This is a genomic window from Olivibacter jilunii (genome assembly GCF_900607235.1).
GTDB classification, from domain to species: Bacteria; Bacteroidota; Bacteroidia; order Sphingobacteriales; family Sphingobacteriaceae; genus Olivibacter; species Olivibacter oleidegradans.
Genome location: NZ_LR027855.1, coordinates 149,821 through 315,005, shown reverse-complemented (window position 1 = coordinate 315,005; position 165,185 = coordinate 149,821). Strand labels below are relative to the sequence as shown.

Genomic DNA, 165,185 nt, shown 5'->3' with positions numbered 1-165,185 from the left:
GCGGTTTTTGTGAGGTATTTTATTCTTTAAATGTAATTGTATGGAAATATTTTTTTACTTCTTTTTGATTTTTGTTGCTTTTGTGCTGAAGTGTTCGTTGTTTTTTAATGTTTTTTGCTTATTTGCCTTTTTTTTTAAGATTAGATTGTTTGTTTTGGATAAATCTAGCAAGAAAGCCGAATTCACTATTGACTTGCATCTGTTGCCATTTATCCTTGCTCCGAAGTTTATAATGGCATTCTAATACTTGTAGCGTATCCTTGCTTTTAATCGCATGTGCTGCGATCGATCTACTATGAAAGCTGGTGCAAAAATTTTTGGGTCTCCTATAATCATATGCTTATTGCTAAATCCTAACCTACGGGCACAAGGTCTAAAAGATAGCTGGGTGGGACGCCAGGTCCACCGGATTTTTAATGACACAGCTTCTGCCGCGGAAAAAAGCTTTACGGTTTATCCCACTTTTGGCTATGCGCCCGAAACGGGGATAGAGCTGGGGGCTTCGGCCCTTCAGCTATTTCGTGCTAAGAACGATTCATTGAACAGGTTGAGCGAGCTGCAGGCGTTCGCTTTCTTTACTTTTAAGGCTCAGTATGGCTTATGGCTTGATAATGCGATATACGGCGACAAAGACAAGTGGTTTTTGCTGGGAAGAACGCGTATCCAGCGTTTTCCTCTGTTTTATTATGGTATCGGGCCTCGTACCGGAGAATCTAATCATGCGGTGGTGGACGCTTTTAGCATTGCCTTTAAGCAACGTGTTTTAAGGAAAATCAGTAAGGATTTTTTTGTTGGCCCTGAGGTTGATTTTCAACAACTCACCGATGTGTCTTTTAATCGACCTGCTTCAGGGGGGCCGATGCTTCCCTTGGGAGCGGATGGTTCGTTAAACCTCGGACTGGGTGCGGCTTTGGTTTATGACAATAGGCATAATGTGTTAAATGTAAGGAAAGGGTTCTTTGGGGAGCTTTCTTTTTTGAACTACAGCCCCTCGTTGGCCAGTGATTACCGCTTTAATAGTGTTAATTTAGATATACGGTCTTTTCATGTGCTAAACAAGCGCAATACCCTTGCTTGGCAGCTTTTTGGCAACTTTGTCCGTGGAGATGTACCCTTCAACCTGTTAGCCCTGATGGGGGGCGATATGCTGATGCGTGGCTATTACCAAGGTCGGTATCGAGATAAGAATATGTTAGCCTCACAGGTTGAGTTTAGAATGTTGCCGTTAGCGTTCAGTAAAAGGGTAGGAGCGGTTGTATTTGGATCAATGGCAACGGTAGGTCCGAGCATTGACGCGCTTAGCTTTTCCAATCTAAAATGGTCAGGTGGTTTTGGCCTTCGTTATTTACTCTTTCCAAAAAAGGATATTTATATCCGCTTGGACATCGGTTTCACACAAGAAGGCGCCGGTTTCTATATTTTCAATGGAGAGGCTTTTTAGGATTTTTTTTCATGCGGGTAAACAAAACGAATTTCCGGGCTGTTTTCTTTATACATCCGATAATAAACTGTATATGGAGCAAATGAGGATCCCTGAGGAAATGCTAGTTCATTTCAATTATGAAGCGAAAGATGTACCGCAAACGGTGCGGGAACTACGTCCCATCATATTCCAGGACGGAAATGATTTTTGTTGTGTGTTGGGACCTGATATGAAAAAAGGCATTTTTGCATGTGGTTTATCGCCGCAGGAGGCGTTGAAGAATTGGCAACGTAACTTAGACGAACGGATAAAGAACCATTCCGACAATGATGAAGTAGCTAATTATGTTGTAGATGCATTAAAGGCTTCAAACAAAAAGATTTGGTGACGATCTTTTTGAATGGCGGTAATACATAATGAACGCGTTTATAATAATAATAAAGGACATAACTACATGCTATTAATGTTGTATGTAAGATCGGATCTGCAGGCGATATGCACGGAACAATGCAAACAATTATAATAATAGCGGGTTTTTTCTTTGATTTGCAATGTCTTTAAAAAGATTCTCTTAAAGACGGCTAAAAAAAGAAAAAAATGCTTCTTCCAATTGGAGATGATAATCGGGATCGGAAGACGATCCCCTTTGTAAATTATACACTTATCGCTATTAATATATTCGTGTTCGTTTTTTGGCAACATTTCGGTAATAATATTTATTTCACTTTTGCTTATGCAACGATCCCCGCGGAAATATTAACAGGTAGGGATATTATCACTGAGAGTCAGCTGATTGCTGACCCCTTTACTGGAGATGTTTTCGAGCTGCCGGGATTACAAAAAACACCTGTACCGGTTTTTTTAACATTGATAACTTCCATGTTTATGCATGGCGGCTGGGCCCACTTGGGAGGGAATATGCTGTATCTCGGTATTTTCGGCGATAACCTGGAAGACCGTATGGGACATATCAACTATTTGCTCTTTTATCTGCTAACAGGAGCATTAGCCGGTTTGAGTCATGTGTTCAGTACTTTTATTCTTGGACAAGATCTACTGATTCCCAGTTTAGGTGCGTCGGGCGCCATTTCCGCTGTATTAGCAGGATATATGGTTTTGTTCCCGCGAAGAAGCGTTTACGTATGGATTTTATTCGTTGTGATCTCCGTGCCGGCTTTTCTGGCGGTGGGACTATGGTTTCTTTTCCAAGTATCAAATGGTCTTGGCGCGCTAGGTGGGCAGCAAGCGGGCGGCGTTGCCTATGCCGCCCATATTGGTGGTTTCCTTTTTGGCTTATTGTTGATAATGCGATTTGTAAAGAAAAAGAAATTTAGAAAGAGGGTATAAAACCAATATCATCCAAAGCAATCACACCGGAGGGCGACTGATCAAAAATAAAGGAGATGCTTTGCAGATTATTTAAATCGAATGAAGCGCTGTTTTTTTTCAACCTGCTTAGATCAAAGTAGAAGAAGTCGGGTATCGCTTCGGCATCTTCGTTTGCATTGAGAAAAGCATATTTTGTCAATTTTTTCTGTATCTGCGGTTGTAAAGGGAAACAGTTGCTCAACAAAAAATGAAGCCGATTTCCTGAACGGTCTACCAATTCTATTGTGAAATCAATGGGCGGCATTTCTTCGATATTTTGCTTTTGTTTTTTCTCTTTCCTACTTGCATCCTTTTCTTGTCTTTTCTCTCGGTTACTCTTTTTCCCCTTTGTTAGGTGAAGCGAACTTTCGTCGCTTGTTGTAAGGTTGAAGACAAGCGCCTTATCTTCTGTTGCCAAATGGATGCTGTCATTAAAGTTAAATGTATATCTACCAATTAGCTTCTTGTCATCTTCCAAATTCCACCCTATATAGGCTACACGTGAGAGATGATCTCCCCACATTAGCTTATGTTGTGCTTCTCTCCACACACTTAAATTCGTTGCATTTATATTTACACCAGGTATGGTAGCTGTCGTCAGATTCAAGTCTTCTTCATAGCGTGCCAGGAATATGGACTTGCTTGATTCATACTGGTTAAAATAGATTTGTTCGGGAAGCCAATCACGACCAGATCGGTAGTCCATAAATAAAGGTGTATAGGCTGTCATACCTCTTAGATGTACGTCAAGGAAGGCGCTAATATAAACCTTGGCTATTTGTTCCTGATCTTTTGCCTCCATGACGTTGGTCATGTTAAACTGGTTGATGAAAGGTCGACTAGCGTCATATTTACCCCAGCTTGTATTGAACTGCCCATGGTTGGCATGATGAACATACAGGCCTGCCTTAAAACCTTGATAAGAGGGATTGTATTGAATACGCTTATATGTACTTAGTCCTCCATACGACTGCATATCCATATCGTGTGTTCCCTGTATTACAAGATAGTTGATGTCTTGAAGGGGGGCTAAGATGGATGCAGGTTTGTATTGACCATCTACGGGCGCTATCGCTACATAAGCTTTGATGGAGAAGTTAAAGTCGAACTTCTCATTTGCATTATCTGGAAAGCTGGGTAGACTATTGAACAAGGCGGCATGAGACATCGCTTCACCGCCACGTGAGTGGCCCACTAAGGCGATGTTATTCATATCAACGCGCCGATAAAATGGATTTGATGGATCTTCATTCCATTTTTTCCACAGTTCCAAGTGTTTTAACATTAACCATCCGCGTGTGCCATTTTCTTTTTCCAAACCACCTCGGGGCATATCAGTAAAACTCCCATTCAGAAAATTCTCGTCAACGGATGCAACGATATAGCCTTTGCTGGCAAGTAGTTCGCCTAAGTAATCATAGCCACTTTCTGACCAGTCTTGCGCCAGATGATTTCCATGTACAATCAAAACAAGGGGAGCAGGCCCTTGTAAGTTGTTTGGATACCAGACCATCGCGTTTAATGGAAGTGCCGTTTCATTAAAACCGAAATACCAAGTACGCAATTTACCTGAAATACCGGTCCAAGATTTTAACAAAAAGGATGCGTCTACAGTAGGGGATTTTATGGTAGCATCTTTGCCATATATTGTACGATGTTTATCGTTCCCCGATCCATAGCTTAAAAAGGAAACCTGCCATTTACCTCTCTGCGCTGGATTGGCTGCCTTTATGGTTGGGGGAAGTTTTGCCAGTAACTTGTAATTTTTGATGGACTCGACCCTTCTTCCGGGATATAGAAAAAGAAATAAACCAAGTCCCAAACCAACAAGTCCCAGACCAAAGACCATAATAGCCGGTAATTGCCTTTTTCTTGTATGTTGGCTTTCTTTATGTTGCCTCCAATAAGATAAGGCACCAAAAATCAAGGCAGGGAAAATAATAACGAAGCCGATAACGATCCAATTGTATGGCCAACTCAGTCGATCAAAAAATAAAATAAAGAAAATAACAAAGGCGATGGATTGTCGAAAATAGCGTGGGGTTTTTGCGGCAAGACCTATGGCAAAACTGATGATAACAGCAATGACATAAGATGCGATAACGTAACAAAATAGAGTGAGCAGATAATAACCGAATCCGACAGCCGATAGGAAACCATCAATTGTATTGAAAGCAAAAAAGAGCAATGAGACAAGGAAAATTCCTATCCCGCTGGCTTTGAGCGTTCGATTATTTGGCGTGAAAAATGCAATTGCTTTTTGGAACCAATTGCGGGTTCGTTTCCACCAACTATTAGGATGCTGTTGTATGTTTTGTTCCATTGTTTAAACCAACAAGTAAAAAATTACAAATCGCTTGATATTAAGGTGTAAACGAAGGTACAAAGCTTTTCCAATATAAAATTGTATGAAATTAGCCTCCCGTATTGCTTATAATTTTCTGTATTGATTGGGAGTGAATCCTGTTAGCTTTTTAAAAATTTTCGTGAAATGGGCTTGATCCGAAAAGCCGCAGCGGTAAGCAACTTCAGTAAGTGTGGCGTGCTGCGATTTCAGTAGGATAAGCGCTTTTTCGACTTTGATCTGGCGCAGATATTCACCGGCTGTACAGCCAAAATAACGAGCGAAATACCGAGAAATTGTTACCGGATGTACTTGTAGATAGTGAGCCAATGTATGAAGGGATAATGGCTTATCCCATTCGTCATACAGGATCGATTTAATTTTTTTTGTCCATTCAGGAAAAAGATGTTCCCTTTTGTTGGATTTACCGTTTAGTGTTAAACAAAGCTGTTGAAGCGACAGGGGAGTATCCGCATCATTTAAGTAAATTTCACGCATAATCTGCATGAGGCAAGCGGTATTGATTGATGGCTGCGCTTCGAACATAAATGATTCATCCGGTATCAAGATATCATAATTCTTGAAAAAGTCAGCGGTTAGTTCCATATTAAATATCCGCGTTCCCTGCACATAGTTCAGGTTTTGATGTGGTATTCCGGGATAATAGTACAGACTAGTACCAGCCATTTGTATTTGTGTCCCCTTTTCTCTCAATTCCCTGCTGCCTCCAGACAAAATATGTGAGAAATGTGGGTTACTATGGTAATGCCATTCGGATGACATGCCTGGCTTAAACGTTGTTTCACTTGCTATAATGCCGTCAAATATCAATTGTTTCACTTTTTCACCGACATAAGTGCCTATTTCAAATCGGACGGGAGGACAAGCCAGCATGTGGAATCGGAATTAATGTTTATTATAGTATAGACGGTGAAAGTGCTGTGTTGTTACGCCTAATTAACTTCATTTTATGAATCCTTTCATCTCTGTGCGATTGCAAATATTCATCATCACAACAGATATTCAATGCTTCTTATAAACCTTGAATCTCAGATGGCTAAGTGATAAAATCGTTAATTTTAATTATTCCGGCCAACTACATGATCGTTCTTCATATCCAACAGCTTAATAGCTGATGCTGCAACGATTCCACCTAGGGTGTACCAAGCTACCGTGAGAATTTTACTAACCATACTTTTATTGATTGGTGCGTCGTTTAATCCCAAAGGTTTTGTAAGACCGATTGCTCCAAGTCCGGCGGTTAATCCGTAACCTGCGCCTCTCCAGAACAAGCCCTGTGAATCGCCTTTCCCAATAGCACTGTAATACATGGTATTACTGGCAAGATCGCTTAAAAGCGTAGTTGCATACAATTTTTTTCCGGTTGGAGGTGTTATGCCAACAGTCCGACTGGTTTTCTTGATAGCTTCCTGACCGACCTTGTCGATTTCCGGCGCTTCTTTAAACAGTTTTTTAGCACTTTCGTGAATGATATTTAAAATAAGGGCTCCTGCTAACCCCCCTAACATGTTAATTGCGAACTTCATATCGTTTTCTCTTTTATCTTCGATGCATTATGACCAGCTACCGTCAACCGATCGCTTATCCCTAAAAGAACAAATGACGATAGATAATGTTGTAAATGCCTTAAATTTCATGCGTGAGAATGATGCTAGCCAAGCAAAATTCATCAATAGCTGCCTATTGGTTGAGTCGACTATTTCTTTATAGGCTTATTCCCTTTACATTTGCAAATATGGATTCAATTAAACGACTATGCGGTGCGTCAACCTGTTTTCTCTGTAATCAAGTTAGCGATGAAATATTTAGAGCGATTAAGGCCAAAGGCACCCAAGGTCAAATAGCTAAAGGCCAAATACTTTTTAAAGAAGGCGATAAAGCTGATACCATTTATTTTATTACAGAAGGTTGTATCAAGACCCATATGAAATGGAGCGAAGATCGGGAATTTATACTCCATTTTAATCGGCCAGGCGAAGTTCTGGGATATCGGGGAATGGGAGGCGACTTGAAATACCCAATTTCCGCAACTGCCCTCCAAAAAAGCTACGTATGTTCGCTTAGCCTCGATTCCTTTGACCGCTTGTTAGATGCTGACCCGGCTTTCGCCAGAAAATTTTTGAACTTTCATATTAATGAATTACGCGACGCCGAAAAAAGAATGCGTGATTTAGCATTAATGGAAGTGAAGGGAAGGGTAGCGAATACGGTTATTACCCTGGAAGCACAATTTGGCTGCGATAGCCTTGGATTTATTGCAATTGAACTAAAGAGGCAAGATTTGGCTTATTATGCAGGAACGGTCTATGAAACCTTCTTCAGAATGCTCAAACAGCTGGAGGAAGAGAATACGTTCGAATTAAATGGAAAGAAAATTAAGATTTTAGATAGGAAGCTATTACAAGCCTATTGTACCAATTAAACACTATCAGATTGATTCAAAGGTGATTCGGACTGTGATGTAACAAAAATTGATGGAAAGATTTTTTAAAATATGATATAAGTCATATTTTTGCATCAAATTTATAACATGTCAACTAAGAAGTCCGGAATTCCTATTTCCGTTTCCTTGTCATCCACTTTGGAGTCGGAGGCCATTTATCCTCAGCAAGTAAGGAACAAGAAAAGATTAATCATGATATCTTGTTATGCCGTAGCTGTAGGAGCAGCCATCAGTTTAATTGCTCGTTTTTTAGTCTATTTAATCAGTCTAATAACCAACTTATCGTTCTATCAAAACTTATCATTTCATGAGGTTTCTCCTGCCCATAATCAATTGGGAATGATCGTCATCGCTATACCTGCGTTGGGCGGCATTATTGTAGGATTAATGGCTAAATATGGGTCAAAGGCAATTCGAGGTCATGGTATTCCCGAAGCCATGGAGCAAATTCTGACGAATGAGAGCAAGATACGTCCTACTATCACTTACCTAAAGCCAATTTCCTCAGCAATAGCGATAGGAACCGGTGGGCCTTTTGGTGCTGAAGGGCCGATTATTGCTACCGGTGGGGCTTTAGGTTCGACTTTAGGTCAGTTATTACGCATCACGCATACAGAACGGAAAATTTTGCTTTCAGCAGGAGCCGTGGCAGGAATGACAGCCATATTCGGGACACCGATAGCGGCCATTTTTCTAGCGATTGAGTTACTCCTTTTCGAATTTACACCTCGTTCCATTATTCCTGTAGCACTGGCCTGTATAACGGGTGCGGCAGGACATCACTTATTATTCAGCGCCGTTCCTGTGTTTTTCAGCGGTGCCAGCATCGATGTGGTTTCGAACGTATCGATTTTCTTTTATAGTTTAATGGGATTGCTGATCGGTTTTTTGGCAATTTTAGTGACCAAGTCGGTTTATGCGGTTGAAGATTTGTTTGAAAAATTGCCAATACATTGGGTATGGTGGCCTGCAATTGGTGGAATTGCTGTAGGACTGATTGGTTATTTTTTTCCTCGCACACTGGGCGTTGGTTATGAAAATATTACGGATCTCCTTTCGGGTAAGATGCCGCTGTATTTTGTTCTGACGTTGTGTGTTTTTAAATATCTTTCCTGGGTTTTAGCCTTAGGTAGCGGTACGTCAGGCGGGACATTAGCTCCGTTGTTAACGATTGGAGCTGCTTTAGGCGTGCTAATTGCCATGGTCTTTAAACATTTAATGCCCGATTTGGATATTAACCTGGCCCTGGCTGCTCTGATTGGCATGTCAGCCATGTTTGCAGGTGCATCAAGAGCCTTGCTTACTTCTATCTTATTCGCATTGGAAACGACCGGTCATTTTAACGCCCTTATTCCCTTGCTTGCTGCCTGTGTTGCTTCTTATACGGTATCCTATCTATTTATGCGCAATACAATCATGACTGAAAAAATTAGTCGACGCGGTGTTTTAACCCCTGATGAATATGAACCGAATTTATTGGAAATGGTTAATGTTGGCCAAATCATGCAGCAGGTAGCTGTGACCGTGTTGGAGACAGTAAGTATCCTGGAAGCACAAGATTGGTTCAATAAATCGACGGAAAGACCCGATTATTTGATCATTGTTAATGAGGAACAACAATATGTGGGGCTTATCTCTACAAAAGAGCTATATAAATTTACCGGCAATGACAAAACACAAGTAAGTACGCTAATTGAAAAATCGGTTAAGCCCCTTTATACAGATAACAGCCTACGAGCTGCATTGAACGTTATGTTAACAGAAAATAAGCACTGCCTTCCGGTCATCGATAGAAAGCGTGAAATAGCTGGGCTTATTACCTATGATCGATTGCTCAACTCTTTTCAAGAAATATCGGCTAAAAGTGAACGACGGACAATTAACATTTCACTCCGAAGAAGAGGGCTTAAATTTATCGCTAATCGTAGACGACCAAATCATGTTCGATAAGTTGCTTTTCCGATTAAGATTGTAAAAAAATACAACTTTTTGTATTTATAACTGTTCCTAGATACAGTTATCGTTGATTTATAGTAGGGAGGAGTTATGCCGGAATTACCCGATTTAGAGGTTTTTAGTAGAAACCTTACGAGAATCCTTAAGGGGAAAAAACTGGAACGGATACATGTTCATGAGCATAAAAAAGTCAGTGTTCCGGAAAAAGAGCTCAAAGAAGCTTTGGAAAAACGTGAATTAAAGAAAGTATATCGCTTAGGAAAACAACTTTATTTCGATTTCGGAAAAAATACGTTATTATCTCTTCATTTAATGCTTCACGGTAAACTGGTATATACCAACGAAGAAAACCCTAAGTATGCCCTATTATCCTTGAAATTCGAAAAGGCTCAAACGCTCTTCATAACAGACTTTCAAAAGATGGCCCATATTCAGCTAAATCCGAAGCGGACAGCGTCGGTAGATGCTTTGTCGGATGATCTGCATGCGGAACGACTGTATATGATCCTTCAAAACAGCAAGGCAACTATAAAAACACTTCTAATGGATCAACATATAATCGGTGGTATTGGAAATGCCTATGCGGATGAAATTCTTTGGGAGGCAAAGATTGCACCGCAATCTATCGCCAATAAAATACCAAAAGAAAAAGTAAGCGAATTAGTGGAAAGTATTAAAGAAGTTTTATTGCAGGCGGAAAAAATGATATTAAAAGAACACCCCGATATCATAAGCGGTGAAATTCGCGATTTTATGAAGGTTCATCGTGTGAAGGCCAAAGAAGATCCACAAGGTAATCCGATCCGAACGGAAAAGATAGGCGGCAGAACTACTTATTTCACAGATCGCCAACATGTCTACGCTTAACTCAAGTGCATCGATTGATATTGTATAGAGCGGGCAACGCTTACTTAATTAATGACGCTTTTAATATTTTAACACAGTGAACTAGCTGAGGATTAACGAGTAGATTAATAAAGGTCTTTCGTTTCTTTTTGCTCCCAGCTTAAGAAAGGCGCCTGTGATTCGTTAATTTGTCGAAATTCGAAGGGAATTCTTCTTTCTGTTCCTGTTAAATTTATTTCTTCATAAATAAAAGCATCATCAAAGCCAGCTTGTGCTGCTACAAATCTTGTCGCCGCATAGACTACACGCGATGGCCGCGCCCAATAGATCGCGCCTAGGCACATAGGGCATGGTTCACAAGAAGCATAGAGTGTGCAGTCATCCAATTGATATTCACCAAGGTGTTTGCAGGCATCTCGTATAGCTACAATCTCCGCGTGTGCGGTAGGATCTATAGTAGATGTCACTGAATTGCATCCTTTGCCGATTATTTTGCCGTCCTTTACAATGATACACCCAAAAGGCCCTCCTTTGTTCTGTTTAACGCCTGTTACCGCTAAATCAATTGCCTTCTTTAAAAATATTATATCGTCTTTTGAAGCCATCATTAATCATTACCTCAGCTAATTTACAATTTTTTGTACGTCTTTCGATTATACCCTACGAATGATATATTGATCATTATTCCATGCTTACTTCCATTTTCCAATCTTTGGGTTGGTTGTTCCAGTATATGCTTACGTGCTCGTTGCTTTTATGCCTTAGAACCTCCAAGTTGATTCGTAAACTGTCTACTTGGATACCACTTAGTTTTATCCAGCTTAGAAAGCTTGGCAGGTAAGGTTTATTAAAACGAATAACTTTTTTGTCAGGAATAATTTCTAAACCAAGCAATGATTGTAGCAACAAGAATACCGAAGATACGGACCACGCCTGCGGGGAGCAGGCTACCGGATAAGCCGTTGGCCCTTCACCCTGACGTCTTTCAAAACCACAAAAAAGTTCAGGTAATCGTTGAAGAGGAATAAAGAGCGAAGCGTCAAACAACGCAGTTGTTAATCGGGCTGCTTCAACGACAAAACCATATTTTGCAAATCCACTGGCTATCAGCGCTACATCGTGAGGCCAAATAGAGCCATTATGGTAAGACATCGGATTGTATCTCGCTTCATTTGCTGCTAATGTGCGGATACCCCAACCAGCAAATAGATCGGGATGGAGTAAGGTTTTTACAAGTTTTGATGCCAAATGTTCATAGGCAATCCCCGTAAACAGCGCATGCCCCGCATTCGAAGTGTTTATCATACATGGTTTTTTGTCGCCATCCAGCGCTAAAGCAAAGCACTGCTTCTCTTCGATCCAAAACTGTTCGTTGAATTTTTTTCTCAAGTCAAGGGCACTCTTTTTCAGTTTTTGTGCAACGGCTGTTTTACCTAAGTCGTAGGCTATATAGGATGCGGATTTCTTGGCAGCATATACATACCCCTGAACTTCACATAAGGCAATAGGGCTTTTGGCCAGTGTACCATCAGCATGTGATATGGCATCAAAGCTATCCTTCCATCCTTGATTAGTCAATCCTCTTTCCGCTTTATGTTGATACTCTACAAAACCATCACCGTCAAAATCACCATAGTTGTCGATCCAATTTAAAGCAGCTTCAATGTGGGGCCATAATTGCTTCATTGTGGAAAGATCGCCTGTGCGTTGATAGTAAGCGCCAGCTAACATAATGAAAAGTGGGGTAGCATCAATTGTTCCGTAATATTTTTTAAAAGGTAATTCGTTTAACGCAACCATTTCGCCATTTCTCATCTCATGCAGTATTTTTCCTGGTTCAGCATCTGAAGCTTTGTCTTCTTGTTCGGCCTGATGTGCGGCAAGAAAGAGCAATACCTCTTTAGACAATTGTGGGGCGAGCCACAATGTCTGCCAAGCGGTGATGATGCCATCCCGTCCGAAAGCTGTATTGTACCAAGGGACACCGGCGTAAGGATATTTACCGTAAGGTGTTTCTGCCATTAAGGAGACTAAATCAGCCTGTGAACGATTCAGCCAATGTGTAAATTGCTCGTTGCTCGTTTCAATAATAGGGAAGTATGCATTTTTATGCTTTAACCTAGGTATCAGTTCGTCTTTTGCCGTTCCATAGGCGATTTTCGGTTGCGATGCTCGTCCTGTTTGCTCAAAATGAATGGCGTATTCCAGTTGACCGAGACCTTTGGCTGCTAAGTCGAGTGGAAAATGAAGCAATTGATGCGCTAAATCTGCTTCAAATGGCTGCGAAAAGTATATAATCGCCTTCCTCCTAATATGGTCCAGTCCCTCATAGCTGATCACCAGCTGCCCATCCTCACTTTTGGTTAAGGGCATAAGTCGTCCTCTTGCTTTGCGTTTTACACCCCGTACTTCAAAAATATCGGCAAAATCACCCTTAATAACTAAAGACAACTTAACAGAACAGGGATGATCCAGATAGTTTTGAATATCCAGTTTTTCATGAAAAACCTCATCTTTTAAAAATTGGCTTCGATGAATATGTAGCGAAGCAGCGGCGACCTTGATACCATTTAAAGATGTAAACCCGGGATTGCTCAAGTCGGTAGACAGTGTCTCGTTCTCTTCCGTAATGCTTGAGCTGAGTAAATCAAGGGGCATTCCGTTAAGTAACAGATGTAAGTGGTTAATGAAGCGTGTATCCCGATTATATATTCCTTGAATTTGGTTGCCGCCGGAATCTATATTGCCCCAACGGTTAAGTATAGCAAAGGTATCGCAATGATTTAAAACGTTAAACTTCTCCTCGTAACTTTCCATAGTTCCAATATTACGCTGTTAATTTGCTGTCTATTGAATCGAATTTTTTTGAATGATGACTTACAGATATACGATGCCTATTACATAATAGTTCGTAATTACGGACATAATCCTGGGCCATTCTATCTGAACTAAAGCGTTCTTCAAATAAACGTCTAATGATTCGTGGATCTAAAGCGGACGCTTTTTCAATGGCATATGCAGCTTCTTCGACCGAGGAAACAAGATAGCCATTTTTTCCATGTTCAATAATCTCAGGAACAGACCCATGCGCATACGCTATGACCGGAGTACCGCAAGCCATTGCCTCAATCATAACCATTCCGAAAGGTTCCGGCCAGTCGATCGGGAATAATAACGCTTTGGCTTTTCCAAGGAAATCATTCTTCTCAGATTCCCCGATCTCGCCGATATATTCTACAAAAGGCTTTTGGATCAAATGCTTTATATGATCATGAAAATAGGATAGATCCGCTTTATCGATTTTTGCTGCTATTTTTATTTTGCAGCCCGCTTTTTCTGCAATTTCGATAGCTCTATCAGGCCTTTTCTCCGGCGATATTCTGCCAATGAATGCCACGTAGTCGTCTTTTGTTTCAATTGCTTGATACAAATCTTTGGGAAGACCGTGATACACAGTATCCATCCATGCTGCCTGCGGTAAAGGGTTCCGCTGACTGTTTGAAATGGAGATGATAGCTTGCGTGTCGAATTTATCGTATAGTGGTTTTAACTCAGGTATATCTAAGCGGCCATGTAGTGTCGTAATACAGGGCCTTTGTAAAAGTTGTGAAGCGGGAAAGTGAAGATAATCTGTGTGAAAATGTATAATATCAAATTCATGTGCGCGTTCAATCACTTCTTGTAGCTGTAAGATATGAAAGGCTAAGGGATCGATTACTTTCGGGTTTAAACGCAGTGCTTCTTGCGTATGACTGACAAGTTTCGCACGAGTTACCGAATCACCGGATGCAAATAAAGTGACCTCATGGCCATGATCTACCAGGGCTTCTGTAAGATAGGAGACAACCCGTTCCGTACCGCCATATAGTTTAGGAGGCACAGACTCAAACAATGGGGATACTTGTGCAATCTTCATAGAACATATGAAATTAATAAATTAATAATGACAAGAATGCGTGTGTTTACTCTTTGTAAGAAGTGCAGATATAAGAAAGGCTTGTATTTACAAGCCTTTCTTACTAAGAAATTTCAATAAGGCGAGGTGCTTTTTTCTTTGCTTCCTCTTTTTTTGGAATGGTTAAACGTAACAAACCATTTTCGTATTGAGCACCTATTTTATCTTCATCAACGACGTCTTTGGGTAAAGTAAAACTGCGTTGGAATGACTGATAACTGAACTCCCTTCGGCTGTAGCCGTCCTGCTTATCTTCTTGCTCATGCTTTTTACTTGAAGAAATGGTCAGGGTATTGCCATCAAGCTCTACCTTAAAGTCATCCTTGCTCATGCCGGGAGCTGCCATTTCAACTTCAAAATTGTCATGGGTTTCCCGGATGTTTACCGATGGGATTGTTGTTTGCGTGGATGAATAATTGCTATTGTTCCAGTCAAAGAGATTGCTGGCAAAAAGATCATCAAAAAATGCCGGAAATGATGGAAAATTACTTCCGTTTCTTTTAATCAGTGACATAAATAACCTCCTTTTTTAAATTTAATTATTTATTTACCAAGAAAATGAAACTATTTCTACCTAAAGCTATCAAGTAATATACCAAATCGTTGTATAGGCGATCTTAGGTCAATTTGGCGGCTTTAGGTAGTAAGGCAATTACGTTGAAGGACAATTTGACATGTGGAACGGCTAATATCTGATAATGTTTATGTTGCGTTCATCCGTTCTTATTTATAATTTTATCAAATGGAAAAACTAAACTGGCCAATTATAACGCTTTTTGTAGGAATATGCTCCTGCACAGGATCTGATCATTCGCTCGTACCTATAAAGGGTACTTGGAAATTGCTGTCTGCCACCGTCGTTACAGGCAAAGACAGCGTTACGACCGATTATAGCAAAGGGACAAGTATGATAAAAATTATTAACGATTCTCACTTCGCCTTTTTAAGACATGATGAAAATACACCTAAAGATTCGTCCCATCATTTTGACGCCGGCGGTGGTAGATATACGCTGAAAGGAAATGCTTATACCGAATATTTAGACTTTTATGCTAATCGAAATTGGGAGGGTAATACCTTTAATTTTCAAGTTACTATTCTTAATGATACACTCGTGCAGAAAGGAACGGAAAAGGTGGAAAGCGAAGGCATTAATCGTGAGATTATCGAGCGATATGTGCGTGTTCAGTAGAATCTTCCAAACAATTGCAATCACACAGTTAGGAACATTTTAGGCTAATTTGATTCGTATGTCTACACCGTTCTTATCGATCCAATTTATGGTGTTGTTGGTTGCTTCTGCTTAAGTTTAGTGATCAATGAAAGGGATAAATTAGTCTCCTTTGCGATTTCAGCATCGGAAAAGCCGTCTTTTTTCATTCCTCTGGCAATAGCCATTAGTGTTTTGATGAAAGGATGAGCGGGATGTACACTGTTGTTGGTTATAACAGATCCTATTGTTGAACTTACCATAACAAAATCTATTTGGTACGTTTCAAAGGTAAAGCTTTAGGATGAGAAACCTAAAATGGCATTTTGTATTTGTGTTTTTTTTGCGTAAAAATGTATATGTATGTGAAGATGAGTGAAATAACTGTGGAAAAGCGGTCCCTGAATCAATCATTACAATCAACACTTACGGTGATTTTTTAAAGGCTTATCGAATAGATTTGGAGCATAATAATCTATCTTTGTTCTCCTGGGCAATACGCTACATGGGGAATTACAGGTGATATTTAACCATTTTACTAATATAAAGCTGCATGAAACACTGTTTTTTTTACGGATTAGCCTTTCTTTTACTTAGCTGCAAATTGAGCGCGCAAACTGACAAAAGTTACGTCTCCGACGACTTTACCATTAAAAAGGTAAAAGATAATGTTTATGAACACACCAGTTATTTGTTAACAGACGATTTTGGGAAAGTGCCCTGCAATGGTATGATTGTTTATGATGGAGGAGAGGCCATTGTTTTTGATACACCAACCAATGATTCTATAGCCGACATTTTGATTGATTGGGTTAAAGATAGTTTGGATTGCACAATAGTAGCAGTTATTCCAACCCATTTTCATGATGATTGCTTAGGCGGTCTGGCGGCCTTTCATAAGAATCGAATTCCTTCTTATGCTAGCAATAAAACAATAGCTTTTGCCAAAGCAAAAAACCTGATCATGCCTCAACATGGTTTTCATAAAAAACTCGAACTAAAAGTAGGTGAAAGAAAAATTATTGCTGAATTCAATGGTGAAGGACATACGAAGGATAATATAATAGGTTATTTCCCAAGTCGAAGAGTTATGTTTGGAGGTTGTTTGATTAAAGAAATGAATGCTTCAAAGGGATATCTGGGAGATTCAAACGTGGAGAGCTGGTCTGAAACGGTTATGAAGATTAAACAAAAATATCCTGAAGCAGAGCTAATCATTCCGGGGCACGGAAAATCGGGAGGTCAGGAATTGCTCGATTATACCATAAATTTATTTAAGCAATAGGACGCATTCATCTATTTAAGAATCTTTCAACTTTTAGAACAGCCTTTTAGCTGTTGCAATGGACTCGGATTCCAAATAAAATCAAATTTGGTTTTACTAATAATATTAGTAACTTTGCTAAAGTTTTTGGTTTTATGGTTTAGAATCCTGATGCGTACATTATCAAATAGAGCAGCTATTATTGCCCAATTGCAAAAGGATATCCTTCTTTTAGAAGGGTTCAAGCCGACATTAGACGATTCAGGTTTTCATGCCGGGCTTGAACCCATAAAAGAGGCCTTTCCCAACGCTCGTTTTCCCACGGGAGCGATACATGAGTTCATCAGTATGTCCGATGAGCAGGCTGCCGCAACCAGTGGATTTATATGTGGGATTTTAGGAAAACTTATGCAGCAAAGAGGCCTTTGTGTTTGGATTAGCTCTTCACCAACACTTTTCCCTCCGGCATGTAAACTATTCGACATCCTACCTCATCATCTTATATTTATTCACCTGAAGCGAGAACGTGACATTTTATGGGCGATGGAGGAAGCTTTAAAATGTAACCGACTAATTGCTGTTGTAGCAGAACTACAAGAGATTAATCTTGTGGCCTCCAGGCGTTTGCAACTTGCGGTAGAACAAAGTCAGGTCACAGGGTTTGTTTTTCGTCATAAGCCTAAAAATTTAAATAATACAAGTTGCATTTCCCGATGGAGTATTTCTCCGCTGGCTAGTGGGATGGAGGAGGACGGTATACCGGGAATTGGATTTCCCCGTTGGAAGGTCGAGCTGCTTAAAATACGGAACGGACGACCGGGAAGTTGGCAGATGGAATGGAGCGCTAATTCCTTTAAATTAATAACAAAACCGAAATATTCTGTGCATGAGCGATTATTGAAAAGGGGGTGATATGCAACAACGTTTTGTTTTCATATGGCTTAAGTATTTAAAAACAGATTGGTTTAGCATTCACAAACCGGAATTGAGTGGAAAAGCATTTGTGCTAGCAACGCCTCAACGAGGACGTATGGCTATCACAGCTGTTAATCGTGAGGCGATGACACAGGGAATCAAAGTGGGGATGGTAGTGGCAGACGCAAGAGCTATCTGCCCCACTTTACAAGTGTTGGACGACCGGCCTGATTTATCTGAAAAGTTATTGAAAAGCTTGGGTGAATGGTGCCTTCGTTACACGCCTGTAGTTGCTATTGATTCACCTGATGGTTTAGTTTTGGATATTAGTGGTTGTGCACATCTATGGGGAGGTGAGAGTACCTATCTCAAAGCCATTAAGATGAGCTTTAAAAAACAGGGTTATCACACACGGATGGCAATGGCAGACACAATAGGTGCGGCATGGGCCATAGCTCATTTTGGTTGGGAAAATGCAATTATACCTCCGGGGGAGCAGAATACAGCTTTGCTTAGGTTACCTCTTTCAGCCCTTCGTTTATCTTCAGATTTGCTTATTCTCCTTCAAAAGCTTGGACTATATAAAATTGCCGATATTATCCATTTCCCCTCTGCTTCTTTAAGAAGACGCTTTGGAAATGAAATAGGCATTCGTCTTGACCAAGCGTTGGGTCATGCATTAGAAAATGTGCAGGCAATACAGCCTATTCAACCTTATCAGGAGCGTTTACCTTGCTTAGAACCCATTATAAACGTTAGAGGGATTGAGATAGCCTTGAAAAAGCTATTGGACGGATTATGTGATCGCTTGGAGCGAGAGGAAAAAGGATTACGTACCGCATGTTTTATGGGATATCGTGTCGATGGTAAAATCGAAAAAATTGAGATAGAAACTAGTGCAGCCTCTCGTCATAGTCAGCATCTTTTTAAGTTGTTTGAACTTAAAATAGCTACAATGGAGCCTGCGCTTGGCATTGAGTTGTTTACTTTGGAAGCTAAAAAAGTAGAACATCTAGTAGCCGAGCAAGAAGTGTTATGGATAGAACGGGCCGGGGTTGGGCATGTAGAAGTGGCAGAGTTACTTGATAAAATAAAGACTAAGTGGGGTGATCATTGCGTAAAGCGTTATATACCGGAAGCGCATTATTGGCCGGAGCGTTCGTTCAAAACAACAAGTTCCTTACAGGAAATGCCAGGGATGGAATGGAGTCTAATACGGCCACGCCCCATCAGAATACTCACTAAACCGGAAAAGATTGAAGTGACTGCCCCCGTTCCTGATTATCCGCCCATGCTTTTTCGCTATCGAGGAAAAGTACATACTGTTAAAAAGGCTGATGGCCCTGAACGTATCGCTCATGAATGGTGGCTGGAAGACAACGAACATCGGGATTATTATTGTGTTGAAGACGCAGAGGGGCAACGTTATTGGCTCTTTAGGGTTGGACATTATAATGAAGGTAAATTGAACATCTGGTACCTTCATGGTTTCTTCGCTTAAGTGCATAAGCAAATGGCTGATTATACAGAATTACAGGTTACTACAAATTTCAGCTTTTTACGTGGCGCATCGCATCCGGAAGAGCTGATTGAGCAGGCAGCCCTTTATGGTTATAAGACCTTAGCAATTACAGACAGAAATAGTTTGGCAGGTATTGTGCGAGGGCATGTGGCAGCAAAGGCAAAAGGTATACGGATCATTCCGGCTTGTCGGTTGGATTTATTGGATGGTCCGAGCTTATTGGTCTATCCCACCGATATGGCTGCTTACGGCCGTTTGTCAACATTGCTCAGTACAGGCAATTTAAGAGCAGAAAAGGGAGCGTGTCATTTGTATAAAATGGACGTATATGCATTTAAAGAAGGTATAAAATTCGTCATTGTACCGCCTGATACGTTAAATGATGATCTGAATTTTGAACGGCTATTTATACAAAACGTGGAAGAGTACCGTATAAAATTAGGCAAGGATCTTTATTTGGCCATAACCAGATCTTATACAGGTGATGATATGAAAAAAATATATCGCCTTTCTCAACTTGCAAACCGATATGACATTCCCCTGATTGCAACTAATGACGTGTATTATCATAGCCCCGATCGCCGTGAGCTGCAAGATATTTTGACTTGCATACGGGAGAAATGTACTATTTATAACGCAGGATTTCGTTTACACCAGAATGCGGAGCGTCATCTCAAATCCTCGGAAGAAATGGAACGTATTTTTAGGCAATACCCGGATGCTATTTTACGGACTCAGGAAATAGTTGAGGCTTGCCAATTTTCATTGGATACATTAAAATATGTTTATCCGGAAGAAATTACAGAGGAAGGACGTAGCCCACTGGAAGAATTAACCCATCTTGCATGGTTAGGCGCTAAAAAGCGCTATGGTGAAACAATTCCTGACAAGATTAAAAGAAATATAGCGCATGAATTGGGGTTTATTGAAGAGATGAATTATGCTGCTTATTTTTTAACTGTATATGATTTAGTCCGTTATGCGAATGAGCAAGGAATTTTGTGTCAAGGACGTGGTTCAGCTGCTAATTCTACCATTTGTTATTGTTTGGGAATTACGGCAATTAATCCCGAAAAATTCGATTTATTATTCGAACGCTTTATTTCTTCGGCTCGAAATGAGCCTCCGGATATCGATGTCGATTTTGAACATGAACGCAGAGAAGAAATTATACAATATATTTATCGCAAATATGGAAGAGATCGTGCGGCCATTGTCGCTACAGTCACCCAAGTACATGAAAAAGGTGCAATCAGAGACGTTGGTAAGGCCATGGGGCTGTCAGTTGATACCATTAACCGTCTCGCGAAGTCGATTTGGGAATTTACACCTGAATGGTTTGATGAAAGACATATAACCGAATACGGGTTTGATGCCAGGGATCCCCATCTTCGAAAAGTTTTACAGCTTACGCAACAATACGTTGGTTTTCCTCGTCAACTTGGGCAGCATACGGGCGGCTTTGTCATTACCCAGGGAAAACTTTCCCACTTATGTCCAATCTTGAATGCCCGTATGGAAGATCGTACTTGCATCGAATGGAATAAGGACGATATAGAAGCGTTGGGTTTTCTTAAGATCGATGTTCTGGCCTTAGGAATGCTTACCTGTATCCGGAAGGCTTTTAATTTAGTTAAGCAGCACAAAGGTATCGATCTTTCATTGGCGAATATTTCAATTGACGAGAAAAATCCTAAAGTCTATGCGATGATCAGTCGTGCGGATACAATTGGTGTATTTCAGATAGAAAGCCGTGCACAACAATCCATGTTGCCACGTCTCAGACCTGAAAATTTCTATGATTTAGTAATAGAGGTGGCGATTGTACGACCGGGTCCTATCCAGGGAGATATGGTACATCCCTTTTTGCGGCGCCGTAGAGAAGAAGAAGCGGTGGAGTATCCTTCTCCGGCGCTTGAAGAAATTTTAAAAAGAACGTTAGGTGTCCCGCTCTTTCAGGAGCAAGCCATGAAAATAGCCATGGTGGCAGCGGGTTTTACGGCGGCAGAGGCCGATGAATTACGTCGCAGTATGGCTACATTCAAGGCTAAGGGAACTGTTACAAATTTTGAAGAAAAGCTGATCCAAGGTATGGTAAGAAACGGATATACCTTGGATTTTGCTAAGCGGATTTTTAAACAATTGGAAGGCTTTGGAAGCTATGGTTTTCCTGAGAGCCATGCCGCCAGTTTTGCCCTGCTTGTCTATGTTTCTGCCTGGATAAAATGTTACCATCCGGAAGTTTTTGCTTGTGCACTGCTTAATAGCATGCCTATGGGGTTTTATCAACCCGCTCAAATTGTAATAGATGCAGAAAGGCATGGCGTTACTGTATTACCGGTTGATGTGAACTATTCTTATTGGGATAATAGCTTAGAGGAAAAAATAGGCGAGTTTCATGCAATGCGGCTCGGTTTCCGTCAGGTGAAAGGTTTGCGGGAGGATGAAGTCGCTGTTCTAATTGACGCTCGGAAAACAACTTATACTTGTATTCACTCTATATGGAAAATTGGTGTGTTGCAGGTAACTTTGGAGAAACTGGCGGATGCTGATGCCTTTCAGTCGCTTGGCTTGGACCGTCGGCAAGCTTTGTGGCAGATATCGCTGCTGCGTCAAAGGCCAAAGGGATTGTTTATAGATCAAGGTCTTGAATACGAATCTAAAGTACAGATTGAATTGCCAAAAATGACCGCAGGCGAGCATGTATTACAAGACTATGCTTCCATGTCTTTGTCTTTAAAAGCGCATCCTGTAAGTTTTGTGAGGGAAAAACTACGCCTGCTTCATGTGTTGCCGGCTCAAGATTTAGCTGAGAGGAATGATGGTGTTACGGTAAAGGTTGCGGGTTTGGTGTTAGTACGGCAACGCCCCGGAACAGCAAGTGGGATCTGCTTTATAACATTGGAAGACGAGACTGGATGCAGCAACCTAGTGGTCTTTCAAAAATTATTTGAGAAATATAGAAAGGAAATCCTCAGAGCTAAATTGCTAATGGTAGAAGGAAAGCTTCAACGCGAGGGCGAGGTGGTACATGTTATTGTAAGACGTTGTTTTGATCTTTCAAGATTTTTGGGTCTACTAACAGCTCATGAAACTAATAAAGAATTGGGCCCCATCCATGATAAAGAAAGTCAAATTCAGAATATTTCACAGAAAAAGATCTTTCCTGAAGGAAGGAATTTTAAATAGAAAAGCCCGGCTTTTGGGGATACCGGACTTTTCATTTTTTAATCAACCTAAACCTACTCTTTTAGAAACAAAGGCTATGCCAAAATTCTTATAGAATGTCATATGTGAACCATCTCGGTAGCCAGCCCCGTCTACTCTAATATCTTACGGTTTATTTTCCAAGGCGATTACAATAGTAAACATTTTATGCTATTTTTAGGACACCTGCAAAAATTTGCCAAATTATAACGTTTTTTACTTGTTGTCCATAATAGCGCGATACCCTTATCCTCAAATTCAAAACATAATAAAAATCCCTAAATCGGTTAAAAGGAAACATATTTGCTCTAATCAATAGTGATGTATTAATGTGTTAATATATAACCGTATGAAACTGCATAGATTTGATCGAAATGCCTTAAAGGAGTGGAGAGATACAGGATATAAGCATGTGCATTTAACTCGGTCAGAAAATGTCGGTTTAACAGAGGGCTCCGAGAAACCTTTTATCTTATTGGAACCTTACTTAGACGACCGCGAAGCAAAGAAGTATGGAAGTGTAGTAGCCCTTACCTCAGCGGAAATAGAACAAATTATCCAAGATGATTCAGGAAAATATTATAAATAGATGTTTAACTATATAAATGGAGTAAGTTATGGCTTTAGTAAAAGTAATAGAAGTGATTGCTTCATCAGAAGTGAGTTTTGATGATGCTATAAAAAATGCAGTGAAAGAAGTCACAAAAACAATAAAAAATGTTGACTCTGTATATGTAAAGGATTTCAAGGTGCATGTGAAGGATGATCAGATAACAACATATGGCGCCGTTTGTAAAGTCTCCTTCAGAATTGACGAGGATAAGAGAAATCAGTCGCAATAAGCATTCATAAAATGGAGGTGTTATGCCAACTATTTGGAAAACTATGTGTAGAAGGGAAACGTCTTCCTTAAAAAATTGTTTACTTCGGTGGACGGTTTTTGTATATAGGAGCAATATGTTCTGATTAGTAACCTTTTTTCTTTGATAAGTTCTTGTTTTTAGTTATACTTCCTGCTGAAGGAATATACTATGGTGAAAAAAAGCATATTGAATTTTAAGATCAATCCGCCGGTTTTTTACTGCACCATCGGGTTCGTGTTCTTAAGCATCTTACTTTGTCTTATTTTTAAAGATTCGGTGGACGAATGGTTCACTAGAACGCAGTATATTATAACGGACAACCTCGGATGGTTTTTTATTATCACGGTGAATACTATTTTAGGTTTCTGTTTGTACTTGGCCTTCAGTAAGTTTGGAAATATAAGACTTGGTGGTGAAGAGGCAGAGCCTGAATTTAGCACGGTTTCATGGTTTGCCATGCTTTTCAGCGCAGGTATGGGAATCGGAATTATGTTCTTTAGTGTTGCTGAACCGGTCTCTCATTTTGCAAACCCTCCCAGGGAAGTATTAGACAGTTCTAGAAAGGCTATACAAGCGATGGAATACACAAGCTTGCACTGGGGTTTGCATGCATGGGCAATCTATTCAATTGTTGGTTTGGCCCTCGCTTTTTTTTCATTCAATCACGGGTTGCCGTTAACGTTTAGATCCTTATTTTATCCCTTTTTAGGCGAAAAAATTCACGGTTGGTGGGGACATGCAATCGATATCTTTTCTGCCATTGCAACTTTGTTCGGCCTTTCTACTTCACTGGGTTTGGGCGTTCAACAAATGAATGCCGGCTTGCATTATTTATTTGATTGGAATATGGCGATATCCACGCAAGGGATACTAATTTTTGTCGTGACATCAATTGCTACATTATCGGTTGTTTCAGGCCTTGACAAAGGGGTTAAACTCTTGAGTAATGGAAATATGGTTCTCGCTTTTTTACTTATGTTGCTCATTTTTTGTTTAGGACCAACTTTATCTATACTGAAGAGCTTTGTTCAAAATGTAGGTACTTATTTGGCAAATCTCGTGGAGATAAGTACTTGGAATGACGCTTATCAGGAAAGTGGATGGCAAAATAAATGGACAGTTTTCTACTGGGCGTGGTGGATTGCCTGGTCGCCATTCGTCGGAAGTTTTATAGCGCGTATATCAAAAGGACGTACGATTAAGGAGTTCGTTTTAGGTGTTTTACTAATCCCCGCGTTATTAACACTTTTATGGATGACTATCTTTGGAGGTACCGCACTTCATATGATCTTGCATGGAGACCTATCCATGATAACGGCCGTAAATGATAATATTTCAACAGCCCTATTTGTTTTTCTGCAAAAAATACGGTTAACGGCTATTTTGTCAACTATTGCTGTTTGTTTAGTTGCTTTTTTCTTTATTACTTCCTCAGACTCGGGGTCCTTAGTTGTAGATAATATAACATCTGGAGGAAAGGAGCATACACCAGCTTTGCAAAGAGTGTTTTGGGCCTTCTTGCAAGGAGGTATCGCTATTGTACTACTCTGGGGTGGAGGATTGAATGCCTTACAAACTGCGGTAATCATAGCAGGGTTGCCTTTCGCTATGATTATTTTGTTGATGTGTTATAGTTTACTTAAAGGCTTAAGTGAAGCGCATAGAAAACAGTTGAAAAAACAAAGATTGCATCAAGAAAAAAGCTATAAGGAAATTGTACAGGGATTGTTGGACAGCAACGATCCAATTCATGATAGAGAATAATGATAACAAAAGACAATAACAATGTGTTGATCGCAATGGATATGTCGGAGATGGACCAAGTGCTCGTCAATTATCTCTACGGCCTTTTGGATGTGTTATCTATAAATAAGTTATTTTTTTTACATAATATCCGTCTTCGTGAATTACCGAGCGAATTTAAACACCCATCTACTTTGTCCAAAATAAAGGAGCGCGTAAAGGAGCGAATAAAGCGTCAGTTGAAAGATGTAAGGCTAGCTTCAATTAGCCATGAGATACGTGTAGAAACTGCGGAGTTCAGTGAAAATGCTTTTGACCAAATAGCTAAACATGAGCGGATCGATTTGGTGATTTTAGGAAACAAGCAACATTTAGAGGGAAGTGGGGCACTTTCACAAAAACTCACACGGTTATTATCTAGCGATATTCTTTTAGTTCCAGAGACCGTATTTATTCAACCAAAGCGTATTTTGGGTACAATCGATTTCTCGAAATATAGTAATAGAGTTTATACCTTAGGAGAGGCATTTAGTAAAGGAATACCGGACGGTCGGTTTTCCTGTATTCACGTAGCAAAAGCGCCCGTTCACTTTTTCCTTGGATTGAATCAATCCGAAATTAATAGGCTCTTGCAAGAAGAAACCGAAGCGAAAAAGTCAAAATGGTTAAGGCAGTATCAGATAGAAGGCAAGATAGAGACTGTGCGGGCAGATGGCAAACACATAGCTTCAGCCATCCTTGCCCACGCTCAAAACTACAAGATGGATATGATAATTATGGGTGTAAAAGGAAGTTCAAGCCTGACCAATCTTTTTGTTGGCGGCGTTACAAATGAAATCTTTCATCATGAAACAAATGCCGCTATTTTAATCTTAAAAGATTATAAAGTCGAACAGAACTAACATTGGTGTATTTCAGAACGCATGCCACGTTTGGTTAGGATATTGAATTTGAGATCGCCTGGAGTATAATTCCGCATATATAGGCTCCATAAGTTCCGACCGCATAGCCTAAAACCGCTAATAAAACACCTACCGGAGTCAAATAGCGACTAAAAGCCGCAGCGACAATGGGGGCGGATGCGGCACCACCAATATTGGCCTGGCTTCCTACGGCTACAAAAAAGAAAGGAGCACGGATAAGACGAGCAACCAGCAACATAATGGTGATGTGACTCAAAATCCAGATAACTCCAACTAGAAAAAACTTTGGGTTATCAAGCAGTGCTTTTAAGTCCATGCTCATTCCGATAGTAGCAACTAGAATATATAGAAATAGCGAAGCGATGTTGGAAGCACCATCCTGTTCTAATTTACGTGCTTTTGTAAAAGATAAACCCATACCGAAGGTAGTAGCGATAATTACGAGCCAAAAAAAGCTGCTGGTTAGCGAATATTGAGCAGTTTGTGGATAATGGACTTCAAACCATGGAGCAATATAATCGGCAAATAAATGGGAAAGGCCGGTGGCACCGAAGGCTACTCCTAATACGATGATCCAACTTGATATCCCCGAAGATGAGTTTGGTTGGCTAGCGTGTAACTCTTCCATTTTTTCTTCTAAATCGGTGATGGCTGAGTTATCGGCCCGTAGCCAGCGATCGATCTTTTCTTTCTTTTGAGCACCATATAACAATAGCCCCATCCAAATATTGGCCACCAGTACATCTACAGCGATCATTTGTGCAAAAAGAGTCTTGCTGGCCCCGAAAACTTCAAGCATAGCTGCTTGATTGGCACCGCCACCTATCCAGCTGCCGGCAATAGTAGCTAAACCGCGCCAGGTTTCTTCTTCTCCGAAATGTAATATGTCCGGAAAAATAAATCCCACTACCATGAAGGCTAATGGGCCGCCTAGCATAACGCCCAAAGTGCCGGCAAAAAACATAATAACCGCTTTGGAGCCTAAGCGTTTGAGACCTTTTATGTCGATGCCAATGGTAAATAAAACTAAACTGGCTGGCAGTAAATAACGAGATGCAACACTATATAAAGCAGACTTTTCTCCTGAAATTAAATTAAATGTATTGAATAAAGCAGGAACAAAATAGCATAGTAGCACTGTGGGTATAATACTATAAAAGCGTTTCCAAAAAGGTGCTTGTAGTTTTGAAGTGTAAAAAACCAAAGCCAATACAGTCATTAATAGACCAAATACGACGGCATCGTTTGTTATTAAGGGGCTTGTACTCTGTGTTGTTTCCATCAATGGGAATAAGCTTTACTAGTTTTCAATATATGGTTCTATGGTGTCCCATGCCGGACTTTTTAATCCTAAACCTGGACTATTATCAACCTGGATTTCTCCATTAATGCATGGAAAAGCAACAAATGGATCGTTCGTGACACCTAAATTTCCGTCAAGATCAATAAATTCAGCCAAACTTCCTAATTGTGCGCCGGCAGCGGTTGCACATGATGTTTCAGACATGCAGCCAATCATCGTACGAAGCCCCTTTTTCCTAGCGGTTGTTAACATAGTATACGCCTCCCGGATTCCGGCCGATTTCATGAGTTTTACATTTACACCATGGTAAAATAACTCAGCATTGTCTATGTCCTTTAAGCGCTGAATCCCCTCGTCTCCAATAATTGGTAGGGCGCTTCGTCCTTTTAGCCATTCCATTGCGTCAAAGTTATTTTTAGGCATGGGTTGCTCCACAAAGATGACGCCCTGCGTACTCAACCAGTCAATTAATTTGGCCGCTTCTTCTTTATTTGCCCATCCCTGATTTGCGTCAATATATAAAGGTTTATCGGTTACATTTCGTATGGCTCGGATAATTGCTTGGTCGTCAGTTGTGCCTAGTTTGATTTTTAAATAATGAAAATCTTCCGCCTCGGTAACTCGCCTCGCCATAATTTCAGGGGTTTCAATACTAATTGTCTTTGCCGTATGGAGCTTACTGTTGGATAACCCGTATAATTCATGAATGGACTTACCTGTTATTTTTCCCCACAAGTCATGCAACGCCATATCCAATGCTGCCTTAACGGCAGGATTGCCTGTTTGCCTATTGTCTATATAGGATAAAATCGGGTCGATTGGTAAGGGAGAGCGAAATTGCGTCAATTCCAGCCGTTCTATGAAAGAAGTGGCGGTGTCTAAATTTTCACCGTAACGGGGAGGCATGGATGCTTCTCCGAAACCATCTATGCCATTATAGGAAATTTTGACAAGCATAATCGGAGTTCCTGTCCGGATGTTATCCGCAATTCGGAAAGGATATTCCATTTTTAAAAAATAGGGTTTGTAAGCTAGTTGGAGCATTTTTACAGTGAAAATACAGAGTTTAGTGAGTGTCGTTTGTGTTTTTTTAAGTCAAGATTGCTTGATTTGTTTTTTATTTAGGATTGCGTATAAATATCGATATTTTTTTGGAAAAAAACAGCTTATGTTATCAAGAGAAATTTCGCTTTATTTTAAGTTTTCTTCGATTTGTGCGCTTGCGGCTCGTTTCGTGAGTAATCATTATAAAATACGCATTTGTTTTGAACGGAAATTCAAAACAAATGAGGTGTTTTCTTATAAATTACTTGAAGTGAAAAATTCAACAAACAGAACATAATTTTGATTCTAATTGGATTTTAATGTTTTAAATAGGTTTTTGGTGTAAAAATTGCTATATTTGATAAGTAGTGGCAGGGTGGGAGCTGCCCTATGTAAGATACAGAAACATTTGATAACGCTAAATTAAATTGAGATGGTAAATTTTGTTATGCTCTTATTTGCAGGGCTTTTTGCCGATGTGAAAGGACAAGAAAATACCGGGGGATTCATAACCGATCAAAATGGAAAGTACGTCGTTTATCATCAAGAGAAAGCAATAAAACTTGACGATAAGCAGGATTTTCAATCGTATGTTAGTGAATTTTTTGACAAGAAAGCTGTAAAGTTGAACGCAGAAGGTCAGGAACGTGTAACGGTGGAAGGCAAAACGGCTTTAAAGAGACATGCTACAATTGGAAACTATGTGGCAGGAGCGGTAAATTATAAGCTGGTTTTTGAGAAAACAGGGGATGGCTATCGGTATTGGTTTACTGATTTATCTTACCAACCCTATATCAAAGATCGTTATGGCAAAGTGGTTCCTGCCAAAGTGAAGCCAATTCCGTTGGAGAAAGATATGACAGACATTAATCAGGGAAGCTGGAACAAACAACGTGAATATGCTTATCAAACCATAAGCACATTAGCTGAGAATTTTAATAAACATTTAAATCGGATTGATCAGCCTACCGTTGTGAATATTCCGCAGTAGCAGCAAGTATTACATTTTCAAATAATTGAAAAGCCAGATTCAGCGTACGAATCTGGCTTTTTTGTCAGTATAGACTGTCATACTGACCGTGTATGCTTTTTGGAACATTGCTTGTTGATGACTTTTCGTTCACCATTCAGAAATTATTAATTCAGATATATTATGCAAGAAAAAGGAAACATCTCAATTCATACCGAGAATATATTTCCGGTGATTAAGAAGTTTTTATACTCCGATAATGAAATATTTTTGCGGGAGCTGGTGTCAAATGCTGTTGACGCTACACAAAAATTGAAAAGATTGGCTTCTTTGGGCCAATATGCCGGCGAAGTAGGCGATACGACGATCGAAATTTCATTTGACGAAACGGCGAAAACGATTACGATTTCTGATAAGGGGATCGGTATGACAGCCGAAGAGGTGAAGAAATATATTAATCAGATCGCCTTCTCCGGTGCTACCGAATTCATGGAAAAGTTCAAGGAGGCTAAGGATGCTAATGAAATTATAGGTCGCTTTGGTCTTGGCTTTTATTCAGCCTTTATGGTGGCTGATAAAGTAGAAATTCAGACCCTTTCATATCAGGATGGCGCACAGGCTGCTAAATGGGTCTGTGATGGTAGTACTTCTTATGAAATTAGCGAGGGCGAAAGAACGACCCGCGGCACTGACGTAATCTTATATATTAATAAGGAATCTGAAGAGTTTTTAAACAAGGCGAAGCTAGACGGCATTTTAAATAAGTATTGTAGATTTTTACCGGTTGCCATCAAGTTCGGAACAAAAACAACGTCGGAACCGGACGGTGAGGACGAAGAGGGCAAACCGAAATATAAATCTGTTGAAGTTGATAATATTATCAATAACACAAATCCAGCGTGGACTAAAGCCCCTTCTGAGTTAAAGGATGAAGATTACCTAAATTTCTATCGCGAACTATATCCATTCTCCGAAGAGCCTTTATTTTGGATTCATCTTAATGTAGACTATCCTTTTAATCTTACCGGAATCTTGTATTTTCCAAAGATTAAGAACGATTTCGACTTACAGCGAAATAAAATCAAATTATTTTCGCGTCAAGTCTTTATCACGGATGAGGTGAAAGATATCGTTCCTGAATTTTTAATGCTTTTGCACGGTGTTATTGATTCGCCTGATATCCCACTGAATGTTTCGCGAAGTTTCTTACAGGCTGATAGTAATGTAAAGCGTATCAGTAATTACATCACCAAGAAGGTTGCTGATAAACTGAGCGAATTATTTAAGACTGATCGCAAGGGCTTTGAGGAAAAATGGAAAGATATTGGCCTTTTCGTAAAATATGGTATGGTTAGCGAAGATAAATTTGCGGAGAAGGCTAATGATTTTGCATTGGTTCAAAATGTAGACAAGGAATTCTATACCTTAAAGGAATATGCCGAAAAGGTAAAGGATATTCAAAAGGATAAAAATGATCAGGTAATTTACTTGTATGCAAATGATGCCGCTAAACAAGATAGTTTTATTTCAGGAGCTAAAACGAAAGGCTATGACGTATTATTATTGGATTCTCCGATCGATGGACACTTTGTAAGTTATTTGGAGCAAAAAACAGAAAAAACACAGTTAAAACGCGTCGACTCAGATGTATTGGATAAACTAATCCAGAAGGATGAAACAAAAGAACTCGCCTTAAGTGAAGAAGAAAGCACAACGGTCAAAAGTCTTTTTGAAAAAGCAATTAAGAAAGATAACATGCAGGTTGAGGTTACTGCCCTAAGCGTCGATGAGATGCCTGTAACGGTTACGATGGATGAATTTATGCGAAGAATGAAGGATATGGCACAGAATGGCGGCGGTATGAGCTTCTATGGCAATTTACCTGACAACTATAAGGTTTCGGTTAACGGTAATCATCCGCTAATCAAGCGCATTTTAACGTCTTCAAACGACGAAGAGAAGGAGAATTTGGCAAAACAAGCTTTTGATTTAGCACTATTATCTAATGGTTTGTTGACAGGGCCTGAATTGACAAATTTTGTTAAAAGAAGCGTGAGTTTAATTGATTAGCTTGACAGTCTTATTTAAATACTAGGAAGGGCGCCGGTAAAATGGCGCCTTTTTTATGTTGGAATTAATAATAAGTTAAACGAACTACCTCTGCAATTTTTTTTGCTAATCGGATAACTTGTCTGCAATATCCATATTCGTTGTCGTACCAAACATAGATGACCAACGTTTTGCCATCGTCCGAAACGATAGTAGCCGGACCATCAATAACACAAGTGTGGTTATTTCCTATGACATCACTACTTACCTGCTCTCTCGATATGGAATAATCAACTTGCTCCGATAAAGGACCAAATAAAGCTTCCGTTTTTAAGATGCTTTCAATCGTTTCTTTTACCACACTTTTTGATAACTGTAAATGTAAGATGGCCAAAGAGCCGCTTGGTACAGGTACGCGAACCGCATTGCCGGTCAGCTTTCCGTTCAGCGTTGGAATTACTTTGGAAATCGCTTTCGCAGATCCTGTTTCTGTAATTACCAGGTTGCTAGCTGCAGCTCGTCCGCGTCGTTCTTTCTTATGGAAATTGTCCAAGAGGTTTTGATCGTTTGTGTAGGCATGAATCGTTTCAATATGTGCCTTTTTGATCATGAAATGCTTGTTTATCATGAGCAGGACCGGCGCAACAGCATTTGTGGTGCAGGAAGCGCATGAAAAAACGCTTTCTTTTTTAAAGTCAATTTGGTGCTCATTGATGCCGGCAACGATATTCGGTATGTCGTCTTTCCCCGGCGCTGTCAAGAGCACTTTGGAAACCCCTTTGGCACGAAGATGTTTTCCAAGCCCTTCCCGGTCCCGAAAAGCGCCTGTATTATCGATTAATAATGCATTATCGATTCCATATTGCGTGTAATCAATGGTTTCCGATTCGGTGCCGGTAATCAGTTGAATAAATTGGCCGTTGATGATTAGGGCTTTTTTTTCGCGATTAATACTGACAGTTCCTTTAAAATCTTTATAAATGGAGTCGTATTTAAACAAATCAGCCCTTTTCTGCAAATCGCCATCTTGAAGGCCGCGTACAACGATTGCGCGAAGACGTAGTTGTTCGCCCTTCCCGGTTTGTGATATGATCTCTCTGGCTAACACCCGACCTATCCGTCCGAAGCCAAATAAAATCACGTCTTTTGGTGTTAGTTTTGCTTTATTTGAACCTATGTGCTTTGCCAGTTCCTTGGTAATGAAATCGTGTATGGAAGTGTATCGCTGATGTTGTTCGATCCACTTAAGCGTCAATATACCCAAATCGATTCGACTAGGAGCCAAATTGCTCGTTTTAATGGCCTTTGCGAGCTCTAATGTCTCATAAACGGAAATGTCTTTTTCTGTTATGTCGCGCGCGTATTGATGAATCGCAAGCGCTTCACTGCTTCCAATGTCGAATAATGGCCTTCTAAAAAGCATGAGTTCAATAGAACGTTCAAACGAAAGTTGTCCTACAGTAGTGATTAGCTGTAAAGCTGCTTTTTCTTTTTCAATCCAATTTTGAAATTCCGTTTGGTTTTGATTTGTCATTTTGAAATTTAATAAGGTTTATTTTTGACAAATCTATAAATTATTGTGATTTAAACCGATTGTTTTTGTCAATTTGATAAATACTGTCGGGTAGGCGGAATTAATTTTCCGTAAGACCGGAGGTATGATATTTGACCATCTTTCAATTGTAAACAAAAAAAGCAGCCAAAACGGCTGCTTTTCATATTTTTTACGAATTAAATTGAAGTATTTATCCTAGATAAGACTTCAATATTTTACTCCGTGAGGTATGGCGTAAACGTTGTAAGGCTTTATCTTTGATTTGTCTTACGCGTTCTCTTGTAAGGTTAAAGGTCTCACCAATTTCCTCAAGAGAAAGTGGATGATTGGATCCTAAGCCAAAGAATAACACGATGATTTCGCGCTCACGTTCCGTTAAGGTTGCTAATGAGCGTTTGATTTCCTCAGAAAGTGATTCGTCTATCAAATTGCTGTCTGTATTTGGATCATGATTCTCCAATACATCCAATAAAGTGTTTTCTTCTCCCTGAACAAAAGGTGCGTCCATGGAAACATGGCGACCGGAATTGCTTAAGGTATCAGAAATTTTGTCCACCGTAGTTTCTAAAATATCCGCTAACTCTTCAGGTGAAGGCTCGCGTTCATATTCTTGTTCGAGGCGCGAAAAGGCCTTGCTGATTTTACTTAATGAACCTACCTGATTTAACGGTAAACGAACGATACGTGATTGCTCTGCAATTGCTTGTAAGATAGACTGACGGATCCACCAAACAGCGTAAGAAATAAATTTAAAACCTTTGGTTTCATCAAAGCGTTTAGCTGCCTTAATCAATCCTAAGTTTCCTTCGTTGATAAGATCTCCAAGTGTTAGTCCCTGATTTTGGTATTGTTTAGCTACCGAAACCACGAAACGTAAATTGGTCTTAGTTAAACGCTCTAAAGCAGCTTGATCGCCCTCCCTGATTTTTTGGGCAAGTATTACTTCTTCTTCTGCTGTAATTAGGTCAACTTTACCAATTTCATGCAAATACTTATCTAACGATTGCGATTCACGGTTAGTAATCGACTGGGTTATTTTGAGCTGTCTCATTAATTATTTATATGCCCCTTTCTTTAATAAAGTGTGCAAAAGTACAAAAATTATTTTTCTTATTAACGAATGAAAAGCAAAAAAGTTGTCTGATTTTTAGGGTTTTATCCAGTTTTTTTTGCAGTATTTCTATAGCAAAAAACGAGCCAAATCAAACGTCTGGCAGTCTTTGTCACGAAGGTTAAGAGCGCTGCTTAGATATTATGAATCAGCTGTGACAAAATAGCTTTTAATTAACTAAGTCGTTACATAAATCATAGCGCTCATGCCGTCGAAGGCGAAAAATTATTATATGCATCTGCTCGATCGTAAATAGCAAGTAGTGTTGTTTTTGTCTGCGTTTTTATGCTTGTTTTTATAATAATATTGCATATTCGATTACTTATCTGTATTTTTATTTCGCATGTAATTGTCGCCATATTGTATAGCCTGAACAAACTCAAATTAAATGAACCAACGCTACTATTCGCTGGATGTTTTTAGAGGAGCAACGGTCGCCCTCATGATTCTTGTTAATAACCCCGGAAGTTGGAGCTACGCTTTTTCGCCCTTAAAACACGCACCTTGGCATGGTTGTACACCAACAGACCTGGTATTTCCTTTTTTTTTATTCGCAGTAGGTAATGCGATGTCTTTTGTGATCCCAAGGTTACGAACGCAGGCAGGCAAGGTGTTTTGGAAAAAGGTATTAAAGCGAACCATTCTTATTTTTCTAATAGGTCTTTTACTTAATTGGTATCCTTTTGTACAGTGGAGTAACGACACTCTTTTGTTTAAATATTGGATAAACCCGATTAAATCCGATAGTGGTATACGAATACTAGGTGTATTGCAGCGAATAGCACTTTGCTATTGCTTCGCATCTATCTTAGTGTATTTCTTTAAAACTAAAACAGTCGTTCTCATAAGTATTTTTATACTGCTTTCTTATTGGTTGATATGTATACTTTTGGGCGATTCCGACCCTTATAGTTTGCAGGGCTGGTTTGGTACAAAAATCGATGTGTCTATATTGCAGATTGCCCATATGTACAAAGGGGAGGGCGTTCCATTTGAGCCCGAAGGTATTGCCAGCACGTTTACAGCGGTTATCCAGGTTGTTATCGGATTTTTAGTGGGACAATATATACAAACCGGCACGAAAGCCATTGAAGGACCAATGCCTATCTATCGTACAGTCAGCACCTTGATGGTTACGGCTGCCTTGTTAACACTTGGAGGAATGACATGGGGATTGGCTTTCCCTATTAATAAAAAAATATGGACGAGTTCCTATGTTCTTTATAGTAGCGGATTGGCGATTACAGCTTTGGGCGTATTAATCTGGTTTGTAGAAATTAAAGGGCATAAAAATTTCGTTACGAAATTCTTTGATGTGTTTGGCAAAAATCCATTGTTCATTTTTGTAATGAGTGCGCTAATACCTAAAACACTGTCGTTAATGCGAATTGAAAATGGGTTTGACGAAACAGGTAATCCCATTTATACCTCGCCATTACGGTGGTTTTATACAGAAATCTGCGCGAAATTTCCCGGGCCTCCGGAGATTGGATCTTTTGTGTATGCTATTTGTTTTCTTTCCTTACTATGGGCTGTTTGTTACGTGATGGACAAGAAAGGAATTTATGTGAAGGTATAGCGTATTAGTCTCACACCCTCTGCCTTATGCCTTTCTTTTTTTGCTGGTAATTAACAGCATCAGTGCGGTTAGGCATCCATTTAGTAAAATCAGCTCAAATCCAACGGTATAACCAAGTGATTTTTTTAGCCAAGACTCAATGAGGTAGGAAAATACAGGGGAGATGAGGCAGATATAGGGAACTAATTTATCTTGTACCGATCGTTTAGATAGCATGCCAAAAGCAAAAAGTCCTAACAAAGGACCATAGGTATATCCTGCTGCAATGAAAATTGCGTTTACAACGGAGTCATTGTTGATTAGTCGAAAGAAGAGAATCACCACGAGCATGAGAAAAGAAAACACAAAGTGAACGATGTTCCTTGTTTTAACCAGTTTATGGTCGTTGGGATCTTCTTTTTTATTAAAGTTTAAAAAATCGACACAAAAGGACGTAGTAAGCGCTGTAAGGGCCGAGTCGGTTGTAGCAAAGGTAGCTGCTGTTAGTCCGAGCATAAAGATAATACCAGGTACAATAGCGAGGTGATTAAGGGCTATTTCCGGATATAGATGGTCCGGTGTTCTCAATTGGGCGATATCAATGTTGTTTTTGGCTGCATAGATGTATAGTAACGCACCGACAGACAAAAAAAACAGGTTAATAAATATGAAAATTGTTGTGAAGGTGAGCATATTCTTTTGCGCTTCGCCTATGGTTTTCATACTTAAGTTCTTCTGCATTAAATCCTGATCTAGACCGGTCATAGCGATGGTAACAAAAACACCGCCCAAAAATTGCTTCCAAAAATTCGCTTTACTTTCCATAAAGTCTTCCCAAAAGAAAATCTTTGAATAACTGCTATTCTTTACTGTTTCGATCGTTTCGAAAAAATTCAGATTTAAACTGTCGGCAATAAAATAAATCGATAAAACTACGGAAAGCAGTAAAAAGAAGGTTTGCAATAAATCTGTGATGATAATGGTTTTTAGCCCCCCCTTATGGGTGTACAGCCAGATGAGCAGTAGGCATATGATTATGGTAAGGGCGAAAGGAACATGCCAAGCGTCAAAAATAAAGCGTTGTAATACGATTGCTACGAGATAAAGCCTAAAAGCCGAACTGATCGTTCTCGAAATCAAAAAAATCATGGCGCCCGTTTTATAGCTATAAAATCCAAGTCGGTGTTCCAAGTATGAATAAATCGAAACGAGGTGCATTTTATAATAAAGAGGCAAAAGCACGAACGCTATCATGATAAAGCCGACCGCATTGCCCAATACAAATTGGAAATAACCGAAACTACCGTTTCCAACAGCTCCCGGGACCGATATGAATGTAACACCTGACAAAGCTGTACCTATCATTCCGAAAGCTACTACATACCATTTAGAGCTCTTGTTGGCGATAAAAAAGGTGGCATTGTCCGATGACTTTCTGGAAGTTAAATAAGCAATTAAGATTAAAACCCCAAAATAAATCAGAAGAAAACTAAGTAAGGTAATAGGCGACATAATTCGAAAGACGTTTTTGCATTTACATTATGTGATTTTAAATCGCTAGGACTGGTTTTATAGGTGCAGCATGTATTCTATAGCTTTCCTTACACTACCGTATTTTTCCAGTAATTCATTCGCTTTTTCCTGGTTAACGCCTGTTTCTTCCATTATAATACGAGTGCCTCTATTGAATAGTTTGGTGTTGGTTAGCTGCATATCCACCATTTTGTTTCCCTTTACTCTGCCCAGCTTAATCATCACCGAAGTACTTAACATGTTTAGCACGAGCTTCTGTGCCGTTCCGGCTTTCATGCGCGTTGAGCCCGTAACAAATTCAGGGCCTGTTATTACTTCAATCGGAAATTTGGCAATTTCTGCCATTGGTGTATTTGCGTTGCAGACTAGGCAACCGGTCGTAACTCCAGCTTCATTTGCAGCCTCTAACCCTCCAATTACGTAAGGTGTCGAACCGGATGCTGCGATGCCAAGCACTACATCTTTATTATTAATGCCATGTTCGCTCAAGTCTTTCCATGCTTGTCGTTTGTCATCTTCTGCAAATTCTACCGCCTTTCTGATAGCGGTATCACCGCCGGCTATTAATCCTACAATCCAATCAAAAGGAACACCGAAAGTAGGCGGGCATTCAGATGCGTCTAATATACCTAAACGTCCACTGGTGCCTGCACCGATGTAAAAAAGACGGCCACCTTATTCCATTCTTTCAACCGTAATTTTTACGAGTGCTTCGATCTGAGGGATCGATTTTCTTACCGCTTCCGGTACGGTTTGATCCTCTTGATTAATATTGGTTAATAACTCGTTAACCGACATCTTTTCCAGGTCGTTGTAGTAAGATTCTTTTTCAGTTGTATTCTCCATCGTTATTATTAACTATTACAGTCAAAAATCCACACAGCTAATATATGCATTTTTATGCGTTTTTATGTGTATAAAACTAAAAAACATGCATACGGCTATTTCAACAGTTCATCTATTCTTTCGAAACGATATCCGTTATCTAATAATGTGTTTATTAAGCTAGGTAATCTATTGTAAAATTTGTCCTTCCTATGTGGTCCTACGCCTAAATGAATTAACATAATAAATCCCTTCAGTTCATGTATGTCTTGTTTCATAAAAGAAAGAACGGACTCATATATGACTTCTGACGAGCGATATCTTTTACCCATATCGGGCGTTGTATAGTCAGCTGTTGTCAGCGTTCCGGGCGTAAAGTTAATTAATTGTAATCCATGATTACTAGTCCATTCACTTATTTCTTTATTGTACCATTCGTATGGGGGTAAGAATAGGGGGGCTTTGGTTTTATCAATGCCAAATCTTTTTAATTTGTAATAAACCTTAGAAAGATCTTGATCGAAAGTGCGCCGATCAATTAATAAGCTGTCTCTGTTTGTCCAGTCGCAATAAAGCAAATGTTGGTCTGAATGGGCACCGATATAATGTTGATCTTCCAGCATTTTCAAAATCAATGGCTCGTTTATTGGATTGTCCAAAAATCTGCCCGTTAAAAAAAAAGAAGCTTTAATGTTCTGCTGTTGCAATTGGCGAAGGATAGTTGTTGCCCCTTCTGAGAATTCGTCGGCCGAGAATATTAAAGCTATCTCTTTGCGACTACAATCACCTCTGACTATAGCGCCATAGCGATCCAAAACTACTTTTTTCCCGGAGTTCCTCCCTGTAACTCATGTTCTTTGGCTGCCAATAAATAAATGAGTGACGCACTTCCGTCCATGGTGGGCTCATTTGTACTATAATCACCATAATCGTCGTGGTAGACTGCTAAGTCGGATTGGAACGCTTCGTATTCATCCGGGTCTACCAATTCAATACCGATTAGGTTATTGAATATGTTGCTATATACCGGGCCATCTACCAGTCCGCCATCGATAGGGAAATTTTTTAAGTGAGTAAATGCCGAGTGTGGATCTGTTGGACTATCGCCATTGCGGGGTAAACCATATACCATACTTGTTCCCCAGGGATTGCATCCGAATAGCCAGTCGATATTTGACTGTTCAAGTTCTGTATAAGATTCGTCATCTGTCAAGTTTCGATACCATAAACATTGGATAGCAAAAGAAACCGTTAAGTTATTACTGCACCATATAAAAGGGACTCCTCGAAAAAAAGCGTTTTGTTTTGCTCTCGTCCAAACTTTCTCGATACCTTGCCGATAGTAGGAAATTAGCTCTTCCCGATCTTTTCCATTCAATTGTTTTGCCAGTTCATAATGGCCTAGATTGATAAATGGATACCATTGGTAATGTGAGGCTGTGTCGGTTTCAAGCCATGGCGTTATTTTCTCTTGCCTCGCGTATTGTAGCGCTTCGTTCTTAAATTTAATATCACCTGTTACTTGTAAATTACTTGCCGCAGCTAATTCCATATCATCTACCCAATTGTCTTCGGCATAAATATAGGGTGATTTTACAGAAACGGTCTGTGTTACTCCCGGCTTTATTTTTGCGAAATCATATGCGCTTTCGGCTTTATTTCTTAATTTATAAGCGTAGCTTTCATCTACATGTGTAAATAATAAACTGCCGAGATTGAAAGCACTCGTAAATTTAGCAGCCGTCGAGCTGGTGCCGGTTGTATTGTTTAGAAATTTTCCTCTTTGTTGGGCTTGTCCATCAATGAAATAAACGGGTCGCTCATAGCCACGGCCGTAAAAAGGATCTTCAGCCGGCATCCGCATACCGGCATGGTCGCGATCATCTGCAATTTGGTTGAACATGAGATGTGGTTCGGGATGCATTTTGAGCAACCAATCTAATCCCCATTTTGCTTCATCCAATACATCCGCAATGCCATTGGGACCGCTGAGCCCGTTCGCTCGTTTTTCATCGATAAAAACACCCGGAAAATCCCGATATGCAGCTAACAAGTGATAGATCGCATTAGCTGACGTAGTGGAGTATTGTAGGTAGTCTGACGCGTCGTGCCAGCCCCCTCCAACATCAATCTTCGTGCTATCAGGTAGACCCGCTTTGGCGGCATATAAGGTAAAGCCGTCATGTGTGTGGCAACTGTCTTTTAGAAATGGATTGAATAGCGTCCGCTGCTGACGCATATAGCGAAGCACAAAATCAGCCGTTCCTTTATATACATCGGGCGCTACCCGAAAGACCGGTGACTTTCCTGAACCTGCTACAATGTAAAAGCTTCCCGTATCCGCAAAGTTAGAGAAGTTTAGCCGATAGCTCTGCTTAAATGGACCGTATGCGCCATAGTCTCTGCCTACATCGGATGTGAATACGCTTCGTTTACTGCGGGCGTCTATCAAACTAAAAGAATCAATACTTTCTTGATTTAAAGAGCCCCAAACGGCTACTTTTATACTTTCTGGACTATATCCCAATTGATTGATGCGAATCACGGTATGCTGATTTTGCCGTATTTTTTTTGATGCGCAAGCAAAGCAAAAGCCAAAGATGGCGCAATAAAAGATAAGCTTTTTCATCTTCTAACGCTTAATTTTACAATTTTTCCGTCCATTGTACTGACTACGATATGTTTTTTGTCTAACGGCAACAAAGGATTTATCAAACAATTGGAAATTTTATGCTGCCAAATAAGTTTTCCATCTTGGCGTTTAATGGCCGTTAACAATCCGGAGTTGCTTGGAACCCAGACGATATTATTCGACTCCTCAATAGCTGTAGGGGCCAACTCGTAAGGTAATTGAAGGGACGATTGCCAAACGATTCGCAAATCATGAGCCTTTGTCGATACACCGATGAGCTGCCCGTCCATTGTCTTGGCATATACCATTGAACGATCTGCCGAAAGTCCAATGCTTTCACGGACACGGTAATTATCCATTTTTTTTCTCCAGATTACTGTTCCCTTAGTTGCGTCGAGCGCTGTCATATAACGATCGGGAGCGACAATAAAGATGCGGTTATTGGCGCCTACAGGATAGCAGGCAGCTGGCGACAGCATTCTGTTTGAGGCTCCATTGCTCCAATGCCAGCACGTTTTTCCCGTTTTTAGATCCAATGCATAAAACTCATTTCCCCAAGTGCCGAAATAAATTTTGTTTTGATAAATCAGCGGTTTAGCAGATATATAGCCTTTTAATCCTTCAAATGACCACTTTATTTTACCCGAGCGGATATTGATGGCTCTGAAAGTGCCGTCCGACCCACCGATATAAGCAATGCCTTTGTGGACCACGGGAGATCCTAGCACGGCTTTACCTGTTTTGATTTTCCATTTTTGCACCCCGTTTCGTAAGTCGATACCGTAAATATAACTGTCGGATGAGGCAGCAATTACCATGTCTTTCCAAATGGTCGGTGTGGCGTATATTTTTCCCTGCGTTTGAAAAGACCAGAGCTTCTTTCCACTGTTTACGTCTAAGGCATATATTTCGCCAGATGTATTCCCGGTAATCAGCTTTTTTTTAGCCAAGGCAAGCCCTGAGCCTATATCGCTCCGGTCTTGGAAACCCCATACTTCCTGTATCTGTTTAAATTTCTCATTCACAGCATAGGAAGGTCGAGGATATACATCAATGTCCCTTTCAAAGTGGTGGTTTTTCAAGAGGATAGTTAACCAGGGTGATTGAGTAAGACTGTCTGGATTTCGTTCTTGGTAAATAGCTTTGCCGGATGATATGCGTACTATATTATAACCACCGGTGCTTCTTTTTGCCCGTAGGTTCGAACGTCCCATTACACCTGGAATACCTTCGAAATCATAAGCTTTATTGACGTGGCCGTGCCCACAAAGAAAAAGTTGTACATTATGTTTTTTGATACGGTCTATCGCCTCGTACCAGTTATTGAGGGAAGAATCCTGTGGATAATGATTGACGTAGATCAGTGGTAAATCGTCATTCAGTTTTAATACGGAATCTAGCCAGACTAGGTTTTCTCTAGGTATCTGCCCGGGTCCCATGCGCATATTTGGTCCCGAATTGGTGCCGGCAAATCGATAACCTCCATGGGTGAAATAAAAGGTTTCTGAACCGAAAACCTGCCTGAAGCTATTGCCGCCACTTTCTGACCAGTTCGCATCGTGATTGCCGGGAACAACGTAATAAGGAATATCTATGCTGTCCAGTATCTGTTTGGCAAGCTTAAGTTCATGATCCGCTCCGAATTCGGTAATATCACCCGAAACAATTACAAATTTTAAGTCTTTATTTTTATTGATATCTGCAACAGTTTTTCTTAAATCTTCCGCACCGGTTTCGCTCCCAACATGTGTGTCGGTAACATGTGCAAAATGAAAATCCTGTGCATAGGTCTTTTCAACAAAAAGGAGTAAAAGAAGGATGAGTATTTTTTTCATCACTTATAGTTGTTTTTGCACCCGGATGACGTCATCGGGTATGATGAGCGATTAATACAGGGGCTATTCGAAATCCGGATATAGCAGATATTTCTTTCTCATTTTTTTATAGATTTCAAGCTCCGGTTTCCAGCTTTCCTTGATCTCATCTTCCGTCATACCGGCCTTAATTTGTTGTATGAGTTTATCATTGCCTGCCAGTTTATTGAAGAATTCGGGGCGAGCGAAAAATTGGTCAGCAATACCTGCTTTTTTAAATAGCTTGTAAAAATCCAATACGTATTTAAGCGTAAAAGTTGAACTTTTGGGGTCTATATCGCGCAAATCAAGTCCATAGCATGTTTTATCCTGCTGTTCAACGTGGGCACTCATACCAGGCTTGGAGCCCGGAGTGAAAGTGAATTTGCCGAAGGAAGGATCCGGGTAACCCAATACCTGAAAGGGCCAATCTGTGCCTCTTCCTACACTCACGTCTGTAGCCTCAAAGAGGCAAAGAGACATATACAAACGAACCGAGACATCGTTCGGTAGACTGGGGGAGGGGATTATGGGTAATGAGTAAGGTGTTTTATGATCCCAGTTTTTCAAGGATATAACGGTCAAATCGCATTTTTTTCCTTTGTCCAACCATCCTTCGCCATTGATCATTTGAGCCAATTCACCGATCGTCAAGCCATGAATCATTGCTATTTTGTGAAAACTGATATTAGACTTAAATTTATCATCCTTTCTTACCGGGCCGTCTACTTGATCTCCATTTGGATTTGGACGATCCAAAATGATTATTTTCTTTCCATGGTTTGCACACAATTGCATAACCTGATGCATAGATGCAATATAGGTATAGAACCGAGCCCCCACATCTTGTAGATCGAATAACATGATATCGATGGAGTTAACGATGGAGTCAGCTTTTTTGTTTTTTCCGTATAAACTGTATAATGGCAAACCTGTTTTTTCGTCTACCTCATTGGAGACCTTCTCACCACGTTCAATACTGCCCCTAAAACCATGTTCCGGTGCAAATGCAAATCGAAGATCGATCTTGTTTTCTAATAGCACATCTACCAGATGCTTTTTATCCGGCCCAACCACTGAGGTTTGATTGCCCATTAGTCCGACTTTTTTTCCTTTTAGCAATGGTAAATAAGCTCCAAGCTGATCAGCGCCGGTAAGAATTTCATCCTTCGTAATGGCTTGGCGACTTTCTTTTTGTCTAGTATCCCGCTTGCCTTGCGAACCTTGCGTGCAAGATGCATGTAAAAGAGCGAGGAAGGAGAATATAAAGGGGAGAAGTTGTATGCGTTTCATAGACGTTTTTCTTAATTAAGGACTGTTTATGGTATTTCGGCAAAAGATATAAATATTTTATCTTTTGCCGAAATGGTGCCTATATAAATGGAATCGGCTTAACGATTACCAGCCGGGATTTTGTTTAAGCTCTACACCTTGATCTGCGTATAGTTTAATTTGATCCAATGGAATGGGATCGAGATAAACCTTGTCATTGTTGAACGCTCGATAAGCTTGTCTTGCCGCAGGTATTATATAACCTTCTTCAGCACCATTCTCAATAACCACATTTGAGAGGTTCGCATAATCCGTTTTGCGGATCCAAGCACCTCTATTGATGTCCGGTCTGTTGAAATTATCTGTATATTCGAGTTTTTTCCAGCGCCTTAAATCGCTTAACCTAAAGCCTTCCATTGCCAGCTCTATGCGTCTCTCTCTCCTTATTTCCCATAATATGCCACTGACCTGTGGATCTCGTTTGGGATCATCATACACGATACCATTTACTGCAGGAGAATTTCCTATAACCTGCAAGTGTGGAAGATTAATGCCTGGTCTGTCCCGAAGTACGTTAATTGAAATGTCTAAATCGTTTTGAGTCAGCGAACCTAGTTCAGCAGATGCTTCAACATAATTCATCAAAACCTCGCCATATCGTATAACAGGAGCATCTGTAATATTTGAACTAGAGAGGCCTTCGTTTGCGTCCTTTAGCGACTCGTTTAAAAACTTGTGAACTATGTAGCCAGACGTAGAATAGTTTGCATATTTCAATGCGGGATCGCCGTTTAGTCGAATTTGTGTGGCAAAGGTTTCGTTGATTCTCGGATCCCGATCGGCCATGACATTTTGAATGGTCTGATCACCTTTATACTTAGAAGACTGTGTTATAGGTAGACCGTCATTCATCAGATAACTTTCAATCAAATCCTTTGAAACGCCCGTTTGAGATTCTCTGTTAACATAACTCATCAAACTATGGGTTATCTGAGCTTTATCATATTGACGGTAAAGTATAATTTCGGGATTTCCTGCCAAACTTACCGAACTAAACAAATTACGGTAATTTGTATTAACGGAGTATCTTCCGCTATTAATAAGCTCATAGGCAGCCCATTTTGACGCTTCTAAATATTCGGCCGCTTTAGACTGATCAATGTTGTGATATTTGAGAAAAGTGCCTTCGAATAAAAACACCCTCGACATAAAAGCCAAAACTACGTCTTTATTTACTATTAAGCCTTTTTCTCCCGTACTTCCATCTTCGGTTCGCACATGTTCAGCCGCAAACTTAAAATCGGCTAAAACGTTATCCATTACTAACACTCTGGAATCTCTGGGTTTATAGAGTTCAGCTGCATTTTCATCCAACGGCTGATCATACCAGGGCACATCGCCAAATGCTTTGACCAAGTTAGCGTATTCCAGTCCACGGAAAAATCGACCCACACCCGTCCAATGATTTATTGCTTCCTCAGGCATTGGAACTCGTTTTATACGATCAATCAGAATATTTGCTTTTCTCACGTTGACAAAAGACCAACCACCACCACTAGGTGGCACTACTGAGGTAAATGTGGCCGGATTAGTCGGTGCAAAATCGTCATTTAATGATTGACCCGAGAAATATCCTCCCCAGCTTAAATCGAAACCACTTGCGTATCCTTTAAAATATAAAGGATAAAAGCCCCAAGTGAATAGTCTTACATTACTTTCACTTGTCCAGAAAGTTTCGTCTGTAGCTGTGTCAAGGGGAAGCTTTTCTAAAAAGTCTTTTTTGCAACTTCCCAGGGTTAGGAGAAATAAAATAAAATATAAGTGCTTTTTCATGTCTTTTCGATTATAATGTGACTTGTAGCCCAAAAGAAATTGTCCGACGATAGGGATATACCCGGCCGAATGAAGTTTGATCGGTTTGCTCGTCGGTATAATCAACTTCGGGATCGATAGGCATTCCTACATTAGAAAACTCAAATAAATTTTCGCCGCTAAAGTAAATTCTTACATTTTGCAGCTTGATTTTTTGTACTAAGCTTTTGGGTAAAGTATACCCGAAGGTTATATTCTTCATTCTAAGATAAGAAAGGTCTAGCAGGTATTTGGTTTGTGTGCGGAAATTGAATGAATTATTGCTTTGTTGTGTGTTCACAATCCGAGGATAGAAGGCGTCCGTGTTTTCAGGGGTCCAGTAATCAGTTTGGTGAGCATAGAAGGCTTCTATGCGATAGCCTGGTATGAATAATGGACCCGAAGCCCAGAAATCACGTTTGCCAACTCCCTGAAAGAAAGCATCAAAATCGAAACCTTTCCAGTTAGCACCAATGCGAAACCCATATTGGTACCTGGGAGTGGTATTACCGATTACTTTCAAATCACCATGATCGTCTAGCGTGGATGAGCCAAAGTCAATTTTGCCGTCACCATTTAAATCTTTATATTTTATATCGCCAGGCCCAAATTGGAACCAAGACGTGGCATTATCTTCGACACTATTTAAGGGACCTTGTGTAGGAATTCCTTCCTTTAATACCCATTTTCCGTTTTCGTCTTGACCGTTAAAGTCGCCTTCATTAAAATAACGATCGGTTTCTAAGCCCCAAATTTCGCCAATAGTTTTTCCTTGATAGTTCGAGTTTATCCCATTTGTGGTGTTGGCAAATTTGGTAATTTTCTCCTGAAAATCGGATAAATTTCCGCTTAAATTTAATTGTAAACCATTGCTGAACGTATGACTCCAGTCAATAGCCAGCTCCCAGCCAGTTGTTTGGAGTTCACCATAGTTCCGTCGAGGTGCGCCCGCTCCCAGTGTACTTGGAACCGTGATACCAGCGCTTAACATGTCACTGGTTGTCCGCTTGTACCAATCGAAAGAGAATCCGAGACTATTATCAAAAAAGCGTGAATCGATACCAAAATCCATCGTAGTAACAGTTTCCCATGTGAGAGTTTGTGATACAAGGGATGGGGTGCCTACTGTTAACATATTTTGATCTCCCATCCACCATCCTGAAGTAGCAGGGGTCATTAAAGGTAAGAAGGGGTAAAATGAACTGGGATCACTGCTTCTTACAACAGCTTGGTTGCCGATTGACCCATAAGATCCACGAAGTTTTAAGAACGTGAAATAAGGCGCAAGTGGCTTGAAAAATTCCTCTTCTGAAAGTACGTATCCTGCCGATAAAGAGGGGAAAAAGCCGTATTGATCATTTAGCGGAAACCGGGAAGATCCGTCGTATCTTCCATTTAATTCCAAAAGATATTTGTCTTTATAGGCATAGTTAATTCGACCAAACACACCTAAGGTTGACCAATGACGATTGACTCCATTGGCAAATTGATCGCCCGTTGCGTATCCGAGTTCAGGTAAATTAGGATCCACTATTCCCATTCGTTTTGACAGTTGTTCCTGCTCTTTGAATGACTCCACGTCACCACCGACTATAAATTTGAAATTGTGATCATTTATTTGCTTGTTGTAGGTTGCGAATAGCTTTCCAGTATTCATATTGTTCCAGTTAGCGTTGTACTGGACATAATCGTAAGCGGGCGACTGGTAGTTTTCCAAATAGTTAAGCGTTCCGGACCAGAAATCTATTGCTGATGTACCACCACCGATATACTTTAGATGTTGGTTAGTAGAGGAGTATGTGTAGTCGAAATCAATGGTAAAGCCTTCAAAAGGGTGTAATGTTAAGCCTGCTGAAATTCTCGCAAATTGTTCTTTGTCTTCATTCATTTGCCCCTGCTCTGTTTCCGTTAAAGCACTTCTAAATGGTTTACCTTCATAAGTTCCATAAGGATACGTAGCTGGCCATCTATACAAATAATACCAAGGGCCATAGGTTGCGGAAGAAAAGCTGAAGGGGGTTTCGATATTTGTACTGGTGAATAATACCTTTCCTCTTGCGTCTACCCAATCATTGATTTTTGAGTTTACCCCCACTGAAAAATTGTATCTGTCAAATTTATCTGGTTTAACTTTCAAAACCCCATCTTGGTTTTGGTAGCCTAAATTTAGGTTATAACTAGTGTTTTCTCCGCCTCCCGTAAAGCCTATATTATGTCTTTGTTGAGGTGTCCAAGTTTTCATATATCGCTCATTAACATCCCACGGACGGTAAAAGAATAGTTTATTGTCCCGAACTTCGAAGTCCCTTCCCATTACCATTTCGTCATCAAGACCTTTTCCATCCCCGTACGCGCTGACCCAATCCCTGATTTTCTGTATGCCCAATTCATCGTAGGACATACCAAGAACGGTAAATTGATTGATATTTGGGTTGTTTGCCTGTCGACGCATGGCCTGTAAGACCATTTCCGCTCCTTCCACAGCTCCCGCGATCTCGGGTGTTTGCGTAGGGGTTTGCCAACCGAAATTGTTGTTGTAAGTTATACGGTTCGGTGTGTTCTTTTTTCCCGATTTCGTGGTTATTAAAATTACACCCCATGCACCTCTAGCTCCATAAATAGAAGCGGAAGCAGCGTCTTTCAATACAGATATATTCTCAATATCTTCCGGATTGACCATCTGTAAGTTTTGAACCTCCACATTGTCCACTAGAATCAATGGTTGGGCGCCTTCTCCGTTCAGCGATCCTGAAAGTCCCCGCAAGCGTATTTTCGGATTTCTTCCGAGATCACCGCTCGCAGTTGTTACAGTTAAGCCTGGTGCCGCGCCCTGAAGAGCCCGACCGACATCCGAAACTGGACGTTGACCAATTGTTTTCTCAACGTCAATGGTTGATACAGCTCCCGTCAAGTTGGCACGTTTTTGGGTTCCGTATCCTACTACGACGACTTCATCCAAGGAGGTTTCGCCCGATTGGAAGACCACATCAATTAAGCTGCCATCACCAACCGCGATCTCTTGAGGGGTGAACCCGATATAAGAGAATATTAGGGTTTGCCCTTTTGAAACACTGATAGCATAGCGGCCATTTTCATCCGTTTTAGTCCCTTGGTTAGTCTCTTTAATAAGAACAGACACACCAGGAAGCGGTAGTTTGTCGACCTTCGACGTGACCTTTCCCGTGATGGTTTTTTCCTGTGCCAAGAGGAGGGCTGGCACAAAGAATAGCCCTACGAAAAATAAAAGTAGTTTTCGTTTCATTTTGGTTGCTTTTAATGGTCAATTATGTTGATTATTTGAGTTTTTTCAAGCTATACTGGTTTGGTTTACACATTATTTCAATCTTCCGATTCAGCTTAATTGGTTCTGCTAAGGAGTAATAAGTTCGTCCTCCCTTTTGGTTAACATTACAAGATTACAAAATAAAAATAACATATGCAACATTATGCGTATTCTTTAATAGTTTTTACATAAAAGTGCATTTATATATGTGTTTTATGCAATAATGAGCTTTTTTTATTTTGTTTATGTGTCTTTTAGGTTATTGAAGTGTTAACATTTGCGGATTTGTGCATTATTTTGGAATAGACAGAATAGAGAGGTTCCAAAAAGCTTTTCAATAATAGAAGACAGGAAGCATATCAACAAAAAAGGGCATGCTATTGCATGCCCTTTATCATTATTTGAAACAACCTATGGTTGATCCCACCAAACCGGTTCGTTTAGATAAGTGGGGCTTTCCGCATTTGGATTTGCTTTTCTTACTTGCTCAATGTTAAAGTTGATCTCATAACTTGGCACGGCAAATCGTCGCGGCCAGTCAGTAGGACTAGGGTAGGCTTCTATAAACACATGGGAAGGTCTTTTGAAGCCTTTATAGATACCAACTGTTTCGTTATAACTTCCTGATGCATCTGTACAATAATTCATTCGTCTCAAATCACACCATACCTCCGGAGAGTAAGACAAGGCAATATATTTTTGAATCATAATGTGGCTCATGGTAAGGTCGCCGGCATTTTGGATAACTGATGAACTACTTAAAAATTGTTCAATAACTGTTGGCGTAATTCCCATGATTGACATATGGGAACGAATACCTGCTTTGTAAGCCGTAAGGGCTTCCGCCGATTGGCCTAGCCGAAGTCGTACTTCGGCTTCAATGAAACGCATTTCAGCATTAGTCAAAAGAAGCCCTTTACCTCCTCGTTGGGTATACCATGAACCGGTTGACAGTATACGTTGTCCCGCCTGCGGCTTAGCAGGATCCATCCGAAGTTGAACGTATACTGAATCTTTGTTGGAAAACCTGTCACTTGATGCGGAGTAATTATAGCTCGAAGGACCGGCTTTTGGCAGATCAGATGACATGTCGACGAATTGAGTACGTACTAATTGGCCTTCTCGATTTTCCATTCGAGGGATGAGCAGATCCATTCGCGGATCCTCCATGTTATTGTTGCCTGTAGGTGCTCCTGTATAGTTATTTGAAAGATAGTCATAGTAAAGCTTTGTTATGCGGCCGGTAGAACCAATATTTACATATTGTAAAGCTGCTTTGCTATTGTCTGCAACACCCTCTTCGTCTACATACTGCATAATAGAACTCTGCTCATCCGACTGGGGAGCGGAGGCTAAAGCATCTAGAACTGCTTGCGGATTGTAGTCCGCTTTTTTTGTGAGGTGGTTTAAAAAGCGAGCTTTCAAGCCATAAGCTAAGCGAATCCAATTCTCCACTTTGCCGCCATTTAATATATCTCCTTCGGCTAAATCAGGAGCCGTAATTTCCTGCGATTTTTGAAGATCTGCTATCGCTTCGTCTAGCAGAGCGATTACTTTCCCTTGCACATAGGCACCATCATCAAACCTCGGGGTTAAATTGCCTGGTATGTCGAATTCATCATAGGGTAACATGCCGTAAAAATCGGCTAAGTATCCAAAGCCCCAAGCTTTCATGATTTTGGCGGCACCTATATAATGATAAGCGCCTACTTTCTCTGATGCTTCAATGAGCGGTTGTATATTTACCGCTGTGTTTACGTACCACGATTGCCAAGGCCAATTAGCACTGGAGACGTTCGAGTACCATCTCGTCAGATTCCAGTTATTGTTGTTTGCGTAGGTAACAGCCAGCTGCTGTGCTAAAAATGCAACCCGTGTACCGGCGCTCTCGTAACCATCAGCGAATTGTGCAATGATGGGTGGTAACCGTTGTTCCGGAGCGGGTACGGTGGAATTAGGGCTACTTGGATTTTCATTTATATCCAACCATTTCTTACAGGAGGTAAAAACGATTGACAAAAGCAGAATATATACAGACTTTTTCATTTTTTTTGATTTTAAAATCTTACGTTCAAACCGAGTGCAAATCCCGCGGTGGCAGGAACTCCGGCATAATCAATTCCTACCGAGCCCGAGCCTACCACTCCTGCGCCTGCAGCGCTTGTTTCCGGGTCCATACCTGAATAATTGGTAAATAATAAGAGATTCGTTCCTGTAGCTGTAATTGTTGCACCTTTTATCCATGATGCTTTTTTCAAAAGGGTTGCAGGTAAAGAATATGCCAGCGCAATAGAGCGGAGACGAAGCCAGTTCACGTTTTCTATGAAAAAGGGTACGTTATTGGCATAAATGTCGCGGTAATATTTTTCGTTTGCAACAACTTCGCGCGTTACGGCTTCATATTGCCCGGTTTGCGGATTTAGCGATTGACCGGTAAAAGTGACCGTATTACCACGATTTTCGGTCAGTTTGCTCATGCCGTTTACTGTTAATAAGTACTCGGTAGCATTGTAAATGTCCCCACCTCTACGGAAATCAAATAGGAAAGAGAAGCTCCAGTTTCTGAAGGTAAAACTATTATTAAAACCTCCAATAAAATCGGGTTCACGATTGCCGATATATGTAGTGGTAGAATTACTAGTTAGTGGATATCCTGTGTTCCAGTCGAGTAATAGGTTGCCGTTAGCGTCTGTTTGCCATTTAGAACCACTTATCCCCATGAAATCACCATTTCCGAAAGAAGCCGCTTTGCCGTTTCCTACCTGTACATCAGTTACATATAAAATAGGTAGCGAACCGGGTAGTTCTTTTACAACACCATTGTTGTGTGAGAAGTTAATGGTAGCATCCCATTTGAAGTTTTCTCGCTTTATTGGTGTAGCGTTTAACGTGATTTCGATCCCCTTATTTTCTAAAATACCGGTATTCACTGAACTTAAGATATACCCGGTTGCATTACTCACACGCGGCGTTAAGATCTGATCAACACTTTTGTTTTTATAATACGTGAAGTCGAAGCCGAGTCGATCGCCCAGAAATCGTAAATCTGTCCCAAATTCGACCGACTTGGTTGTTTCTGGTTTTAACAAATCGTTTCCTCGAGACCAATAATTTCTATAACCACCTCCTATTGTTAATTCAGGTCCGAAGAGATACGTTGCGGTTTGATAAGCAGCAGCGTCTTTGCCCACTTGTGCATAAGAAGCACGTACTTTTCCAAAAGATAAAAAACGATTTTGTGGGAGTAGCTCTGTGAAAACAAAGCTTCCACTTATAGCAGGATAAAAGAATGATCTGTTTTGTAAAGGAAGAGTTGATGACCAATCGTTCCTGCCTGTGAAGCCCAAATAAACCATATTCTTATAAGACAGCCTGAAATCACCATAAACACCAACCAATCGCTTTCGATTGATACTTTGAGTATAATATTTGTTTTCGTTGGAAGCGTTATTGATATCCACGAAGCTTGGAATTTCGAATTGTTCCGCTCTCCTTGAATTGGAGGTAAGCTTGGTGTCTTCTGTAGTCGTTCCTAAAACCAAACTCGCGTCCCAATTCTCAAAAAACGTTCTATGAAAATTCAACATTAAATTTGAGTTGATGTAATTATAAGCCCGATCTGTTTCCGACAGCATCCCGTCTTGCCAAGCAAGTTTTACACTAGATCCGGGAGCAATAAGGCTTCTAAAGTTAGTAGTGTAATTGTCAATCCCCAATCGATAAGTTGCGTCGAACCAGTCAGTGATTTTAACCTGTGTATAGGCAGTGGCAATAAGACGGTTGTTACGGTCATTTTGTGGATTCTTATTGATAATCCAATATGGGTTGTCCGTGTTATCTTCAAGCTTCACGTCAGGAAGAAGCAATTTATTAGAGCCATCCGGATTTATCCAGTCTTTCATGTTGGCATTTAATGGCCATGATAGCACACTTTCCATATACCCACCACCACTGGATCCCCAAAGACCACTCCCCGTAAGCGTTTTCTGTGACTTACTTACGGCGTAAGAGGCGTTAATACCAAAAGTGAAAATGCCTAACTTTTGTTCGCCATTAAAACGTACGGTAGAACGCTTGAAGTTGGTAGTTGGAACAACCCCTGATTGGTCTAAATTAGAAGCGGAAAGAAAGAAATTTCCTTTAGCGCTGCCTCCGGAAACATTAAAGCTGTTATCATACGCTCTAGCCGTTTCGAAGAAATTGCCAAGATTATCATAGATTGTTTCACCGGTTGTAAACTTATCGCCCCAAGACAAGGCCGTTTGGTCTGAAAATTCACCGCTATAATACGAACCCTGTTTGTACAGTTTTTGCTGCTCGGGTAAACGATTAACCCAGTTCGTCATAAATCGTGAAGTGACGGAAGCGGTAGTAGAACCTTCTTGTCCTTTTTTTGTCGTGATGATGATGGCGCCTGCCGCAGCTCTTAATCCATACAGTGCCGCTGCGGCCGGACCTTTTAATACAGAGATAGATTCAATATCTTCCGGATTGATGTCCATTGCCCGATTACTATTTGTAGTTGAGATATTTACAGATCCATCAAATGCACTATTGTCTCCCTGTCCTGTCGAATTGTCCATAGGCATTCCATCAATAACAAATAATGGCTGATTATCCCGTTCTAGCGAAGTTCCGCCTCTTAATACAATGGATGAGGAAGCTCCGGGTGCTCCGCTTGAATTGGTGATGTTCACACCAGCAATTTTACCGTTGAGTGAGTTTATGATGTTGGGATCTTTATTTTTAAGCAACTCTTCGGATTTGATGTCTTGTGCGGCATAACCTAAACTTCGGACTTCACGTTTGATTCCCATAGCCGTCACAACCACTTCATTAAGATCAGAACTGGTTGATTGTAGCGATACACTGATTACATTGCTTGTGCCTACTGCTGTCTCCTGTGCTTGGAAACCGATATAAGTGAAATGCAAAATTTGACCCAAACTTGTTTCAATACTATATAATCCTTCACTATTCGTTTGAGTTCTCGTGCTCGTACCTTTTACGCTCACAGTAACCCCTGGAAGTGGTTGCCCTTGAGAGTCTGTTACCTTTCCGGTAATGGTTTTTTGTTGCGCCAGTAGGTGGGCAGAAACAAAAAACAATCCCAGCATAAAGAGGAGTAGTTTTCTTTTCATGTTTTGATAATTAGTGGTCGATATATGGATTAATAATAATCTAGTTACCGGTAAATAGTGCACTTACGAAGCAAGTCCCAGCTTGCACGCTATATCTCTATTATTCCCTTACAGTTTATTGGTTTTATAAATGTTGCGGATGAAAGCCGTTTTCAGTACAAGAATATTGAGAATTTCTATGTAATGCAAATTTATGCGTTATTTTTTTTATTACTTATATAAAAGCGCAAAAAAAGAGCATGTATGATTCGGTTGTTTGCAAATAGCTACTACTTTATAAGTACTTTGTAAAGTAAAGCGGTATTTAGTGCGTTGGGATGTATGGAATAGGTGACAAAAAATAAGGTGCCCATTACCATGGGCACTTTATTCTAAAATGCTGGGTCTGCGGGGGTATTAGCGTTGTTGTCCCGTTCAACAAACGGATAGGGAAAGAAGTTTCTTTTCATTTCTGTTTGTGGACGGTTAAACCTTCTCATATCTTCCAATTTTAAACCTGACATAAAAAGCTCGATACATCGATGCTTATAGATTAGTGTCAAGAGCTCTTCTTCACTATAAGGGCCTGTTAAGCCAGGCATCGCGGCGCCAAGTCCATAAACATCATCGTTTGGCCTTTTTGTGATCACCTTGTTTAGCTCTATCAAAGCTAAATCAAGCCTAGAAGTCCGGGCATAGGCTTCGGCCTTAATCAAAAGCATTTCGCCCGGTAAATAGACCGGTATTGGTGATTCATTGGTGAACCAAAATCCTTTAATGCGTACAGCCGGCGGTGCGGGATTGGCGTTTTCAATATAAAATAATACGCGCTGATCGTTGGGATCTGGATAGAGAGCCTCCGGTAGCCCTAAATGTTCGTCCTTTGGTTGAAAGACATTGTTTGTGGACGTAGCAAATGTGTAAATCGGGTTCGGAGAAACATTGTCATAGGCAAATACCGACACCTTTTTTAGGTCCACCTGACTGGCCGCGCTCAATGCTTCTTCATAATCACCTATATACAATGAATAACGAGCTTTTAGTGCATAAAGTGTATTTTTTATATCGATACTCGCTGCGGGAATGTCCTGCAAAAATGCATTACTGATCGAGTCCGTCTCTGTGAAAAGCAAGGCGCTATCAACACTGCTAATTGCCATTCTATAACCTTCCATTCGGTCGACAAACGAAGCGTTGCGTCCCACAGTTGCCGGTACCTGTTCCCAATTCATCGCCAAGTCCCCTAATGAGAGGGCCTTCAAAACCGTTGTGTAAGCGATGATGCCACTAGCTCGATTTTTATCAGCTAACTTTCTCGCGTTTTGTATGACGAGATTGGCATCATATATGATTTTATTACTGCTTGTCCATAGACCTGCAAGCACGGTGTTCGTTCCATCTACTGTAGAACCCCCGGTGCTTAACTGCAATTCAGGAATGTTTCCTTCATTTCTAAGTAAAAGTTCGTTTGTAACGAAGCCGTTAGCTGTTACTTTATTATAGATATTGCTTGTCCTTAGGTAACTGTAAGTACGTTGCAAGCCGATACTGATATCTGTTAAAGCTTGGGATGACGATAGGGCTTCTTCGTTTAATGCTCTCGAGGGATCGATATAATCTTTGGTACACGATGAGAGTGTGAAAATTAGCGCTAATCCATATCCATAATAGAAAAGACGCATGCATATGCTGTTGTTTTTTTTCATGTCGATATTCATACTGATTAAATACTGCTATTGATGGAGTTTATAATTTTACCTGTACACCTAACGTAAACGTTCGGGGGATCGGAATAGCTCCGAAATCGATACCACGTAATATGGTGGATTGCCCACCGGCATTGACCTCTGGATCATAACCTTTGTATTTGTCAATAGAGAACAAGTTTCTACCGCTCGCACTAATAGTAAAATCCTTAAAAAACTTTACTTTACCCAAATTGTAGCTTAGTGAAATTTCTCTCAATTTGATGTAATTACCGTTGTCAATTCTCCATTCTTCGACTGCATAAACACCGGCTATATAACCTCTTGGTAGCTCACCCATTTGTTCCTGTTCTGCTATTTCGCCGCTGCCTACACCTTGTCTGGTTCGCCAATCAGCATTCCAGACATCTACACCCTGTACGGCATCAAATTGCATATGTAAGGATAGCTTCTTGTAGGTAAAATCGTTTACAAAAGTAAGTGTATAATCCGGGTTCGGATCACCTATAACTTTACGTAAAGGAGTGCCCATAGGTAAGCCGTTCGCGTCGCGTTGGGGCGTATATTCTGTTCCATTTTGGATGCCTCGTTCAATTAGCGGAATCCCTTTGTCGTTCAATAATAGACTGCCATCAGGATTTCTAGCGAAAAAGGTGCCGTAAAAGACACCGATAGGTTGACCGTCAATAATGGCTACAGGTGCTCCGGGGTTAGTGCTGAATAACCGTAGGCCGCCAACATCCAGTGCTTTGTTTCGGTTCCGGTTGTAAATGACAGAAGTATTCCATTCAAAGTTGGTGTTTTTAATGGGCGCGCCATTCAGTACCAATTCGATCCCTCGATTTTGTAAGGAACCAACATTATCGAGAAAACTTGAAAATCCGGTGGTCGGAGCTTCCACTCGGGATATTAATAAATCCGTCACCTTTTTGTTGTACCAGTTAAAGCTAGCACCCAATCGATTGTTAAAGAAGGATAGATCGGCACCTAATTCCAATTCAGCCTGACGCTCGGGTTTAATGTTCTCATTTGCGAGAGTGGCGCTCGAAAAGAGGGAAACCCTGCTTAAAAAAGTTTGAGAGGAATAGGCATTGTATCGGTCGTAGGCCCCAATGCCGGTTAGATTTCCTGATTGGCCGTAAGCCGCACGCAACTTGAATAAATTCCACCAATTGCTTAGCGATGTGTTTTTCCAATAATCTGCAGACGATAACACATAGCTGCCACTACCTTTTATGTATACTTGCCTGCGATTGTCCTCACCAAACACGGAAGATTCATCTACGCGGACGGCACCGGTTAAAAATAGATGATCTTTATATTTGAAATTTTGTTGAAAGTAAGCCCCGCTTACGGAGTATTCGCTTCTAATATCCATGCCGGGCAAAATTGTGCTGGCGGCGTTAACCGTTTCGATAAACGGTGCTAAACCTCGCCCATTAAGCATGTTATAGTTGGATTTTTCATATTGATAAGAAAAGCCCAATTGAGAAGTTGATGTTAGTACATCAGAAAACGTGGCGTTATAAGTCGCATTAAGTTCCTGATTGATCAAAAAAGCTGAATTGCTAGCGACACTGGCATAGCCGTTCTGAGTTGGGTTCAAGTTGCTTCCACCTCCCCAATAATCGGGATTAACGTTGTATGTATACGGTGGTATATATGTTTTTCCATTTTGTCCGGTGTGGTCCACGCCTAGGGTGTAGTCGATCGAAAGACCTTCGACGGGCGTAAGTTTTAGGTTTAAATTGCCTAAAATGCGGTTCACTTCCTGACGTTGCTTAATGTCCTCAATAACTGAAACGGGATTTACTCGACCTCTTTCTCCAACCGACTTTAAGTTTCCATCAACATCTCTTGTGAATAGATCGTGGTAGTTGGCAATAATGTTGATAGAGTTCAAAGGGGAGTAAAACGAATTTCCATCTGGTTTTTCGTCCGCTCCACTATTTATATAGTTTAATCCTGCACTAAAGGAAATCCAATCGGCTAACTTTTGATCGATGTTAGTTCGCAGACTGAACCGTCTAAAGTTTGTGTTCTTAACAATGCCTTGGTTATTAAAGTAGGAGGCTGATACATAATATTTCGTGTCGTCTTTCCCACCGGCTACAGAAAGGTTGTTGTCGGTACCGCTTGCATTTCTGAAAATGTAGTCCTGATAATCATAACGGTTAACCGGAGAAGTGGTTATAAGTGCGGTATTCAGAACGTCTTGAGTTTCCGTATCGACGGATCCGCCAAATTTGACGGATGACTGATTTACAGGGACTTTTTTTCGTAAGTTACTGTTGGAATAGCTGGAAGAAAAAGTCACCACGGGCTTACCTAGCGAACCTCTTTTGGTGAAGATTTGTACAACGCCTGCATTCGCTCTCGAACCATAGATTGCTGCAGCCGCAGCACCGTTCAGTACCTCGATTCGCTCAATATCGGCTGGGTTAATATCTACTAGTCGATTTTGACCGATCGTTCCGACAAAATTGCCGCCATCGTAACCGGTTTGCGTATTGGTTACACGGGTCGTATTATTATTGACAATAATACCATCAACAATATAAAGTGGTTCAGATGAGGAATTGACAGAGCTGATTCCTCTTAGTCGTACCGAGATTCCGCCTGCAGGGTCGCCGGAGTTCTGAGAAATCTGAGCGCCTGCCGTTTTTCCCTGCAGCGACGATAAGACATTTCCGCTTCTGCCCTTCGTAAGATCATCGCCTTTTACGGAACTGATGTAACTTCCCAATTGTTTTCGTGTCGTTCCCGCTGAGGTACCGGTGATAATGACTTCGTCTAGCCCAACAAGATCAGAAGATAAGCCGCAATTTAACAGGTTTTTGCCGGTTTTTAACGCTATTGTCTTCGTTTCACTCTTGTATCCTGTATAACTAAAAACAATAGATTGTTGACCGTTCAGATTGTCAACGTTCAAAGAATACTTACCTTCCGGATCCGTGGAAGTTCCTATAGTTGAATTTCTGATTTTGACAGAAACCCCTGCTAACGGTTGCTTGCTTGCTTCATCCACTACACGCCCAGCTATAACGGATTGCTGTGCATAAATGGCTTGGATGAAAAAAAGGTAGATAAAAAACAGTAATTTGATTGATTTGGTCATAAAATGAATCATTAAATGTTTGTGAATCGGTTGATTGGGATTGTTGCTTGCATAGTTATGTTCTTGAATTTTTATCCCGCAGTTTATTAGGTGTTACTAGCTGTATTTAAGCTTATTGGATATACAAGTATAAGAAAAAAAAATAGTTATGCAATGTTTTGCGTTTTTTTAATATTTATATGTATAAACATGCATTTAGGCTATAGAGGTACCTGATTGCCATCATTGATATCGAAGTGTTATTGGCATTCTATCTCAATGAAATGTGGAGGCGTTTTTTTTTCGTATTTTGGGAATAAGGTGTCTTTCGACTGATAAGGATGCAAAATGGATACACTAAATGGAAAAAGATATCCTGCTCTCAGAAAACTAGTCTTCGGAGATCGAATTTTTGATCCGCTGAAACAGGAACGAAACCGATAGCTTGCTGCCGATAGCTGAATCTTACCATAAAATAGTTGGTTACTGTTTTAAATTGAAACCCTGCTGATTAACATCATCGCATTATTATTTTGTGATAAAAATATATATTTACAAGTCTTAAGGAAAAAATTAACCAACATGCTAAAAGAAGAAAGACAGGCTTTTATAATGCGCGAAGTAAACCTGCACAATAAGGTTCTATCATCCGACCTCAGCGTTCAACTGAATGTATCAGAGGATACCATAAGAAGAGACTTAAATGAATTGGCTGAAAATGGGAAAGTACTAAAAGTATATGGCGGAGCCCTATCTAAGTCCTTTCAGTATCCGTTTCAGGATAACGAGGTTTATGCGCGGGAGTCAAAAAAGACAATTGCTCAAAAAGCAATAACCCTTATTCAGGATGGCATGGCCGTACTGCTGGGAGGGGGGACTACGATGTTGGAACTAGCGAGAACTTTACCCGAAAAAATGCAATGCACCTTTTTTACGATCAGCCCCCTCGTCGCTTTGGAGCTGGCAGAACGGTCAGGCGATGATGTGATATTAATAGGAGGTAAACTAGCCAGAAGCACCAATGTAACGATTGGTTCTCAAGTGATTAATCAGCTATCGGAAATCAGGGTTGATCTTTGTTTATTGGGAACTAACAGCCTATCGGTTGAAGATGGTGTTACGGATTCGGATTGGGAAGTTGTTCAAATTAAGAAAGCGATGCTCCGCTGTTCACAAAAAACAGGTATTCTAAGCATTGCTGAAAAATTGAATTCAGTACAGAAAATGAAAGTCTGCAATGTGAATGCCATCGATTACTTAGTGACCGATTTGGATCCTAAACATGAAAGCTTAAGTCGATTTTCGCAAATAGTAAAGGTAATTTAGCTATTCTAATGTTACTTTAATCCATTTTTAATCCGTTTTAGGTAGTTTAGTGTAACAAAAGTCAATGTAACGTCTTTATTTCTCACATTTTTTGAACTTGTGCAGCCATTTGACTAATATTGTTATACCAAACCAAACTAAAACAAATTGCTATGAGTACCGTTATTGCAGAGTTAATCAATAAGGAGGATATTCGGAACTATAAAATAATCGATGCACCCGAGAGCCACGTAAGTGAATTGCGTTATAAATTGCAAAGTGCTGTAAGATTAGGAAATGAATTTAAATCGAAATCGGTCATTACTTTTAATACTACCAGTGGGCCAAAAAGAGTAGAAACTACCGTATGGATGTTAACTGATAGTTATTTGCAATTGAAAAACGGAATCATGATCCCACTCAGTAGCTTATTAGACCTCGATTATTAGTACGGTTATTATATATATAAGAAGCAAATGGTCTTTCCGGTTTGTTTCTTATATATAGCTACACTAGCTAACCTGTGTTTTTTATATTCCTACCTTTATCACATAGTTTCTCAGTAAGATTGTCAATTAGTGTTAAAATTTTCTTCTTCGAAAAAAAAGAGAGAGACTTGTCGTATATTGCGACCAAATATTGGCGGTAGAAGATGGACACACACGTACTTCACAGATTTTTAGGGCTTTTTATCGGATTGTCATTATTTATAAGTGCCTGCAAAAAGGATAATCCGGACACAAATCAAGGTAATTCTACACAGACACCCACAGATGATCGCGTCGCGCTAACCAACGACTCTATTTTTCTGTATGCGAAGGAAATTTATTATTGGAATCAAAATTTGCCAACCTATGATGTTTTTAACCCAAGGCAATATACTTCCAATGCTGATAAATTAAAAAATTACGAAGCTAATTTGTTGTCAATAGCTCAATATTCCACGTCAAAATACGACATACTTACGGTCAACAATACAGACTATACAAAATTCTCTTATATCGAAGATGTATCAGGTAACAGTGGCGTCACCGCTGGCGTGAGAAACTTAACCAATAGTGTTAATTTAACAGGGCAAGGAAACGATGTCGGTATTTATGATATTGCAGCCTATGGGAGTGATACGGATTTTAAAGTGTTCATCCGCGCTGTTTATCCCGGATCTCCTGCCGCCAGAAGTGGCTTGACTAGAGGCGCTTCTATCACTAAAATTGATGGAGAAACAATCGGGGATGATTGGGATCGTGATTATAGTTACATATCGCGGTTACTGGGTGATCCTTTTTCTATTCGCTTAGAGGGACAAAAACTGAGCGGTAGCTCTTATTCCATTTCATTGAGTAAGCAGACTTATAATAGTAGCCCCGTCTATAAAGACACGGTACTCACTATCAACAATAAAAACATAGGCTATGTTGCTTATGCTCGCTTTTCGGATGAGGAAAATTCCTTTGATGTTCTTGATAATATCTTTTCGGATTTTGCAACAAAGAATGTTGAAGACTTAGTCATCGACTTACGTTACAACGGAGGCGGTTATGTTGCTACTGCCGAACATTTGGCTAATCTAATAGCCCCTAGCGGTACAACGGGGGTTATGTTTGTTGAGTATTATAATCAATTGATGCAAGAAGGGAAAGCGACTATACTCAAAAATCAACGCGTACGTAATTCTAATGGAGAAATAATAGGGACAGATACCTATGCTAGTTACAGTTATAAGCCGGAAGCAACGGGCAACACTGTTAATTTTAAAAAAGCGGGAAATCTTAGTAACGTGAAAAATATTGTTTTTCTTGTTACTAACAATACTGCTTCCGCCAGTGAGTTATTGATTAATTCGCTGCGTGGTTTAAGCTCTTTAAATATAAAGCTGGTTGGAACAACAACTTATGGAAAGCCTGTAGGATTCTTCCCGGTCCGGCTAGAGAGTGTGTATGATCTATATCTGCCAAGTTTTTCTTCAAAGAATGCAAAGGGGGAAGGGGATTATTATAATGGCTTCAAACCAGGAACCGATATACCCGGAAAGGAAATGCTTGATAATCTTGGACAGGATTTAGATAGCTTTAGTGAGTATGATTTTGGGGATCCTAAAGAGCTTTACCTGGCAGAGGCTCTGAATCAATTGGGAGTAACTGCAAGCACGACTAGTAGTGGTCCTTTAATGAATATTCGCTCCAAACAATCGAATAATACCACTCAGAACCTGATGAAAAATAAACGTTCTAGTAAAGAATTTAAAGGTATGATAGAGACGCGTGTGAGATAAAATTGTAGGAGCTCTTTGTTCTAAATAAAATAGGTGTTTACATAACTTTATTTTTATCTATCTGAATCTGGCTTGAGAACTTATTGTCAATATTTCGTATCACATTCAATATAGCATCTACCGCCTCTACATAAAATTTCGGATTAATGTTTTCATACGTATCGCTCGGTTGATGATAATCTTTATGATCTTCTACACCGAAATATAAGAAAGGGATATCTTTGGCGTTAAAAGCCCCTTGATCGCTTTGGTTAGTCCAATCGTCGTGCCCTGTGTTAGGATCGTCATGTCCTAGCAGAAGCTTTACTTTTACTTCATCCTTTATATCTTCTACATATCTCCTTAATTGAGGATATTTGTATGTACCACAGACATATAGCTCGTTTTTATCATTATGCGAAATCATATCCATGTTGATATTGAGCTTTATTTGATCTAACCGAATAGGTGGGTTTTCAACAAAAGCCTTGGCCCCGCGTAAGCCCATTTCCTCTGCATCAAAGGCTGCAAACACAATCGTAAAATTGGGTTTATTTTCACTGAAATAAGCAGCGAACTGTAATAAGGCGGCTATACCCGATGCATTGTCGTCTGCGCCATTATAAATGGAATCACCTACTTTACCCAAATGGTCGTAATGTGCTGATATGACAAGAACCTCTTTCAGTTTGCCTGGAATATAACCTATTATATTTTTCCCGCTATAAGACGTCCCCTCTTTATCATCAAATTGAAAAGTTTGTATATAATCTTCACCTTGTGGGAAATGTTCCAAACCTAGGCTTTTAAATCGGTCGGCAATAAAAGCCGCCGCCTTTTCCGCACCTGCTGTCCCCGTTTTTCTGCCCTCATATTCGTCGGACGACAATACTTTTAGGTCTTTCAATACTTGTGCATCTTGTCGTTCTGCATTTTCTTTAACACTTGCACAGCAGCTAACACAAAAAAATAGTATCAAAAAGGAAAATCGATGAAGAATAGTAAGCATATTGATGCATGTTTTATTACAAACATACGAAATAGTTCTTAAGGGACACCCAAAGTATAAAAGGAGGGTTTATTTTAACTTCTTTCTCCGCGAAAGAAAAGAAGCAAAGAGCCGACCGTAGGGAGTTCATGAACACCTTTGAAAATAATGAAGTAGTGAATAAAATCGCCGCTTAAACTTAGTGCTTATCACACTTCTCGCATGTCCACTGCTACCACACGGGATACGCCTTGTTCCACCATGGTTACTCCATATATAATATCCGTACTGGCAATAGTCCGCTTGTTATGTGATACAATAATAAACTGCGACTGATTGGAGAATTTCCGGATAATATTATTGAACTTATCGATGTTCGTGTCATCCAAAGGAGCATCTACCTCGTCGAAAATGCAAAAAGGAGCTGGCTTGAGCAGATATAAGGAAAATAGAAGGGCCGTCGAGGTAAGCGTTTTTTCACCACCTGAAAGCTGGTTGATGGATAAAGGACGTTTCCCTTTTGGACGTGCCATAATTTCTATATCGGATTCAAGGGGTAAATCAGGATTACTCAACACTAAATCACAGGAATCTTCTTCATTAAATAAGGAGCGGAAGACGGTAATAAAATGTTCACGCACCTGAGTGAAAGACTCCATAAATTTATCACGAGCGGTATCATCTATTTCCTTAATGGTATCCAATAAAGATGTTTTAGCATCGAAGAGATCTTTACGCTCTTTTTGAATAAACGTATACCGCTCGTTCATCTCTTGATAGGCTTCCATAGCCATCGAGTTAATGGCGCCAAATTCTTCCAGCTGTTTTTTCAGTTTTTCGGTCCGATTCCTCAACTCTTCTTCGCTTTCAATATGATCGGGCAGCTCGTTATCCAGTAACTCGTTGATATCGATTTCAAATTCAACGGCCAATCGTTCCTTTAGTGCGTTCAAATCGAGCTTTAGACTGTTCTTCTTGTCTTTTAATTCGTTGGTTAGCAGCTCTATTTGATCTTTCCGTTTACGGAACCCCCCGATTTCTTCTTCTTTTTTATTGATATTGGCGCGCATGGTATAGTACTGCTGTTCCGCTTCTTGTAAGCCCTTTTCCAAAGCCTCTTTCTGCGCATACATGGCGATTAGATCCTCATCAGAATGATCCACATGCTGTAAAGTATCTTTAATGGCCTCCTTTACCGCTTCGTATTCCGTACTATATTGGGTAATACGCTTTTCTAGATTTTCATGCTGGCTCTCTCGGTATTCTAAATCTTTATTGATACCGGCAACTTTATTTTGTTGTTGATGGTAGCGTATATTTTCTTGATTATAGGCTGACGATATGGTGGTAAGTCGTTCTGAAATTTCATTAAAATTTTCCTGAAATGCAGTTAGCTCGTTTGCCTTATCTATTTTGCTCGCTGTTAAGGATGCCAAAGCCGGCTCTGCTTGTGCAAGTTCAGCTTGGATCGTGCGGATTTTTTCTTCGATATCCTGTTTTCTATTCTGGCTATTTTGTATGAAAGAGAGGTACTGCTCTTGCTTCGTTTTTACAGAGATTAATTCATTGCTCAGGCGGTTGAGTTGTAGCTTGGTCTCTTCAAGCTGACTTTTTTTGGTGTTTGCCTTCAGATCGTTCAATAAAGCCGTCTCATTAACAATATCCAATTGGATTTTTTCGAGATGCGTCGTGAGCTGCTTGATTTCCTTACTTAAGTTATCGAGGTTCTTCGCTCTACCGATACGCTTGCCCTCAAACAACCCTACCGATCCACCACTCATCCCCAGTCGAAATTTTGCAAACTTACCGGTTTTGTGCAGGATGGTTAATTGCGTATCGGGTAACGGTGTCTCTAAATCGCTTTCATCTTCCGTTTTTAGAATATATACATCGTGTAATAGTAACTTGATCAGTGGAAGATAGCGCTCTTCTGTATCAACAACAGATAAAGCAGGGATAAACCGTTCATCTGATAGGAGGTCTAATCCATTGCGAATGTCCGGCTGTGTAATAGCTTCCAAAACGAAAAAGCCGGCACGACCGCGTGATGCGCTCCCTAATAATTTAATAGCTTTAACGGCCTCTTGACGTTCATTAACCACATAATGGTTCATTACAGGTTCGAGAAAGTTTTCAATAGCCACTCGATATTCTTCTTTACAGAAGAGCACATCAGATAGGAGTGGGTAAGGTTTTGCCCAGCCCGCATTCTTTCTTAAGAATCGGATAGACTCCGGAAAACCTTCCAAATTATCGACTAGTGATTTGGTTAGGTTGTACTCATTTTGTTTCGCATCTAATGTGCGGTTATCCTTTATTACGGCCTCTTTATAGGATTGGATAAGGACTTCTTTATTAGCTATTTGCTGTTGCAGCTCTTCTTCATAGGCTAATGTACCATCATATTCCTCCTGCAAAGCGTCAACACGTCCCTCTAGTTCATCAACTACCTTAGAAAATTCGTTTAGCTCACTTTCTTTAGCTTCTGTATCAACGATATTTCGTTCGCTTTCCTGGCTTAGCGCGTCTTTTTGGATGTGCAGAACGGCAATTTCTTTTTCTAATTTATAGATGTTGTTCTGAAGTTGATTGTTTTCATGTACAAAAGCATCTAGTTTAGTCTTGGCGGTTTGCTGTTGCCCCCTCAGCTCGTCCACTTCCTGTTTCTGTTCATCAAGTGAAATCTTGATTTCATCTAATTTTTGTTGCTCAAGTAGCTGCTCTTCGTTTAAACGCTTAATATTATAAAGAACGTGATTGATTTGCTGTCTGTCGTTGGCCAGCTCTTTACTCAAACGTTGCTCCTTATCGTTTAAGTTCTTTAGCTGTTCATTTTTGACCTTCTTTTCGCTTTCATAAGCTCTTATCTTGGAGGTGTACTCATTGGCCGCTTTTTGTTGAACCGAAAGATTTTTCTCTTCCACTAAGCTTTCCTGTTTGAGTTTTTGGAGTTCGGCCTCAAGTGTGTCCAATTGCGTGACAATAAGGTTCCGTTCGTCTTCTTGAGCACTGTGTTGTTCATCTAGGCGCTCAAGTGCTTCGCGAAAGTTACTGATCCTAAATGATGCCAACGATACGCTCAGTTCTTTATATTGGTCTTTGAGTTTATAATAGCGTTCTGCTTTTTTTGCCTGATTTTCTAAGGTTTTTAAGTTTTTTTCAATCTCAAAAAGGAGATCTTCTACACGACTTAGATCTGCTTCGGTGTCCTTTAGTTTATTAAGTGTTTGTTTTTTCCTAACCTTATATTTCGATATACCGGAAGCCTCTTCAAAAAGTGCCCTTCTGGAATTCTCTTTGTTGTTAATAATCTCATCGATCATTTTCAGTTCAATGATGGAGTAAGAGTCGTTTCCAATTCCGGTATCCAAAAACAAGTCAGTGATATCTTTTAATCGGCATTGTACATCATTTAAACGATATTCACTCTCGCCTGTCCGATATAATTTACGGGTAATGGTAACCTGAGAGAACTCTGTTGGAAGGATGTTTTTGGTATTGTCAAAAGAAAGTGAAACTTCAGCTAAATTAGCCGCTTTGCGCGTTTTAGTGCCATTGAAGATGATGTTTTCCATTTTTTCAGAACGGAGGTTCTTGGTGCGTTGTTCGCCCAGTACCCAACGAATCGCATCAACCACATTGGATTTTCCACAGCCGTTCGGACCGACAATTGCCGTAACACCTTCATTGAAATTGATAGTGATTTTATCGCCAAAGCTTTTAAATCCTTTAATCTCTAAACGCGTAAGTTGCATGTATTTTGTCCAAAATTTGAGGCTGCGAATTTAATGAATTGAACCAATTTATCTAATTTTCTGCTATCTTTTCTATTCGCTTTCGATTTTTTCTGTCTATTTAAGTGTTTTCGTCTACTTTCTTTCAAAGTGAAGAAAGTAGACGAAAATTATTTTCTATCTTTAATCCATGGAAACCATTCTACCCTTTATCATCGCTGCAATTGTTTTTGGCTATCAAATATATGCTAATTTCAAAAAAGAGCAGGAGAAGGCCAAAAAACGAAAACCGTCGCATCGTCCACAAGTAGATGAAACACCGTATAAACCATTGCAGCGTGAAATACTTCAACGTGAGCCACTGTCGGAGCCGGAGCTGATCCATCCCAAATCTGAAAAACACATCACTTTTGAGGATTACTCCGGGGTTTTAGAGGTAGAAGAAGTGAAAAGGGCGAAAGAAATTCATAAGAAACACGAACATGCATACAAGCGTTTGGAACCTTATAAAATAGATGCCGGCAGCGAGGAAACCAATCCCTATGGGGATTTCGATTTAAGGGATGCCGTTATTAAATCCGCTATTTTGAATAGACCGAGGTATTAGTGACATACTAAAGGCACACGAATAAATCTTCGTGCGCCAGCAATAAGTTTTTGTTCTAATGAAGATAGTTAAAAACTTAAAACTTAGTTCTTAGAACTTACAACTCAAAAACCTATGGATCCACTAAAACAAACTGATCAGCGTCTTGTAAAAAAGGTAGTTTCTCTCTAATCCGTTTTAAATCGTCCGGATAAAGCGTGAAGGTATAGAGGTCCTCGTCCTCCGGTTTATAATAAACAACCCCACCGTCAGGTGCAACACAGGTAGAGGCTCCTGAATGATAAACCTGATTTCCATCGTAACCTACACGATTTACGCCAATTACGTAGCATTGGTTTTCAATCGCACGAGCAGGAATAAGGGCTCTCCAATGTCCTATCCGCATGTCCGGCCAACTTGCTATATATAGTAGGATATCATATACGTTGTTAAGATTTCTGCTAAATGCCGGAAAACGGAGATCATAACAGGTTTGCAAACATACACGCCAACCATTTATTTCTACAATGACGCGCTTTTTGCCCGCTGTGAAAACCTTTTCTTCACCAGCCATCGAAAATAAATGTCTTTTATCATATTTATGGAATGAACCATCGGGCTTCATCCAAATAAAACGATTGTAATATTTGCCGCCGTCTTCTATAATGAGGCTACCTGCTACAACGCAATTGTACTTTTTTGCCTGTTCTAACATCCAATAGATTGTTTGGCCGTCCATTCTTTCCGCACATTTCTCAACATTCATGGTGAATCCGGTATTGAACATCTCCGGCAAAATAATCAAGTCGGTTTTTTCCTTCAATGAGGAAAGACGTAATGCCAAATTGGATAGGTTTTTCTCTGTGTTCTCCCAAAAAAGATAGGCCTGAAATATTGTTATTTTTAATGGTTTCATTTAAAGTAATTATTCATTTTTCGTTAAGGATATCCTTTATCGTCTAATGAATAGGTTAGTGATAGTCGGATGTCTTTAGTACTAACGATGCACCGTAATATACTAAATTAACGAAAGTTTGTAAATATCTTAATTTCTCAATTAATCTTTTTGTTCACTATTTAGTGTATGATACTGAAACGCCATCAAAGCCAAAAAAAGCGTGTTATTTAATTCGTGCTAAATTTTCAACGGCTTTTTCCAAGGTTTCGTGTTTTTTTGCAAAACAAAATCTTATATAGTGTCTGTCCAATCGGTTTTTGTAAAACACGGATAATGGAATAGTTGCGACGCCATAGTTGACCGTCAGTTCCTTTGTAAAGTCAAGATCACCTTTGTCGCTTATTTTATCGTAATTGGCTAACAAAAAGTAAGATCCCGATGCAGGAAGTATCTCAAAAGGCGTTGAACGGAGCGCATTGACGAAAAAGTCCCTCTTCTCCTGGAAGAATTTGCTAAGTAAGAGGTATTCACTTTCGTCCATCAAGAAATCGGCCAAGGCATATTGAACGGGGGTATTTACGCTGAATACCAAATATTGGTGAACCTTCCGAAATTCAACGGTCAGTTTTTCAGGAGCAAGACAATACCCAATTTTCCAGCCGGTTATGTGAAACATTTTTCCAAAAGAAGAGATTACGAAGCTGCGTTCCCGTAGTTCGGGATAACTTGCTACACTAATATGTTTCTTGCCATCAAATACAACCTTGTCATAAACTTCATCGCTAATGATAAATATATCCGTTCCCTGTGTAAGTTTTATCAATTGTTTCATATCGGCGTCAGTTAGCGTAGCCGAGGTAGGATTATGCGGTGTATTGATAATAATAAGCTTTGTCTTATGTGAAAAGACCTTCTTGACATCGTCCCAATTGATATTAAAGCTGTTAGGCAATAAAGAAACAGTTTTTACCATTCCTCCACATAAATCGATTGCAGGCGCGTAACTATCGTAACAGGGATCAAAACAAATCACCTCGTCATCCGGTCGAATAATACTGGCAATAGCGGTAAATATGGCTTGCGTTGCACCTGCTGTAATGGTGATTTCCTTGTCTGGATGATAAATCGCATGCTGTTGCTTTTCCACCATCTCGGCTATTTTTTCACGTAGCTGCAAAACCCCTGGCATAGGAGCGTATTGATTCAGTCCCTTTTTCATATAAGTTTGGGTTAAATCAATAAGCTTAGGGGAGCAGTCAAAATCAGGAAAACCCTGCGAGAGATTGATTGCTCCATGCTCATTGGCTAAGGCAGTCATCGTGCTGAAAATAGAATTGCTTACGTTAGGAAGTTTAGATAGAACGTTGATCATAAGGATGTGATTCAAGTTTGTTTGTTTTGTTTAACTTTTTTTTAAATTAGTTGTTACTGGTTAAAGATGACATTGTTTATCCGAGAACGCTATTTTCTCAACAAAATAAGTCAAGTGTACAGTATATTCTTGTAAATTGCAACGTCCTAAGTATGCCATGTAACGTTTATGGCAGAAACTGTGTAAGCTCATTGTTGTAGTAACACAAAGGAACAAATTTTATATACGAATAAAATATCCATGTATTACAGGCTATTCAAACACGGATGCAGATAAAAATAAAGTGGATATTCCATATGGCCATAAAAAACAGATTATTTACATATGAAATATAACAGATTTTTGATCTTATTATTGTTTGCCATCGGGTTCATTTCTTGTAATAATCCAAAAAAGCAAGGAGGTGTTCCCCGAGTTGGATTTATCGAAGCCTTCGAAGATGCTACTATTGGCGATGCCCGCAAAGGTTTTATAGAAGCCCTGGCAGCAAGTGGTTTTAGCGAACAAAATAAGACAGTAGAAATCATCGCAAAGAACGCGCAGGGCGATATGGGAGCCATGAACCAAATAGTAAGTTATATGCAGTCGGAAGAGGTGGATTGTATTGGAACCAGTACAACCATGTCAACCTTGGCTACTGTGCAGCGAATAAAAAACATCCCGATATTCATGTGCGTTACCGCTATGCCGCAAATATTGGGACTGATAAATGAAAAGAAAAAAGGGCCTGATAATCTTTTTGGTGTCGGCGAAGATCTGAATTATATCGACACATCCTTTGCTATTATTCAACAAGTCGTCAAACCAAAAAAAAAGGATAATCTACGCATTGGTATGATCTATAACCAAGCTGAACAGCAGTCAGTTGACGCCTTTAACCGACTGGATAAGTTGGCGAAGCAAAAGCAGGTTGAACTAATCGCCTTACCGCTAAACACTTCCGCTGATGCTCAGCTAGTCGTGCGTGCACTCTTGAAAAGAAAAATAGATGCTTTTTTCGCTAACCCCGACAATACTGTTTTCGCAGCTTTCGAAACTATCTTAAATAATTGTAATGAGCGTGGAATTCCGGTTTTTACAAGTGAAGTCGGACTGGTAAAAAGAGGGGCTGTAGCTGCTTATGGTGCCGATATCTATCAATGGGGATACCAGGCAGGGCAAGAAGCCGCTAAATTTCTGAAGTCAAAGAAAACAGATAAGTTAACGGTTGAAAAAGTCAAGATAAGAAGAAGGGTATATAATGGAGCCGCAGCGACTCGATTCGGACTAACATTCTCGGAAAATTTCGAAAAGCTATAAATTTTCTTCAACTGCATGGATTTTTATTTCGCTGCTATACTACAAGGTCTATGTTTTGTACCCATGGGGTTGGGGATCTATCTAACGATGAAGATTTTCAATTTTCCTGATATCACTACCGATGGGAGTTATACGCTGGGCGCAGTAATATGCGCGTTGGGTATAAGCCATCAGCTATCCCTTTTTATACTAGTCCCGCTTATTCTACTGGCAGGTGCCATTGCGGGTAGTTGCACGGCACTTATTCATACGAAGCTAAAAATTAATGCCTTATTGGCGGGTATTTTGGTAATGACCGCTTTATATTCTGTTAATCTTACCCTGTTGGGACGTTCCAACATTCCGCTCTTAAGCTACAAGAATCTTTTTTCCATCACACTGGTGCAAGATGCTAATTCCAATACGTTCCTGATTGCCGGTACGGTGGTTGTCATACTAGTCGTTATACTCAACTATTTATTGCGGACTGACTTCGGCATTGCGATGCGAGCCACAGGGAATAATGAAATCATGGTGAGATCGCTGGGGGTAAACACCTTCAAAATAAAATGGATTGGCTTGGCGATTACGAATGCATTGGTTGCTTTTAGCGGTTCGTTGATTGCCCAGTTTCAGGGTTTTACTGACATCAACATGGGCATTGGGATTGTTATCAGTGGTTTAGGTTCCGTAATGATTGCGGAAACTATTATCAAATTGCTGCCCACAGATAAAGTATGGATTAATCTCGGCATGGTCATCATTGGTGTGGTTATTTTTCAGTTAGTACTAGCCTTTACATTAAGTCTGGGTATAGATTCTTCTCTTCTCAAACTGTTTACCTCTTGTTTTGTGTTACTAATTGTTGCTTTGCCTCAAGGTAATTTTCTGAAAGGTTCGCTAAAACGTTGATTATGCTGGTTCTCAATAATGTAAGTAAAACTTTTTTCCCTAATCGGCCGAATGAGATCCGTGCGCTGGACCGTTTGTCTTTTACCGTGTCCTCGGGGGAATTTGTGTCCGTAGTAGGCGCAAATGGATCTGGTAAAAGTACGCTGCAAAATCTAATTGCCGGTACGATCTGGGCTGACAATGGCGAAATTAGATTAAATGATGAATTGCTAAATCAAATGGCAGATTACCGGCGGAGCCGATGGATAGCACGGGTTTTTCAGAACCCATTGCAAGGTACTGCTCCGGAATTGAGCATCTTGGACAATTTTAGATTGGCTTCCCTGCGTGGAAAAGCGAAAAAACTTACTATTGGCGTCAATACCGCTTTTAAGGAGCGGGTGAGGGAGCAGGTGCGGTTACTCGATATGGGCTTGGAAAACAAAATACATCAACCAATGGGTTTACTAAGTGGTGGGCAGCGGCAGGCTTTAACTTTGCTGATGACAGTTATGAGCGATGTTAAATTGCTGCTTTTGGATGAACCCACCGCTGCGCTCGACCCACGATCTGCCGCTCGCGTTATGGAGTTGGCGAGCAAGCTAATCGCAGATTATCAACTTGCAGTACTATTTATAACCCATAACATGAGAGAAGCTCTTAGCTATGGCAATCGCTTGGTACAGCTATCGCATGGTCGAATCAAGCGAGATTTGTCGAACGAGGAGAAACACCGGTTAAAGCCGCAAGATTTATATGAATGGTTTAATGAGGATTGAATAAAACTTGTATATTCGCCCTATGTTGAGCGCTCGAGGTATAAAAAAGGCATACGGTAACCTCCAAATTTTAAAAGGCGTTGACCTGGAGGTCAGAAAGGGTGAGATTGTTAGCATCGTAGGAGCCTCCGGAGCGGGCAAGAGTACTTTCCTGCATATTCTTGGATCATTAGATATGCCGGATGGGGGTGAGGTGGTGCTGAATGGAACTGAGTTGCCCAAACTTTCTCCCAATAAATTAAGCGCCTTTCGGAATAAACATATAGGTTTTATTTTTCAATTTCATCATTTGCTTCCTGAGTTTACTGCCTTGGAGAACATTTGCATACCTGCATTCATTGCCGGGAAAGGAAAATCTGAGAGTGAAAAAAGAGCAAAACAATTGTTAGATATCCTTCAGGTAGGAGCCCGAGCAGACCATAAACCCAATGCTTTATCCGGTGGCGAACAACAGCGAGTATCCGTAGCACGCGCCCTGATGAATAATCCATCCATTATTTTAGCCGATGAGCCGTCGGGCAATTTGGATTCGGAAAATGCCGAGGCCTTGCACCATCTTTTCGTACAATTGAGGAATGAATTGCAACAAACTTTCGTTATAGTAACGCATAATGAACACCTGGCTGATATTTCGGATCGTACTGTGCACATGAAGGATGGTTTGATTGTTTAAAGTTATAGACGGACGAAGGTATCCTTAAATTTATGCTAAACTGATTTTGATGAATATTTTGATTACTGGAGGGATGAGTGCGCTCGCACAGAAACTTGCACGTGTATTTTCTGCGGAGGATAAGGTGATATTCGGTGATAATGTAGCTATCCCTGATTTGTTAATTGCAGGAGGAAGGTATGTAGTAATACCATCCGGCAGCAGCGCATCGTTTAATCACGAACTATTAAAGGTGGGTATCAGCAACGAATCAGACCTTATAATTCCTTTGAGAAAGGACGAAATCGTACAGCTTGCTGCATGTAAAGATTTGTTTGCAGAATACGGAATACAATTGGCAGTACCGTCGCACCGACTTTTAGAGATCGTTGAATTTATTGTCAACCCGGGCAAAGATCTGAACACAACGGTTTTACTCAAAGGCAAAATAGCAGGTCAAGGAGAACCGATTGAAAGCTTGGAAAACGAGTCGGGCGTATGCGTAGTCTCAGACGGTGGGGAGGAACTCTTTTTTTGTTGTTTGGCATAGCCAGGGATGGCTTATTCTGTAACTGAAAAATGCTTACGTATAAAGATCTAGATCAGAACAAAAAGGCCTTTATTTTCGAGGTAGATGATGTGCTCTATCCGGAAAAGGATTATCTCTTGCAGGTATATTATCTGTTCGCTCATTTATTGGAATATACGGAAACAGTGCCACCGGCGAACGATTTAACTGCTTTCATGAAAAAAGTATATGAGCATCACGGGAAAGAAGAAATTTTTCAACGGGCAGCAGCTGTGTTTGGAATCGACGCAAAGTATCTTGAAAATTTTAAAAGAATCCACGTAAATGCTCAATTGCCGCTAAAATTATTACTCTTCGAAGAGGTAAAACATTTACTATTGGAAATCACGAAGGACGAAAAGAGAATTTTTGTTTTAACGAAGGGAAATCCGTTGATGCAACTGAATAAATTAAAGCAAATTGATTGGGGCCCCTTAAGTAGCTATATAAAGATGTACTTTTATGATGAGCTTGCCTTACAGGGAGTTACCGATCCGCTTGAGTATCTTCTTCGTGATAATCATCTTCGTTTGGAGGACGTGCTTATCATTAGTCGGAACCGGGAGCCTACTGAAGAGATTCTTAAAGCAGGAATTGATTATCTTCCGGTCGAGTCATTGTTGAAGACCGACCGGCACTAATGATCAAAAGATTTTGTACATTGCAGCTAATTTCAGGTAATCGTCTAAACGATTACTGATCCGCCTACAAGAAGGCTTTTAATTCTGGTATTTTATGAATAAAGGCAAACAACCAACGATTAAGGAAATCGCCAAACGGTTAAAGATATCCACCTCAACTGTTTCCCGTGCGCTTAATGATCATCCCAGCATCGGGTTAATTACCACGATGCGAGTAAAGAAATTAGCTGAGGAATTGAACTACGAGCCGAACAGAACCGCAATATTTTTCAAACAGCGAAAAACATTCACTATAGGCGTTATTTTGCCAAGTTTATCCGAAGCTTTCTTTTCTGCGGCCATAAGTGAAATTGAGAATTTTGCGAATAGCCGCAATTACACAGTCATTCTTGGCCAATCATTGGATGATCCCGAAAGAGAGCTGAAAATTATCAATACCATGAAAGTGCATCGTGTAGACGGAATTATCCTTTCTTCCGCCAAAAACACACGCGAATTTGAGTATATTGAAATATTGAGAAATGCAGGCATTCCGGTTGTTTTTTTCGATTGCGTACCCGATTTGGTGCAGATTAACGCTATTGTTAGTAATCTGAAAACAGGAATGAAGGAGGCCATTGATACATTTGCCTCCTGTGGGCATCGGGGGATCGCCTTTATCAATGGACCGGCCCATTTACCCGCAAGCAAAGAAAGAGAGGAGGCATTTATTGATGCGTTGGTTAATAACGGTATTCCCTTAAATCGCGATTATATTGTTTATACCGATTTGTCGGAAAAGGGAAATACCGATGCAACACTGCAATTGATTAACTTAAGTGAGAGACCCTCCGCTGTCGTTTCGTTTAACGACTATGTTACCTTGGATGCGATGAATGCGGTGCGTAGCAAAGGATTGACGGTTAACCAAGATATATTTTTTATCAGTTATGCGAACTACCCCATATGGAAATATATGGAAAACCCACCCATGGCTTCCATTGAGCAATTACCGGGAAAACAGGGAGCGCTTGCAGCTGAAATGTTATTCGAATTGATAGACAGAGATACCGAAGAGAACGCCGATGATTCAGGCATTAAACAGGGTCGGAAAATAGTATTGGAATCAAAGCTGGTAAACCAGCATGTATAGCGCTACGTTCCGGGTTATTGTATAATCAGAGCCAAAACGTTGATATTCGAGAATGAATTATCTTCGAATGAAAGAAAGCTATAGCTAATTGCTAACCATAAACGCTAAACTTATGAACCTCGATTTTAATATAAACGAAGATGTTAACAAGCAGGCTGTTTACGAACTGAAAAGTCGATTAAAAAAAGTTTTTTTAGGTGGCGGAGAGACGGCAAGCAAAAAGCAGCATGAAAAGGGTAAAATGTTGGCTAGAGAGCGGATTGAATATTTGCTCGATAAGGATCGACCTTCGTTGGAAATAGGGGCGCTGGCGGCAGACAACCTCTATGAGGAACAGGGAGGCTGCCCCTCAGCCGGTGTAGTGGTAGTGGTGGGTTATATTGCCAATAGGCAGTGTGTCGTGGTAGCAAACGATGCTACCGTCAAGGCTGGTGCCTGGTTCCCTTTAACTGCCAAGAAAAATCTTCGCGCACAGGAGATTGCTATGGAAAATCGATTGCCCATTATTTACCTGGTAGACTCAGCGGGCGTTTACTTACCCATGCAGGATGAAATATTTCCCGATAAAGAACACTTTGGACGCATTTTTCGAAACAACGCGCGCATGAGTAGCGAGGGTATTGTACAAATAGCGGCTATTATGGGATCTTGCGTAGCCGGTGGAGCTTATTTGCCGGTGATGAGCGACGAAGCGATGATTGTAGATGGTACCGGCTCCGTTTTTCTTGCGGGATCCTATTTGGTAAAATCGGCTATCGGTGAAGAGGTGGACAACGAAACACTTGGCGGTGCAACGACACACTGTGAAATATCCGGGGTGACGGACTATAAGCATCCGGACGATAAAAGCTGTTTGGACAGTATCCGACGTATTATTGAAAAACTAAGCGCTCCTTTAAATAGCGGATTTAACCGGATAAAGCCCGTACTTCCTGCACTTGATTCAAAAGAAATTTATGGTTTACTTCCGAACTTGCGAGAAAAACCTTATGACATGGCCGAAATCATACAGCGCTTGGTAGACAATTCGGAATTTGATGAATATAAGGCTTTATATGGAAAAAGTATTTTATGTGGTTTGGCTAGGGTTGACGGCTGGGCAGTAGGGATTGTGGCCAATCAACGGAAAGTAATAAAAAATAAGAAGGGCGAAATGCAGATAGGAGGGGTTATTTATTCAGACGCGGCTGATAAAGCGGCACGGTTTATTATGAATTGTAATCAGAAGAAAATACCACTTGTTTTTTTACAGGATGTAACCGGATTTATGGTTGGCAGTAAATCCGAACAAGATGGAATCATTAAGGATGGAGCAAAAATGGTGAATGCAGTCGCAAATTCGGTCGTGCCAAAATTTACCGTTGTGATTGGAAATTCCTATGGGGCCGGAAATTACGCCATGTGTGGTAAAGCTTACGATCCCCGCTTAATATACGCCTGGCCATCGGCAAAAATTGCTGTGATGGGAGGTGAGCAGGCAGCAAAAACCTTGTTGCAAATTCAAAAAGCAACACTGAAAGCAAAAGGGCAAAATTTAAGTGACCAAGCGGAGGCTGATCTCCTAGGTGAAATTACGGCTAGATATAATCGACAGACTACTCCCTACTACGCAGCCGCGCGTCTATGGATAGATGGGATTATTGATCCGCTAGACACAAGAAAAGTTATATCGATGGGGATCGAGGCCGCTAATCAGAGTCCAATTACGAAAGCTTTTAACGTGGGGGTTATGCAGGTGTGAGGTATCGGGTTTAGGTGGGAGATGGAAGGTTGAGGTTTGAGGTGTAGGGTGTAAGCAATGACGCTTAACGTCTACGGATAACAGCAGATAAGAAATTTACAAAAGGAAAACGGATTGCTTTGATGTAATCAGTATCTTTGTGTCGAGAAAAAATAGAATTTACATGACTGAAGAAATAGAACACGTTAAGTGCTTAATTATAGGTTCGGGACCAGCAGGATATACGGCCGCTATTTATGCAGCGCGCGCTGACTTAAAACCCGTTATGTATACAGGTATTGTTCCGGGTGGACAGCTAACGCAAACTACGGATGTTGAAAATTTTCCAGGTTATCCGGCGGGTATCATGGGTCCGGAAATGATGGAAGATTTTAGAAAGCAAGCGGAACGTTTTGGTACCGATATACGGTTTGGTTATGCTACCGGTGTAGATTTTTCAGGGCCGGTTCATAAAGTTGTCATTGATGAAATCAAAACAATAACGGCCGATACGGTAATTATAGCAACTGGTGCTACAGCAAAATGGTTAGGTTTAGATAGCGAGCAAAAGTACAACGGATTTGGTGTTTCAGCTTGTGCGGTATGTGACGGATTTTTCTTCAAAGGTCAAGATGTGGCTATTGTCGGAGCAGGAGATACGGCAGCAGAAGAGGCTACTTACCTTGCTAAATTGTGTAGAAAAGTACATATGTTGGTTAGAAGAGACGAGTTTCGGGCTTCTAAAGCAATGCAACATCGCGTTTTCAATACGCCAAATATAGAGATACATTATAATACAGAGGCAGAAGAGATTTTGGGAGACGGTAAAACTGTTAATGGATTGCGAATCATCAATAATCAAACAAAGGAACATCAAGTATTGGATATAACAGGTTTCTTCGTAGCAATAGGCCACAAACCGAACACTGATATTTTCAAAGGATGGCTGGATATGGATGAATCGGGTTATTTAATTACAAAAGCTGATAGTACCCAAACGAATGTTGAGGGAGTTTTTGCCGCAGGTGATGTTCAAGACCATATCTATCGGCAAGCGGTAACGGCTGCAGGTAGTGGCTGTATGGCTGCGTTGGAAGCCGAGCGATATTTAGCAGCTAAAGAGCATGCCATTATAGAAACTGCTGATTAATAAAGTTTATTTTGCTATAGACAAAAGGCGCTTAGGCGCCTTTTGTCATATATCTATATTTTGTTCTATTTCGACACCATTTTTAAACCGATAATTGAAGCGATTAGGGTGAAAATAAAAAATAGACGCCAAAAATCAGAGGGTTCTTTATATAGGATGATCCCCATAATAACCGTTCCTACAGCTCCAATACCCGTCCATACAGCATAACCCGTGCCAATCGGAATATCCTGAATCGCTTTGTTAAGAAGAAGAAAGCTCAGCGTGATACAAATGAAAAAACCGATGGACCATTTAATGTTGGTAAAGTTATTTGATAACTTTAAACAGGAAGTAAAGCCTACTTCAAATAGACCCGCAATAATTAGATAAAACCAAGCCATAGTATTTTGTTTTTTGTGTTGGCAAATATCCGTAATAGGATACAGCGCTTTTTTTACATATGTTAAAAAATAATTCAATCGAAAGTTACCGATTCATTTTACGCCTGATTCTGCTCAATGTAACCTGACTGACGCCTAAGTAAGACGCAATATAGCCCAATTGTACCCGTTGAACAATAGAAGGAGATAACGTAATCAGTTCATTATAGCGCTCGGTTGCGGTTTTCGATTGGGTGCCTATCAGCCGCTCTTCCGTTTTTACCAGTTCTGAGCCAATCAGCCGATTAAAAAAATTGGCGATATCTAAATTATTTTCGCAAAGTGTTTTTACGTTACGATGGCTTATTCTTAATAGTGTGCTGTTTTCTAATAGCTCGATGGTTTCGTATCCCGGACTTTCATTAAAAAAGCTGTTATAAGACAACAGCACATCGGTTTCTAAGCAAAAGCAGAACACGGTTTCTTTCTCTTCGGTTTGTATATATACACGTGCTATCCCTTGCAAAATAAAATATAGATACGGTGCTGTGCGGCCGGCTTTTATGATGCTCGAACCTTTCTCATAATCTACTTCTTCCAACTCGTTGCAAAATAAGCTTAAAGAGGGTTCAAGCAATCCTAAATGCATCATCTTTTCTCTTAATGCTTGATCATTTGCCATAATCTGTTGCGATAATCTTAAATTCTGTTCTTCTGTTTTGCTGTTTACCCTTTTCCGTCGTGTTGTCGGCAATCGGATTATTCTGTCCGTAGCCTTTATACGCCAACCGGGTTTTGTCTATACCTTTACTCAGTAAATAAGCGTAAACAGCAAGCGCCCGTTTTTCCGAAAGTACCTGATTGGCTTGTGCGGAGCCTGTATTATCGGTATGACCTGTTATCTCTATCCGGATATGTTTGTTATGTTGTAGTAACTGAAATAACTCCATTAGGTCGCTTTCTGATGTAGGAAGAAGCTCATAACCGTTGGTAGGAAAGAAAATATTATTTAAAATGGCGGATCGTCCTGAACTAATTCGTTCTAGACCGACTTTGACAGCATAAATGTCTTTTTCTGTGAGCGTGTCTGCTAAAGCGAAATGTTGACTGTAAAATAGATATTCAGGATGCAATACGTGCAACGCATATTCACTTCCTACCGGGAGCGGTACTAGAAAAGTACCATCGAGGTAATCCACTTCTGAATAGAATGTTCGCTTCTTGTTCTTTAAATCGGTCAGCTTGACCGCTGCTTTTACGGCATTACCGGTTGTTTTATCAAATACGCGTCCTTTAACATAGGCAACAGCAGTAGGTCTTAGATGCTCAGTCAGGAGGCATGTATATATGTCAAGTCCGCCTTTGCCACCCGGTCTTTCAGCTGCGAAGTAAGCGGTTGAGCCATCTAAACTAACAGTGAGCGCACGTTGCTCCAGGTGATCATTAATAGGTGTACCCATATTGACCGGAGATAGTCTATTCCCTTCATGATCAAGCTTACTGATAAAAAGGTCTTTATTACCGAAGCCCGGCCATCCGTTAGAGGCAAAATAAAGTGTTTCGTTATCAGCATGGATAAAGGGTGTGCTTTCGTCAAACGATGTATTGACCTTGTCACCCATGTTTTGCGGTACTCCCCAAGAGCCATCTTGCTGAAGGGTGCTATACCAGATATCGTTTCCTCCAAATCCTCCTTTGCGGTTGCTAACGAAATACAGTGTGTTTCCGTCCGGACTAATTGCTGGCTGTGCCTCCCAAGAACCGGTATTAATTGGTGAACCTAAATTATGAGGGATGCCCCAGGCACTGCCTTCCCAATGGGATATGTAAATGTCACAACTTCCCTTACCGTCGGGTTTATTGCAGCCCGTAAAAAACAAATACCGTCCGTCGGGAGAAATACAATGCGCTCCTTCACTGTATGACTCGGTATTAACTTTTCCCGGAATGGGAAGGGCCTGTTTCCATGCGCTATCTTGATATTGACTGACATAAATATATTCTAAACCGCCCTTTTTTTGACGCGTAAAAATAATAGAAGAGCGGTCGGCCGTCAGCATAGGAAAATATTCATCATCCGCTGAATTAATTGAAGCACCCATGTTGTGAATATTTAGCAGCTGAGTGTTTTTGCGCTCGCTTAAACTGAAATTGCAATCCGCTAAATATTTTTGCGCAATAGCCTTCCGTTGATTAGTCTGTGTTGATACCTTGCTGAGGTAAGTTGTCAAAGCTTGTTTGGATGCCGCATAAGCGCCTAAGTTCAGCAAACTTTCGCCTAGTCCAAACCAAGTGGAGGGTGTTAAATCCGAAGCTAGTTTGGAAACCATCTCATAATGTTTGGCAGCTTGTTCAAACTCTTTTTGACGCAGATATATATCCGCTAATTGCTGGCGTGCAGTAATGAAAAGACTATCGTCGTTCAGAAGCTGTTCCAAACGTATAGTGGCATTGGTAAAATCATTTCTGCTCAAAAATCTCGCGGCTTCTTCAAAAAGTTTTTTTGACTTGCTTGTTGAAGGATTCAGCTGCTGGGCACCCAGTTTGGAGCAAAAAAAGGATAAGCTGTTATAAAATAGGCAAAATAAAAAAAATAGGCGCATACAGTGAAGATATCTTAGCATAGGCTCCAAATCTTACACTAAGATATAATATTTTATGCCTTTTTTGTTTTTTGCTAGGGGATATTAAGATACTTATGGGTTTGCAAAGAAATTTCCCACTTGGGGTTTTCCTTTACATAGTCAATAATAAGGGGCGTCATCTGAGCCGCTTTAGACCACTCAGGCTGTAGGTATAACTTCCTGCCGACGGGAATTTGGGCAGCATATCGTTCAGCCCATTCAAAATCACTTTTGTTAAAAACGATTACTTTTAGCTCGCCGGCAGCCTCAATAACGTCGGGGAGTGGTGCCTTAAATTTCTTGGGAGATAAACAAACCCAGTCCCAATGACCACTTAATGGGTAAGCACCGGAGGTTTCAATGAAGGTTTTAATGCCCGCATCTTGTAATCCCCTGGTTAAGTAGTCCAAATTGTAAATCAACGGTTCGCCCCCGGTAATCACCACGGTTTTGGCAGGATATCGCGCTGCGTTTCTTATGATATCATCTGCTTTTGTTAAAGGATGTAGTTCAGCATCCCAGCTTTCTTTGACATCGCACCAATGACAACCCACATCACAGCCCCCTAAACGTATAAAATAAGCTGCCTTTCCTGTGTGATAACCCTCGCCCTGAATCGTATAAAATTCTTCCATGAGCGGAAGAAGCGTACCGTCTGCTGGAACCTGTTTTGACATAATGGTGCAAAGGTAACTATTTTTTTCATGTTGCTTGTCAACCCCTAGTAATCTATACGGAAAGCACATTGTAAGGACGTTTTTTGCCACTATGTTCTTTGGTTTGCTAAATTTTATCAAGAAATCTTCCCCTAGGGAATTTTGAATGCCATTAAGAATTAACAAGTGATGAAAAAGGTTGAATAAGAAAAACGTTCCTTAATATAAACGCCCAACTGTAAATAAAAAAGCTGTGGAGTCCCCTCCACAGCTCAACCAATTATCCAAACACGATGGCTTAAAAGCCACTATCATCAAGAGCGAACACCACTTTGCGTTCTTTCCATTTTCCATTCGTAAAATCAGGTATTTCGACTGATTTGTTCCCTTCGGCTAAGGATAATGTCGATAATGGTGTAATAACACTCATGCTAACAGAATCGTAGACATCAATTGGTGTTTGTCTGTTTTGTTTTACCGACTCAATAAAAGCATTAAAAACAAACCAGTCCATTCCACCATGCCCCGCGCCGGCAGCATCATTTGCATATTTAGCCCATAAAGGGTGATCATATTTCTTTAACCACTCGTCGGCTGCATCCCACGCATGTCCCTTTGCCGATTTACCTTCGATGTATATGCCATTATTTAAATCCATCCACAAACCTTCCGTACCCTGAACCCTAAAACCAATTGAATAGGGGCGAGGTAAATGAACATCGTGCGATAATAACAGCGTCTCGCCATTGGCACAATTGATCAACGTTGTCGTTACATCCCCATTTTTATATTGAATTTTTGCATTAGGATGTCCGGGAGATGTTTTTTGTACGTAATTTGCTAATCCTCTTGCCTTGCTCGAAAAGGAAACCATATTGGTCATTCGATTTCCGTGGTTAATGTTGACGTAGTGCATCAGAGGACCCAAGCCATGTGTTGGATAGAGATCCCCATCTTGATCAATGTTGAATTGTGTACGCCATTGCGCCTCACTCATTGCCTTGGCCCCATATTCCACACCTCCACCATAGGGTTGCTTGCCATTGTTAAAAAGGACCTCCCTTAAGTCATGCTGATAACCACCTTCTAAATGAATCAATTCACCAAAAAGGTTTTGCCTTACCATATTAAGAACCGCCATGACATCTCGTCGATAACAAACATTTTCCAAGGTCATATAAGGCTTTCCGGTCTGTTCCGACGTTTTTACAACTTCCCAATGGTCGTCAACAGTTAGGCCGGCAATAACCTCACAACCTACATAAAGCCCAGCCTTCATCGAGTCCACTGCCTGATCTTTATGAAATTGCCAAGGGGTGGCTATCACAACGGCATCTAATTTCTCTTTTTCAAGCAATTTTTTATAAGCATCCACGCCACCGGTATATTCTTTCGGCAATTTTTTATTTGCCTTTTGGAATTGCTTTCTGCAACTTGCCAGTGATTCTTCTTGAATGTCACAGATGGCAACTACATCGATATCCTCCCTTCTTAAGGCCAGGGCCACATGGTTTCTTCCTCTTAATCCAACGCCAATAAAGGCCAGGCGTATTTTTTTATTATTTTGAGCAAAAAGCGGAGTATCAGGTAGTATACTTGTTGCAGCCGCTGCAATGGAGCCTGACTTTATGAAATTTCTTCTATCCATTAGGTGTTCTTTTGATTATTAGGATATTGTTCGGCGTCTTCATAAATTAGAATGCGCTCTCTTGAACAAACATAGAAAAACATTTTTAATAAAATCCTATGCAACCGATTGCTCTATTTTCAAAAAAATTGCGCAATCGGTTGTGTTTTTAATTATGTATGAAGTTGTTTTTCATTTTCGCATATTGCATCAAATTATAGAGAAACTAGTTTTAAGACGATATTAATTTTCAACTTCAAGTTTTTATACACTTAATGATAGACATGCCAAACAACAAGGCCGCTGAATTTTTGCCTATTGTGAATTTTTTTGCGATTAAAGGTAAAGCCGTTGATATAGAACCTTTCGGTTCGGGCCATATTAACGATACTTATAGAATATGCACAGACTTGGAAGAGGGACCTAATTATATGCTACAGCGTATTAATAATCATGTTTTTAAAAACGTTGAACACCTGATGCAGAACATAGCGTTGGTATGTAATCATATCAAACATAAATTGATCGGACAAAACGAGAAAGATGCCGAGGGAAAAGTACTTACCCCTGTTCCTACAAAAAATGGCGATCTTTTTTTTAAAGATGAAAGGAATAACTACTGGCGTATATTTATTCTTATAGAAAACACGAAATCGTATGATATTGTAGAAACGATACAGCAAGCGAGAGAAGGCGGACGTGCATTTGGGAACTTTCAAGCAATGTTGTCTGATTTGAATCCGCTTGATGTTCATGAGGTTATACCGAATTTTCTAAATATAGCCAGCAGGTTAAGAGATTTTAGAGACGCTATTAACAAGAATATGGCTAGTAGGGTAGATGAAGTTCGATCAGAAATCGATTTTATACAGGAGCGGGAAAATAAGATGAATACCATTTTAAATATGGCAGCAAAATCCCAAATTCCGCTTAGAATTACCCATAATGATACTAAATTTAACAATGTGCTTTTGAATAAAGAGGACAAAGCACAATGCGTAATCGATTTGGACACCGTTATGCCCGGTTATGTAGCGTATGACTTTGGTGACGCGATCCGAACGATTATTAATTCAGCCGCGGAAGATGAGGCTGATCTTGATAGGATAAAACTGAACATTCCTTTGTTTGAAGCTTATACGAAGGGATACCTGGAAACAGCGCACCACTTTTTATATCCAATGGAAATTAAGTCTTTGGTGGATGGTGTGTTATTGCTTCCTTATATGCAGATGATCCGGTTTTTAACGGATTACCTTAACGGAGATACCTATTATAAAATAAGCCATCCTACACATAATTTGCAACGGACAAAGGCTCAGATGAGATTGGTAATTGAGATCGAAAAGCATGAAGAATTGTTGCGAGATCTTGTGAAAAGAGAGGCAAACGTTTACCTTAGCTAAATTAAAAACTGCCATGAGTCTAGAAGTTCCCTATATACCTTCATTGGATAGCACCGCTACAGGAAACGCCATTCGTTCCGTATTTTCAATGATAGAAGCACATGCCATTGCATCCCTAAACTGGAAAGAATATTACTATGTACCAAAGGTAAGCTTCAAAATCGCCTATACGGATGAAAGCATTTTATTATATTATGAAGTGTTCGAAAAACATATCCGTGCAGCCTACCTCCATAATAACGAACCGGTATATCGGGATAGCTGTGTCGAATTCTTTATTTCTTTTGATGGCAGTAATTATTATAATTTCGAATTCAATTGTATTGGCACGATGTTGTCGGCATACGGTAGTCAAATCATGGAAAAAAGACAACTGGCTTCTCAAGATCGCATTGGTAGTATTTATCGAGACACCAATATCCATGCAACACCTAATGGCGTGCAATGGGATCTAGTGGCGAATATTCCTTTTAGTGTTTTTAAGGAAGATAGCATTAACTCATTAAAGGCACGCGAATGCCTAGCGAATTTCTATAAATGTGGAGATGATCTGCCTATTCCGCATTTCTTGTCTTGGGCGCCCATTGATCATCCTAAGCCAAACTTTCATCTACCGGCCTTTTTTGGCAAGCTTCATTTCGCATCCTAATCGATTAGAACATTAATCCGGCCCGTTTTCCATTTCGAAAACGCGGTCAATCTTAAGATTTTGTTTGTCTTTTCCTGCCTGCACCGCCAATTGATCACAGCGTTCGTTTTCGGGATGGCCGGCATGTCCTTTTACCCATACGAATTTGATTTGATGAAGTTTGTACACCTGTAGAAACCGTAACCACAAATCCATATTTTTTTTCCCCGCAAAGCCTTTTTTCAACCAGCCAAACACCCATTTTTTTTCAACAGCATCAATAACGTATTTTGAATCTGAATAAATGGTGACATGATGCCCCGGCTTCTTTAGTGCTTCTAGTCCAACAATAACCGCCAGCAATTCCATTCGGTTGTTCGTGGTCTTTCTAAATCCTTCAGATAATTCTTTATAGTATTGTCCGGCCCTGAGAATTACCCCATAACCTCCCGGTCCCGGATTTCCACTGGAAGCCCCATCCGTAAATATTTCAATCATTGAGGCAAAGATAAGGATAGAATCGGGGATATCATTCAGCTAAGTTCTTAAAAATAGTCGTTAATACTTGATTGCACAGGGCAAGTTGGTCAGGCGTAATATTCACCAGTGCCTCGTCCATGGTTTTTTCCGCTTGTTGCTTCGTTTTATTTTGAAGTATTTGTCCTTTGTGAGTAAGAAAAATACGGTTAACCCTCTTGTCAAATTTATCAGGAATACGAACTACTAGGTTGAGCTTCTCTAAATTGTCAATCAGTCGTGTTATACTTGGTTTATCCCGGAAAGATTGAGAAGCTAGTTCTTGTTGCGTTAAGCCATCAGCACGCCAAAGTACATCTAAAATGGCCCATTGCTCTATGGTAATTTGGAGACCGGCCTTTTTAAAGTTCTTTAGCAGGCGACGTGCTAAAGCAGTATAAGTAACGCCGGTTAGTAATTTTACGAGTTCGTCTTCGTTTAACGCTGTCTTATACATGTGCGTCTTTGTTTATCGCAATAAGCTTATCAAGATACGCAATTTACCGCTGTTTTGTTTGGCCGTCGGAAGAAATGGCGTTCAAACAAAAAAACAAAGAATTAATCCCTGAACTGCTCCTCTAGTTTTTTAAGCTTGTTGATCAGCTCTTCCAGCCGCTCACTTTCCTTTTTTATGTAAACTTTCATTAGCACAAAATAACATATCAAAAACCAGATAATGGTACCAATAACAAATAAGACGAGGGCAAAGGTTGATACGTAAAAAGACATTTCGATTAAGTATAGAGCCAATGCAATGGATAAACTAATGGTATAAATCGTGTAATTTCGGGTGTTCAATCGGTAACGGTGCTGTTTATACGCTTGCAAATAAGCGATATAGGCTTCCGGCTTGTTCAGTAAACTCTCGCTGCTGCTGATAGATCGATAATCCTTTATTTGGATTAACATATAGTATACTAAACAGGTAATGACAATGAACATTGATAGTAAAGTCGTCCACGTGTGGAACCGGAAAGAAATAAAAATATAGATTGTTATCAGAACGATGACCGCAATGCTAATAACATGGCTTAAAAGTTTAGCAGTATACTTGTTTTTCGTCTGTTTAACTGTATTTAGGATAGCATCGTAGCTAACACCATCATGTTCCTGCTGCACGTGCCAAAGCTGTTTTAATTCATTAAAATCTTTCATGGCGATTATATATTTCTGTTAGCTTGCTCTTAATCCGATGTATTTTTACCCGCAGATTTCCCTCCGAGATACCTGATATTTCGGCGATTTCCTGATAAGGCATTTCATCTAAAACCATTGTGATAATAATTCTCTCATTTTCTTCTAGTTGTGATATACACTTGTATAGTTGATTTACCTGCTCTTGCTTATCGGAAACATCATCGGCTTTGGTTTCGATAATCCGTTCGTTAATTTCGTCGGTGGCTTTTCGCTTTTCAACACGCAGATAGGATAAGCAGGTGTTTACGGCAATTCGATAAATCCAGGTTGATATTTGAGATTGGTTTCTAAATCTATCAAGATTTTGCCAAACCTTGATAAAGGTTTCTTGCATAAGATCATTTGCAGCCTCGCTATCTCCGGTATAACCATAACAGAGGTGATACACCTTTCTGTTATTTTTGTCAAAAATATCCTTAAATAGGGCCTCTTTTCGCGTCATTTTCTTAGCAACTAAGGTTTAGACTAATGGAATTAGTCCGTGTTACAATTTTTTGTCTTTTTTACCTTGGATTTTTTAGGCAATCATTTTTTATCGTTGGTAAAATTACATCTATTTATTGGAAGCTTAAGCTAAATGGTTATTTTTGTGGAATTGCGAACTGCTTAATGTATTATATGAAGTCAAAATCAGCCGTATTTTTTACCCTAATCACTGTAAGTATTGCCGCTTTATTATATGCTGTCGATTTTATTTTTAACGTAATTCCCCCTCAGGTATTGTTTTTTTTTAGATGGCTTGCTATAATCGGTTTAATACTATACGGATTTAGGAAGAGAACGCTAACGACATGGATTTTGATTTCATTGGTCATTGGCGCAAGTATCGGACATGATTGGCCGCAGGTAGGGATGGCTTTACAAGTGGCAAGTAAAGCATTTCTTAAGTTAATTAAAACCATTGTGTCGCCTTTGATCTTCGCAACTTTGGTTTATGGTATCGCAGGACACTCTGACATAAAGCAAGTTGGTCGGATGGGTTGGAAGTCCTTGTTGTATTTTGAGTTGGTTACCACCATCGCTTTGTTTATCGGCTTGGCTGCTATTAATATCAGTAAAGCGGGTATGGGAATTATTCCTCCCGCAAATCAGCATGAGGAGTTGCCGGATGTCAAGCCACAAACCGTAAACGATATTATTCTTCATATTTTTCCCGAAAATATTGCAAAATCAGTAGCGGAAGGTGAAGTATTGCAAGTGGTAATTTTCAGTGTGATTTTTGGTTTAGCCTTAATTATGGTACCCGAAAAAAAGAGGATGCCTATGGTAAATTTTACCGAAAGTTTATCAGAAGTCATGTTCAAATTCACCAATATTGTCATGTATTTTGCTCCCATCGGCGTGGGGGCGGCTATGGCCTATACGGTGGGGCACATGGGGCTTGGCGTTCTGGTCAACCTTTTTCAATTACTAGCCACGCTCTATGTTTCGCTTATCGCATTCATTTTGTTGGTATTATTGCCTATTGGTTTAATAATCGGTTTACCAATTAAACGTTTTATCAAAGCCGTTGGCGAACCGGTATCTATTGCCTTTGCTACTACCAGTTCAGAGGCGGCCTTGCCAAGGGCCATGGAAGCTATGGAAAGCATCGGTGTACCGCGTAAGATAGTGGCCTTTGTAATGCCTACGGGGTATAGTTTTAATCTAGATGGTACTACGTTATACCTTTCCTTGGCTAGCGTCTTCGTCGCCCAGGCTGCCGGGATTCATTTATCCTTTGGAGAACAATTGCTGATGGTTTTTACTTTGATGATCACCAGCAAAGGTGTTGCGGGTATTCCTCGCGCGTCTTTAGTGATTTTGATGGGAACGGCCGCCTCTTTTGGTTTACCTGTTTGGCCCATTTTTATTATTCTGGGCATCGATGAATTAATGGATATGGCCCGAACTTCAGTTAACGTGCTCGGAAATTGTTTAGCAGCTGTGGTAGTAGCTAAATGGGAAAACGAATTTAATCCGAATGCCGTAAATGAAGATATCATGGATACCAAAATCTCACCACACGACGAAATAAAGCCCTAGTCAATTTTATACATCAGGAACAAAACAATACTTTTAAAAACTATATACCATGAGTGAACGCTCTAAAAAAATCTTCCTTTATATCTGTATTATTGTGCCTTTTTTAGGTTATTGTATTTTCTATTATAGTAATATGATAAAAAACGCCCCGTTCCGATTTTCCGATTTTGAGTCTGTTGAATTCAATTATGGGACACCCGATCATATGCTAAACAAGTACAACTCCAAAACCCAAGAATATCAATATATGAATCGGAGGGATTCTTTAGTTAAGAGTACGCTGAAACTACGAAAAGATGATTTACTTTATTTACATCGAAAGGCAACGGAATATGGCTTTTGGAACTTTCCGGACGACATGACCAATAAAGCTGCAGGTGTGGATACCACCAAAAATGTGGTGCGATTTTTTCTGAAATTCAATTACAAAGAGAAAAGTAAGCAAATGCTTTTTGATTCTAATTTTGATGGGGACCCTAAACTTACTGAGGCCGCCAAAACTATGGTAAGCGAAGTGCGGCGTATCCTAACGGATGCAGAAGACAGAAATTAAATGTTGCTCAGTGTTTCTGTAGCTTGCATGAGAATCGAGGCTGCCAGCTTGGCTGTGCGATCATCTATATCGTATAGCGGATTTGTCTCTGCTATACCTATGCTTAATACTTTTTTGCTATTTACTATCTGTTGTACACAGGATGAAAAGACGAAGTCGGGGTATATCCCATTATAGGAAGTCGCACTCACCCCTGGAGCAAATGCAGAAGCAAACACATCCATGTCTATACTTAAATACAGGAAGTCGTTTTCCGCTATAAACGTGTTCAGCATTTCTTGTAGAAAACCATAATTCATATAATGAAAATCGGAAGCTTCTATATACCGGACTCCCAACCGCTCCGCTATATTGAATAGATGCACCGTATTACTCGTCTTCTGAATGCCTAATGCCAAGTAGTGGAATGGTTGGTTTTCGATCCGGTTGGTTTGTGCGATCTCCCAAAATCCGGTACCGGAGCTTACACCATTTTCGTCCGGTTCTCGGAGATCAAAATGTGCGTCGAAATTGATAATTCCAATAGATTTGGAAGGGTTGTTCACGAATTTTTGGATACCACGATAGTGTGGTTGAGCCAGCTCATGCCCCCCACCTAGAAGAATCGGAAAATTTCCGGATGCGAGAAGGGAGGTGACAGCGTGTGCTAAAAGATCTTGCGTAGTCTCCAGTGCCCCATTCGGGCATTTTATGTCACCAAAATCATATAAAGTGCGCATCGATGGTTGCAAAGGCAGGTTGCTAAGCGCCCTTCTTATATGCTCCGGGCCTTTAGCGGCACCTTGTCGGCCTCGGTTCCTCCTTACCCCTTCGTCGCAAGCAAAACCTAACAGGGCGATACCATTTGGTGTCAAGGGTATTTCCTGCTTTAGCGATTGAAGTCTCACACATTGGTGCCATCTTAAATGATTAGGACCGAGACCATCTACGCGTCCATGCCACCAGTTGTGTTGCGGTTCGTCATACATTGTGTTATTGTAATATAAGTTTTCCATTTTTCCAAACTTTTGACGATTTCATACTTCCTTGATAATACAATATCTCCCGATAATCTGAGGTAGAATAAGCTTGCATATCGGCAAGCTGTTGATCAGCAATCCTGCCCCGGTTTAGTAAGTTCAGCGCATAAGCAGCGCGATAGGTAAGCCCCGCTAGGGTTTCTGCCATGGTCAGCTTTTCAAAGGTTCCTAAAATGGAGGCCTGCGTCAGCAATTGTCCCATCGGAGCTGAACCGGGATTCCAGTCGCTTGCGATCGCTAAACCTGCCCCCTCATCCAAAAGTTTGCGGGCAGGGCTAAAAGGAATCCCAAGTCCTAACGAGGCTCCCGGTAAACAGACGGCAACAGTGTTCGACTGAGCAAGCAAACTTATTTCCTTTTCACCACTGTGCTCCAAGTGATCAGCTGATCGAGCCCCGAGCATAACGGCTATCGGTACCCCCCCGGGGGTGAATTGGTCCGCATGAATCGTAATCTCAAAACCTTTAGCTTTTACTTTCTTTAAGAACTCTTTTGCTTCCAAAGGGGAAAAGGCAGATTGCTCAATAAAAATATCGAAGCGCGCACTAAGTTTCTCTTGCTCAATGATTGGAAGGAGTTGCGTTACTATATTGTTGAGATATTCGTCCCGACTGCCATCAAAATCAAGGGGGAGGGTATGTGCTGCCAAACAGGTTGGTATTAAATCTACCGGAATAAGTTTATCTGCTTGCTTGATGGCCCTCAACATCTTCAGTTCGTTTTCATTATTCAGGCCGTATCCGCTTTTGACTTCCATGGTTGTTGTTCCACGGCTTAAAGCTTCCGTCGATCGCCGTACTATACCGTCAACCAGCACCTGCTCGGTAGATGATCGACAATGTTGGACGCTTTCCCATATACCACCTCCTGCCTGCGCTATCTCAAGGTAGCTTTTCCCTGCAACGCGCATGGCATAGTCGCGAGCCCTGTTGCCTGCATAGCAGATATGGGTGTGACAATCGACGAACCCCGGTATAAGCGTTAGCACTGAATCCGTTTCTTCTATCACTACATCGGGATAAGCGCGGCGAAGGTTGTTGAAGGTGTCAACAGCAACGATGTATTCGCCTTTAATTAGAACGCCTCCTTGTTCCAGAATTTGCAGTTGTTCATCCTTTAAGCTACCCTTAATTGGAAGACCTGCCATTGTTACGATTTGTGCGAAAGGACCTATGATTTTCATGAATATATTTTGTCTCACCAATTTTTCAAGTTAAACTTCCTATTGCACAATTCAGCTCGCTCATAGCCTGCGTCTACGTGCCTGAATATGCCCATTGCCGGATCGTTGAACAATACCCGTCTTAAACAAGCGTCAGCCCGATCCGTACCGTCCGCCAAAACAACCATACCGGCGTGCTGTGAGTAGCCCATTCCCACACCTCCTCCATGATGAAAGGAAACCCAGGTAGCCCCACCGGCGGTGTTGCTCATAAGGTTTAATAAAGGCCAATCAGACACGGCGTCCGATCCGTCGAGCATTGCCTCTGTCTCACGATTTGGCGACGCCACTGAACCACAGTCTAAATGGTCCCGGCCAATAACAATCGGCCCCTTTACTTTACCACTACGTACCAAGTCGTTAAACAGCAAGCCCGCTTTCTCGCGTTCACCCATTCCCAGCCAACAAATACGAGCAGGCAGACCTTGAAATTTTACTTTTTCACGGGCTTTCAACAACCAATTACGTAAACCTTTATTTGCAGGAAACGTTTTTATCAGGGCTTCGTCTGTGGTATAAATATCCTCCGGATCTCCCGATAGGGCAACCCACCTGAAAGGGCCTTTGCCTTCACAGAATAAAGGACGTATAAAAGCAGGTGTGAAGCCCGGGAGGTCGAACGCATTGGTGAGCCCGCCTTGTCTAGCAAATTCACGTAAATTATTTCCATAATCGAACGTGATTGCCCCCTTTGCCTTCAAGGCCAGCATAAGTCTTACATGTCTGACCATACTTTTAATTGACAACTCCTTGTAATGTGATGGGTTAGCCGTTCTTAATTTAAGTGCTTCTGAAAGTGAAAGGTTGTGAGGAATATAGCCATTGATGGGATCGTGGGCAGAGGTTTGATCGGTTAATATGTCCGGTATTATTCCGTGATCCAATAGTTGTTGGAGTAGATCTCCCGCGTCACTCACTAAGCCTACAGATAACGGTGTTTTGGATGATTGAGCCGCTCGGGTCCAATGAACCGCCTCCTCAAAAGAATCCGTCATTCGGTCTATATACCCGGTCTCGATCCTTTTCTTAATCCGAGAAGGATCTACATCAGCTCCTAGGAAAACAGCCCCCGCCATGGTGGCTGCTAAAGGTTGGGCTCCACCCATACCGCCAAGTCCTGCGCTTACTAATAATTTTCCCGATAGGTTGGCATTGAAATATTGCGCAGCACAGGAAACAAAGGTTTCGTAAGTGCCCTGTAGAATGCCCTGTGTACCTATATAAATCCAACTACCCGCCGTCATTTGACCATACATCATTAGTCCCCGGCTCCGAAGTTCATTGAAATGGTCCCAGGTCGCCCAAGCAGGAACTAAATTGCTATTAGCAATTAAAACTCTTGGTGCTTCGGGATGTGTACGTACGACCCCAACAGGTTTGCCTGATTGAATAAGCAGCGAGTGATGTTCATCCAGCTCTAATAGAAGGGTAATTATTTGGCGAAGTGATTCTTTATTTCTGGCAGCTTGTCCAATGCCTCCATATACCACGAGTTCTTCAGGGTTTTCGGCTACTTCCGCGTCTAGATTATTTAACAACATGCGTAAGGCCGCCTCGGCTTGCCAATTTTTGGCATGCAGCTGATTTCCAACAGGGGCCTTGTAAAAGGGATGTTGTGCATATTTTTCAAGAAAGCTGGAACTGTTCATAATCTTTATCATTTAGGTTTATTTGGTATTTTAATGCCACTTCGTTCGCTCGAGCAACAAACTTGCCACTGGCAATTAAGTTTTTTAAGTGTTGTATATCCGTTGAGAAGATCCGGTCTTCCTCCGCATAAGCAACCTGCGATCGCACGAAGCTATGACATGCTTCCAACACGGAGGTTGAGCGAATAGGATGCCTAAAATCCAAAGCTTGGGTAGCATATAACAGTTCGATGGCCAAGATGTATTCTAAATTCTCGATAACCTTATTTAGTTTTCTACCGCTAATGGATCCCATTGAAACATGGTCTTCCTGTCCTAAAGAAGTGGGAATACTGTCGGCACTGGCGGGAAAGCACAAGCCTTTATTTTCGGAAACCAGGGCTGCGGTTGTGTACTGTGGAATCATGAAGCCTGAGTTCAGCCCGGCATCCTTTATCAATAACTTCGGCAGTCCATAACGGCCTTCGATAATCAGGTAACTTCTCCTATCCGAGATGTTCCCCAATTCCGCTGCTGCTACAGTAGCATAATCTAAGGGAATTGCTAAAGGCTGTCCGTGAAAATTTCCACCACTTATTGTATCCAACGAACCTAAAATTACCGGATTGTCTGTAACTGAATTTAATTCGATTTCTGTTAATTGTTTTAAGTGAAGCCAAGCAGTACGCGATGCCCCATGCACCTGAGGGATACAACGGAGTGAATAAGGATCCTGTATTCGGTCACAATTGACATGTGATTGAATAATTTCCGACTCCGCTAATAAAGCCCATATTCTACTTGCGACAAAACGGTTGCCCGGAAAGGGCCTGAGCTCATGAAGACGCGGATCAAATGGTTTCGAAGAACCCATCAACCCTTCTAAAGACATAGCACCGATAAGATCAGCGGCATCTAAGGCATTGTGAAAACGCGCTAAGGCATGAACCGCATGGGCTGCAATAAATTGAGTGCCATTGATAAGTGCCAAACCTTCCTTTGGGCCCAACTGGAGGGGTTCGATGTTTTCTTGCCTTAATACATCGCCTGTATCGCTCATGCGTCCCTTGTAGTAAACGTTACCTAAACCAATAAGTGGTAAGAATAGATGAGAAAGTGGCGCCAGATCACCGGAAGCGCCAACAGAACCCTGAGCGGGTACGCAAGGGAGTATATCTTTTTCGATGAACCAATGTATCCGTTCGATGGTCGACAACCTGATACCGGAATAGCCTAAACAAAGCGCATGTAATTTAATGATAAGCATGATCTTTGAAATTTCGGTAGATACGAACTCGCCAACACCTACAGCGTGGCTCATCAATAGATTGTGTTGCAGTTTGGCCGTGTCTGAGGCTGATATTAACGTGTCGCACAAAGGACCGAAACCGGTGTTAATGCCATACACTACTTTATTCTTATCTACGATTTCGTCTACATAGGAGCAGCTTTGCGTAATATTGGATATAGCCTCGTTTGTAAGAATACCTTTCAGATTACCATTAGCCAGTGCTAACGCTTTTGCAACGGTTAGTCGATCAATTCCATACTTAAATACCATAAACATAAGATTTAATGTGCAAGTTGCATGTCAGCCAGTATGCATTCACCAAGCGGTTTCGCTTTCAACGCGTTTTCCAATTTGCTTAGGCGTTCAAGAAAGCCGGTAAGACTTTCCTCTTCGGCTTCAAATGCCGACATAATAGATTCGATGCTTTTCCAGACCGGTTTTATGTCGTCTAACATTTTCCGGCCGAGTTTGGTTAAAGTGACAACCTGTTTCCGCCCATCCTGTTTGTCACGTACGCTTTTTACCAACTTTTTCCGGCGAAGATTGTGGATCATCTGACTAACGGATGAATGCGAAATCTGTAGACGATTGGAGAGGTCAACCAACGAAATGTCTTCCGTTTTCGAAAGAATATAAAAGAAAGAAAACCAGCTTGTGTCAAAAGGAATTCCCAGCTGCTGATAAACGCTGTTTAATTCGCTGATATAATATTCACTCAATCTTCGTAAGCGGCTGCCAAATATGAGATAGCCAGGGGTTCGGTAAAAGTCCATAATTGATTTGTATAAGTACTTATACAATTATACAATATTGTATGATAAAAAGCAAGAGGAGAGGGGATAGGTAGTCGGGTTGTTGAATAGAGTTTTAGTGATGAATGTTGCCTGCCCGCCGATAGGCAGGAGTGATGAGCGATGAATAATTTTTTTTTGTGCGTGGAAAGTTGACAGGAAGCTTAAAGTGTTGAACATAGGATATAAGACATAGGACATAAGACATAGGTTTTGACACTTGCCTGCCTGCCGGTAGGCAGGTGTCTTGATACTTCATACTCGATACGGCTCGCAACCCACAACCAATAACCAACAACCAATAACCAACAACTAACAACTAGCAACTAACAACTAATAACTAATAACCAACAATCTCTTGCGAGTTTGAAATATAAAGCATATCTTTGCGCTTCAAAATTTAAAACAAATATTAATATCTAAACAATTAACAATGTACGCAATAGTAAATATAGCCGGACAGCAATTCAAGGTTGCAAAAGACCAGCATCTTTTTGTAAACCGTTTACAAGGGGATGAAGGCGCTAGTATTGAATTTGACAATGTATTGTTAGCAGAAGACGGTGGCAAGTTTACAATTGGAACTCCAAGTGTAGCTGGTGCTAAAGTTTCGGCTAAGATTTTGTCGCATTTAAAAGGAGATAAAGTGATTGTCTTCAAAAAGAAACGCCGTAAAGGATACAAGAAGAAAAACGGACACCGTCAGCAATTTACGAAAATCCAGATAACAGATATTACTCTTTAATTGATTTTTAAATAGACGGCTTGGCCGTCATAAATAAAGATAAGATATGGCTCATAAAAAAGGTGCGGGTAGTTCGAAGAACGGTCGCGAATCACATAGCAAAAGATTAGGTGTAAAGATTTTTGGCGGTCAAGCTGCGATCGCAGGAAATATTATTGTTCGTCAAAGAGGAACCAAACACCATCCGGATAAGAACGTAGGAATGGGTAAAGATCACACTTTATTTGCTTTAGTAGATGGTAAAGTTGTTTTTACCAAAAAAGCAAATAACAAATCTTACGTATCGGTAATTCCAGCTGAAGTTAAAGCAGAAGCTTAAGCCATTGCGCTTTTAGCTTTAAAATATACAAAGCCGCAGGTAAATATACTTGCGGCTTTTTTTTGATCTGTCTGTTAAAGTGAAGCCTTCAAAAGGAGTCTTCCACTTTTGTAAAACTTTTGTTATTAACCGAAAAGACCGCAGGCCTAACCGCTTTTATACCTGCAAAATCTTAACTTATCCGTATTAAATGTACTTAAAACGATTTTATTAGTTGCTGAGCGACAGGTGTTTGTATCTTTTGTTTTTGGATTTTTCAGCTTGGTTTGTGTGTTTTTTCAATGAAATGTAATATATGTTGATAAAATTATCGAAAAAAGTATAAAATGTTGCAAATATTGAATAATTTTTCTTTAATTTGTAAACATTTATAATTGTTAATTTTAGCTATTAAAAAATAAATTTATGTGTGGAATTATTGGTGCATTTGACCTAAAAGTAAAGTCTCAGGACTTGCGTGCCCAAGTGTTGGAGATGTCGAAGAAGATTCGCCATCGGGGGCCTGATTGGTCAGGCATATTCAGCTCAGACAAAGCGATATTAGCCCATGAGCGATTAGCCATCGTAGATCCAAAATCAGGAACGCAGCCTTTGTATAGTGAAGACGGAACAGTTGTTCTTGCAGTTAATGGTGAAATCTATAATCACCGTTTACTTCGCGATCAGCTTCCAAATTACAATTTTTCCACAAATTCTGACTGTGAAGTTATCTTAGCGCTTTATAAAGAAAAGGGTGTTGATTTCTTAGAAGATCTAAATGGTATTTTTGCCTTTGCTTTGTATGATACAGAGAAAGACGTCTATTTGATAGCACGAGATCATATCGGTATCATCCCGTTTTATATGGGTTGGGATAAAAGCGGCAATTTCTACGTGTCTTCCGAGCTGAAGGCCTTAGAAGGTATTTGTAACCGCATACAGGAGTTTAAACCTGGTCATTATATTTACAGTGCGCAGGGACAAGAATTACAACGTTGGTATAGAAGGGATTGGGAAAGTTATGAAAGCGTTGCAAATAATGAATCGGATATCGCCGCGTTGCGAAAAGGATTGGAAGATGCCGTTCATCGGCAGATGATGTCCGACGTACCTTATGGCGTCTTATTGTCTGGCGGTTTAGATTCATCCATTATAGCGGCTATCACTAAAAAATTTGCGTCCAAGCGAATTGAGTCGGACGACAAGGAGAATGCCTGGTATCCTTCGTTGCATTCCTTTGCGGTGGGATTAAAAGGTTCTCCGGATCTAGCGGCTGCACAAAAAGCGGCTGAGCATATCGGTACAATTCATCACGAAATTCATTTTACTATACAAGAAGGCTTGGATGCCATAAGAGATGTTATCTATCATCTGGAAACTTATGATGTAACCACGATCAGGGCGTCTACTCCCATGTACTTATTGGCACGGGTGATCAAGTCAATGGGCATTAAAATGGTGTTAAGTGGAGAGGGATCTGACGAGCTTTTTGGAGGTTATTTGTATTTTCATAAAGCACCGAATGCAAAAGAATTTCACGAGGAAACAGTCCGTAAGTTAGGTAAACTTCATTTATACGATTGCCTTCGCGCCAATAAATCACTAGCGGCATGGGGAATTGAAGGACGTGTACCTTTCCTTGACAAAGAGTTTATGGACATTGCTATGCGCCTAAATCCAGCGGATAAAATGGCAGGAAATGGCAAGATGGAGAAATGGATATTGCGAAAAGCTTTCGAGGATTATTTGCCGGAAAGTATTGCATGGCGCCAAAAAGAGCAATTCTCTGATGGGGTGGGATATAGCTGGATTGATACGTTGAAAGAACAAGCAATGAATGCGGTGTCTGACGAAGAATTAGCGAATGCTAAATATCGTTTTCCAATAAACCCACCGATGTCTAAAGAAGAATATTTTTATAGAAGTATTTTCAGTGAGCATTTTCCTTCCGATTCGGCGGCCGCATGCGTGCCATCGGTGAAGTCAGTAGCTTGTAGTACGCCGGAGGCGTTGGCTTGGGATGCCTCATTCCAAAACTTGAACGATCCATCGGGTAGGGCGGTGTCAAGCGTACATAACGAAAGTTATGACAAAGAAAAGGCGGCTGTTTAACAGCTTATCGTAAGATTCATTTAAAAAAAAGTAGTAATAGGTGCCTATTACTACTTTTTTTTAAAATGAAAAGCCAATACTAACAAAAAATGAGGTGAAAATTTTCGTATCGATTAATAACTTAGCTCGTCTGATACAGCTCATTAATACTTTCTGCGTATATTTTTTCAATGACCTTTCGCTTAGCTTTCAGTGTTGGTGTAAGCTCACCGGCATCAATACTAAAAGGCTTCCTCTTTACTTTAAATGACCGAATACGCTCAAATTTGGCCAGTTCATTGGATAGTCTTTTGATATCCTGTTCTATCCAATCGATAATAGCAATATCTTCAATGAATGGATCCTCTTGATTAAAAAAACTTTCGCGAAGATTAAAGGTCTCTTTCAATAACTCTTGATTGGGAACAATGAGTGCGGTTAAATATTCCCTGTTGTCACCAATAAGAAAGATTTGCTCGATTCGTTTACTTTTCAGGTACGTATTCTCTACCGGGGTGGGATATACATTTTTTCCGTAGGCATTAACAATCATATTCTTGAGCCTATCAGTGATTTTTAAATTTCCTTTATAGAATTTTCCAATATCACCTGTATGGAACCATCCGTCGCTATCGATAACATGTTTGGTTTCTTCCGGTTTATTCCAATAACCTTTCATAATGCAATGACCACGAATGATGATTTCGCCTTCTTCGGTCTCAAGATTCGGATCAAAGCTAGCGTGACTTTGTACGGTATGTATCTTTAGGCTTTCAATGTCCTGAATGGCGATTTCTATTCCGGGCAGCACCCGTCCAACCGTTCCGTAAACTTGCCTGTGGAATTCCGTGACGGCTACCACCGGCGAGGTTTCGGTAAGACCATATCCCTCTAGAATCTTAATTCCTATGTTTCCGAAGAACTCGCCCACATTCTGGGGCAATGCACCTCCGCCGGAAATCATGAATTTTAGCCTTCCGCCTGTTTTTTCTTTTATTTTGTTAAAGACAAGCCGCTCGGCCAAATTATATTGTGTGGTTAAAATCGGTCCGGGTTTTTTGCCTAACTCTTTTTTTTCTCGATATTGCTTGCCTGTACCCAATGCCCATTTAAAGATGGCTGCTTTAGCACCTCCGCTTTGGGTGCCATTTTTCATCGCTTTGTCATGTATTTTTTCCAAGAGCCTCGGTACGGCGCATATTACTGTCGGCTTTACTTCATACATGTTTTTGGCCAACAGATCAATGCTTTGGGCATACGCTATTTTTGCTCCAAGTGCTAGACACACGTGATAGGTAGCTGTACGTTCAAAGACATGAGATAAAGGAAGAAAAGAAAGAAATGTATCATGTTGGTCTACTTCCAAAATTTGATCCAAACAAGCCCTCACGTTATTAGTTAGGTTTGAGTGGGTGAGCATCACACCTTTAGGTGTGCCCGTGGTGCCGCTGGTATAAATCAAGGTGGAGATGTCCGACATTAAAATACCTTCTCTTGCACTCGCAATATCTTTTTCATAAGCTGTACGTAAAAGTGCTCCGTCGTGAAGGATCTTGGCGAAAGGCACTACGCCTGCTTGGAGCGTCAGGTTTTCGGTATACTTTTCGTAGCCATCGAATGTGGGTATAATACGAATTAATGCCTCACAGTTGTTCGCAATCTTAAGTATCTTTCTCAGTAGAAAGGGTGTATTTACGATAATCGTACGCGCGCCGGAGTCATTCAAAATATATTCTGTGTCCGATTCGGGAAGCGTGGGGTATATCGATACGTTGACAACACCAATTTGTTGTAATCCTTGATCAAAATAGACATAGTCAGGACCATTTTCAAGTAAGAGAGCCGCCCGATCGCCCTTTTTAAGACCGATAGAGAGTAAGTATGCTGATACCGCCTGAATATGATCAAGAGCTGCTCGATAAGAGATTTCTTTCCACTGATTGTCTTCATGATGAATTAGAAAAGTCTGTGTGTCGGGATGAATATGCTCCACTACATTTCTGAGCAAGCCCGGAACCGTCATATCTTTAGTGATAGGATTCATTTATTCTTCGGAATAATTGTGTCTAAATGTAACTTATCTAAGTTTATAACAAAACGCAAACATAGATAAAATGCTTGTCATTCACGCATAGGCAATGAAAAATTTGCTCAAAAGGGCAATATCGGGACCATTTATCGTTGCAGGGAGCAATCGGTTTTCTGATAAGAAATTGAAAAAGCAGACTTGTCGTCGGTGAATTGCCTTCCTGTTTGCTGGTTTACACTAAATGGCTTCTGTTTAAGTTGTTCACCCTGCAAAAGAAACACCGTACGCAGCGTGTCCTTTATTCCTTCTTGTGCAAAGTGCCAGACCACATCTACGGTGTCTCCACGTTTTATACCGGTGAGGGTGCCCGTTCTACTGTCTTTTTCAAAAGGAATCCAACTGTATTTTCCGGTTACCCTATTACCTAAAATGGACAGATTGATAAACGTTGAGTCTTTTGAGGATGTCCCTTCTAACCGGAAGAAACATAGTTCTGTCGGTCTATGACTTGTATCTACAACCGTTGTATCGCTCCGAAAACTGCTGTCGGCCCAATTAGCATGTTTTTTTCCTTCAGGTGCCTGGTTACATGCCGTTAAAAAGATGCTTACTGAAATGATGCCTAAGCCCAGTTGCGTAATTAATGTTTTCATATATTGATTTTACTGAATTCTGAAAATAAAGATATAAAATGCCTTTGATATCTTACTGCTGTAATGCGCCTTTTGTTTGACACAGATATTACATACGCTAACCGTTAAAGTTTATCTTTGTTTAATAAACACACTATGAGGAAGGTTAAACAGATGACCTCGGAAATACAAGCATTGGTGAAAGAGCAAGTATTTGATGCAGTTTGTCAATATATGTTTGATTACTTGTTTTATTCTCCGAAATTTCCCTTACGTTCAAGTCAGCAGGAGCTATTGGCACGTTCCAGACAAATCGAGTTTTCGGTTTTCGATTCCTATTTTGATCATCAGGAGCTTTTGGTTAATGCATTTGCTTGGGGAAATGGTGATCAACTTGTACTACTAACGCATGGTTGGGCTTCTAAAGCAGCTGATTTCTATTATCTAATTGAACGTCTTTTGTCCAGTTCACGCTTTACAGTAATCGCATTTGATGCTCCTGGTAATGGTTCTTCGCAAGGAAGGTTGACTAATCTCTTATTATATGTTGAAAGTATTCGAAAAATAACCAGGCATTTTGGTATCCCAAGCGTTTTAATTGGTCACTCTCTAGGTGCAATGGCCAATATCATCGCTTACAAAGATTTCGTCGTAAAACCAACATTGTTGGTCAGCCTAGCTCCGTTAATTGATCTCGAAAGCTACTTTATCACCCAAATGACAACAGCTAATGTGCCAATTGATGTGCAGCGACAATTTTTCCGCGATTTTAAAAAGTCGTTTGATATTGAGGTTAGTTATTTCAACCTGAATAACCTTTACAATTACGCCTGTGAAAACCACTTGCTTTTTTACGATCGTCTTGACGAAATCTCACCATTTAGCTTTATGCAGGGATTTCTGCAAAAACATGGCGATATCAAACATAAAGCCTATGATGGGACCGGTCACCATCATATGGTTAAGAGCGAAGCCCTAATTAACGAACTGCTTGAACAAATGAACAGACTTTTGTTATCATAGCGATTCCGTCACCGACTGCTTTAGTATGTGAACTGCTTCTGTGAGCTCATTCGTGTTGAGGTCTCCAAAGCCTAATCGCATAGCCGTTGTCAATTCATTTTGGTAAAGTAAGGTTTGCGGCAAATGAAGGCCGTATTTTGCACAGTTTTTGCTAATTCGCATCAGATTCAATTCTTTTTTCCACAAAGACCATAATGCTAATCCTCCCGGTGGAGATTTGAAGGAGGTGTAATCACTCAGTTCATTCTTTAATAAGGTAGACAGATGGGTACAACGCTGTTCGTAAACTTTAATCGCTTTTTTTAGGTGTCTATGAATTTCTCCTTCCGTTAATAACTCGCCCAGTGCTTGTTCCATTAACATATCGCTTTGTCTGTCAACGATTCGTCTGAAACGTCCGATTTCTTCTATCAGGTTTTGCGGGGCAATGATGTAACCGGTTCGCAAACCCGGTGCGAGCGTTTTGCAAAACGAGCCGATATATACAACCATGCCTTGACTGTCAGCACTGGCGAGGGGTAATACCGGACTGCTCGTATAATGAAAATCGTAATCGTAATCGTCTTCAAGAATGATAAAGCCATATTTACTCGCCAAATTGAGCAATTCGATTCGTCGTTCAGCACTTAACGTAACCGTAGTCGGATAATGATGGTGTGGTGTTATATATACCATCCGTACAGTTTCTTTTTCACAAAGCGCTCGGATGGCTTCTACAGAGATACCCTCCTTGTCTACCGGCACAGCATGTAGTTTTGCACCAGCCTGTTGAAAAATCATATTGGCGATATAATAGCTGAGGTTTCCTACAACAACCCGCTCACCGGTATTAATGAGGACGCTGGATGCCAAATAAATGCCCATGTGTATACCGCGTGTCGTCAATATATTCTCTTTTTTTATGGGAAGGCCGCGTGAATTGTTCAGATAGTATGCCAAACTATCGCGATAATATTCGTTGCCTTCCAAATGAGAATACCCTAAATGTCTTACACTCGTTTTTCTTCTTAGTACACCTCCGTAAATTTTCGCCAAACGATCTAAAGGAGCTATTCGCGTATCAGGTAGACCATCGCTGAAGGCTAAGTGGCAAGTCGATAATGCGATCGGTCGATCCAACAGGATGCGCTGTTTAAACGAGAAGCCGGTTTTTTTTGGATAGCTGGCTAAATAATCACTGTCATATTTTATAGGATCAGGCAAGTCGTTGTTAAGACGGTTTCGAATAAAGGTGCCTTTATTCGGAATGCTCTGCGTCCAACCTTGCGTATACAGTTCGTCATAAGCTGCAATAACCGTTTTTCTATGCACACCAAGATCTTCGCTAAGCGCCCGACTTCCAGGTAGTTGTGTGTCGGTAATTAAAACGCCGCGTTGAATAGCATTGATAAGTTGCCGTGCAATCTGTAGGTATATGGGTGTATTGCCTTGCTTGCTCAACACAATAAGACTTTTAAAAGGAATTTTAACCGGACTACTCATGAAGTTAAAACTGGACTATATGTATCGTCCGGCAAGATACTACTTTTGGCTAAAATTCAATAGCAATGAAAGATTTATTATACGATATCGTAGCAGACGATTGCGCTCATGCCAAATTTCTAAACACGTTATCGCTAATGGAAAACAGTGGCGCCTGCAAAATATCAGCAATTAAGGACAACGCGTTACTCAATTTAACCCTACTCAAACATGCAGCCGAAGAGCATAGGCACGCTTATCATCTAAAAAGGCAGAGTCGTAAGTTAGGGACTTATTGCAATACTTATCAGACACATGAACTGTTGGCGCCCATAGTGAGCAAACAATATCTTGATAGGCTAAATTTAGACGTATATCGATACTTTAAGGACGTCTTAGCCGTTTCTCCTGATCGTTTACGCTTTTATGCCTACCTAATGGTGACTTACATCATTGAGTTACGGGCGGATGAGTTGTACCCACTCTATCAGGAAGTGCTCCTGCGTCATGGAAGCAAAGTTAATGTCAAGGCGATTATACAGGAAGAAAAGGGGCATTTAGAAGAAATGGTCAACCAGCTTACCGAATACGATGGAGAATGGCGACAACATGCATCTTACCTCATCATAAAGGAGCGGCGTATTTTTTCAGATTGGATCAACCGGATAAAGCAAGATTTGTATGAAAGCGATGGATCTGTACATGCTTAAAGCTTTATCAAAAAGGAAGGACGAAGGTTGTCTCCGGCAACTAAGGGTTCCCAATGGTTTGATTGACTTTTGCTCCAATGATTATTTTGGCTGGTCGAGATCGCTGGCTAATAGAGCGTTTGTCGACTGCTTACAATGCGATGGATCATTTATTATAGGATCCACTGGCTCACGCCTAATCTCCGGTAATAGTTTGCTGGCAGAAGAGGTAGAGGGCCAGATTGCCCGGTTTCATCAAGCAGAATCGGCTCTTCTCTTAAACACAGGCTACTTGGCTAATCTAGGACTTATATCAGCGCTCGCTAAACGAGGCGACTTCATTGTTAGAGATGAATGTGTACATGCATCTGCTGTTGATGGTTGTCGTCTCAGTTTGGCAACCACCCTTCATTTCAAGCACAACCAGATAAGCGATCTACGCAGGAAGTTGGAAAAATATCGCAGTGGAAAGTGTTTTGTGTTAGTGGAGAGCCTTTACTCCATGAACGGCGACTTTGCACCTCTTAGCGATTTAATTGACGTATGTGATCGGTACAATGCGTTGCTGATCGTTGACGAAGCGCATGCAATTGGTGTATTTGGAGGCGGATTGATACAATTGCTGGGATTGGAAAAACGTGTTTTTGCACGCGTCGTTACGTTCGGGAAAGCACTGGGAGTACAGGGAGCTGCTATTTTGGGAAGCAAGATATTGCAGGACTATCTTATTAATTACTGCCGTCCCTTCATTTATAGTACGGCCGCATCCTATTGGCAATTATTAGCCGTGCGACTAGCTTATCAGCGTTTGGCGAGGGCAGCATGCGATCAAGCTTTACTTCAAGCAAAATGCTTGCTTTTTAACCAAGCATTGGGAAGGGAAGTGCGAGGCCCTTTTCTCAGTCCAATACAAATTATCTATGGTAAAAGTAACCAGGAAGTAGAGCAATGGAGCGAAATACTGCAGCATCATGGTTTCGATGTTTCTGCAATAAAAAGCCCTACCGTGAAACCAGGCCGCGAATGCTTACGGGTTTGCCTCCACAGTTATAATAAAGATGAGGATATCATACGCCTTGTCTTCCGTCTGAAACAGCTAATTAAAAATGAATAACGGCATTTAATGCGGTTAAAGTATGGTATACACAATAACCTATTTTAAGAAAATGAATGAAAAAAATATCTTCATCACGGGAATCGGCACCGGGGTGGGAAAAACGATTGTCTCAGCGGTATTGGCATCTTATTGGAAAGCCGACTATTGGAAGCCAATTCAGTGCGGAGACTTAGACAATACAGACAGTGAACGAGTCAAGCATTTGGTAAATGCGGAATCGACACACATTCATCAAGAGCGATTTCGGCTGCAATTGGCGGCTTCGCCACATGAGGCGGCTGCTGCGGAGAACATTGCTATTCACCCAGATGATTTTCAACCACCTTTTACTGCCAATCGGTTGATTATTGAAGGGGCAGGTGGCTTGCTCGTGCCTTTATCAGGTGATTTCTTTATGATTGATTTAATAAAGCAACTTGGTGCAACAGCCATATTGGTGATAAGAGACTACTTGGGCTGCATTAACCACAGTCTTCTTTCCTATGAAGTTTTACGTAGAAAAGAAGTTCGTATAGGGGCGCTGGTATTTAATGGCAATATGAATAAAGCTTCCCAAGAGGCGATAGAGAGTCACGTTTCCGAGGAGATTCCTATCATCCATGTTCCTGAATTGAGTTCAATAAATAACGAAGCGATCCGTTACAGTAGCTTACACTTATCGATAAATAGTAAAATAAAAAAAAATGAATCAGCAAAATAAAATTCGCAACGATTGGTCGATCGAAGAAGTACGCCGTATCTACCATATGAGTTTGTTGACTTTAACTTACGAGGCGGCACACATTCATCGCCAGTGGCATGATCCGTCTACAGTTCAGGTTTGCACCTTACTATCAATAAAAACAGGAGGGTGCCCGGAAGATTGTGCATATTGCGGACAGGCCGCCAGGTACCACACCAATATTAAGGTTAAACCATTAATGGACGTAGGCGAAGTGATAGCTTGTGCTAAAAGGGCAAAAGAGTCTGGATCAACACGCTTCTGTATGGCGGCGGCATGGCGTGAAGTACGGAATAACCGTGATTTTGATAACGTATTGGAAATGGTTAAAGGTGTGTACGCCTTAGGGCTGGAAGTCTGCTGTACCTTGGGGATGCTAACGGCTGATCAAGCAAAACGCTTGCGGGAAGCTGGCTTGTCGGCTTATAATCACAACCTCGATTCTTCAGAAAATTATTATCAGGAGATCATAAGCACGCGTAATTTTAACGACCGATTGAATACCTTGGAGTATGTCAGGCGAGCTGGCATATCGGTCTGTTGTGGTGGAATTATTGGTCTAGGAGAATCAGCAGAGGATCGGATCGCCATGCTTCACAAACTGGCCACTATGCCGAGCCATCCAGAATCGGTGCCGATTAATGCCTTAGCTCGCGTCAGTGGTACGCCATTGGCAGATTTGCCAAAGGTGCAGATATGGGAAATGGTACGAATGATTGGAACAGCTCGTATTTTAATGCCAAAAGCGATGGTACGGCTCAGTGCAGGTCGATCCGAAATGTCTACAATCGAACAAGCCTGGTGCTTTCTGGCAGGTGCTAATTCTATTTTTACAAGTGAAAGCGAGGAATTGTTAGTAACACCGAACCCGAAGCTGACGGAGGATAGAGCAATGTTTGAGTTGCTGGGGCTTCATCCATTCTCCTTAAAAGAAAATCAAAAATTAGATTTAGGTTAACTTATGAATCATGAGACAACACTCTCACAGCGTGATGTAGCGGCTGTTTGGCATCCCTATTCACAGCTGCCGATAGATGGGCCTCCCATCGCTATTGTTGAAGGAAAGGGCGTCTACCTTTATGCAGAAGATGGGCGTTCCTATATCGATGCGATATCTTCTTGGTGGGTTAATTTACATGGACATGCGCATCCTTATATTGCGGAGCAACTTTATAAGCAATTGCACAAGTTGGAGCATGTGATATTCGCCGGTTTTACGCATTCGCCTGCTATCGCGCTAGCCGAGCGCTTATTGAGCATTTTACCGGACAACCAGCGTAAGATATTTTATTCCGATAATGGGTCTACTGCGGTTGAAATAGCATTAAAAATGTGCTTGCAGTATTGGCATAACACTGGACAATGTAAAAAGAAAATTATTGCGCTGAAAGACGCTTACCACGGTGATACCTTTGGCACCATGTCGGTGAGTGCAAGAAGTAATTGGACAAAACCCTTTGAAAATTATCTCTTTGAAGTTATCTTCCTGGAAGTACCAAACGAACTCAGTCTAAAAACAATTAAAGAAAAATTGTATGCTATTCGGCAGGAGGTTGCTTGTTTTATTTATGAACCGCTTGTGCAAGGATCGGCAGGCATGAAAATGTATGAAGCTAGTCACTTGAGTGAGCTGTTGTGTTTCTGCAAAGAACTCGGTATTTTACTTATACAAGATGAAGTATTTACGGGCTTCGGACGAACCGGAAAGCTCTTTGCTGCTGATTATTTGCACACACAACCGGATATCATGTGTTTATCGAAAGGCTTAACCGGCGGTACACTTCCCTTAGGTGTCACATCGTGCACGGAACCGATTTATCACGCTTTTTTATCAAATGATCGAACGAAAACGTTGTTCCATGGTCATTCTTATACAGCGAACCCACTAGCATGTGTTGCTGCATTGGCAAGTTTAGACCTGCTGCTTAAAGAGGAAACCCGGCTTTGTATACAAAGGATAACAACACGCCATATCGATTTTGCGCGATCCATTAGAGGGCATCGCAACGTACAGACAACCCGCTTTTTAGGAACAATTCTGGCTATTGAATGGCGTTCGGACGATGTAACGAACTATTTTAACCCCTTAAGAGATCAACTCTACGATTACTTTTTGCAAAAAGGGATCCTAATGCGACCATTGGGCAATGTGATTTATCTATTACCCCCATATTGCATAAAGGATGAAGAACTTGATTATATTTATGCTACGATTCGCTTGGCGCTGGAAGAGGTAGGGTAGAGGCGTGGAACTTGTAAAAAATTTAAGAAATTATATAATGTCTTCTTCATTTTCTTTACCGAACTTTGTGTGAAATCGCTAATAACAATGGATATCGCTGACATGAGATTATTCGTTAAAAATATGGTATGCAATCGCTGTGTGATGGTGGTCAGACAAATTTTGGACACGATGGGCATTCAACCCGTATCGGTAAGTTTAGGCGAGATCGCATTAAAGGAGGCCCTACCTAAAGAACGGTATCACATGTTGAGAGAGGAATTGACTGCGGTTGGATTCGAACTTCTTGATGATAAGAGGCAAAAATTGGTTGAAAAGGTGAAGACCTTGTTGATCGAACGGATACACAACGTTGACGAAATTAACATGAAAGTGAACTTCTCCGTTTTTCTCCAGCAACAGCTAACGATTGACTATAACTATCTTAGTACTTTATTCTCGCAGACAGAAGGGCTTACGATTGAGCAATTTATTATTTTGCAACGTATTGAAAGAGCTAAAGAACTACTTGTATATAATGAGCTGACATTGAGTGAGATCGCGTATAAACTGGGTTATAGTAGCGTTCAACATCTATCTACGCAGTTTAAAAAAATCACCGGGTTAACACCCTCTCATTTTAAGCAAATTAAGGACCGGAAAAGAAAACCTTTAGATCAGGTATAGGGTTCGGCATATGAAAGTGAAGGGGCTTAAGTTTTGATTACTCAAACCGTCCGCTTGTTTGATGCAAATTAAGTATGCTATCCTGATTCCTTTTATAAAGCGGAGGATAAGTCTTCATCCGGTAATACAACAATTCCCTCAAGTGTTAATTCATCTTCGTGCAGTAGCAAATCTTCAATTGCCAATACGTTATCTTCATGCAAAGGAGCTTCTTTTGCATTACTTTTTAGTTCTTCAACAGGATAGTTTGAAATAGCAAAAACCTGGGTGTTATTCCTCTTAGCTTTTGGTATCAATGCGGTATACCCGTTGAGCTTCAGCCTTCTGAGTAAATCTATGCTAAGTAACTGTTCCATAATCGGTTTTTTTTGAAAATATGTATATTCATCTTCAATAACCTTCACGAATCTCTATATTGCTGTTCCTAAGTGTAGGATTCATAAGGTTTTTTTATATTAACCTTTGAAAAGATAAAATGTTTGATTAAACACGCGATGCAATGTTAAACAGCTATGAAGAAAAAGCCTATCGGGAAATGCAGGATTGGAAGCAGCGTATGTTAAAAGCCCCTTCGGTTAGCAGCAAACTGACAAAAGGGATTCAGACAAAAATGAATGCGCTCATTCCCGAAAAGATCCATCAAGTTATCACGGTAACAATCGAGAAAATGGTGAAAGCGGTATTGTTCGGCTCACAGTATACAAGCTCTACCATAAAAAAGGGAAGGTCATTGCAGTTGCAGGAAGCATATGTAAAACGGGTAGGTAGACATTATAAAAATGCGGCGACCATCGAAGGTGCCGTGACGGGAGCAGGGGGGATTTTAATGGGACTTGCAGATTTTCCCGCTTTTCTGGCAATCAAAATAAAGCTGTTGTTTGAGATCGCATCTATTTACGGATTCAATGTAAAAGACTACAAGGAGCGCTTATTTATCTTATATGTTTTCAAAATTACTTTCTGCAGCCAGCAGAAACGAAAAGAGATCTTATCAAGAATGGAGAATTGGACAACATTTATACAAACACTTCCATCCGATGTGGATCATTTCGACTGGCGGGATTTTCAGCAGGAATATAGAGATTATCTTGATTTGGCAAAATTAGCACAGCTAATTCCTATTATAGGGGCTGTTGTAGGAGCTGTTGCTAACAATAAATTAACCGAGCAACTGATGACAGTGGCTATGAACAGTTATCGACTGCGTTACTTTAAGCAAATAGATCGACTGGAAGCGGGGACTTAACTAGCGCTTACTACTCATTAAATAAGTAATGACACCAATTATTACAACCCCTAACGCCGACTCTGTCGAATGGAAAAACATGAGATACAATAGGAGCGTAATTAATAAGAGAAACCCAATAAAAAGAGCACCTCGTTTTATGCCCATACTTACTGATACAATAAGTGCTAATATGTAAATCGGTGCAGCAATCCAAAAAATGATCATGTATCAAAAATACAGTAATGCTGTAAATTTTATGTTAAGTGAATATTAAGAAATATTCAGGAAGAAGCCGATACTTGCCATGGACAAGTCTCTTCGAGTTGCCGCAACTTTATTTCGTCTGTTAAGTCGAGCCTCAGCGGAGTGACAGAGGTATAATTATTTTCGACAGCCCAGCGATCCGTTCCTTTTTCCGCAGGTTCTAAGGGGGTAACGGTAAACCAGTAGTGTTTTCTTCCCAAAGGATCCGTCCCGGGTATAATCGTTCCGTCGTAAAGCCGCACTGATTGTTTTGTCCAGGCGATCCCTTGGGGATTACTCGGAAAGTTAACATTATAAAGGCTTAAGGTTGTACGTTGTAACAACTGCTCAAGCACTTGGTGTACATGAGGAGCTAATAAATCAAAATCAGGTTCTGATTTGCCTACCGGTGTACTTAAGGCAATTCCTTTAATGCCTAATAAGACAGCTTGCTTAGCCGCTGCAAGGGTCCCTGAATGCCACATCGCATTTCCCAAATTGGTCCCCATATTAATGCCTGATAAAACAACATCAATGTGGTGATATAAATGTGTTCCAAGTGCAACACAGTCTGCCGGTGTTCCATTGACGCGATAGGCGTTAATCCCAGGGAATTCAACAGGTGATTTTTTGTAAGATAAGGGTCTTGAGTGAGTTACTGCATGTCCCATGGAGGATTGTTCCACATCAGGGGCTACTACGGTTACTTCTCCAAAGTTGGCTGCAATTTTCGCTAGGGCCGCAATGCCCGGACTGTATATCCCATCGTCGTTCGTTACCAATATTCTCATAGCTAATTCCTCTTATTCTTAATTAGCAAACATCTAAGGCTCTTTAATGTTTTTAAAATGTGCCATTGATGCACTAATACTATATGAAGGAAACCATATTGATTTTGCATAACCCTAAAGCGGGTGATAAAGACCACCAAAAAAATGAATTGGTAAATGCAATAAAAGAAGCGGGATATAATGCGATTTATAGCTCGATACGACAAAAAAAATGGCAGAAAATCGATAAGGCTATTGATATCATCCTAATCGTGGGGGGTGATGGAACGGTGCGGAAAGTGGCTAGTGTTTTACTTAAACGAACATGGTTGGATAAGAAGCTATTATTAAGTCTTTTGCCAATGGGTACAGCTAATAATGTCGCCTTAACATTAGGTAGTCCGGATAACATAAAAAAATTACTAAACCGTCTGGCAAAAAAGAATATCAAAAAAGTAGATGTGGGCGCGGTTGATTTAGGCGTTGAGCAAAATTTCTTTTTGGAAAGCCTCGGTGTTGGTTTGCTACCTAAACTCATGCGAGAAATGGAAAAGATAAAAACTGATAATCTGGAAAGCAAAGAAGATGAAATTAGTCTGGCATTACATACGCTGTTGACGATTAGTTTAAGTTACGAAGCAAGACAAGCTCATATCACTATTGACGGAAAAAAAATAACAGGGAAATACTTACTTATAGAAGTGCTCAACATTTGTTCAATAGGCCCCAATTTGAAGCTGGCACCTGAGGCGGATATGACCGACGGCCTGTTTGAAGTCGTCTTACTGGAGGAGGGCCAACGAGACGTTTTTATCGAATATGTAAAAAATGTGGCATTGGGAAAGACAAAAAAAGGGCCCTGGAAAATTATAAGGGGGCGAGATATTCAAATACAATGGGATGGAACGTGGATACACGTAGATGATGAATATGTTCAATTAAAAGACAAAACAGACCTCCTCGTGGAGGCCCGTCCGCAAATATTGGATTTTCTGAGCTAATCCCGCTATTTAGATGAGCGTTTCGCAGGTGAATCGTTTTATTCTGAACATTCTTATGACGTCAACAATAATATCACGTTTATATTCAATCCGGAACACCTTATCGCTGTCTTCGAGATCAAAATTAAATCTGCCATCAGGGTATTGCTTTTTAAGAAGCTTAATAATATGGTCAGCATCTTTTTTATTGGTTACATCCGTTCTAAATACAGAAATTAAGTTGTGAGGCGTTGCCGATGAAGGAAGATTAATGACGGGTTTAAATTTTCCTAGTGTAAATGCTTTCATTATAAAATGTTGTTAAATGGAATGCCTTAGCTTTTCTGTTATAAGGTCGAGACCCGATTTTAACAATTGAATCCCACCTATTTCATTTAATTTCAAAATTGCTTGAAATAATCCTGGACAGCCCTTCCTAAACGGATTTTTATCCCTTCAAAACGGATTTATTAGTCAGGGTAGCAATAACGTTTTCCTTGCTAAATAGGTTGGATTTCAAATTTAAATTTTCTAAGTTTGATGGTATCTTGTGGTAATGGTATTACCCTTTTCAAGTCTTTCGAGACGCGTTTTTTATGGAAGAAATAGTAGCACCATCCTCCTTTTCACTAAAAGACAATTACCTCATAAGCGCGGATGAATTGTCGGAAAATATTCTATTTAAGTCAGCGGGCATTGAGATTTTTTCGCTGAAGGGATTGAAAGAATTGGAGCTTACTATCAGCGACTGCCAAGAGGAACCTAGCCTTAATATGTATTTTTCGCTGCAAGGAATCTCTTCTGCCAAACCCATATCTTCCGGACAGGAATATCACGTCGAGCCGAATCGGCATATATTGGGTTATATGCCTAACTTTGAGGGGGATTATTCGTTACGCGGAAATCGGGTGGAAACATTTGGGATTTGTATGCAAGAACCTTATTTCGAGCGTTTGATAGCAACGGACTTGCCATGCCTTGAGCGTTTTTGGAACGAGGTGCACGCAGGGAGGGAAGCGGATATCTCCCGTGGGCCCATGCCAATAACCCATCAACAACACACGGTCATTAACGAGATTCTAGCATGTCCTTATGTCGGTCAAATGCGTAGACTGTACTTGGAATCCAAAGTGACGGAGCTATTTTTTTTACAGGCACAGCAAGCCGAGTCAATGCCTGAACAGCCTTTTTTGTTTATAAAGCCTGCTGATATAGAACGCCTGCATGCAGCCAAGCTATTCGTTCAGCAACATATATTTGATCCGCTGACATTAAAACAAATAGCTCGGGAAATAGGCTTGAACGATTTCAAACTAAAAAAGGGATTCAAGCAGCTTTTCGGATGTACCGTTTTTGATTATTTAATGCAATGCAGAATGGAATATGCAAGGCAAATCCTATTAGACACCCATAGCACCATTGCAGAAGTTGCTTACACCTTAGGATACGCCGATCCTTATAACTTTACAAAAGCGTTTAAGCGATATTTTGGTTACCTACCGAGCCAATTATAAGGTACAGCTTAAAGGTGGTATCCCTGGCTCTTCATTTCGGATGCTTTAAACAGTATATACCTATCTTGATCCAGTGGATAATCCCAGCACCCCATTCGGTGATGTAGGTTACCTCCAAAACCCGATTTGAACTTGAAGAGGCCATACATCGGATGCGCGGGATCGGGTCGTGGTGATACACCGAAAAAGTCATATTCTTCACAACCCCTGCTTTTGGCAATTTGCATAGCCCTCCATTGTAGTGCATAGGTGGCCATATAGTTCCGTTTGATAGACGATGACGCACCATACAGATAAGTTCCGCGCTTGTTACTAAGAACTAAAAACATGGCCGCTAGGGGTATCCCATCTACTTCTGCTACCAAAAGTTGCACTTCGGCAGGGGATGCACTATTTTCGGCCCTAGCCTTCAACACAGAACGAAAATATTCAATACTGTTCAGATGAATATTATTTCTGATTGCAGTTTCCCGATATAAAGCATACCATACATCAAGTTTATCTAAACCTACTTCTCGAATATGCACACCCTTTCTACCAGACAGATTAATATTGTAACGGGTTTTTGGCTTCATGGCCGCCAGCAGCGCCTTCGGTTCTTTTCTGAGGTCAAGAAATATTGTATTTGATGGCAAAATGTCTGAATTAGACTTTTTGAGATTCCAGTGTTGTGTACTAATGTTTAACCTAAATTCTTGATATCTCTTTTCCGGAGGACCATTCCAATTACCATACTTATCGAAATGTTCCGGGTCTGTTGCCCATTGCGATTGCCAGGCAAGATCGTAACGTATCGTAATGCAATTCTTCGGCAAATAAGAACGTAATGATTCAGAAAATTCTTCCAGAAATTTTCCTTGGTTTTCTTCGTGAGGCTCAATTTCAGGCCCATAGGGAATATAAGCAATTGTATGCTCATTATCGATATGTTGAAGTAAAATAAGGACGTCTGTTTCTATATAGGCTGATTTTCCGGTGGGTGAACCATTGAAAATAGATGGTTTATTCACTTTGAAGTTAATAGCTAAACTAGCGATCCCTTGTTGTTGTTTTACTTCTGACCAAAATGCTGTCTGCTGAATGATTGAGGTTTTATAAACGTGCTTGATTTCTTTTTTCTCCAGTCCGAATACCATTATTGTTTTGTTTCTTTTATTTCCTCATCACTGATCTCGATCAGCCGTTCTTTATAAAGAGCACCAATAGCTTTTTTGAAGGTTTTTTTACTTATCTTAAGAATCTTATATACTTCTTCCGGCGAACTTTTGTCTCCTAGCGGTATACGTCCATTTCGTTTTTTCAGCAAATCGATAATCATCTCTCTGCTATTAAGAATATGTTCATACCCCAAAGGTTGTAAGGATAAGTCTATTTTTCCATCGGGGTATATTTTTTTAATCCAGCCCTTTCGTTTATTTCCGATACGGAGATTTTCAAACACTTCATTCGCATATAAGAGCCCTATATGCCGATTATTTATAATTGCATTATATCCCAAATCTGTTTCTTCTGAGATAATCAACTCCACCTCATCTCCAACTTCGACACTAAGTTCATCTCTATCAATGTATTTGTTCAATCTTGAAGAACCCACCATGTGGTTGTTCAATGGATCTAGATAAATGTGAATAAGATAACTTTTTCCCTTAACCATAGGCCATCTTTGTTCTTTTTTTGGGACGAAGAGGTCCTTTTCAATGCCCAGATCCATAAATACACCATTTGGAGCTTCGGCGACGACCTTTAATAAGGCATAATCGCCTACTTCTGCATAAGGTTTCTTGGTAGTTGCGGTTAATGCCCCTTGTTTATTGGTATATACAAATACCGTAATTTCCTCCGCATCTTTGGAAATCGGTGATAAGGTGTTTGTGTGGGGTAAGGAGACGATGTTCGATTCGTCATCCGAAAGTGTATATTGTAAATTGTCAGAGCCTACAATTTTAAGCGTATTTAGTTTTCCAACCTTGATCATGTCCAATTCTTTAGCCTTTAGATCGCAAAGGTACTAAATTTAGCTTTAGGCCGAAGCTTTACGTGCTACCTTCACCGGCCCCGTCAATTTATTGAACCTGGTAGGCGATAATGTGATTCTTAAAGAAAGTAGGAAGATACAGCTGGCGCGACGCGCGATCAAAAGCGAAGTCTGCTGTATTCATTTTTTCGGCTTTAGTATCAAGAAGTGTAGTTACTTTTCCATCTTTCGTGACATAGTAGAGGACACCAATCCATGCGCTCACCAAAAAGTTGTCGCCGTCTTTTTGCAAGCCGTCAGTAGATTTTTCCATTCCCTCTGCAATTTTATCGGCTTGTTTGTTTTTATTTAAATAGAAAAGCGAACCGCTATCTAAAAAATATAAACCGTTGTCTGCCGCAAAGAGGCCATTGGGGTTTACGAGACCGTCCAGAAAAACTTCAACTTTGCCATTCTTATAGCAGTAAATTTTTCCACCCTTTGAATCGGATACATAGACGATTCCGTGTGGATCGATTGTAATATCGTTTAGCATACCAACTTGGGGGATTTCAATTTTTTTTAACACTTTATTGTCGGGTATGTCGATAATTACCAGTTCTTTTAAATCTGCCACATAAAGTTTGTCTTTAAATTCGCCTAATCCTTTAGGTGAATTGAGGCCGGTAATCCATTGCGCATTTATAATTTTTCCGTTACGATCTAATTTTGCGATGGACCCATTGCCGTCTGTTGCTGTGTGATTGCCGGGGCCTATTAAGCTTGCATACAGGGTGTTACTTTCTTCTGCAATCAAAACAGATTCAGGAACGTCCAGATGATCTGTTTGCCATAGTTTCTTTAAAGCAGGTTGAGCTAGTAAGTAAGAACTGACTGAAAGAAAGTATACGAAGCTAAATAAGGTCTTTATCATCACAATTTATTGTTGGTAATCGTTTAACAAACTTAGTAAAATTTAAATCGGTGTGCAATGGTCAGTTTTCAGCAACCAGCTTTCGGTTTTATAGTAAGCCTTAAGCTATACGCGGTATGCTTTAAGCTCGCAGGGTCCACGCCATTGTCACATTGTCACATTGGCTAATCGGCTCATTGGCTAATCAACAATTTAACCACTCAACATTCTCAACGATCTGAATGCCCTAGATCTTTACCCGGATTAACATGATCCCGAATGACTTGTTTCAGCGATTTCACCTCAGGGAAACCACCTGCCCGCTTGCGGTCGAAAATTTCCTGATCGTCAATTCGTATTGTATAGCGTCCACTGACATCACTCGGTTTTAGAAGTACACCCTCGAGGTCTTCGGTGAAGGTGGTAAGAATTTCCTGAGCCATATAAGCCGCACGCAAAAGCCACCCACATTTAGGGCAATATTCGATGATTATCCTAGGTTTCATATATTTTTTTATTTTCAATTAATCTTCTATATGGGGTATCTATTAAACATAAGGATGATACGACTGACCCCTAATCCACTCGTCTTGATGAGATTTTTTCGAACGAATATAATAAAATCAAAAAAATAGAGTTAATGATATGTTAGTGTTTAATAACTACAACTGGTTTGTTTTTTTTTTATGTCTTATAATCAGTGAGTTAGTTGATTTGTGTTTCAAAAGAAAAATTAAACACTTATTTTCGCACAATCTCTGAGAAAGGTAGCTGAATTAGAGTGGAATGTTCTTACTAGCGGGGGAAAATGCTGAACTAACTTAGTCGCATTGTAAATGTAAAGAACGATTGTGTATTCTTAAAATAGAAATATGATAGGAAAAAACATTCGAACAATACGTTCAGTCGGATCTAAAGTTTTATTTCTGGCACTTTTGTACTTAGGTTGTGTAAATATAAGTTTTGCGCAAACAAAATATATAAACAATCATAAATCGATAGCAGATTCGCTTTCAAAAGCTTACGGGATACCTTCGTCGGTAATTTTAGGTATTGCTATCCTGGAGTCCGGAAACGGGCAAAGTAGGAATTCTAAATTATTGCATAATCATTTTGGTATCGTAGGCTCTAATAAACTAAAGCAAACGCACGGTATCAAAAGTCGATACAGACAATATAGTTCGGCAATGGGGTCATTTATACATTTTTGTAAACTGATTTCCGGTAAGTATTTTTATTCCCGATTAAAAGGTACGGACGATGCCTCCAAGTGGGTCGATGCTATAAGTAAATCAGGATATTCCACCCATCCTCAAACATGGAAAACACGTATTCTAAAGACCATCTCAAGATATAACTTATGATATATTAGATGTCTTTATGAATGCTAATAAACGTGTATTTCAGTTTATTTTCTTTAGCCTACTTCTTTATCTAGTATTTTCATATATCAATATTGCCTATCGTAAAAAGTGGGAACCCTTTGATCGTATTAATTTAATTTCCGATGTAATTGTAAAGCCACGAGAGAATGATGCGCTTCACCAAAATAGATACACGTCAGGAAGCAAGAAGGTGAAGCAAAACAACGACGAGAAAAAGAATGACTCCCTTACAATGCATTCAAATGCTTCAATAGATGAAGCATTTATGACCGCAAGTGATAGCTCCAAGGAAAAGGTAATTGTGTCTGCCGAAGCACTTCCCCTAAACCTGAATCAATCTGACATTATTTCCTTTAACATAGACTCCGAAAGTGTTGCCTTATCACGATTTATAAAAAAACTCATTGCCTTGAAAAATGGCAAAAAGACGAAGGTGAGAATCGCTTATTTAGGTGACAGTATGATTGAAGGCGACTTGTTATCCCAAACGTTGAGAAGTTTACTGCAACAGGCTTATGGGGGAAGTGGTGTCGGTTTTGTTCCTATAGCATCGCAGGTTGCCCAATTTAGACGCACGGCTATCGCGTCGTCTTCCGCTAACTGGAGGGATTTCAACTTTAAAAATACTAAAAAGCAAGATTTATTTATTTCCGGCCATGTGTTTTTTTCATCTGGAAACGATTGGGTTAAAATCAAAGATAATACCAGTAAAGATACCTCAATAGTGCTAGGTAAGTATCTGTTACACGGACCGGCAACAGACAGCGCATCGGTGGTTGTTAATAAAAAAACGATGATGCTGGAACGGACATCACTATTTAACCGTACACTCGTAGCCCATAATAAAGATAAATCCATTGTTGTTTCCTCTGCTGACCGGAAACTCCCACTATTTGGCTTGAGCTTCGAATCAGATCAAGGTGTTATCGTAGACAACTTTTCATTTAGAGGCATTTCAGGTTTGGAATTAGGGAAGATTAATGCAGATTTGCTCAAGGAAATCAACGAGCAAAACCCTTATGATTTAATTATTTTTCAGTACGGTGTAAACGTCTTATATAAGCCGGATGACACCAATTTTACTTGGTACAAGCGAGCAGCGATTCCAGTTGTTAAAAAAATGAAGGCATGTTTTTCTAAGGCCGATGTGCTTATCGTAGGAACTGGCGACCGTGCTTTTAGGTATCCCGAGGGCTATCAGTCAGCGGTAGGTATTGAAGCACTTATCAAGGAACAGGCCGCACTGGCGAAACAAACGGATTGTGCTTTCTTTAGTCTATATGCAGCAATGGGAGGCAAAAATTCGATGGTAAATTGGGCTACGCAAAATCCCAGTTTAGCGAATAAAGATTACGTGCATCCCAATGCGTTGGGCGCTAAATTGTTGGCGAAGCATCTATTTGAGGCAATTAATAAGCAAGTGAAGAAATCTGAAAACACAAATTTAAATGGAACTGATTAATATGGATTGGAAATTAGCGCCCATTGAAATTGATTTTTCTGCGCTTGCAAAATCGTTTCTGTATGATCCGAAAAATCCCTTGCTCTTTAACAATGGTTTCTTTGTTTTTTTCTTTGCGCTATTTATTATACTATATTACATTTTTAGAAATCGTTATGCCATTCGCCGTTATATTTTTTGTGGCTTCTCGCTTTACTTCTTTTATAAAGCAAGTGGCTATTTCGTTAGCTTAGTTGTCATTTCTGCAATTGTCAATTATTGGCTTTCACATGCGATTTATAAACGCCGAAGTCGCCGGTATCGGCTTTCCTTGCTTGTCTGCTGCATTTTTTTCAATTTAGGATTGTTGTTTTACTTTAAGTATACGAATTTTTTCTTATCCATTAGCAACCAATTCTTTCATACTGACTTTAGTGCATTGAATATTTTATTGCCTATTGGAATCTCTTTCTATACTTTTGAGAACCTCAGTTATAACATCGATGTATATCGAAGGGATTTTAAGCCTGCAAAGAAATTCAGTGAATATCTGTTGTTTTTGTCTTTTTTTCCAAAGTTAATGATGGGCCCGATCGTAAGGGCGCACGATTTTGTGCCACAAATAAATAAGCCTTATTTTTTACGGGATGAAGATTTTGCTAAAGGTTTTTATTTGATCATTTCGGGCTTAATAAAAAAGTTAATCATTTCGGATTATATTACCCTGAATTTTGTCGACTATGTCTTTGATGACCCGTCCCGTTATACCGGACTGGAGAATCTCTTTGCCGTTTATGGATATGCTATCGTTATTTATTGTGATTTCAGCGGCTATAGCGATATTGCAATTGGAATTGCTAAGTGGCTTGGCTTCAGTATTCCACCTAATTTTCTGTCTCCTTACCAAAGTAGCGATATAACAGAGTTCTGGAGACGATGGCATATTTCACTCTCGTCCTGGTTACGCGATTATTTGTATATTCCTTTGGGTGGCAACAGGAAAAGCACTTTTAGCACCTATTTATTCTGTCTGTTGTTTTTCGTTGCTGTATTTTTTGGTAGCAAACATCTATTAGGCCTAAACAATCAGTACGCCGGCATTTTATGTGCAGGTATTTCAATCGTATTACTGATTCCTGGCTTAATAAAATGGAAAATGTCTGGTGTAGCAGCCAATATGAACTTATTAACCACGATGTTGTTGGGCGGATTCTGGCATGGAGCAAGCTTTAACTTCTTAATTTGGGGAGCCTTACATGGCTTAGCTTTGGCTTTACATAAGATTTGGATGCTGATAACGGGAAAATGGATGGACGGGCTAAAGAATACTTGGCTCTATCAAACGCTGGCAGTACTTGTTACCTTTCATTTGGTATGCTTTTGCTGGATATTCTTTAAGGCTCCTGATTATGACACATCAGTAGTTATGATTTCAAAAATCGCTAATGAAGTTAGTTTCGACGTCTGGCAAGGCTTTTACGCTAACTATAAAACCGTTTTGGCGATGATGTTGCTGGCCTTAAGTATTCACTTTATCCCTGATAATTTTGCAGATGAGGTTGTGGAGGGATTCGGCCCTATCTCATTGGTAACCTACCTGATCGTTTTCTTTTGCTTTTTAATATTGTATGGCCTCTTCAAATCCGCAGAACCGGTTATGCCTATCTATCTGCAGTTTTAGTCGCTAATTTAGACAGAGAAGGTTCCGATGCGGTCGAAAGGTACTCATTATAACCTTTGGCCATTGCATCGAACAGAAGAGCTCCTTGCATGCTATATGCTTTTTGCTGATAATGAATTTTATCAGCTTGCAATAAATTATTTTTCAACCAAGCAAGGGAAGAACCTGCCCCCCCGGTAATGTCAAACAAATCCCAAAGGGGAATGCCCATTTTGTTACAATAAAATTTTAAGGCCAAATTGAGTCGTTCAATCATGGGATTACTACGGCCATTCTTGAATGATTCAGCCGTTGTTGTAATAAGTATGGACGCGCGTGGGTCGATCGTTTGTATTTTGGCTACGGTTTCAGCAACTTGATTAATGTAAATTTCTTCCGTCATTCCATTGTAAAAAGCCTCATTCGTTCCCATGGATAAGATATATAGATCGGCATTTAGCGCAGGAAGCTGCTTCCAAAATAAAGGTTCCTTATTGTATTGCTCGTAGCGTGCGCCATTTACACCGATGGTATGAAATAGCACACCCGGATTATTTCGCTTCTCCAGTGAAGCACCGAAGAAGCTGGGAGTCGATGCTAAGGGGCTTATATTAAAGCCCGTAGCAAAGTCCTTCAGTAAGATTTCCTTGGTTTCTAAGCCGTCTGGCGTCGATTGATCAATGGTGTAGGTATTCGCATCGTTACCTATGGCACGAATATTCCATGATCCTTGACTCACGAAGAGTTTAATATAGTCAAAAGATTGTTGTTTTGCCTGTAAGTCAGGTTTTAGTGACAACCTAATCAAGCCCTGACTATGGATTTTTCTTAAGCCAAATCCGGAGATGCCACTAGCCGCCGGTGTACGTTGATGACTTATTTTACTTGGTAACCACCGGGTAGAAGTTGAACTGGTAATATCCAGTGGACCGTTGGTCCGAGCGACTTGATAAGGAAAAACCAAACCTCGTCCGGCATCACCAAAAAAATCCTGTAGCCCCGCCCGTACTTCTCGAGAAATAATATCCGGCTGTATATGGGAATCGCCGATTTGTACAATATTGACACGATGTCTTTGGCCAGCCCTCAAGGCTAGGAGTTTCTGATAAAACGAAGATAAACCTTCGACATTTGTAATGGTATCCTTTGCAGGGTTGATGAAATTAAAGGATTCATTATATCGTTGGGTTGGTAACCTTTTTAAAACTAAATTATGAATGGTGGTGGTTGATATCTTGTTCGCTCTTGGCTGATTTGCAGTCTCAATTGCTCCTGCCGAAATCGATAGAAGATATAAAAATAATATATAGTTCATTTATGCTACTTCTTGTCTTGTCTTTTCACTATACCTTAAACGTTATCTTTCGTTCTTTTGGTATGCGCCTTAAGCAAATGCAAAAAGAGTTTTATTAAAAATTTTGACAAAGGTATAAAAAAATAGTAAATATAATCTATTGATTTTCAGGTATAAGTGTTTGTCTGCTTAAAACTACTTATGGAAAACTGTCATTACAGTGATCTTATAGATAAATGTAAATTGTCGAATTTAATCGCTCAAGCTATGTTAAACCCTAAATTAAGTATCCTGACAGGTTCTTGGTTAGATCTTGTTTTTGAAGGCAGAAATAAGTTATATGGTGCTTACGTAATTCGTAAGAAGGCACATCACGATCTGTCGAAAGCGCTGCTATTTGGCATCTTATCTTTCTTAATAACAGTAGGCGTTGTTGTCGGAATTGCTCATTTTAAAAAGGACGCCACCTTTCAATTGATTTCAGATAATGACGAATTGGTTTTACAGGAGGTACCGCTCGAAAAAAAGGTGGAAGTTGTACCTCTGTTGCCGAGAGAATCCCAACGGCGTTCGCGGACAGACCAGGTAAAAATGACGGCACCTAAAGTGGTACCACATACGCAAGCGGCGGAAGAACCTCCCACTATGGAAATGTTAAAAAGCGCCAATCCCGGACCGACAACGATTACTGGCGATCCAACTGCAGCAATAACTATCGATACAAAAGTAGGAGCTATAGATGAAATGACCGCCATCACAGAAGGAGGGGAGACGCAAGCAGTTTTTGTAAATGTAGAAGTAAGCCCTACATTTCCGGGTGGGATAAAAGCATTTATGGAATACGTGGCTAGAAATTACAAATTTCCTGAAGAGGCTAAATCTCACGGTATTAATGGAAAATTATTTTTAAGTTTTATTGTAGAGAAGGATGGTTCCCTTACTGATATACAGGTATTGAAGGACTTAGGATTTGGCACTGGACCGGAAGCGGTTAGACTATTGGAACAAGCACCTAAATGGAAACCTGGGATTCAAAATGGACGACCTGTGCGTGTTCGATATCAATTACCTATCGCTTTGCAGATACGGGAGTAGTAGAGTAGTTGGGTAGGGAATATTTTAAATTAGCCGATGAGCTAATTTGCCGATGTAATAACCGGCAAAGTGAGCTAGTTGCATTAGCAGTCGCAGTAGCACAAGCTTAAAGCTTACTGCTTATAGCCTAAAGCTTACGGCTTACCGCTTATAGCCTAAAGCCCTATGGCTAATGCCAACATAATCGCTGGTTAATAAAAAGATTTTGACTAGGTTTGTGATACATAAATTGAAAAATGAATAAAGGCTTTGCTACCTATTTTTTTGCAGTGGTTTTATCTTTCTTTGTAACGAATGCTTTAGCGCAGAACTACACTGAACAGACCTTGGCGCAAAGAGAAGTTTATAAACAAGCTTTTCTGACAGATGAACATGCCCCTTTGAAGGAGAAGGATTTGAAGGATCTCCGTTTTTTTGGACCGGACAGTTTATACAAAGTGACTGCGGTGCTTACTTTTATCTATGATGACCAACCGTTTATTATACCCACCTATAGCGGTAAGGAGAAAAAGTATTTACGTTTTGCTGAAGCTCATTTTAAAATCAATGGTACGCCAGTAAAACTCACGTTGTTTAAAAGTGTGGCTTTAATGGATAATCCGAAGTATGCCGATTACCTTTTTCTCCCATTTACCGATCCTACAAATGATGAGGAGACATACGGAGGCGGAAGGTATCTGGATTTAAAGCGAAGTGACATTAAGGGCAATCAGCTAACGATCGATTTTAATTTAGCTTATAACCCTTATTGTGCTTATAGTGAAGGGTATAATTGTCCGATTCCACCGTCAGAAAATGCGCTTTTAATTCCGATAAAAGCCGGTGAAAAAAGGTTTGTGGGAACGCATAAGAAAAAAGAAACTCTAAAATGACTGTAAATAATTTCTATCGTATTACCCTTCTTTTTTTATTGATAGGCACTAGCTCTGTCCATGCCCAGCATAGACAAGTGGACGTAGGGCTAAATTTAGAAGGGATTACTTACCCCTTTGCTGAGCACTACATTTCGCTTGTTAATCAGGGGGAGCAACTGCGTATGGAGTATATGGATGTAAAACCTGCACAGGCTAATGGCAAAGTTGTAGTACTGCTACACGGAAAGAACTTTAACGGTGCGTATTGGGAACAAACAGCAAAGACGTTGGCCGATAATGGATATCGTGTAGTGATTCCGGATCAAACAGGCTTTGGAAAGTCATCCAAGCCTCAACGGATACAATACAGTTTCCAACTACTTGCAAAAAACACCAAGGCTCTTTTAGATAGTCTTGGCATCTCTAAAATCTTTTTATTGGGTCATTCCATGGGAGGAATGTTGGCTACTAGGTTTACACTTATGTATCCCGATTTGGTTGACAAGCTGATATTGGAGAATCCAATTGGTTTAGAAGACTGGAAAACGGTTGTTCCATATATAAGTATAGAAGAATGGTACCACGACGAATTAAAGCAAAATTATGAGCGCATAAAAGCTTATCAATTACAATTTTATTATGATAACAAATGGAAGAAGGAATACGACCCTTGGGTTGACATGCTTGCAGGCGTTACAAACAACATCGATTATCCACGTTTAGCTTGGAATTCTGCCTTACTGTACGATATGATTTTTACCCAACCGGTATGTTATGAATTTGCAAATATAAAAGCATCTACTCTTCTGATTATCGGACAAAGAGATCGCACAGCTCTTGGAAAAGCAAAAGCACCGAAGGAGGCCCAACAAAATCTCGGCAACTATCCCGAACTTGGCAAAAAAACCTCAAAAGTTATTAAAAACGCAACTTTAGTTGAACTAGAGGGGATAGGACATTTACCGCATATAGAAGCTTACGATCGGTTTATTGATCCTTTAATAGAATTTCTTGCAAAGTAATAGTAAAGCGGAAGAAGAAAGCAGGTACTTATACTATAAATAGAAGCTTAAATCGCCCTTTCCCTGCCGGATGACATCAAACTCGCCCGAAGTACAATCAACCACAGTTGAAGCTTCGTTGCCGCCATAACCGCCATCAATGACCAAATCTACTAAATTTTGGAATTTTTCATGGATAAGTTCAGGATCAGTTGAATATTCTAGAATTTCATCCTCATCATGAATAGAAGCCGAAACGATTGGATTTCCCAATTGCCTTACAATTTCCCTGGCGATGTTATTGTCGGGTACCCGTATACCGACGGTTTTCTTGTTTGAACTCATCAATTTAGGAACTTGATTACTTGCATTGAAGATATAGGTAAAAGGACCGGGTAAGGATTTCTTAAGCAATCGAAAGGTCGCTGTATCGATGGGCTTGGTGTATTGAGCGATATCCGTTAAATCATAACAGATGAAAGATAGATTTGCTTTTTCCGGCTTGATTCCTCTAATCCGACAGAGCGTTTCAATCGCCTTTTGATTCGTTATATCGCATCCAATACCATAGACGGTATCTGTAGGATAAATAATAATCCCACCTTTTTTAAGCACGGCAACAACTTGCTCTATCGCACGTTCGTTCGGGTTTTCGGGATATATTCTTATAAGCATGTTAAAAAGTAAAAATTCAAAATTAAAAAGTCGAAAGCGTACCTGCCAGTAGGTGCTACTGCTACTACTACCGTCACTTTCAGCCATAAGCTATAGGCAGTAAGCTTTAAGCTATAAGCATAAGCTTTAAGCCTACACAGTCTATGCCATTGTCACATTGGCTAATCAACGACTCAACCATTCAACTACTTAACTACTCAACATGAATATATAACCTCCGTTGAAGAAAAAAGTTTTAATGTCGGGGCCCAGGAAAATTAAAATACACGTTATAAGTTGGATTTCGCAGTAACTTATAACGTGTAAATAACTAACTGTCTAAAATTCTGCGTTATTTGGTGTTCTTGGGAAAGGAATTACATCCCGTATATTGGTCATGCCTGTTACAAACAGCACCAGCCTTTCAAAGCCTAAACCAAAACCGGAATGAGGTACAGATCCGAATCGGCGGGTATCCAAAAACCAATTCATATCCTCTATTGGGATATGCATTTCTTTCATTCTGTTTACCAGCAGATCGTATCTTTCCTCCCGTTGTGAACCGCCAACAATTTCTCCAATTCCAGGGAATAGAATGTCCATAGCTCTTACGGTCTTCCTTCCTTGTTCGTCCGGCTCGTTCATTCGCATATAGAAAGCTTTGATGTCTGCCGGATAATCAGTGAGAATAACCGGTTTCTTGAAATGCTTTTCCACTAAATACCTCTCGTGCTCTGATTGAAGGTCAGCTCCCCATTCTTCTATTAAATACTTAAATTGTTTTTTCTGATTGGGTTTGGAGCGTCTCAATATATCAATTGCCTCTGTATATGTAAGTCGCTCAAAATCATTATCTAAACAGAAGTTCAATTTAGCAAGTAAATCGAGCTCGGAACGCTCCGTCTGTGGTTTTGATTTTTCTTCTTCCTGCAGACGATTTTTCAAAAAATCCAACTCTTCGCTGCAAGTGTCTAAAGCATAACGAATTACATGCTTTAGTAATTCTTCTGCCAAATCCATGTTGTCTTTAAGCTCATAAAAGGCCATCTCCGGTTCTATCATCCAAAATTCAGCAAGGTGTCTTGTTGTGTTTGAATTTTCTGCCCGAAAAGTAGGACCAAAGGTGTAAATGTTTCCGAAAGCCAAGGCAGCTAGTTCACCTTCCAATTGTCCGGAGACGGTAAGATTGGTCGACTTTCCGAAGAAATCTTCTTTGAAATTGATTGATCCATCGTCGTTACGTGGTGGATTATCAAGATCTAAGGTAGTAACTTTGAACATCTCACCGGCCCCTTCAGCATCTGATCCGGTAATAATAGGGGTATGAATATAGACAAAACCTCGCTCGTTAAAAAAACGATGAACAGCAAAGGACAGCGCATTTCTGACCTTAAAAACAGCATTAAAGGTATTGGTTCTGAAACGGAGATGAGCGATTTCCCGAAGAAACTCTAAACTGTGTTTTTTAGGCTGTAGCGGAAACTTTTCGGGATCGCTATCACCTAGGATGCTTATTTGGCTTGCTTTCACTTCTACGCGTTGTCCTTTTCCAAGCGATTCGATCAAAACACCTTCTACTGAGACGGCCGCCCCTGTCGTAAGACGCTTTAATGTACGCTCGTCCGTGTTTTCATAATCTATAACAACCTGAATATTACCTAAACAAGAACCATCGTTAATAGCCAAAAATTGATTGTTTCTAAAGGTTTTAATCCATCCCTTTACAATAACCGTTTTTCCAAAATCTGTGCTGTTTAAAAGTTCTTTTATCCTTGTGTGTATCATGTTTCTAATTCAAATAATAGGTACTTTAACAATAAACCTCCGAAATCGCTTCCGGAGGTTTATCATATGAAATACGTTGTCAGTAACCAAGCACTAAGAAAGTACTTTAGTTACTAAATCAGCCGCTTCCTTCAGCTGAATTGCTGAGAATACCTCAAGTCCTGATTCGTCAATAAGTTTTTTAGCTTCTTCTGCATTCGTGCCCTGTAAACGAACAATAATAGGCACAGGAATATTGCCAATTTCCTGATAAGCATCAATGACGCCCTGAGCTACACGATCGCAACGAACGATGCCTCCGAAAATATTGATGAGAATAGCCTTTACATTAGGATCTTTTAAAATAATATTGAATCCGGCTTTGACTGTTTCAGCGTTGGCAGTACCACCAACATCTAAAAAGTTCGCAGGTTCTCCACCGGCAATTTTAATAATATCCATGGTAGCCATTGCCAAACCGGCACCGTTTACCATACAACCGACATTTCCATCAAGTTTAACGTAATTCAAATTGGAGCGTCCGGCTTCTACTTCTGTCGGATCTTCTTCTGATAAATCACGCAATTCAGCATAATCAGCGTGACGGTATAATGCATTTTCATCCAAATTGACTTTAGCATCAACTGCTAATATTTTGTCATCGGAAGTTTTTAAAACCGGGTTGATTTCGAATTGAGAAGAGTCTGTCGCTTCGTAAGCTTTGTAAAGAGCTGCTACAAATTTAGTCATATCTTTAAAAGCCGCACCGCTTAGTCCCAGATTGAAAGCAATTTTTCTTGCTTGAAATCCTTGAAGTCCAATGGAAGGGTCTATTTCTTCTTTTTGAATAAGATGAGGTGTCTTTTCAGCTACTTCCTCAATATCCATACCACCTTCAGTAGAATACATGATAATGTTGCGTCCGCGTGATCTATCCAACAAAACACTCATATAGAATTCCTTGGTTTCGCTAGCTCCCGGATAGTAAACATCTTGTGCGATAAGTACTTTATTTACCTTTTTTCCGGCAGGACCAGTTTGAGGAGTTACTAGTTGCATACCGATGATTTCTTTAGCTTTTTCTCTAACCTCATCAATATTCTTTGCAAGTTTAACACCGCCGCCCTTTCCGCGGCCTCCTGCGTGGATCTGTGCTTTTACCACAACCCAATCAGAATTATAATCTTGTTTTAACTTTTTCGCAGCTTCTACCGCTTGTTCAGGGTTATCGGCAACGATACCTTCCTGAATGCGAACTCCGAAACTCTTCAGTATAGCTTTACCTTGATATTCGTGAATGTTCATTATTTAAAGAATTTTGCTGTAAAAATAGTATTTTATATTGTATATAACAATGGAATAACGGGCTAAAATGGAAGTTTAATTGTGGAGTAGAGGAGTAGTTGAGTGGTGGAGTTGTTGAGTAAGGAAGATTTTAAATTAGCCAATGTGACAATTAGCGGATGAGCCAATGTGATGATGAGCGATGAATAATTTTTTTGCGTTGCCGGTTGCAAGGAACTTGAAGTGTAGATTGAGTGATGGAGTAGTTGAATCGTCAAGCTTAAAGCCTACTGCTTAAAGCTTACGGCAGGCTTTTGACTTTTTAATTTTGACTTTTTACTTTTCTTACAAAAAAGCATCAATATAACGTTTTTTAATTTTAACGGACTCCGGTTTCTTTAGAAAGTTTTTGTAGCCTATTGCTGTTTTTATTGCCTTAATAGCTTCTACTCCGTCATAATGGCTTCTAATCTTATTCAATAAAAAAGTGTCGTTTTGGAGTAAATCGCTTAGGATTAAACGGCCATCTTGTAAATATTTTTTTATAAGGTTTGCGAGTTGCTGATTCGTATAAACGTATAAAGGATAATTGTAAATTTCTTCATTGACCTTTTTTGACAAGCTGTTGATCCATAGTGCTTGTTCATCACCGATAACAATAATCTTATTATCTCTTACTTGTAAATGTTTGATAAAGTGGATGGCTTCCTGACGTTTTATCATGCCATACTGATGGGCATCTCGTAGTGTATAGTCTATGCGATCAGCACATAGATAGGGAAGGGGCTGTTCTAAAATATCAAATTTAGTATCTAATAGGTCTTCCACTTGATAGCCATGTTTCTTCAGAATTTGAGGGATATCCGATTGTGTTAAAACAGTTTCGAATAAACGTTCATGGTAACTTTCCGTATCATCTTCCATAACATAATCGCCCACATGGGAAAAGGCCGTATGAGATAAATCATGTAACAAACCTGCCACTTGCTCCAATTCCGATCCTCCCAATAATTGAATCAGATACATAACACCAATGGAATGTTCCAACCGTTTATGGTGTGCTTGGGGATTTATAAGGAAGATGGCACCACTTTGATGAATGAAGTTCAACCGTTGCAAAACGTCTGTTTTCAATAATTCCTCTTTAAGCGGCGATACCTTGATATTCCCATAGATTTTGTCAATCACTTCCATTTTTTCGATGCTAAAAAAACTATTTATGATTGACAAATATACTAATATTTTTAGTATAATCAAGTCGTTAATTTAGGATATAGGATATAAGACATAGGACATAGGAAGTAAGACATAGGATAGAAAGTCTTGATACTTGATACTTGACATAGGACATAGAAGTTAGACATAGGATATAAATCCTGATACCTCATACCTTTGCCCTGATTCTTGTTTCCAACTGCTATCGATCAACTTCGCCCAAAACGATGTCAATAGATCCTAATATGGCAATAAGGTCGGCGATGAGAATGTTTTTTGATAGCTCCGGTAGAACAGATAAGTTATTAAAACTAGGCCCCCTGGCTTTTACACGTCTCGGAATGTCCAACTTGCCATCGGTTATAAAATAGAAGCCGAGCTCTCCCTTGGGATTTTCAGCCCTTACATAATAGTCTTGCGCTTTTGGAGATACTTTTTTAGGGACTAAGCCACGGGGATCAAAATCAGGTGTTCTTTTTAAATCTTTCTGTAATCTTTCCAGACATTGTTCAATAATCTTAACCGACTCAACGATTTCATCAACCCTCACTTTATATCGATCCCAGCAGTCGCCTTTCTTGCCCATTTCACCTTTTCCAATGGGAATATCAAAATCGATCTCCGGATATACCGAATACTCGTCTACTCTCCTAAGATCCCATTTTAAGCCTGAAGCACGGAGCATTGGTCCTGAGCAACCATAATTGATTGCTACTTCCAGCGGCAAAGCGCCAATATTAGCGGTGCGTGAGATAAAGATCTGATTGTTTGTTAAAAGCTCATCCAGTTCAACTAATTTTGGTTTAAAATAGTGAACAAATTCTTTGCATCTTTCTTCAAAACCGACAGGTAAGTCGTAAAACAACCCGCCGATCCAAATATAATTGTAGAGCATCCTTGATCCTGATGCCCATTCCAGCATATTCATAATATGCTCGCGGTCTCTAAAACACCACATAAAAGGAGTGAAGGCGCCAATGTCAATGCCATAGGTGCCAATTGCAATCAGGTGCGATGCAATCCTGTTTAATTCGCAGACCAAAACACGGATATATTCAATTCGTTTAGGAATCTCCTTGTCTAAACCAAGCATCCTTTCGACGCCCATTACAAAAGCATGACTATTATTCATAGAAGCTAAGTAGTCCATGCGATCGGTAAAAGGAATGGTTTTTCCATAATTCATCGACTCGGCATGTTTTTCAAAGCAACGATGAAGATAGCCCATGTGGGGAACAACCTCCTTAACAATTTCACCATCTGAAATAACTTCCAAACGTAGAACGCCATGTGTAGACGGGTGTTGGGGGCCGATGTTAATAATCATTTCCTCCGGGCCTAATTCAGACATTCTTTTTTCGTAAGCGTTTAAAGCAGCTTGTGTATCCGTATTATTCACTAATTTGTTGTTTCGAAAGAAGGTTAAATTTTTTGATTCAATTTATTGGAATGCCATGGTAGCTTTCCGCGTCTTGGTAATCTTTCCGTAGCGGATACCCACTCCAATCGTCAGGCAGTAGAATACGTCTTAAATCGGGATGGTCATTAAAGAAAATACCTACCAGGTCATATGCTTCTCTTTCGTGCCAATCAGCTGTACGCCAAATTGTGCTAACGCTGTCAATCGAAGGCAATGTCGATCCTTCACGAACGTTATCCAATTTTACCTTTAGCGTTAACTGCGTTTTATAAGGAATTGACGCAAGATGATATACAACACCGAAGCCCTCATTAACGCCATAGTCGACTCCTGAAATGCAGGATAGAAAGTCGAACCAAGTGTCCTGGTTCTCTTTGAGTTCTTTACAGACAGCCCGCAGAAAGTCCCGATGAATCACCAAAGCAGGTTGTAATCCTTGCAATTCTTCGTCCACAATACATTCATTGCCGAAGCGGGACGTGAGTATGTTTTTTATTTTCGTAAGATCCATTTGTTTATCAAGGTGCTAAACGATTAATCGCCCATCCCGCACTCGAGGTATTTTTGCTGTATAGAATTCGGTCGTGTAACCGGTTTGTTCTACCTTGCCAGAATTCTATTGTAGAAGGTGTTACCTTATAGCCGCCCCAGTGTGGAGGTTTTGGTACAACCTGGTTTTTATATTTTTCGGAAACCTCTTTAAGATTTTCTTCCAGGAATACCCTGCTCGGAATAACATCGCTTTGAGGCGAAGCCCAGGCTCCCAATTGACTGCCGACCGGTCTACTATGGAAATAAGCTTCCGAATTGGCTTTATCCACTTTTTCTACGGTTCCCTTGATACGCACCTGCCTTTGTAGATCGGGCCAAAAAAACACAAGGGAGACCATCGGATGAGTGGCGATCTCTTTGGCTTTTTGACTATTATAGTTGGTGTAGAAAACGAAGGCGCCATCTTCAATATCTTTCAGCAATACGATACGAGCGCTAGGTGAACCATCAGCATCTACTGTTGCTAGTGTCATAGCATTGACCTCTATTACTTGGGCGTTGATAGCCTGTTCAAACCATTGCTCAAATTGGCGAATGGGGTCTTTGTCAATGCTATCTTCAGTTAAGGATGCCAGTCTATAATCCGTTCTAATATCTTCAATATGTAATTCCTTATCCATAGCTTATAGTTCTTTTACAAACTTAAAAAAAACGTAGCCATTTATTCACCTAAACATACATAAACTTTCTTTTATATGAGAATTAGATGAGGGAAAATGGAATGCCAATATAAGATATATATCAAACCAGGGGATAAGAGACACCTGCCTACTGGCAGGCAACTCGTAAGACATCGGACACCAATAGACACCTAATACCTAAAAGCTAACACCTAAAATCTAACATCTAACACCTAATACCTCAAAGCTAAATTTCGGCCCTATATTTGATAGGATTATATTGATTTTACGAATAGAAATTTATTTCTCATGCTTAGCAATTTCAATCCGCAACAAGGTAGTTTATTACTTTCCGAACCTTTCATGCTAGATCCAAATTTTCAGCGCTCTGTTGTTTTATTGTGTGAACATAGTGACGAAGACGGATCGGTAGGTTTGGTATTAAACCAACCCAGCTCCCTTTTATTGAAGGATGTAATGTCCGATATGCCAAACGCTGAATATCAACTGTTCGTAGGTGGGCCTGTGGGGCAAGATAGTATACAATTCATTCACAAATGTTATGATCGTTTAAACAGTGGCATCGAAATAAAAGAAAATTTATTTTGGGGTGGAAATTTTGAGGCGTTGAAGCTACTGATAAACGATCGTGCCATAGGATTGGAGGAGATAAAGTTTTTTATTGGATACTCCGGTTGGTCAGGTGGTCAGTTAAATAAAGAGCTGAAGGAAAACACGTGGATGATAGGGAATAGCTTTGATCCCGACATTGTGTTTGTTAATGATGAAGAAAATTTATGGAAAGAGGCTGTTATTAGTTTAGGACCAAGGTATGCCCATGTAGCAGGTTTCCCTCAGAACCCCATGTGGAATTAGTTTTTATAAGACATAGGAGAGTAAGATATAAGATGTAGGCAGGTGTCTCGCTACCTACGTCTCTAATCAATTCTCCCGCTTCAAGCCATATTTTTCGATTTTGCTATAGAGATGGCTGCGCTGAATTTCAATATCATCGGCTGTTTTCGATACATTCCAGGCATTATTTTCTAGTTTGTATTTGATATATTCTCTTTCCGCATAGTCCTTATATTCTTGAAAAGAAGAGAATTGATCAAAATGATTTAATCCATTAATACTTCCGTGATGGTTTGGCTCCGGCGACGAAATAGTTGCACCGTTACCTATGCTGGTGGTTACTTCCGCGCTTTCCAAAACAGGCCCGCCGGGATTGGCATAAGCATACACGTCTTTGTCGGTAATCGATTTATCGCTTAAAATGATAAGTCGCTCTACCATATTTCTCAATTCACGAATATTCCCGGTCCAAGGAAGCGATTTTAACGCATCAATAGCACTGCTCGTTATCTTTTTAATAGGCATGCCATAATCTGTACAGATTTCTTCACAAAACTGTTCCGCAATGATGGGGATATCCGATCGTCTCTCTGAAAGAGGAGGGACGTGTATTAGGATGACACTTAGGCGGTGGTAAAGGTCCATACGGAAATTACCTGATTCGATTTCCCTTAATAGATCTTTATTTGTTGCCGCTATTACACGGACATTTACTTCGATTTCCTTATCGCCACCCACCCGTGTTATTTTATTTTCCTGCAAGGCTCGCAATACTTTTGCCTGAGCAGATAAACTCATATCACCAATCTCATCCAAAAATAATGTACCTCGATCCGCTTGCTCAAATTTACCGATCCGTTGCTTAACAGCAGATGTAAACGATCCTTTTTCATGTCCGAATAACTCACTTTCGATTAATTCCGAGGGGATTGCCGCACAATTCACTTCAATCAGGGGAGAGTTGGCTCGATTTGATTTTTCATGAAGCCATCTAGCCACCAGTTCTTTACCGCTTCCATTGGCACCGGTAATCAGAACTCGGGCATCTGTTGGTGCCACACGATCGATCGTTTCTTTTATCTTCGTAATAGCCTCTGATTCACCAAGTATCTCCCTGGTTTTACTTACCCTGCGTTTTAATACTTTTGTTTCGGTGACCAGCGTTCCACGTTCCAGTGCATTCCTTACTGTGATAAGCAGCCTGTTTAAATCGGGTGGTTTCGATATAAAGTCATAAGCCCCTTTTTTGCTCGCTTCAACGGCTGTTTCAACCGTACCATGCCCCGATATCATAATAAACGGAAGGTCCGGCTTAATAGATTGTGCTTCTGTAAGCACTTCCATTCCGTCCATTCTCCCCATTTTGATATCACATAATACCAGGTTGATGTTGTCTCTTTTGATGATTTCGAGACCATCGAGGCCATTATCAACATCGGTGACCTGATAATCTTCGTATTCTAAAATCTCCCGCAACGTGCTTCTAATCGCCCGTTCATCATCAATGATTAATATTTTAGCCATAAGTGTCTATTGCGTCAAAATCGCAATTTTATGCTGTTTAAGTTCTAAAAAAAAGCAAGCCTATAAGCCGGGTTCTGTCCTCAACCGAAGTTGAGCTTCTATCATTTATCTAGCCTTACAATCACTTGTAAGGTCTAACGACCTACCCATTCTGAATCCGCCTAAAAGGCGAAGAGAGCGAGCAACCCTACGTTCAGAACCTATTTGGTCTTTCAATTCCCGGGGTTTACCGCAATGTATGTCGCCATACAAGGCCGTGAGCTCTTACCTCACGTTTTCACCCTTATCTCGATAGCAATCGAGACGGTTTATTTTCTGTGGCACTTTCCGTTCCCGGGTTTAACCGGGACCTTCCCGTTAGGAAGCGAGATGCTCTATATTGCCCGGACTTTCCTCCTCACAAAGTGCGGCGATAGAACGGCTTGCATCATGCAAACCTACTATAAAAATCTCAAAATAAGAAATGGATTGACCAGTATTTAGTACAAAATCATGCTGTATTTACGATCTTGAACCTATCCAGCCTATTTCTTTCGTACTTCCTCCAGTGTGATGGCCTAATTTGTCGCAGCGCAATTTTTTAAATGAACAGCCACTTCTTCCGTGCTTACAAATCCCAAGTCATTGCCAAAAGAATTTCCAACATAGGTTAATATATAAGCGATTTCCTGATCTGTTAAAGTAGGGTTGGCCGGCATTTCTGTGTCAAATTTCCGATTCTCAATGGTTAGTTCTTCGTGTAAACCGTATTTCACGATACAAGGTAATTCCTTTCGCATCGTATATAAAAAGGTGGTATCTGTTAGGGGCGGATATAGATTGCCGAGACCTTCACCTTCTGATCCGTGACAATTTGCACATTTTGTGGCAAATAGGGATTTCCCATTCGTGAAAAATTGCGCCTTTTTTATTTCTTGCTCCCCCTGACAAGCATTCATGACGGAAGCAATCAAGGCCACCAAGAAGCCCGCCCACAAAAAGCTATTTCTCATGCCCACCTTTATACTCGCCTAGTAATATATCCATGTCCTGCATCAATTGGGCCACTTGATTATCGTCCGTTCCGTCATAAGCTCCACGTATTCGCTTTTCTTTGTCAACCAAAATAAGCCATCCCTGGTGTTCAAAGCCTCCCGGAGCTTGCGCGTCTTCCTTTGCATAAACCATATACTTATCGGCAATGCCATAAATGTCTCGCTGAGTACCATGCACAAATTGCCATTGATTTCCTTTTACACCTAGTTTATTGGCATATCTTTTTAAAACCCAAGGCGTATCATATTTTGTGTCAATACTATGTGAGAGAATTTTTACTTCCTCATTTCCTTGATACTTATTCAGTACCTTTAATAAGTTTTTGCTCATCACCGGACAAATGCTGGGGCATGAGGTGAAAAAGAAATCAGCTACATATATGCTGTTGTCAAAATCTTTATCTGTTACGATCGTACTGTCTTGATTAATAAAAGAAAATGTAGGAATGGTTTGATATAGCGTATCCGTTACAGTTTTTCCATCTACTTCTTTCGTCACCGGTTCCCGTTCACCAAGAATAGGTAAACGTTGCTGTCCTTTTTGACCACACCCCCATACGAGTAAACTAAGGACAAAAATTAAATACTTGTTCATACTGTTATGATTATTTTTAGGCAATGGATAGCCTACCGCTTCATGGTAGGTTTATTGCCTACTTGTTGTTAAGGTTTGTACTTGGAAAGAATCTCACGGCTTTCACTTTCGGCCGTTGCAAACTTCTCTTTAAGCGCCTTTATTTTTGCCAGTTCGTTTTGTAAATAGGATGCCATCTCTTCCGCTTTTTTGTCCTCCTGAGCGGGCTCAAAATTATGCATCCAATCGGTCATTTCTTCGTTTGCTTCGGTCAGTTTTGATTGTAACTTAAGCAATTTATCTTTCTCTTGTGCAGTATCAAGTGCTGGATTTACCTGTTTTAGACTATCCATTTTTGTGAGTAGAATGCCTACTTTTAAATTGTCGCGCACTAATGCGCCCATTTTTGGCATAATTGAATCATGAACAGCGATCACTTCTTCTTGTAACTGTAAATTTTTGTTGCCGGCGTTATTGCATGACGACGTGACAACACCTAATGTTAGTGAGAGGAATATATATAATTTCATTTGTTATATGTTGTTTAGTTCTGACAAATCCGTGAATTAAGTTTCCTATTAAATAGCTGTGGGCATATAGAATTCCGCTTCTTTTGTGGTATCAACCTTGACAATGCCTGCCAATATCATGTTCACTAACAGTCGTTGCGTTTTTCTTCGCGATAATTTTAGATGTTTACAAATATCTATCAGTGCAACCTTTTGTTTTTCATTCAGAAAAGTGAGTAACTGTTTTTCTTTATCGGTATACGTAATCAGTACCCCTTCTGATTCTCCATGTCTTTTCAATACATCCACTACTACTTTTCCTGCTAGTATACTTTTATCTTTTACACGTATGTAAACCCACCATTTGCCATCATCTCCCAAGGCGTAATGTGGTTTTACGTCGCTTTCAGGTATTTCGGCGATAAGAACCAGCTTGTCGTCAACAAATGTTTCATCAAATTTGATTTCGACCGCCGGTTTACAATATCGATAAGCTGCGCGCTCTAAGATAAATCGCTCTTCGTCTTCGTTTTTTACACCGATTATATGGCCGTCATCAGCAACGCCGATAAGCAATTTTCCACCTTTATTATTAGCAAAAGCAACCAATGTCTTTGCGATTTTGTTTTCATTGCTGATTTTATTCTTAAAATCGAGTTGTTCACCTTCACCTTGTAGTATTGTTGCCTTTAGCCTCATTTTAGTAATGTAAATTGATTAAAAAACGGAATTTCAATGCTCATATAGGATTTTCAGATGCTAAAACATAGGCATTAGTATGCAACCGTAGGTTGTTCCCTATTATATTTTAGATTTCTCACATAAACTTCATTCATCACCTTTGCACAAAGCTCCCCATTTTTATCGACGATATCCAGCATAAATTTCTGTATAAATTTACCGGTCATATCCAGTGTTTGCTGCGCCTCTTCGATTGCATCATCAGTTAGCTGGATTTGGAAATAAAGCGTTCCGCGACCGGGTTTTATGTAATCAATAGAAGCACTCTTTAGCCATACCCGTGTTTTGTACCCTTTACGTCGAAAAATCTGATCGAACAACAACGCAAAAAAAGGATCGGCGGCCGCATAAATCGTTCCCCCAAATATAGAGGAATTATAATTTTTGTTCAGTATGCTATATAGAATCTTTACATCAACACCTTTAAAATCTCTATGAAATCTCTGAACCCAAATTCGTTGAAAAAGGAGGGGGGGATATAAACGCATTACCCATTTTAATGTACGCTCTGAGACCTTCATGTATTAGCTAAATGCGTGTTTGACATCGCTAGCGGAAGTAGCTTGAGGCTAAGATAAAAAGAATTTTACATTAGCCATAATTTTAAATAAACTATCTAGGAGGAGTTGTATAAAATGAGGGTTTTCGTTCTGTCTCGGGCAAGGTGAAATCGGGGGTAAATAAAAGTCTAAGCAAATTTTAATTCAATAAAATTTATATTTTAGCCCCGTATTTTCAATAGACCATTCTTGATGATAGAACAGCATAATAAACAACAAACCACTAAAGTTTGGTTGTTGGTTTTGGTAGCTTCCCTGGGTTATTTTGTAGACATCTACGATCTAGTTATTTTTTCAATCGTTAGAGTACAAAGTTTTAAGGATATAGGGGTGCCATTGGAAAATATGCGTACAGACGGTGAATACGTTCTTAATATGCAAATGATCGGATTATTGCTGGGAGGCTTACTGTGGGGAATTATCGGTGATAAATTTGGCAGAGTAAGGGTATTGTTCGGGTCAATTTTGCTTTATTCACTGGCCAATATGGCCAATAGCTTTGTGAACGATATACATAGCTACGCCTGGATTCGTTTTATCGCAGGCATTGGCTTGGCAGGTGAGCTGGGAGCCGGAGTCACCTTAGTTAGTGAGAGTATGCCAAGGGACAAAAGGGGATATGGGACGATGCTTATAGCCGGTATCGGTGTATTAGGAGCCATAGCAGCCTTTTATGTTGCTGAACATTTCAACTGGCGAAATGCTTATTTGGTTGGTGGTGGTATGGGGCTATTGCTATTGCTGATGCGTGTTGGAACTTTCGAATCAGGAATGTTTACCGATACCGCACAAAAAAATGTTTTAAAGGGAAAATTCTTCATGCTTTTTGAGAATAGAGAGCGCTTCTTGCGGTATCTTTATTGCATGCTTATCGGGTTACCTATTTGGTTTGTAGTAGGTATACTGATTACGCAGGCGCCCGAATTTGGCGTTGCCTTGGGTGCTACGGAAACACTTAGTGCGGGTAAGGGAATTATGTACGCTTACATTGGTATTTCACTCGGTGACATCTTCGCCGGGTTATATGCCCAGCTGACAAAGTCGAGAAAGAAGGCGGTATTTTTCTTCCAACTATTGATCATCATCAGTTCGCTGTGGTATTTAATGAGCAGTGGTATTACCGCTCAAAAATTCGTTTGGTTAGCCTTTTTTATGGGTTTCTCGGTCGGATATTGGGCTACTTTTGTTACGATAGCCTCCGAACAGTTTGGCACTAATTTAAGAGCAACGGTTGCTACCACGGCACCTAACTTTGTCCGTGGCGCACTCGTTCCAAGCACTTTTTTATTTGAATGGTTTGTCCATCGCTTCGATATTATCATTGCGGCAACCATTATGGTTGTTTTATTGAGCGCCATTGCCATGTTCGCACTAAGCCAATTGAAAGAGAGCTTCGATAAGGATTTGAATTATTTGGAAGAATAGCTTATAGCCGATAGGCTGTCAGCTATCAGCCTATCGACAGGTTTTAGGGTGTAAGGTTTAGGGTGTGTTAGACTTAGGCCAGTGCCCACTCTCATTGCAACTGCTATTATTCAACAACTCAACGACTCAACCACTTAACTATTCAACTATTTTCCAACTTGTGCTTTGAACCAAACTTCCTACGGCTTGTCCACCAAAATAAGGGAGGAATCAAGAGCGGAGCAAATACAAGGGTACTGGTTAAGCCACCAATGATGACAGTTGCCAATGGACGTTGAACGTCCGATCCAATACCGCTGGAAGTGGCTGCCGGAAACAAGCCAATGATTGCGACCACCAGAATGGTCAATACCGCCCGCAGCTGTCCCTTTGAAGTAGTCAATATGACGGCCTTTTGTTCTTCAATAGGCAACGCATAAGTAGAGAGGTTACTAAAGTTTCTATTGAGTGCCGACACGATCAATACGCCTGCCATTACAGAGATTCCGAAGATACTGACAAAGCCTACACCTGCCGAGACATTAAAGTAGTAACCCCTCAGCAATAGCGCTACAATGCCACCGCCTAAGGCAAACAGAATACAACTCATCGTGAGCAAGGTATCCTTGAAGTTTCTGTAAAGCAGATATAGAAAAGCAAATACGAGTCCAATGGTCAACGGAATGGTAAACAACAACTGTTTACCGGCTCTTTCCAGATTCTCGTATTGTCCTCCATAAATAAGGTCGTATCCTTTTGGAATATGCACTTGTGCACCAATTTTTTTCTGTAGTTCTTTTACAAAACTCACCTGGTCTCTTCCTTCAATATTCGTTCTAACGGTGATCATGCGTTTGCTTCCATAATGATAAATATTGGTTTGCCCTTCGATAAAACCGATTTCAGCAAGCTGGCTCATCGGGACCAAGTTACCGGTTGCTGAAGTGACCAATAGATTTTTTAACGCATCAATGTTATCTCTATACTGGGGTAAATAGCGAACAACAATATCATAGCGTTTCGTACCATCGTATATTTCAGAAATGGTTTTGCCGCCGATTGCGGCCTCGATCATGTTTTGGATATCGGAAATATTAATGCCAAACCTTGCAGCATTCTCGCGGTTTATATTAACGGCAATTTGCTCCTGCGGTCCCTCTTGTTCGATATTAACGGATTCGCTGCCTTGCATATTTCTTGCAATATTTGCGATACTATCCGCCTTTTGCCGCATAAGATGCAGATCGTTTCCAACGATGGATACCGCGAGATCCGCCGCCGAGCCGGTAACAATTTCCATTACCTGATCAATAATGGGTTGGCCGCTGGAAAAACTAACGCTTGGCAAAGCTTTGGATAGATCAGCCTTGATGTTGTTAACCAAGGTCGACTTCGCTATGGTATCACTCCAAAGCTTATAGTCTTTGAGCCCGACCAGAATTTCATTTCTATTAGCGGGGAACGGATCGGTTCCGTCGTCGTTGCGCCCTGTTTGCGTAATAACAAAAGCAACTTGCGGATACCTGGAAATTACCTTTCTAATGAGTGGTGCATATTTCGCATTTTCCTGAATATTAATACCGGATGGAAAATTACCTCTTAAAAAGATGGAGCCTTCGTCTAACGAAGGTAGAAACTCTGAGCCTAATTTAGCACCAGCTAGAATACAAATAGCAACCAGGAAAAAGCCTACGATTACGGTGCGCTTATATTGCGAAATAAACTTTTGCAAGGTTTTGCCATATAACTTCTCCAGAAACTCCAATAGTTTGTTACGATGTTCTTTCAATGGTTTCTCTTCGTTGTTCAGCGCTTTGTGGTAAACAAAGGAAATCAACACTGGGATAATTGTGAGCGCTGCCAACATGGAGCCTATTACTGCAAACGCCAAGGTTAGGGCCATTGGTGAAAACAGCTTTCCTTCAACCCTTGTCATTAATAGGATGGGCATGTAAGCCAAAATAATAATGGTAACCGAAAAGAAAATTTCCCTACCTACTTCCTGTGCCGAAGAAAGGGTGATTTTAATGATTCCTTCCTTCTTTTCTTCAGCTGTGGCGGTTCGATACTTTCGAATGAGATGCTCCACCATGACGCAAGCTCCATCCACAATAATTCCAAAATCAATCGCTCCGAGCGAAAGTAAGTTCGCAGGAATACCGGTTAGGCGCATCAGAATGAAGGCGAACAAAAGAGAAAAAGGAATTGTTAAGGCTACTACCAACGCGCTACGCACACTCCCAAGAAAAAAGATGAGGAGGATGATTACAATGCTTATCCCTTCAAAAAGTGTATGTGCTACCGTCTCCAGCGAGTGATTGATGAGAAAGCTTCGGTCATAGAGCGGCCTAATACGGACGCCCTCGGGTAGATCATGCGCCTGTACCTCCGCCATTTTTTGCTTCAAAAGCGCCAAAGCATCACTTGGATTTTCATAGCGACGTAAAAGCACAACACCTTCTACGCCATTGCTTACATCTAAACTGCCTGTTGTGACGGTATAACCTAAAACACCATTGGGGGGAGGAGGACCAACCTCAACATTGGCGACATCCCGTACAAAAATGGGCATACCATTTACTGATTTCAATACGATGTTTAAGATGTCATTCTCCGATTTGATAGCCCCTAGGCCTCGTACGGCAAAACCTTGGCCACCACGGTTTATAATATTTCCGCCGGTGTTTTGATTATTATTATCAACGGCTGTTTCAATGTCTGCTATACTTAGATCGTATTTACGCAGTTTTTCAGGAGAAGCAAAAATATGGAACTGTTTCATCGGACCACCGAAAGTGGTGACATCAGCAATGCCTGGCGTTTGTAATAAAGCCGGTTTAATAACCCAATCCTGTAAGTCGCGTAGTTGCGTTGGCGTAAAACTCGGCGGCGCTTCTACAACGTAGCGCATGATCTCACCAACGGCAGTGGAGAGTGGTGCCAGCTCGGGGGTGACGCCATCAGGTAACTCAATAGAACCCAAGCGTTCCATCACCTGTTGACGGGCGAAGTAGTCGTCCGTACCATCTTTAAAGGTGAGCTGTACTACACTCAATCCGAAGATAGTTCTACTTCTCCGATCCAGCACATTGGGAGTGTTTTGCAAAGCGCGTTCAATTGGAACGGTTACTTGCTGTTCTACCTCCTCCGCCGCTCTTCCCGGGAATGGGGCAACCACAATTACGTTGGTATCAGCAATATCTGGGTACGCTTCTATTTTAAGTTGCGTAAAGCAGTAGTATCCTACTGCCATGAGTATGATACCGATGGCGACTACGGTCCAACGGTTTTTTAATGAGAATATTAATAAATTCCTGATCATTTTTCTGTCTTTGTTGGCCTTTAGTTGCAACCTGATTGCTCAATTACTTTCATGGTGTTGATAGCTAGATCATAAACTATTATTCTGACCATTCTTTCACATCATGAACGATCACATAGCCCGATTGAGTAACGGTGCGCAATGACTTAAGTACTTCTTTAATCTTTTCTTCGCTGTCAATAAAAGTGATGAGCAAGGGCACCTCGTCAAAACTGAAAAGATCATTAGGCCTACTTAGGTGACTGCCCTGTAGATAACCCAAACTTCCGTTAAAAGCAGTAGCGCTTTTTACCTGATGTTTGATTAGAAATTGCATAATAAATTCATAAAGAGGTTGACCTCCTAAAAATTCGTTTTTGTTAATGAAAATCTGTGCCTGTACCATGCTTTTGTTATTAGTTATTCATTGTTACGGTTGTCAGGAATAACCATTAATATCCGAAGGAAAGCCCCTTAAGTTGGATCGCTCCTTTTGTTACTACCTGGTCATTTTTTTCTAAGCCTTGCAAGACGACCAGGCGTTCGCCTATCTGTTGTCCTGTAGTTATAGTTTGTCTTTTGAATACACCATTACCTGCAACGATAAAAACATAATCTTTGCCATCTACTGTTACTAAGGATTCTTTGCTGACGGTCATATGGTTTCCAACATTCTTCAGATCGAACAGCACCTGTGCAAACATGCCAGCTTTCAGTAAGCTACTATTATCAAGCAAGCTTATGCGCAGCTTAACCATTCGCGTGGCGTTATCAACCACATCTGCAATGTCTTCTACCTGTCCTTTGAAAGTTTTATCCGGATAGGCAGAAAACAACACCTCGCAAGCGGCTCCCTCATGAATATTGCTAATTTGGTTTTCCGGAATATCGCATATCACGTATGCTTTACCGGCCGGTGCTTTTCGAAGCGCAGTCGGATCAAAACCGCCTTGTTTCAAGTTTGCTTCATACTGAATGAGTGATGCTTTTTCATTAGCGAGGTTGCTTTTTTCGAGGGAAAGTGCTGTCTGCGCTTCCAATACATCACGGCCCGTTGCCGCCCCGTGGTTCAATAAATCTGAAGCTCGGTCCAATTCGATTTCTTTCTGTTTCAGATTAATTTGCTGAATCTGATGAATATTGGTTTGGTGTTGTGCTAACGCCGTATAACTAGCGGCTAAGTCGGGATTGTCAAAAAGTACCACATTTTGGGATGCACCGGCTACAGAAGCTACGACGGTGGCGGCAATTTTTCCCGGAGCAGTATACGAGGCGGTTACAGAACCATCATAAACCGGCTCTGTTTGAAAGAAGTGCCTCATTGTACTATCCTTAAAGCTGATCGTTTGCCCATTATTACTTAAAATGGGTGCTTCAATACGTTCCAGTTTACTGTCTTCATGCGAAGCGCATGCTGTCCACAAGAAGGTGGATACTATTACATATAAAATCGGTTTCATCGCTAAATAATTCGTTTGTTTATTTTATTTCGGCTTGTTTTTTCGTTGAATGATCAAATCAGCCAGCCAACTGACCGATTAAGCCACTTGCATACAGTAATTGAATGTAACTTTGCCTGTAGAGTTGCAAGGCATCATAATATTGTTGTTGTGTTTCGAGCCAGCTACGTTGTGCTTCTAAAAAGTCGATCAGCGTGGTACCTCCTCGGAGATAGGCATATTTAACGTTGGCTAATATATGCTCTGCTTGTTTAAGCAGTCCATCCGTAAATTTATGCGTGTTTTGTCGTTGTGTTTGATAACTGGCATAGGCTGTCATCAATTCTGTTTGCGCTTTACTTTTTATCGCTGCATATTGTTGTTCTGACTGATCCTTAAGGATATATGCCTTTTTGATTTCACCCTGATTTCGGGAAAACAAGGGAAGGTCAAAGGTTACGGTAAAGCCTGCATAATTAATCGTGTTTTGTGGGTTCCACATAAATCCAAATTCAGGAACGGGTACCGCGAGGCTTCGTTGCAGGGAAATATTCTTATTAGACACATTAATCAATGACTGCGCGGCTCTTATGTCGGATCGATTAGCAAGTGCCTCTTGCAGTAGTGAGTCCAAGCCTAGATCGCCCTTTAAAGCAAATTGATCTGAAATATCGATATCATTAACTTGCGATCCGATTAAATAACTGAGTTCCATCAGTCGGTTGCTCAGGTCCTGTTCAGCGCTTTTAACCTTTAGTTCATATTCTTTTGCCAAGAGTTGCGTGCGCATAAAATCGGTTTGCGTTATCACCTGGTTTTTAAGTCGCACCTTGTTAATATCACTGAGCGAATCGATATTACTTTTGGCTATTTTCAGAATATCTAATTGCTTATGAGCGGTGTAAACTTCCATCCATTTGGAAGCAACCTCCGCAAATACCCCTCGTTCTGTTTCCTGATAATTCTTATTCGATAAATCAATTTGCTCTTTTGCTAAATCAATTTTTTTTTGGCGCTGACCTGCCAACTGAAAGGGTTTGGTAAGTGTAAAAAGCGATTGACGATTCAACGGATCAGACCACGAGGTACGGGGTGCAAAGTTTTTGCCTTGCGTGAGCTGAATGGTTTCATTGTGAAAGGATGGATTAGGCCGTAATGCGGCAGTGGTGCTGTCTGCCTGCGCTGCCTTAATTTGATAAAGCTCGGTTTTTAAATTTGGGTTTTGCGTTTTCGCAATATAAAGTGCCTCCCTTAAGCTAATGCTTTGCGCATTGGCTGCACCTAAACCATAAAAGCACAAAACTCCAATCATCCAAAAAAATCTTTGCATAATCATGATATTATTTCCATGCAAAGTTGGAAAACGTGTGTCTGACGAGCGGTTAGAAAGCTTTTATATTTTTATTAGAAAAATATTAGAAGGGGTTAAGTAGTTAAATAGTTGAGTAGGAAAAGTCCCGTGCGGGCTTAAAGCATACTGCGTATAGCTTAATGCTTACTATAAAGTCGAAAGCTGATTGCTGATTTCCGATGGCTAAAAAGTTGTAGTGGCACTGGCTCATGCCTCAAGCGTACTGCTTAAAGCCTATAGCCTATTAAACATGCGGTAACTTAACCTCGAACCGAGTGCCGCTACCTAAGATTGAAAATACACTTATTTCTCCATGGTGAAGATTAATAATCCGTTGAGAGAGCGCCATGCCAATACCATGACCGCTGGAGTGATTTTTATTCTGCCCTCTATAAAAAGGGATAAAAATTTTATGCAGGTCTTCGTCGGAAATACCGGTGCCGTGATCAATAAAATCAATGATTGCATGATTATTTTGGTAGGAGATCTTCACCTCGCAACTTTGATCTTCCGAAAATTTACATGCATTTTCCATGACATTCGTAAAAGCGACCTGTAGAAGATAGTTGTTTCCACTAATGGTGATTTCGTCTTCGCCGTCCGGAATCTCCGTGAAATCAATTGTAATATGATAGGAAGGAGCCTGTTTTTCCAATTGATGCTTTGCGTCCAATAGAATCTCGTCGATCCGAAGGGCTTTGAAGGATATTTGGGTGGGATCGTAACTTGCTTTTGCAAGATCCAGTAAGCTTGTTGTCAGCTTAGCTAGTGTTTGTGCATCTTTAAGAGTTAGTCGAATAGTCTGTTGATATTGTTCAATGCTTCTTGGTTTGTTGGAGGATAGTTCCAGTTCTGTGATGATCGTTGATAAGGGCGTTCTCACTTCATGAGCAATATTGGATACAAACTCTTTCTGGGCGTTGAAGGATTTCTCCAATCGATTAAGCATTTCGTTAAAAGTGATCGCTAATTCTGCTAATTCATCTTTGCCGCTGCCAACGTTGATTCTGGAATCTAAATTGCTGGCTGTAATTTCCTCCACATTCTCCACCATATCTGAAACGGGTTTTAACGCTTGTTCTGCTGAAAAGCGACCGGCAACGACGATCAACAACAGGGAGAGGCAGAAGGCAATAGCTAAATATTCCAGTATCGTGTTCAGCTTTTCTTCGCCATAACGATCGATTGCGGCCGCTGTAATGATATAGGTTTTATTGCTGTGTGTAAGTGTAAAAGCCGTAACATAGTAGTTATTGTATTTGTACCTGATTTCGCTATTTTTAACAATTGAGTCGAGCAATTGGGGTGTTTCTTTTACAATGTCTTTGTTCTCGGCATCGTGATAGATGAGTCGATACGATTCATCATAAATAGCCACCTCTTCGTTAATTACCCTTCGGGTATTATTAGCATATATCGTTTGCAGCACTTCCGGTTTGATATTCAGATCGAACAGAAAATAAACTTTTGTAATGGCGTGCTGTTTGATCTGATTGTAAAACTCGTCTTTTTGATCATTTGCAAAGGAAAGGTAAAAGAACAAAGCGAAGACTAAAAGGACGCCGGCCGACAGAAGCGAATATAAGAGGGTTAATTTATTCCTGATTTTCATCTCGATGCTTATTCAGTCTTGAAAATAAACCCCATTCCCGGTTTGGTATGTATATATTTTTCTTCAAAAGCTTTGTCAATTTTGTTACGCAAATAGTTGATGTATACATCAATAAAATTAGTCCCCGTGTCAAAAGTGGTATCCCATACTTTTTCTGCTATTTCAACGCGCGGGAGAACTCTTCCTTTGTTGCGGATCATATACTCTAACAGTTTGAACTCTTTCGGCGTGAGATTGATCTCAACGTTGCCCCGTTTTACGATCCGCGTATGTAAATTCATTTCCAGTTCGCCCGCCTTTAATATAGCAGTACTTGCTGAATTGCTAGCGGAGCCCCTTTTAAGCAAAACCCTGATTCTGGCCTCCAATTCTCTAAAATCAAACGGCTTAACCAGGTAATCGTCAGCCCCTGCATCAAAACCTTCCAATTTATCGTCTGTTGTTCCTAAGGCTGTGAGCATAATAATAGGCAAATCCGGGTAGCTTTCTTTAATCTCGCGGCATAGATCTATGCCGTTGATTTTAGGAAGGATAATGTCCATAATAATCAGGTCGTAAGCCTGTTGCCATACCAGCTTTTTACCCAGTATACCATCATAGGCCACGGTAGTTTTGTATCCCAGTTCCTCCAACCCGCGTTGAAGTAATTGAGCAATACGCGATTCGTCTTCAATGATAAGAATATGCATTATCCCGGGGTTTATTCGTTACAAACTTAACTAAAATTTGGATTTGTGAATAGTTGAGTTGCTGAATCGTTGAGTAGGTTTTATTCGTGTTGAATGATGAATTTTGGGTTGTGTCTGTGAGATTGGTTAAATGGGCGAGTAGAGGAGTAGTTGAGTAGGGGAGTTATCAATTAGCCAATGTGATGATGAACCGATGTGATGATGGGCTGGTGCGACCTAATGCCCGCAGCTTATAGTGTACGGCCATATTAGTAACAGTAGTTTTGCATTGGCACTAACCAAAGTTGATATCCGAAAGCTGATTGCTGACAGCTTAAGGCTTATTGCCTATGGCTTATAACTTGACAATTAGCCAATTTGATAACCGAACAAAGAGAGTTCAGAATACCTCCGAAATAAACAGAGAGTAAATAATAATGTCGTGGGAGCTAAAAGCTCAGGGTCTATGACTTACAGCTTATAACAAAAAAGCCCTCAATCGGGGAGATTGAGGGACTTTTACTAACCAATTATAAACCTAAATTATGATGACACAAAGGTAAACTGATTCATAATGAATTACAAGTCGTGCCGATCGTCTTTTGTTTCTTGAATTAATTATATCTTGATTTTCAGTCATTTGCTACATATCGGTGATAAACTTTGACTGGAAATGATAAACGTTATATCAATGTATAGTGAAATCGTTCTTTAACGACTCCACAAAGGGATCTTAAGGGGTAAATTTCGAATCCATATTAACTATAACATAATAAGAAAATAATAGGGACATAATAGGGACTTTATAGGGAAAATTCCTTAAAATATATCTATGAAATAATAGCTATTTATTTTTTTATGATAAACACTGGGTAAAAATAGGTATATTCGTAGGAACAACTATAAATCAAATGATTATGGCGATTATAAAAAATGGCATAAACGGTTCTTTTTTTGGCAAAGTAGGCAGTGTTATTGGTTACGAATGGAGAGGGATACCCGTAATGCGAGGTTTGCCCAAAAAGCGTACATCGCCTCCCTCAGAAAAGGAATTAGCGAATCGTGAGCGCATGCGTATCATGCAGAAATTCCTTCAGGATAGCAAAAATTTTATTGATTTAGGTTTTCAACTTGAAGCGAAAGCAAGGAATATGTCTGCATTTAATGCCGCGATGAGTTATAATAAAAAGTACGCAATAACAGGTAGCTATCCTGATCTCAAGATCGATTATGAGAAACTTCTTGTTTCAAAGGGTCTACTAATTACCCCAACCAATCCATCCGTTGCCTACGTCGAAGGTACGCTTCATTTTAAGTGGGATGCGGTGGCTGCGCCTACTAAAGTACGTACACTTTTATTTGCCTTCACAGAAGATCGGGAGTATATGAATGCCAGCTACGGTCTTGTTTATGGCGATTCAGGAGAAGACTTGTTGGAGTTTGATTTATCTGAATCAAATTATCCGAATGCGGTAAGAATTCATTCGTATATCGCATTTATAAATGTGATGAACGATGCCATATCCAATAGCGTTTATTGTGGCGTAATAGAAAGCTAAATCCTTATCTTTGCCGCATGTTTAGTAAAGAAGAAATTGTCGCTTCCTACCAACAGCTTCAAGATACTATCTGTAAGGGCTTAGAGGAAGCGGATGGGAAAGCATTTTTTGAAGAAGAACGTTGGACACGAGAGGGTGGGGGTGGCGGACGCACCCGCATCATACAGGATGGAAACGTAATCGAACGGGGAGGAGTGAATTTCTCCGCGGTGCACGGTAAGTTGCCGGAGAAAATAAAGGCTGCTTTTGATGTGCAGGAAGACGATTTTTTTGCAACGGGTGTTTCTATTGTCATTCATCCCAAAAATCCTTGGGTTCCTATTATCCATATGAATATCCGTTACTTCGAACTAAATGAGCAAACAAGGTGGTTTGGAGGGGGGATAGACCTAACACCGCATTATGTGATTCCCGAAGATGCTGCGTTTTTTCATAAACGATTAAAAGATATCTGTGATCAATTTCAAACGGATTTTTATGCTCGGTTCAAAAAATGGGCAGATGATTATTTCTTTATAAAGCACCGCAATGAAACACGTGGTATTGGTGGCATTTTCTATGATCGTTTGCAACCCGATAATAGCAAGCTAAGCTATGATCAACTCTTCGAATTTTCCAAAAGACTCGGCGAAGGTTTCGTACCTATTTATGCGGAACTGATCAAACGAAATCAAAACAAAGCTTTTACCCCAAACGAAAAAGATTGGCAGTTTATCCGGAGAAGCAGGTATGTTGAGTTTAACTTAGTGTATGATTCCGGTACCAAGTTTGGTTTGGAGACCAATGGACGGATTGAATCTATTCTTATGAGTTTACCGCCTCAGGCAAATTGGGTTTACAATTTCCAGCCAAAGACAGGTTCCGAAGAGGAGAAAACACTAAGGCTTTTAAAAAAGGATATTGACTGGGTAGGAAGCCATTAGTAGCATGGCAATAGGAAAGAAAGGAATGCCACTTACCAAATACAAGGCGAGACGGAATAAACGGAAAAACGGCAATCTTCGTTATTGACACCCCCGTGTCACGGTGGTCAATTCTCAAAGATTTTTATTATTTTCGCAAGCACTAAAGCGAAACTTTTTTTTAACGGACTAAACAAGTATGGCTGACGAAACAGAAAATGACGATAATTTGGTGCCGGCTAACGACCGGATCATACCTATTAGTATAGAAGAGGAAATGAAATCTGCCTACATCGATTACTCGATGTCGGTTATTGTTTCAAGAGCCCTACCAGATGTTCGGGACGGCTTGAAACCCGTCCATAGAAGGGTTTTATATGGGATGTTGGACTTAGGGGTTACCAGTGGAAAACCTTATAAAAAATCAGCTCGTATTGTAGGGGATGTATTGGGTAAGTATCACCCACATGGCGACTCGTCTGTTTATGATACAATGGTACGGATGGCCCAGGAGTGGAGTCTCCGTTATCCACTGGTAGACGGCCAGGGAAACTTTGGATCCATTGACGGAGATAGCCCCGCAGCGATGCGTTATACGGAAGCCAGGTTAAAGCGGATTGCCGAGGAAATGCTGGCTGATATAAATAAAGATACCATTGATTACCAATTAAACTTTGACGATTCGCTTCAGGAACCAACGGTTCTGCCGACCAAAATTCCGAATCTATTGGTGAATGGTGCATCAGGTATTGCCGTTGGTATGGCAACCAATATGGCACCTCACAATCTGAGCGAGGTAATTGATGGGACAGTCGCTTACATTGACAATCGTGACATTACCGTTGCCGAGCTTATGCAGCATATTAAAGCGCCTGATTTTCCTACGGGAGGCGTTATATACGGCTATGCAGGAGTACAAGATGCCTTCGAAACGGGGAGAGGACGAGTTGTCATGCGCGCTAAGGCGGAGATAGAGGTTTCCAAGAACGATAAAGAAACCATTATCGTAACCGAAATTCCTTACCAGGTTAACAAAGCGGAAATGATTAAACGGACCGCAGATCTTGTTAACGAGAAAAAAATTGAAGGAATATCTGCTATCCGGGATGAATCGGATAGAGATGGTATGCGCATCGTGTATGATATAAAAAGAGATGCAAATGCCTCTATTGTATTAAATAATCTTTTCAAATATACTGCCTTACAGACTTCCTTTAGTGTAAACAATATAGCACTGGTGCACGGGCGACCGATGTTGTTGAATCTTAAAGATATGATTCATCATTTCGTGGAGCATCGTCATGAAGTGATTATACGGCGTACCAAATTCGAGCTGGCTGAAGCCGAGAAACGGGCACATATATTAGAGGGTTTATTGATTGCTCTTGACCATTTGGACGAAGTTATCCAATTGATACGTTCTTCCGAAACACCGGAAGATGCACGCGTTGGTTTAATGGAAAAATTCGGTTTATCTGATATCCAAGCGCGAGCAATCCTTGATATGACGCTCAGAAGGTTAACCGGACTGGAACGTGACAAAATCAAAGAGGAATATGCGGAATTGATGAAAACCATTGAGTATTTGAAATCCGTACTGGCGGATGAAGGACTGAGAATGAAAATCATCAAGGACGAATTGCTGGAAGTCAAAGAGAAATTTGGTGACGAACGTCGTTCGCAGATTGTACACTCCGCAGAAGATATGCGGATGGAAGATTTTATCGATGATGAGGAAATCGTGATCACCATATCACATGAGGGGTACGTGAAGCGTACACCATTAACGGAATACCGCTTGCAGGCGAGGGGAGGAAAGGGCTCTTTGGGGTCTACAACGAAGGAAGAGGATTTTACGGAGCATATCATTACTGCTTCTGCCCATAACTACATGCTCTTTTTTACTGAGGCAGGTCGTTGTTTCTGGTTGCGGGCATTCGAAATCCCGGAAGGTACCCGTACGTCTAGAGGAAGAGCGATACAGAATATCATCAATATCCCGAAAGAAGAGAAAATTAAAGCCTATATCAAGGTGAAAAATTTGAAAGATCAGGATTATCTGGAGAATAATTTCATCATTATGTGTACAAAAGGCGGCACTATTAAAAAGACATCATTAGAAGCGTACTCGCGGCCAAGAGCAAATGGTATTAACGCTATCAATATTAATGAGGGTGATCAACTTTTGGAGGCATGTTTGACAAACGGTAACAGTGAAATCGTAATGGCGTTAAAATCAGGCCGAGCTATTCGCTTTAATGAGTCGACGGTGCGTCCAATGGGAAGAACAGCTACGGGCGTGCGTGGCGTAACGCTTGCGGGGCTGGATGATGAAGTTGTTGGCATGATTAGTGTTAATACAAATGATGCGACGATATTGGTTGTTTCTGAAAAGGGTTACGGAAAGCGGACGGATATTGACGATTATCGCGTAACAAATAGAGGCGGTAAGGGGGTTAAGACCCTTAATGTAACTGAAAAGACAGGGGTGCTGGTGGCGATCAAGGATGTGACCGATAATGACGACTTAATGATTATTAATCGGTCTGGAATTGTAATTCGTATTGCAGTTAGTCAGCTTCGCGTGATGGGAAGAGCTACGCAAGGTGTTCGCTTGATTAATTTGAAAGAGAATGATCAGATTGCATCCATTACAAAAGTTGACCACGATGAAGTAGAAGGTCTTGATGTCACAGAAACTAGTGTAGGGAATGATGCGTCGACAGAAAACGAGGGAGAAGTCGATAATTCTACAAGCGATAAAGGCCAAGACGAGACAAACGAATAGGCCTGTTTAGCGAGGTTTCAGGTAATATGGAATAACATATTGCCTGAAATTGAAGTGTTTAGTGACGGATAAGTGAGAAAGGATAACCAAGGCAAATGTAAACCTTAAATTTGAGTAGCGGCAAACATCCTGATTGACAAGCGATGCGAGCTTTAAAAAAGAACATATTAATGAAAAGTGATCTATATAAACATATCATCACTAGTACTGTGCTACTTGTTCTCTTCTGTACGCAACTGAGCTGGGCTCAGTCTAACCTTAAAGAGGGGAACAATAATTTTGCCCGGTATACGAAATCGGGCGATATTAAGGATTTGTTAGAGGCCAGAAAGTTTGCTGATCTTGCTTATAAAGAACGTAGAGATTCTGCTTCTTATAATAACACCTTGCTAAGGGGCCTTGTTTACAGCAGCTTGGCGGTAGCTGATTCAAACCGAACACAGAAGTATGTGAAAGACCCCATTGAAGAAGCCGAGTTCATGCTAAGCAGGTTGAATGATGAACAGCTGAATTACGAAAATGAGGCACAGATCAATTATTTGAAAAAACGGTTGGCGGCGGCTTATTTGATCCGAGCCAACCGTGCGCTGACGAATAATAATTACGAAGAGGCTTATGATCTTTTTGAAAAGGTCAATGCCTATAACAGTACGCCGAATACAAGACATAATTTGGCTTTATTAAGTGAGCGTTTGGATCGGCCGGATGACGCTGTTAAGTTATACAGTGATTTTATTGAGAATAAGTCATCTGCTAAACCTAGCTATATTCTGACTTTGGCTAAAATACATCTAAATAAAGGCGATAATAATGCCGCACAAAATGTATTACTGAAAGGACGGGAATATTTTCCTACCAATAAGGATATTCTTTTTGCTTTATTGAATCTTTATGCCGGTAACGGTGCTTATGATGCCATTGTAGTATTAGCCGATGAGGCGATTGCTATGGAGCCCGAAAGCGTTAATCTGAACTATCTGATCGGGTATGCTTATGAAATTACGGGCGACCGCGAGAAGGCCGAAAGTTATTATAAGCGGACGTTAGAGCTTGACCCCGATGATTATAATAGCAATTATGAGCTCGGTTTGCTGTATTTAAGAGATTTTGTAAAAGACCCCTCCGATTTGGAAAAGCAGTATGAAGCGCAACAATATTTATTAAAAGCAAACGAAATAGACCCGAATGCTGTTAATGCTTTAAAGTCTTTAGCTGTGCTATTTGATAAATCAGGAAACAGTGTTCAGCTCGAACGGGTGAACAGTCAGTTGAATCAAATGAATATGAACTAAAGCTTATTGCCTAATGAAGCGCCTAAAATAAGCTGACCTGGGAAGAGGCTTTGAAGCTTAACAAATAATAATCACTAAGAACACAAATTATAGAAAAATGAAAATTAAATCAATTTTATTAGCTACACTTTTATTGGGCTCAACCGTTGCCTTTGCGCAGAAAGGAGAGCTTAATAAAGCAAAAAGTAAATACAGTTCATTTGCTACCCTTACCGGTGGTGCTGTGGAGAATGTGCCGGAATTGGCAATGAAAGAACTGGGTGAAGCTAAGGAAGCTATTGATAAAGCCGCCACGCATGAAAAGACGAAGGATTTGCCGGAAACATGGACTTACTTGGCTTTGATCAACTCAGAGTATGCCATGATCAATCAAAAGTCAGGAAAGGCGGCAGAAGGGGAGGCCTCTTATAAGGCAGCGGGTGATGCTTTCTTAAAAGCAAAGAGTTTAAACGAAGGAAGTGATGATAAGGAATTGAAGGGAAATATGGACAGAGCTGGAAGCTTATTGGCCAATTACGAAATAGGTAACGGTGTAAAAGCATTTGAAACAAATGATTTTGCTTCTGCTTACACAGCCTTTAACAATGGATTGAAATATATGCCGGGGGATTCTATTTTAACTTTATATGCCGGTATTGCTGCTCAAAATAATCAACAATACGATGATGCGATCAGTAAATTTAAGACGTTAATTCCAAAAAGCTCGGATGCTTACCTCAATTTATCAGATGCATACCTAAAGAAAGGCGATACAGCATCGGCGGTTAAATACATCGATGAGGCAGCTACGAAGTTTCCGGATAGTGCAAAGATTATCAATCAGAAAATTGTGTTGAATATCACTACCGGCAATAGCGAGAAAGTAATTAAGGATATTGAATCTCAAATGGCTGCGGATCCGTCCAATGGGGAGCTTCCTTTCTTCTTAGGTTATGCATACGAATCCACAAAACAGCCTGATAAAGCATTGGAAGCGTATAAGAAAGGTATTGAAGCGAAACCGGATGACGCGCGTAACTATGGTGCAGCGGCAGCTATTATTTTAAATAAGGCACGTGATATATACAACGCAGCCAGCAGCATTCCAACAAATAAAGAGGCGGAATACAAAGCCAAATTACAAGAAGCCTATACTTTAGCTGATACAGCGGTACCTTATTTGGAAAAGGCTACTACGCTAGATCCAAAAACGAAAGGTTATTGGGAAAATATGCGTTTTTATTACCAGTTAAAAGGTGATGAGGCTAAAACGAAGGAAATTACGGATAAATTAAATGCGCTTTAAGAAGCTGCATTAATCACAAAAAAAGCTGTTCCCCATCAGGAACAGCTTTTTTTGTGATTAAAGTATCAAGTATCAGGACACCTGCCTACCGGCGGGCAGGTAAGTATCAGGTATCAGGACTTCCTATCTTATGTTTTACGTCCGATGTCTAACATCGCGTAATTCATCACTCATCTACAAACTAAATAATCCCCTCATTCAAAAGATCATGTAAATGGACAATACCATCATATTGATTATTGCGGACTACCAGTAATTGGGTGATATGATTGTTTCGCATCATATTGAGTGCATGAACGGCCAGCTCATCGTATTGAATCACCTTGGGGTTATTGCCCATGATATCTTCGGCCTTTAATTTCCCGATATCCTGATTCGACTCGAGCATTCTACGGATATCGCCATCGGTGATAATCCCACTTATTTTTTTATCGTTCACGACGGCAACAGCACCTAATCGATTTTTGGTTATTTCCACCAGGACAGCTTTAATAGGCGTATCACTTTTCACCTCGGGCTTTGCATTCTGGCGCGCTAAATCGGTTACTTTGAGATATAAGCGTTTCCCTAGCGCACCCCCCGGATGATACTTAGCAAAGTCGTCATTTGTGAAAGATCGACATTCCAGAAGACAAATAGCGAGCGCATCGCCCATAGCCAGCTGGGCCGTTGTGCTGGTAGTTGGTGCCAGGTTCAAGGGACAAGCCTCTCTGGACACGGTCGTGTCCAGTATAAAATCGGCTTGTTCAGCCAAATATGATTTTGTATTTCCAACCATTGCGATTATCTTTGCGTTGGAATTTTTAAGCAGTGGTACAAGCACTTTAATTTCCGGAGTATTTCCGCTCTTAGAGATGGCTATTACAATATCTTCTTGTTGTAGCATCCCTAAATCTCCGTGAATGGCGTCTGCCGCATGCATGAAAATTGCCGGTGTTCCTGTAGAGTTCATGGTGGCAACAATTTTCTGTGCGATGATAGCACTTTTACCTATTCCTGTAATAATTACGCGGCCCTTTATATCGAGTATGGCATGTACGGTGTTGATAAAATCTTCGTTGATATTTTTTGTCAGTTTACTGATCGCTTCGGCTTCTAATGTAAGTGCGGAAATGGCAATATTTTCAATGTCGGATTTGGTTTTCACGGATATTTTTTATTAATTTTAGTAAGAATTAAGGCAAATTTATGTTATTTTAAACATTAATAGACATAAGCCTTTCTTTAATTTTTCGGAAGGACAATGGAGATAGAAAAAACATTATTTGACAATTTGCAGAATTTTTTTGGTTTTGATACTTTCAAGGGAGATCAAGAGGCGATAATAACCAATATTCTGCAAAAGAAGGACACGTTTGTAATAATGCCAACCGGTGGCGGAAAATCAATATGTTATCAGTTACCGGCGTTAATGAGTGAGGGAACCGCTGTTGTTATATCCCCATTGATTGCACTGATGAAGAATCAAGTAGATCAATTAAGGGCATTTGGAGGTGCAGATAGCATTGCTCATTTTCTAAATTCATCGCTCAATAAAAGTGAAATTACAAGGGTTAAACAGGATGTACTGGATGGGAAGACAAAACTTCTATACGTAGCACCTGAATCCCTCGCAAAAACAGACAATATTGAATTCCTGAAATTAATTACCGTTTCGTTTGTTGCTGTCGACGAGGCACACTGTATTTCGGAGTGGGGACATGATTTCAGACCTGAGTATCGCAAGATAAGGCAGGTAATCAACGGGATAGGGGAGAATATCCCGATTATTGCTTTGACGGCTACAGCCACCCCGAAGGTACAATCTGATATACGGAAAAATTTGCAAATGAATGATGCGACCTTATTCAAGTCCTCATTCAATCGGCCTAATTTATATTACGAGGTACGACCTAAGAAAAATGTCGTTAAGGAAATTGTAAAATTTATAAAAAATAACCCTTCCAAATCCGGTATCATCTATTGTTTAAGTCGTAAAAAGGTGGAAGAGATCGCCGAAGTGCTTAATATTAATGGTATTTCCGCTCTTCCTTATCACGCGGGTTTGGATGCAAAGACAAGAGCTGAGACACAAGATAAATTCCTGATGGAGGATGTCGAAGTTATTGTAGCAACCATTGCTTTTGGTATGGGAATTGACAAGCCGGATGTCCGTTATGTTATTCACCATGATATTCCAAAAAGCATGGAAGGTTATTACCAAGAGACAGGCCGTGCCGGACGCGACGGAGGGGAAGGCGTTTGTATTGCCTTTTATTCGGAAAAGGATATCGAAAAATTAACTAAATTCATGAAGGATAAACCGGTTTCTGAAAGGGAAATCGGTACCCAAATATTGAAGGAGGTGATCGATTACTCCGAATCCTCTGTGTGTAGGAGAAAGCAGATATTACATTACTTTGGCGAGAACTTCAATGAGGCCGGCTGCAATAACATGTGCGATAATTGTAATAGCCATCGTACGCAATTTGATGCTGAAGAATCGTTGCATAAGACTTTATCCTTTATCAAAGAACAGGGAGAAAAATTTGATGACTTTCATATTACGAATGTGATGATCGGTCAAAATAACCAGCCTGTGTCTTCTTACAAACATGATATTCATCCTTTTTTTGGTACTGGAAAAGAGCAAGGGGTGATCTATTGGAAGTCTTTGCTTAGGCAGGCGGTATTGAATAACTATTTATACAAGGATATTGACAATTATGGATTGCTAAAGTTAACCAAAACGGGGGCAGACTATATTGAAAACCCCTATAGTGTTAAGTTTTACTTGAATAATCCAATGGAGAAAGCAGACGAAGAAGGGGATGAGACACCGGCACAGAGTGGAGGTGCTTTGGATACACAGCTCTTGCAGATGCTTAAGGACCTGCGAAAGAAAATTGCAAAAAGTAAGGGACTTCCTCCATTCGTTATTTTTCAAGATCCATCGCTGGAAGAAATGTGTACGCATTATCCGATAACTTTAGACGAATTGAAACAGATCCATGGAGTAGGGGCGGGAAAGGCTGCTAAATTCGGGAGTCAGTTTGTTTCGCTAATCAAAAGCTATGTTGAGGAGAATGATATTGATCGTCCGGTAGACTTGGTTATTAAAGGAACGGCTAATAAGTCGGCTTTAAAGGTTTCCATTATTCAAAATATTGATAGAAAGATCGGTTTGGATGATATTGCTTCTGCTAAAGGGCTGTCATACGAAGATGTATTAAAGGAGGTGGAATCCATTGTTAATTCGGGTACCAAATTGAATTTAAACTACTTTATCGATGAAATGATTGATCTTGACCGTCAAGATGAGGTTTTCGACTATTTCCGTACAGCTGAAGTTGACTCTATTGACGTAGCACTAAAGGATTTAGGAACCGAAGACTATACTTTTGAGGAAATACAACTCATGCGAATTAAATTTATGTCTGAGTTGGGGAATTAGTCGATAGTAAAAAGTCGAGTGGTTGAATAGTAGATTGATATAGTTAGCGAGTAAGGATTAGCCTCGTGCGAGCTTACAGCTTATAGCCTACAGCTAGCTTGCGTCTTGTGCAACTGACAACTTAAAACTTAAAACGAAAGAAATGACAATAAACACAATAGCTGGGATCAAGCATACGGATTCCGGCAATTTTTTTCTAATGGCAGGCCCATGCGCCATCGAGGGAGAAGACATGGCTTTGTCGATAGCAGACAAAATTGTAGGCATTACTGACAAACTGAAAATTCCTTATATTTTCAAAGGTTCCTATAGAAAGGCAAACCGTTCCAAATCTGATTCTTTCACAGGAATAGGTGATGAAAAGGCATTAAAAATCCTAAAAAAGGTACGGGATACGTTTGGCGTTCCGGTTGTTACTGATATTCATGAAACACATGAGGCCGCGATGGCCGCCGAGTATGTGGATGTCTTGCAAATTCCTGCTTTTCTATGTAGACAAACGGAATTGTTAGTCGCTGCCGGAAAAACGGGTAAAGTGGTTAATATTAAAAAAGGACAGTTTTTATCAGCTGATTCCATGCGGTTTGCGGTTGACAAGGTTATCGAAACCGGTAATCAACAAGTAATATTAACTGATAGAGGGAATACCTTTGGCTATCAGGATTTGATTGTAGATTTCAGAGGAATCCCTACAATGCGATCGTTTAACGTTCCCGTAGTGATGGATTGTACGCATTCATTGCAACAGCCGAATCAAGCATCCGGCGTAACGGGAGGAAAGCCGGAACTGATTGGCACCATAGCCAAAGCGGCCGTAGCGGTAGGCGCCGATGGCTTGTTTATTGAAACGCATCCCGATCCTGCTAACGCTAAGTCGGATGGAGCTAATATGCTGCACCTGAATTATCTGGAAGATTTGTTAATACAACTGACCCGAATCAGGGAGGCGATTAGGTAGCTATTGTTGTTGCTGGTTTCCCATCAAGTTGGTATCTTCATAGCCGGCTATAAACAGGGGATCGCGTCTTTTTACTGCGTTCGTTTGCTCGAATAGCTTTCCGTCTTCATAGTGAATGGATACACGAACGGAAAGCGATTGATGGCAATTACCACGGAAAGTACCTTTAACCGGTGAGCAATCTTTGAAGTTTCTTCCTATTGCTAATTTAACGTGATAATTGGTTACCCATGTGTTATTGGTTGGGTCAATACCGGCCCATCCAAACTGTGGTATATAAGCTTCAACCCAAGCATGGGTTGCACCTTCACCGCGCATCCCGGTTTTGTTTGGACAGATGTAACCACTTACATATCGGGAAGGGATCTTTAAAGTTCTTAAGATTTGAAGCATTACGTGCGCAAAATCTTGACAAACGCCTGCTTTGTGCTGTAATATTTCGTCTACAGTCGTCTCAATGTCCGTAATACCCTGAACATATTTGAAATGTTTAAAAATGTAACTGCTGCATCGTTCGATGGTTTCAGCAACACTTAAACCTTCGTTTGTCAATTTAATTACAATCCCGTCGATAAGGTGTTGATTCCGTATTTTTTCCGGTTTTGTCAGTTCAATTAAATTCAAATTGTTAGTTGTTTCATGATGGAGTTGTTCAAAACCGCTATGAAAATTTACCTGAATTAGATTCGATGAAGTGGTGCGAACTGTTAACTGATTTTCGATAATAAGCTCCTGATGCGGATGTAGGATTGAAAAAGTAGCGACTTTATTTTTCCAATAATCTGTATAAATATGAAGGATCGGGGAGAAGCTGATGTTGAGTTCTTGATTCAACAGCTCTTGCTCTTTGCAGATGAAAGGAAAGATCCGTATCTCATTAATGCTCTCAATAACCGGATTTTCGTAGGTGTACCTGGTGATATGGGAAATGGTGTATATTGCCATGATGAATCTTTTAATAGGAAAAAAATAACAGTTTGAGTTTGGCGTTGAAGTCTTGTAGCTTACGTTTAAGCTCTAAGAAGAAAGATTGGATATCCGTGGATGGTAGCGATGCGGGATCCATAAAGCGTATGCGACTGTGAATTCGCCCGAAACTTCGTAACAGTTCAGGTACTTCAGGATTGGTGTTTTCCTTCACAAGTACGGCTAACGATCGTTCAATCTGATTTAGGCAATACAATACCGAATGTGGAAAATCCGCATTAAAGATGACCTGATGGAGAATTTGTTGATTGTGTTTGGTGCTTCGATAGGTTTTTAGATATGCTTCATAACCCGCAAGAGATAAGAGGAGAAATCTCCAACTGGTGATATCAAGTTCCTTGTATAAATCGTAGTTATGAAGCGCACATTGTTTATCGGTTAATATAAGAGTTTCGATTCCTCTTTCAACAAATTTGCCGAGCTTCATGACGTTCCATCCGATTCCTCTTTGCATCGTTACATCTGCAACACCTGCATACATCATGCTGTGCTTTAAAAATAAATCGATAATCTCCAACGCGTCTGCACTAGCAAGTTTTAGTTTTACGAAAGGCCGGTTGATAAGATGATAAATGGAATTAACTTCTTCCCAAACTTCTCGAGTAATATGGTCTTGTATACCACGGGCATTTTCACGTGCTTTTTGAATGATGTTCTTCGCGGAATTTTCGTTGTTGTTATCTAACAGCAAATAATGAAGTGCCGCATAGGTGTCGTTTTCAAATACCTGAGCCTTATCCTCCGGTAAATCAGTATATACCTGCAAAATCGGTTTCCATGTTCCACTGTTGATGTTCTTATCTAAAGAATAGATATAATGAGTTCTGGCAACACGAAGCATTTCTTCAACGCGCTCCATATATCTACTTAACCAGAATAATGAATCTGCAATGCGACTTAACATATCGGATGATTAATTAGTCAATAATCCACGTGTCTTTACTACCTCCACCTTGCGACGAATTTACAACAAGCGACCCTTCCGTTAAGGCAACGCGAGTCAAGCCTCCGGGAACTAATTTGATTCCCTGTGGACCGTATAAGGCATAAGGGCGAAGGTCGACATGGCGAGGTTGAATCTTGCCATTAATAAAACATGGAACCGTACTTAATTGAATAATGGGCTGGGCAACATAATTGCGGGGATTTTTTTCAATCTCGCTTTTGGCTTTTAGCCATTCTCGTTCGCTGATCGCGTTTCCCATAATCATACCATAGCCGCCCGATTGATTGGTGTTTTTTATAACGAGGTTATCTATATTTGAAATAGCATATTTAAGCACTTCCGGATCACTGAGCTGATAGGTAGGAATGTTGTTTAATATCGGCTCTTCATTCAGGTAATATTTAATCATTTCGGGGACATAAGCATATACTGCTTTGTCGTCGGCTACGCCGTTTCCCACTGCATTGACGATAGCCACATTGCCTTTCCGGTAAGTACTCAGTAAACCAGGCACGCCAAGTAAGCTGTCTTGCTTGAATACGAGTGGGTCCAAAAACTCGTCATCCACTCTTCGATAGATGACATTTACCTGTTTAAGACCTTTGGTCGTTTTCGTGTATACTTTATGATTATCGACTACCAAATCCCGGCCTTCTACAAGATCAACGCCCATTTGTTTTGCCAGGAAGGTGTGTTCGTAATAAGCCGAATTAAAAATCCCAGGTGTTAATATAACTATATATGGATCAGATACTTGAGAAGAAATCAAGTTAAGTAAAACTTCATGTAAGAGCGTAGGGTAGTGGGTAACGCTCCGAACATTCGATGAGGATAAAATATCAGGAAAAATTCGCTTCGTTACTTCACGGTTTTCTAACATGTAGCTCACCCCGGAAGGCGTACGAAGATTGTCTTCCAATACATAAAATTTGCCATCGCTTCCGCGTATCAAATCGATCCCGGAAATGTGAACATAGATATCGTAAGGGACCCTGATACCGTAAGCTTCTCTGGTATAATGTGGGCAACTGGCAATTAGCTCCGCAGGAACGATACCGTCACGTAATATCTGTTGTTCATGATAAATATCCTTTAGAAATAGATTTAGCACTTTTAAACGCTGAATAATGCCCTTTTCAATTTCTTCCCATTCAGCACCCGTGATAATCCTGGGGATAATATCAAAAGGAAAGATGCGCTCAATTCCTTCATTATTGTTGTAAACTGTAAAAGTAATGCCTTGATTTAAGAACAATTCTCCCGCTAAACGATGCCGATTGCTCATGCTATCCACGTCAAGGTTTTTAAGCATCGAGAAAACATGACTATATTGATGACGGATGTTTTTAGAGTCATACATCTCATCCCAAGTATTTTCATGATACACATATTCGTTCAGAAAATGATCATTTGACATATATTCTTATTTTTTGCTAATTTTAAGCAAATAAAATCGCATTTGCAATAAAAATATATCAATATAAGCCGAAAAAAATTGAAATAATTTAAAAATATCATTTTTCTTACGTTTTTCATTTAAAAATTAAACTAAAAAATATGTGAAAAAAGCAAATACACATACAGAATTGATATTGTATTTTTTTACTTATTAAAATCATTAAAACATAATAGATAATAATAAAATATTTCTAC

The 165,185-nt window shown here is 40.4% G+C and carries 138 protein-coding genes, 1 other RNA gene and 1 pseudogene; 63 read left to right on the top strand and 77 right to left on the bottom strand.

The genetic code is table 11. The features are described from left to right. Positions 1-388: 388 nt before the first annotated feature. The 3 genes from E0E36_RS22745 to E0E36_RS22735 all read left to right on the top strand — a co-directional run bounded on the left by E0E36_RS22745 (position 389) and on the right by E0E36_RS22735 (position 2,770). A complete protein-coding gene (locus tag E0E36_RS22745) occupies positions 389-1,441 on the top strand; it encodes a BamA/TamA family outer membrane protein (RefSeq protein ID WP_242627372.1) in 1,053 nt (350 codons plus the stop codon). A gap of 73 nt (positions 1,442-1,514) precedes the next feature. After that, positions 1,515-1,811: a hypothetical protein gene (locus E0E36_RS22740; RefSeq protein WP_130857871.1), complete on the top strand. Its 297-nt coding sequence runs from the start codon at positions 1,515-1,517 to the stop codon at positions 1,809-1,811. A 209-nt stretch (positions 1,812-2,020) separates the two neighbouring features. Beyond that, positions 2,021-2,770 (top strand): rhomboid family intramembrane serine protease, encoded by a 750-nt coding sequence (locus E0E36_RS22735; protein WP_130857870.1) that lies wholly within the window; start codon positions 2,021-2,023, stop codon positions 2,768-2,770. On the opposite strand, the gene E0E36_RS22730 is transcribed toward E0E36_RS22735, so the two are convergent. The 3 genes from E0E36_RS22730 to E0E36_RS22720 form a co-directional block, all read right to left on the bottom strand. Continuing rightward, positions 2,754-5,114 (bottom strand): poly(ethylene terephthalate) hydrolase family protein, encoded by a 2,361-nt coding sequence (locus E0E36_RS22730; RefSeq protein WP_130857869.1) that lies wholly within the window; start codon positions 5,112-5,114, stop codon positions 2,754-2,756. The genes E0E36_RS22735 and E0E36_RS22730 overlap by 17 nt on opposite strands. A gap of 108 nt (positions 5,115-5,222) precedes the next feature. Next, positions 5,223-6,029, bottom strand: a complete 807-nt coding sequence (locus E0E36_RS22725) for a helix-turn-helix domain-containing protein (RefSeq protein ID WP_130857868.1) — start codon at positions 6,027-6,029, stop codon at positions 5,223-5,225. A 185-nt stretch (positions 6,030-6,214) separates the two neighbouring features. Then, positions 6,215-6,682 carry a hypothetical protein gene (locus E0E36_RS22720; protein WP_013666496.1) on the bottom strand — a complete coding sequence of 156 codons (468 nt, stop codon included), beginning with the start codon at positions 6,680-6,682 and terminating at the stop codon, positions 6,215-6,217. Between the two features lie 209 nt (positions 6,683-6,891). Here E0E36_RS22720 and E0E36_RS22715 point away from each other — a divergent pair, with 209 nt between their 5' ends. The 3 genes from E0E36_RS22715 (at position 6,892) to E0E36_RS22705 (ending at position 10,422) form a co-directional block, all read left to right on the top strand. Continuing rightward, on the top strand, positions 6,892-7,578 hold the full coding sequence (locus tag E0E36_RS22715) for a Crp/Fnr family transcriptional regulator (protein WP_165447050.1): 687 nt from the start codon (positions 6,892-6,894) through the stop codon (positions 7,576-7,578). A 108-nt stretch (positions 7,579-7,686) separates the two neighbouring features. After that, complete coding sequence (locus E0E36_RS22710; protein WP_242627371.1) at positions 7,687-9,549, top strand: chloride channel protein; 1,863 nt, start codon at positions 7,687-7,689, stop codon at positions 9,547-9,549. 96 nt (positions 9,550-9,645) lie between these two features. Then, on the top strand, positions 9,646-10,422 hold the full coding sequence (locus E0E36_RS22705) for an Fpg/Nei family DNA glycosylase (RefSeq protein ID WP_130857865.1): 777 nt from the start codon (positions 9,646-9,648) through the stop codon (positions 10,420-10,422). Positions 10,423-10,526: 104 nt separating this feature from the next. Here E0E36_RS22705 and E0E36_RS22700 read toward each other — a convergent pair whose 3' ends face one another. From E0E36_RS22700 to E0E36_RS22685, 4 genes are all read right to left on the bottom strand, one after another. Then, complete coding sequence (locus E0E36_RS22700) at positions 10,527-11,009, bottom strand: nucleoside deaminase (protein ID WP_013666500.1); 483 nt, start codon at positions 11,007-11,009, stop codon at positions 10,527-10,529. Positions 11,010-11,082: 73 nt separating this feature from the next. Beyond that, entirely contained in the window at positions 11,083-13,218 is a 2,136-nt protein-coding gene (locus E0E36_RS22695) for an amylo-alpha-1,6-glucosidase (RefSeq protein WP_130857864.1), read from the bottom strand. A gap of 10 nt (positions 13,219-13,228) precedes the next feature. Next, positions 13,229-14,317, bottom strand: a complete 1,089-nt coding sequence (locus E0E36_RS22690; RefSeq protein ID WP_130857863.1) for a glycosyltransferase family 4 protein — start codon at positions 14,315-14,317, stop codon at positions 13,229-13,231. Positions 14,318-14,420: 103 nt separating this feature from the next. Then, complete coding sequence (locus E0E36_RS22685; RefSeq protein WP_013666503.1) at positions 14,421-14,870, bottom strand: Hsp20/alpha crystallin family protein; 450 nt, start codon at positions 14,868-14,870, stop codon at positions 14,421-14,423. Positions 14,871-15,098: 228 nt separating this feature from the next. Here E0E36_RS22685 and E0E36_RS22680 point away from each other — a divergent pair, with 228 nt between their 5' ends. Next, positions 15,099-15,548, top strand: a complete 450-nt coding sequence (locus E0E36_RS22680; RefSeq protein WP_130857862.1) for a hypothetical protein — start codon at positions 15,099-15,101, stop codon at positions 15,546-15,548. Positions 15,549-15,634: 86 nt separating this feature from the next. Here E0E36_RS22680 and E0E36_RS22675 read toward each other — a convergent pair whose 3' ends face one another. Beyond that, positions 15,635-15,829 (bottom strand): hypothetical protein, encoded by a 195-nt coding sequence (locus E0E36_RS22675; protein ID WP_130857861.1) that lies wholly within the window; start codon positions 15,827-15,829, stop codon positions 15,635-15,637. A 290-nt stretch (positions 15,830-16,119) separates the two neighbouring features. On the opposite strand from E0E36_RS22675, the gene bla reads away from it, so the two are divergent. From bla to E0E36_RS22635, 8 genes are all read left to right on the top strand, one after another. Further along, positions 16,120-16,851, top strand: coding sequence for a subclass B1 metallo-beta-lactamase (bla, locus tag E0E36_RS22670; RefSeq protein WP_130857860.1), 732 nt, complete (start codon positions 16,120-16,122; stop codon positions 16,849-16,851). A gap of 150 nt (positions 16,852-17,001) precedes the next feature. Further along, complete coding sequence (locus tag E0E36_RS22665) at positions 17,002-17,742, top strand: ImuA family protein (protein ID WP_242627370.1); 741 nt, start codon at positions 17,002-17,004, stop codon at positions 17,740-17,742. Position 17,743: 1 nt separating this feature from the next. After that, positions 17,744-19,246 carry a Y-family DNA polymerase gene (locus tag E0E36_RS22660; protein WP_130857858.1) on the top strand — a complete coding sequence of 501 codons (1,503 nt, stop codon included), beginning with the start codon at positions 17,744-17,746 and terminating at the stop codon, positions 19,244-19,246. Between the two features lie 12 nt (positions 19,247-19,258). Continuing rightward, positions 19,259-22,456, top strand: coding sequence for an error-prone DNA polymerase (locus E0E36_RS22655; RefSeq protein ID WP_130857857.1), 3,198 nt, complete (start codon positions 19,259-19,261; stop codon positions 22,454-22,456). 367 nt (positions 22,457-22,823) lie between these two features. Continuing rightward, positions 22,824-23,063, top strand: coding sequence for a hypothetical protein (locus E0E36_RS22650; protein ID WP_130857856.1), 240 nt, complete (start codon positions 22,824-22,826; stop codon positions 23,061-23,063). Between the two features lie 28 nt (positions 23,064-23,091). Then, a complete protein-coding gene (locus E0E36_RS22645; RefSeq protein ID WP_013666510.1) occupies positions 23,092-23,316 on the top strand; it encodes a dodecin family protein in 225 nt (74 codons plus the stop codon). A 189-nt stretch (positions 23,317-23,505) separates the two neighbouring features. Beyond that, the gene (locus E0E36_RS22640; protein WP_130857855.1) at positions 23,506-25,101 is read left to right on the top strand and encodes a BCCT family transporter; all 1,596 of its coding nucleotides are present in this window, start codon (positions 23,506-23,508) and stop codon (positions 25,099-25,101) included. Beyond that, the gene (locus tag E0E36_RS22635) at positions 25,101-25,982 is read left to right on the top strand and encodes a universal stress protein (RefSeq protein WP_130857854.1); all 882 of its coding nucleotides are present in this window, start codon (positions 25,101-25,103) and stop codon (positions 25,980-25,982) included. The genes E0E36_RS22640 and E0E36_RS22635 overlap by 1 nt, the downstream gene beginning before the upstream one ends. Positions 25,983-26,016: 34 nt before the next feature. Here E0E36_RS22635 and E0E36_RS22630 read toward each other — a convergent pair whose 3' ends face one another. Then, positions 26,017-27,285, bottom strand: a complete 1,269-nt coding sequence (locus tag E0E36_RS22630; RefSeq protein WP_130857853.1) for a DUF819 family protein — start codon at positions 27,283-27,285, stop codon at positions 26,017-26,019. Positions 27,286-27,303: 18 nt separating this feature from the next. Beyond that, positions 27,304-28,314, bottom strand: a complete 1,011-nt coding sequence (locus tag E0E36_RS22625) for a dipeptide epimerase (RefSeq protein ID WP_198140270.1) — start codon at positions 28,312-28,314, stop codon at positions 27,304-27,306. Positions 28,315-28,783: 469 nt separating this feature from the next. Between E0E36_RS22625 and E0E36_RS22620 the strand changes: the two genes are divergently transcribed. Together E0E36_RS22620 and htpG are read left to right on the top strand one after the other, a co-directional pair. Next, positions 28,784-29,341: a hypothetical protein gene (locus E0E36_RS22620; RefSeq protein ID WP_013666515.1), complete on the top strand. Its 558-nt coding sequence runs from the start codon at positions 28,784-28,786 to the stop codon at positions 29,339-29,341. Positions 29,342-29,503: 162 nt separating this feature from the next. After that, positions 29,504-31,390 (top strand): molecular chaperone HtpG, encoded by a 1,887-nt coding sequence (gene htpG, locus E0E36_RS22615; RefSeq protein WP_130857852.1) that lies wholly within the window; start codon positions 29,504-29,506, stop codon positions 31,388-31,390. A gap of 64 nt (positions 31,391-31,454) precedes the next feature. Here htpG and E0E36_RS22610 read toward each other — a convergent pair whose 3' ends face one another. Together E0E36_RS22610 and E0E36_RS22605 are read right to left on the bottom strand one after the other, a co-directional pair. Next, positions 31,455-32,903 carry a glyceraldehyde-3-phosphate dehydrogenase gene (locus E0E36_RS22610; RefSeq protein ID WP_130857851.1) on the bottom strand — a complete coding sequence of 483 codons (1,449 nt, stop codon included), beginning with the start codon at positions 32,901-32,903 and terminating at the stop codon, positions 31,455-31,457. Between the two features lie 211 nt (positions 32,904-33,114). Beyond that, positions 33,115-33,975 (bottom strand): sigma-70 family RNA polymerase sigma factor, encoded by an 861-nt coding sequence (locus E0E36_RS22605; RefSeq protein ID WP_013666518.1) that lies wholly within the window; start codon positions 33,973-33,975, stop codon positions 33,115-33,117. A 448-nt stretch (positions 33,976-34,423) separates the two neighbouring features. Here E0E36_RS22605 and E0E36_RS22600 point away from each other — a divergent pair, with 448 nt between their 5' ends. Continuing rightward, a complete protein-coding gene (locus tag E0E36_RS22600) occupies positions 34,424-35,614 on the top strand; it encodes an acyltransferase family protein (RefSeq protein WP_130857850.1) in 1,191 nt (396 codons plus the stop codon). A gap of 24 nt (positions 35,615-35,638) precedes the next feature. Here the strand turns inward: E0E36_RS22600 and E0E36_RS22595 are convergent, their stop codons facing one another. From E0E36_RS22595 to E0E36_RS22545, 12 genes and pseudogenes are all read right to left on the bottom strand, one after another. Beyond that, positions 35,639-37,105: a sodium:solute symporter gene (locus E0E36_RS22595; protein WP_130857849.1), complete on the bottom strand. Its 1,467-nt coding sequence runs from the start codon at positions 37,103-37,105 to the stop codon at positions 35,639-35,641. 57 nt (positions 37,106-37,162) lie between these two features. After that, positions 37,163-37,972: pseudogene (gene murQ, locus E0E36_RS22590) on the bottom strand (N-acetylmuramic acid 6-phosphate etherase). A gap of 95 nt (positions 37,973-38,067) precedes the next feature. After that, the gene (locus E0E36_RS28080; RefSeq protein WP_242627369.1) at positions 38,068-38,766 is read right to left on the bottom strand and encodes a polysaccharide deacetylase family protein; all 699 of its coding nucleotides are present in this window, start codon (positions 38,764-38,766) and stop codon (positions 38,068-38,070) included. A gap of 2 nt (positions 38,767-38,768) precedes the next feature. Continuing rightward, complete coding sequence (locus E0E36_RS22585; protein WP_242627368.1) at positions 38,769-40,580, bottom strand: glycoside hydrolase family 9 protein; 1,812 nt, start codon at positions 40,578-40,580, stop codon at positions 38,769-38,771. Then, on the bottom strand, positions 40,577-42,418 hold the full coding sequence (locus E0E36_RS22580; protein ID WP_130857848.1) for an outer membrane protein assembly factor BamB family protein: 1,842 nt from the start codon (positions 42,416-42,418) through the stop codon (positions 40,577-40,579). The genes E0E36_RS22585 and E0E36_RS22580 overlap by 4 nt, the downstream gene beginning before the upstream one ends. Positions 42,419-42,481: 63 nt before the next feature. Next, positions 42,482-43,729 carry an exo-beta-N-acetylmuramidase NamZ family protein gene (locus E0E36_RS22575; protein WP_130857847.1) on the bottom strand — a complete coding sequence of 416 codons (1,248 nt, stop codon included), beginning with the start codon at positions 43,727-43,729 and terminating at the stop codon, positions 42,482-42,484. A gap of 105 nt (positions 43,730-43,834) precedes the next feature. Further along, positions 43,835-45,541: a RagB/SusD family nutrient uptake outer membrane protein gene (locus E0E36_RS22570; protein WP_013666524.1), complete on the bottom strand. Its 1,707-nt coding sequence runs from the start codon at positions 45,539-45,541 to the stop codon at positions 43,835-43,837. A 10-nt stretch (positions 45,542-45,551) separates the two neighbouring features. Continuing rightward, on the bottom strand, positions 45,552-48,821 hold the full coding sequence (locus E0E36_RS22565) for a SusC/RagA family TonB-linked outer membrane protein (RefSeq protein WP_130857846.1): 3,270 nt from the start codon (positions 48,819-48,821) through the stop codon (positions 45,552-45,554). Positions 48,822-49,253: 432 nt separating this feature from the next. Beyond that, the gene (locus tag E0E36_RS22560) at positions 49,254-50,888 is read right to left on the bottom strand and encodes a SusD/RagB family nutrient-binding outer membrane lipoprotein (RefSeq protein WP_130857845.1); all 1,635 of its coding nucleotides are present in this window, start codon (positions 50,886-50,888) and stop codon (positions 49,254-49,256) included. Positions 50,889-50,899: 11 nt separating this feature from the next. Beyond that, on the bottom strand, positions 50,900-53,983 hold the full coding sequence (locus E0E36_RS22555) for a SusC/RagA family TonB-linked outer membrane protein (RefSeq protein WP_130857844.1): 3,084 nt from the start codon (positions 53,981-53,983) through the stop codon (positions 50,900-50,902). A gap of 371 nt (positions 53,984-54,354) precedes the next feature. Then, complete coding sequence (locus E0E36_RS22550; RefSeq protein WP_130857843.1) at positions 54,355-55,668, bottom strand: RagB/SusD family nutrient uptake outer membrane protein; 1,314 nt, start codon at positions 55,666-55,668, stop codon at positions 54,355-54,357. Positions 55,669-55,708: 40 nt separating this feature from the next. Continuing rightward, positions 55,709-58,786, bottom strand: a complete 3,078-nt coding sequence (locus E0E36_RS22545) for a SusC/RagA family TonB-linked outer membrane protein (protein ID WP_130857842.1) — start codon at positions 58,784-58,786, stop codon at positions 55,709-55,711. Between the two features lie 561 nt (positions 58,787-59,347). Here E0E36_RS22545 and E0E36_RS22540 point away from each other — a divergent pair. The 3 genes from E0E36_RS22540 (at position 59,348) to E0E36_RS22530 (ending at position 62,342) form a co-directional block, all read left to right on the top strand. Then, positions 59,348-60,091 (top strand): DeoR/GlpR family DNA-binding transcription regulator, encoded by a 744-nt coding sequence (locus E0E36_RS22540; RefSeq protein WP_130857841.1) that lies wholly within the window; start codon positions 59,348-59,350, stop codon positions 60,089-60,091. 152 nt (positions 60,092-60,243) lie between these two features. Next, on the top strand, positions 60,244-60,519 hold the full coding sequence (locus E0E36_RS22535; RefSeq protein ID WP_013666531.1) for a hypothetical protein: 276 nt from the start codon (positions 60,244-60,246) through the stop codon (positions 60,517-60,519). A 203-nt stretch (positions 60,520-60,722) separates the two neighbouring features. Continuing rightward, positions 60,723-62,342, top strand: coding sequence for a S41 family peptidase (locus E0E36_RS22530; RefSeq protein WP_130857840.1), 1,620 nt, complete (start codon positions 60,723-60,725; stop codon positions 62,340-62,342). A 37-nt stretch (positions 62,343-62,379) separates the two neighbouring features. On the opposite strand, the gene E0E36_RS22525 is transcribed toward E0E36_RS22530, so the two are convergent. Both E0E36_RS22525 and smc read right to left on the bottom strand, forming a co-directional pair. Continuing rightward, the gene (locus E0E36_RS22525) at positions 62,380-63,330 is read right to left on the bottom strand and encodes a M20/M25/M40 family metallo-hydrolase (RefSeq protein ID WP_130857839.1); all 951 of its coding nucleotides are present in this window, start codon (positions 63,328-63,330) and stop codon (positions 62,380-62,382) included. A 188-nt stretch (positions 63,331-63,518) separates the two neighbouring features. Then, positions 63,519-67,064 carry a chromosome segregation protein SMC gene (gene smc, locus E0E36_RS22520; RefSeq protein WP_130857838.1) on the bottom strand — a complete coding sequence of 1,182 codons (3,546 nt, stop codon included), beginning with the start codon at positions 67,062-67,064 and terminating at the stop codon, positions 63,519-63,521. A 169-nt stretch (positions 67,065-67,233) separates the two neighbouring features. On the opposite strand from smc, the gene E0E36_RS22515 reads away from it, so the two are divergent. Next, on the top strand, positions 67,234-67,650 hold the full coding sequence (locus E0E36_RS22515; RefSeq protein WP_130857837.1) for a hypothetical protein: 417 nt from the start codon (positions 67,234-67,236) through the stop codon (positions 67,648-67,650). Positions 67,651-67,762: 112 nt separating this feature from the next. Here E0E36_RS22515 and E0E36_RS22510 read toward each other — a convergent pair whose 3' ends face one another. Together E0E36_RS22510 and E0E36_RS22505 are read right to left on the bottom strand one after the other, a co-directional pair. Then, entirely contained in the window at positions 67,763-68,545 is a 783-nt protein-coding gene (locus E0E36_RS22510) for an amidohydrolase (RefSeq protein WP_013666537.1), read from the bottom strand. A gap of 205 nt (positions 68,546-68,750) precedes the next feature. Continuing rightward, a complete protein-coding gene (locus E0E36_RS22505; protein ID WP_013666538.1) occupies positions 68,751-69,899 on the bottom strand; it encodes a methionine aminotransferase in 1,149 nt (382 codons plus the stop codon). Between the two features lie 324 nt (positions 69,900-70,223). Between E0E36_RS22505 and E0E36_RS22500 the strand changes: the two genes are divergently transcribed. The 9 genes from E0E36_RS22500 (at position 70,224) to trxB (ending at position 78,710) form a co-directional block, all read left to right on the top strand. Next, positions 70,224-71,198: an ABC transporter substrate-binding protein gene (locus E0E36_RS22500; protein ID WP_130857836.1), complete on the top strand. Its 975-nt coding sequence runs from the start codon at positions 70,224-70,226 to the stop codon at positions 71,196-71,198. 15 nt (positions 71,199-71,213) lie between these two features. Then, positions 71,214-72,089 carry an ABC transporter permease gene (locus E0E36_RS22495; RefSeq protein WP_130857835.1) on the top strand — a complete coding sequence of 292 codons (876 nt, stop codon included), beginning with the start codon at positions 71,214-71,216 and terminating at the stop codon, positions 72,087-72,089. A 2-nt stretch (positions 72,090-72,091) separates the two neighbouring features. Further along, positions 72,092-72,847 carry an ABC transporter ATP-binding protein gene (locus E0E36_RS22490; protein WP_013666541.1) on the top strand — a complete coding sequence of 252 codons (756 nt, stop codon included), beginning with the start codon at positions 72,092-72,094 and terminating at the stop codon, positions 72,845-72,847. A 22-nt stretch (positions 72,848-72,869) separates the two neighbouring features. Next, positions 72,870-73,520, top strand: a complete 651-nt coding sequence (locus E0E36_RS22485) for an ABC transporter ATP-binding protein (protein WP_013666542.1) — start codon at positions 72,870-72,872, stop codon at positions 73,518-73,520. Positions 73,521-73,569: 49 nt separating this feature from the next. Then, complete coding sequence (locus tag E0E36_RS22480) at positions 73,570-74,049, top strand: ATP-grasp domain-containing protein (RefSeq protein WP_130857834.1); 480 nt, start codon at positions 73,570-73,572, stop codon at positions 74,047-74,049. A 29-nt stretch (positions 74,050-74,078) separates the two neighbouring features. Beyond that, a complete protein-coding gene (locus E0E36_RS22475; protein WP_130857833.1) occupies positions 74,079-74,708 on the top strand; it encodes an HAD family hydrolase in 630 nt (209 codons plus the stop codon). Positions 74,709-74,802: 94 nt separating this feature from the next. Further along, on the top strand, positions 74,803-75,840 hold the full coding sequence (locus E0E36_RS22470) for a LacI family DNA-binding transcriptional regulator (protein ID WP_013666545.1): 1,038 nt from the start codon (positions 74,803-74,805) through the stop codon (positions 75,838-75,840). Positions 75,841-75,952: 112 nt separating this feature from the next. Then, on the top strand, positions 75,953-77,581 hold the full coding sequence (locus E0E36_RS22465; protein ID WP_130857832.1) for an acyl-CoA carboxylase subunit beta: 1,629 nt from the start codon (positions 75,953-75,955) through the stop codon (positions 77,579-77,581). 163 nt (positions 77,582-77,744) lie between these two features. Beyond that, the gene (gene trxB / locus E0E36_RS22460) at positions 77,745-78,710 is read left to right on the top strand and encodes a thioredoxin-disulfide reductase (protein WP_013666547.1); all 966 of its coding nucleotides are present in this window, start codon (positions 77,745-77,747) and stop codon (positions 78,708-78,710) included. A 65-nt stretch (positions 78,711-78,775) separates the two neighbouring features. Here trxB and E0E36_RS22455 read toward each other — a convergent pair whose 3' ends face one another. The 5 genes from E0E36_RS22455 to E0E36_RS22435 form a co-directional block, all read right to left on the bottom strand. After that, positions 78,776-79,093 (bottom strand): DMT family transporter, encoded by a 318-nt coding sequence (locus E0E36_RS22455; RefSeq protein ID WP_013666548.1) that lies wholly within the window; start codon positions 79,091-79,093, stop codon positions 78,776-78,778. Between the two features lie 85 nt (positions 79,094-79,178). After that, complete coding sequence (locus tag E0E36_RS22450) at positions 79,179-79,754, bottom strand: Crp/Fnr family transcriptional regulator (RefSeq protein WP_130857831.1); 576 nt, start codon at positions 79,752-79,754, stop codon at positions 79,179-79,181. Continuing rightward, complete coding sequence (locus E0E36_RS22445) at positions 79,744-81,696, bottom strand: OmpA family protein (protein WP_130857830.1); 1,953 nt, start codon at positions 81,694-81,696, stop codon at positions 79,744-79,746. The genes E0E36_RS22450 and E0E36_RS22445 overlap by 11 nt, the downstream gene beginning before the upstream one ends. Before the next feature lie 53 nt (positions 81,697-81,749). After that, positions 81,750-82,373 carry a 7-carboxy-7-deazaguanine synthase QueE gene (locus tag E0E36_RS22440; RefSeq protein WP_041387475.1) on the bottom strand — a complete coding sequence of 208 codons (624 nt, stop codon included), beginning with the start codon at positions 82,371-82,373 and terminating at the stop codon, positions 81,750-81,752. 277 nt (positions 82,374-82,650) lie between these two features. Next, complete coding sequence (locus E0E36_RS22435; protein ID WP_130857829.1) at positions 82,651-84,000, bottom strand: Gfo/Idh/MocA family protein; 1,350 nt, start codon at positions 83,998-84,000, stop codon at positions 82,651-82,653. Positions 84,001-84,263: 263 nt separating this feature from the next. Here E0E36_RS22435 and E0E36_RS22430 point away from each other — a divergent pair, with 263 nt between their 5' ends. Together E0E36_RS22430 and E0E36_RS22425 are read left to right on the top strand one after the other, a co-directional pair. Next, entirely contained in the window at positions 84,264-85,385 is a 1,122-nt protein-coding gene (locus E0E36_RS22430) for a phosphotransferase enzyme family protein (protein WP_130857828.1), read from the top strand. A gap of 13 nt (positions 85,386-85,398) precedes the next feature. Beyond that, positions 85,399-86,034 carry a carbohydrate-binding family 9-like protein gene (locus E0E36_RS22425; RefSeq protein ID WP_130857827.1) on the top strand — a complete coding sequence of 212 codons (636 nt, stop codon included), beginning with the start codon at positions 85,399-85,401 and terminating at the stop codon, positions 86,032-86,034. 12 nt (positions 86,035-86,046) lie between these two features. Here E0E36_RS22425 and rnhA read toward each other — a convergent pair whose 3' ends face one another. The 4 genes from rnhA to E0E36_RS22405 all read right to left on the bottom strand — a co-directional run bounded on the left by rnhA (position 86,047) and on the right by E0E36_RS22405 (position 88,168). Next, the gene (gene rnhA, locus E0E36_RS22420) at positions 86,047-86,511 is read right to left on the bottom strand and encodes a ribonuclease HI (protein WP_130857826.1); all 465 of its coding nucleotides are present in this window, start codon (positions 86,509-86,511) and stop codon (positions 86,047-86,049) included. A gap of 31 nt (positions 86,512-86,542) precedes the next feature. Continuing rightward, positions 86,543-86,986, bottom strand: a complete 444-nt coding sequence (locus tag E0E36_RS22415; protein WP_013666556.1) for a MarR family winged helix-turn-helix transcriptional regulator — start codon at positions 86,984-86,986, stop codon at positions 86,543-86,545. A 101-nt stretch (positions 86,987-87,087) separates the two neighbouring features. Beyond that, positions 87,088-87,684, bottom strand: a complete 597-nt coding sequence (locus tag E0E36_RS22410) for a hypothetical protein (RefSeq protein WP_130857825.1) — start codon at positions 87,682-87,684, stop codon at positions 87,088-87,090. Continuing rightward, a complete protein-coding gene (locus E0E36_RS22405) occupies positions 87,671-88,168 on the bottom strand; it encodes an RNA polymerase sigma factor (RefSeq protein WP_013666558.1) in 498 nt (165 codons plus the stop codon). Before E0E36_RS22405 ends, E0E36_RS22410 begins: the two co-directional genes overlap by 14 nt. A 176-nt stretch (positions 88,169-88,344) precedes the next feature. On the opposite strand from E0E36_RS22405, the gene E0E36_RS22400 reads away from it, so the two are divergent. Together E0E36_RS22400 and E0E36_RS22395 are read left to right on the top strand one after the other, a co-directional pair. Then, on the top strand, positions 88,345-89,751 hold the full coding sequence (locus E0E36_RS22400; protein ID WP_013666559.1) for a dicarboxylate/amino acid:cation symporter: 1,407 nt from the start codon (positions 88,345-88,347) through the stop codon (positions 89,749-89,751). Positions 89,752-89,800: 49 nt separating this feature from the next. Continuing rightward, on the top strand, positions 89,801-90,304 hold the full coding sequence (locus E0E36_RS22395; protein ID WP_013666560.1) for a hypothetical protein: 504 nt from the start codon (positions 89,801-89,803) through the stop codon (positions 90,302-90,304). Here the strand turns inward: E0E36_RS22395 and hutG are convergent. From hutG to E0E36_RS22370, 5 genes are read right to left on the bottom strand one after another with little or no spacing between them, the layout of a single operon-like run. After that, positions 90,301-91,299, bottom strand: coding sequence for a formimidoylglutamase (gene hutG, locus E0E36_RS22390; protein WP_130857824.1), 999 nt, complete (start codon positions 91,297-91,299; stop codon positions 90,301-90,303). The genes E0E36_RS22395 and hutG overlap by 4 nt on opposite strands. After that, entirely contained in the window at positions 91,277-92,506 is a 1,230-nt protein-coding gene (gene hutI / locus E0E36_RS22385; protein ID WP_130857823.1) for an imidazolonepropionase, read from the bottom strand. The genes hutG and hutI overlap by 23 nt, the downstream gene beginning before the upstream one ends. Before the next feature lie 14 nt (positions 92,507-92,520). Continuing rightward, the gene (gene hutU, locus E0E36_RS22380) at positions 92,521-94,194 is read right to left on the bottom strand and encodes a urocanate hydratase (protein WP_165447048.1); all 1,674 of its coding nucleotides are present in this window, start codon (positions 94,192-94,194) and stop codon (positions 92,521-92,523) included. After that, positions 94,172-95,734, bottom strand: coding sequence for a histidine ammonia-lyase (gene hutH / locus E0E36_RS22375; RefSeq protein ID WP_013666564.1), 1,563 nt, complete (start codon positions 95,732-95,734; stop codon positions 94,172-94,174). The genes hutU and hutH overlap by 23 nt, the downstream gene beginning before the upstream one ends. A gap of 11 nt (positions 95,735-95,745) precedes the next feature. Continuing rightward, positions 95,746-96,237, bottom strand: coding sequence for a MarR family winged helix-turn-helix transcriptional regulator (locus E0E36_RS22370; protein ID WP_130857821.1), 492 nt, complete (start codon positions 96,235-96,237; stop codon positions 95,746-95,748). Between the two features lie 451 nt (positions 96,238-96,688). Between E0E36_RS22370 and rplU the strand changes: the two genes are divergently transcribed. The 3 genes from rplU to asnB all read left to right on the top strand — a co-directional run bounded on the left by rplU (position 96,689) and on the right by asnB (position 99,410). Further along, positions 96,689-97,000, top strand: coding sequence for a 50S ribosomal protein L21 (rplU, locus tag E0E36_RS22365; RefSeq protein WP_013666566.1), 312 nt, complete (start codon positions 96,689-96,691; stop codon positions 96,998-97,000). Positions 97,001-97,046: 46 nt separating this feature from the next. Continuing rightward, a complete protein-coding gene (gene rpmA / locus E0E36_RS22360) occupies positions 97,047-97,319 on the top strand; it encodes a 50S ribosomal protein L27 (protein WP_013666567.1) in 273 nt (90 codons plus the stop codon). Between the two features lie 405 nt (positions 97,320-97,724). Next, positions 97,725-99,410 (top strand): asparagine synthase B, encoded by a 1,686-nt coding sequence (asnB, locus tag E0E36_RS22355; protein ID WP_013666568.1) that lies wholly within the window; start codon positions 97,725-97,727, stop codon positions 99,408-99,410. A 121-nt stretch (positions 99,411-99,531) separates the two neighbouring features. On the opposite strand, the gene E0E36_RS22350 is transcribed toward asnB, so the two are convergent. After that, positions 99,532-101,433, bottom strand: a complete 1,902-nt coding sequence (locus E0E36_RS22350; RefSeq protein ID WP_130857820.1) for an AMP-dependent synthetase/ligase — start codon at positions 101,431-101,433, stop codon at positions 99,532-99,534. Positions 101,434-101,564: 131 nt separating this feature from the next. Beyond that, positions 101,565-102,071, bottom strand: coding sequence for a hypothetical protein (locus tag E0E36_RS22345; RefSeq protein WP_013666570.1), 507 nt, complete (start codon positions 102,069-102,071; stop codon positions 101,565-101,567). Between the two features lie 135 nt (positions 102,072-102,206). Here E0E36_RS22345 and E0E36_RS22340 point away from each other — a divergent pair, with 135 nt between their 5' ends. Further along, positions 102,207-103,073, top strand: coding sequence for an alpha/beta fold hydrolase (locus E0E36_RS22340; RefSeq protein WP_130857819.1), 867 nt, complete (start codon positions 102,207-102,209; stop codon positions 103,071-103,073). Here E0E36_RS22340 and E0E36_RS22335 read toward each other — a convergent pair. Then, positions 103,068-104,555 (bottom strand): aminotransferase-like domain-containing protein, encoded by a 1,488-nt coding sequence (locus E0E36_RS22335; RefSeq protein ID WP_130857818.1) that lies wholly within the window; start codon positions 104,553-104,555, stop codon positions 103,068-103,070. The two genes, E0E36_RS22340 and E0E36_RS22335, sit on opposite strands and share 6 nt — an antisense overlap. Positions 104,556-104,620: 65 nt before the next feature. On the opposite strand from E0E36_RS22335, the gene E0E36_RS22330 reads away from it, so the two are divergent. The 6 genes from E0E36_RS22330 (at position 104,621) to E0E36_RS22305 (ending at position 109,969) form a co-directional block, all read left to right on the top strand. Next, positions 104,621-105,244 (top strand): hypothetical protein, encoded by a 624-nt coding sequence (locus tag E0E36_RS22330; protein ID WP_130857817.1) that lies wholly within the window; start codon positions 104,621-104,623, stop codon positions 105,242-105,244. Continuing rightward, the gene (locus E0E36_RS22325; protein ID WP_130857816.1) at positions 105,216-106,337 is read left to right on the top strand and encodes an aminotransferase class I/II-fold pyridoxal phosphate-dependent enzyme; all 1,122 of its coding nucleotides are present in this window, start codon (positions 105,216-105,218) and stop codon (positions 106,335-106,337) included. Before E0E36_RS22330 ends, E0E36_RS22325 begins: the two co-directional genes overlap by 29 nt. A gap of 22 nt (positions 106,338-106,359) precedes the next feature. Beyond that, positions 106,360-107,040: a dethiobiotin synthase gene (gene bioD, locus E0E36_RS22320; protein WP_130857815.1), complete on the top strand. Its 681-nt coding sequence runs from the start codon at positions 106,360-106,362 to the stop codon at positions 107,038-107,040. Further along, positions 107,024-108,019 carry a biotin synthase BioB gene (gene bioB, locus E0E36_RS22315; RefSeq protein ID WP_130857814.1) on the top strand — a complete coding sequence of 332 codons (996 nt, stop codon included), beginning with the start codon at positions 107,024-107,026 and terminating at the stop codon, positions 108,017-108,019. Before bioD ends, bioB begins: the two co-directional genes overlap by 17 nt. A gap of 3 nt (positions 108,020-108,022) precedes the next feature. After that, complete coding sequence (bioA, locus tag E0E36_RS22310) at positions 108,023-109,303, top strand: adenosylmethionine--8-amino-7-oxononanoate transaminase (RefSeq protein WP_130857813.1); 1,281 nt, start codon at positions 108,023-108,025, stop codon at positions 109,301-109,303. Positions 109,304-109,372: 69 nt separating this feature from the next. Continuing rightward, positions 109,373-109,969, top strand: a complete 597-nt coding sequence (locus tag E0E36_RS22305) for a helix-turn-helix domain-containing protein (RefSeq protein ID WP_341273594.1) — start codon at positions 109,373-109,375, stop codon at positions 109,967-109,969. A 92-nt stretch (positions 109,970-110,061) separates the two neighbouring features. Here E0E36_RS22305 and E0E36_RS22300 read toward each other — a convergent pair whose 3' ends face one another. After that, a complete protein-coding gene (locus E0E36_RS22300; protein ID WP_013666579.1) occupies positions 110,062-110,325 on the bottom strand; it encodes a hypothetical protein in 264 nt (87 codons plus the stop codon). Between the two features lie 143 nt (positions 110,326-110,468). Between E0E36_RS22300 and E0E36_RS22295 the strand changes: the two genes are divergently transcribed. Beyond that, positions 110,469-111,215, top strand: coding sequence for an EcsC family protein (locus tag E0E36_RS22295; RefSeq protein ID WP_130857812.1), 747 nt, complete (start codon positions 110,469-110,471; stop codon positions 111,213-111,215). Positions 111,216-111,478: 263 nt separating this feature from the next. Here E0E36_RS22295 and surE read toward each other — a convergent pair whose 3' ends face one another. After that, entirely contained in the window at positions 111,479-112,231 is a 753-nt protein-coding gene (surE, locus tag E0E36_RS22290) for a 5'/3'-nucleotidase SurE (RefSeq protein WP_013666582.1), read from the bottom strand. A gap of 83 nt (positions 112,232-112,314) precedes the next feature. Between surE and E0E36_RS22285 the strand changes: the two genes are divergently transcribed. After that, positions 112,315-113,211 (top strand): diacylglycerol/lipid kinase family protein, encoded by an 897-nt coding sequence (locus tag E0E36_RS22285; RefSeq protein WP_130857811.1) that lies wholly within the window; start codon positions 112,315-112,317, stop codon positions 113,209-113,211. 9 nt (positions 113,212-113,220) lie between these two features. Here the strand turns inward: E0E36_RS22285 and E0E36_RS22280 are convergent, their stop codons facing one another. Continuing rightward, positions 113,221-113,499: a hypothetical protein gene (locus tag E0E36_RS22280; RefSeq protein WP_013666584.1), complete on the bottom strand. Its 279-nt coding sequence runs from the start codon at positions 113,497-113,499 to the stop codon at positions 113,221-113,223. Positions 113,500-113,786: 287 nt separating this feature from the next. Here E0E36_RS22280 and E0E36_RS22275 point away from each other — a divergent pair, with 287 nt between their 5' ends. After that, positions 113,787-114,704 carry a helix-turn-helix transcriptional regulator gene (locus E0E36_RS22275; protein ID WP_130857810.1) on the top strand — a complete coding sequence of 306 codons (918 nt, stop codon included), beginning with the start codon at positions 113,787-113,789 and terminating at the stop codon, positions 114,702-114,704. Positions 114,705-114,712: 8 nt separating this feature from the next. Here the strand turns inward: E0E36_RS22275 and E0E36_RS22270 are convergent, their stop codons facing one another. The 4 genes from E0E36_RS22270 to E0E36_RS22255 all read right to left on the bottom strand — a co-directional run bounded on the left by E0E36_RS22270 (position 114,713) and on the right by E0E36_RS22255 (position 118,077). Continuing rightward, positions 114,713-115,840, bottom strand: a complete 1,128-nt coding sequence (locus tag E0E36_RS22270; RefSeq protein ID WP_130857809.1) for a lipid II:glycine glycyltransferase FemX — start codon at positions 115,838-115,840, stop codon at positions 114,713-114,715. After that, a complete protein-coding gene (locus tag E0E36_RS22265; protein ID WP_013666587.1) occupies positions 115,840-116,679 on the bottom strand; it encodes a CvfB family protein in 840 nt (279 codons plus the stop codon). The genes E0E36_RS22270 and E0E36_RS22265 overlap by 1 nt, the downstream gene beginning before the upstream one ends. Before the next feature lie 88 nt (positions 116,680-116,767). Continuing rightward, positions 116,768-117,592, bottom strand: a complete 825-nt coding sequence (locus tag E0E36_RS22260) for an SMP-30/gluconolactonase/LRE family protein (protein ID WP_130857808.1) — start codon at positions 117,590-117,592, stop codon at positions 116,768-116,770. A gap of 209 nt (positions 117,593-117,801) precedes the next feature. Further along, positions 117,802-118,077 carry an Rdx family protein gene (locus E0E36_RS22255; RefSeq protein WP_013666589.1) on the bottom strand — a complete coding sequence of 92 codons (276 nt, stop codon included), beginning with the start codon at positions 118,075-118,077 and terminating at the stop codon, positions 117,802-117,804. 366 nt (positions 118,078-118,443) lie between these two features. Between E0E36_RS22255 and E0E36_RS22250 the strand changes: the two genes are divergently transcribed. The 3 genes from E0E36_RS22250 to E0E36_RS22240 are packed head-to-tail and all read left to right on the top strand — an operon-like array spanning position 118,444 to position 122,078. After that, entirely contained in the window at positions 118,444-118,935 is a 492-nt protein-coding gene (locus E0E36_RS22250) for a glucosaminidase domain-containing protein (RefSeq protein ID WP_013666590.1), read from the top strand. Between the two features lie 16 nt (positions 118,936-118,951). Then, positions 118,952-120,418, top strand: a complete 1,467-nt coding sequence (locus E0E36_RS22245; protein ID WP_130857807.1) for an SGNH/GDSL hydrolase family protein — start codon at positions 118,952-118,954, stop codon at positions 120,416-120,418. Further along, the gene (locus E0E36_RS22240) at positions 120,405-122,078 is read left to right on the top strand and encodes an MBOAT family O-acyltransferase (RefSeq protein ID WP_242627367.1); all 1,674 of its coding nucleotides are present in this window, start codon (positions 120,405-120,407) and stop codon (positions 122,076-122,078) included. The genes E0E36_RS22245 and E0E36_RS22240 overlap by 14 nt, the downstream gene beginning before the upstream one ends. On the opposite strand, the gene E0E36_RS22235 is transcribed toward E0E36_RS22240, so the two are convergent. Continuing rightward, entirely contained in the window at positions 122,059-123,372 is a 1,314-nt protein-coding gene (locus E0E36_RS22235) for a GDSL-type esterase/lipase family protein (protein ID WP_013666593.1), read from the bottom strand. The two genes, E0E36_RS22240 and E0E36_RS22235, sit on opposite strands and share 20 nt — an antisense overlap. Positions 123,373-123,618: 246 nt before the next feature. Here E0E36_RS22235 and E0E36_RS22230 point away from each other — a divergent pair, with 246 nt between their 5' ends. The 3 genes from E0E36_RS22230 to E0E36_RS22220 all read left to right on the top strand — a co-directional run bounded on the left by E0E36_RS22230 (position 123,619) and on the right by E0E36_RS22220 (position 126,322). Beyond that, positions 123,619-124,446, top strand: coding sequence for an energy transducer TonB (locus tag E0E36_RS22230; RefSeq protein WP_130857806.1), 828 nt, complete (start codon positions 123,619-123,621; stop codon positions 124,444-124,446). Between the two features lie 236 nt (positions 124,447-124,682). Then, the gene (locus E0E36_RS22225) at positions 124,683-125,318 is read left to right on the top strand and encodes a DUF1684 domain-containing protein (RefSeq protein ID WP_130857805.1); all 636 of its coding nucleotides are present in this window, start codon (positions 124,683-124,685) and stop codon (positions 125,316-125,318) included. Beyond that, positions 125,315-126,322 carry an alpha/beta fold hydrolase gene (locus E0E36_RS22220; protein ID WP_130857804.1) on the top strand — a complete coding sequence of 336 codons (1,008 nt, stop codon included), beginning with the start codon at positions 125,315-125,317 and terminating at the stop codon, positions 126,320-126,322. Before E0E36_RS22225 ends, E0E36_RS22220 begins: the two co-directional genes overlap by 4 nt. 33 nt (positions 126,323-126,355) lie before the next feature. On the opposite strand, the gene E0E36_RS22215 is transcribed toward E0E36_RS22220, so the two are convergent. The 7 genes from E0E36_RS22215 to pdxH form a co-directional block, all read right to left on the bottom strand. Continuing rightward, the gene (locus E0E36_RS22215; RefSeq protein WP_130857875.1) at positions 126,356-126,976 is read right to left on the bottom strand and encodes an L-threonylcarbamoyladenylate synthase; all 621 of its coding nucleotides are present in this window, start codon (positions 126,974-126,976) and stop codon (positions 126,356-126,358) included. 318 nt (positions 126,977-127,294) lie between these two features. Continuing rightward, positions 127,295-128,740, bottom strand: a complete 1,446-nt coding sequence (gene asnS / locus E0E36_RS22210) for an asparagine--tRNA ligase (protein WP_130857803.1) — start codon at positions 128,738-128,740, stop codon at positions 127,295-127,297. Between the two features lie 93 nt (positions 128,741-128,833). Further along, entirely contained in the window at positions 128,834-130,024 is a 1,191-nt protein-coding gene (gene sucC / locus E0E36_RS22205) for an ADP-forming succinate--CoA ligase subunit beta (RefSeq protein ID WP_013666599.1), read from the bottom strand. Positions 130,025-130,348: 324 nt separating this feature from the next. Next, on the bottom strand, positions 130,349-131,197 hold the full coding sequence (locus tag E0E36_RS22200) for an HD domain-containing protein (RefSeq protein ID WP_242627366.1): 849 nt from the start codon (positions 131,195-131,197) through the stop codon (positions 130,349-130,351). A 223-nt stretch (positions 131,198-131,420) separates the two neighbouring features. Next, on the bottom strand, positions 131,421-132,569 hold the full coding sequence (locus tag E0E36_RS22195; RefSeq protein ID WP_013666601.1) for an NADH-quinone oxidoreductase subunit D: 1,149 nt from the start codon (positions 132,567-132,569) through the stop codon (positions 131,421-131,423). 85 nt (positions 132,570-132,654) lie between these two features. Further along, positions 132,655-133,149, bottom strand: a complete 495-nt coding sequence (locus E0E36_RS22190) for an NADH-quinone oxidoreductase subunit C (protein WP_130857801.1) — start codon at positions 133,147-133,149, stop codon at positions 132,655-132,657. Between the two features lie 7 nt (positions 133,150-133,156). After that, positions 133,157-133,810 (bottom strand): pyridoxamine 5'-phosphate oxidase, encoded by a 654-nt coding sequence (pdxH, locus tag E0E36_RS22185; RefSeq protein WP_130857800.1) that lies wholly within the window; start codon positions 133,808-133,810, stop codon positions 133,157-133,159. A gap of 309 nt (positions 133,811-134,119) precedes the next feature. Here pdxH and E0E36_RS22180 point away from each other — a divergent pair, with 309 nt between their 5' ends. Next, the gene (locus E0E36_RS22180; RefSeq protein WP_130857799.1) at positions 134,120-134,686 is read left to right on the top strand and encodes a YqgE/AlgH family protein; all 567 of its coding nucleotides are present in this window, start codon (positions 134,120-134,122) and stop codon (positions 134,684-134,686) included. Positions 134,687-134,752: 66 nt separating this feature from the next. Here the strand turns inward: E0E36_RS22180 and E0E36_RS22175 are convergent, their stop codons facing one another. The 7 genes from E0E36_RS22175 to E0E36_RS22145 form a co-directional block, all read right to left on the bottom strand. Next, the gene (locus tag E0E36_RS22175; protein WP_013666605.1) at positions 134,753-136,189 is read right to left on the bottom strand and encodes a sigma-54-dependent transcriptional regulator; all 1,437 of its coding nucleotides are present in this window, start codon (positions 136,187-136,189) and stop codon (positions 134,753-134,755) included. Positions 136,190-136,236: 47 nt separating this feature from the next. Then, positions 136,237-136,618, bottom strand: an RNA gene (rnpB, locus tag E0E36_RS22170) — RNase P RNA component class A. Between the two features lie 128 nt (positions 136,619-136,746). Next, positions 136,747-137,181, bottom strand: a complete 435-nt coding sequence (locus tag E0E36_RS22165; protein WP_013666606.1) for a c-type cytochrome — start codon at positions 137,179-137,181, stop codon at positions 136,747-136,749. Then, a complete protein-coding gene (locus E0E36_RS22160) occupies positions 137,171-137,818 on the bottom strand; it encodes an SCO family protein (RefSeq protein WP_013666607.1) in 648 nt (215 codons plus the stop codon). Before E0E36_RS22160 ends, E0E36_RS22165 begins: the two co-directional genes overlap by 11 nt. Before the next feature lie 68 nt (positions 137,819-137,886). Then, positions 137,887-138,327: a hypothetical protein gene (locus E0E36_RS22155; protein ID WP_130857798.1), complete on the bottom strand. Its 441-nt coding sequence runs from the start codon at positions 138,325-138,327 to the stop codon at positions 137,887-137,889. Positions 138,328-138,375: 48 nt separating this feature from the next. Further along, the gene (locus E0E36_RS22150; RefSeq protein WP_130857797.1) at positions 138,376-139,005 is read right to left on the bottom strand and encodes an AlbA family DNA-binding domain-containing protein; all 630 of its coding nucleotides are present in this window, start codon (positions 139,003-139,005) and stop codon (positions 138,376-138,378) included. Positions 139,006-139,079: 74 nt separating this feature from the next. Further along, complete coding sequence (locus tag E0E36_RS22145; RefSeq protein WP_130857796.1) at positions 139,080-139,568, bottom strand: DUF4442 domain-containing protein; 489 nt, start codon at positions 139,566-139,568, stop codon at positions 139,080-139,082. A 231-nt stretch (positions 139,569-139,799) separates the two neighbouring features. Here E0E36_RS22145 and E0E36_RS22140 point away from each other — a divergent pair, with 231 nt between their 5' ends. Then, a complete protein-coding gene (locus tag E0E36_RS22140; protein WP_013666611.1) occupies positions 139,800-141,032 on the top strand; it encodes an MFS transporter in 1,233 nt (410 codons plus the stop codon). 142 nt (positions 141,033-141,174) lie between these two features. On the opposite strand, the gene E0E36_RS22135 is transcribed toward E0E36_RS22140, so the two are convergent. The 6 genes from E0E36_RS22135 to E0E36_RS22110 form a co-directional block, all read right to left on the bottom strand. Further along, the gene (locus E0E36_RS22135) at positions 141,175-144,333 is read right to left on the bottom strand and encodes an efflux RND transporter permease subunit (protein ID WP_130857795.1); all 3,159 of its coding nucleotides are present in this window, start codon (positions 144,331-144,333) and stop codon (positions 141,175-141,177) included. A 79-nt stretch (positions 144,334-144,412) separates the two neighbouring features. Next, entirely contained in the window at positions 144,413-144,718 is a 306-nt protein-coding gene (locus E0E36_RS22130; protein WP_130857794.1) for a DUF190 domain-containing protein, read from the bottom strand. Positions 144,719-144,764: 46 nt separating this feature from the next. After that, a complete protein-coding gene (locus E0E36_RS22125) occupies positions 144,765-145,772 on the bottom strand; it encodes an efflux RND transporter periplasmic adaptor subunit (protein WP_130857793.1) in 1,008 nt (335 codons plus the stop codon). A 58-nt stretch (positions 145,773-145,830) separates the two neighbouring features. Continuing rightward, entirely contained in the window at positions 145,831-147,081 is a 1,251-nt protein-coding gene (locus E0E36_RS22120; protein WP_130857792.1) for a TolC family protein, read from the bottom strand. 265 nt (positions 147,082-147,346) lie between these two features. Next, positions 147,347-148,714, bottom strand: a complete 1,368-nt coding sequence (locus tag E0E36_RS22115) for a HAMP domain-containing sensor histidine kinase (RefSeq protein WP_130857791.1) — start codon at positions 148,712-148,714, stop codon at positions 147,347-147,349. 8 nt (positions 148,715-148,722) lie between these two features. Next, positions 148,723-149,403, bottom strand: a complete 681-nt coding sequence (locus tag E0E36_RS22110) for a response regulator transcription factor (RefSeq protein WP_013666616.1) — start codon at positions 149,401-149,403, stop codon at positions 148,723-148,725. Positions 149,404-150,299: 896 nt separating this feature from the next. Between E0E36_RS22110 and E0E36_RS22105 the strand changes: the two genes are divergently transcribed. From E0E36_RS22105 to E0E36_RS22085, 5 genes are all read left to right on the top strand, one after another. Further along, on the top strand, positions 150,300-150,941 hold the full coding sequence (locus E0E36_RS22105) for a DUF6266 family protein (protein WP_130857790.1): 642 nt from the start codon (positions 150,300-150,302) through the stop codon (positions 150,939-150,941). 17 nt (positions 150,942-150,958) lie between these two features. Continuing rightward, positions 150,959-151,864, top strand: coding sequence for an oxygen-dependent coproporphyrinogen oxidase (gene hemF / locus E0E36_RS22100; protein ID WP_130857789.1), 906 nt, complete (start codon positions 150,959-150,961; stop codon positions 151,862-151,864). Between the two features lie 178 nt (positions 151,865-152,042). Then, on the top strand, positions 152,043-154,631 hold the full coding sequence (gene gyrA / locus E0E36_RS22095; protein ID WP_130857788.1) for a DNA gyrase subunit A: 2,589 nt from the start codon (positions 152,043-152,045) through the stop codon (positions 154,629-154,631). A gap of 170 nt (positions 154,632-154,801) precedes the next feature. Then, positions 154,802-155,923, top strand: coding sequence for a tetratricopeptide repeat protein (locus tag E0E36_RS22090; protein WP_165447047.1), 1,122 nt, complete (start codon positions 154,802-154,804; stop codon positions 155,921-155,923). A 97-nt stretch (positions 155,924-156,020) separates the two neighbouring features. Next, entirely contained in the window at positions 156,021-157,208 is a 1,188-nt protein-coding gene (locus E0E36_RS22085; RefSeq protein ID WP_130857786.1) for a tetratricopeptide repeat protein, read from the top strand. Between the two features lie 181 nt (positions 157,209-157,389). Here the strand turns inward: E0E36_RS22085 and E0E36_RS22080 are convergent, their stop codons facing one another. After that, the gene (locus E0E36_RS22080) at positions 157,390-158,355 is read right to left on the bottom strand and encodes a KpsF/GutQ family sugar-phosphate isomerase (RefSeq protein WP_013666623.1); all 966 of its coding nucleotides are present in this window, start codon (positions 158,353-158,355) and stop codon (positions 157,390-157,392) included. Between the two features lie 96 nt (positions 158,356-158,451). Here E0E36_RS22080 and recQ point away from each other — a divergent pair, with 96 nt between their 5' ends. Then, complete coding sequence (gene recQ, locus E0E36_RS22075) at positions 158,452-160,641, top strand: DNA helicase RecQ (RefSeq protein ID WP_130857785.1); 2,190 nt, start codon at positions 158,452-158,454, stop codon at positions 160,639-160,641. Between the two features lie 142 nt (positions 160,642-160,783). Then, positions 160,784-161,599: a 3-deoxy-8-phosphooctulonate synthase gene (kdsA, locus tag E0E36_RS22070; RefSeq protein ID WP_130857784.1), complete on the top strand. Its 816-nt coding sequence runs from the start codon at positions 160,784-160,786 to the stop codon at positions 161,597-161,599. Here the strand turns inward: kdsA and E0E36_RS22065 are convergent, their stop codons facing one another. From E0E36_RS22065 to E0E36_RS22055, 3 genes are read right to left on the bottom strand one after another with little or no spacing between them, the layout of a single operon-like run. Beyond that, positions 161,600-162,544 (bottom strand): transglutaminase family protein, encoded by a 945-nt coding sequence (locus E0E36_RS22065; RefSeq protein WP_130857783.1) that lies wholly within the window; start codon positions 162,542-162,544, stop codon positions 161,600-161,602. It abuts the gene before it with no gap. A 10-nt stretch (positions 162,545-162,554) separates the two neighbouring features. Then, on the bottom strand, positions 162,555-163,490 hold the full coding sequence (locus E0E36_RS22060; RefSeq protein ID WP_013666627.1) for an alpha-E domain-containing protein: 936 nt from the start codon (positions 163,488-163,490) through the stop codon (positions 162,555-162,557). A gap of 13 nt (positions 163,491-163,503) precedes the next feature. Then, positions 163,504-164,949 carry a circularly permuted type 2 ATP-grasp protein gene (locus tag E0E36_RS22055; RefSeq protein ID WP_013666628.1) on the bottom strand — a complete coding sequence of 482 codons (1,446 nt, stop codon included), beginning with the start codon at positions 164,947-164,949 and terminating at the stop codon, positions 163,504-163,506. Positions 164,950-165,185: the final 236 nt, after the last annotated feature.

Excerpts from the sequence above, each read along its gene's own strand:
- surE (WP_013666582.1), bottom strand. The coding sequence starts at position 112,231 with ATGAGAATATTGGTAACGAACGACGATGGGATATACAGTCCGGGCATT.
- E0E36_RS22160 (WP_013666607.1), bottom strand. The coding sequence starts at position 137,818 with ATGAACAAGTATTTAATTTTTGTCCTTAGTTTACTCGTATGGGGGTGT.
- E0E36_RS22155 (WP_130857798.1), bottom strand. The coding sequence starts at position 138,327 with ATGAAATTATATATATTCCTCTCACTAACATTAGGTGTTGTCACGTCG.
- asnS (WP_130857803.1), bottom strand. The coding sequence starts at position 128,740 with ATGATACACACAAGGATAAAAGAACTTTTAAACAGCACAGATTTTGGA.
- E0E36_RS22325 (WP_130857816.1), top strand. The coding sequence starts at position 105,216 with ATGAAAGCGATGGATCTGTACATGCTTAAAGCTTTATCAAAAAGGAAG.
- E0E36_RS22700 (WP_013666500.1), bottom strand. The coding sequence starts at position 11,009 with ATGATGGCTTCAAAAGACGATATAATATTTTTAAAGAAGGCAATTGAT.
- E0E36_RS22180 (WP_130857799.1), top strand. The coding sequence starts at position 134,120 with ATGCTTAGCAATTTCAATCCGCAACAAGGTAGTTTATTACTTTCCGAA.
- E0E36_RS22090 (WP_165447047.1), top strand. The coding sequence starts at position 154,802 with ATGAAAAGTGATCTATATAAACATATCATCACTAGTACTGTGCTACTT.
- E0E36_RS22425 (WP_130857827.1), top strand. The coding sequence starts at position 85,399 with ATGAGTCTAGAAGTTCCCTATATACCTTCATTGGATAGCACCGCTACA.
- E0E36_RS22525 (WP_130857839.1), bottom strand. The coding sequence starts at position 63,330 with ATGCTTACTATTCTTCATCGATTTTCCTTTTTGATACTATTTTTTTGT.
- E0E36_RS22725 (WP_130857868.1), bottom strand. The coding sequence starts at position 6,029 with ATGCTGGCTTGTCCTCCCGTCCGATTTGAAATAGGCACTTATGTCGGT.
- E0E36_RS22110 (WP_013666616.1), bottom strand. The coding sequence starts at position 149,403 with ATGCATATTCTTATCATTGAAGACGAATCGCGTATTGCTCAATTACTT.
- E0E36_RS22370 (WP_130857821.1), bottom strand. The coding sequence starts at position 96,237 with ATGGACTTTTACCGAACCCCTGGCTATCTCATATTTGGCAGCCGCTTA.
- bioB (WP_130857814.1), top strand. The coding sequence starts at position 107,024 with ATGAATCAGCAAAATAAAATTCGCAACGATTGGTCGATCGAAGAAGTA.
- E0E36_RS22145 (WP_130857796.1), bottom strand. The coding sequence starts at position 139,568 with ATGAAGGTCTCAGAGCGTACATTAAAATGGGTAATGCGTTTATATCCC.
- E0E36_RS22400 (WP_013666559.1), top strand. The coding sequence starts at position 88,345 with ATGAAGTCAAAATCAGCCGTATTTTTTACCCTAATCACTGTAAGTATT.
- E0E36_RS22655 (WP_130857857.1), top strand. The coding sequence starts at position 19,259 with ATGGCTGATTATACAGAATTACAGGTTACTACAAATTTCAGCTTTTTA.
- E0E36_RS22415 (WP_013666556.1), bottom strand. The coding sequence starts at position 86,986 with ATGTATAAGACAGCGTTAAACGAAGACGAACTCGTAAAATTACTAACC.
- E0E36_RS22275 (WP_130857810.1), top strand. The coding sequence starts at position 113,787 with ATGGAAGAAATAGTAGCACCATCCTCCTTTTCACTAAAAGACAATTAC.
- rpmA (WP_013666567.1), top strand. The coding sequence starts at position 97,047 with ATGGCTCATAAAAAAGGTGCGGGTAGTTCGAAGAACGGTCGCGAATCA.
- E0E36_RS22540 (WP_130857841.1), top strand. The coding sequence starts at position 59,348 with ATGCTAAAAGAAGAAAGACAGGCTTTTATAATGCGCGAAGTAAACCTG.
- hutG (WP_130857824.1), bottom strand. The coding sequence starts at position 91,299 with ATGGAAAACTTATATTACAATAACACAATGTATGACGAACCGCAACAC.
- E0E36_RS22240 (WP_242627367.1), top strand. The coding sequence starts at position 120,405 with ATGGAACTGATTAATATGGATTGGAAATTAGCGCCCATTGAAATTGAT.
- E0E36_RS22650 (WP_130857856.1), top strand. The coding sequence starts at position 22,824 with ATGAAACTGCATAGATTTGATCGAAATGCCTTAAAGGAGTGGAGAGAT.
- smc (WP_130857838.1), bottom strand. The coding sequence starts at position 67,064 with ATGCAACTTACGCGTTTAGAGATTAAAGGATTTAAAAGCTTTGGCGAT.
- E0E36_RS22680 (WP_130857862.1), top strand. The coding sequence starts at position 15,099 with ATGGAAAAACTAAACTGGCCAATTATAACGCTTTTTGTAGGAATATGC.
- E0E36_RS22475 (WP_130857833.1), top strand. The coding sequence starts at position 74,079 with ATGCTTACGTATAAAGATCTAGATCAGAACAAAAAGGCCTTTATTTTC.
- E0E36_RS22165 (WP_013666606.1), bottom strand. The coding sequence starts at position 137,181 with ATGAGAAATAGCTTTTTGTGGGCGGGCTTCTTGGTGGCCTTGATTGCT.
- E0E36_RS22250 (WP_013666590.1), top strand. The coding sequence starts at position 118,444 with ATGATAGGAAAAAACATTCGAACAATACGTTCAGTCGGATCTAAAGTT.
- E0E36_RS22215 (WP_130857875.1), bottom strand. The coding sequence starts at position 126,976 with ATGCTTATAAGAATATATCCCGAAAACCCGAACGAACGTGCGATAGAG.
- E0E36_RS22220 (WP_130857804.1), top strand. The coding sequence starts at position 125,315 with ATGACTGTAAATAATTTCTATCGTATTACCCTTCTTTTTTTATTGATA.
- E0E36_RS22625 (WP_198140270.1), bottom strand. The coding sequence starts at position 28,314 with ATGGAATATCCTTTCCGAATTGCGGATAACATCCGGACAGGAACTCCG.
- E0E36_RS22245 (WP_130857807.1), top strand. The coding sequence starts at position 118,952 with ATGAATGCTAATAAACGTGTATTTCAGTTTATTTTCTTTAGCCTACTT.
- E0E36_RS22140 (WP_013666611.1), top strand. The coding sequence starts at position 139,800 with ATGATAGAACAGCATAATAAACAACAAACCACTAAAGTTTGGTTGTTG.
- E0E36_RS22430 (WP_130857828.1), top strand. The coding sequence starts at position 84,264 with ATGCCAAACAACAAGGCCGCTGAATTTTTGCCTATTGTGAATTTTTTT.
- E0E36_RS22330 (WP_130857817.1), top strand. The coding sequence starts at position 104,621 with ATGAAAGATTTATTATACGATATCGTAGCAGACGATTGCGCTCATGCC.
- E0E36_RS22555 (WP_130857844.1), bottom strand. The coding sequence starts at position 53,983 with ATGAAAAGAAAACTACTCCTCTTTATGCTGGGATTGTTTTTTGTTTCT.
- E0E36_RS22280 (WP_013666584.1), bottom strand. The coding sequence starts at position 113,499 with ATGAAAGCATTTACACTAGGAAAATTTAAACCCGTCATTAATCTTCCT.
- E0E36_RS22200 (WP_242627366.1), bottom strand. The coding sequence starts at position 131,197 with ATGGAAGTGATTGACAAAATCTATGGGAATATCAAGGTATCGCCGCTT.
- E0E36_RS22740 (WP_130857871.1), top strand. The coding sequence starts at position 1,515 with ATGGAGCAAATGAGGATCCCTGAGGAAATGCTAGTTCATTTCAATTAT.
- E0E36_RS22510 (WP_013666537.1), bottom strand. The coding sequence starts at position 68,545 with ATGAAACCATTAAAAATAACAATATTTCAGGCCTATCTTTTTTGGGAG.
- E0E36_RS22550 (WP_130857843.1), bottom strand. The coding sequence starts at position 55,668 with ATGAAAAAAAACAACAGCATATGCATGCGTCTTTTCTATTATGGATAT.
- E0E36_RS22470 (WP_013666545.1), top strand. The coding sequence starts at position 74,803 with ATGAATAAAGGCAAACAACCAACGATTAAGGAAATCGCCAAACGGTTA.
- sucC (WP_013666599.1), bottom strand. The coding sequence starts at position 130,024 with ATGAACATTCACGAATATCAAGGTAAAGCTATACTGAAGAGTTTCGGA.
- E0E36_RS22535 (WP_013666531.1), top strand. The coding sequence starts at position 60,244 with ATGAGTACCGTTATTGCAGAGTTAATCAATAAGGAGGATATTCGGAAC.
- E0E36_RS22150 (WP_130857797.1), bottom strand. The coding sequence starts at position 139,005 with ATGAGGCTAAAGGCAACAATACTACAAGGTGAAGGTGAACAACTCGAT.
- htpG (WP_130857852.1), top strand. The coding sequence starts at position 29,504 with ATGCAAGAAAAAGGAAACATCTCAATTCATACCGAGAATATATTTCCG.
- trxB (WP_013666547.1), top strand. The coding sequence starts at position 77,745 with ATGACTGAAGAAATAGAACACGTTAAGTGCTTAATTATAGGTTCGGGA.
- E0E36_RS22490 (WP_013666541.1), top strand. The coding sequence starts at position 72,092 with ATGCTGGTTCTCAATAATGTAAGTAAAACTTTTTTCCCTAATCGGCCG.
- hutH (WP_013666564.1), bottom strand. The coding sequence starts at position 95,734 with ATGGTATTTAAGTATGGAATTGATCGACTAACCGTTGCAAAAGCGTTA.
- E0E36_RS22435 (WP_130857829.1), bottom strand. The coding sequence starts at position 84,000 with ATGGATAGAAGAAATTTCATAAAGTCAGGCTCCATTGCAGCGGCTGCA.
- bioA (WP_130857813.1), top strand. The coding sequence starts at position 108,023 with ATGAATCATGAGACAACACTCTCACAGCGTGATGTAGCGGCTGTTTGG.
- E0E36_RS22340 (WP_130857819.1), top strand. The coding sequence starts at position 102,207 with ATGAGGAAGGTTAAACAGATGACCTCGGAAATACAAGCATTGGTGAAA.
- E0E36_RS22580 (WP_130857848.1), bottom strand. The coding sequence starts at position 42,418 with ATGAAAAAAATACTCATCCTTCTTTTACTCCTTTTTGTTGAAAAGACC.
- pdxH (WP_130857800.1), bottom strand. The coding sequence starts at position 133,810 with ATGGATAAGGAATTACATATTGAAGATATTAGAACGGATTATAGACTG.
- E0E36_RS22410 (WP_130857825.1), bottom strand. The coding sequence starts at position 87,684 with ATGAAAGATTTTAATGAATTAAAACAGCTTTGGCACGTGCAGCAGGAA.
- bioD (WP_130857815.1), top strand. The coding sequence starts at position 106,360 with ATGGTATACACAATAACCTATTTTAAGAAAATGAATGAAAAAAATATC.
- E0E36_RS22530 (WP_130857840.1), top strand. The coding sequence starts at position 60,723 with ATGGACACACACGTACTTCACAGATTTTTAGGGCTTTTTATCGGATTG.
- E0E36_RS22545 (WP_130857842.1), bottom strand. The coding sequence starts at position 58,786 with ATGACCAAATCAATCAAATTACTGTTTTTTATCTACCTTTTTTTCATC.
- E0E36_RS22515 (WP_130857837.1), top strand. The coding sequence starts at position 67,234 with ATGGAAACCATTCTACCCTTTATCATCGCTGCAATTGTTTTTGGCTAT.
- E0E36_RS22105 (WP_130857790.1), top strand. The coding sequence starts at position 150,300 with ATGGCGATTATAAAAAATGGCATAAACGGTTCTTTTTTTGGCAAAGTA.
- E0E36_RS22450 (WP_130857831.1), bottom strand. The coding sequence starts at position 79,754 with ATGGCAAATGATCAAGCATTAAGAGAAAAGATGATGCATTTAGGATTG.
- E0E36_RS22175 (WP_013666605.1), bottom strand. The coding sequence starts at position 136,189 with ATGGCTAAAATATTAATCATTGATGATGAACGGGCGATTAGAAGCACG.
- E0E36_RS22335 (WP_130857818.1), bottom strand. The coding sequence starts at position 104,555 with ATGAGTAGTCCGGTTAAAATTCCTTTTAAAAGTCTTATTGTGTTGAGC.
- E0E36_RS22675 (WP_130857861.1), bottom strand. The coding sequence starts at position 15,829 with ATGGTAAGTTCAACAATAGGATCTGTTATAACCAACAACAGTGTACAT.
- E0E36_RS22235 (WP_013666593.1), bottom strand. The coding sequence starts at position 123,372 with ATGAACTATATATTATTTTTATATCTTCTATCGATTTCGGCAGGAGCA.
- E0E36_RS22300 (WP_013666579.1), bottom strand. The coding sequence starts at position 110,325 with ATGGAACAGTTACTTAGCATAGATTTACTCAGAAGGCTGAAGCTCAAC.
- E0E36_RS22505 (WP_013666538.1), bottom strand. The coding sequence starts at position 69,899 with ATGATCAACGTTCTATCTAAACTTCCTAACGTAAGCAATTCTATTTTC.
- E0E36_RS22285 (WP_130857811.1), top strand. The coding sequence starts at position 112,315 with ATGAAGGAAACCATATTGATTTTGCATAACCCTAAAGCGGGTGATAAA.
- E0E36_RS22640 (WP_130857855.1), top strand. The coding sequence starts at position 23,506 with ATGGTGAAAAAAAGCATATTGAATTTTAAGATCAATCCGCCGGTTTTT.
- E0E36_RS22350 (WP_130857820.1), bottom strand. The coding sequence starts at position 101,433 with ATGAATCCTATCACTAAAGATATGACGGTTCCGGGCTTGCTCAGAAAT.
- asnB (WP_013666568.1), top strand. The coding sequence starts at position 97,725 with ATGTGTGGAATTATTGGTGCATTTGACCTAAAAGTAAAGTCTCAGGAC.
- E0E36_RS22065 (WP_130857783.1), bottom strand. The coding sequence starts at position 162,544 with ATGGCAATATACACCATTTCCCATATCACCAGGTACACCTACGAAAAT.
- E0E36_RS22715 (WP_165447050.1), top strand. The coding sequence starts at position 6,892 with ATGGATTCAATTAAACGACTATGCGGTGCGTCAACCTGTTTTCTCTGT.
- E0E36_RS22055 (WP_013666628.1), bottom strand. The coding sequence starts at position 164,949 with ATGTCAAATGATCATTTTCTGAACGAATATGTGTATCATGAAAATACT.
- E0E36_RS22690 (WP_130857863.1), bottom strand. The coding sequence starts at position 14,317 with ATGAAGATTGCACAAGTATCCCCATTGTTTGAGTCTGTGCCTCCTAAA.
- hemF (WP_130857789.1), top strand. The coding sequence starts at position 150,959 with ATGTTTAGTAAAGAAGAAATTGTCGCTTCCTACCAACAGCTTCAAGAT.
- E0E36_RS22225 (WP_130857805.1), top strand. The coding sequence starts at position 124,683 with ATGAATAAAGGCTTTGCTACCTATTTTTTTGCAGTGGTTTTATCTTTC.
- E0E36_RS22440 (WP_041387475.1), bottom strand. The coding sequence starts at position 82,373 with ATGTCAAAACAGGTTCCAGCAGACGGTACGCTTCTTCCGCTCATGGAA.
- E0E36_RS22265 (WP_013666587.1), bottom strand. The coding sequence starts at position 116,679 with ATGATCAAGGTTGGAAAACTAAATACGCTTAAAATTGTAGGCTCTGAC.
- E0E36_RS22630 (WP_130857853.1), bottom strand. The coding sequence starts at position 27,285 with ATGGAAACAACACAGAGTACAAGCCCCTTAATAACAAACGATGCCGTC.
- E0E36_RS22645 (WP_013666510.1), top strand. The coding sequence starts at position 23,092 with ATGGCTTTAGTAAAAGTAATAGAAGTGATTGCTTCATCAGAAGTGAGT.
- E0E36_RS22195 (WP_013666601.1), bottom strand. The coding sequence starts at position 132,569 with ATGTCTGAATTAGGCCCGGAGGAAATGATTATTAACATCGGCCCCCAA.
- E0E36_RS22585 (WP_242627368.1), bottom strand. The coding sequence starts at position 40,580 with ATGAAAAAGCTTATCTTTTATTGCGCCATCTTTGGCTTTTGCTTTGCT.
- E0E36_RS22270 (WP_130857809.1), bottom strand. The coding sequence starts at position 115,840 with ATGGTATTCGGACTGGAGAAAAAAGAAATCAAGCACGTTTATAAAACC.
- E0E36_RS22495 (WP_130857835.1), top strand. The coding sequence starts at position 71,214 with ATGGATTTTTATTTCGCTGCTATACTACAAGGTCTATGTTTTGTACCC.
- hutU (WP_165447048.1), bottom strand. The coding sequence starts at position 94,194 with ATGAACAGTTCCAGCTTTCTTGAAAAATATGCACAACATCCCTTTTAC.
- E0E36_RS22635 (WP_130857854.1), top strand. The coding sequence starts at position 25,101 with ATGATAACAAAAGACAATAACAATGTGTTGATCGCAATGGATATGTCG.
- E0E36_RS22735 (WP_130857870.1), top strand. The coding sequence starts at position 2,021 with ATGCTTCTTCCAATTGGAGATGATAATCGGGATCGGAAGACGATCCCC.
- E0E36_RS22085 (WP_130857786.1), top strand. The coding sequence starts at position 156,021 with ATGAAAATTAAATCAATTTTATTAGCTACACTTTTATTGGGCTCAACC.
- E0E36_RS22730 (WP_130857869.1), bottom strand. The coding sequence starts at position 5,114 with ATGGAACAAAACATACAACAGCATCCTAATAGTTGGTGGAAACGAACC.
- E0E36_RS22600 (WP_130857850.1), top strand. The coding sequence starts at position 34,424 with ATGAACCAACGCTACTATTCGCTGGATGTTTTTAGAGGAGCAACGGTC.
- E0E36_RS22685 (WP_013666503.1), bottom strand. The coding sequence starts at position 14,870 with ATGTCACTGATTAAAAGAAACGGAAGTAATTTTCCATCATTTCCGGCA.
- E0E36_RS22130 (WP_130857794.1), bottom strand. The coding sequence starts at position 144,718 with ATGGTACAGGCACAGATTTTCATTAACAAAAACGAATTTTTAGGAGGT.
- E0E36_RS22710 (WP_242627371.1), top strand. The coding sequence starts at position 7,687 with ATGTCAACTAAGAAGTCCGGAATTCCTATTTCCGTTTCCTTGTCATCC.
- E0E36_RS22230 (WP_130857806.1), top strand. The coding sequence starts at position 123,619 with ATGTTAAACCCTAAATTAAGTATCCTGACAGGTTCTTGGTTAGATCTT.
- rplU (WP_013666566.1), top strand. The coding sequence starts at position 96,689 with ATGTACGCAATAGTAAATATAGCCGGACAGCAATTCAAGGTTGCAAAA.
- E0E36_RS22125 (WP_130857793.1), bottom strand. The coding sequence starts at position 145,772 with ATGAAACCGATTTTATATGTAATAGTATCCACCTTCTTGTGGACAGCA.
- E0E36_RS22345 (WP_013666570.1), bottom strand. The coding sequence starts at position 102,071 with ATGAAAACATTAATTACGCAACTGGGCTTAGGCATCATTTCAGTAAGC.
- rnhA (WP_130857826.1), bottom strand. The coding sequence starts at position 86,511 with ATGATTGAAATATTTACGGATGGGGCTTCCAGTGGAAATCCGGGACCG.
- hutI (WP_130857823.1), bottom strand. The coding sequence starts at position 92,506 with ATGAAAATCATAGGTCCTTTCGCACAAATCGTAACAATGGCAGGTCTT.
- E0E36_RS22445 (WP_130857830.1), bottom strand. The coding sequence starts at position 81,696 with ATGCTAAGATATCTTCACTGTATGCGCCTATTTTTTTTATTTTGCCTA.
- E0E36_RS22465 (WP_130857832.1), top strand. The coding sequence starts at position 75,953 with ATGAACCTCGATTTTAATATAAACGAAGATGTTAACAAGCAGGCTGTT.
- E0E36_RS22595 (WP_130857849.1), bottom strand. The coding sequence starts at position 37,105 with ATGTCGCCTATTACCTTACTTAGTTTTCTTCTGATTTATTTTGGGGTT.
- E0E36_RS22295 (WP_130857812.1), top strand. The coding sequence starts at position 110,469 with ATGTTAAACAGCTATGAAGAAAAAGCCTATCGGGAAATGCAGGATTGG.
- E0E36_RS22060 (WP_013666627.1), bottom strand. The coding sequence starts at position 163,490 with ATGTTAAGTCGCATTGCAGATTCATTATTCTGGTTAAGTAGATATATG.
- E0E36_RS22255 (WP_013666589.1), bottom strand. The coding sequence starts at position 118,077 with ATGAAACCTAGGATAATCATCGAATATTGCCCTAAATGTGGGTGGCTT.
- E0E36_RS22720 (WP_013666496.1), bottom strand. The coding sequence starts at position 6,682 with ATGAAGTTCGCAATTAACATGTTAGGGGGGTTAGCAGGAGCCCTTATT.
- E0E36_RS22500 (WP_130857836.1), top strand. The coding sequence starts at position 70,224 with ATGAAATATAACAGATTTTTGATCTTATTATTGTTTGCCATCGGGTTC.
- E0E36_RS22120 (WP_130857792.1), bottom strand. The coding sequence starts at position 147,081 with ATGCAAAGATTTTTTTGGATGATTGGAGTTTTGTGCTTTTATGGTTTA.
- E0E36_RS22480 (WP_130857834.1), top strand. The coding sequence starts at position 73,570 with ATGAATATTTTGATTACTGGAGGGATGAGTGCGCTCGCACAGAAACTT.
- E0E36_RS22705 (WP_130857865.1), top strand. The coding sequence starts at position 9,646 with ATGCCGGAATTACCCGATTTAGAGGTTTTTAGTAGAAACCTTACGAGA.
- E0E36_RS22565 (WP_130857846.1), bottom strand. The coding sequence starts at position 48,821 with ATGAAACGAAAACTACTTTTATTTTTCGTAGGGCTATTCTTTGTGCCA.
- E0E36_RS22570 (WP_013666524.1), bottom strand. The coding sequence starts at position 45,541 with ATGAAAAAGCACTTATATTTTATTTTATTTCTCCTAACCCTGGGAAGT.
- E0E36_RS22455 (WP_013666548.1), bottom strand. The coding sequence starts at position 79,093 with ATGGCTTGGTTTTATCTAATTATTGCGGGTCTATTTGAAGTAGGCTTT.
- E0E36_RS22395 (WP_013666560.1), top strand. The coding sequence starts at position 89,801 with ATGAGTGAACGCTCTAAAAAAATCTTCCTTTATATCTGTATTATTGTG.
- E0E36_RS22560 (WP_130857845.1), bottom strand. The coding sequence starts at position 50,888 with ATGAAAAAGTCTGTATATATTCTGCTTTTGTCAATCGTTTTTACCTCC.
- E0E36_RS22695 (WP_130857864.1), bottom strand. The coding sequence starts at position 13,218 with ATGGAAAGTTACGAGGAGAAGTTTAACGTTTTAAATCATTGCGATACC.
- E0E36_RS22620 (WP_013666515.1), top strand. The coding sequence starts at position 28,784 with ATGGTAAATTTTGTTATGCTCTTATTTGCAGGGCTTTTTGCCGATGTG.
- E0E36_RS22190 (WP_130857801.1), bottom strand. The coding sequence starts at position 133,149 with ATGGATCTTACGAAAATAAAAAACATACTCACGTCCCGCTTCGGCAAT.
- E0E36_RS22660 (WP_130857858.1), top strand. The coding sequence starts at position 17,744 with ATGCAACAACGTTTTGTTTTCATATGGCTTAAGTATTTAAAAACAGAT.
- kdsA (WP_130857784.1), top strand. The coding sequence starts at position 160,784 with ATGACAATAAACACAATAGCTGGGATCAAGCATACGGATTCCGGCAAT.
- E0E36_RS22405 (WP_013666558.1), bottom strand. The coding sequence starts at position 88,168 with ATGACGCGAAAAGAGGCCCTATTTAAGGATATTTTTGACAAAAATAAC.
- E0E36_RS22605 (WP_013666518.1), bottom strand. The coding sequence starts at position 33,975 with ATGAGACAGCTCAAAATAACCCAGTCGATTACTAACCGTGAATCGCAA.
- E0E36_RS22610 (WP_130857851.1), bottom strand. The coding sequence starts at position 32,903 with ATGACAAATCAAAACCAAACGGAATTTCAAAATTGGATTGAAAAAGAA.
- bla (WP_130857860.1), top strand. The coding sequence starts at position 16,120 with ATGAAACACTGTTTTTTTTACGGATTAGCCTTTCTTTTACTTAGCTGC.
- gyrA (WP_130857788.1), top strand. The coding sequence starts at position 152,043 with ATGGCTGACGAAACAGAAAATGACGATAATTTGGTGCCGGCTAACGAC.
- E0E36_RS22135 (WP_130857795.1), bottom strand. The coding sequence starts at position 144,333 with ATGATCAGGAATTTATTAATATTCTCATTAAAAAACCGTTGGACCGTA.
- E0E36_RS22575 (WP_130857847.1), bottom strand. The coding sequence starts at position 43,729 with ATGAAACGCATACAACTTCTCCCCTTTATATTCTCCTTCCTCGCTCTT.
- E0E36_RS22485 (WP_013666542.1), top strand. The coding sequence starts at position 72,870 with ATGTTGAGCGCTCGAGGTATAAAAAAGGCATACGGTAACCTCCAAATT.
- E0E36_RS22115 (WP_130857791.1), bottom strand. The coding sequence starts at position 148,714 with ATGAAAATCAGGAATAAATTAACCCTCTTATATTCGCTTCTGTCGGCC.
- E0E36_RS22260 (WP_130857808.1), bottom strand. The coding sequence starts at position 117,592 with ATGATAAAGACCTTATTTAGCTTCGTATACTTTCTTTCAGTCAGTTCT.
- recQ (WP_130857785.1), top strand. The coding sequence starts at position 158,452 with ATGGAGATAGAAAAAACATTATTTGACAATTTGCAGAATTTTTTTGGT.
- E0E36_RS22665 (WP_242627370.1), top strand. The coding sequence starts at position 17,002 with ATGCGTACATTATCAAATAGAGCAGCTATTATTGCCCAATTGCAAAAG.